This is a genomic window from Pseudomonas sp. LG1D9 (assembly GCF_002949995.1).
Classification (GTDB): domain Bacteria; phylum Pseudomonadota; class Gammaproteobacteria; order Pseudomonadales; family Pseudomonadaceae; genus Aquipseudomonas; species Aquipseudomonas proteolytica.
In genome coordinates this window covers 4,322,308-4,551,653 of sequence record NZ_CP026881.1, presented here as the reverse complement: position 1 = coordinate 4,551,653, position 229,346 = coordinate 4,322,308, and the positions used below count along the sequence as shown (strand labels likewise).

Sequence of the window (229,346 nt, the reverse complement as noted above, 5' to 3'; positions counted from 1 at the left end):
TGAAGATTCATGCTTTTTACCGTCTTCGTTAGGTACTGCGCATTCGGCGCTGCGCTCATTATGAGTGCCGCGCCACCTGTGACTGCTGCTCGCACAACTTGCCGAACTTAAGCCCGGTCAAGCTGCACAAGACTGCGTCCAGCGGATATTCCGCGGTGAGTCTTGCGCGCAAGGCTCACGACGGGCAACTCCGCCGTGGTTTCTTATTATCTCGCTTAGCGCTTCTTGCGGTTGGCGATGTGGATGGCGCCGCCATTCACAGCCAACGCTGCTTCGTGCAACGCTTCGGACAGGGTCGGATGGGAGAAGACCATCATGCCCAGGTCTTCGGCACTGGTGCCGAATTCCATACCGATAGCGCCCTGCTGAACCAGTTCTGCAGCGCTTGGGCCAATCACGTGGACGCCCAATACGCGGTCAGTCTTGGCATCAGCGATGACTTTGACAAAACCGCCAGTGTCGTTTGCTGCCATGGCACGGCCAGAAGCGGCAAACGGGAAGGTGCCGACGTTAACTTCAACGCCTTCAGCTTTCAACTGCTGTTCGTTCTTACCAACCCATGCAATTTCCGGGTGGGTGTAGATAACCGAAGGGATCAGGTCGTAGTTCATCTGGGTCTTGTGACCCTTGATGCGCTCAACCACCATGATGCCTTCTTCGGATGCCTTGTGTGCCAGCATCATGCCGCGAACCACGTCACCAATGGCATAGACGCCAGGAACGGTGGTAGCGCAGTGATCGTCGACATGCACAAAGCCACGCTCGTCGATGGTCACGCCGCTGTCGGAAGCCAGCAGATCAGTGGTCACTGGACGGCGACCAACGGCAACGATCAGCTTGTCGAAAGTGATGGTCTGTTCGCCATCCTTGTCGGTGTAGGTCACGACAACTTCTTCGCCGTTGACTTTCGAACCGGTCACGCGAGCGCCCAGCTTGATGTCCAGACCTTGTTTGGTCAGGGTTTTCAGCGCTTCTTTGGACACTGCGGTGTCGGCAGCCAGCAGGAACGTGTCCAGGGCTTCCAGCACAGTCACTTCGGAACCCAGGCGGGACCAGACCGAACCCAGTTCCAGGCCGATAACGCCAGCGCCGATCACACCCAGGCGTTTTGGTACCGATTGGAATTCCAGGGCGCCGGTCGAATCAACGATCACGTTCTGGTCAACTGGAGCCGGTGGAATGTCGATCGGACGCGAACCTGGAGCCAGGATCACGTTTTCGGCTTCGATGATTTCGGTCGAACCGTCTGGCTTGGTGATTTCAACTTTCTTGCCGGCCAGCAGTTTGCCGTGACCTTGCAGGGAAGTGACGCCATTGGCCTTGAACAGGGTAGCAACGCCAGAGGTCAGGCCTTTGACGATGTTGGCCTTGCGGCCGACCATTGCTGGCACGTCCATGGTCACGCCAGCGTGGTTGATGCCGTGGATGGCAAAACCGTCCTGGGCTTCGTGGAATTTCCAGGAGCTGTCCAGCAGCGCCTTGGAAGGAATGCAACCCACGTTCAGGCAAGTACCGCCCAACGCCAGTTTGCCTTCCTTGTCAGTGTATTTTTCGATGCAAGCAGTCGAGAGGCCCAGTTGAGCGGCCTTGATGGCGGCAACGTAGCCGCCAGGGCCCGCACCAATCACTACAACGTCAAATTTCTGCGACATGAAAAAAAATCCTCTTTAGCAAAAAAGCTTCAAGCCCGAGCCACAAGCTAGGCTGCAATTGCTTGCAGCTTGAAACTTGCGGCTCACGGCCGCTTTATCAGATATCCAGCAGCAGACGAGCTGGATCTTCCAGCAGGTTCTTGATGGTCACCAGGAAAGTCACGGCTTCTTTACCATCGATCAGGCGGTGATCGTAGGACAGTGCCAGGTACATCATCGGACGAATCACGACTTGGCCATTGATGGCCATCGGACGCTGGATGATGTTGTGCATGCCCAGGATCGCGGCTTGCGGCGGGTTGACGATCGGGGTCGACATCATCGAACCGAAAGTACCACCGTTGGTGATCGTGAAGGTACCACCGGTCATCTCGTCGATGGTCAGCTTGCCGTCACGGGCTTTCTTGCCGAAGCCAGCGATGCCGCCTTCGATTTCAGCCAGGCTCATCAGCTCGGCGTTACGCAGGACCGGTACCACCAGGCCACGGTCGCTGGAGACGGCAACGCCGACGTCCGCATAGCCGTGGTAAACGATGTCGCTGCCGTCGATGGAAGCGTTGACTGCCGGGAAGCGCTTGAGTGCTTCGGTGGCCGCTTTCACGAAGAACGACATGAAGCCCAGGCGCACGCCATTGTGGGACTTCTCGAACAGGTCCTTGTACTTCGAACGCAGGGCCATGACTTCAGTCATGTCGACTTCGTTGAAAGTGGTCAGCATCGCCATGTTCGACTGTGCTTCAACCAGGCGCTTGGCCACGGTGGCACGAACGCGGGTCATCGGTACGCGCTTCTCGGTGCGGTCGCCAGCGGCGAACACAGGAGCAGCGGCAGCCGGGGCAGCAGCCTTGGCAGGTGCGGCAGCTGGAGCGTTTTTCTTGGCTTCAACCGCGGCAACCACGTCTTCCTTGGTCACACGGCCGTCTTTGCCGGTGCCTTTGATGGAAGCCAGGTTGATGCCGTTTTCTTCAGCCAGCTGACGCGCAGCCGGTGCAGCGATTGGATCTTCACCACCAGCGGCCGGAGCGGCAGCAGCAGGTGCGGCAGCCGGAGCAGCAGCGGCGGCTGGAGCAGCGGCAGCAGCGCTGCCCGCTTCGATCGAGCCCAGGACCTGGTTGGACAGGACGGTTGCGCCCTCTTCGGCAACGATGGCACCCAGTACGCCGTCGGCTTCGGCCAACACTTCCAGGACGACCTTGTCAGTCTCGATGTCGACGATCAGGTCGTCACGCTTGACGGCCTCGCCTGGTTTCTTGTGCCAGGTGGCAACGGTGCCATCGGCAACCGATTCCGGGAATGACGGGGCTTTGATTTCGATAGCCATTATCTGTGGGTCCTTAAAATTCGGTTTCAGTCAGCGCGAAGGCGTTAAACAGTGAAAGCATCTTGCAGCAGTTTTTCCTGCTGCTCGGCGTGCATCGATGCATAACCACAAGCAGGTGCAGCAGAAGCATCACGACCGGCGTACTCCAGGCCCAGGGCCTTGTTGTGGTTGCCGATGCTGCGACGCAGGTGATGCTGGCTGCTGTACCACGCGCCCTGGTTCATCGGTTCTTCCTGACACCACACCACATTGGTGAGGTTGGTGTAAGGCGCGATGGCCTCCATCAGGTCGTCTTCCGGGAACGGGTAAAGCTGCTCGATACGCACGATGGCGATGTCTTCGCGGCCTTCGGCACGACGTTTTTCCAGCAAGTCGTAGTAAACCTTGCCGCTGCACAGGATCAGGCGAGTGACCTTGGCCGCGTCCAGGGTGTCGATTTCCGGAATAACGGTCTGGAACGAACCATCGGCCAGATCTTCCAGGGTCGAGATGGCCAATTTGTGACGCAACAGCGATTTCGGAGTCAGCACTACCAACGGCTTGCGCAGCGGGCGGATCACCTGACGACGCAGCAAGTGGTAGATCTGGGCCGGGGTAGTCGGCACGCACACCTGGATATTGTGCTCGGCGCACAATTGCAGGTAACGCTCCAGACGGGCCGAGGAGTGCTCCGGACCCTGACCTTCATAACCGTGTGGCAGCAACATGGTCAGACCGCACAGACGGCCCCACTTGTGCTCGCCGCTGGTGATGAACTGGTCGATAACCACCTGGGCACCGTTGGCGAAGTCGCCGAACTGGGCTTCCCAGATCACCAGCGCGTTTGGCGTGGTGGTCGAGTAACCGTATTCGAACGCCAGCACGGCTTCTTCGGACAGGAACGAATCGTACAGGTCGAAACGTGGCTGGCCTTCATACAGGTGCTGCAACGGGATGTAGGTGCCCGCGTCTTTCTGGTTGTGCAATACCGCGTGACGGTGCGAGAACGTACCACGGCCGATGTCCTGGCCGGTCATGCGGATCGGGTGACCTTCGAACGCCAGGGTCGCGTACGCCATGGTTTCGGCATAACCCCAGTTGATCGGCAGGCCGCCGGCTTGCATCTTCTGACGGTCTTCGTAGATCTTCGCAACCTGGCGCTGTACTACGAAGCCTTCCGGGATTTCCAGCAGCTTGGCGGACAGTTCCTGCAGGGTCTTCAGATCGAACGAGGTGTCGTGACGCGCAGTCCAGGCGTGGCCCAGGTACGGGCGCCAGTCCACGAACAGCTCTTTGTTCGGCTCTTTGACCAGGCTTTTTACTACATGCAGACCGTTGTCCAGCGCGTTGCGGTATTCATCGATTTTCGCCTGAACACGCGCTTCATCCAGCACGCCGGCCTTGGTCAGGCTTTCGGCGTACAGCTCACGGGTGGTGCGCTGCTTGGTGATCTGCTGGTACATCAACGGTTGGGTGCCGCTAGGCTCATCCGCTTCGTTGTGACCGCGACGGCGGTAGCAAACCAGGTCGATGACCACGTCACGCTTGAACTGCATGCGGTAGTCAATGGCCAGTTGGGTCACGAACAATACGGCTTCCGGATCATCGCCATTCACATGGAGGATCGGCGCCTGGATCATCTTGGCAACGTCGGTCGCGTACTCGGTAGAGCGCGCGTCCAGCGGGTTGCTGATAGTGAAGCCAACCTGGTTGTTGATAACGATGTGAACCGTACCGCCGGTCTTGAAGCCGCGGGTCTGCGACATCTGGAACGTTTCCAGGACCACGCCTTGACCGGCGAATGCCGCGTCACCGTGGATGGAAATCGGCAGGACCTTCTCACCGGTGGAATCGTTGCGACGATCCTGGCGAGCACGTACCGAACCCTCGACCACTGGAGAAACGATTTCCAGGTGGGATGGGTTGAACGCCATGGCCAGGTGAACTTCACCGCCGGTGGTCATCACGTTGGACGAGAAGCCCTGGTGGTACTTGACGTCACCGGAACCCAGCTCGACCTTCTTCTTGCCTTCGAACTCGTCGAACAGCTCCCGTGGGTTCTTGCCGAAGGTGTTGACCAACACGTTCAGGCGACCACGGTGAGCCATGCCGATCACGATTTCCTTGGTACCGTAGGAACCGGAACGCTGGATCAGTTCGTCGAGCATCGGAATCAGGCTTTCGCCGCCTTCCAGGCCGAAACGCTTGGTGCCCGGGTATTTGGTGCCCAGGTATTTTTCCAGGCCTTCGGCAGCGGTTACGCGCTCAAGCAGGTGGCCACGCACATCGGCGGACAGCACCGGACGGCCACGCACGCCTTCCAGGCGATGCTGGAACCAGTGACGCTGCTCGGAATCGGTGATATGCGTAAATTCAGCGCCGATGGTGCGGCAATATGTCTGCTGCAACGCTTCGTGAATTTCGCGTAGGCTCGCTTCCTCTTTGCCGATGAACAGGTCGCCGGCACGGAAAATCGTATCAAGATCGGCATTGGTCAAGCCGTAGTGATTGATCGACAGGTCTGCAGGTGCAGGACGCTGCCACAGCCCCAGCGGGTCAAGCTGGGCTGCCTGGTGGCCACGCATACGGTAGGCCTGGATCAGTCGCAGTACTTCAACTTGCTTCTTCTCGTGCTCACTGCTCACGCTCCCGGCGGAAACCGGTTGGGCGCGGCGCTGGTTCTTTGCCAGCAGCACAAATTGATCGCGAATTGTTGCATGCGATACATCGGTGGCAGCGTTGCCGTCTGAAGACAACGTCTGAAATTTGGTGCGCCATTCTTCTGGCACAGCGTTAGGGTCGTGCAGGTAGAGCTCATAAAGCTCTTCCACATAGGCAGCGTTACCACCTGAAAGATAGCCGCTGTTCCACATGCGCTGCATCACGCTTTCTTGCATGCTTGGTCACCCTCGATTTGGGGACACCACCGGCGAAAACACCGAGTTTGCTTGCAAAAGGCCAAGTGCAGCGACCAAAACAAGCCACTTAGGATCACGCTGATAGTTCGGGTACCAACCCGAATGCCCCTGCTTGTCTCATTTCTTCAAAATAAGAGCTGCGGCTTTGTAAGTCGCTGCTCAAGTTAAAACTACGGCGCCGGTTGAAGCCTGCGCCGTAGCATTTACGGGCACAACGGTCCTGCTTTTGCTACAACGTCTTACACGCCGCTTTGCAGCAGCATATTACGGATGTGACCAATGGCCTTAGTCGGGTTCAGGCCTTTGGGACATACGTTGACGCAGTTCATGATCCCGCGGCAGCGGAATACGCTGAACGGGTCATCCAGTGAAGCCAGACGCTCGGACGTCTTGGTGTCACGGCTGTCTGCCAGGAAGCGATAGGCTTGCAGCAGTGCAGCTGGACCCAGGAACTTGTCCGGGTTCCACCAGAAGGACGGGCAAGAGGTCGAGCAGCAAGCGCACAGGATGCACTCGTACAGACCGTCGAGCTTCTCGCGCTCTTCCGGGGACTGCAGACGCTCGATGGCCGGAGCCGGCGTGTCGTTCTGCAGGAATGGCTTAACCTTCTCGTATTGCTTGTAGAAGATGCTCATATCGACGACCAGGTCACGGATAACCGGCAAACCTGGCAATGGACGGACAACGAGCTTGCCTTTCTTGACCACGGCAGACAGCGGCGTAACACACGCCAGGCCGTTTTTGCCGTTGATGTTCATGCCGTCGGAACCGCAGACGCCTTCACGGCAAGAGCGACGATAGGAGAAACCTTCGTCCTGCTCTTTGATCAGGGCCAGCACATCCAGCACCATCAGGTCTTTACCACCGGTATCGACCTCAAATTCCTGCATGAACGGCGCAGCGTCCTGATCAGGGTTGTAGCGATAAACACTGACTTTCAACATGGCAGCCACCCTTAGTAAGTCCGAATCTTCGGTTCAAACGTCGGAACCGTCTTCGGCGAGAAGTTCACGGCACGCTTGGTTACGCGCTTGTCACCCGGGAAGTACAGGGTGTGGCACAACCAGTTTTCGTCATCGCGATCTTCAAAGTCTTCACGAGCGTGGGCACCACGGGATTCTTTACGAACCTCGGCGGCGATCGCAGTCGCTTCAGCCACTTCCAGCAGGTTTTGCAGCTCAAGGGCTTCGATACGAGCGGTGTTGAACGCCTGGCTCTTATCGTTGATCTTGACGTTGGCAATCCGCTTGCGCAGGTCAGCCAGCTGGGTAATACCCTTCTGCATGTATTCGCCAGTACGGAATACACCGAAGTAGTTCTGCATGCAGCTTTGCAGCTCGCGACGCAGGGTTGCCACGTCTTCGCCATCAGTGCGCTCGTTCAGAGCGTTCAGACGCGCCAGGGCAGCTTCGATGTTGGCGTCGGTGGCGTCATCGTATTCGATGCCGTCGGTCAGGGCCTTTTCCAGGTGCAGGCCGGCAGCGCGGCCGAATACCACCAGGTCGAGCAGCGAGTTGCCGCCCAGACGGTTGGCACCGTGTACCGATACGCAAGCCACTTCGCCCACAGCGAACAGACCATGAATGATCTCGTCCACGCCTTCGGCGTTCTGGGTGATCGCCTGGCCATGAATGTTGGTCGGCACGCCGCCCATCATGTAGTGGCAAGTTGGAACAACCGGAACCGGAGCAACAACCGGGTCAACGTGCGCAAAAGTCTTGGACAGTTCGCAGATACCTGGCAGGCGGCTGTGCAGCACTTCTTCGCCCAGGTGATCGAGCTTCAACATCACGTGGTCGCCGTTCGGACCGCAACCGTTGCCGGCGATGATTTCTTTAACCATCGAACGGGCAACCACGTCACGACCGGCAAGGTCCTTGGCGTTCGGAGCATAACGCTCCATGAAACGCTCGCCGTGCTTGTTGATCAGGTAACCGCCTTCACCACGGCACCCTTCTGTAACCAGTACACCGGCGCCGGCGATGCCGGTTGGGTGGAACTGCCACATTTCGATGTCTTGTACCGGAACGCCTGCACGCAGGGCCATGCCAACGCCGTCGCCGGTGTTGATCAGGGCATTGGTGGTCGATGCGTAGATACGACCTGCACCGCCAGTCGCCAGAACGGTAGCCTTGGCGCGGATGTAGGTGGTTTCACCGGTTTCGATGCAGATAGCGATCACGCCGACGAATGCGCCGTCCTGGTTTTTCACCAGGTCAACTGCGTAGTACTCGTTCAGGAACGTGGTGCCGGCTTTCAGGTTGCCCTGATAAAGGGTGTGCAACAGCGCGTGACCGGTACGGTCAGAAGCTGCGCAGGTACGGGCAGCCTGGCCGCCTTTACCGTAATCCTTGGACTGGCCACCGAATGGACGCTGGTAGATACGACCTTGCTCTGTACGGGAGAACGGCAGACCCATGTGGTCCAGCTCGAACACCGCGGCCGGGCCTTCCTGACACATGTACTCGATAGCGTCCTGGTCACCGATATAGTCGGAACCCTTGACGGTATCGTACATGTGCCAGCGCCAGTCATCGTTCGGATCGGCAGACGCGATGGCGCAGGTGATGCCACCCTGGGCCGATACGGTATGGGAACGGGTCGGGAACACCTTGGTGATCACGGCCGTCTTGTGACCGCCCTGGGCCAGCTGCAGTGCAGCACGCATGCCGGCGCCGCCGCCACCAATAATGATGGCGTCAAAAGAAATCGTTGGAATGTTAGCCATGAATCAGATACCCCAGAGAATCTGCACACCCCAGACGAAGTAAGCGAACATCGCGACGCCGCATACTGCCTGGAAAAGGAAACGTACTGCAGTCGCGGACTTGCCCAGCGCCATCGGCGTCAGGTAGTCGGTCGCGATGGTCCACATGCCGACCCAGGCGTGAGCGCCCAGGGCCACAAGGGCGAGCAGACTGAAGATACGCATCCCGTTATGGGAGAACAGACCGTGCCATTGGGCGTAGCCAATGCCAGGGTTTGCAACGAGGTACCCGATCAGGAAAATGAAATAAGCCGCGAGAACGACCGCAGACACACGCTGCGCCATCCAGTCATAGAGGCCCGAACGCGAAAGGTTCGTAACGCTGGTTACCATATCCAAACTCCTGCCAGAACGATCAGCACCACGGAAATGGCGACGATGATTTTCGAGCCCAGGCGGCCGCCTTCCAGCGTCTCACCGATGCCCATATCCATGATCAAGTGGCGCACACCGGCTACCAGGTGATACAGCAGAGCGGACAGGAGGCCCCATGCTACGAACTTGGCCAGCGGGCTGGTCAAGCATGCCTTCACCTCGGCGTATCCTTCCTCGGAACCCAGGGATTTGCTCAATGCATAAAGCATGATGCCCAAGCCCAGGAACAGGATGATGCCGGAAACACGGTGCAGGAACGACGTAACGCCGGTGATGGGGAGTTTGATGGTCCTTAGGTCTAGGTTTACAGGTCGTTGGCTATTCACGGCTTTTTTTCACACTGAAGAGCCCCTAACAATCAGGGCAAAGTTGTTGGGGAGTGCACTGGTCAGGTAAGCACCACCCAGGGAGTGCGACCCCCAATGAAAGCAAGCCCAAAAGCCCTTGGCGGTCGGTGGCCGAGTATAGACAGTTAGGCTACTAATGACAACGCGCGCTCCTCACCCTAATAGCTGATTGCGCTGACGGGATAAAAGGCGTAAACGGCAGGCAATTTCGAGGAAAAAGTACGGTTAAAGCCTTCTGGGGCAAGACTTTAGGCAAATTGACATCTGGATTTATATCAATATAGTGGTGCGGGCCCTGCGTGGGGGGTCTGTCTGATGATTTGAAGCATAAATAGGAGGCCACATGGCTGACAAAAAAGCGCAGTTGATCATCGAGGGCGCAGCCCCCGTCGAGCTGCCCATTTTAACCGGCACCGTTGGTCCCGATGTTATCGACGTACGGGGCCTGACGGCCACGGGCCGTTTCACTTTCGACCCAGGCTTCATGTCGACCGCTTCTTGCGAGTCGAAGATTACCTATATCGACGGCGACAATGGCATTCTGCTACATCGTGGCTACCCGATCGAACAACTGGCCGAGAAATCGGACTACCTGGAAACCTGCTACCTGCTGCTAAATGGCGAATTGCCAACAGCCGAGCAAAAAGCCCAGTTTGTCAGCACCGTGAAGAACCACACCATGGTTCACGAGCAGTTGAAGACCTTCTTCAACGGCTTCCGTCGCGACGCCCACCCGATGGCCGTCATGTGCGGCGTAGTCGGCGCCCTGTCGGCCTTCTATCACGACTCCCTGGACATCAATAACCCGCAGCATCGCGAAATCTCCGCGATCCGCCTGGTTGCCAAGATGCCGACCCTGGCCGCAATGGTTTACAAGTACTCCATGGGCCAACCCATGATGTACCCGCGCAACGACCTGACGTACGCGGAAAACTTCCTGCACATGATGTTCAACACCCCGTGCGAGATCAAACCGATCAGCCCGGTGCTGGCCAAGGCAATGGACCGGATCTTCATCCTCCATGCCGACCACGAACAGAACGCCTCGACTTCCACCGTGCGCCTGGCGGGCTCCTCGGGTGCCAATCCGTTCGCCTGTATCGCCGCGGGTATCGCCGCACTGTGGGGCCCTGCCCACGGCGGTGCGAACGAAGCCGTGTTGACCATGCTCGATGAAATCGGCGATGTGTCCAACATCGACAAGTTCATTGCCAAGGCCAAGGACAAGAACGATCCGTTCAAGTTGATGGGCTTCGGTCACCGGGTCTACAAGAACCGCGACCCGCGCGCCACCGTAATGAAGCAGACCTGCGACGAAGTATTGAAGGAACTGGGGATCAACAACGATCCGCAACTCGAACTGGCCATGCGCCTGGAAGAGATCGCCCTGACCGACCCGTACTTCATCGAACGCTCGCTGTACCCGAACGTCGACTTCTACTCGGGGATCATCCTCAAGGCGATCGGCATTCCAACCAGCATGTTCACCGTGATCTTCGCCCTGGCGCGGACCGTGGGCTGGATCTCCCACTGGAAAGAAATGCTCTCCAGCCCGTACAAGATTGGCCGCCCGCGCCAGCTGTACACCGGCTACGAGTCGCGTGACATTACCAAGCTGGAAGACCGCAAGTAAGCATTCAACTGCTTAGCTGCATTGAGAACGGCCTCCCTTAGCGGAGGCCGTTTTTGTTTGTGCCGGACTAAAGATGTGCATTGCATGCTCCCCAGTCATCGCAGGCAAGCCAGCTCCCACAGTTGACCGCATCGCCTCGGCGTACATCGGCCAATGTGGGAGCCGGGCTTGCCCGCGATGAGGCCAGCCAAAACACTACAAACCACCCGCCCATAAAAAAAGCCCCGGCCTTTCGACCGGGGCATTTCTTATTGAGCTACAAGCTTAGTGGTTAACCGCCCCGCTTGCCCCCAGGCCAGTCTGCGAACGCACAAACTGCGGGAAGTACAGCGCTCGTTCTTTCACCGCCGCCGCCGACTTGTCGGTGATGGAGAAGAACCAGATACCCACGAACGCGATGATCATCGAGAACAGCGCCGGGTATTCGTACGGGAAGATCGCCTTTTCATGATGCAGGATCGAGACCCAGATGGTCGGACCCAGGATCATCAGGCCCACCGCGCTGACCAGGCCCAGCCAACCGCCAATCATCGCGCCACGGGTGGTGAGGTTTTTCCAGTACATGGAAAGCAGCAGCACCGGGAAGTTGCAGCTGGCCGCGATGGAGAACGCCAGGCCGACCATGAACGCAATGTTCTGGCTTTCGAACAGGATACCCAAGCCAATCGCCAGCACTGCCAGGGCGATGGTGGTGATCTTCGACACGCGAATCTCATCCTTCTCGTTGGCCTTGCCTTTCTTGATCACGCTGGCATACAGGTCATGGGACACCGCCGAAGCACCGGCCAGGGTCAAGCCGGCAACCACCGCGAGGATGGTGGCAAACGCCACGGCCGAGATGAAGCCCAGGAAGATACTGCCGCCCACCGCGTTGGCCAGGTGCACCGCCGCCATGTTGTTGCCGCCCAACAGAGCGCCTGCTGCATCCTTGAACGCCGGGTTGGTGCTGACCAGCAGAATCGCGCCGAAGCCGATGATGAAGGTCAGGATATAGAAGTAGCCGATAAAGCCAGTGGCATACAGCACGCTCTTACGGGCTTCTTTAGCGTCACTCACGGTGAAGAAGCGCATCAGGATGTGTGGCAGGCCAGCGGTACCGAACATCAGGGCCAGGCCGAGGGAGAACGCCGAAATCGGGTCTTTCACCAGGCCGCCCGGGCTCATGATCGCCTCACCTTTAGGGTGAACCTTGATCGCCTCGGAGAACAGCATGTTGAAGTCGAAGTTGACGTGCTTCATCACCATCAGCGCCATGAACGAGGCACCGGACAGCAGCAGCACTGCCTTGATGATCTGTACCCAGGTGGTCGCCAGCATGCCGCCGAACAACACATAGAGGCACATCAGGATGCCCACCAGGATCACCGCTACATGGTAATCAAGGCCGAACAGCAGCTGGATCAGCTTGCCCGCGCCGACCATCTGCGCGATCAGGTAGAACGCCACCACCACCAGCGAACCACAGGCCGACAGGCTGCGGATCTGGGTCTGCCCGAGGCGATAGGACGCCACGTCAGCGAAGGTGTACTTGCCCAGGTTACGCAGGCGCTCGGCGATCAGGAACAGAATGATCGGCCAGCCCACCAGGAAGCCGATCGAGTAGATCAGGCCATCGTAGCCAGAGGTGAACACCAGCGCGGAAATCCCCAGGAAGGACGCGGCCGACATATAGTCGCCGGCAATCGCCAGGCCGTTCTGGAAACCGGTGATCTTGCCGCCGGCCGCATAGTAGTCGGCCGCCGAGTTGTTACGTTTGGATGCCCAGTAGGTAATGCACAATGTTGCGCCGACGAAGGCGACAAACATCAGGATCGCTGCGATGTTCAGCGGTTGCTTGTGCACTTCACCGGCCAATGCGTCCGCCGCCCAAACGGCAGGAGCAAAAAGCGAAGCGCCGAATACAGCCAATAGACGACGGATCATTGCGCAGCCTCCTTGAGAATCGCATTGTTCAGGTCGTCGAATTCGCCGTTGGCGCGTCGCACGTAGATGCCTGTGAGAACAAAGGCCGAGACAATCAGCCCGACCCCGATAGGGATTCCCCAGGTTATGGACGATTCAGGACTGATCTTGGCCCCCAGGACTTGGGGTCCGTAGGCGATCAACAGGATGAATCCGGAGTAAAGCCCAAGCATGATCGCCGAGAGAATCCAGGCGAACTTTTCCCTTTTTCTTACCAGCTCCTTGAAGCGCGGGCTGTTTTGAATCGAGAGGTAAATGCTGTCGTTCATTGTTTTTATCCTCGCAGCACAGCTTTTTTATTATTGGAACGTATCCACTGTATGCGGCTGCAGGACAGGTTCCAGACGACCTTAGTCTTAGAACCAGTGTAGCGAGGGTTTGGGGGGCGACAGAAACAATTGCAGGAGCGAGCTTGCTCGCGAAAAACGTCAACGATAACGCGCACACCCTGGATGATTGCGGCGTCTTTGCGTTCTTCGCGAGCAAGCCCGCTCCTACAGGTTTATCCGATTATTGGGCGGTCCACTCGGCCACACGCTCAGGGTGCTTGGCGACCCAATCCTTGGCCGCCACGTCAGGCTTGGTGCCTTCCTGGATGGCCAGCATCACTTCGCCGATTTCATCCTTGGAGGCCCACTGGAATTTCTTCAGGAACGCCGCGACTTCCGGGGCTTTCTTTTCCAGGCCCTTGCTGCCGATGCTATTGACCGTCTCGGCGGCGCCATAAATGCCTTTTGGATCGTCAAGGAAACGCAGTTTCCATTTGGCGAACATCCAGTGTGGCACCCAACCCGTTACCACGATGGAGTCCTGCTTGTCTTCGGCGCGGGTCAGTTCGGCGATCATGGCTGCGCCGGAACTGGCTTGCAGCTTATAGTCCAGCCCGTATTGCTTGATGGCTTCATCAGTCTTGAGCATTACCCCTGAACCGGCATCGATGCCGACAATCTTGTTCTTGAAGGTGGTGTCGGTCTTCAAGTCCTCAATGGACTTGGCCTTGACGTACTCCGGCACGATCAAGCCGATCTTCGCATCCTTGAAGTTGGGGCCGTAGTCGACCACCTTGTCCTTGTTCTTGGTCCAGTACTCACCATGGGTCACCGGCAGCCAGGCCGACAGCATGGCGTCGAGCTTGCCGGTGGCCAGCCCCTGCCACATGATCCCGGTGGCGACCGCCTGCAGTTTCACGTCATAACCCAGCTTTTGCTTGATCACTTCAGCGGCCACGTGGGTGGTGGCGACACTGTCCGACCAGCCGTCCACATAGCCGATGCTCAGGGTCTTGCTGTCGGCGCTGGCCAGTGTGGAGCTCATCGCAACTACCAACGTGGCAGCTGCGCCCAAAAGTCGTCGCATCTTCATAGTGCTTCCCCGAAAGTGCTGCGCCCGGCGGATGCCGAGCGACGTCAACCTGTTGTCAGGTGGTGCCGTTCGATCATCAACCTGCTGCCCCTGTGGACCTGCTCTGACTACGACCTCAGCGGAGCAAGAAACGACATCACAACGCCAGTAGGACAATTCGCAGGAAGTAACGTCAAAATTCCGCCCGAACTTTGCATGTCAAAATTATGCGGCGCCCCTGAAAACCGGCAAATGCAGGTAAGATGCGCGCCTTTGCTCCCACACGGCCTGACCATGACCGCGACTGCCCGCTTCCCCTTCCTGCCTTATGTATTTGCCTTGTTGCTCGGCCTGTTTGCCCTCGGCGGCTACTGGTACGGCCTTGGCCAGCCAGTGGTGCTGCCGGACGTGGCCAGCGCCAGTCACAAGCTGCAATGCGCGTCCTACACGCCATTCGACAAGGACCAATCGCCATTCGACCAGCCGTTCAAGCTGCGCCCCGAGCGCATGGACGCCGACCTGGCACTGTTGGCCACGCGCTTTGAGTGCATCCGCACCTATTCCATGACCGGCCTCGAAGCCCTGCCCGACCTCGCGCGCAAGCATGGCCTGAAGTTGATGAGCGGTGCCTGGATCAGCAGCAACCCGGTGGACAATGCCAAGGAAGTCGACAAGCTGATCGCCTCGGCCAATGCCAACCCCGACGTGGTCACATCGGTGATCGTCGGCAACGAAGCCCTGCTGCGCAAGGAAATCACCGCCACGCAGTTGGTGAAGCTGATCGAACAAGTCAAAAGCCAGATCCAGCAGCCAGTTACCTACGCCGACGTCTGGGAGTTCTGGCTGCAGCACCCGGAAATTGCCCCGGCCGTGGATTTCCTCACCATCCACCTGTTGCCGTACTGGGAAGATGACCCGGCAGGTATCGATCAGGCCCTGCGCCATGTCGGCGATATTCGCCAGACATTCGGCAACCGCTTCGCCCCCAAGGACGTGATGATTGGCGAAACCGGCTGGCCCAGCGAAGGCCGCCAGCGCGAAACCGCCGTCCCGAGCCGGGTCAACGAAGCCAAGTTCATTCGCGGTTTTGTCGCCATGGCCGAAGCCAATGGCTGGCACTACAACCTGATCGAAGCCTTTGACCAGCCGTGGAAGCGCGCCAGCGAAGGTGCGGTTGGCGGTTACTGGGGGCTGTTTGATGCCGATCGCCAAGACAAGGGCATTCTGGCCGGCCCGGTCACCAACGTGCCGTACTGGCCGGTGTGGCTGGGCGTTGGCGGGCTGATCCTGCTCGGCACCCTGGTGCTCGGTGGGCGTGTTCGCAGCACACGCGCCGCGTTGTTGCTGCCGTTGCTGGGCGCAGTGGCGGCCGGTTCCATTGGCAGCTGGGCCGAACTGACCCGGGTGACAGCGCGCTTCACTGATGAGTGGATCTGGGCCGGCCTGCTGCTGGCCCTGAACCTGTTGGTGCTGGCCCATGCAGCCCTGGCCTTGAGCGCTCGCCAGGGTTGGCGTGAACGGGCCTTCGCTTGGCTGGAGCAACGCGCTGGCTGGCTGATCGCATTTGCCGGGTTCGCCACGGCAGTGATGATGCTGGCGCTGGTGTTCGACCCCCGTTACCGCAGCTTCCCCAGCGCCGCCCTGCTGCTGCCGGCGCTGGTGTACCTGCTGCGCCCGGTTACCGGACCACGGCGGGAAATTGCCCTGCTGGCCTTCATCATCGGTGCCGGCATTGCGCCGCAGCTGTACCGCGAAGGCTTGATGAACCAGCAGGCGCTGGGTTGGGCATTGGTCAGTGGTTTGGTGGTGGTTGCCCTGTGGCGTTGCCTGCGGGTGCGCAAACCCTGAGATTGCTATCGCGCGCTCCCACATTTTGATCTGTGAATACATTCAAATGTGGGAGCTGGCTTGCCTGCGATTGGCATCGGTATCTACACAACTTTGCCGCAACACCTAAATCCAAGCATATTGCGCAGTTGTGGCGAGCGGGCTTGTCGGAACGCCGCATCGCCCGCGCTGGGCTGCGAAGCAGCCCTAAACCCGGCCATCGCGATTTATCTGAAGAAACGCGGCGGGCTTTTTGGGGCTGCTTCGCAGCCCAGCGCGGGCGATGCGGCGTTCCGACAAGCCCGCTCGCCACGGGGGGCGTCAGTTTCTGAAAGTTGTGTAGATACTTATGCTGCGATTGGCCCTATCAGACAGCCCGAGGCGCCCTGACCAACCGCAACCCGGCAATCACCAACGCAAACACCGCAAAATTGGTGTTGTACAACGCCAATGCCGGGATTCCGAACGCCAGCCCCAACACCGCCAACCCCCAGCCCGCACGGCCTGGCAGCAAGAACGCCAGAATAGACGTGACCAACGCGGCCCAACCCAGCACCCGAAAGTGAATCATCAACCCAAGATTGGCGCGCAACTGGCACTCCCAGCGGCTGGCGTCGTCAGCGCAGATGCCCACCCACTGCCCGTCTTCCATAAACCCGTAACGGGCGCCATAACTGGCGGCCAACCATAACGGCAAGGCCAACAGCAGTAGGATCAGCGGCAAACGAGGGGACATAAGGGCACTCCGATAGGCGAAAACGGCGCCCAGCTTAATCTCCCAGGGGCCATTGGCAAGGGTTGCACGCAGATAACTATTCATCAAAGCGTGCCAAAGTGTATCGTCTGGCTACTATTACCCCGATTCCTACGTTTTTTTCCGATATTTAGTGCCGATGGCTGGCACTTCGGTGACAACGCGGTGGTCATAGCCTGCGAACTTCATTCAGCACGTTTTCCTCTTAGGGATTTAGTCATGCTCCGTTCCTTGCGCTGTGCTGCCCTGTTGGGCGGCCTTTTTTTGAGTGCGTCAGCACTGGCGGTCGATATCGACCCGGCCAGCTATGGCTACCCTTTGACCAACCCGTTCGAAGCGACCATCGCCACAACGCCACCGGATCTGCGGCCGGACTTGCCATCCATCGATGACATCAACCAGTCCGACTACACCCTGACCATGCGCCCGGAGCGTGAATTCAGCCTGCCCGACAACTTCTGGGCGGTGAAGAAACTCACCTACCGCATTGCCAAGCAAGACCGTGCGGCACCGCTGATCTTCTTGATCGCCGGCACCGGTGCGCGCTTTGACAGCAGCCTGAATGAATACCTGAAAAAGCTCTACTACAAGGCCGGCTACCACGTCGTCCAATTGTCGTCGCCTACCAGCTTTGACTTCATCAGCGCCGCCTCGCGCTTTGCCACCCCCGGCATCACCCAGGAAGACGCCGAGGACATGTACCGCGTGATGCAGGCCGTACGTGCGCAAAACGCCACGTTGCCAGTCACCGACTTCTACCTCACCGGCTACAGCCTGGGCGCGCTGGACGCGGCGTTCGTCAGCAAGCTGGACGAAACGCGGCGCAGCTTCAACTTCAAGAAGGTGTTGCTGCTCAACCCGCCAGTCAACCTCTATACCTCCATCACCAACCTCGACAAACTGGTGCAGACCGAGGTCAAGGGCATCAACAACAGCACCACCTTCTATGAACTGGTGCTGAACAAGCTGACCCGTTACTTCCAGCAAAAAGGCTACATCGACCTCAACGACGCCCTGCTCTACGACTTCCAGAACTCCAAGGAGCACCTGACCAACGAGCAGATGGCGATGCTGATCGGCACCTCGTTCCGCTTCTCGGCGGCCGATATCGCCTTCACCTCGGACCTGATCAACCGCCGTGGCCTGATTATCCCGCCCAAGTACCCGATCACCGAAAGCACCAGCCTCACGCCGTTCCTCAAGCGTGCCCTGCAATGTGATTTCGACTGCTACCTCACCGAACAAGTGATCCCGATGTGGCGTGCCCGCTCCGACGGCGGCAGCCTGCTGCAATTGGTCGACCAGGTCAGCCTGTATGCCCTTGAGGACTATCTGCGCGACAGCCCGAAAATTGCCGTGATGCACAACGCCGACGACGTGATCCTCGGCCCTGGCGACCTGGGCTTTTTGCGCAAGACCTTCGGCGATCGCCTGACCGTCTACCCACTGGGCGGCCATTGCGGCAACCTCAATTACCGCGTCAACGCCGACGCTATGCTGGAGTTCTTCCGTGGCTAAACATCTCCTGCTTCTCGCGGCCTTACTCTGTGCAGGCGTTGCCAACGCGGACAACAGCAAGGCTCACGCACCGACCGTGGTCGACCAGGATGGCTTCAAAGAGCCCTTGAGCAAACTCAAGTTCAACCCTGGCCTGGACCAGCGCGAATTCGAGCGTTCGACCCTCAACGCCCTCAACGTCTATGACCCGCTGGAGTCGTGGAACCGCCGGGTGTACCACTTCAATTATCGCTTCGACCAATGGGTATTCTTGCCGGTGGTCGATGGCTATCGCTACGTCACCCCAAGTTTCCTGCGTACCGGCGTCAGCAACTTCTTCAACAACCTGGGCGACGTGCCCAACCTGATGAACAGCCTGCTGCAGCTCAAGGGCCACCGCTCCCTGGAAACCACCGGCCGCCTGCTGGTCAACACCACCCTCGGCATCGCCGGCCTGTGGGACCCGGCCACCGCCATGGGCCTGCCCCGCCAAAGCGAAGACTTCGGCCAGACCCTGGGCTTCTACGGCGTACCCGGCGGCGCCTACCTGATCCTGCCGATCCTCGGCCCGTCGAACCTGCGCGACACCGGCGGCCTGTTGGTGGACTACACCGCCGAATCCCAGATCAACTACCTCAACGTCGCCGAAGTCAGCTCCAACCACCCGGAAATCTGGGCGTTGCGCGCGGTAGACAAGCGCTACCAGACGAGCTTTCGCTACGGCCAGATGAACTCGCCGTTCGAGTATGAAAAGGTGCGGTACGTGTACAGCGAATCGCGAAAACTACAGATAGCAGAGTGATACTCGACACAAACAAAAGGCCATCGATCGCTTCGATGGCCTTTTTAATGGCTGTAAGCGTCACTCTCCGGCACTGCTCGGAACCGTTTCGTACATGTTTACCACGCACGTTCAAGCACCCACGCTGATACGCCTGACATAAAACAGGCTGACTGCGCTGCCCACCTCGAACTCTCCCGTGGAATTTCAACATGACGATCTCTGTTTCCCCACCCACCACCCAGCCTGTAGCCCTCGGCCCTGTGGCAGTCGAACCCCTGACTTCAACAACGCCTGACCTGCAAGCCCCCAGAGGCGCCCATGGCCGACCTGCCGGGGATACGCGCAGTGCACAACAAATCTTCAAGGACAATCCGATCCTCAAAGATGTCCTGAAACAAAACGGTCCTTTTGCAAATAGTTTCTTCAATCAGCTCAAGAATCAAACCGGCGACTGGAGCCCTGCCAACCGCAACCCTGAATCACGCGCTGATGCCGCCTATAACCTGGCCGAAGTAGTCAATCACATCAATGGCCGCACCGATATCACGCGCCAGGATCCGGCCCAACAGAACGATCAACACATACAAGGTTTCGGTCAGTTCGGCAGTGTTTCAGCAGGGTCGGAAGCACAGAAGCTCAAGGCTTTCAGTGAAAAAGGCTACAGCGCACTGCAATAATCCAACCCCATTGGCCCTCTTCAACAGAGGGCCTTCAGTGCGCTCATTCGCTCACCCCTTCAAGGCACGCCACAGCTTGCTCGCTACCGAGACCACCGCCAGTACCACCGCCCCAGCGATGATCCCTACGATGGCATTGAGCAAAGTCGGCATCAACCAAGTGATGCCGCCAACACTCTGGCTGACGCTCTCAATCCAGTGATGCACTACGGGCACGCCGTGAGTCAGGATGCCACCACCGACCATGAACATCGCCGCAGTACCAATCACCGAGAGGCTTTTCATCATGTACGGCGCGGCCCGCAGAAGCCCGTTGCCGATATCACGTACCAGTTGGCCGGGCTTTTGCGCCATCCACAGCCCCAGGTCATCGAGCTTGACGATGCCGGCCACCAGGCCGTACACGCCGATGGTCATGACCAGGGCGATGCCCGACAACACGATCACTTGCTGCATCAACGGCGCGTCGGCCACGGTGCCCAGGGTGATGGCGATGATTTCGGCGGAGAGGATAAAGTCGGTGCGGATCGCGCCCTTGATCTTGTCCTTCTCGAAGGCCACCAGGTCTGTTGCGGGGTCGGCCACCGCTTCGACTAACTGCGCGTGCTCGGCCTGATCATCCGCCTTGCTGTGCAGGAATTTATGGGCGAGCTTTTCAAAGCCTTCGAAACACAGATAGGCACCGCCGAGCATCAGCAGTGGCGTGACCGCCCACGGTGCGAAGGCGCTGATCAATAGCGCGGTAGGCACCAGGATCAGTTTGTTGATAAACGAGCCCTTGGCAACGGCCCACACCACCGGAATTTCCCGCTCGGCGCGCACGCCAGAGACTTGCTGGGCATTGAGCGCCAGATCGTCACCCAGCACACCGGCGGTTTTCTTGGCAGCCATTTTTGTCATCAGGGCCACATCGTCGAGAACCGCGGCGATGTCATCGATCAAAACCAACAAGCTGCTTCCTGCCATGAATCGGACGTCCTTAATGTGGGATATTTCGCAGCATAGCGTGGTACAAAGCGTCGCGGGCAGATTCTTGAGGCGCGCGGATCGCCGGTGCTACCATGCGCAACCGCCTGTCCTGGCAAGGAATGATCTGGTCTATGAGCACCATTCGCGAGCGCAACAAAGAACTGATCCTGCGGGCTGCCAGCGAGGAGTTTGCCGACAAGGGCTTCGCCGCGACCAAAACCAGTGATATCGCCGCCAAGGCCGGGCTGCCCAAGCCCAACGTCTATTACTACTTCAAGTCCAAGGACAACCTCTACCGCGAGGTGCTCGAAAGCATCATCGAGCCGATCCTGGCCGCCTCCACCCCCTTCAACCCGGACGGCGACCCCAAGCAGGTATTGAGCGGCTATATCCGTTCAAAAATCAGCATCTCCCGCGACCTGCCGTTTGCCTCGAAAGTGTTCGCCAGCGAAATCATGCACGGCGCCCCCCACCTGAGCCCCGAGCAGGTGCAGCAGCTCAACGCCCAGGCCAAGCACAATATCGATTGCATCCAGAGCTGGGTCGATCGCGGCCTGATCGCCGCGATTGATCCTCATCACCTGATGTTCAGCATCTGGGCGGCGACCCAGACCTATGCCGACTTCGACTGGCAGATCTCGGCGGTGACCGGCAAGGCCAAGCTCGACGAGGCCGATTATGAAGCGGCGGCGCAGACGATTATTCGGCTGGTGTTGAAGGGGTGCGAGCCGGACTGATGGGCGGTGGTGTGGCTATCGCAGGCAAGCCAGCTCCCACATTTGGATCTGCACCAGACACAGCTTGTATGAACACCGCAAAGCCAATGTGGGAGCGGGCTTGCCCGCGATAGCAATCGCTCAGACACATCCTGCTAAAAGCCTGCTCACCCAACCCAGCTTCCCGAATCTAGCCTCTCAGAACACTTTCTGGAGAGAGGCAATGGAATGCCTGACTTACCTGCATCAAACCGCCTGCGCATCGGGCGCTACAACGAACCCAATCGAATCTATCACCTCACCACCAATACACTGGATCGAACCCCGATATTCGAGGATTTCAGATTAGGTCGATTGGTGGTTCAGCAATTTAGAATCGCTCAAAGCCAAGGACTAGTGACCTCGCTGGCCTGGGTAGTCATGCCTGATCACTTCCATTGGCTGATTTCACTGGATCAAGGCTCTCTGGCCGATTTGATGCGCCAGGTAAAATCCAAAAGCACCCGGGTGGTCAATGCAGTAGCTGGTCGACAGGGACGCCTATGGCAACCCGGCTTTCATGATCATGCTGTGCGTCGGGAAGAAAGCCTCGAGAGTATTGCTCGATACATTGTTGCCAACCCCCTGAGGGCCGGCCTTGTAAAGACGTGCGGCGACTATCCGCTGTGGGATGCAATCTGGTTATGAGCACAGACCGAGTCGCCAGCATCGCAGGCAAGCCAGCTCCCACAATTGATTGCATGGCTCAAACAATGTGCGCAGGGCACCAATCCAGTGTGGGAGCTGGCTTGCCTGCGATGGCTATTGCCCTGTCACTACAACATCAAGCGGACCCCCCCGCATCCGCCAACAACCCCAGCCCCTCAATCGCCGTGATCGCGCACTGCTCATCGATATCCGACGTATCCCCACTGATCCCGATCGCCCCCAGCACCACGCCCGCTGGGTCCCGTATCAACACCCCGCCCGGTGCCGGCACTACACCGCCCTGCCCCAGGCTGTTCAAGGCGGCAATAAACGCCGGCCGCTGTTGGGCATCCAGCGCCAGCAAGCGCGAGCCCTTGCCCAGGGCTATCGCGCCCCAGGCCTTGCCGATGGCGATTTGCGGGCGCAGCAGGCTGGCGCCGTCTTCCCGTTGCAGGGTGATCAGGTGTCCGCCGCTGTCGAGCACCGCGATGGTCAGCGGTGCAGCGGCAATGGTGCGGCCTGCGGTGATGGCCTGGCTGACCAGGTTGACTGCGACTTTCAAGGTTAGAGCGCTCATGGGTGCCGTCCTTATCTTGTTATTGAGAAAGCCTTGGGGCTCTGATTGATCAGAAGCCGGATGCAACAAATAGAACACAATAGATTTATTTTTTGTATACAATATTTCGAAACATACGCACCACACGTCGAAATACTCCCGCTAAAAAGCCTTCCGACGAATGCACAGGCTCTGAGACAAAATGGATTGACCTGCGCCGCTCGCCGTGAATACACTTTGAAGCAACACCACTTGTATACAATTACAAAACGCAAGAGGCACCAAAACCATGAGCAAAATGAGAGCAATCGAAGCCGCTGTCCTGGTGATGCGCCGTGAGGGTGTAGACACCGCCTTCGGTATCCCAGGCGCCGCGATCAACCCGTTGTATTCCGCCCTGCAAAAGGTCGGCGGCATCGATCACGTCCTTGCTCGCCACGTGGAAGGCGCTTCGCACATGGCCGAGGGGTACACCCGCACCAAGGCCGGCAATATCGGCGTGTGCATCGGCACGTCGGGCCCGGCGGGCACCGATATGGTCACCGGCCTGTACAGCGCCTCGGCCGATTCCATCCCGATCCTGTGCATCACCGGGCAAGCACCTCGCGCCCGGATGCACAAGGAAGATTTCCAGGCCGTGGATATCACCAGCATCGTCAAGCCCGTGACCAAGTGGGCAACCACCGTGCTAGAGCCTGGCCAGGTGCCGTATGCGTTCCAGAAAGCTTTCTATGAAATGCGCTCCGGCCGCCCCGGCCCGGTGCTGATCGACTTGCCATTCGACGTACAGATGGCTGAGATCGAGTTTGATATCGACGCCTACCAGCCACTGCCATTGGCCAAGCCACTGGCCACGCGCATCCAGGTCGAAAAAGCCCTGGCCATGCTCGATCAGGCCGAGCGCCCGCTGCTGGTCAGCGGTGGCGGCGTGATCAATGCCGACGCCAGCGAACTGCTGGTGGAATTCGCCGAACTGACGGGTATCCCGGTGATCCCGACCCTGATGGGCTGGGGCACCATCCCCGACGACCACCCGCTGATGGTGGGCATGGTCGGCCTGCAAACCTCGCACCGCTACGGCAACGCGACGATGCTCAAGTCGGACGTGGTGCTGGGCGTCGGCAACCGCTGGGCCAACCGCCACACCGGTTCGGTGGAGGTGTACACCGAGGGGCGCAAGTTCATTCACGTTGACATCGAGCCGACGCAAATCGGCCGCGTATTCACCCCGGACCTGGGCATCGTGTCCGACGCCGGCGCCGCGCTGACCCTGTTTATTGAAGTGGCCCGCGAGTGGAAAGCCGCCGGCAAGCTCAAGGACCGCAGCGCCTGGCTGCATGATTGCCAGCAGCGCAAAGCCACCCTGCACCGCAAGACGCACTTCGACAACGTACCGGTCAAGCCGCAACGGGTGTACGAAGAGATGAACCAGGTGTTCGGTAAAGATACCTGCTACGTCAGCACCATCGGCCTGTCGCAGATTGCCGGCGCGCAGTTCCTGCACGTCTACAAGCCACGCCACTGGATCAACTGCGGCCAGGCCGGCCCGCTGGGCTGGACCATTCCTGCTGCGCTGGGCGTGGTCAAGGCCGACCCGAGTCGCAAGGTGGTGGCACTGTCGGGCGACTATGACTTCCAGTTCATGATCGAAGAGCTGGCCGTGGGCGCGCAGTTCAAGCTGCCGTACATCCACGTGGTGGTGAACAACTCGTACCTGGGGCTGATCCGCCAGGCCCAGCGCGGTTTTGAAATGGACTACTGCGTGCAGTTGTCTTTCGACAACCTCAACGCCCCGGAACTCAACGGTTATGGCGTCGACCACGTCGCCGTCGCCGAAGGCCTGGGGTGCAAGGCCCTGCGTGTATTCGAGCCGGGCCAGATCCAGCCCGCGCTGCGCAAGGCCCAGGCAATGATCGAAGAGTTCAAGGTGCCGGTGATTGTCGAGATCATTCTGGAGCGCGTGACCAATATTTCCATGGGCACCGAGATCAACGCCGTCAACGAATTCGAAGATCTGGCATTGGTGGGCAACGACGCACCGACTGCCATTTCAATGCTCGATTAAGGAGAACACCATGCCGCGTTTTGCCGCCAACCTGTCCATGCTGTTTACCGAGCAGGACTTTCTCGCCCGCTTCAAAGCCGCCGCCGACGCCGGTTTCAGTGGGGTGGAATACCTGTTCCCCTACGAGTTCAGCTCTGCCGAAATCAAGGCGCAACTCGACGCCCACGGCCTGACCCAAGTGCTGTTCAACCTGCCGGCCGGCGACTGGGCCAGCGGCGAGCGCGGCCTGGCCTGCCACCCTGAGCGGGTCGAGGAATTCCGCGCGGGGGTCAACCTGGCCATCGCCTATGCCCAGGTGCTGGGCAATACCCAGATCAACTGCCTGGCGGGGATTCGCCCTGCCGGCGTGGATGACGCCACCCTGGAAAAAACCTTTGTCGCCAACCTCAAATACGCCGCCGACAAGCTGCAAGCGGTGGGCATCAAGCTGGTGATGGAAGCGATCAACACCCGCGACATTCCCGGTTTCTACCTGAACAACACGGCCCAGGCCCTGGCGATCCGCGAACAAGTGGGCAGCGCCAACCTGTTCCTGCAATACGACATCTATCACATGCAAATCATGGAAGGCGACCTGGCCCGCACCATGGCCACTCACCTGGATCAGATCAACCATATCCAGTTGGCCGACAACCCAGGGCGCAACGAGCCGGGCACCGGTGAGATCAACTACCGCTTCCTGTTCGAGCATCTGGAGCGGATTGGGTATCAGGGCTGGGTGGGCTGCGAGTACAAGCCGTTGACCACGACCGAAGCCGGCCTTGGCTGGCTCAAGACCCATAACGCGATCTGACCGACACCATAAAAACCTGTAGGAGCTGGCTTGCCTGCGATGCAGACACCTCGGTGTATCAGGCATACCCAGGTGAAGCCATCGCAGGCAAGCCAGCTCCCACAGGGGGCAGTGCAAAACCTGCATAACGAATAAAAAGAGGATTTGATCATGGCTAAAATCGGCTTTATCGGCACCGGCATCATGGGCCAACCCATGGCCGCGAACCTGCAGAAAGCAGGTCATCAACTGTTCCTGTCCGAGCACCATGGCAAAGCACCCGCCGAGCTGATCGCCGCCGGTGCCGTGGCCCTGGCCAACCCGCAGCAAGTGGCCCAGGAAGCAGAGTTCATCATCGTCATGGTGCCCGACACCCCTCAGGTCGATGACGTGTTGTTCCGCGCCGATGGTGTAGCGGCCGGCCTGTCGCCGAACAAAGTGGTGATCGACATGAGTTCGATCTCGCCCACCGCCACCAAGGCTTTTGCCGCGAAGATCAACGCCACTGGCGCGCAGTACCTCGACGCCCCGGTATCGGGTGGTGAAGTCGGCGCCAAGGCCGGGACCCTGAGCATCATGGTCGGCGGCGAGCCGCAGACCTTCGAGCGCGCCCTGTCGCTGTTCCAGAGCATGGGCAAGAACATCACCCTGGTGGGTGGCAATGGCGATGGCCAGACCGCCAAGGTGGCGAACCAGATCATCGTCGCCCTGAACATCCAGGCCGTGGCTGAAGCGCTGCTATTTGCTTCGAAGAACGGCGCAGATCCGGCCAAGGTGCGCGAAGCGCTGATGGGTGGCTTCGCCTCGTCGAAGATCCTCGAAGTGCATGGCGAGCGCATGATCAAAGGCACCTTCGACCCGGGCTTCCGTATAAACCTGCACCAGAAGGACTTGAACCTGGCCCTGGCCGGCGCCAAGGAGCTGGGAATCAACCTGCCCAACACCGCCGGCACCCAACAAGTGTTCAGCACCTGCACCGCGATTGGCGGCGGCAACTGGGACCATTCAGCGCTGATCAAGGGCCTGGAGCATATGGCGAACTTCTCGATTCGCGATAAGTAACCCCGCCTTTTGAAAGGCAATACCTTGTGGGAGCTGGCTTGCCTGCGATAGCGGTCTTTGAGTGACAGATTAATCGCCCCGCGCACCGCCATCGCAGGCAAGCCAGCTCCCACATTTTGATTGCGCTTCAAGCTTCAAATCCAATAACAAAAATCCGGGAGCCCGCTTATGTCGGTCGATCCGCAACACCTGCTTCGCGAGCTGTTTGCCACAGCCATCGACGCTGCCCACCCCCGGCAAGTCCTCGAACCTTACCTACCCGCTGACCGCAGCGGCCGCGTGATCGTGATCGGCGCGGGCAAAGCTGCGGCCGCCATGGCCCTGGTGGTGGAAAACAGCTGGCAAGGCCAAGTCTCAGGCCTGGTGGTCACCCGCTACGGCCACGGCGCGCCCTGCCAGAAAATCGAAGTGGTCGAAGCCGCGCACCCAGTGCCCGATGCTGCTGGCCAGGCCGTGGCCAAGCGCGTGCTGGAGCTGATCAGCAACCTGAACGAAGACGACCGCGTGATCTTCCTCTTGTCCGGTGGCGGCTCCGCCCTGCTGGCCTTGCCCGCAGCGGGGATTACCCTGGCCGACAAGCAAGCGATCAACAAGGCCCTGCTCAAATCCGGCGCCACCATCGGCGAGATGAATTGCGTGCGCAAGCACCTCTCGGCGATCAAGGGCGGGCGATTGGCCAAGGCGTCCTGGCCCGCCAGCGTCTACACCTACGCGATTTCCGACGTACCGGGCGATCAAGCCACAGTGATTGCCTCCGGCCCGACCGTGGGCGACCCGAGCACCTCGCAACAAGCGCTGGCGATCCTCAAGCGTTACCAGATCGACATCCCGGCCTCGGTGCGCAGTTGGTTGCAAAGCCCTGAGTCGGAGACCGTCAAACCCGGCGATCCGTGTCTTGCGCGCAGCCATTTCCAACTGATTGCACGGCCGCAGCAGTCTTTGGAAGCAGTGGCGGTAAAAGTGCGCCAGGCCGGTTTCAGCCCGCTGATCCTCGGCGACCTGGAAGGCGAAGCCCGGGACGTGGCCAAGGTCCACGCCGGCATCACCCGGCAGATCATCCAGCACGGCCAGCCACTGGCAGCGCCCTGCGTGATCCTGTCCGGCGGCGAGACCACCGTGACCGTGCGCGGCAATGGCCGTGGCGGACGCAACGCCGAGTTCCTGCTAAGCCTGACCGACAGCCTCAAGGGCCTGCCCGGCGTGTACGCCCTGGCCGGCGACACCGACGGCATCGACGGTTCCGAAGACAACGCCGGGGCGATCATGACCCCCACCAGTTACGCCCGCGCCGAGGCCTTGGGCCTGTCGGCCAGCGATGAGCTGGACAACAACAATGGCTACGGCTATTTCGCGGCACTCGACGCGTTGATCGTCACCGAGCCGACCCGTACCAACGTCAACGACTTCCGCGCCATTCTGATACTTGAGAGTCCTGAACATGACGCCTGACAAGAAGGTCAAAATCCTCGCCACCCTGGGGCCGGCCACCGACGGCATCGATGACATCCGCGAGCTGGTGCAAGCCGGGGTGAATATCTTCCGCCTGAACTTCAGCCATGGCGATCACGCCGACCATGCCCAGCGCTACCAGTGGATCCGCCAGGTCGAGCGCCAACTCAACTACCCGCTGGGGATCCTGATGGACCTGCAGGGGCCGAAACTGCGCGTCGGGCGTTTTGCCGAGGGCAAGGTGCAACTGGTGCGTGGCCAGGCCTTGCGCCTGGACCTTGACCCCACGCCGGGCGACCAGCGCCGGGTCAACCTGCCCCATCCGGAAATCATCAAGGCCCTGGAGCCGGGCATGGACCTGCTGCTGGACGACGGCAAGCTGCGCCTGCGGGTGATTACCAAACATGCCGATGCAATCGACACCACGGTATTGAATGGCGGTGAACTGTCCGACCGTAAAGGGGTGAATGTCCCACAAGCCTTGTTGGAACTCAGCCCACTGACCGCCAAGGATCGCCGCGACCTGAGCTTCGGCCTGGAACTGGGCGTGGACTGGGTGGCGCTGTCGTTTGTGCAGCGTCCCGAAGACATCCGCGAAGCCCGCGAGCTGATCGGCGACAAGGCGTTCTTGATGGCGAAGATCGAGAAGCCCTCGGCGGTGCGCTACCTGCATGAAATCGCCGAGCTGAGCGATGCGATCATGGTCGCCAGAGGGGATCTGGGCGTGGAAGTACCGGCCGAAAGCGTGCCGCAAATCCAAAAAGACATCATCAGCACCTGCCGCCAGTTGGGCAAGCCGGTGGTGGTGGCCACGCAGATGCTCGAATCCATGCGTTTCTCGCCGGCCCCCACCCGCGCCGAAGTCACCGACGTGGCCAATGCCGTCGCCGAGGGCACCGATGCGGTGATGTTGTCGGCCGAAACCGCCTCCGGCGAATACCCATTGGAAGCGGTGCAGATGATGAGCAAGATCATTCGCCAGGTGGAGAACGGCCCGGATTACCAGACCCAGTTGGATGTAAGCCGACCCAAGGCCGAGGCCACGGTGTCCGACGCCATCAGCTGCGCAATCCGCCGGATCAGCAGCATCCTGCCGGTGGCGGTGCTGGTGAACTACAGCGAGTCGGGTAGCTCCAGCCTGCGCGCGGCGCGGGAACGGCCGGCGGTGCCGATCCTCAATCTCACGCCGAACCTGTCCACCGCCCGGCGCCTGAGCGTGGCCTGGGGCGTGCATTCGGTGGTCAATGATCGGTTGCGGCAAGTGGACGAGGTGTGTTCCACGGCGCTGGAAATCGCCCAGGCCCAGGGCATGGCGCAGCGTGGGGATACGTTGTTGATCACCGCGGGGGTGCCCTTTGGGCAGCCGGGGTCGACCAACTCGCTGCGTATCGAGACGTTGATCTAGCGTCTGTTCGGGCCTTATCGCGGGCAAGCCCGCTCCCACATTTGATGGGGTTCGCCAATCAAATGTGGGAGCGGGCTTGCCCGCGATAAGGGCAACTCGGTCTCCCTGACTCCCTCACCATGCCCAACCCAACCTGCCCCGACTGGGCCGAAGCCCTGCTCAACGGCTTCAGCCAGATCTTCCTGCAGCGCCACCCGCTGTGTGGCCTGCTGTGCCTGTTGGCGATCCTCTCCTGCGCCCCGGCCCTGCTTGGCGGTGCGCTGCTGGGCGGGGTCGCCGGCTTGCTCACCGCCCAGCGCCGCGACTATCCCAAGGCCGAGCGCCAGGCCGGGCTCTATAGCTATAACGGTGTGTTGCTGGGTTTGCTGATCAGTCAGCACTTCGCCTGGTCGGCGCTGGTACCGCCGCTGATCCTGGCGTGCGGTGGCCTGAGTGCGATCCTGACCCGGCAATGGGTCAAGCGCATGGTCCATGGCGATGACCTGCCGGCCTATACCGTGCCCTTCGTGGCCATCGGCTGGTTGTTGCTCGGCACGGTCTCACCCGCCGCGCTGCCGGCAACCCCAGCGGACTCCCTCGCCTGGCTCGGCGCCCCACTGGTCGGCCTGGGCCAGATCATACTGTTGGATCAACCACTGGCCGGCTTGCTGATCGCCCTTGGCCTGCTGCTGGCCAGCCCTCGCGCGGCACTCTGGGCAATGCTCGGCGCCAGCAGCGGCGTGGCACTCGGCCTGTTGCTCGACGACCCCACCGGCGCCCTGCTCGGCCTGCACAGCTACAACCCCGCGCTTGCCGCCCTGGCTCTGAGCCAGTACCGGCGCCAACCCTGGCTGCCTTTGCTCGGCATCCTCCTGGCAAGCCTGCTTGCCCCCGGTTTTGCAGGCCTGCACCTGGCACCGCTGACAGCACCGTTTATCCTGGCCTGCTGGCTGGTGCGCGCGACGTTGCGCCTGCGGCACAGGGCCAACATGGACAGCCCGTTCGAATCCCCCTAGGCTTCGCAGACCTTTGATTCAGGCGGACTTCATGGACAGCAACAACGACTGGCGCCAGCGGCTCTACGTCATGGTATTCCAGAGCGACACGGCAGCCGGGCGGCGTTTTGACGGCATCCTGTTGCTGATCATCCTCGCAAGCCTGGTGATCGTGATGCTCGACAGCATCGACGAAGTGCACCAGAACTACGCTGATGTGCTGGCCTATATCGAGTGGGGCTTCACGCTGATCTTCGCTATCGAGTACGGCCTGCGCCTGTATTGCTCGCCCAAGCCGTTGCGCTATGCCTTCAGCTTCTACGGGTTGGTGGACTTGCTGGCCATCGTCCCCGGCATCCTTGCCCTGTACTACAGCGACGCCCAGTACCTGCTGATTATCCGCATCATCCGCATGCTGCGGATCTTCCGTGTGCTCAAGCTCAGCCCGTACCTCAAGCAAGCCAACTACCTGATGTCGGCGCTGCGCGGCAGCAAGCAGAAGATCGTGGTGTTCCTGGTCAGTGTCTGCACCCTGGTAACGGTGTTCGGCACCCTGATGTACGTGATTGAAGGCCCGGAGCATGGTTTTACCAGCATCCCCAAGGGTATTTACTGGGCTATCGTGACCCTGACCACCGTGGGCTTTGGCGACATCGTGCCCAAGACCCCGCTGGGCCAGGTGATCTCGTCGCTGGTGATGATCACCGGTTACTCGATCATCGCCGTGCCTACCGGGATTTTTACCGCCGAACTGGCCAACGCCATGCGCGGCGAGCAACTGCAACATGATTGCCCGGTGTGCAAGAAAAACACCCATGAACCCAACGCGGCCTTCTGTTCGCGCTGTGGCAACGGGCTCTATCAGAAAGTGGAATAAGCAAAGTTCTTTTTAATCTTTAAGCGTCTATGCCGCCCCGGCTATAGTCGTGGGCTATAAGCCACTACCTTCTCGAACAACAAGGAATGAGCAGTGAAAAAACTCGTTAGCGCTTCTCTCCTGGCCGCAGGCCTTGCACTGTCTATCGGTGCCCAGGCTGCCTCGACCACCCTGCTCAACGTCTCCTATGACGTGATGCGCGACTTCTACAAGGATTACAACGCCGCGTTCCAGAAGCACTGGCAAGCCGAGCACCCGGACGACAAGTTGACCTTGCAGATGTCCTTCGGCGGTTCCAGCAAACAGGCGCGCTCGGTCATCGACGGCCTGCCGGCTGACGTGATCACCATGAACATGGCCACCGACATCAACGCCCTGGCCGACAACGGCAAACTGGTGCCAGACAACTGGGTCACCCGCCTGCCGAACAACAGTGCGCCGTTCACGTCCGCCACCGTGTTTATCGTGCGCAAGGGCAACCCCAAGGCCCTGAAAGACTGGCCGGATCTGCTCAAGGATAGCGTGCAGGTGATCGTGCCCAACCCCAAGACCTCGGGTAACGGTCGCTATACCTACCTGTCGGCCTGGGGCTATGTGCTGAAGAACGGCGGTGATGAAAACAAGGCCAAGGATTTTGTTGGCAAGCTGTTCAAGCAAGCACCGGTGCTCGATACCGGTGGCCGTGCCGCCACCACGACCTTCATGACCAACCAGATCGGCGACGTGCTGGTGACCTTTGAAAACGAAGCGGAAATGATTGCCCGTGAATTCGGCCGCGATCAATTCGAAGTGGTCTACCCAAGCGTCTCTGCCGAAGCCGAGCCACCGGTGTCGGTGGTCGATAAAGTGGTCGACAAAAAAGGCACCCGAGACGTTGCCAATGACTACCTGAAATACCTGTGGTCGGCAGAAGGCCAGGAAATTGCCGCCAACAACTACCTGCGTCCACGGGACCCGGCAGTACTGGCCAAATACACCGATCGCTTCCCGAAAGTCGACTTCTTGTCGGTGGAGAAGACCTTTGGTGACTGGCGCACCGTGCAAAAGACCCACTTCAATGATGGCGGGGTATTCGACCAGATCTACAGCGGCCAGTAACTGAATGTGAGAGCGGGCTTGTGTGGGAGCGGGCTTGCTCGCGAATGGGGTGTATCAGTCAAAAACTATTTGTCTGACCCACCGCATTCGCGAGCAAGCCCGCTCCCACATTGGCTTGCGCGTAAGGCATCAATGCCAGGCATGACTGAAATCATCAGTAACACTTACTCCCTTCCTTCGCCTACCCTTTACCCTTCACGCCCTCCTTCCCCGCTTTCACGAGAACACCATGATCGCTACCCCGCCCGCGACCGCCCCCCTGACCCGTGGCATGGTGCTGCTGTTTGCGTTCTGCTGCGGCGCCATTGTCGCCAACATCTATTACGCACAACCGATCATTGAACTGATCGCCCCGGATATCGGCCTGACACCCGCCATGGCCAGCCTGATTGTGTCCCTGACCCAGATCGGTTATGCCCTGGGTCTGTTCTTCCTGGTGCCGCTGGGCGACCTGTTGGAAAACCGCCGGCTGATGATCATCACCACCGTGGTTGCCATTGCCAGCCTGCTGGGCGCGGCGTTTACCGAACAACCCAACCTGTTTTTGCTGGTGTCGTTGCTGATCGGCTTCAGCTCGGTGTCGGTGCAGATCCTGATTCCCCTGGCCGCGCACCTGGCGCCGGCCGAATCCCGTGGTCGGGTGGTGGGCAGCATCATGGGCGGCCTGTTGCTGGGCATCCTGCTGGCACGTCCGGTTTCCAGCCTGGTCGCCGACCACTTCGGCTGGCGGGCGATGTTCATGGCGGCGGCAGCGATGATGGCCGCTATCAGCCTGGTGCTATGGCGGACCGTGCCCAAGCGCCAGCCCGACCACAGCGCCAGCTACGGCCAGTTGCTGGGGTCGTTGGGCTCACTGCTGCGTCAGCAACCCTTGCTGCGCCAACGGGCGTTCTACCAGGGCTGTATGTTCGCCGCCTTCAGCCTGTTCTGGACTGCCGTCCCCCTGGAGCTCTCGCGTAATCACGGCCTGAGCCAAAGTGAAATCGCCCTGTTTGCCTTGGTGGGTGCCCTCGGCGCCATTGCCGCGCCGATCAGCGGACGCCTGGCAGATGCCGGCCATACCCATCGCGCTTCGCTGCTGGCTATGTTGCTGGCAACCTTGAGTTTTCTGCCTGCGTTGGTACACCCGGCCTACAGTGTCATCGGCTTGATGGTCACCGGCGTGGTCCTGGATTTCTGCGTGCAAATGAACATGGTCCTCGGCCAGCGCACCATCTACGCCCTCGATGCCCATAGCCGCAGCCGTCTGAATGCGCTGTACATGACCAGTATCTTCATCGGCGGTGCCCTGGGCTCGGCGATTGCCAGCAGTGTGTATGAACACGGCGGCTGGTTTGGGGTGATCCTGGTGGGCAGCGCGTTCCCCCTGGTGGCCCTGTTGCGGTTTATGAGTGTTTCCAGAGGCGCGTCGACAGTCAGCGCCTGACGTTCAAGACCACGCCGCCACGCCCAGGATCCTGTCCCAAGCAACCGCAAGAGCCCCTATAAAAAAACGCAAAAAGGAACAGTATTTTTCAAGGCAAATCGTCAGTTGCTCAAGAAACATCCGATCTACATTCAGCCCAGCACAATCAAGAACGCACCAACTTCTCCAACGCCGCATCCGCCAGGAATGATGAGCGGCTCTTCACCTTGTGCTCGCGTACATACCGGTCAATGCGCTGGATCACATACCCTGGCAAGGTCACATTGACCTTCTCGGTCTTGCCCAGGTAAGGCGAAATATCGAGCTCCAGCATGCCCCAGCCCATCCCGGCGTATTCCTCGTTGCCGTGGTGCGCCGCGACCGAGGTCGGCATGGGAATCGCCCGGCCTTCACTGGCCATCTCTTGCAGCATGATGTGCGCCACTTCCACTGCCGCGTTGTAAGCCTCTTCAAAACTGTCCCCGGCGGTCACCGCACCTGGAATATCGGGGATCTGGATACCGGTGGCGGTAAAGTCATCGCCCCATTCGATACAGATTGGGTATTGCATGAATATTCTCCTTAAAAACCGCTCTAGAACGAAAACAGCCCGGCACGCTGCCTGATACTTCGCACGGTGCCCAAGGGCAGGTCCTTCTTGGGATGGGGCACCGGTATCGTGTACGGGTTATAGCGATGCGTGAAAATATGATGGCTGCCCGTGACCCGATCCAGCACCCAGCCCGCCGCTTGCAGTTCCTTGATCAATAGCCTGCTTTGCACCACAGCCTCCTTGCTCTGGCCCGAATAAAAATAACCCCAGAGTTATCTTTACTCAAGCACAGATTTATCGAGGCAGACTGGCGGTTGTTTTGCCGGATATTGAAAAGCCGCAGGCCTTGGGTTAAAGCACCCGCCCATCCCAGCCCACCGTCACATGCCCCGGCAGCTCAGCGCGATGCTGCAACAGCCAGGCATCCAGCGTGTGCCCGACGTGGGTCAACACCCCAAGCTCGGCGCCGCACGCGTCGATGCAGTGCAGGGCCAATGTCAGGTCATTGTGATTGCGCGGCGCCTGGGGTTGCGGTGGCATGGAGCAGTCGATGACCATCACATCCAGGGGCTCGCGGCGCAACCAGGCAATGGTTGCCGGCGGCAGGCCCGTGGTATCGGTCAGATAGGCCAGGCGCCGCCCCTGCCCTTGCAGCAGGTACCCGAACGTCGGCTTGGAATGCTGGAGGGGCAACGCGGTGACCGCCAGTTCGCCAAACTGCCGGGTTTCGAACTCGGCAAAGGGCTGGCTGAAATCAAGGATACCGGGGTGTTTGTAGAGGTCCGACAGGCCTTCGGGATCGGCCGGGCCATGCACCGCAATGATCAGGCCCTGGCCCCAGCGCAGATGCAGCAGGCCCTGGGCATGATCCGCATGGTAGTGGGTCTGCAGAATGCCGTTGAGGCTGCGTGGCGGGAAGCGCTCGGTCAGATCTGTCAGCCCGCTGTCGATCAACCAGCGCTGGTCGCCGCACTCGATCAGCGCGCTGCACTCGCGGCGGCGCAAGTGTTCATGGCTGCGCGCCAGGGCACAGGCGGCGCATTCGCAGCCATACACCGGGACTTGGCGGGCATCGCCGGTGCCCAGCAGGGTCAGGCGCATGCCGAATGCCCCGGCTCCAGACAATCGAGCAATCGGGCGACGGTGTGCGCCAACGGCCCGGAGTTATCCAGCAGAAATACTCCGGGCGCGGCCTTCAGGCTGTCGCTGAACTGTGCGTTGCGGGCCAGGCGTGCGTCGATTTCTGCCACCGACTCACGGCCCCGCGCCAGCAAGCGTTGGCGCAACACCGCCTGGTCCACCGTCAGCAGCACCACCAACAGCGTCGGATAACGCGCGCGGGTTTGCGCCAGGTGCCCACGGGAGCCATTGACCAGCACATCGTCGCCGGCCGCCAGCCAGTCGTCGATCTGCCGTGGAATGCCATAAGACAAACCATTGGCCTGCCAACTGAGGGCAAAGCCGCCCTCGGCTTGCAATGTCGCGAATTGCGCGGGGCTTACGCCCTGGGCGGCCTCGCCCACCGCTTCCGCCGAACGGGTGATGACCCGCCGCACAATGCGGCAGCCGCGCTCGGCCAATGGCGCACGCGCGGCATCCAACAGGCTGTCCTTGCCCGAACCCGATGGCCCGATGAGATAGATCAACCTGCCCACCATCAAAACACCCTCTTGGCTTGTCGCCAGACTTGTTGGACCACTGGCAGCCCTTCACGGCTGCGAGCTTGCACCAGGTCCGCCCGCAGGCCAATGGCAATTTCACCACGATCATGCAAGCCCGCAGCGCGTGCCGGAGCCTGGCTGATCATCCTGACCGCGCGCGAAAGATCGCCGCCATCCTGCTGATCGGCCAGGACGAACGCCGCCTGTAGCAGGCTGGCGGGGTAATAGTCACTGGAAAGTATATCCAGCAATCCTTCGGCGGCCAGGCCGGCGGCGGCCACATTACCCGAGTGCGACCCGCCACGCACCACGTTCGGTGCGCCCATCAGCACGTTCATCCCAAGTTGCCTGCAACCGCGCGCGGCTTCCAGGGTGGTGGGGAATTCCGCGATGCTCATGCCGTAGCGCGCCGACTCCTCGACATGGGCCAGGGTCGCGTCATCATGGCTGGCCACCGACAGGCCACGCGCCAGGCAATGCTCGACAATCGCGGCACGGTAACGCTCGCTGTAGGCCTTGGAGTTAGCCATTTGCAGCACGATAAACGCGTCCATGGTCTCGTCGTTCAGGTGGTACTTGCCCATGTAGTACTCACGGTACTTGGACTCCAGCACAAACTGGCGCTGGCCCGGTGAGTGGTCCATCACCGACACCAGTTGCACCAACGGGTTTTCTACCAGGTCGCGGAACACGCTCAAGGTATCCGGGTGGCACAGCTCGCAACGCAGGTGCAGGCGGTGTTCGGCGCGGGTCAGACCGGCTTCTTGCGCCGAGGCAATGGCATTGAGCATCGCCGGCAGTTTCTGCATGCGATTGCCCCTGGGATTGACGTCGCCGATGGACACCGCGTCGAACACCGTGGTGATGCCGGCGGCGATGATCTGCGCGTCATGGCTGAGCACCGCCGAAGTCGACGGCCAGTCCACGCCGGGCCGTGGGGTCATGTGCTTTTCCAGGTTGTCGGTGTGCAACTCCACCAGCCCCGGCATCAGGAAATCTCCGCCCAGGTCCTGGGCCTGGGGCAACTGGCTGCGGCCTTCGGCGAGGTCGACGATCATCCCGTCACGCAACACCACGCTGCCGAGAAATACACGATCAGCCGTGACCAACCGGGCATTGCTGAGGATCTGTTCAACGGGCATGGGCGTAGTCCTCTTCGGCTTGATGGGCAGGTGTCATGTCCAAATGACGGTCGGCCACCGCTTCACGGGCGGCGCGGTCATGGAAGATGCCGATCAGTGCGGCACCGCCAGCCTTGGCTTCGTTCATCAGTTCCAGAACAACCTGGCGGTTGCTGTCATCCAGGGAAGCCGTCGGTTCGTCCAGCAACATCACCGGCCAGGCCACCATAAAGCCGCGGGCGATATTGACCCGCTGCTGCTCGCCACCAGAGAACGTACCCGGCGCCAGTTGCCACAGGCGCTGCGGGATATTCAGGCGCGCCAGCAAGTGCTCGGCCCGCGCCTGGGCCTGAGGTTTCGGCCAACCACGGGCCAGTGCCGGCTCCATTACCACATCCAGGCACGCCACCCGTGGGATCACCCGCAAGAACTGGCTGACATAGCCCAGGGTCTGCTGGCGTACCTGGAGAATGTCCCGGGGTTGTGCGCCCACCAGTTCCAGCCATTGCCCGTCGTGGCAGATGCGAATACTGCCGCCCGCAGGCAGGTAGTTGCCGTACAGGGTGCGCAGCAAGGTGCTTTTACCGGCGCCGGACTGGCCGTGGAGTACCAGGCACTCACCGCCCTGCACACTGAAATCCACCCCGCGCAGCACGTTCAGCACCACGCCGTTCTGCTGGTGCAAGGTGAAGGTTTTCGACAGGTCTCGGACCTCAATCAACGTATTCATCATGGCTGCAATACCGAAGACACCAGCAGTTGGGAGTAAGGATGCTGTGGATCGTCGAGGATCTGGTCGGTCAAGCCGGTTTCCACCACCCGTGAACGGCGCATCACCATCAGGCGGTCGGCCAGCAGACGCGCAACGGCCAGGTCGTGAGTGACGATCACCACCGCCAGGTCCAGCTCGCGCACCAGGCCGCGCAACAAGTCGAGCAAGCGCGCCTGCACCGACACGTCGAGGCCGCCAGTGGGTTCATCCATAAACACCAGGCGCGGGCTGGAGACGAGGTTGCGGGCGATTTGCAGGCGCTGCTGCATACCGCCGGAGAAGGTGCGCGGCAAGTCGTCGATACGTTGCGGGTCGATTTCCACCTGGCCCAGCCAATCCAGGCCGGCGCCGCGCAGTTGCTGGTAGTTGCGCACACCCTGGGCCATCAAGCGCTCGCCGATGTTGGCGCCAGCCGAAACGCCCATGCGCAGGCCGTCGCGGGGGTTCTGCTCGACAAAGCCCCATTCGGTGCGCAGCAAAGTGCGGCGTTCGGCTTCGCTGGCGCTGTACAGGTCCAGCCATTCGCCCTCCTTGCTCCGATAACCGATGCTGCCGGCCTGGGGCGGCAAGCGCCCGCTCAACAGCGAGAGCAAGGTGGATTTGCCCGAGCCGGACTCGCCGACAATCCCCAGTACTTCGCCGGGGTACAGATCAAAGCTCACGCCCTGGCAACCCTTCTGCGGGCCGTACAACAGGGACAGGTCACGCACTTGCAATAAAGGCTGGCTCACTGGTTGTTCTCCTTGACCCGTTGGGCGCAATACCAGGTGTCGGAACACACGAAACTCTGGGTGCCGGCGTCATCCAGAATCAGCTCGTCGAGGAATGATTCGTGGCTGCCACAGATCGCACAGCAGTGTTGCCACTTCTGCACTTCGAACGGGTGATCCTCGAAGTCCAGGCTGCTGACCTGGGTGTACGGCGGCACCGCGTACAGGCGCTTTTCGCGACCGGCACCGAACAGCATCAGCGCCGGGCTCATGTCGAGTTTGGGGTTGTCGAATTTGGGGATTGGCGAGGGGTCCATCACATAGCGTTCGTCGACCATCACCGGGTAGGCATAGGCCGTGGCGATATGGCCAAAGGTGGCGATATCTTCGTAGAGCTTTACGTGCATCACCCCGTAGTCATTGAGGGCATGCATGGTGCGGGTCTCGGTTTCCGAGGGCTCGATAAAACGCAGCGGCTCGGGGATCGGCACCTGATAGACCATGATCTGCCCGGCCTGCAACGGCGTTTCGGGGATGCGGTGGCGGGTCTGGATCACCGTCGCCTCGGGGGTGGCCTCGGTAGTGGCGATGCCGGCGGTGCGCGCAAAAAAACGGCGAATGGACACGGCGTTGGTGGTGTCGTCGGCGCCCTGGTCGATGACCTTGAGCACGTCCTCAGCGCCCAGGATTGCCGCGGTCAATTGCATGCCGCCGGTGCCCCAGCCATAGGGCAGCGGCATCTCGCGGCCACCGAATGGCACCTGGTAACCCGGGATTGCCACGGCCTTGAGCAAGGCGCGGCGGATCATGCGTTTGGTCTGTTCGTCGAGGTAGGCGAAGTTGTAGGCCGGATCACGCGCGGGTATCTGGGTAATGTCATTCATGGCGAGAACCCTCAGCCGGTTGGCGCAGTTTGCGGATCAGCTCCAGTTCGGCCTGGAAGTCCACGTAGTGAGGCAATTTGAGGTGCGAGACAAAACCGGCGGCCTCGACGTTGTCGCAGTGGGCCAGCACAAACTCTTCACGTTGGGCCGGCGACACCACCTCTTCGTTGAACTCTTCGGCGCGCAGCGAGCGGTCCACCAGCGCCATGCCCATGGCCTTACGCTCGGCATGCCCGAACGCCAGGCCGTAGCCACGGGTGAACTGCGCCAGCTCAGTGGCCGAGCCGACGAACTGGTTGACCATCTCGCACTCGGTGACTTCGATGCTGCCCAGGCAGATGGGAAAACCCAGTTCCTCGGGATCGATCCACACCTCTACGTCACCGATGCGAATTTCCCCGGCAAAAGGGTGATTGCGCCCATAGCCGCGCTGGGTCGAATAACCCAGCGCCAACAGAAACCCCTCATCGCCACGGGCCAGGGCTTGCAGGCGCTCGGCGCGGCTGGCAGGGAACTCCAGCGGGTCGCGGGTGATATCGGCAACGCGGGCATCGTCGTCGGCTTCGTTCTTGATCAAGCCTTCTTTGGCCAACAACCCCAGTACGCGTGGGCACGCTTCAACCCGTGCTTGGGCGCTGGTTTCCGGGCCTGGATACTCACCTTCGGCCAGCAGCGCAAAATCCAGCAGGCGGTGGGTGTAGTCGAACGTGGGGCCAAGCAATTGGCCGCCGGGCACATCCTTGAAGGTTGCGGACAAACGCCGGCTGAGCTGCATCTGCGCGGTGTCGATCGGCAGGCTGGGGCTGAAGCGCGGCAACGTGGTGCGGTAGGCGCGTAGCAGGAAGATCGCTTCCACCAGGTCCCCCGCCGCTTGCTTGATTGCCAGTGCGGCCAGTTCTTCGTCGTACAGCGAGCCTTCGGTCATCACCCGCGCAACGGCCAGCGGCAGCTGCTGGCGGATCTGCTCCACACTCAGTTCGGGAATCGCGGTATCGCCCCGGCGTTTTTTCGCCAGCAGGCGGTGGGCATTGTCGATGGCCTGTTCGCCACCCTTGACGGCTACGTACATCAGGCACACTCCTCTGCGATGCGGGTGCTGCGGGGTAAACCGAGCAGGTGGTGGCCGGCGCAGAACAGCACGTCCAGGCCTCGGGGGAACGCCTCGCGACGCAGGCGTTCCAGCCAGAACGCCTGGGGCAGCGGCAGGTTGACCTGGCGCCCGGCCTGGATGCCCGGGCCGCTCCAGTTCAGGCCGCGCCCGCTATCGAGGTCACTCAACTGGACCAGCAAGGTGCACGACTGGTCGGGATAACGGTCATTGCCGTGGTCGAAGCCGCTCAGGTCGAGCAAGTCGTGCTCCCCCAACAAGGCGAACACCGCGTCTTCGCGGCGCACGGCCAGCGGGCAGCCACAGTGGAAGGCCAGGTTGGCGCGGATCAGCGGCGTATCGAAGCTCGGCGCCAGCCACAACGGCGTGTCTGCATCCAACAGCCCCAGGCACAAGGCGTAGGTGGCCGGCGCCAGGCCTTCGAGATGCGGGGCCGTGGACAGCGGCTGGATCAAGCCCGGTTCGGCCAAGGCCTTGAGCGCTGCGCGAAAGCTGCGTTGGGCATCCAGGACCGGATCGACAAACGCCGGTTGCAATAATTGAGCATTCATCAGTTTTCTCCTCGCACCAGGGTGAAGAACTCGACCTTGGTGGCGGCGGTATCGGCTTCTTTTTGCGCACGGCGCCGGGCCTGGGCGTTGGCCAGTGCGTCGACCAAATCACTGAGCCACTGGCTCGGCTGCGCGCTTTGCAGATGGGCATCGGCCAGGGCCGCCAGTTCGGCATGCACTTTGTCGCGCCCTGCCAGGTAGCTGTAGCCGGTGCGCCCATCGGCCAGGCGTACCACGCAACGGGTCACGCTCATTTCGCCGACGTTGAACGGTGCGCCATTGCCGCCCATGCGCCCGCGAACCAGGGTCATGCCGATTTCCGGGGCACGGATCAGTTGGTAATCGGCGTCGCGCAGGGCCGCTTCGTGGGGGATCAGTTCACTGCGAAGGGCGCGGGCAAGCACGCCGATCCAGTGTTGACGCGGGGACAGGCTCATCAAACTCTCCATCAGGTCAGCACCTGGTACTGGAAGCGATCCGAACGGCTGGTGGACTGCGCCAGCTCCACCGGGCGGCCATCGCGATCGCGGGAAAGGGTGAATACGGTCAAGGCTGGCAAGTGCCGGGGCATCATCAGCAGCGCAGCTTCATCACGGTTGGGCAGGCGCGCACCGATCAGGCTCTGGGTGCGGGTCAGCGGCAGGTCGCGCTCGCGCAGGTATTGGCGCAGGGAGCCGCCGTTGTAGTCAGCCAGCAGCGGCGCATGGCTGGCGCAGTAGCGATGGCGGATCAGGCTGACCGGCTGCTGGTCAAGTTTGCGCAGGGTTTGCAGCTCGATCATCGGCGCCATCTCGGCGATCCCCAGGTGCTGCGCTTCGTCACGGCTGGCGTAGCAATAACGGCGCTTGAGCAACAGCGCCTGCACCCCGTGGCCCTGGGCCGACAGTGATTGGCTGTAGGCGGTGTCGGCGCCCATCGGGTAGATCAGCGGCCGGTCCAGCACTTGCGTGCCCTTGCCCTGCTGACGCAGCAGGCTGCCTTCGAACACCAACTCATCAATGGCCCGACGCAGCGTGTGGCGGTTGACGCCAAAACGTTCAGCCAATTGCACCTCGCCCGGCAGGAAGTCACCGGCCTGGTAATCGCTGAGTTCGCGACGCAGGATATCGGCGAGCTCGCGATACACCGGCTCATCTTGTCTAGACAACTGCATGCTTTAAAAAAGCGCCCTCAGGCACCCCTCCGAAGTCAGATAAACCGCTTGCGCAGCCGTTGGGACAGCACGTCGATCAGGCTCACGACCACAATGATTACCAGCAGCACCGCACAGGTCTGGACGAACTGGAAGGCGCGGATGTTCTCCCACAGGATCACCCCGATCCCGCCGGCGCCGACCATGCCCACCACCGTTGCCGAGCGCACATTGGCTTCGAAGCGGTAGAGCGCGTAGCTCACCCACAGCGGCATCACTTGCGGGATCACGCCGTAGATCACTTCCTGCAAGGCGCTGGCACCGGTGGCGCGCACCCCTTCCACCGGGCCTGGGTCGATGGCCTCGACCGCTTCGGCAAACAACTTTGCAAGGACCCCGGTGGTGCTGATCCACAAGGCCAGAACGCCGGCAAACGGACCCAGGCCGACCGCCACCACGAACAACATGGCGAACACCATCTCGTTGATCGAGCGGAAGGCGTCCATCACCCGGCGCAACGGCTGGTGAATCCACCATGGGGTGATGTTGTCGGCGCAGAGGATGCCCAGGGGTACCGAGCAGACAATCGCCAGCACCGTGCCCCAGAGGGCGATTTGCACGGTGACGATCATCTCCTTGAGGTAAGAGCGCCATTCGTGGAAGTCCGGCGGGAAGAAGTCGGCAGCGAAGGTCGCCATGTTTCCCGAATCGCGATACAGCGCCAGCGGGTTCATCTCGGCGCCCTTCCAGGCCCAGGCCAACAGCACCAGGAACAGGCCCCAGCCCAGGTATTGCGGCCAGGTGCGCTTGCCAACGGCTTCAGCGTGCAACGTAGTCATGGGTCACTCTCGATAATTGTTGGAACCGGGCTTGTATGGGAGCGGGCTTGCTGGCGAATGCGGTGTGTCATTCAACCCATCCAGCGACTGATGCACCGCTTTCGCGAGCAAGCCCGCTCCCACATAGGCCCGGTTCCCACAGGGGGTTAGCTGTTTGCCGCGGTTTTCTTGTCCAACTCGGTCAGGCGCTGTTGCAGCTTGGCCAGGTCAGCGTCGATGTCGGCCAGCTTCTTGGCCTTGTCGGCGGCGTCGAGCTTGCTGTCGGCACTGATCGTGGTGCGCTGCTTGAACAGCTCCAGTTGGCGGATCGGCAGCAACTGGTCGTCGTTGGAAGCGAGGAACTTGCCCAGCTGCATGTTCTTGAGCACCGCCTTCTCTTCATCGGTGTCGCCGTAATTGGCAAAGAACTCACGGATCTTGGTTTTCTCGCTGTCGGTCAATGCCTTGCTCCACACCATCGGGTCGGCGGGGATCAGTGGCGACTTCCAGATCACCTTGAGTTGCGCGGCCTTGTCCGGTTGGGTCACTTCAAGGCGGTCCCAGCTTTCGGTGTTAAAGGTGGCCACGTCCAACTGCCCCTTGGCCACGCTCAGTGCGTTGACTTCATGGCTGGAGTTGAGGGTGCGCTTGAAGGCGGTGGCGGCATCCACGTTGTTCTTGGCGAACACGTAGTAGCCCGGCACCAGATAGCCCGAGGTGGAGTTCGGGTCGCCATTGCCGAAGGTCAGGTTCTTGGCGTTCTTGAGCATGTCTTCAACGGAGTTGAGGGGGCTGTCCTTGCGCACGATCAACAGGCTCCAGTAACCGGCGGCACCGTTGGCGGCGGCGGTCTGGGCGAAGATCTCACCGTTGGAGCGGTCCACCGCTTCCATCGCCGCCTTGTTGCCGAGCCAGGCCACATCGACCTTGTTGAAACGCATGCCCTGGATCAGGCCGGCATAGTCGGAGGCGAAGGTGGCGTTGATGGTCAGGCCGGTCTTCTTGTGCATGTCATCGAGAAATGGCTGCCAGATGCTCTTGAGGTTCTGCGAAGACTCGGTGGACATGATGCCGAAGTTGATCGCCTTGTCGGCAGCCTGGGCATTGCCCATGGCGACACTGGCCAACAACACCGCAGATAGAAAAACATGACCGATACGGTTCAGCATGGAACAGGCTCCTGTGGCTCGTGAGTAAGGGTTCAAGCGCGTGCCAGGGCCAGCCGCTGGGGCAACTCGGCGTGGCGGGACTGGTCGGAAAACATCAGACTGGTGTCGACATCGGCACCGTACAGATCGTTGAGAAACTGGCTGCTCATTGCGCTGCCCTGCCCGTCGAAATGAATGCGCCCACCCTTGAGCGCCACGGCACGCGGGCAATAACGCATGGCGTAATCGACTTGATGCAGGGTCACCACGACGGTCTTGCCGTCGCGGCGATTGATGTCGGCGAGGATCTCCATGACCTTGCGCGCCGACTCCGGGTCGAGTGAGGCGATGGGTTCATCGGCGAGAATCACCTCGGCGCGCTGGGTCAGCGCCCGGGCAATCGCCACGCGCTGCTGCTGGCCACCGGACAGGGTCGAGGCGCGCTGCTGGGCCAGGTCCGCCAGGCCAACCCGCGCCAAAGAATGCATGGCACATTGCTTTTCCTCGGCATTGAACAACCCGAGGTTGCCGCGCCAGCGCGGCATGCGGCCGAGGCAACCGAGCAGCACGTTGTCAATCACACTCAGGCGATTGACCAGGTTGAACTGCTGGAAGATATAACCGATATCCGCCCGCAACCTGCGCACCCTGCCATTCAACCGCCCACTGGCCTGCACCTCCCGGCCCAGTACCTTGACGCTGCCGCCATTACCTTTGTCGCAACAGGCCAGGCCCGCCAAATGGCGCAACAAGGTGGACTTGCCGGAGCCGGACGCACCAATCAGCGCGACCATCTCACCCGTGGCGATGGTGAGTTCGAGATCGACCAGTGCGGTTTTCTTCGAAAAGGTCTTGTTCAAGTGATCGACATGGATAGCGGGAGTCATGGGCTTCTCTGTCTTGGTTTGAACAGCCTTCCATGGCTGTGTTTGAGTTCAAACGACAGTAGGCGCGGGAGGTGTCAGACCTATGACTTGCACATGACGGGAGGGGGGCGGCTTGATGAAGGTTTTATGAAAGGTTGGCTGACACGCAGGGTTCTCCTGTGGGAGCTGGCTTGCCAGCGATGGACGTCAACGATGACGCGGGCGTTCAGGATGACCGCAGCGTCTGGGAGTTTTTCGCTGGCAAAGGGTGATGGCATGGGTAGCGGTGTGCCAGGCGGGCAAGAAAAAGGCGACCCGAAGGTCGCCTTTTGTCATTTTGCGTACTGCTTGCTCAATCCTGGCGGTACACCCTGCACATTCGTCTCTTCCCATGGCCCGTTCGGGCTGATGGAGCGGCTCCAGCCGTTGCTCCAGCGGTAGTAGGTGCGCTGGCGGTAGAAGGTGTCCGGTTGCTCGTCCAGCACGTAGACCTGCATCTTGCCGTCCCAATGGCTGGCAGCGCCGGGAGGCGGGGCGAAGGTCGGGGATTTGCTCGGCAAGGGTTTGGGCGGGGCGATGACCGGGCCGCTGGGTTTGCTGCTCGGCTGGGTCGACGGGCCCGACGGAGGAATGGTCGGGCCCGTAGGGGCTGGTGGTGGCCGATGAACCGCGCAAGCACTCAAGCCCAATACCAGGCTGAGCAGGGTGATACGAGCGATGGCGGTCATGGGCGTTTCCTCGAAATTATTGATCCGGACTGTCGATGGTCAACTGCTGGGTCGTGGTGATGCTGCTGGCCAGGGGTTGACTGTGGCCGATCCACTCGCCGGCAGTCGGTTGACCGGCCCGTGAGATGCGCGCAACCAGTTGGACTTCGGCGAAGTTGGACAGTTTCAACTGCGGCATCATCGCGTCGGCATCACCCAGTTCGACGGTCACCGGCAGGTCGGCCACGGTCACGCGCTTGGCCGCCAGTGGCGCCGGCGGGCCGGAAACAGCACGGGCGAAGATGAAGACGCTGTCAGTCGGCAGCGCACGGGCTTTGACGTCAGCCGCGAGGTCCACACGCACTTTCATCACGGCGCTCTTGACGGTCGGGGCGACAACACCGCCACCTTCTTTCAACTTCTCGGCGGCGCGGTCGATGCCGCCTTGCAGCGCTGCGCGGGAGTTGTCCTGCTCCGGCAACTGGGCCAGCAGGCGGTTCCAGTAGTCGATGGCATCCTGGTAGCGCTGGCTCTCAAAGGCGGCGATGCCCAGCAGGCCGAGGCTGGTGACTTCCTTCGGATCGAGCTTCAGCGCTTCGTCGGTCAAGGCCTGAAGCTGCGGCGACCATTGCTTGTTGTTGGCAAAGTACTGCGCCTGGGCCCACTGCCCGAGCAGTTCCGGCTGGCGACCGGCCAGGGCCACGGCGCGCTCGAAGACCTTGGCCGCATCCGCCGAGCGGTCCTGGGCCATGTAGGCGCGCCCCAGGAAGTACAGGCCTTCGGCCGAATCCGGTTGCGCCGCCGCTGCCCGTTCCAGGCGCTGGGTCATGTCGGCAAGCGACACCGGCGGCTCGGCGAATTCGCGGGTCAGTTCAACTTTGTCGATGGCGCCGTAATGCAGGTACAGCGCCAGGCCCAATACCGGCACCAGCACCGCGGCCAGCAGTGGCAGCGGTTTGCCCAGGCGCGATTCCCGGGGCTTTTCCACACCTTCGGTATCGGCCAGCAATTCACGGGCGGCTTCGGCACGACCGGTGTCGAGTTGCGCCGCGTTGAGCACGCCTTCGCTTTGTTGGGTTTGCAGTTCGGCAACACGTTCCTGATACAGCGCGACGTTCAGCGCGGTGCGGTCTTCTTCACGCTGGGCGCGACGTACGCGCAACACCGGGATCAACAGGAAACTCAAGGCAACCAGGAGCAGCAGGCCAGCTGCGAGCCAGAAATCAATCATCAGTTTTTTTGTCCAGCAGTTGGTCGAGGCGTTGGCGCTCTTGGGCAGATAGCGCGTCGCTGCCATCGGTGGGAGCCGCACGGCGACGGCGGACGATCATAGCCATGACGACCAGGCCGCCCAGCAACAGGGCAGCGGGGCCAAACCAGAGCAAGGCGGTCTTGCCGGTCAACGCCGGCTTGTAGCGGACGAACTCACCGTAGCGATCAACCATGAAGTCGATGATCTGCTGGTTGTCCTTGCCCTCGCCCAACATGCGGAAAATCTCCTTGCGCAGGTCGGCGGCAATCGGCGCGTTGGAGTCGGCGATGTCCTGGTTCTGGCACTTGGGGCAGCGCAGTTCCTTGGTCAGCTCGCGGAAACGCTCGCGGTCGCCATCCCGGGCGAATTCATAGGTGTCGATGGCGGCATGTGCCACGCCCACCAGCCCCAGCGCCAGTACAGCAGCGGTCAGCCAACGCTTCATGGCTTGGCCTCATCCACCAGGGCCTGGTACTTGGCCGCCAGTTGTTCGCGCCAGACCACTTCGTCGATCACCCCCACGAACTTGTCGCGGATCACGCCCTTGGCGTCGATAAAGAAGGTTTCCGGGGCACCGTAGACGCCGAGGTTCAAGCCCAGGTTGCCGTCTTCATCGCGCACGTCCAACTGGTACGGGTTGTGAAATTCCGCCAGCCACTTCAAGGCCGCCGCATTGTCGTCCTTGTAGTTGATGCCGTAGATCACCACGCCCTTCTCGGCCAGCTTGTTCAGCACCGGGTGTTCCACGCGGCACGAAATGCACCAGGTGGCCCACACGTTGACCAGCGCCGGTTTGCCGATCAGATCGGCCTGGGTCAGGGTTTTGTCGCCCTGCACCGTCGGCAGCGAGAACGCCGGGAACGGCTTGCCGATCATCGCCGACGGCAGCTCGGCCGGGTTCAGGTACAGGCCGCGATATAAAAACACCGCGACCAGCAGAAACAGCGCCAGCGGCAATACCATCAACCAACGCTTCATACAGCGGCTCCTTGCATGCCAAGGGCTTCACGCACCCGGCTCTTGACCTTGACCCGGTAACGCCGGTCCATCGCGGCCAGCAACCCGCCGAAGCCGGTCAGCAGGCCACCGAACCAGATCCAGCGCACAAACGGTTTGACGTGCACGCGCACAGCCCAGGCGCCATCGCCCAACGGCTCGCCCAGTGCCACGTAGAGATCACGGGTGAACCCGGCGTCGATCCCGGCTTCGGTCATCATCGAGCTTTGCACGGTGTACAGGCGTTTCTCCGGGTGCAGCACGGCGATTTGCTTGCCATTGCGCACCACGCGCACGGTGCCTTTGTCGGAAGTGAAGTTCGGCCCTTCGAAGTGCTTGGCGCCTTCAAACACGAACTGGTAGCCCGCCAGGTCCATGGACTCGCCAGGCGCCAGGCGCAGGTCGCGTTCGGCGCTGTTCTGGCTGGACAACACCACGCCCAGGGCACACACGGCAATGCCGATGTGGGCGACCTGCATGCCCCAGTAACTGCGGGTCAGGGTCGGCAGGCCTTTGATCAGGCCCTTGTGGCGGGTCTTGTCGAAGATATCGCGCACGCCGGCCAGCAACACCCAGGCCGCCAGCATGAAGGTCGCGAGCACGGCCCAGTTGAAGTCGCCGTAGGCAATCCCGGCAATCACCGACAAGGCGGCACTGCCCAGCAGCACCGGGGTCAGCATGCCCAGCAGCCATTTGACCGGGGTGTCTTTCCAGCGCACCAGCACGCCAATGGCCATTACCACCATCAGCAGGCCCATCAACGGGATGAACAAGGCGTTGAAGTACGGCGGGCCGACCGACAGCTTGGCGCCGGTCAGGGCATCGAGCACCAGCGGGTACAGGGTGCCCAGCAGGATCATCGAAGCGGCGACCACCAGGACCAGGTTGTTCCCCAGCAGCAGGGTTTCCCGCGACCACAGGTTGAAGCCCACGTGGCTCTTGACCACCGGCGCACGCAGGGCGAACAGGGTCAGCGAGCCGCCCACCACGCAGAGCAGGAAGATCAGGATGAACACGCCGCGCTCAGGGTCGGCAGCGAACGCATGCACCGACGTCAGCACGCCGGAACGCACGAGGAAGGTGCCCAGCAGGCTCAGGGAGAAGGCGGCAATGGCCAACAAAACCGTCCAGCTCTTGAACACGCCGCGTTTTTCGGTGACTGCCAAGGAGTGAATCAGTGCCGTGCCCACCAGCCAGGGCATGAAGGAGGCGTTTTCCACCGGGTCCCAGAACCACCAGCCGCCCCAGCCGAGTTCATAGTAGGCCCACCACGAGCCCAGGGTGATGCCGATACCCAGGAAGGCCCAGGCGACGATGGTCCACGGCCGCGACCAGCGCGCCCAGGCGGCGTCGAGACGCCCGCCGAGCAAGGCGGCGATGGCAAAGGCGAAAGCCACGGAGAAGCCCACATAGCCCATGTACAGCATCGGCGGGTGGACGATCAGGCCGATATCCTGCAGCAGCGGGTTGAGGTCGCGACCGTCCACGGGAATCTGCGGCAGAATCCGCTCGAACGGGTTGGAGGTCATGATCAAGAACAGCAGGAAGCCGATGCTGATCATGCCCATCACCGCCAGCACCCGCGCCAGCATCACTTGCGGCAACTGCCGGGAGAACACCGACACCGCAAAGGTCCAGCCGCCGAGGATGAAGGCCCACAGCAGCAGGGAGCCTTCGTGGGCACCCCAGACGGCGCTGAACTTGTAGTACCAGGGCAAGGCGCTGTTGGAGTTGCTGGCGACATAGGCGACGGAAAAGTCGTCGGTCATAAAGGCGTAGGTCAGGCAACCAAAGGCGAACGCCAGGAACGCGAACTGGCCCCAGGCGGCGGGTTGCGCCAGGCTCATCCACAGCCGATCACCGCGCCAGGCGCCCAGCAGCGGCACGATGGCCTGGACGATGGCAAAGCACAGGGCGAGGATCATCGCCAACTGGCCCAACTCGGGAATAAACAATGTAGAGGTCATTGCTTAACCCTCCTTGGCTGGGGTTGGCGCGGATTGGCCGCTTTCTTTCAGGGCCTTGGTCACTTCCGGTGGCATGTATTTTTCATCGTGCTTGGCCAGCACTTCGTCGGCCACCACCACGCCCTGGGCGTTGATCTTGCCGAGGGCCACGATGCCCTGCCCTTCGCGGAACAGGTCCGGGAGGATGCCACGGTAGGTGATGGTCACGGATTTGTTGAAGTCGGTGACCACGAAGGTCACGTCCAGGGAGTCGCCGGAACGTTTCAGGGAGCCGGCCTCGACCATGCCACCGGCACGGATGCGCGTGTCTTGCGGCGCTTCGCCATTGGCGATCTGGGTCGGGGTATAGAACAGGTTGATGTTCTGCTGCAAGGCGCTCAAGGCCAGGCCCACGGCAACGCCGACGCCCACCAGGATGGCAAGGATGATCAACAGACGCTTTCTACGCAGCGGATTCACTTATCGGTCTCCCGGCGCAGACGACGCGCCTCTTGTTGCAGGTAACGCTTGCGGGCCAGGATCGGCGCAACGACGTTGAGGGCCAGGACTGCCAGGCTGATGCCATAGGCGGTCCAGACGTACAGGCCGTGGTGGCCCATGGCGAGAAAATCACTGAAAGAGGCGAAACTCATCCACGGGCTCCCAGGCTGTTTTGCACTTCGACCTTGACCCAGCTGGCGCGGGCTTCACGCTTGAGCACTTCGAGGCGCATGCGCATCAGCAGCACCGCGCCGAAAAAGCAGTAGAAGCCCAGGACCATCAGCAGCAGCGGCGCCCACATTTCCACGGGCATCGCCGGTTTTTCGGTGAGGGTGAAGGTGGCGCCCTGGTGCAGGGTGTTCCACCACTCCACGGAGTACTTGATGATCGGGATATTGATCACGCCGACAATCGCCAGCACCGCGCAGGCCTTTGCGGCACTCTCACGATTGCTGATCCCGTTGCCCAGGGCAATCAGACCGAAGTACAGAAACAGCAGGATCAACATGGACGTTAGTCGCGCATCCCAGACCCACCACGAACCCCAGGTCGGCTTGCCCCAGATCGCCCCGGTCAGCAGCGCCACCGCGGTCATCCACGCACCGATGGGCGCGGCGCATTGCAGGGCGACGTCGGCCAGCTTCATCTTCCATACCAGGCCGACGATGCCGCACACCGCCAGCATCACGTAGCAGGACTGGGCCAGCAGCGCGGCGGGAACGTGGATATAGATGATGCGAAAGCTATTGCCCTGCTGGTAATCCGGCGGCGCGAAGGCCAGGCCCCAGACCAGGCCGATACCGATCAGCAGGAAGGCGGCGACGGCGAGCCAGGGCAGCATTTTGCCGCTGATGCCATAGAACCACTTGGGCGAGCCGAGCTTGTGAAACCAGGTCCAGTTCATTGCTGTTTCCATCACGGTTGCTTCTTGTCGTTGCAAGAAGCTTAGGGTCTTTACTGACTCAGTGAAAACACTGGGTCAGACCTCATTATTCGCCGACGCTGATTTTCAGGCCGGCCGCTATAGCAAAGGGTGTCAGGGTTACCGCCAGGGCGGTCAGGCTGCCAAGCCACAAGAGGTAACCGGTCGCCGGCATCCCCATGAGCGCGGCCTGCAAGGCGCCGCTGCCCAGGATCAACACCGGGATATACAAAGGCAAAATCAGCAAGGCCAGCAACAGCCCACCGCGCTTCAAGCCGACGGTCAGTGCCGCACCGACGGCCCCCAGCAGGCTCAGCACCGGGGTGCCTAGCAACAACGAGGCCAGCAGCACCGGCAGGCATTCGGAAGGCAGTCCCAACATCATCGCCAGCAGCGGCGCGAGCAGGACCAGCGCCAGGCCGGAGAAGGCCCAGTGTGCCAGTACCTTGGCCAGTACCAGAAGAGGCAGGGGGTGCGACGAAAGGACCCACTGTTCGAGGGATCCATCTTCGAAATCACTGCGAAACAGCCCGTCCAGCGAGAGCAGGACGGACAAAAGTGCCGCTACCCACACCAGTCCCGGAGACAAGGTTTGCAACAGTTTAGTCTCGGGGCCGACCGCCAAAGGGAACAAGGCGATGACAATCGCAAAAAACACCAGCGGGTTGGCCAACTCGGCCGGGCGGCGACACAGCAAGCGAGCTTCGCGGGCGACCAACAGGGCAAAGACACTCATACCGACCACCGCCCCAGGTCCAGGTCACGGTAGCCGGCGGGCATGCGGGTCAAGGTGTGATGGGTGGTGAGGACCACCATGCCACCCTGCTCGCAATGCCGGGCCAGGTGTTCTTCAAGCTGGGCCACGCCCTGTTTGTCGAGGGCGGTGAACGGTTCGTCGAGGATCCACAGCGGCGGGCCATCCAGGTACAGCCGGGCCAGGGCCACGCGGCGTTGCTGGCCGGCCGACAGGGTATGGCAGGGAACATCTTCGAAACCCTTCAGGCCCACGGCGGCCAGGGCCTGCCAGATGGACTCGCGCGTAGCCGGGTGATGCAGGGCGCTGAGCCAACTGAGGTTTTCTTCAGCCGTCAGCACATCCTTGATCCCGGCGGCGTGGCCAATCCACAGCAGGTTGCGCGCCAGCTCCGTGCGTTGTTCGTGCAGCGGTTTGCCGTTAAGGCGCACCTGCCCTGCCGTAGGCTGCATCAAACCGGCCAGCAGGCGCAGCAGGCTGGTCTTGCCGCTGCCGTTGGGCCCACTGATCTGCACCATGTCGCCGCCCGCCAGACGCAGTTCGAGGTGTTCGAACAGCATCCGCAGGTCTCGCTCACAGGCAAGCGCAACGGCTTCAAGTAGTGGACTGGTCACAAGATCGCGGGCCTTTACGGTTCAAGTCGGCGGTGGAACGGCCGTTAAAGAGATGCACAATAACTGCATTGGCGGCCTGTTTTAGAGAGCTGGATCAATCAGTTGTGATGTTTTTGACCCGCTCTTTGAAGACGGGCGGCATTATACATGCGATGCCCTACTCTAAAGAGGGCAATTTCCTTGAGACGGCGGCCACGATGACCGGTGACATCAACCTTCCGACCCTCCCCCCAGCCCCGGCCACCGGGCCCAGGCCTGCGCCTGCAGTGGGCGAACTGCTGAAACTGCTGGAGCCCCAGACAGGCTTGATCGACGCCGGAAAAACCGTGAACGCCGAGGTGCTGGCGCTCAAGCAAGGCGGTGAAGCCTTTCAGCTATTGCTCAAGCTGACCCTCGAAGGTGGCCGCCAAACCCTGGTACAGGCCGCCAGCAGCCAGCCGCTGCCCCTGGGCAGCAACGTCGCGGTGAGCCAGACGGCGTCCGGCGACCTGGCCATCAGCCTGCAACAGGCCCTCAGCGCCAATGTCGCGGCCCTGACCCGAATCGACACCAATCAATTGCCGTTGGGCACCTTGCTGCAAGCCAAGGTCCTGACCTCGCAGATGCTGCCCCAGGGCGCCGGGCAACCGGCGCTGTACCGCTCGCTGGTGTCGGTGCTCAACAGCGCCTTGAGCGGCACCACCCTGACCCTGGAAAGCCCGCAGCCGCTGCGCGTCGGCAGCTTGCTCAGCGCCGTGGTACAGGGCGCGCAGACCCTGGATTTCGTGCCTTTGAGCGGGCTGCGCGATCAACTGGCAGTCAGTCAGCAATTGGCGACTCAGCAAAGCCGCCAGGGCTCACTGGAAGGCTTGCTCAGCGCCCTGCAAAACCTGCCGCGCACTGCCGACCTGCCGGCGGATCTGCGCGCAGCGGTAGAGCGGGTGCTGGCCGGCATGCCCGACCTGGCCCAAGTCAGTAACCCCAAGGTGCTGGCGCAATTGCTGCACAACAGCGGCGCGCTGCTGGAGGCCAAGCTGCTGGCCGGGCAAAATCCGTTGGTCCCGCCTCTGGACATGAAGGGCAGCCTGCTGCGCCTGGTGGCCGAGCTGATGCCCGCCCTCCCCGCCAGCACCAATCTCAATGCCATCCTGGCCGCCAACACCCTGGCGCAGATGCTGCCCAGTTTTGTGCGTAGCCCCTTGGGCACCCTCGGCCAGATGGGCGCCCGCACCGCACCTGGCGGCTTCCCTTTGCCGGAGCGGCTGTTGCAGCGCCTGGAGGGTGAAAACAGCCTGGAAAACCTGCTGCGCCTGGCCGCCGGCGCCATCTCCCGTTTGCAGAGCCACCAATTGTCGAGCCTGGAACAGACCGGCACCACCGCCGACGGCCGCCTGCAAACCACCTGGCAGATGGAAATCCCCATGCGTACCCTGCAGGACATCGTGCCACTGCAGGTCAAATTCCAGCGCGAAGAACCGGCGCCGGACAAGGACGAGCCTGAACGCAAGATCGAACGCGACGCCAAAAAAATGCTCTGGCGCGTGGAGCTGGCGTTCGACATGGAGCCCCTGGGCCCATTGCAGGTCCAGGCGCAACTGAGCGAAGGCAAACTCTCCAGCCAGTTGTGGGCCACCCGCCCGTTTACCGCCAGCCTGATCGAAAGCCACCTGGGTAGCCTGCGCGAACGCCTGGTGTCGTCGGGCCTCAACGTCGGCGACCTCGACTGCCACCTCGGCACCCCGCCCCGCGGGCCAAAGACCGGGCTGGAACAACGCTGGGTGGATGAAACCGCATGAAAAACCCCAACCCACCGCGCCAGGCCATCGCCCTCAAATACGACGGCAAAGCGGCTCCCGCCCTGACCGCCAAAGGCGACGACGCCCTGGCCGAAGCCATTCTGAAGTTGGCGCGGGAGCACGAAGTACCGATTTATGAAAATGCCGAGCTGGTGAAATTGCTGGCGCGCATGGAACTGGGGGACAGCATTCCCGAAGAGCTGTACCGGACCATCGCCGAGATCATTGCGTTTGCCTGGACGTTGAAGGGCAAATTCCCGGTGGGCTATGACCCGAATGCCGAGCCAGAGGAGCGGGATGTGACGGCGCGCGGGGATGATTACTGAAATCCCAAGGCTGTATGCCGACCCAAAATGTGGGAGCTAGCTATTGTGGCGAGCGGGCTTGCCCCGCGTTGGGCTGCGCAGCAGCCCCAAAACCAGCCTCCATGGTGTATCTGACACAGTGCATTCGGCTTACTGGGGCTGCTGCGCAGCCCAACGCGGGGCAAGCCCGCTCGCCACAACAGCCCGCTCGCCACAACGGCCCGCTTCCACATGGGAACTGCGGCCAGTTCAGGTTTTGTGCAATTTGCTCATCAACTGCGCCTCGGCCTGGGTCAGGCCGCAGGATTGGGTCAGTTCGTCCACCGTGGCGCCCATGCCCACCAGCTTCGCCGCTTGGGCGAAGGACAGGTTGGCCGGGTCGCGCTGTTCCAGTGCCGACAGTTTGTCGGGCAACGGGGCGAGGATTGAACGCAGTTCATGCACGTCCTCCCCCACCCGCACGGCGCTTTGCTGGTAGTTGTCCACGCGCTTGGCGATCTCGCGCAGACGTTGATCGCGCACGGCGTCGCGCTCGGCCTGCTGCAGCACCAATTCGCGTTGTTGGCGCATATAACGCAGCAACACCACCAGGGTCCCGACCCACAGCAGGGCCAGGACGATTACCGCTACCTCAAGCATCAATCAGATGTTCTCCAGGTCCGACCACTCTTCTTCGCTCATCATCTTGTCCAGCTCAACCAGAATCAGCAGCTCGCCGTTCTTGTTGCATACGCCCTGGATAAACTTGGCCGACTCTTCGTTGCCGACATTCGGCGCAGTCTCGACTTCCGACTGACGCAGGTAAACCACTTCGGCCACGCTGTCGACCATGATCCCGACCACTTGCTTGTCGGCTTCGATGATGACGATACGGGTGTTGTCGTTGACTTCAGTCGGCATCAGGCCAAAGCGCTGGCGGGTGTCGATCACGGTCACGACGTTGCCGCGCAGGTTGATGATGCCCAGCACGTAGCTCGGCGCACCCGGCACTGGCGCGATTTCGGTGTAGCGCAGCACTTCCTGCACCCGCATCACGTTGATGCCGTAGGACTCGTTGTCCAGCTTGAAGGTCACCCATTGCAGAATCGGATCATCCAAACCCTGTGCGGACGCTGACGACTTGTTCATACCCCTGACCCCTTCAAATACCGTTGATAACGGCGTGTGTTCTTCTTTGGCAGCACCGTGGCGCTGCGCCTCTTATCAAGTACGTTTGTTACCTGGCAGATCCTTTACCGCGCCGCTGGCAATCAGCTCCGCCAATTCGGCGACATCCAGCAGCGCGCACATATGTTCAATCACCGTGCCCGCCAGCCATGGCCGCTGGCCACGGTGGCTGCGCCATTTGATTTCGTTGGGGTCCAGGCGCAGCGAACGGCTGACCTGATGCACCGCCAGCCCCCATTCGTAGCCCTGCACCGAAATCACGTATTGCAGGCCCTGGCGGAAATCATCGCGATAGCGGTCGGGCATCACCCAGCGCGCAGTGTCCAGCACCTTGAGGTTGCCGGCCTGGCTCGGCAGGATCCCGAGAAACCACTCCGGCTGGCCGAACAACGGCGTCAGTTCCTGGCCTTCCAGGGAGTAGATCGACCCCAGGCACACCAGTGGCACCGCCAGTGTCAGCCCGGCGACATCGAACAACAGGCATTCGAACGACTCGGCAGCCCAGGCCGGTCGACCATCGGTTTCCACCGGTGGCGGGGTAATGCTCGGCGGCCGATGCACCTCGGCCACCGGCGGTACCAGCACCAGCGGTACAGGCTCAGGCGCGACCACAACGGCAACCGGCACCACCGCATCACGGGCCTGCTCTTCCAGGACCGCCAGTTGAAACTCATCCAGGCCGGCCTCAGCCTCGACCACAGGCACCGCCAGCGCTTCATCCAGCACCAGGATCGGCTCGGGCAGCACTTCCTCGGTCGCCTCTTGCAGCAGCGCGTCCAGGTAGGACTGCAGCGCCAGTTGCGGCCGGGTCTTGATATCGACAGGACGACTCATCTGTATGCCCACGCGCAAGCCCCGTTAACCGTGTATTCAAAGGTTATCGGCGGGATGCCCCGTGGACTTGAATTCAGGTTCATTTCACGCCACCTGCGCCACAAGTTGCTGGGCCAGCAGGTGCTTGAGCAAGGCGCGGTACGCCAGTACGCCACGGCTCTTGCCATCGAATTGCGACGGCGCCAGGCCCGCGCGGCTGGCGTCACGCAGGCGCGTATCCACCGGGATATAGCCTTGCCAGATGGTGTCCGGGTAAGCGTCGCGCAGTACGCGCAAGGTGCCCAGGGAAGCCTGGGTACGACGGTCGAACAGGGTCGGCACGATGCTGAACGGCAACGCCTGCTTGCGTGAGCGGTTGATCATGGTCAGGGTGCTGACCATCCGCTCCAGGCCCTTGACCGCCAGGTGTTCGGTCTGCACCGGGATCACCAGTTGCTGGCTGGCCGCCAGGGCATTGACCATCAGCACGCCGAGCAATGGCGGGCTGTCGATGATTGCGTAATCGAAGTCCTGCCACAGTTGCGCCAGACTCTTGGCGATCACCAGGCCCAGGCCGCTCTGCCCCGGCGACTGGCGCTCAAGGGTCGCCAGGGCGGTGCTGGAGGGCAGCAGGGAAATCTTCTCGTTGCTGGTGGGCAACAGCAGTTGCCCGGGCAAGCCGGTGGGCACACTGCCCTTGTGCAGGAACAGGTCGAAGCAACTGTGCTCCAGGGCATCGGGGTCGTAGCCGAAATAGCTGGTCATCGAGCCGTGGGGATCCAGGTCGACAATGACCACACGCTTGCCCGCCTCGGCCAGCAGACCGGCTAAGGCGATGGAGGTGGTGGTCTTGCCGACTCCACCTTTTTGATTGGCAACTGCCCAGACTCTCATTCGGATTGTTCCTCCCGGCAGGCACTGGCTCGACCGAGAAATAGCACGAGGTTATAGAGCCGGTGACGGAGAATTGACGGCACTCTCCCGAACCGGCGGCTTTACGGGCGTCGGTGCAGTTTGTGTGCCAGCCCGCTTCATTGCAGCATCAGGTTGTGCATTGGCCGCGCCGGTGGCGGTCAGGCTGCGGCGCACATCCAGGTTGCGCGACACTACCAACACCACCCGGCGGTTGCGCGCGCGGCCTTCGGCCGTCGCATTATTGGCCACGGGCTGGAATTCACCATACCCCACCGACGCCAGGCGCCCAGGGTTCACGCCCTGCATCGCCAGCATGCGCACGATGCTCGCCGAACGCGCCGACGACAGCTCCCAGTTAGTGGGAAATTGCGCAGTGTGGATCGGCTGGTCATCGGTAAAACCTTCGACGTGGATCGGGTTGTCGAAGGGTTTGAGGATGGCCGCCACCTTATCGATGATGCTGAACGCAATATCACTGGGCAGCGCATCGGCGCTGGCGAACAGCAGGCTGGAATTGAGCTCGATCTCCACCCACAGCTCGTTGCCGCGAATGGTCATCTGGTTGGAGCTGATCAGGTCGCCAAAGGCCGCACTGATATCGTCGGCGATGCTCTTGAGCGGATCGCTGCCGCCACTGATACCGGCGTCGGTCTCGTCGCTGTCCTTGACCAGGGGCTTGGCCGGGGTCATGGTCTTGGGCCGCTCGTCGCCAATGGGAATCGGCTTGAGGGCCCGGTCGGAATCGGTAAAGACGCCCACCAGGGCTTCGGAGATGACTTTGTACTTGCCTTCGTTGATCGAGGAAATGGAGTACATCACCACGAAGAAGGCGAACAGCAAGGTGATGAAGTCGGCGTAGGACACCAGCCAGCGCTCATGGTTGACGTGCTCTTCAGGCTCGCGGCGACGACGGCTCACAGGCAATCCCCCTCGCAGGCTTGCTGTGGCAACTGGGCCTGTCGTGGCATGCGGGCTTGCTGTGGCAGCCGGGCTTGCTGTGGCGAGCGGGCTTGCCCCGCGCTGGGCTGCGAAGCGGCCCTAAAATAACCACCGCGCAGTGTCAGACAGTTTGCCGATCCAGGTTTTGGGGCTGCTACGCAGCCCAGCGCGGGGCAAGCCCGCTCGCCACAGCCACAACCACAACCACAACCACAACCACAGCCACAGCCACAGCCACAGCTAAAGCCACAGCCACCACCACAACCAGCCTGCTCGGCGCCGATACTCATAGCCATCAATCCATGAAGCCCTGGAGCTTCAGTTCGATGGAGCGCGGGTTCTCGCCCTCGGCAATCGACAGGATGCCCTCCAGGAGCATTTCCCGGTAGCGGGACTGGCGCATGGCAATGGATTTGAGCTTGCTGGCAATCGGCAGCAGCAACAGGTTGGCACTGGCCACGCCATAGATGGTGGCGACAAATGCCACGGCAATGCCGCTGCCCAGTTGCGAGGGGTCGGCCAGGTTGCCCATCACGTGGATCAGGCCCATGACCGCACCGATGATGCCGATGGTCGGCGCATAGCCGCCCATGCTTTCGAAAACTTTGGCCGCGTTGATATCGCGGCTTTCCTGGGTGTAGAAGTCCACTTCGAGGATGCTGCGGATCGCTTCCGGCTCGGCGCCGTCGACCAGCAGTTGCAGGCCTTTGCGCGCGTAGCTGTCGGGCTCGGCATCGGCTACGCCTTCAAGGCCGAGCAGGCCTTCCTTGCGGGCGGTGAGGCTCCAGTTGACCACGCGGTCGATACCGCCGGCCAGGTCCACGCGCGGCGGGAAAATGATCCACACCAGGATCTGCATGGCCCGCTTGAATGAGCTCAGGGGTGACTGCAACAGCGCCGCGCCGACGGTGCCACCGATCACGATCAGCGCTGCCGGGCCGTTGGCCAGGGCGCCAAGGTGGCCGCCTTCCAGGTAATTGCCGCCAATAATGGCGACAAACGCCAGGAGTATCCCAACCAGGCTCAACACATCCATCAGTGACAGGCCTCCACTAGGTGCTTGCCGATGTCATCCAGGCTGTAGACCGCGTCGGCCAGGTCGGCCTTGACGATGGCCATGGGCATGCCATAGATCACGCAACTGGCTTCGTCCTGGGCCCAGATCGAGCTACCGCCCTGCTTGAGCAGGCGCGCGCCTTCGCGACCGTCCGCGCCCATGCCGGTGAGGACCACCGCCAGAACTTTGTCACCGTAGGACTTGGCGGCCGAACCGAAGGTGATATCCACACACGGCTTGTAGTTCAGACGCTCATCACCCGGCAGGATTTTCACCGCGCCGCGACCGTCGACCATCATTTGCTTGCCACCGGGGGCCAGCAAGGCCAGGCCCGGGCGCAGGATATCGCCGTCTTCGGCTTCCTTGACGCTGATGCGGCACAGCTTGTCCAGGCGCTCGGCAAAGGCCTTGGTAAATGCGGCGGGCATGTGCTGGATCAGCACGATGGGCGCGGGGAAGTTGGCGGGCAACTGGGTCAGGACGCGCTGCAAGGCCACCGGGCCGCCGGTGGACGTACCGATCGCCACCAGTTTGTAGGCCTTGCGCTTGGGCGCAGGCGACGCAGGAGTTGGCGCCGCCGTGCGCGTCGGCGCCACGGCAGGCCGTGCCACTGGCGCGGGAGCCGGACGCCCGAAACTGCTGCTGGTCGGTGCAGGCGCCGCTACCGGAGCGGGAGCCACCGGGGCCCGGAAGCTGCTGCGGTTGCTGCGCGAGATGCTGTGCACCTTCTCGCAGAGCATCTGCTTGACCTTCTCGGGGTTGCGCGAGATGTCTTCGAAATTCTTCGGCAGAAAGTCCACGGCGCCAGCGTCCAGCGCATCGAGGGTCACCCGGGCGCCTTCGTGGGTCAGCGACGAGAACATCAACACCGGGGTCGGGCAACGCTGCATGATGTGGCGCACGGCAGTGATGCCATCCATCATCGGCATCTCGTAGTCCATGGTGATCACGTCCGGCTTCAACGCCAGGGCCTGATCAATCGCCTCTTTGCCGTTGGTGGCCGTACCGACCACCTGGATGTTGGAATCCGCTGAAAGAATTTCCGAGACGCGGCGGCGGAAGAAACCCGAATCATCCACCACCAGAACCTTGACTACCATAACCACTCCGTTAGGCCGGGCGAGGGACAATCGCCCTGCCCGGGCCGAATCAAATACGCCGTGCGGCGTAACGCTTGAGCATGCTCGGAACATCGAGAATCAGCGCGATCCGACCGTCACCGGTAATGGTCGCACCCGACATGCCTGGCGTTCCTTGCAGCATCTTGCCCAATGGCTTGATGACCACTTCTTCCTGGCCAACCAGTTGATCGACGACAAAGCCGATACGCTGGGTGCCCACGGACAGGATCACCACGTGGCCTTCGCGCTGCTCTTCATGAGCGGCGGATGCCACCAGCCAACGCTTGAGGTAGAACAAAGGCAGGGCCTTGTCCCGCACGATCACCACTTCCTGGCCGTCGACCACATTGGTGCGCGACAGGTCGAGGTGGAAGATCTCGTTGACGTTGACCAGCGGGAAGGCGAACGCCTGGTTGCCCAGCATCACCATCAGGGTCGGCATGATCGCCAGGGTCAACGGCACCTTGATGACGATCTTCGAGCCCTGGCCCTTGGTCGAGTAAATATTGATCGAGCCGTTGAGCTGGCTGATCTTGGTCTTCACCACGTCCATGCCCACGCCACGGCCGGACACGTCGGAAATCTCGGTCTTGGTCGAGAAGCCCGGGGCAAAAATCAGGTTGTAGCACTCGGTATCGGTCAGGCGATCGGCCGCGTCCTTGTCCATAACGCCGCGCTTGACCGCGATGCCGCGCAGGATATTGGAGTCCATGCCTTTGCCGTCATCGGTGATCGACAGCAGGATATGGTCGCCTTCCTGTTCGGCCGCCAGAATCACTTTGCCCAGGCGCGGCTTGCCGCTGGCTTCGCGCTCTTCCGGGGTTTCCACACCGTGGTCAACCGCGTTGCGCACCAAGTGGACCAGCGGGTCGGCCAGGGCCTCGACCAGGTTTTTGTCGAGGTCGGTTTCTTCGCCCACCAGTTCCAGGGCGATCTCTTTTTTCAACTGCCGGGCCAAGTCACGGACCAGGCGCGGGAAGCGCCCGAAGACCTTCTTGATCGGCTGCATGCGCGTCTTCATCACCGCGGTCTGCAGGTCGGCAGTGACCACGTCGAGGTTCGACACGGCCTTTTGCATGGCTTCGTCGCCACTGTTCAAGCCCAGGCGCACCAGGCGGTTACGCACCAGCACCAGTTCGCCGACCATGTTCATGATGTCGTCCAGGCGCGCGGTATCTACCCGCACGGTGGTTTCGGCTTCACTGGCCGGGGCTTTTTCGGCAGCGGCCGGCGCGCGGGCTGGCGCCGGGGCGGCGGCACGTGCTGGAGCCGGTGCAGCGGCCTTGGCGGCAGCGGGTGCCGGTTTGGCCACCACTGCTGTAGCGGTCGCGGTGGCTGCGGCGGCAGGCGCCACTTCAGAGAACTTGCCCTTGCCGTGCAATTCGTCCAGCAGGGATTCGAATTCGTGGTCGGTGATCAGGCCATCCGCTGCCGGTGCGGCAGCAGGCGCCGCAGCAGCAGGTGCAGCCGCCGCAGCGACTGCCGGCAACGCATCGGCAGCAAACGAGCCCTTGCCATGCAACTGATCGAGCAGCGCTTCAAATTCGTCGTCGGTGATATCGGTGCTGGCCGCTGGCGCAGCAGCCTCCACAGGCGGCGGTGTGGCCGCCACGGCGTCCGGCGCGAACTGGCCCTTGCCGTGCAACTGGTCGAGCAAGGACTCGAACTCGGCGTCGGTGATGTCTTCGCTGGTCGGCACCATGGCCGGCGCAGCCGCTGCCGGTGCTTCGGCCTCGGCCTTGACGGCATTGAGGGAGTCCAGCAGTTGTTCGAATTCGCTGTCGGTAACGTCGGGTTCGGCAACCGGTTCAGGCGCAGCTTCAACCACCGGGGCGGCGGCCAGGGCGGCAGGTTCTGCCAGGCGCGCCAGGGCGGCCAGCAGTTCCGGGGTGGCGGCAGTAATCGGTGCGCGTTCACGCACTTCATTGAACATGCCGTTGACCGCGTCCAGGGCTTCGAGGATCACGTCCATCAATTCCGAATCAACGTGCCGCTCACCCTTGCGCAGGATGTCGAACACGTTTTCGGCGATGTGGCAGCACTCCACCAGCTCATGGAGCTGGAGGAAGCCGGCGCCCCCTTTTACAGTGTGAAAACCGCGAAAAATTGCATTGAGCAGGTTCGCATCATCCGGTCGGCTTTCCAGCTCGACCAGTTGCTCGGACAACTGCTCTAGAATTTCGCCGGCCTCTACAAGGAAATCCTGAAGGATTTCTTCATCGGCGCCGAAGCTCATATTGCGTGCTCCTTAGAAGCCTAAACTGGACAGCAAATCGTCTACGTCATCTTGACCTGACATAACGTCTTCACGTTTATCGGCATGAATCTGCGGACCTTCACCCTTGGCGAGGTGTTTTTGTGGATCTTTTTCCGAGAGGATCGCTTCGCGGTCATGTTCGATGCCGGCAAAACGGTCGACCTGGCCAGCCATCAGCACCAGCTTGAGCAAGTTGCTTTCCACTTCAGTGACCAGCAGGGTCACACGCTTGATCACCTGACCGGTGAGGTCCTGGTAATCCTGGGCCAGCAGAATGTCATTGAGGTTGCTGGAAACCGTACGGTTTTCCTGCTCGCTGCGTGACAGAAAACCTTCGACCCGACGCGCCAGGTCACGAAATTCTTCTGCGCCTACTTCGCGACGCATGAAGCGCCCCCAGTCAGCGCTCAACGCCTTGGCCTCATTGGCCATGCCGTTCACCAGAGGCGTGGCGTTTTCCACCAGGTCCATGGTGCGATTGGCTGCCGCCTCAGTCAGCCTGACCACGTAGGACAGGCGTTCGGTGGCATCGGTGATCTGCGAGATTTCCTCGGCCTGGGGCATGTGCGGGTCGATCTGGAAATTGACGATCGCACTGTGCAACTCACGGGTGAGCTTGCCCACTTCCTGGTACAGGCCGCGGTCGCGGGTCTGGTTGAGCTCATGGATCAACTGCACTGCGTCGCCGAACTGGCCTTTTTCCAGGCTTTCGACGAGTTGATGAGCATGTTTTTTCAGGGTCGACTCAAAGTCGGCCTGCGATGATTCTTTATGCTCCATAGCTCCCCCGTGGCAGCATCAATGACCGATGCGTTCGAAGATTTTTTCAATCTTCTCTTTCAAGGCCAGTGCAGTGAATGGCTTGACCACGTAGCCGTTGACCCCCGCCTGGGCGGCTTCGATGATCTGTTCACGCTTGGCTTCAGCGGTCACCATCAGCACAGGCAGGCTGCGCAGTTTTTCATCCGCGCGCACGTGGCGCAGTAGATCGATACCGGTCATGCCAGGCATGTTCCAGTCGGTTACCAGAAAGTCGATGCTCCCGCTGTTGAGGATCGGAATCGCCGTAATACCGTCATCCGCCTCGACCGTGTTAGTGAACCCAAGGTCACGCAACAGGTTTTTTATGATCCGCCGCATCGTTGAGAAGTCATCAACGATGAGGATTTTCATGTTCTTGTCCAATTCGACCTCCAAGCAGTCTTAAACGCGTCCAGCACCTGGGCGCGCCATATCATTCAACAGGCATTACACAAAAAGGACTGCCGGGGCGCACCACGAGCCGCTCCCGCCCGGCTTGCGCCCTGGCGGTTATCGCTCACAGTGTCCCCACACTGCCTGTCAGCGCGCTCGCCACTCTCCCAAACGCCCCCGCAAGCGGGCCGCGCATTGGCTATGTAGCTGGCTGACCCGCGATTCGCTGACCCCCAGGACCTCACCGATTTCCTTGAGGTTCAGCTCTTCGTCGTAGTACAGCGCCAACACCAGCCGCTCACGCTCCGGCAGGTTGGCAATCGCCTCTGCCAGGGCGCCCTGGAAGCGTTCATCTTCCAGGTCGCGTGAAGGCTCCTGGTGAGCGCTCGCGCCGTCCTCGTGCAGCCCTTCATGTTCGCCGTCCTGTAGCAGGTCGTCGAAACTGAACAGGCGGCTGCCCAAGGTATCGTTCAAAATCCCGTAGTAATCGTCGAGACTCAATTGGAGTTCGGCCGCAACTTCGTGATCTTTAGCGTCGCGACCGGTTTTTGCTTCAATTGAGCGAATTGCGTCACTCACCATCCGGGTATTGCGGTGGACCGAACGCGGCGCCCAATCACCTTTACGCACTTCATCGAGCATCGCGCCACGGATGCGGATACCCGCATACGTCTCGAAACTCGCACCCTTGCTCGCGTCGTACTTGGTCGACACTTCGAGCAGGCCGATCATCCCCGCCTGGATCAGGTCTTCGACCTGGACACTGGCGGGCAGGCGTGCCAGCAGGTGGTAGGCAATGCGCTTGACCAGAGGCGCATAGCGCTCGATCAATTCGCCCTGGCTGTCACGCGCTGATTTTTTGTAAAGGTTGTAGCCGCTGGCTGTCATAGCACCGGTCCTGCACTCGTCTGATGCACCAATCGCTCGACGAAAAACTCCAGATGCCCCCGGGGATTGGCGGGCAGTGGCCAGGTATCGACCTTCTGAGCAATTGCCTTGAACGCCAACGCGCATTTCGAACGAGGGAACGCTTCATAGACTGCACGCTGCTTTTGCACAGCCTTGCGCACACACTCGTCATAGGGAACTGCGCCGACGTATTGTAAGGCGACATCGAGGAAGCGATCCGTGACCTTGGTCAACTTGGCGAACAGGTTGCGCCCCTCTTGCGGGCTCTGGGCCATGTTGGCCAGCACGCGGAAGCGGTTCATGCCGTAGTCGCGGTTGAGCAGCTTGATCAGGGCGTAGGCGTCGGTGATCGAGGTGGGTTCGTCGCAGACCACCAGCAACACTTCCTGCGCGGCGCGTACGAAGCTGACCACCGACTCGCCGATCCCGGCGGCGGTGTCGATCACCAGCACGTCGAGGTTGTCGCCGATATCACTGAAGGCCTGGATCAGGCCGGCATGCTGCGCCGGGCTCAGATGCACCATGCTCTGGGTGCCGGAGGCGGCCGGGACGATACGAATCCCCCCTGGCCCCTGCAACAGCACGTCGCGCAGCTCACAGCGGCCCTCGATGACATCGGCCAGGGTGTGTTTGGGCGTCAGTCCCAGCAGAACGTCAACGTTCGCCAGGCCCAGGTCGGCATCCAGCAGCATGACGCGGCGGCCAAGCTCTGCCAGGGCCAGGGACAAATTCACTGACACGTTAGTTTTCCCGACGCCACCTTTGCCGCCGGTCACCGCGATCACCTGTACGGGATGCATGCTGCCCATGTTCTTTCTTTACCTTGTCTTGCTTAGCCGCAGGCTACATAGGGTGGCCGCGGTAGCAGACCATCGATGTAGGTACATTGCACTGTGTTTCATGTTGCCTTCAGCCGACCCGCTTGGCTGGGTTGTGATAGAGGTCGGCGAACATATCCGCCATCGCCTCTTCACTGGGTTCGTCCTGCATTTGCACACTGACTGCACGGCTGACCAACTGATGACGGCGCGGCAGATGCAAGTCATCCGGGATCCGCGGCCCGTCGGTCAGGTAGGCGACCGGTAGTTCATGGCTGATGGCAAGGCTCAACACTTCGCCCAGGCTTGCCGTTTCATCCAGCTTAGTCAGGATGCAACCGGCCAGCCCGCAACGCTTGTAGCTGTGGTACGCAGCAGTCAGAACCTGTTTTTGGCTGGTTGTTGCAAGTACCAGGTAATTTTTCGACTTGATCCCACGCCCGGCCAGGCTTTCCAGTTGCATGCGCAACGCCGGATCGCTGGCTTGCAGGCCGGCGGTATCGATCAGCACCACGCGCTTGCGCAGCAGCGGGTCGAGGGCGTTGGCCAGGGATTGGCCCGGGTCGACATGGGTCACCGGCACATTGAGGATGCGGCCCAGCGTCTTGAGCTGTTCCTGGGCACCGATGCGGTAGCTGTCCATGCTCACCAGGGCAATATTGTGGGCGCCGTACTTGAGTACATAACGGGCGGCCAGCTTGGCCAGGGTGGTGGTCTTGCCCATGCCGGCAGGGCCGACCATGGCAATCACGCCACCTTCTTCAAGGGGTTCGATTTCCGGGGTCTGGATCATCCGCGCCAGGTGGGCCAGCAGCATGCGCCAGGCCTGGCGAGGTTCTTCGATACCGGTGGTCAGCTCCAGCAGGTCGCGCGACAACGGGCCAGACAAACCGATGCGTTGCAGGCGACGCCAGAGGTTGGCCTGTTGCGGCTTGCTGCCTTGCAACTGGTTCCAGGCCAGCGAGCCCAACTGCACTTCCAGCAGTTCGCGCAGGCCGTTGAGTTCAAAGCGCATCGAGTCGAACACGCGCTGGTCGACCGCCGCAGCCGGCGCCGGCGCAGCAGGGCGCGGCGGCTCGACGAAGGTCGGCTCCACCAGGGGCTCGGCCGCGGTCAGCGGCAGGCCGGCAAACAGTTGGCGGTTGGTGGTCGCATCGCTGTCGCCACGCATGCTCAGCTCGGCCTGGGCCGAGACAATGCGCGAGGCGGTCTTGCGCAACTCGTCTTCGAGTTCCATGTTTGGCACGCGCGGCGCCAAGGCCTGGGGTTTGTAATCCAGGGCAGCCGTCAGCTCGACACCGCCGGCAATGCGACGGTTACCGATAATCGCTGCGTCGGCGCCCAGTTCATCACGAACCAGCTTCATGGCCTGACGCATATCGGCGGCGAAAAAACGCTTTACTTGCATAACCCACTACCTCAGCCGTTGGGCCCTACTGTCGCGACGATAGTCACTTGCTTGTTGTCAGGAATTTCCTGATAAGCCAATACGTGCAAATTCGGTACTGCCAGGCGTCCAAACCGCGACAACATCGCCCGGACGGGGCCGGCTACCAGCAGAATCACCGGTTGGCCCTGCATTTCCTGACGTTGTGCGGCGTCGATCAACGAACGCTGGAGCTTTTCAGCCATGCTTGGCTCCAGCAAGACGCCCTCTTCCTGGCCTTGTCCGGCCTTCTGGATACTATTGAGCAATATTTGTTCCAACCTTGGTTCCAAGGTGATTACAGGCAGCTCAGAGTCAAGCCCTACAATGCTTTGGACGATGGCACGCGACAAACCGACGCGCACCGCTGCCACCAGCGCGGCAGTATCTTGACTCTTGGCAGCATTGTTGGCGACAGCCTCGGCAATGCTGCGAATATCGCGCACCGGCACCTGTTCGGCCAACAGCGCCTGCAAAACCTTGAGCAGTTGCGACAGTGACAACACCCCCGGCACCAGCTCTTCGGCCAGTTTAGGCGAGGCTTTGGCCAGCAATTGCATGAGTTGCTGGACTTCTTCGTGGCCAATCAGCTCGTGGGAGTGCTTGTACAGAATCTGGTTGAGGTGCGTGGCAACCACGGTACTGGCGTCGACCACGGTGTAACCCAGCGATTGTGCCTGGCTCCGCTGGCTGACTTCGATCCACACCGCGTCCAGACCAAAAGCCGGATCTTTGGCGGTTATGCCGCTCAGGGTGCCAAATACCTGCCCGGGGTTGATTGCCAACTCGCGGTCGGGATAGATCTCGGCTTCGGCCAGGGTCACGCCCATCAGCGTCAGGCGATAGGCACTGGGGGCCAGGTCGAGGTTGTCGCGGATATGCACGGTGGGCATCAAAAAGCCCAGGTCCTGGGACAGCTTCTTGCGCACACCCTTGATCCGCGCCAGCAACTGGCCGCCCTGGTTGCGGTCCACCAGGGGGATCAGGCGGTAGCCGACTTCCAGGCCGATCATGTCGATGGGCGTCACGTCATCCCAGCCCAACTCCTTGGTTTCCTGGGCACGGGCCGGCGACGGCAGCAGGTCCTGCTGGCGTTCCACCTCTTTCAAGGCCTGGACCTTGACCGTGTTCTGCTTCTTCCAGAACAGGTACGCGCCGCCAGCGGCCAGGGCGGCCATACTCAGGAACGAGAAATGCGGCATGCCCGGCACGATGCCCATGATCGCCATGATGCCGGCCGCCACGGCCAGGGCCTTGGGCGAGGCGAACATCTGGCGGTTGATCTGCTTGCCCATGTCTTCGGAGCCGGACGCACGGGTCACCATGATCGCCGCAGCTGTTGATAACAACAGTGATGGCAATTGCGCCACTAATCCGTCACCGATGGTCAGCAGGGCGTACACCTTGCCCGCATCGCCGAAAGTCATGCCGTGCTGGAAGATCCCCACCGCCATGCCGCCGATCAGGTTGATAAACAGGATCAGCAGGCCGGCGATGGCGTCGCCGCGCACGAACTTGCTCGCACCGTCCATGGAGCCGTAGAACTCGGCTTCCTGGGCCACCTCGGAACGGCGGGCCTTGGCCTGGTTCTGGTCGATCAGGCCAGCGTTGAGGTCGGCGTCGATTGCCATTTGCTTGCCGGGCATCGCGTCGAGGGTAAACCGCGCGCTCACCTCGGAGATGCGCCCGGCACCCTTGGTCACTACCACGAAGTTGATGATCATCAGGATCGCAAACACCACGATACCGACCACGTAGTTACCGCCGATCACCACCTCGCCGAAGGCCTGGATCACCTTGCCCGCCGCAGCGTGACCGTCCTGGCCGTGCAGCATCACCACCCGCGTGGAGGCCACGTTAAGGGCCAGGCGCAGCAGCGTGGCAACCAGCAAAATGGTAGGGAAGACCGCGAAATCCAACGGCCGCAGCGCGTAGACGCAGACCAGCAGCACGACGATCGACAGGGCAATGTTGAAGGTGAAGAACACGTCCAGCAGGAACGGCGGCATCGGCAACATCATCATTGCCAGCATCACCAGCAGCAACAGCGGCACACCCAGATTGCCTCGCGAGAGGTCTGTCAGGGTGCCACGGGCTGTGCTGAACATATTAGAGCGATCCACCGGTATTCCTCGTGTCCCTTGAAGCAAAACTTTGACGCCAGGAGGCGACTTGAAGGCGCTGTTGCAAGAAGCCTTCCAACTTTTGCTTGAGGACTACCGGTGGTACGCCAGGATGCTGGCTAGAGCGGCTTGACGTCTACCGCTTGCTTGCCTTTTGGACCCTCGATGACACTGAACTCGACCTTTTGGCCCTCAGTTAGCGTTTTGAATCCCGTACCGACAATGCCGGAAAAGTGAACAAACAGGTCCTCTGCGCCACCGTCCGTCGTAATAAAGCCAAAGCCCTTTGAATCGCTGAACCACTTCACTGTGCCCGTTGCCATTGCCCGTCTCCCGGATCAGCACATTTCTCACGACCTATCAGAACGCGCTGCACGGGTGCTGGCTACTGTCAAAGTTGACAGGTTGCGCGCAACTTCAGACCGATGGTAAGGGCTTGCAGGGGGCTTATGGATCGTCTGTGGGTTGTGGATTTGTCTGTGGCGAGCGGGCTTGCCCCGCGCTGGGCTGCGTAGCAGCCCCAATAGGGCCGCCGCGTAGTGCCAGGCAAACCGAGGTGGCTGGTTTTGGGGCTGCTTCGCAGCCCAGCGCGGGGCAAGCCCGCTCGCCACAAACAAACCCCTAAAACCCAGGCAAGCCCCCAGTTGCTACTCAGGAATCGCGCTGCAAATCCGGCGGAATCGGCAAATCCTTGAGCGGATCCGGACGCTTGCCCTTACCCGCACGGTATTGGCGGATCTGGTAGACATAGGCCAGTACCTGCGCCACCGCCAGGTACAGCCCGGCCGGGATTTCATGGTCAAGGTCGGTTGAGTAGAAGATCGAACGCGCCAGCGCCGGTGACTCCAGCAGCAGGATGTCGTTGGCCTGGGCGATTTCGCGGATTTTCAAGGCGGTGAAGTCACTGCCCTTGGCCAGCAACAGCGGCGCACCGCCCTTCTCGGCGTCGTATTTGAGCGCCACGGCATAGTGGGTCGGGTTGGTGATGACCACGTCGGCATCGGGCACCGAAGCCATCATCTTGCGCTGGGACATCTCCCGCTGCAGCTGGCGGATGCGCTGCTTCACTTCCGGCTTACCTTCCTGGTCCTTGTGCTCGTCGCGCACTTCCTGCTTGGTCATCAGCAGTTTCTTGTGGCTTTCCCACAGCTGGATCGGCGCATCCACCGCTGCAATCAGGATCAGCCCGCAGGCCATCCACAATGAGCTCCACCCCACCAACTGCACGCTATGGATGATTGCCAGGTCCAGCGGCTCATGGGCGATACGCAGCAGGTCGTCGATATCTGACTTCAACACCACCAGTGCCACGAACAGGATGATAAAGAATTTCGCCAAGGCCTTGAGCAGCTCCACCACGGCCTTGGCGGAGAACATGCGCTTGATCCCGGCACCGGGGTTCATCCGGCTGAATTTTGGCGCCAGGCTGCCGGCTGCAAACAGCCAGCCGCCCAAGGAGATCGGCCCGATGATCGCCGCCAGGAGCAAGGTAATCAGCACCGGTTGCGCGGCAAGGATCGCGATCTTCCCCGAATGCAGCAGGTAGATGCCCATGGCACGCGGGTCCAGCAGCACTTCCCGGGGCAGGGAGAAGTTGTGCTTCATGATTTCCATCAGGTCCTGGGCCAGGCCGCCGCCGTAGATCAGCAGGCCACCGGCACCGGCGAGCATCACCGCGAGGGTGTTGAGCTCTTTGGAGCGGGCAATCTCGCCCTTTTCCCTGGAGTCCTTTTTACGTTTCTCCGTGGGGTCTTCTGTTTTGTCCTGACCACTCTCGCTCTCGGCCATGGCTCAGCGCGCCCGTGCCAGATCACGTAAGAACTGCAAGGCGTCACTGGCCAGCGGTTGATACTGATTGAGAATGTCAGCCAGGCCGACCCAGAAAATCCCCAGGCCCAACACCAGGGTCAGCGGGAAACCAATGGCGAAGATGTTCAACTGCGGCGCAGCGCGGGTCATCACGCCGAAGGCAATGTTGACCACCAGCAACGCGGTGATCGCCGGCAGCACCAGCAGCAACGCGGCGCCCAGCACCCAACTGAGGCGGCCGACCACTTCCCAGAAGTGATTGACGATCAAGCCCTCGCCCACCGGCAAAGTGGTGAAGCTCTCGGTGAGGATCTCGAACGCCACCAGATGGCCGTTCATTGCCAGAAACAGCAAGGTCACCAGCATGGTCAGGAACTGCCCGATCACCGCCACCGATACGCCGTTGGTGGGGTCGACCATGGAGGCGAAGCCCATACCCATCTGGATCGAGACGATTTGCCCGGCAATCACGAAAGCCTGGAAGAACAGGGTCAGGGAGAAGCCCATCAAGGCGCCGATCAGGATCTGTTCGGCGATCAGCAACAGCGCACTGAGGTCCAGGGCGTTGACCGGCGGCATCGCTGGCAACGTCGGCACGATGACCACCGTAATCGCTACCGTGAAAAACAGGCGTACGCGCTTGGGAACCAGCGTGGTACCGATCACCGGCATGGTCATCAGCAAGGCGCCCACCCGAAACAGCGGCAGGATGAACGCAGCCACCCAGGTGCTGATCTGGGTGTCGGTCAACGCCAGCAAGGACTGCATCAGGTCAGCCGATCAACTGCGGAATACTGCCGTACAACTGCAGGATGTATTCCATGAAGGTCTGCACCAGCCAGGGGCCGGCAACGATCAGCGTCACCAGCATCACCAGCAAGCGCGGAAGGAAGCTCAAGGTTTGTTCGTTGATCTGCGTGGCGGCCTGGAACATCGCCACCAGCAAACCTACCAACAGGCTGGGCACCACCAGCACGGCGACCATCAGGGTGGTCAGCCACAGTGCTTCACGAAACAGGTCGACGGCGACTTCCGGAGTCATGGCGCTATACCCCTCCGAAACTGCCGGCCAGGGTGCCGATAATCAGCGCCCAACCATCCACCAGTACAAACAGCATGATCTTGAACGGCAACGAAATGATCAGCGGCGACAGCATCATCATACCCATGGCCATCAGCACACTGGCCACCACCAGGTCGATGATCAGGAACGGGATAAAGATCATGAAGCCGATCTGGAACGCGGTCTTGAGCTCGGAAGTGACAAACGCCGGCACCAGGATGGTCAAGGGTGCCTGGTCCGGGCTGGCGATGTCAGTGCGCTTGGACAGGCGCACGAACAGTTCCAGGTCGCTGGAGCGGGTCTGCGACAGCATAAAGTCCTTGATCGGGCCCTGGGCCTTTTCCACCGCGTCCTGGGCCGTCATTTTCTCTGCCAGGTAGGGTTGCAGGGCTTGCTGATTCACCTTGTCGAACACCGGCGCCATGATGAACAGCGTCAGGAACAGCGCCATGCCGGTGAGGATCTGGTTCGAGGGGGTCTGCTGCAGGCCCAGGGCCTGGCGCAGGATCGAGAACACGATAATGATCCGGGTAAAGCTGGTCATCAGCATGACGAACGCCGGGATAAAACTCAGCGCGGTCATGATCAGCAGGATCTGCAGGCTGACCGAATACTCCTGGGCGCCGGCCGCATTGGTGCCCAGGGTGATCGCCGGGATCGACAACGGGTCCGCGCCGAACGCCAGCGGCGCTGCCAGCAACAGCATGAGCGTCAGTAGAACGCGCATTACTTCTTATCCTTCTGGTCCTTGCCCATCAGCTCCATCAGGCGCTGGGCGAACTCCGGTGTGGCGGCCTCGGTCTGGGCCACGCTGACCGGATGCTTGAGCACATGCAACGGGGTAATACGGCCTGGGGTGAGGCCGAGCAGGATCTGCTCTTCGCCCACCTGCACCAGAACCAGGCGGTCACGCGGCCCCAAGGCCCGCGAGCCCACCAGTTCAATGACCTGGGCGTTGCCCGGGCCGATGCGTTGCACCCGGCGCAACAGCCAGGCGAGGACGAAGATCAGCCCCACCACCAGCAACAGGCCCAGCACCAACTGGGTCAGCTGCCCCGTCACGCTGGCGCCGGCGGCGGGCACGGCGACCTGGGCCACCGGTTCAGCCGCCATCACGCCCAGGGGCAATGCCCACACGAGTCCCAGCCAGCGGCGCGCCATCTCAGCGCAGCTTCTTGATACGTTCGCTGGGGCTGATCACGTCAGTCAGGCGGATGCCGAACTTCTCGTTGACCACTACGACTTCGCCATGGGCAATCAATGTGCCGTTGACCAGCACATCCAGCGGCTCGCCGGCCAGGCGGTCGAGCTCGATCACCGACCCCTGGTTGAGCTGCAGCAGGTTGCGGATATTGATCTCGGTACTGCCCACTTCCATGGAGATCGACACCGGGATATCGAGGATCACGTCTAGGTTCGGACCATCCAGCGATACCGGCTCATGGTTCTTCGGCACGCTGCCGAACTCTTCCATAGGCAAGCGGTTGCCCACGGGTGCAGTGGCGGCGTCGGCGGCCAGCAAGGCGTCGATATCGTCCTGGCCTGCATCGCCGGTTTCTTCCAGGGCTGCCGCCCATTCGTCAGCCAGGGCCTGGTCTTCGGCGGAAGTGTTTTCGTGTTCGGTAGCCATTACATGTCCTCGGCGCAGCAAAAATCATGAATTAGGGATGCATCATCGGGTTGAGTCAGCGACGGTTGATCGGCTCGACCACCTGCAACGCCAGGTTGCCCTTGTGGGAACCGAGCTTGACCTTGAACGACGGCACGCCGTTGGCGCGCATGATCAATTCGTCTGGCAGTTCGACAGGAATCACATCCCCCGGCTGCATATGCAAAATGTCCCGCAGGCGCAATTGGCGACGCGCCACGGTGGCGCTCAGCGGCACGTCGACATCCAGCAGGTCTTCGCGCAGAGCCTTGACCCAGCGTTCGTCCTGGTCGTCGAGGTCGGACTGGAAGCCCGCATCGAGCATCTCGCGCACCGGCTCGATCATCGAGTACGGCATGGTCACGTGCAGGTCGCCGCCACCGCCATCGAGTTCGATGTGGAAGGTGGAGACCACAATGGCTTCGCTGGGCCCGACGATGTTGGCCATGGCCGGGTTCACTTCCGAGTTGATGTACTCGAAATTGACTTCCATGATCGCCTGCCAGGCTTCCTTCAAATCGATAAAGGCCTGCTCCAGCACCATGCGCACCACGCGCAGCTCGGTAGGCGTGAATTCACGGCCTTCGATCTTGGCGTGACGGCCGTCGCCGCCAAAGAAGTTGTCCACCAGCTTGAACACCAGTTTGGCGTCGAGGATGAACAGCGCGGTACCACGCAGGGGCTTGATCTTGACCAGGTTGAGGCTGGTGGGCACGTACAGCGAATGCACGTACTCGCCAAACTTCATTACCTGCACGCCGCCCACTGCCACGTCCGCCGAGCGGCGCAGCATGTTGAACATGCTGATACGGGTGTAGCGGGCAAAACGTTCGTTGATCATCTCCAGGGTCGGCATGCGTCCACGGACGATGCGATCCTGGCTGGTCAGGTCATAACTTTTGACGCTGCCGGGCTCGGCAGCCATTTCGGTCTGTACCAGACCATCGTCGACGCCATGCAACAGGGCGTCGATTTCATCCTGGGACAGCAGGTCTTGCACGGCCATGTCGTGATCCTACTGCAATACGAAATTAGTGAAGAGTGCCTGCTCGACCACGACTTTGCCCAGCTCTTTCTGGGCCACTTCCTGCACGCTGGCAGTGACTTTCTGGCGCAGCATTTCCTGGCCCACCGGGGTGGCCAGGCTGTCGAAACTCTGCCCGGAGAACAGCATCACCAGGTTGTTGCGGATCACCGGCATATGCACCTTGAGGGCATCGAGGTCCGCCTGGTTGCGCGCCAGCAGGGAAATACTCACCTGCAGGTAGCGTTGCCGACCGTTCTGGTTGTAGTTGGCGACAAAGGCCGGGAGCATCTGCTCGAAGATTGCCGGTTGCTTGACGTTGCTGGCGGTCTCGGCCGCAGGTACCGGCTTGCTCTGGGCACTGTGCATAAAGTACCAGGTAGCCCCCACCGACACGCCGATGGCCAATAACAAGGCCAGGACAATCAACAGGATCATCTTGAGCTTGCCCTTGCCTGCTGCAGGAGCTGTTGCTGCGTCGTCACTCTTCGCCATGCCAATAATCCGTCACTATTCGGGGTTTCATAGATCCACGGGAAGGCAAGAGCAAGTGTTATGCCAGAGTTGTCTGGAGTGAGAGGGGGAATGCGTCAATGTGGGAGCGGCCATCGGTATCTACACAACCTCCAGGAACCGACAAACTCCCCCGTGGCGAGCGGGCTTGCCCCGCGCTGGGCTGCGAAGCAGCCCCAATAAGCCGAATGCGGTGTATCAGGTAAACCGTAGTGGCTGGTTTTGGGGCTGCTTCGCAGCCCAGCGCGGGGCAAGCCCGCTCGCCACAGGGGGCCTGTCTGCTTGGGACTATGTGTAGATACCGCTATTGCAGGCAAGCCAGGTCAGGTTTTAGGCGTAGTAGTCCACAGCACTGGAGCCGATGACGGACTGGGCTATCGGCGCCGCCACTTCGGTGGCTTCGCCGGCAAGGCCGGTGTCATGCCCATCGTTGTGCCCACCACTGCCACTGACCCCACGGGCCTGGTTCTGCTGTTGGTCCTGACCCTGGCCCTGCCAGCCACGGGACTGGTCGGACACGTTCACATCGACCTGGCCCATGCCCTGCTGGGCGAACATCTCCCGCAGGCGCCCGGACTGGCTTTCCAGGGCCTCGCGCACGGCGGCATGGCCGCTCATGAAATTCACCTGGGCCTGCTGGTCGGCGGTGATGTTCACGCGGATATCCAGGCGCCCCAGTTCGGCCGGCTGCAATTGGATATCGGCAGATTTGAGGTTGGCGCTGGACAGGTACATGACCCGGTTCACCACTTCCTCGGTCCAGCCACCCTGGTGCATGGCCAGCGGCTGGTTGTTCAGCGGCAAGGCGTTGGCAGTCTTGGGCGTGGCGGCCTGGGTCAAGGCGGCCAGGCGATTGGCGAAGTCATCGACGCGGGTGTCGCTGCTCGCACCTTTCAAATCCTTGAGGCCATCTTCGATCAGGCCACTGAAAGCCTTTTCGCCCCCCTGGTCGGTGCTGTCCTTGGCCGCCTGCTGGTCGACCATGGCCGCCAGGCCGTTGGTGAAGTTCTGCGCGGCGGTGGGTTCAGCCTGGGCCGGCAAGTTCTTTTGCGCCGCCTGGCTGCTGGCTGAGACATGGCCGCCCTGCTCCATCGCCAGGCGCACCGCCGGCAACGAGTCCAATGGATCGGCTTCGGGGTCGAAGGCCGGCGCGACCTCTTCCGTGACCGGCGGCGTGGTCACCAGCAGCGGCGTGCTGACGTCATCTGCCGCGCCAGCCTGGGCCGCCACTGGGGCGGGGGCCACCGCCGCGATCACGGCTGGATCAAGCACCGGGTCGACTGCCGGTGGCTGGGCTTGCGCCAGATCCTTGTCGGCACTTTTATCGTCATCGCTGCTGGCTGCCGCGTCTGCCTTGGCGGGCGGCGTGGCAGGCAAAGTCTTGCCGCTATCGGCAACTGCTGGAGTGCCAGCGGCAGGCTTGTCGTTGCCGACATCCTTCTTCGCGCTGGCCTCGGCCGGCTTGTCGCGGCTGGGCTTGGGCGCCATTTCCACAGCCTTGGAAGGTGCCGCCTTGGACTCCTTGGCGAACACCTGTGCAAAGCCTGGCGCTTTGGCCCGCGCGTCCGCGGCCGTTGCCTGCGCATTGGCGGGGGAAGCCTGCGGCTTGACCGCGGGGGCGGCCTGCAGGAGCGAGTTGGGGGCTAGAGGCATAGTTCAGGTCTCCGCTGCGCAGGGTCGAGGGCGCAGGCAGAAGATAGAGAGCAAAAGTCGGGCCAGCTTTGCAAACCGGCCCGGGCAACCCTAGAAGCGCTGGCGCTCCGATTCATACAGCGGCTTGACCAAGGCAAACTCGTGGTCGATCTGGTCGACCAGTTTGCCCAGGTCGGTCACCTGCGCCTTGGCTGATTCTGCCTCCAGGCGCTGGCACAGCCGCGCCAGGCGCACCGCACCGAGGTTGCCGCTGCTGCCCTTGAAGCTGTGGGCAATCCGCCCCAGCGCCTTGGCGTCATCGCGCGCCTTGCGCAGTGCTTCGACGCGCTTTTGCGAGTCATCGAGGAAGGTGTCGAGCAAAAGGGGGTATTCACCCTCCATCACTTCCCGCAAACCCACCAACACTTCAGGGTCCATATGTATCTGCGTCACTTGCTCGCTCCTTGATCAAGAATCGGCGGATTATGCCAGAGCCACCCAGCAAAACTCCACGCACACGCTGCGCCCGCCATCGGTCCAGCGTACATCGCTGCTCAGTTGCCGGACCAGGTTCAGCCCGCGCCCAGACAGACGGTCGATATCCAGCGGCCGCGCCAGCATGGCTTCCACGTCAAAGCCCGGACCACTGTCTTCGATACGCAGGCTCAGGCGCCCACCCACTTCGGTCGGCAGCACATCCACATGTATGCGTACATAACCACTGTTCAACTGGTCGAGCCGCTCGCTGCGCAGGCGATAGTAGCGGGCAAAGCCCTGCACATCGCGCTTGAGCTGGGAGTCCAGGCCCAGCACGCCATGCTCCAGCGCATTGGAATACAACTCGGCCATTACGCTGTACAGCGCGCCACTCTGGCCGCGCAGGCCGTGGATTTCCAGGAGCAGTTGCAGCAAGTACGGCAACGGGTTGTAACGTTTTAGGGTTTCGGCGCGAAATTCAAAACTCACTGACCAGTCCAGCGGGCACGACTGCCCACTGTCGGTGTATTGCATGGTCGAAGAATGCAAAACCTGGCCGGGCAACAGGCTGATTTCCACCAGGCTCACATCGTCGCGTACCTGGCCACGAAACCCGGCAAGGGCTTGTTCGATTTCCTCAAACAGGCGCTCAGGCTCGCGGTTGGCGGCGAACACCTCAAGCAAACGCTCCACCCCAAACAATTGTTCGCTGGCATCCGCCGTATCAATCACCCCATCGGACAGCAGGAACACCCGATCCCCCAGGGCCATCGGCCAGACTTCAGTGCCATCGTCAAAGACCTCGGGCGCCAACACGCCCAGCGGCAAATGCCGGGACACCAACGGCGTGCGCCTGCCGGTGGCCACTTCATGCACATAGCCATCGGGCATCCCGCCGTTCCATACCTCTACTACCCGCCGCTGCACACTGAGGCACAACAGCGTGGCACAGCAGAACATGTCCACCGGCAGGATGCGCTTGAGCTTGGCGTTCATCTCCCGCAGGGTCTGCGCCAGGCCATAGCCTTTGGCGGTCATACCGTAGAACACCTCGGCCAGGGGCATCGCGCCGACGGCCGCCGGCAGCCCATGGCCGGTGAAATCACCCAGCAGCACGTGCATGTCCCCCGATGGCGTGTAGGCCGCCAGCAGCAGGTCGCCGTTGAACAGCGCATAGGGTGATTGCAGGTAGCGAATGTTCGGGGCCGCGTTGATGCAGCCGGAGTGGGCGACCTTGTCGAACACCGCCTTGGCCACCCGTTGCTCGTGCAGCAGGTAGTCATGGTGGCGGGCGATCAGGTCGCGCTGCTCGAGGACCGTGGCCTGCAACCGGCGCAGGCGGTCCATGGCGTTGATCTTCGCCGCCAGGATGACCTGGTTGTAGGGCTTGGCCAGAAAGTCGTCGCCGCCGGCATCCAGGCAGCGCGCCAGGGCTTCACTCTCACGCAGGGAGGTGAGGAAGATGATGGGCACCAGCGCCTCGCCCGCCAGTTGCTTGATCTGCCGGGCCGCCTCGAAGCCGTCCATCACCGGCATCAGGGCATCCATCAACACCAACTGCGGGCGGTCGCGGGCAAACACCTGCACCGCTTCGGCGCCATTGCTGGCGGTCAGCACGTGATGGCCCTGGCGGCGCACGATGGTCGAGAGCAATAGCAGATCAGTGGCGCTGTCTTCGGCGATCAGCACGGTCAGGGTGTCGAGGGCCCGGGTGCTCAACTGATATCAAACAGTCTGTCGAAGTTGGAGATGGCGAGGATCTTGCGCACGTCGGAGTTGCTGTTGATCACACGCACATCCGCGTTATCTCCTCCGGCATGATCACGCAACAGCAGCAACATGCCCAAGGCCGAGCTGTCGAGATAGGTGGCCTCTTTCAAGTCCACCACGTAGACATCGGGAACCTTGTAGAACCGCTCATAGGAATCACGAAAGGGCTGGTGACTACCGAAATCGAATCGGCCCTTGATTGCGATCGTCAACTGCTTCCCATCCAGGGACACTTCTGACTCGACTGACATACGACTGCTTCCTTGTCGTGGGTATGTGCAACAAGGTGTAGCAGGTGATCAGGCAGTGGGCAAGGTGCTGCTGTGGCGAGGGGGCTTGTCCCCCGCTGGGCTGCGCAGCAGCCCCAACAAGACCGCTGAGTTTTTTCAGATAGACCGGGGCGGCAGGTCTTGGGGCTGCTGCGCAGCCCAGCGGGGGACAAGCCCCCTCGCCACAACAAGCGTGCGGCTAGTATTGATCCTGGCGCGGCAGGCGCTGGGACAGTTCGTCGAGCAGCTTCTGCTCGCGTTTGTCTTCCAGGGCGCGGGCTTCGTCGATGTAGCGCTGCACCAGCTTGCGCAGGCCTTCGACCCGGGCGTAGGCCTGTTGCCAGCCTTCGCGGGCCTTGTCGAGGTTGTTCTGGTGCCAGGCCAGGCTCTGGCGCTGCTGGCCGACGGCGCTTTCCAGTTGATTGAGAAAGTGCTGGTAATTCATCAGCCACTGCCCGGAAACGCCCTTGCTGCCGCGATCGATCCACTGCTGCTGGTACTCGCCCCGAAAGCGTTCCAGGTCGCCCAGTTTGCTCTCGGCCAGGCGCACCTGGCCCTGGAAATGCCCCAGGCGCTGGGCGGCGGTGCGTTCGGCGCTTTCAGCCATCTCCACCACCGGCGCAAGACGCGCGGCGCGACTGCTGGCCATGCGGGGTTAGCCGCCAGGCGCAGGTGCGAACACCGACGCCAGGTGCGCTTCGCTTTCGGCCATGCTGATGTTGTCGTTCAGGCCCTGGCGCAGGTAGGTCACCAGTTGCGGTTGCAGGGCAATCGCCAGATCGGTCTCGCGATCGCCACCGGCCACATAGGCGCCGACGCTGATCAAGTCGCGGCTCTGCTGGTAGCGCGACCACAACTGTTTGAACTGCTGGGCGCGGGTCATATGCTCGGCGCTGACCACCGAGGGCATGACCCGGCTGATGGACGCTTCGATATCGATGGCTGGGTAGTGCCCTTCCTCGGCCAGGCGCCGGGACAGCACGATGTGCCCATCGAGCACGCCCCGCGCCGAGTCGGCAATCGGGTCCTGCTGGTCATCGCCTTCGGACAATACGGTGTAGAACGCGGTGATCGAGCCACCACCGGCCTCGGCATTACCGGCACGTTCCACCAGCTTGGGCAGCTTGGCGAAGACCGACGGCGGATAGCCTTTGGTGGCGGGCGGCTCGCCAATGGCCAGGGCGATTTCCCGCTGGGCCTGGGCGAAACGCGTGAGGGAGTCCATCAGCAACAGGACATTCTTGCCCTTGTCGCGAAAATATTCGGCAATCCGCGTGCAGTACATGGCCGCGCGCAGACGCATCAGCGGCGCATCGTCCGCCGGCGACGCCACCACCACGGACCGCTTGAGGCCTTCTTCACCGAGGATGTGCTCGATGAATTCCTTGACCTCACGGCCCCGCTCACCGATCAGGCCAACCACGATGATGTCGGCCTCGGTAAAGCGCGTCATCATGCCCAGAAGCACACTCTTGCCCACGCCGGTACCGGCAAACAGGCCCAGGCGCTGGCCGCGACCGACCGTCAATAAACCGTTGATGCAACGAATACCCACGTCCAGCGGCTGGCTGATGGGGTTGCGCTTGAGCGGGTTGATGGTCGGGCCGTCCATCGGCACCCAGTCTTCGGCCTTCATCCCGCCCTTGCCGTCCAGCGCACGACCGGCGCCGTCGAGTACGCGGCCGAGCATGCTCATGCCCATCGGCAGGCGCCCGGTATCCGCCAACGGCACCACGCGTGCGCCTGGCGCAATACCGGCGAGGCTGCCAACCGGCATCAGGAAAATCTTGCTGCCGGAAAAGCCCATGACTTCCGCCTCCACCTGCACCGGGTGGTAGCTGTCATCGTTGATCACCAGGCAGCGGCTGCCCATGGCCGCGCGCAGGCCTTCGGCTTCGAGGGTCAGGCCGACCATGCGCAGCAGGCGGCCTTCCAGGATCGGCTGGCCGGGCAACTCGGTGGCTTCGATATAACCGCCCAGGCGCTTGGCGAAGCTGGTGCGATCAAGGCGCATCAGGCGCGTCCAGGTCCGTGCTCAGGTCCGGTGCCGCCGGGTGCAGCGCCTGTTCGTGCAACTGGTCGAACAGCTTGGCCATGATCTGCGTGATACGCGTCTCGACCGTGGCGTCGATCCGGCTGTGCTCGGTCTCGACCCGGCAACCACCGGGCTGCAACGCGGCATCCTCGACAATGCGCCAGGTTTCTTCGTGGCGCTCGCGCAGGGCTTTGACCTGCTCGAAATCCTGCGGGTTGATGTACAGCCGCACATTGCCGACGCCCAGGGGCAACAGCTTGAGGGCTTCGCGCATCACGCTTTCAATCTGACTGGAGTCCAGCGCCAGTTCACGCTGGATAACCTGGCGGGTGATGTGCTCCACCAGGCCGACCATGGCTTTTTCCAGCTGCGAGTCCTGCTCGGCAATCGGCGCGAACAGGTTGCCCATCAGCCGTTCGAGGCTGGCCAGTTTCACAGCGAGGGCCGCGTCAGCTTCCTGGCGAACCTTGAGGGTGGTGCTGTGGAACCCCTCTTTTTCACCCGTGGCGAAGCCTTCGTTGTAAGCCTCCTGGCGGATGCTTTCGAGCTCTTCGAGGGTCAGTGGCTGGACTTCGTCCAGGGGCACTTCTTCCATTTCCACCGGGGTCTCTTCGACCGGCTCGGGCTCGGGTTCGGGCTTATGCGGGTCGAAGCTGGGCAGCGACCAGACGTCGAACCCGCCGACGTCCCGGGCGCGAATCAAGTCGCTGGGCGTCTCATCATTGTTCGACATGCGCTGCGCCTTAGATCATTTCTTCGCCGCCCTTCCCGCCGAGAACGATTTCTCCGGCTTCGGCCATACGGCGGGCAATGGTGAGGATTTCTTTCTGCGCGGTTTCCACGTCGCTGACGCGCACCGGGCCCTTGGCTTCGAGGTCGTCGCGCAGCAGTTCGGAAGCACGCTTGGACATGTTCTTGAAGATCTTTTCCTTGACGCCCTCGTCCGAGCCCTTGAGGGCCAGCACCAGTACATCGGAGGACACTTCGCGCAGCAACGCCTGGATGCCACGGTCGTCGACATCGGAGAGGTTGTTGAACACGAACATCAGGTCTTCGATCTGCACCGACAGGGTGTCGTCGATCTCGCGGATCGAGTCCATCAGCTGGCCTTCGACCGAGCTGTCGAGGAAGTTCATGATGTCGGCCGCGCGCTTGATACCGCCCAGGGTGGTGCGTGCGGCGTTGGAGTTGCCGGAGAACTGCTTCTCCAGGATCGTGTTCAGTTCTTTCAAGGCCGCTGGCTGCACGGTGTTCAACGACGAGACGCGCAGGATGATGTCCAGGCGCACCTTGTGGTCGAAATGGCCGAGCACTTCGCCAGCCTGGTCCGGGTCCAGGTAGGCCACGACAATCGCCTGGATCTGCGGGTGCTCGTAACGGATCACGTCCGCCACCGCTCGCGGTTCCATCCACTTGAGGCTGTCGAGGCCGCTGGTGTTGCCGCCCAGCAGGATGCGGTCGATCAGGCCGTTGGCTTTGTCTTCGCCCAGGGCCGAGGTGAGCATCTTGCGGATATAGCTGTCGGAGCCAACGCCCAGGCTGGTCTGGTCGCCGACGATCTCGACGAACTCGCTCATCACCTGCTCGACTTGCTCGCGGTGCACATTGCGCATCTGCGCCATGGCGACGCCGACCCGTTGCACTTCCTTGGGGCCCATATGGCGCAGCACTTGGGCCGCGTCGGTCTCACCCAGGGACAGCAACAGCACGGCGGCTTTGTCGACCCGGGTCAGCTTGGCAACAGAGGCTCGATTATCACTCATCTGCGTTGATCCACTCTTTCACGACCTGGGCCACACGACCCGGGTCTTCTGCCACCAGACTTTTGATTGCATTCAACTGCGCGTCGTACCCTTCGCTCGGGCTTGGCAGCAGAATGCTCTGCGGCCCGCCGAGGCTGACGCGGTCGTTGGCCAGTTCGCCATCCAGGCCGCCCATGCCACCCAACTCGACATCGCCGAACGGCGCCAGCTGCTTCTTGCCGTGGCCGGTGATGTTGTTGAGCACAGGGCGCAGCACGCCAAACACCAGCACCAGGATGAACAACACCCCCAGCACTTGCTTGACGATGTCCCAGAACCAGGGTTGAGAGTAGAACGGAATATCGGCAATCACCTCACCGCGCTCCAGGGAGAACGGCATGTTGATCACGCTGACGCTGTCGCCACGGCTGGCATCGAAGCCCACGGCGTCCTGCACCAGGCGGGTGAAGCGCGCCAATTCATCGGCGGTCCACGGGGCGCGGGTGGTTTCGCCGTTGGCGGCGTTGATCTTGACCTGGTCATCCACCACCACCGACACCGACAGGCGGTTCAAGCGCCCTTGCTGTTGTTTGGTGTGGCTGATGGAGCGGTCCAGTTCGAAGTTTTTCGTCGATTGCGAACGCTTGTCGGCGGGGTACGGCGCGAGCATCGGCTGGCCGGTGGCCGGGTCCATGATCTGCTGACCATTGGCGTCCAACAGCGGCTGGCCGGGCTGGATCGCGCTGGCGGTCGCGGCGGCGCCACCGGTGGTTTGCGGGGCACTGGCCGGCGCTGGCGGCTGATTGCTCAGGGCACCGGGTACGCCTTGCGGAGGACCATTGGCGGCAGTGCGTTGTTCGCTGGTCGATTGCTCGCTGCGCAGGGCCGGCTGGTCCGGGTTGAACTGCTCGGAAGTCGACTCGACGGCGCTGAAGTCCACATCGGCGGACACTTCAGCCTTGTAGCGGTCGTTGCCCAGTACCGGTTGCAGGATGTTGTGCACACGCTGGGTGAGCATGCTTTCCATGCGGCGACTGTAGTCGAACTGCTTGCCGGCCATGGTCAGCGCGGAGTTTTCCGCCTGGTCGGAGAGCAGGTTGCCCTTCTGGTCGACCACGGTGATCTGTGACTTGCTCAGCTCAGGCACGCTGGTCGCCACCAAATTGACGATGGCCAGGACCTGGCCCGGCTCCAGGGAGCGCCCGGCAAACAGTTCGACCAATACCGAAGCGCTGGGCTTGCGCTCGTCGCGCACAAATACCGAGCTTTTCGGGATCGCCAGGTGCACACGGGCACCCTTGACGTTGTTCAGGCTAGCGATGGTGCGCGCCAGTTCGCCTTCCAGGCCGCGACGGTAGCGGGTGGCTTCCATGAACTGGCTGGTGCCCAGGCCCTGGTCTTTATCGAGAATCTCAAAACCGATGTTGCCGTCGGTCGGTGCCACGCCGGCGCCGGCCAGCTTCAAGCGGGCACGGGCGACGTCGTCGGCCTTGACCAGCAAGGCGCCGGAGTTGGGCTCCACGGTATAGGCGATATCGGAGGCGGCCAGGGTTTCCATGACCTGCTTGGCATCCATCCCCGCCAGGCTGCCATAGAGTGGCCGGTAATCGGGTTGCTGGGACCACAACACCACGGCAAAACCAATCGCCACGCTAGCAGCCAGGCCGACCATCAGGCCCACCTGACGCAACATGGTCATTTCGGAGAGGTTTTCCAGGAACGACAGGCCAAACAGCGGCGGCTTGCCGTCTGTCTTGGCGGGTACGTTATCCACGACTGCTTCTGCCATGACTTAAATCTCGTCCTTAAACCGGCATCTGCATGATGTCTTGATAAGCCTGAACCAGCTTGTTGCGCACTTGGGTCAAGGCCTGGAAGGAAACGCTGGCTTTCTGGGATGCGATCATTACGTCGGTGAGGTCGACGCCACTCTTGCCGATTTCGAAAGCGGTCGACAGTTGGCTGGACGCCTGCTGGGTATCGCTGACTTTGTTGATGGCTTGACCGAGCATATCGGCGAAGCTGCTTTGGCCCAATTCCGGCGCTTGCACGACGGATTTCGGCTGGGACATGGCGTCCATTTGCATGGATCGCATATCCAACATCAACCGATTGAACTCAACACCTTGGCTCATGAACTTCTCTCTCCGACGACCCGCAATTTTTTGACACTACGCAGCGGTTAGTAGGGGTGGTAGCAACAAGGGTGCCAGCTCCATGGCAACTCGTAAGAAAAGCCGACAAACCTTGTCAGCTGATGTGTATCTCAGCTGGCGAAAAGGAACGCTTCCACGTCCATCCCCGCATCGCGCATTTGCGCCAGCTTGTAGCGCAATGTGCGCGGGCTGATGCCCAGGCGCTCGGCAGCCTCTTTGCGGCGGCCACGTTCGGCGCGCAGGGTGTCGATAATCATCTGGAATTCGCGGCGGCGCAGGTCGTCGCCCAAGCCACCAGCGGCCTCGGCCGGCGCGCTTTGCAGCGGCGCCGGGGCCAGGCTCGGCATCGGCGCCGTACCGGCTCCGACCGCCAGGCAGAAGTCCTGGGGCTGGATCAGGCCTCCCTGCTGCAAAATCAGCGCACGCTGGATCGCGTTGTCCAGTTCACGCACGTTGCCGGGCCATGGGTAACTGATCAGGCAGGCCTGGGCCTCGGCCGACAGGCGCGCCTGGGCATGCTTCATTTTATTGACGTGTTTGTTCAACAGGCGTTCGGCCAGCGGCACGATATCGGCCGGGCGCTCACGCAACGGGCGCCAGGCCAGCGGGAAGACCGAGAGCCGGTAGAACAAGTCTTCACGAAAGCGCCCCGCCGCCACTTCGCCGGCGAGGTCACGGTTGGTGGTGGCGACCACGCGGATATCCAACTGGATCGGCTTGCGTGCGCCGACCCGCTCCACTTCGCGCTCTTGCAGCACGCGCAGCAGCTTGGCTTGCAGGCCGAGGGGCATTTCGGAGATTTCGTCGAGCAGGATGGTGCCGCCATCGGCCTGCTCAAACTTGCCGGCCTGGGCGGCGATGGCGCCGGTAAAGGAGCCTTTCTCATGGCCGAACAGGGTGGCTTCGAGCATGTTGTCAGGGATCGCCGCACAGTTGATCGCGATAAACGGTTGGCTGGCGCGGTGGGATTGCTGGTGGATGTAGCGCGCCAACACTTCCTTGCCGGTACCGGACTCGCCGGAGATCAGCACCGTGGAATCGCTGCGGGCGACCTTGGCCGCCAGCTCCAGCAGTTGCGCACTGGCCGGTTCGCAGGCAATCGGTCCCTCGCTGTCTGCCGCCCCCACGACGCCGAGAGCATGGCGCGCCACCAGCTCGATCAAGGCCTTGGGCTCGAATGGCTTGACCAGGTAATCTGCCGCGCCCTGGCGCATGGCGTCTACCGCGCGCTCTACCGCACCGTGGGCGGTCATCAACAGCACCGGCAATTGTGGCTGACGTGCCCGCAGCAGGCCGAGCAACTGGTGGCCGTCCATGCCAGGCATATTGACGTCACTGACCACCAGGCTGAAGGACTCTTGCTCCACCGCCTCCAAGGCTTCCTCGGCCGAACCGACCGCCCGATAGTCATGGCCCGCCAACAACAGCGTGTCAGCCAGTGCTTCACGCAGGGCGCGATCGTCTTCAACCAGTAAAACCTTGATAGCCATTTATCCTTACTCCGCGCTTGCCGTGCCCGAAAACAGCGGCAGCGTTATCAATGCACAGGTGCCGCGCCCCACACGGGAACGCAACTGCAATTCTCCCTGATGGGCACGGGCCACTGCCTTGACCACGGTCAGCCCCAGGCCGGTGCCGTTGGTCTTGGTGGTAAAGAAAGGTTCGCCCAGGCGCTGTAACACGGCTGGATCAATCCCGCTGCCGCTGTCGCTGATGCACAGGCGCAGGGTTTGCTCGCGGCTGTACAGGTGCACTTTGAGTCGCGCGCCCGGGCCGCTGGCCTGGCTGGCGTTTTCGATCAGGTTGAGCAGCGCGCCCACCAGGGTGTCGCGATTGCACAGCAGCTCGCCCCAATGGCTGTCGCACTGCCAACGCACCGAGGCTTCCTGTACATGGGTGGCGGCGGCGGCCTGCAGCGACTGCATCAAGGCGGCGGGCGTGACCCGGTCGGTCAGCGGCAATTCGCCACGGGCGAATACCAGCATGTCGCGCACTTGGTGCTCCAGCTCATGCAGGCGCTCCTTGAGCCGCCCGGCAAAACGCTGGTGGGTGGCGGTCGGCAATTGCTCATCAGTCAAATGGCTGGCGTAGATCAACGCAGCGGACAACGGCGTGCGGATCTGATGCGCCAGCGAAGCCACCATCCTCCCCAGGGACGACAAGCGCTCATGGCGCGCCAGCTGGTCTTGCAGGTGACGGGTTTCTGTCAGGTCGTTGAGCAGCACCAATTGACCAGGCTCGGCGTCCAGGGAACGGGTGGCGATGGACAGGCGGCGCCCGTCCTTGAGGGAAATTTCGTGGCCGTCATCTTCACGGGGGGCAAAGCAGCGGGTGATGACATGGCGCCACAGCTCGCCTTCCAGCGGCAGGCCCAGCAGGTCACAGGCCGCAGGGTTGGCTTCGCGCACGCGGCCCTGGTCGTCGATCACGATCACGCCACCGGGCAACAGGTCGAGGAGGTTTTGCAGACGGTTGGCCAGGCGCTCTTTCTCGGCCAGCTCTTGCATGCGCTGGGCACTGACCACCGCCAACTCGCCCTTAAGCTCCGAAACCCGGGCTTCCAGCAGGCTGTAGGAGTCTGTCAACTGGCTGGACATCTGGCTGAACAGCGAAAACGCCTGCTCAAGCCCTTGCCGGCTGATCTGCTCTACGGACGGGACAAGTCCCTGGGTGTCAGGGACTGAAGAAAGGTGGGCGGCGTGGGGCATCGTGCTCTCTCGCTTGGCTGACCGTCAGTTAAACGGAACGTTGCGAGTGCTATAGCAATACCCGTGCCGAAAAAAATATCCTTATTTTTCAGCAGGTTAAAAAACAGGCGTCAATCATCCGCCTGTTCATCACCTTCACGCCGGCTCATGCCGTACTTGCGCATCTTCTCCACCAACGTGGTGCGGCGGATGCGCAGGCGCTCGGCGGCACGGGCGACGATGCCATTGGCGTCGTCCAGGGCTTGTTGGATCAGCCCTTGTTCGAGGCTGCCGAGGTAGTCCTTAAGGTCCAGGCCTTCGGGGGGCAACATGGCGGTGGCACCGAAGTCCGGGGTGTGGCCGTTGATGGCTACGCGTTCTTCGAGGTCGCTGCGCAGGCTGTCCACCAATTGCTCGTCTTCGTCGTCGACGTAGCGGAATTTCTTCGGCAACTCGACCACGCCGATCACCCCGTACGGATGCATGATCGCCATGCGTTCCACCAGGTTGGCCAGCTCGCGCACGTTGCCCGGCCAGCCGTGGCGGCACAGGGACATGATTGCGGCGGAGTTGAAACGGATCGAGCCGCGCTTTTCGTGCTCCATGCGCGAGATCAACTCGTTCATCAGCAACGGGATGTCTTCCACACGCTCGCGCAGCGGAGCCATCTCGATGGGGAATACGTTGAGGCGGTAGTACAGGTCTTCGCGGAAGCTGCCGACCTCGATCATGCTTTCGAGGTTCTTGTGGGTGGCGGCGATGATGCGCACGTCGACGCTCTGGGTCTTGTTGCTGCCCACGCGTTCGAAGGTGCGCTCCTGCAACACGCGCAGCAGCTTGACCTGCATCGGCAACGGCATATCGCCGATTTCGTCGAGGAACAGGGTGCCGCCGTTGGCCAGCTCAAAACGCCCGGCACGGCTGGTGATTGCCCCGGTAAAGGCGCCCTTTTCGTGGCCGAACAGTTCGCTTTCGAGCAGCTCTGCCGGGATCGCCCCGCAGTTGACCGGCACAAAAGGTCCGTCACGACGCTTGGAATGGTAATGCAGGTTGCGCGCGACCACTTCTTTGCCGGTGCCGGACTCGCCGAGGATCAGCACGCTGGCGTCGGTATCGGCCACTTGCTGCATCATCTGGCGCACGTGCTGGATCGCACGGCTGGTGCCGACCAGGCTGCGGAACAGGTTGGGTTCGCGGTGACGACCGCGCTCGCGGGCCTGGTCGTACATCTCGCGATAGACCTGGGCACGGTGCAGGGAGTCGAGCAATTTGCTGTAGCTGGGGGGCATTTCCAGGGTGGAAAGCACACGGCGGCGCTGGTCTTCCGGCAAATCCACGGAAGAAATATCGCCCATCAGCAACACGGGAAGGAACTCATCCCAGGTTGAGAGTGTCTTTAACAGGCCAAGAACTGCGCCAGGAGCGTTTACCGTCCCGATCAGCACACAGATGACTTCACGGCTCGATGACAAAGAGCTGACGGCCTGCTGCCAATCGTGGCTGCCGCAGGGTAAATTTTCTTCACCAAGAAAATTCAAAATCACCGCCAAATCGCGGCGACGGACGCTATCGTCATCAATCAGCAGAATTTTCGTTTCACGCCACATGCAATAGCAACTTCCCTAGTAAAACTCTAATGCCCTCGAATCGGGGCAATCTAGATAGCTGTAGGCGTTTTCTGCGCTACGGTTACCTGACGTCTGAAAATAGCACTAGTTAAGTCAAAATTATGCGAGCAGTCAAATTTATGACGCGCTATGTTCGGATTAACTGAGCCAGATCAGCCGAACAGATGGTAAACCTTTGACGCATTTTTCGCTTGGTTGATCTGCGACATCTCTTCAAATATCGCCTGGCGCTCGCCGGTCGTCACCTCAAGCAGCTGTTGGTAGACCACCAACAGGCTCTCCAGCTTCTCGCGCAGCGCACCCTCGTCCACCGGCGCTTCACTGAGCACTTCGTCGATACAGGCGCGGCAACCCATGTCCAACTCGCCAATAGCATCCCAATTGCGTTCTGCCAGCGCACCGATCAAGGCGTCGCGGGTTTCGTCAATGCGTTGCAGTGCGTGGCTCATGCTGTGTTCCTCAAGGCCGGCGGCCTTAATTGGCTGCCTCGGCAGCAATGGCATCCCAACCGCTTTTAACAGTGATCAGCAGGCCTGCAACCTCATCAATCATCTGAGCGTCGTTGCCACTGTTGGCCTCAACCAAACGAGATGTCATGTAGGCATAAAGCTCATCCAGACGCTTGATCGACGTCGGATCTTCAACCTTTTCCGGATCCAGACCTTCGCGCAACCCCGAAATGATTTCAATCGCCTTACCGAGCATCAACCCTTTCTGTGCCACATCGCCACGGCTCATAGCGCCTTTTGCCTGCGCCAAACGATCCAACCCACCCTCCATCAGCATCTGCACAAGACGGTGCGGACTGGCTTCGGAAATCTGCGCGTGGGAATTGACCTTCTGATACTGACGAAGGGCTCTCATGGGGTTCATATCTCTAACTCCCTACCGGAAATAGCTGAAAAACTGTTCTAACTATTATGTCGACCACGCGACAAAAAACTTTAAAACGCTAGCGCATAGGCCCGGATCAAAAACGCAATTGATCCAAACCCAAAGAGCCAAGCGCTAATCAGGTCGTCTTGGGATTATTCAATGAGTTGAGCGTAGTCATGATACTGCTACTGCTGGCCCGGAGCTTAGCCACCAAGGAGTCCATGGCATTGTACTTTGCGCTTAGGGACAACTGCAGACTCTCGATTCGACGGTCAAGGGCTTTCTGCTCGGTGTCCAGATCCGTCAGTTTAGCGTCCAGGCTACTGGTTCGCGACGCCAGAACTCCAGTAGTACCCACATAGCTGTCAGTAGCTTTAGTCATGCGGGTGATCAACCCCTTATCGCCGGTGAACAAACCCGCGACATCCGCCCCACCAGTAGCTACCGCCTTGTCCCACTTTTTATTGTCAAGGGACAGCAGGCCAGTCTTCTGGTCAGTGTTTAGGCCAATCTGCGATAGGCTGGCCAGGGCGCCCGAACCCGAGCCGTTAAGCAGCTCACCACGCAAGGTAGAAACCAACTGACGCATAGTCGCGTCACCAGTCAGAGCACCCGCCGTAGTAGTCGCAGTTTCTCCAGTGGCAGTTACCTTGGTCTGGCTGTTGATCGAGCCAATTAACGCATTGTAGGCCGTAACAAACGACTGCACCGAGGTCTTGAGGGTATCGGTATTGCTCGCCACCTTGATGGAACTGTCACCCTTTGCGATCAACTCTAGATTCACACCACTGATCGCCGACGTAACCTTGTTGCTGGTGGACTCCATTGCAATACCATCAATGGTGTACTCAGCATTTTGTGCAAGCTCACCCACTCTCGTAAAAGTGCCCAGGCCAAGCGTACCGGAAGCAACGGTAATATCGCTGCCCTTGCCAGTGGTCTGCGAAGTCATCACCAAGCGCGAACCATTGGCGTCAGTCAGAATATTTGCACTAAGGCCTTTAGACTGTAGCTGGGTATTGATCAGATCACGCGTCTGTTGCAGCGTGGCACCCGCCGGGATCGATACCCTATGGTCGGTATCAGATTGGGAAATCGTAAGTATCTGAGACTCCGAACCAGAGTTAACGACCGTCGAAGTACCATCAGCAAACACTGCCGATTGGGTTTTGGATGCAGTAGCGAGTTTCTCTACATGCAGCGCATAGCTGCCACTGGAGGCGGAGTCACCCAAGGTCACCTTGGCGAATTTCTCTTCAGAGGACGTGGCGGCCAGGCCCGTGAATGAGGAGGCCGTATTCAGCTTGGCGATGGCCGCACGATAAGCGTCCATCGCAGACTTAACACTGCCGACAGCGGACAACTGCGTAGTCGTGGTCTTTTGCTGGGCGGTAATCTGCGCTTGCTTTGGTGCCTTTTCTGCCTCCACCAAAGCCTTGACGATTGCCTGTGTATCGACGCCAGATCCCACGCCACTGATCGTTGAACTCGCCATCTTTTTGCTCCTTAACCGGTGGCTGCAGCTTTCTTGACAAAAGCCCCTTCAAGCGCAGACACAAACAATTTTCGTGCCAATTCAGGCTTTCATATCAAACAGCAGGCTGCTGGCATCGGTCAAACTCTGTGCCAGTTTCAATGCGGTTTCCGAGGGAATTTGTCGAATTACCTCTCCACTATCGGTAGCAATAACTTTGACCACCACCTTCCCTGTAGAGTCATCGATGGAAAAATCCAGCTCACGCCGCGCTGCCTGTACGAACTCTCGAATATCTGTCACCGCTTTCTCCAAATCGTCCCGCCTGGGCTCGCGGGCGGCCTGGGCGGTCACCTCGACTTTGGGCTGATTGACGATCTCGGGCGTCTTCACGACTTGGGCCGCTGCAGCCGTCGTGTAGGATAAGTTCAGCTTCACGCTCATATCCATCTGTGCCACCTAATTATTCAAGTGAAAAAATAGAAGGCTACGCCACAGTGTGCCCCAGCCAATTGCCGTACCGCCCTACTCAAGCTTTGACTTCAGGGCAGACCGTTTTTAAAAATTGTACTGTCGACCTAGCAACTGCCTGAGGTGATTTATAAAGCCTCGTAAGGTATATCGACCCAAAAACGTGTAGCTTGAGAATTTTTACGGATTATTTTCCTAAACACGACTGTAGGCCGTGTTTTCAATCAGATCGATCTCGCCCGCAAACGGAGCCAGAAAAGACGGAAGGGCGCACTAGGCGCCCTTCCGTCTTTAACCAGCCTTAAGCGATTACTGAAGCAGTTTCAGTACCGACGATGGCAGTTGGTTAGCCTGCGACAAAATGGCAGTAGAAGCCTGTTGCAGGGTTTGCTGCTTGGTCAGCTCGGCAGTCTCCGAAGCAAAGTCGGCGTCCTGCACACGGCTACGGGCAGCAGTGGAGTTTTCCGAAATGCTTTGCAGGTTGGCAACAGTGCTGGTGAAACGGTTTTGCACTGCACCCAACTGGGAACGCTGGCTGTCGATCTGCTGGATCGCATCGTTCAGCGCCTGAACCGAACGCTGCGACGAAGCGGCATCCTGGATGCTCAGGTTGGAAACGGTGGTTTCCACGGTAACTGCCGTCGACGTGGCAGCTGTCAGACCCAGTTGAGCCAGACCAGTGCCCGCGCTGCCGTTGGCAACGGTGAAAGTCTTGTTGGAGAACAGCGCCAGGGTGCTGTCAGCATTTTTGCTGGCCGTAACGCCGGTACTTGCACTGTTGATCGAGGAAACGATCGCGTCAGCGGTGTCACCCTTCTTGAACTTCACTTCTACGCCGTTCAGGACCACCGAAGTGTCGGCGGTCAGCTTAGCTTGGGACGTACCTGCTTGCAGACCAATTTTGGCCAAAGCACCTGGGCCGTTGGCAGTGCCACCGTTATCCAGCTTGATAGCCTTGCCATCTTCAGAGGTCAACAACAGACGACCGTTTGCAACGCTAGCACCTACACCAGTAGTGGCTTTTTCAGCTTCAATGGCACCAGCGACAGCAGCCAGGTCCATGCCATTCGTGAGATTGACCAGCGTACCATTGACGCTGATGTCGGTATCACCAACCAGCGTGCGCGCAGCTGCGGTCGCAGTTCCAAAGCCCGCTTCTGCACTGTTACTTGTGGCAGTGAAGGCACTATCAGACTGAAGCACCAACTCATTCGCCGCACTCAGCGAGGCGGTGACGCCAGTGGAGGACGTTTTTTCATTGATCAGCGCTACGGCCTGACCGGCAGTGGTGCCCGTCGCCAGATCAATAGTGGTGTCATTGAGTTTCAGAGTGTTGTTGGCTGTTGCCGTGGTATATGCCGCAGCACCTTGCGCCGCAAACGGCAGCGACGAGCTTCCAACTACCGAAGCCTCCAGGTCAGTCGCAGCACCTGCGGCCTTGGCTTCGCCGAAGGAACCTTTCAGGCCTGTAGCACTGATATCAGTCATACCGAACGAGATGGTTTCATTGGCATTGGCGCCGATCTGGAAGCCTACGTTGTCGAACGAACCGTCCAGAAGCTTACGGCCACCGAAGTTGGTGGTTTGGGAAATACGGGTCAACTCACCAGTCAACGCTGTGAATTCCTGCTGCAGGGACGTACGGTCGTCATCGCTGTTCGAACCGTTCGCCGATTGCAGGGCCAGTTCACGCATACGCTGCAGAATGTTGGTCGATTCTTGCATCGCGCCTTCAGCAGTCTGGGCAATCGACACGCCGTTGTTGGCGTTAGCCACAGCGACAGTTAGGCCTTTGACCTGACTGGTCAGGCGGTTAGCGATCTGCATGCCGGCAGCATCGTCTTTGGCGCTGTTGATTTTCAGGCCCGAAGATAGGCGGCTCATCGAGGTGCTCAACGCGTCGGAAGCCTTGTTCAGATTCTTCTGAACGCCCAGAGAAGTGATGTTGGTATTGACAGATAAAGCCATGACAAAGTCCTCGTAAATGGTATTAGCGGCTTCCGACCGGGCAACCGCCTGGCTTGATAGTGAAAACCTTACACAAGAGTTATCGTCGACATCGCTGGCTTCTTTAGATTTTTTTTGCAGCCGGACCCTTTTCCACTTGCAAATAGCACTGAATATTGCTTTAGAAGAGCGGTTTCAGCTTGAATCCAGACAAAAAAAGGGCGCACTAGGCGCCCTTCCGTCTTTAACCAGCCTTAAGCGATTACTGAAGCAGTTTCAGTACCGACGATGGCAGTTGGTTAGCCTGCGACAAAATGGCAGTAGAAGCCTGTTGCAGGGTTTGCTGCTTGGTCAGCTCGGCAGTCTCCGAAGCAAAGTCGGCGTCCTGCACACGGCTACGGGCAGCAGTGGAGTTTTCCGAAATGCTTTGCAGGTTGGCAACGGTACTGGTGAAACGGTTTTGCACTGCACCCAACTGGGAACGCTGGCTGTCGATCTGCTGGATCGCATCGTTCAGCGCCTGAACCGATCGCTGCGACGAAGCGGCATCCTGGATGCTCAGGTTGGAAACGGTGGTTTCCACGGTAACTGCCGTCGATGTGGCAGCTGTCAGACCCAGTTGAGCCAGACCAGTGCCAGCGCTGCCATTGGCAACGGTGAAAGTCTTGTTGGAGAACAGCGCCAGGGTGTTGTCAGCATTTTTGCTCGCCGTTACGCCGGTACTTGCACTGTTGATCGAGGAAACGATCGCGTCAGCGGTGTCACCCTTCTTGAACTTCACTTCTACGCCGTTCAGGACCACCGAAGTGTCGGCGGTCAGCTTGGCTTGGGTAGTACCCGATTGCAGACCCAACTTGGACAGCGCGCCCGGACCGGTAGTAGCGTTAGTACCGTTATCCAGCTTGATAGCTTTACCGTCAGCAGAAGTCAGAACCAAACGGCCGTCCTGCTGGGAAGCAGTCACACCAGTAGCGGCTACGGTAGCAGTGGCATTAATTGTACCGATTGCCTGGGTCAGGGTCTGGCCAGCAGCGATAGTCACTGCAGTGCCATTGATATTGATTTCAGCGCCACTGACCAGGCCAGTGAACGCAGCAGCAGGGGTAGCCACCGCCGGGCCGACTTCGGTAGTGCTGCCTTGGACACTAAAGGCGGTTGCCGAAGTCATTTTCAACTGACCAGTATCAACTACTGCGGTCACGCCGGTTTTGCTCGACTGCTGGTTAACCAGGTCAACCGCCTGAGCCAGGGTAGTGCCCGTGCCCATTGCAATGTCAGTACCGTTGACAGTCAAAACGCGAGCGGCTGTAGTGGTAGTGAACGCGTTGGTGGTACCAAAGCCCGCAAACTGGCCTTCGGCCCCCGTCACTTTGGCAGACAGATCAGTCGCCGCACCAGCAGCCTTGGCTTCGCCGTAGGAACCTTTCAGGCCGGTAGCACTGATATCAGTCATACCAAACGAAATGGTTTCGTTGGCGTTGGCGCCGATCTGGAAGCCTACGTTGTCGAACGAACCATCCAGAAGCTTACGGCCACCGAAGTTGGTGGTTTGGGAAATACGGGTCAATTCACCGGTCAGCGCCGTGAATTCCTGCTGCAAAGACGTACGGTCGTCATCGCTGTTCGAACCGTTCGCCGACTGCAGGGCCAGTTCACGCATACGCTGCAGAATGTTGGTCGATTCTTGCATCGCGCCTTCAGCAGTCTGGGCAATCGACACGCCGTTGTTGGCGTTAGCTACAGCGACAGTCAGGCCTTTGACCTGGCTGGTCAGACGGTTAGCGATCTGCATGCCGGCAGCATCGTCTTTGGCGCTGTTGATTTTCAGGCCGGAAGACAAGCGGCTCATCGAGGTGCTCAGTGCGTCGGAAGCCTTGTTCAGGTTCTTCTGAACGCCCAAGGACGTGATGTTGGTGTTTACGGATAAAGCCATGACGAAATCCTCGTAAATGGGGTGTTGCGGCTTCCGGCCGGGCAACCGCCTGGCATGGTTTGAAAACCTTCATAGTGGTTATCGTCAGCCATGCTGGCTTCTTGAGATCTTTCTGATTTATTTGTAGGAATATTCATATCGCCTGCAGGTGCCACGGGAATCAAGCAAAAAAAAACGGAAGGGCGCACTAGGCGCCCTTCCGTCTTTAACCAGCCTTAAGCGATTACTGAAGCAGTTTCAGTACCGACGATGGCAGTTGGTTAGCCTGCGACAAGATGGCAGTAGAAGCCTGTTGCAGGGTCTGTTGCTTGGTCAGCTCGGCAGTTTCCGAAGCAAAGTCGGCGTCCTGCACACGGCTACGGGCAGCAGTGGAGTTTTCCGAAATGCTTTGCAGGTTGGCAACAGTGCTGGTGAAACGGTTTTGCACTGCACCCAACTGGGAACGCTGGCTGTCGATCTGCTGAATCGCATCGTTCAACGCCTGAACCGATCGCTGCGACGAAGCTGCATCCTGGATGCTCAGGTTGGAAACGGTGGTTTCCACGGTAACTGCCGTCGATGTGGCAGCTGTCAGACCCAGTTGAGCCAGACCAGTGCCCGCGCTGCCGTTGGCAACGGTGAAGGTCTTGTTGGAGAACAGCGCCAGGGTGTTGTCAGCATTTTTGCTGGCCGTAACGCCGGTACTTGCACTGTTGATCGAGGAAACGATCGCGTCAGCGGTGTCACCCTTCTTGAACTTCACCTCTACGCCGTTCAGGACCACCGAAGTGTCGGTAGTCAGCTTGGCCTGGGACGTACCTGCTTGCAGACCCAGCTTGGCCAGAGCCCCTGGACCGTCGGTGGTATTAGAACCGTTATCCAGCTTGATAGCTTTACCGTCAGCCGAAGTCAGGGTCAGACGACCGTCGGCAGCTGTCGCGGTAACACCGGTCAGAGTGGTGTTTGCACCTGCAGTGCCATTAATGTCGGCAGCAACCTGAGCCAGTGTACGACCCGCTGCAATGGTGATTTCGGTGCCATTGATGCTGATTTGCGCGGCGCTGTTGGTGGTCGTGGTTTTGGCAACAACTGCCGCCGCGGGAAGAATGCCCGCAGCAGAACCGGCTGCAGTGAAGCTAGAAGCCGAGGTCAACTGTAGCGTCGCGCCAACAGCTTGGGCCTTGACGCCAGTAACAGCACTTTGGTCGTTGATTTTAGTAATCGACTGCGCAAGGGTATCGGCAGCCAGCAGCGCAATCGAAGTGCCGTTGAGCGTCAAGGTGCCGTCGGTCGGAGTGAAAGCGTTGACGGTAGAGAACTGGCCGATCTCGGCTTCGCCGCCTACCGCAGTCGCAGCGAGGTCAGTCGCCGCACCAGCAGCCTTGGCTTCGCCGTAGGAACCTTTCAGGCCGGTAGCACTGATATCAGTCATACCAAACGAAATGGTTTCGTTGGCGTTGGCGCCGATCTGGAAGCCTACGTTGTCGAACGAACCATCCAGAAGCTTACGGCCACCGAAGTTGGTGGTTTGGGAAATACGGGTCAATTCACCGGTCAGCGCCGTGAATTCCTGCTGCAAAGACGTACGGTCGTCATCGCTGTTCGAACCGTTCGCCGATTGCAGGGCCAGTTCACGCATACGCTGCAGAATGTTGGTCGATTCTTGCATCGCGCCTTCAGCAGTCTGGGCAATCGACACGCCGTTGTTGGCGTTAGCTACAGCGACAGTCAGGCCTTTGACCTGGCTGGTCAGACGGTTAGCGATCTGCATGCCGGCAGCATCGTCTTTGGCACTGTTGATTTTCAGGCCGGAAGACAAACGGCTCATCGAGGTGCTCAGTGCGTCGGAAGCCTTGTTCAGGTTCTTCTGAACGCCCAAGGACGTGATGTTGGTGTTTACGGATAAAGCCATGACGAAATCCTCGTAAATGGGGTGTTGCGGCTTCCGGCCGGGCAACCGCCTGGCATGGTTTGAAAACCTTCATAGTGGTTATCGTCAGCCATGCTGGCTTCTTGAGATCTTTCTGATTTATTTGTAGGAATATTCATATCGCCTGCAGGTGCCACGGGAATCAAGCAAAAAAAAACGGAAGGGCGCACTAGGCGCCCTTCCGTCTTTAACCAGCCTTAAGCGATTACTGAAGCAGTTTCAGTACCGACGATGGCAGTTGGTTAGCCTGCGACAAAATGGCAGTAGAAGCCTGTTGCAGGGTTTGCTGCTTGGTCAGCTCGGCAGTCTCCGAAGCAAAGTCGGCGTCCTGCACACGGCTACGGGCAGCAGTGGAGTTTTCCGAAATGCTTTGCAGGTTGGCAACGGTGCTGGTGAAACGGTTTTGCACTGCACCCAACTGGGAACGCTGGCTGTCGATCTGCTGGATCGCATCGTTCAGCGCCTGAACCGATCGCTGCGACGAAGCTGCATCCTGGATGCTCAGGTTGGAAACGGTGGTTTCCACGGTGATCGCCGTCGAAGTACCCGCCGTCAAGCCCAGTTGAGCCAGGCCGGTACCAGCACTGCCGTTGGCCACGCTAAAGGTTTTGTTGGAGAACAGTGCCAAGGTGTTGTCAGCATTCTTGCTAGCCGTCACACCGGTGCTTGCGCTGTTGATCGAAGAAACGATCGCGTCTGCGGTGTCACCCTTCTTGAACTTAACTTCCACGCCATTGAGGACGACTGAAGTATCGGCGGTCAGTTTGGCCTGAGTGGTGCCCGACTGCAGCCCCAAGCGAGCCAGAGCACCTGGGCCGTTGGCAGCACCAGCACCGTTATCAAGCTTAATAGCCTTGCCATCGGCAGAAGTCAGAACCAGACGACCATCCTGCTGCGAAGCAGTTACGCCAGTAGCCGTTACGGTGGCCGGAGTATTGATAGTGGCAACTGCCTGGGTCAGCGTCTGACCGGCAGCGATGGTCACAGTGGTGCCGTTGATATTGATTTCAGCAGCTTGAGACAGACCAGAGAACGCTGTTGCGTTAGTAGCCGTGGTTGGCGCTACTTCTGCGTTGTCACCCTGAACCGCAAACGCTGCGGTGGAGGTCATTTTGATGTTGCCAGCGCCATCGGCTTCAGCCTTGACACCGGTAGTACCGGTCTGACCATTGATCAGGCCAATAGCAGCAGCACGGTCAACACCACTACCAATGTTGATCGCGGTACCATTGACCGTCAGAACACGAGCAGCAGTAGTGGTGGTGTACGCGGTGGAGGTAGCGAAGCCACTGGCGAAGCTACCTTCACCACCGGTCACTTTGGCCGACAGGTCAGTCGCAACACCGGCAGCTTTGGCTTCGCCGTAGGAACCTTTCAGGCCGGTAGCACTGATATCAGTCATACCAAACGAAATGGTTTCATTGGCATTGGCGCCGATCTGGAAGCCTACGTTGTCGAACGAACCGTCCAGAAGCTTACGGCCACCGAAGTTGGTGGTTTGGGAAATACGGGTCAATTCACCGGTCAGCGCCGTGAATTCCTGCTGCAGGGACGTACGGTCGTCATCGCTGTTCGAACCGTTCGCCGATTGCAGGGCCAGTTCACGCATACGCTGCAGAATGTTGGTCGATTCTTGCATCGCGCCTTCAGCAGTCTGGGCAATCGACACGCCGTTGTTGGCGTTAGCCACAGCGACAGTTAGGCCTTTGACCTGACTGGTCAGGCGGTTAGCGATCTGCATGCCGGCAGCATCGTCTTTGGCGCTGTTGATTTTCAGGCCGGAAGACAAGCGGCTCATCGAGGTGCTCAGTGCGTCGGAAGCCTTGTTCAGGTTCTTCTGAACGCCCAAGGACGTGATGTTGGTGTTTACGGATAAAGCCATGACGAGTCCCTCGTGGATTGAGTGCTACGGCTTCCGGCCGGGGCAAGCGCCTGGGTCGGCCTAGAAAACCTTCGTCATACTTATCGTCGCGCCTGATAGTTTCTTGAGAAATTTCCTACAGAATAATGAAAACGCCCAAGGCGATTGACCTTGGGCGCTTGAGGAACCAAGCAAAACTCTACATTAAAGCCGGTATATAATCGCCGATCCCCAGGACAAGCCAACACCAAAGCCACTGATGGCCACGCGCTTCCACTCGGCGTCCATCACGTGCTTTTCCAGCAGCAGCGGAATGCTCGATGACACAGTGTTACCGGTCTCGACCATATCCTTGATGAATTTCTCCACCGGTGCATCTTCAAAACGACGGGCCACGGCGTCGACAATCGCCGCACTGCCCTGGTGGATGCAGAACGCGTCAATATCATCGGCCTTCAGGTCCGACTCGTTGAGCAACTCGTGCAGGTGCGCTGGCACCTTAAGCAGGGCGAAGTTGAAGACCTGGCGGCCGTTCATGAAGAACACGCCATCGCTGACCTTCAAATGCGGTGCGCCGGAGCCGTCGGTACCGAACTTGGCCTTGCCCAACTGCCAGGTGGCGTCTTCGCCCATCCAGGTAGCGGTGGCGGCGTCGCCGAACAGCATGGTGGTGTTGCGATCTTCCGGGTCGACGATCTTCGAGTACGGGTCGGCGGTCACCAGCAGGCCGTTTTTCAGGCCGGCGGCTTCCATGAAGCCCTTCATCGCGTAGATGCCGTAGACGTAGCCGGAGCAGCCCAGGGAAATATCGAAGGCCGCAACGTGGGTCGGCAGGCCCAGCTTGTCCTGGACGATGGCGGCGGTGTGCGGCAGCCCTTCTTCGTCGCCGTTCTGGGTCACGACGATCAGCGCGTCGATCGACTCACGCTTGAGCTCGGGGTTGTTGGCAAACAAGGCATTGACCGCCTCGACGCACAAATCCGAGGTTTCCTGTGCAGCATCCTTGCGCGGCAGGAATGCCGAGCCGATCTTGCCAATGATGAATTCTTCATCCTTGGCGAATTTGGCACCCTGGGCGTAGTTGTCCAGCCCTTCTGCCGGCACGTAGCTGGCGATGCTTTTTATGCCAATCATTGTGGCTTCCCAATACAAAATAGCTGGAGAACACCCCTGAAAACCCTTCAGGAGCGCTGACAATAAAGGGGATAACCCCGCAAAAACCCGCCGAAACTACCGAAGCCAAAGCCTGGAAAGCGGTCTGGCCTTTTCACACGATACAGTGAAGATGCGCTTTATGACTCATAGGTCACTCATTTTTGTGCGCTTTGTTTAAAAGCCTGCGCCAAAAACGACAACGGCCCACCCTGTTTCCAGGGTGGGCCGCCGGGGATTTCCGGGACAATTACATCTTGCTGAACAGGCTTAATTGGGAGATCTTCACAAAGGCCAACTGCGAAGCCTCCAGCATTGCCTTCTGGAACGCCAGATCAACGGAGGCCGTAGCCATGTCGGTGTCACCAATGGCAGCGGTCGTCGATTTATTGGCCAACACCATGCTGGTATTCTCAGTTTCCTGAATCGCCAGCGAGTTCAATCGAGCACCAATGGAACCCCGCACACTGTCAACTTGAGCCATAGAGGTCTTGATATTGGTGATGGCCGAGTTGACCACGTCAGTCACCATGGCCTGAGCAATCGGGTCGCCATCGGAAGGCGTTTCGAGGGCCTGGCGCAACTGGCTTAGGGTATCCAGCGCATTTTGCGTCTTGTGGGTATTGGAACCCACGGCGAACTGGTCACCAATATCTGGCGCACCAGTGAGGTCGAACTTCACCCCGGCCGCCGTGATGCTGTCTGGCGTCGCGAGCACAGGCGGCGGCCCCGGCTGTGCTGGCGTGCCAGGCACCACAGTACCGTTGGAGACCGGCTTGCTGTCGGCCGTGATCGGCTGGGCATACACCTCGTACGCGGTGCTCGAGGTAAATTTGATCACCGCGCCCTTGTTCGGGAAGGTGCTACCGTAGTCCGCTTGGCTGGTGATAGTACCTCCCGCCAATTGCGCGGAGGACGTATTGCTCGGAGTACGCGAGATACTGAAACTGTCCGGTTTGCTTTGCAGGGTGAATTCCCGGTCTTTGTACACCGCATCAGCCTCGGCACCGGGTTTGGTATCCCCTAGTTTCTGGCTGATATCAAAGGTCACACCATGCACGGTGACCGACGCACTTCCTTCCTTGGTCGCATCGAACTTGCCATTACCCGGGGTTTGCGAGGTGATGTCGTTACCCGCCGCATCCGATACGGTGTACTCCGTACTGCTGATAAAGGTCAGCTTATACGGCTGACCATCAGTGAAGCTGCTGTCGTAGTTAGAAGGCGAGGTCACGATGCCGCTCGAGACCAGCACCTTGCCATCGTTGACGCTACCAGTGGCCTGCGTACGACCGGCGTTGACCGTGCCCTCAAGAATCGACTTGCCGGTGTCGTTGACCACCATCGACAAGGTGTCCGAAACCTTCAGGCTCAGGGGAGTTTCGTCACCCTTGTAGCTGTAGGTCCCATCGCTGTTGCGAGCGTAGGGCGGCGTATCGCTCTTGCCGCCGGCAAACAAGTAATGGCCGGATGAATCCTTGCTGTTGAGCAGGCTCAGAACCTGCTTCTCGATTTCACCAATTTCGGCGGCTACCGCCTTTCGCTCCGCATCGCTAATGCCGCCGCCGCCCTTGCCCCCAACCTGCAGAGCCAATTCGCCGGCACGTTGCAGGGCCGTGTTGATACCGTCAAGCACACTTTCCTCGCTATTAAGCGAGTTCTTCATGCTGCTGATATTGCCCGCATACTGCCCCAACATGTCCTGCTGCTGTTGCAGCAGCAACAAACGCGCCGCGCCCACCGGATCATCCGCCGCAGTTTGGATACGCACGCCGGAGTCGATCTGCTGCTGGGTCTTGGTGACGTTGGAGAAGTTGTTGGTATAACGCGCAGTCGTGGTATTGAAATACTGTTCGGTCGAGATTCGCATCGTCTCAAACTCCCTTAAAGACTGTTGATCAGCGTGCTGAAGGTTTCTTGCGCAGCTTTAATGATCTGCGACGACGCGGTGTAGTACTGCTGGAAACGGATCATGTCGCCGGCCTCCTCATCCAGGTTGACCTGGGACACGGAGCTGCGATTGGACGTGGCGGCCGCGAGCATGGCGCCGGTCGCGCTGTTGTCGACGTTGGCCTGGCTGGCCTTGCCGCCGACGCTCGACACCAACTGGCTGTACGCGGTGCTCATGCTCACGCCCGCATTGCCATCAGTTGCGCCCACGGTCTTGCGGGTTTGCAGGTCGAGCAATTGCAGGGCATTGCGGTTGTCGAGCTTGCCGCTGCTGTTGAACGACACGGTGTAACTGTCGTCCGGCTTCGGCTCGCCACGGATCACGGTGTCCACCCCGAACGTCTGCGCATTACCGCCGGCGTCGACGTAGGGCACCTTGATCGTCAGTTTGTTGTCCTGGCCCGGCACGATGGTGCCGGTGCCAATAGGCTGGCCCTGTGCGTTATTGATCACATAGCTCTGGGTGCCATCGGCGGCACGCTCGCCAAAGGTCATCTTGACCGGCATCGACGACTTGATCGCCGCTTCCAGCTGCGCAGTATCGGCGCCGCCATGGATGTCCAGGGGCAGCGTCAAGGTCGGCGGCTCAAACACGCCAGTACCACTGTTGTTTTTGTTGCCCTCGGCCAGCAGCGGCGCAGAAAACGCTAGCTTGTTGGGGTCGGTCATCACCACCTTCAGGTCCATCGCGCCGCCAGCGGTCGGGCTGACCTTGAACGTATCGCCCGCAGCTACCGGGCCCTTGCCATCGAGGGCCAGGGTGAAGCCGTCGATTTCCGGAGGGGTCTGGGTGACGTCGAAGGGGCCCATGGACTTACCGTCCGAACGCAGGACGCTGTACATCTTGTCGTCACTGAAGGTCACCTTGTAGTCAAAGGTGCTCAGTTTGCTGGTGTCTTTGATCGTGACGTTCAGGTTGCCGGAGTTCGCGCTGTTGTTCGAGCCGCCCACACTGCGCTGGCCAATGGCAAACACGCTGTTGATGTCATTGAACAGCGCGGCGCCGAACTGCCCATTGGCGTCCAGGCCCTGCCCCAACTGGGTATTGACCGCTTCACCGACAACCATGGCGGTACGCCCCAGGTCATTGATGGCCGGCATCAACACGTCCTGGCGATAACGCAGCAAGCCGCCGATGGAGCCACCGCTGATCACTGAGCTGACGTCCATCGCTTGCCCGCCGGTGGTCAGCACCACCGAGTACTGGCTCTTGTCATCCTTGCTCGGCACCGCCGACAGCTTGTTCGACACACCGTCCGCAACCAGGGTCTGCCCAGTGCCCAGGGAGACATTGAAATGGCCGTCCGATTCAGTGACCTTGACCCCAACCAGCTCGTTGAGCGAGCGCACGGCTTCGTTGCGCGCATCCAGCAGGTTCGCCGGCTCGCCATTGCCCTGGCCCTTGGCCTGGAAAATCTGCTGATTGAGGGAGGCGATCGAAGAGGTCAATTGGTTGACCTGGCCGGTGATCGTCTCCAGTTGGCTGTTGATGCCTTCTTTCTGCTTGTTCAGTTCGGTGGCAATCGAGTTGAAGCGATTGCCCAGGGTCTGGGCAATGGTCAATACCAGTTGGCGCGCGGAGTTGTCGCTGGGGTTGGCCGAAGACGTCTGCAATGCGGCGAAGAAGCTGTTCAAGGCCGCACCGACACCGGTGGACTTATCGGACAGCAGCTTGTCCACCGAACCGATCTGGTCCAGATAAGCCTTGGCGTCGAAGTTCAGCGACGTGGTGGTCTGCAACTGGGTGTCAAGAAACTGGTTATACACCCGGCGCACATCCGACAGCGTGGTGCCGGTGCCGACAAAGACCCCGCCGACCCCGGACATGCCGTTGGCCGTCTGCATGGTCTGCTGACGCGAGTATCCAGGGGTCTTGGCGTTGGCAATGTTGTTACTCAAGGTCGCAAGCGATCCCTGAGCCGCATTGAGTCCTGACATCCCGATATTGAGCAAACCCATGGTTCAAACCTTATAAATGAGTGGATGCGCCAGCGGCAGCGTAGTTTTGATAGCTGTTCATGGTTTTGGCGATCTGCGAAATCTTGCTGGCGTACGCCGGATCCGTTGCATAACCGGCTTTTTGCAACTCGCGTACAAACTGTTCCGGGTTATCGGCCGACTTCAGGACTTCTTGATATCTTTCATTGCTTTGCAGCAAGGTCACGAGGTCGTGGAAGCTGTCCTGGTAAGAGTCGTAGGAACGGAACTGCGCCGTTTCCTTGACCATCTCGCCATTGCGAAACTCACTGGTGATCGCCCGCGCCTGGGCGCCCTGCCAACTTTGGCCTGCCTTGATGCCAAACAGGTTGTGGCTGCTGCTGCCGTCTTGCTGGCGCATCACCGATTTGCCCCAACCGGTTTCCAGGGCAGCCTGGGCCACCAGGTAACGTGGGTCGATGCCAATGCGTTCGGCCGCCTGCTTGGCCATGGGCAGCATGGTGGCGACAAATTCGTCTTGCGAGCTGAAGGCTTTTTTCGCCGGCGCCAGCGGTGGCTGGGCCACGGCACGGCCGTAGATCTGCATGCGCGAATCGCGGGCGGCAAAAGTGCGCGCGGCTCCGTTGATCACGCCATCTTCGGCGGCACTGTTGCGCAGTGGTGCGGCCTTGGCCGCACCCGGCGCCTCGACACCCGGCACGATACCGGCCAGCAGGCGATCGGTGAGTTTGCTTGGCAAGGCAATGCGCCGCTGATTCATCAACGCCATGTCATTGCGCAGGGTGCCGTCATCGGCCCGTGGCGCCACCTCGACCCGCGCCGCCCACAGCGCGCGCTGGCCATTGGAACGACCCAGCGGGCCATCCGCCTGGGTGCCGGCGGCAATCGGCGTCGGTACATCGACTTTCTTCTCGACCGCGTCCGGCCCCTGCAAGGTCGAGGCCTGCCCTTCCACTGGCTTGTTCTTTTGCATCTGGCGCAACAGCACGTCCGCCAGGCCAATACCGCCGCCCTCGCGGGACAGCGAGACGGCCAGTTGCTGGTCGTACATTTCCTGGTACTGCTTGGCCGCTGGGGTGTTCAGCGGGTTGTCCTTGCCCAGGGCATCGGTGGCCGAGCGCATGGACTTGAGCATTTCGTTGAGAAACAGCGACTCGAACTCCTGCGCCACCTTGCGCATGTTGCCTTCGCTGTTCTTGTCGCCGAACTTGAGCTGGTTAAGCCGGTTCAGGTCCGAGTAAGACCCCGAGTCGGCCGTGCTGGCGATACCGCTCTTGCGCATGTCCATGGCTACGGCCTCAAATCACGATCAGGTCGGCTTGCAAGGCGCCGGCCTGTTTCAGGGCTTCAAGGATCGCCATCAAGTCGCCGGGCGCCGCGCCCACCTGGTTCACCGCTCGTACGATTTCATCCAGGGTGGTACCGGGGCCGAACTTGAACATCGGCTTGGCTTCTTGCTGGGCATTGACCCGCGAGCGTGGGACCACGGCGGTTTCGCCGTTGGAGAACGCCCCAGGCTGGCTGACAATCGGGTCTTCGGTAATGGTCACGGTCAAGCTGCCGTGGGTCACGGCCGCTGGCGACACCTTGACGTTCTGCCCGATCACGATGGTGCCGGTACGCGAGTTGATGATGACCTTGGCCACCGCCTGACCCGGATCAACCTCAAGGTTTTCCAGGATCGACAGGTAGTCCACACGCTGGCTTGGGTCCAGCGGCGCAGTCACACGGATCGAACCGCCATCGATGGCCTGGGCCACACCAGGGCCGAGCATGTCGTTGATCTTGTCCACCACACGCTTGGCGGTGGTGAAGTCAGAACGGTTGAGGTTCAGGGTCAGGCTGTTGCCCTGGTTGAACCCGCTGGGCACGGTGCGTTCCACCGTGGCGCCGCCAGGAATCCGCCCGGCCGATGGCACGTTGACGGTGATCTTCGAACCGTCGCGACCTTCAGCATCAAACCCGCCCACCACCAGGTTGCCCTGGGCGATGGCGTAGACGTTGCCGTCGATACCTTTGAGCGGGGTCATCAGCAAGGTGCCGCCGCGCAGGCTTTTCGAGTTACCAATCGACGACACGGTGATGTCCACCACCTGCCCTGGCTTGGAGAACGCCGGCAGATCGGCACTGATCGACACCGCCGCGACGTTTTTCAACTGCACGTTGCCCGAGCCGGGCGGCACTTTGATCCCGAACTGCGAGAGCATGTTGTTGAAGGTCTGCAGGGTGAACGGGGTCTGGGTGGTCTGGTCACCCGTACCGTTGAGGCCCACCACCAGGCCGTAACCGATCAACTGGTTGGTGCGCACCCCGGAAATACTGGCGATGTCCTTCAGGCGTTCGGCCTGGGCAGCGACGCTCAGGGAGAGCAACAACACCGCTGCCATCAGCTGTTTGAGATTCAAAGTGATCACCTAGAAAGGGAACAGCGGGCTAAGGAAGAAACGGTCAAACCAACCCGGCTGACTGGCGTCGGCAAACGAACCCGTACCCGAATAGGTAATGCGTGCATCGGCGATCCGCGTGGACGGCACGGTGTTGTCGGTGGCGATATCGTCCGCCCGCACCATGCCGGCAATGCGCACCAGTTCGTCACCGGTGTTGAGGGTCATCCATTTTTCGCCGCGCACGGCAATGATGCCGTTGGGCAGTACATCGGCCACCGTCACCGTGATCGAGCCCACCAGGCTGTTGCCCTGCCCGGCCTTGCTGCTGCCGTTGGTGGCGCGGTCGCCGCTGTAGCCCACGTCCAGGCTCAAGTCACCACTGCCCAACGGGTTGTTGGTGTTCAAGCCACCGCCAAACAGCGAGGTCAGGCCGATGCCGGTCTTGCTGTTCTTGGCCACCTGGGAGTTGGCGTTCTTGCTCGCCGTGGTGCGCTCGTTCAGGGTGATGGTGATGATGTCCCCGACCCGGAATGCCTTGCGGTCGCTGTACAAGTTCTGTTCGAAACCGGCCTGGTAGATCGAACCGTTGTTGGCGGCGGCAGGCAGCGGCGTGCGCGGCAACACCGGCGCGTAGTACGGGTCATTGGGTTTTGGCGCCGGGGCAACACAGCCCGCGAGCACGGCAATCCCACTCAATGCCAGAACAGAAACAAAGCGACTCATGACCCTTACCTCACGGTGTTGCAGGCGCCTTATGAGCGCCCCATAGACTGGATTACAGATTCTGCGTAACGAACGAAAGCATCTGGTCGGCGGTGGAGATCACCTTGGAGTTCATCTCGTAGGCACGCTGGGTGGTGATCATGTTGACCATCTCTTCCACGGTGCTGACGTTGGAGGTTTCCAGGGTTCTTTGCAGGGTGGTGCCAAACCCGTTGAGGCCCGGGGTGCCGACTTGCGGCGCGCCGCTGGCGGCGGTTTCCAGGAACAAGTTGTTACCGGTGGCTTGCAGGCCGGCCGGGTTGATGAAGTCGGCGGTCTGCAGGTTGCCGATCACTTGCGACGCCGGGTTGCCGGCGATAGTGACGGACACGGTGCCGTCGGCGCCGACCGTGAAGGTCTGGGCATCGTTGGGCACGACAATCGCCGGCTCCAGGGCAAAGCCGTTGGCGGTCACGACCTGGCCGTTAGAATCCAGGTGGAAGGTGCCGTCACGGGTGTAGGAAGTAGTGCCATCCGGTTGCAGGATCTGGAAGAACCCACGGCCATTGATCGCCATGTCCAGCGGCTGCCCGGTCTGTTGCAGGTTACCGGCGGTGAAGTTCTTCTGGGTGCCGACGATGGACACACCCGTACCCACTTGCAGGCCCGACGGCAATTCGCTGTCCTGGGTCGACTGCGCACCCGGCTGGCGCTTGATCTGATAGAGCAAGTCCTGGAACTCGGCGCGATCACGTTTGAAGCCCGTGGTCGAAACGTTCGCCAGGTTGTTGGAAATAACGGTCAGGTTAGTGTCCTGGGCGGACAGACCGGTTTTGGCAACCCATAGAGCCGGAAGCATGCTGTTCTCCTTCGTGCGCCTGTTTGTTGGCGCCGCGTTACGAAATTGGTGGTCAGTGGCGCTGCAATCAGCTCATCTGCATGACGCGGGTCATGGCCTGGTCGTCTTCTTTGGCGCTGTTCATCATTTTCACGTGCAATTCGAATTGCTTGGACAAAGCCAGCACCGCGGTCATTTCTTCGACGGCATTGACGTTGCTCGACTGCAAAAAGCCCGAGTTCACCTTGACGCTGGCATCGGCCACCGCGGGCTGGCCGTCCTTGGTGTGGATCGCGCCGTCCAGGCCCTTGGTCATGTTGGCCAGGTCTGGCTTGACCAGCTTGATGCGGTCCACTTCAGCCATCACCCGCGGGCCTTCGCCCATGGCGCGGATGCTGATGGTGCCGTCTTCGCCGATTTCGACCTTCTGCTCGGGCGGCACGGAAATCGGCCCGCCATTGCCCATGATCGGCATGCCGTTGCCGGCCCGCAGGACGCCGAGCGCATCGATATTCATGCTGGCGGTACGCACGTAGGCTTCGCCACCATCGGGGGTCTGCACCGCGATCCAGCCATCGCCGCCGACGGCAACGTCCAGGTCACGACCGGTCTCGACCATCGAGCCAGGGGAAAAATCAGTGCCCGGCCGCTCGGTCAGGGCAAACGCCCGCGCCGGAAAGCTGTCACCAAACACCGGCATCGAGCGGGCCTGCTCCAGGTCACGCTGAAAACCGTTGGTGGAAATGTTCGCCAGGTTGTTGGCATGGGCCTTTTGCGCCAGTGCATTCTGGCTGGCGCCGGTCATTGCCACATAAAGGTACTTGTCCACGCTCATTCCTCTTACTGACGGACGTTTGCCGCCCACCGATGTACTGAGGAGTCTTTAGCAATTTGCGCACCAACTTTTTAAAAGCCGGGGAAAGCCAGGCGGGGCAAGGGGTTGGGGCGTATCGAGGATTATCGCAGGGGCAGGACGAGTCGGAAAAACGGCGGAGTTCTGCCGGTTGCGGCAAACAGCGGTCTTGGCAGCTATACAAATTCAATGGGGAGTGGGCTTGTGTGGGAGCGAGCAAGTCGAATCGTCGCACCGCCGCTCCCACATTTTTAATCCCGTTGTGTCAGAGGGTTATTTGTCGGCCTTGAGCACTGCGTAATCGCGCAGTTTATTGGCGATGGTGGTGTGGGATACGCCCAGGCGCTTACCCAACAACCGACTGCTGGGATGCTCGGCATACAGGCTCTCCAGCACCGCCTTTTCAAACCGCCCGACAATCTCCTCCAGCCCGCCCTCCAGGGAGAAGTCGCCAAGGGGCTGGCGCACGCCGTAGTCCGGCAGGCGAATATGCTCAGCCTTGACCGTCCCGCCCTCACACAACGACACCGCCTGGAACAGCACGTTTTCCAACTGGCGCACGTTACCCGGCCAATGGTAGTGACTGAGCCGCTCCATGGCCGCCGGCGCCAACTTGGGCAGCGGGCAGCCAATCAGGCGGCTGGCCTGGTCGATAAAGTGCTCGACCAGCGGCGGTAAACCGTCGAGGCATTCGCGCAGCGGCGGGATATGCAGCGATAACACGTTGAGCCGGTGATACAGGTCCTGGCGAAACTCCCCGCGGGCACACAGCTCCGACAAGTCCACCTGGGTCGCGCAGATCACCCGCACATCCAGGTAGACCTCTTCATCGCTGCCTACACGGCGGAAGCAGCCATCCTGCAGAAAGCGCAGCAATTTCACCTGCAACCGCGCGCTCATTTCGCCCACGCCATCCAAAAACAACGTACCGCCTGCCGTCAGCTCCAGCAGCCCGAGCTTGCCCTCTGCACGCGCCCCTTCAAATGCGCCGGGACCGTAGCCAAACAGCTCGGTCTCGGCCATCGACTCCGGCAACCCAGCGCAATTGAGCGCCATCAACGGAGACTGCCCGCGCGGGCTGGCCAGGTGACAAGCGCGTGCCAGCAGCTCCTTGCCGGTGCCGGTTTCACCTTCTATTAATAGAGGGGCGTCGAGGGGCGCCATGCGCCGGGCTTCACGCACCACCGCGGCCATCACTTTGGAGCTTTGGAAAATGCTGTCGAAGCCGCGCAGCTCCTGCTTGCGCACATTGTAGATACGCTCACCGACGCGGTCGGCACGGTGCAAGGTCAGCACGGCGCCAGCCATGGCTTCGCTGTCGTCATGCTCGGAGGATTGCAAGGGGGCGATATCGGCCAGGAACACATCGCCCTTGACCTTGACCCGCAGGCCATTGATCCGCGACTTGCTGGCGCGCACCAGTTCCGGCAGGTCGAAGTCCTCGGCGTAGCGTGACAAGGGAATGCCCGGCACTTCGTCCACCCGCACCCCGAGCAACTGCGCCGCAGCGCGGTTGGCCGCGACAATCGAGCCGCCCATGTCGATGGACAGCACCGGGAATTCCAACGCTCCGAGCAAGGCGTTGAGTTCCATGTGCCGACGCTCGCTGGGCATCAGCCCTACCCGCTTGACGCCAAATACCCCGGCGATCGCCTCGAACTGCGGGCGCAGGGCCTGGAACTGCATGTTCACCAGGTTCGGGCAGTACAGGTAAATGGCATTGCCATGCTCGCCACCGACCTCGCCCTTGGCCACGTTGACGCCGTATTCCACCAGCAGGTTGAGAATGTCCCGCAGGATGCCGATGCGGTTCTGGCAATGCACTTTGATACGCATGTAAAGGCCCGGTTTGTTGTAGGAGAGCTGATCGAGCTGCGTCTTTTTGTCGCCGCACGCAGATAGTCGTCAAGATTATGTGACAGCCAGCGACCTTTTCCCATCCGAAAATCACAATGCAGCGTGCGCCATGCCTAATCCGTAACGAATACTTTACGATAATCGGTGAATTTTCCTACAGCCCTGCCCTAGTGACAGGTGGAATCCACCGCCAGGCGGAGTATCAATAAGGCCATAGCAGGACATAACAAGAACGAATGCCTAGCAGGAGAGCCGTATGAAGCAGACGCACTACGTGGCCCGCGAGCCCGATGCGCAAGGTTTTATCCACTACCCGCCCGAAGAACATGCGGTGTGGAACACCCTGATCACTCGCCAACTGAAAGTGATCGAGGGTCGCGCCTGCCAGGAATACCTGGACGGTATCGAGAAGCTCGGCCTGCCCCACGATCGTATTCCGCAACTGGCCGAAATCAACAAAGTGCTAGCCCAAACCACCGGCTGGCAAGTGGCGCGGGTGCCGGCGCTGATCCCCTTCCAGACGTTCTTTGAATTGCTCGCCAACAAGCAGTTTCCGGTAGCGACCTTTATTCGTACCCGTGAAGAGCTGGATTACCTGCAAGAGCCGGATATTTTCCACGAGATTTTCGGCCACTGCCCACTGCTGACCAACCCCTGGTTCGCCGAATTCACCCACACCTACGGCAAGCTCGGCCTCGCCGCCACCAAGGAGCAGCGCGTGTACCTGGCGCGCCTGTACTGGATGACTATCGAGTTCGGCCTGGTGGACACCCCTGAAGGTCGACGCATCTATGGTGGCGGCATTCTGTCGTCACCCAAAGAGACGGTGTACTGCCTCTCGGATGAGCCCAAGCACCAAGCCTTCGATCCGCTGGAAGCCATGCGCACCCCTTATCGCATCGACATCCTGCAGCCGCTGTATTTCGCCCTGCCCAACCTCAAGCGCCTGTTTGAAGTGGCGCAGGAAGACATCATGGGCATGGTCGAGCGCGGTATGCAGTTGGGTCTGCACGCGCCGCTGTTCCCACCCAAGCCCAAGGCGGCTTGAACTGATGCTTTTAAGGCCAGGTGAGTCTGTTCCCTGGCCGCGCGTTGCTTTAGGGTGACGCCACTGGCAACCGAATTCCACATACTCGATTTCAGGAACACCTTTATGACCACCTTGAACCAAGCCCATTGCGAAGCCTGCCGTGCCGACGCCCCACAAGTCAGCGACGAAGAACTGCCGGTGCTGATCAAGCAGATCCCCGACTGGAACATCGAAGTGCGCGACGGTGTGATGCAGTTGGAAAAAGTATTCCTGTTCAAGAACTTCAAATTCGCCCTGGCCTTTACCAACGCCATGGGCGAAATCTCCGAGGCTGAAGGCCACCACCCAGGCCTGCTGACCGAATGGGGCAAAGTCACCGTGACCTGGTGGAGCCACTCGATCAAAGGCCTGCACCGCAACGACTTCATCATGGCCGCGCGCACCGACGAAGTGGCCAAGGATGCCGAGGGCCGCAAGTGATGCATTTCGCCGATATTGGCCGGGTGCCTGGTGATCCGATCCTGGGGCTGATGGAGTCCTATGCCAAGGACGCCAACCCGCAAAAATTCGACCTCGGCGTGGGCGTCTACAAGGATGCCCAGGGCCTGACCCCGATCCTGCAGGCAGTCAAGCGCGCCGAGCAGCGCCTGGTCGAGCAGCAAACCACCAAGACCTATATCGGTGGGCATGGCGACCCGGCTTTCGGCCGGCTGGTCAGTGAGTTGGTGCTGGGCGCAGGCAGCGCACTGCTCAAGGCACAACGCGCTGGCGCCACGCAAACCCCGGGTGGCACCGGTGCCCTGCGCCTGAGCGCCGACTTCATCGCCCACAGCCTGCCAGGCCGTGGCGTGTGGCTGAGCAACCCGACGTGGCCGATCCACGAAACCATCTTCGCCAAGGCCGGGCTCAAGGTCAGCCACTACCCATACGTGGGCAGTGACAACCGCCTGGACGTGCCGGCCATGCTCGCCACCCTGGCCACCGTGCCCGAAGGCGACGTGGTGCTGCTGCACGCTTGCTGCCACAACCCCACCGGTTTCGACCTGTCCCAGGACGACTGGCGCCAGGTGCTGCAGATCGTGCGCGAACGCCACCTCCTGCCGCTGATCGACTTCGCCTACCAGGGTTTTGGCGATGGCCTGGAGCAGGACGCATGGGCAGTTCGCCTGTTTGCCGATGAACTGCCTGAGGTGTTGATCACCAGTTCCTGCTCGAAGAATTTTGGCCTGTACAGCGACCGCGTCGGCGCGCTGATCGTGTGCGCCAACGATGCCGAGAAGCTGCTGGATGTGCGCAGCCAACTGGCGTTTATCGCGCGCAACCTGTGGTCGACACCGCCGGATCATGGGGCTGCTGTAGTCGCCACCATTTTGGGTGATGCCGAACTCAAACAGCTGTGGAGCGCCGAAGTCGAAGGCATGCGCTCGCGCATCGCGCAGTTGCGTTCGGGCTTGGTAGAAGCACTGGTGCCCCACGGATTGGCCAAGCGTTTCGCCCATGTCGGCGTGCAGCGCGGCATGTTTTCCTATACCGGCCTGAGCGCCGAACAGGTGAAGCAACTGCGGGAAAAACACAGCGTGTACATGGTCAGCTCCGGGCGCGCCAACGTCGCCGGGATTGATGAGACGCGGCTGGGGTTGCTGGCCGAGGCCATTGCAGACGTGAGCAAGCCCTGAAATGTAGGAGCGGGCTTGCCCGCGATGAGCATAGGTATCTACACAACTTTGCCGCAACGCCTAAATCCAGGCAGATAGCGCAGTTGTGGCGAGCGGGCTTGCCCCGCGCTGGGCTGCGAAGCAGCCCCAGTAAGCCGTATGCGGTGTATCAGATACTCCGTAGTGGCTGGTTTTAGGGCTGCTTCGCAGCCCAGCGCGGGGCAAGCCCGCTCGCCACAGGAGAGTTCGTCAGCTTCTGAAAGTTGTGTAGATGCCTATGCCGCGATGAGGGCGTGTCAGTCGATACATATAGTGACTGACACACCGCCTTCGCGGGCAAGCCCGCTCCCACATTTGTCCGCGTTGACCCAGGAATATCTGCCTCAGCCCGCAACCATCTCGGCCTTGACCTGCGCCTCCTTGGCCTGGGCATCCGCCAGTCGATACAGCTCGATATGCCCATCCCAGTGCTCGATCAACGCGGTGCACGACTCCACCCAATCCCCGCAATTGAGGTAGTCCACCTCGCCCACCTTGCGAATCTCCGCGTGGTGGATATGCCCGCACACCACGCCGTGCAACTCGCGCTTGGTCACTTCGTGGGCGATGGCTTCCTCGAAGTCGCTGATAAAGCTCACGGCGGTCTTCACCTTGTGCTTGAGGTACGCCGACAGCGACCAATAACCGTAGCCGTAGCGTGCCCGCCAGTGGTTCAGCCAGCGGTTGAGGGTCAGGGTGAATTCGTAGGCCGAGTCGCCAAGAAACGCCAGCCAGCGATGGTAGCGGGTGATGACGTCGAACTGGTCGCCGTGGATCACCAGCAGATGCCGGCCATCGGCGGTCACATGCACCGCCTCGTCCACCAACTGGATATTGCCCAGGATCAGCTTGGAATAGCGGCGCAGGAACTCGTCATGGTTACCGGTGACGTAGATCACCTCGGTGCCGCGCTTGCTCATGGTCAGCAGGCGGCGGATCACGTTGGTATGGGCCTGGGGCCAATACATGCCGCCGCGCATTTTCCAGCCATCGATGATATCGCCCACCAGGTACACCTTGTCGGCGTGGTAGCCCTTGAGAAACCGCGACAAATGTTCGGCCTGGCAATCCCGGGTGCCCAGGTGCACGTCGGAGATCCACAGGGTGCGAACCCGTTGCTTGCGACTGGGTTTGGCGAGCTCGGCGCTGGTCATGGGCATACCTCGAGGGTGTTTTCGCCAGCTTGCTCCCGGGCAATTAATAGCCCATGACAGTCTTGCGTCAGTCAGATGACAACGCCCGCCGCACGTCGGGCGGTGTAAACTGCCGGCCTGCCCGGGAGATTGCGATGAGACCGACCCTCACGCTGCGCCATTACACCCACGACCTGATCGCCCATAGCCATGACCACGCGCAACTGGTGTTTGGCCTGGCCGGCCGCCTGGACTTCGAGGTGGAAGGCATCGGCGGCGAAATCTGCCCGCAAGGGGTGATGGTCCTGCCCTTCTCCACCCATCACAGCTGTGGCAGCCCCCGTGGCAGCCAATGCCTGGTGCTGGATGTGCCCGACGAACAATGGGTGATGCAATCTTTGGGCGAGCACGCGGATGCCAGTCGCCGCCTGCTGGACCAACCGGCTCGGGTGAAGCTGGATGCCCGCCAGGGCCAATTGGTCAACTGGCTGGCGAGCGGCGCGCTGGATGACCCACTGATCGCCCAGCAAGGCGCGGTGTTGTTATTGGCTACGCTCAATGGCCAGCCGCCTGCTCAAGCCAGCGCGCGACGCCTGCCCTATGGCGCATTCAATGCACATATCGACCAGCACGCGGCCTACCCGCTGCAGGTCGCGGATCTGGCGCGCCTGGCAGATATTTCCGTCGCCCGCCTGCACGCCCGCTTTATCGCCGAATGCGGGTTGACCCCCATGGACTACATCCGCACCCGCCGCCTGCAAATGGCCCGCGGCTTGTTGCGCGACAGCCACCTGCCCATTGGCGAGATTGCCGCGCGGGTCGGCTATGGCTCGCAAAGCGCGTTTGCCGCGGCCGTGTTGCGCGAGTTCGGCTGCTCGCCCGGAGCCCTGCGCCGGCTCGACAACGGGCGCTAGTCCTGCGATAAAACCGGCGATTCCCACGACAGACACCCAGGCGCCAGGCGCTCTAGACTGGATGCCTGCCTGCTTACTGTTTTAAGGACTGTCATGACTCCCCGCACTGCCTTAGGCGCCCTGCATATCGGCGCACTGATGTTTGGCCTCACCGGCGTCTTCGGCAAGCTTGCCGCCGCCTCGCCCGGCATCATCGTATTTGGCCGTGCCGCTTTCGCGGTAATCGCCCTGGCGCTGTTCGCGCGCTTTGCCAGCAGCACGCCGTGGCAAAAACTCTATAGCACCGACCTGCGGCGCCTGCTGCTCAGCGGCCTGCTGCTGGCCGGGCACTGGGTGAGCTTCTTTATAGCGGTGAAAGTGGCCGGCGTGGCGATTGCGACCTTGGGGTTTGCCACATTCCCGGCTTTTACGGTGATCCTCGAAGGCCTGATCTTCCGCGAGCGGATTCGCGCCAATGAAATGGTGTTGGTGCTGCTGGTCAGCATCGGCCTGGTGCTGGTCACCCCGGACTTCGATCTCGCCAGCCAAACCACCAGCGGCCTGGTCTGGGCCGTGGTCTCGGGCCTGCTGTTCTCGCTGCTGTCGTTGAACAATCGAGCCAGCGCCAGCATCCCGCCAGTGCAGGCGGCCCTCTGTCAAAATGTGGTGGTGGCCCTGTGCTTGTTGCCCTTCGCCGCTCCTGGCCTGGGCGACGTGCGCGCTCTGGACTGGCTATGGATCGGCCTGCTGGGGGTGTTCTGTACTGGCCTGGCCCACAGTTTGTTTGTCGCCAGCCTCAAAGTGCTCAAGGCGCGCACCGCTGCCGTGGTGTTCGCCATGGAGCCGGTGTATGGCATCACCGTGGCCTGGCTGCTGTTCAGCGAAACCCCGACCCTGCGCATGCTGCTGGGCGGCGCACTGATCATTGCGGCCATCGTGGTCTCGGGCTTGATGAGCCGCCCCGTCAAGGTCAAACAGCCATCAACCATGGTCTGATCTATACTTTTCCTATCCGCAACAGTCAGCTGTCGTTCAACGGATACAGACTCCTCGACGACAGCCGTGAACCTTGAAGTTGCTGCATGCGAGTGGTCGCTCCCCTAACGCTACGCAGGAGTTTCACCATGGACATGTTCATCACCCTGATCATTCAGATCATCAGCGGCGCAGTCGGCGGCAACCTGGCCGGCCTGAGCAAACAAGGCCTGGGCTCCGGGCTCAATACAGTGGTCGGTGGCGTCGGCGGCCTGGTGCTGGGGCAGATCGTCTCGGCCATCAGCGGCCTGCCTCCTGGCGGCGCGCTGGATGTCGCGGCGGTGGGCAGCAATATCGTCGGCGGCGGTGTCGGCGGCCTGGTGCTGACGTTTGTCGTCGGCTGGATCAAAAATAAAATGGCCGCCAAATAAACCCACTGTCACTGCCGGCTGCATGCCGGCAGTGTCGTTTACGAGGTACGGTCGTTGTGCCCCAGGTCTCGCTCTGGATCGATCTGGTCACGTACTCGCTGCTTGAGTACCTTGGCCTCCGGAAAGCCACCATCGGCCTTGCGCTCCCAGATCTGCACGCCGTCGCATGTAATGCGAAACACCCCGCCGGTCGCCGGTTCCAGGGCCACTTTGCCGAGGTCATCGGCAAAGGTGCTCAGCAGCTCCTGGGCCAGCCACGCGGCGCGCAGCAGCCACTGGCATTGGGTGCAATAGGTGATGACAATCTCGGGCCTGGATGCGGACATGAAATGAAGAACTCCTGAGATGACGAGACAGGTGGATCGGATGGCTATAATACCGGCCTTTGCCGTCCAGCCCCGAGATTGATGATGCGCCGCCTGTTGTCCTGCCTGTTGCTGTGCCTGCTCCCTGTCCTTGCCCAAGCCGTGGAAGCCCCCCGCCCGAAAATCGGCCTGGTGTTGTCCGGCGGTGCCGCCCGTGGCCTGGCGCACATCGGCGTGCTCAAGGCCCTGGAAGAGCAAGGCATCCATATCGATGCGATTGCCGGCACCAGCATGGGGGCGGTGATTGGCGGGCTGTACGCGTCGGGCTACAAGATCGACGAACTGGAAAAGCTGGCGCTGAGCATCGACTGGCAGTTGGCGCTGTCCGATGCCCCGCCCAGGGAAGACGTGCCGTTCCGGCGCAAGCAGGATGACCGGGACTTCCTGATCAAGCAGAAACTGAGCTTTCGCGACGACGGCAGCCTCGGCCTGCCTCTTGGCGTTATCCAGGGTCAGAACCTGGCGCTGCTGCTGGAGAGCATGTTCGCCCACAGCAGCAACACCCGCGACTTCGACAAGCTGCCGATTCCATTTCGCGCCGTGGCCACCGATATCACCAGCGGCGAGAAAGTGGTGTTCCGCAAGGGTCACCTGCCCCAGGTGATTCGCGCCAGCATGTCGATCCCCGCGGTGTTCGCCCCGGTGGAACTGGACGGGCGACTGCTGGTGGATGGCGGCATGACCGATAACATCCCCCTGGATGTGGCACGTGAGATGGGGGTCGATATCGCCATTGTGGTGGATATCGGTACGCCGCTGCGCAGCCGCAAGCAACTGGCGACGGTGGTGGATGTGCTCAACCAGTCCATCACCCTGATGACCCGCCGAAATTCCGAGGAGCAACTCAAGGCCCTGCATCCCGGCGACGTGCTGATCCAGCCACCGTTGGCCGCCTATGGTGTGACCGACTTTGGCCGCGCCAAGGACATGATCGACGCCGGCTACCGTGCCACCCGCGCCCTGGATACCCGCATGGCACGCCTGCGCCCCACCGGCTCGGTAGACGCCGAACTGACCGCCGCCCGCACACCGGGCCAGCGCAACCCGACGATCACCGCAATCAAGGTAGAGAACGACTCGAAAGTCGGTGACGACGTGATCCGCTACTACATCCGCCAACCCATCGGCGAACCCCTGAACCTGGCCCGCCTGCAATCGGACATGGGCACCCTGTATGGCCTGGATTACTTCGAGCAGGTGCAATACCGCGTGGTGAAAAAAGGCCCGGACAACACCCTGGTGATCAGCGCCCGTGGCAAACGCAGCGGCACCGATTACCTGCGCCTGGGGCTCAACCTGTCCGACGACATGCGCGGCGACAGCGCCTTCAACCTCGGCGCCAGCTACCGCGTCAACGGCATCAACCGCCTCGGCGCCGAATGGCTGACAAGGGTACAGATCGGTGATCGCCAGGAGTTGTACAGCGAGTTCTATCAGCCGATGGATACCGGCTCACGTTATTTCGTCGCCCCCTACATCAGCGCCCAGGCGCAGAACGTCGAACTGATCCTGGATAACGACCCGATCTCCGAATACCGCCTTGAGCGCTACGGGTTTGGCCTGAACGTCGGTCGGCAGATCGGCAACAGCGGCGAAATCCGCTTCGGCGTGGGAGAGGCGTGGGGCAAGGCCGATGTGCGCATCGGCGACCGCGACTTGCCAAGCGTGAGCTTCAGCGAGGGTTTCTATGAACTCAAGTACTCGTTCGACTCCCTGGACAACGTGTACTTCCCCCACACAGGTGAGGACATCGGCCTGGCCTACCGCGAGTTCGAACCGGGCCTAGGCTCCGACCAGCGCTACCGGCAATGGGAGTTCAAACTGGACAAAGCCATGAGCCACGGCCCGGACACCCTGGTACTGGGCGGTCGCTACGGGCGCACCCTGGACGATTCCGACGTAGTGATTTCCAGCTTCCTGCTGGGCGGCGCGCGGCAGTTGTCAGGGTTCCGCCAGGATGCGATTTCCGGGCAGAACATCAGCCTGATGCGCGCCGTCTACTACCGTCGCCTGACCCCACGCTCGTACTTGCCACTGGACTTCCCGCTGTACCTGGGCGCCTCCCTGGAACGCGGGCGGGCGTGGAACAACGACAATGAGTTCGACAGTGGCTACATCAACGCCGCGAGCATCTTCCTGGGGTTCGATACGCCGCTGGGGCCGTTGAATTTCAGCTATGGGTTTAATGATGACAATCAGAAGGCGGTGTACCTGAACCTCGGCCAGACCTTCTAACGACACTTAGCCAAGACGGAGCAGGCTTGTGTAGGAGCGGGCTTGCCCGCGAAAGCGGTGGTTCAGTCACCGAATATATTGACTGACACACCGCTTTCGCGAGCAACCTCGCCCCCACATTTTGATCAGCGACGTAATCGGCTCAGGTCTTTTCCAGATTGGCCAGGATGTGCCCATGGACCCGCATGCACACCCGCATATCCTCTTCATCGACACCCACAAACAGCTCCTGGCGCAGGGCCGTGGCGATGGTCTCGATCTGATCGATCAACGGGCGGGCGGGATCACACAACACAATGCGCTTGGCACGCCGGTCTTCCACCACAGCCTGGCGTTGCACCAGGCCCTGGTTCTCCAGACTGTCGAGTAGGCGAGCCAATGTAGGCCCTTCAACGCCGACACTCTGCGCCAATTCGCGCTGGGTCGGTGCTTCTTCAAAACGGGCCAGATGCAGCAGCACCAACCAGCGGGCCTGGGACAATCCCAGCCCCGCCAGGCGGCGATCCAGTTCTGCGCGCCAGCCACGGGACATTTGCGCCAACTGCATGCCAAAACGGTGTTGATCGGTTAACGGCATAAAAAACTCATGGGTTAGACTGAAAATAAAGTATGGCTAATTATTAGTCAGCTAAGCATGACCCATGACAGTAGGCAAGGTTTGCAATGTACTGATTCGTTACATTGTCGTAATTGACACATTAAATCTCGAATTCCGACTGCAAAGCGGCCCGCACACAGTACAAAACGCCCTCGGGCACCCGTCCGGTAAATAGCGGCGCTATATCGCTAACCGGTGGCAATTCACCTTCGCCGTCGAGAAAGGCGTCCTGGATTTCCCCGAGCAAGTCCTCCGGCAGGTCTAGAGCCTGCTCCAGAGACAACTGCTGCTTGCCAATGGACTCGGCCAGCAAGGTGTAGACGTTCTTTTCCGAGCATTGCAACTGCCCGGCGATCTGGATCGGCGTCATGCCTGCACGGGCCAGGCTGATCAGTTCATGGCGAATATCGGCGATTTCCTTCGGTGCCTCGGCCTGGCCGCCAAGGACTTCCAGGAAGGCCTGGCCATAACGCTCCAGCTTGCGCGCTCCCACGCCGCTGACCCGGGCCATTTCAGCCATGGTGGTGGGCTGCTCGCGTAGCATTTCCAGCAGGGTGGAGTCGGGGAAAATAACGTAGGGCGGCACGCTGTGCTCTTGCGCCAGCTTGCGCCGCAACGCCCGCAGGGCTTCCCACTGTTCCCGCTCCTCGCCGCGCACCAGTTGGCTGGCCTGGCTGGTGCTGCTGGACTTGGCAGTGGTCTGCGGCTTGAGGTCGCGGCGCAGCTCCAGGCTGACCTCGCCCTTGAGCAGCGGCCGGCAGCTGTCATTCAGGCGCAGGCCGCCATAGCCTTCCAGATCGATATCCACCAGGCCACGGGCCACCATCTGGCGGAACAACGACCGCCATTCGCCTTCAGCCCGCGCCTTGCCCACGCCATACACCGACAGGTGCTGGTGACCGAAACTGCGGATTTTTTCGTTGTCCTTGCCCAGCAGCACATCGACCAGATGACCGACACCATAACGCTGGCCAGTACGGAAGATCGCCGACAGGCCCTGGCGCGCCGGCTCGGTGGCATCCCAGGTCTGCACGCCGTCCACACAGTTATCGCAATGCCCGCACGGCTGGGGCATGTCTTCGTCAAAATAGGCGAGCAGGGTCTGGCGGCGGCAGCGGGTCTCTTCACACAGCGACAGCATGGCATCGAGCTTGTGTTGCTCCAGGCGCTTGTGGCGCTCATCGCCTTCGGAGTTTTGCAGCATCTGCTTGAGCATCACCACATCCTGCAGGCCGTAGACCATCCAGGCATCCGCCGGCAGGCCATCGCGGCCGGCCCGTCCGGTTTCCTGGTAGTACGCCTCGAGGGACTTGGGCAGGTCCATGTGCGCAACGAAGCGCACGTTGGACTTGTCGATGCCCATGCCGAACGCAATGGTCGCCACCATGATCAGGCCTTCCTCGTTGAGGAAGCGCTTCTGATGATAGGCCCGCAACTCGTTGGGCAGGCCAGCGTGGTAAGGCAACGCGGGGTAGCCCTGCTCGCAGAGGAACGCGGCCACTTCATCGACCTTCTTGCGCGACAGGCAATACACAATCCCGGCATCGCTGCGCCGCTCCGAGAGGAACGCCAGCAATTGCTTGCGCGGCTGTTCCTTGGGCACGATGCGATAAAAGATATTCGGCCGGTCGAAGCTGGAGAGAAAGCGCTCGGCGTTCTGCAGGTGCAGGCGCTCGACGATTTCTTCGCGGGTACGCTTGTCGGCCGTGGCCGTCAGGGCGATACGCGGCACATTGGGGAACAGCTCGGCCAGTTGCCCCAGTTGCAGGTATTCACGCCGGAAATCGTGACCCCATTGGGAAACGCAGTGGGCTTCGTCGATGGCGAACAGGGAGATTTCCAGGCTCTGCAAAAACGCCAGCATGCGCGGCTGCACCAGACGCTCGGGCGCAAGATAGAGCATCTTCACTTCGCCCCGGCGGATCCGCGCCGCCAGGTCGCGCTGCTGCTCGGCACTCAGGGTCGAGTTCAACGCAGCGGCGGCGACACCCAGTTCTTCCAGGGTGGCCACTTGGTCGTCCATCAGTGCGATCAACGGCGAAACCACCACCGCCAGCCCTTCACGCAACAATGCCGGCACCTGGAAGCACAACGACTTGCCACCACCGGTAGGCATCAGGACCAGCGCATCACCACCGCTGGCCACGCGCTCAATGATCGCACCCTGGCGGCCACGAAAGCTGTCGTAGCCGAAGATGTCCTTGAGGACGCGTTGAGCCTGTTCAAGCATGAAAAACTCCAAATTCCACCGAAATCCCTCTGTACAGGCTGGCTGAAAAAGCGCGCTTGGCCGGGAAATAATCCGTAAGCGAACTTTTCCCGCGACCGCCTCCGGCCTGCAGGGGCATCACAAAACGCGGCAGTATACCCGAGCGCTCCCCGGCAAAGGGCGCCACTGACGAATAGCGGCCCATCTGAAAACCTTGCAAATATGCAGTGCGGCTGGCCTGCACGCTCAAGAAGGCCTAGAATTCAGCATCGTTTATTCCCAAGGTAGTCTTTCAATGTCCTTCGCTGAGCAACTAAACCGCCTGCAAGCCTTCCTCGATGCCGATGAGCTGCATGACGAGGCGCTGGACTACGTAGCCGCCCATGGCTACCTGACTGCGCTATCGATCTGCTCGGAGCAGGTCCCTGACCGTGAATGGATCGACGCGCTGTTCGCCGAAGAGCCTCACTACAAGGACGAGGCCCAGCGCACCGAGATCGAAGAAACCCTGGTCCAGCTCAAGGCCCACATCTCCCGCCAACTGGCATCCGATGAAGAGTTCGAGCTGCCATGCGACCTCGACCTGGGCGAAGAGCCGGACGACTCCGACCTGCGCGGCTGGTGCATTGGCTTCATGGAAGGCGTGTTCCTGCGTGAAGCGGCCTGGTTCGAAACCGCCGAGGACGAAGTCAGCGAAATGCTGCTGCCGATCATGGTCGGTTCCGGCCTGTTCGACGACCAGCCTGAGTTCGCCGATATCGCCAGCGACGCCAACCTGATGGACGACATGATCGTACAGATCCCGGAAGCACTGACCGCCCTGTACCTGCTGTGCAACGCCCCCGACGAAAAACCGGCGATCCTCAAGCCTCGCCACCACTGAGTCCCCCGCCCGTGGCGCCCATGGGCAACCGCTCGCCGATTGTGCGCTACGCGCTGCTGGCCATTGGCTGGTTGAGCGTGGTGCTCGGCGTGATCGGAATCTTCTTGCCAGTCTTGCCGACCACCCCCTTCCTGCTCCTGGCTGCCGGCTGTTTTGCCCGTAGTTCACCGCGCTTTTATGCGTGGCTGGTCAACCATCCGCGCCTGGGTCCCTGGATTCGGGATTACCTGGATGGCAACGGTATCCCTCTCAAAGGCAAGGTGTACGCCATCGGCCTGATGTGGCTGAGCATCGGCCTGTCCTGCTACCTGGTGCCATTGCCCTGGGCACGCGGGTTCATGTTGACCAGTGCGGTGCTGGTGACGATCTATATCCTGCGCCAGAAAACCCTGCCACCACGATCCAACTGACCCGTGGCGAGGGGGCTCGTCCCCCGTTGGGCTGCGCAGCAGCCCCAAAACCGGTCACCTCGGTGTGTCTGAAAGGCCGAGGTGAGGCTGACTGGGGCTGCTGCGCAGCCCAACGGGGGACAAGCCCCCTCGCCACGACAGCACCGCCCATCCACCCCTGCATGACAGCACCTACCCGACCTTCGTCGACACTGACTAACCCCGAGCATCATGCGAGACTGTCGCCCCGGGCCTGGAATGCCTGGGTGTTCTTATGTCCGGAGTCCTCATGACGCTGTCCAGCGGGCTGATCGCCGCCGTTGCCCTGGCCTATATGGCCATTATGTTTGCCATCGCCTTCTACGGTGACCGCCGCCACGCGCCGCTGCCGCCACGGGTGCGTGCGTGGGTGTATAGCCTGTCGCTGGCGGTGTACTGCACCAGTTGGACCTTCTTCGGCGCCGTAGGCCAGGCCGCCGAACAATTGTGGGCTTTTTTACCGATCTACCTGGGACCCGTACTGCTGCTGGTACTCGCGCCCTGGGTCCTGCAGAAAATGGTGCTGATCAGCAAGCAGGAAAACATCACCTCCATCGCCGACTTCATCGCCGCGCGCTATGGCAAGTCCCAGTCCCTGGCCGTGGTGGTGGCGCTGATCTGCCTGGTAGGTGTGTTGCCTTATATTGCCCTGCAACTTAAAGGCATCGTGCTGGGGGTCAACCTGCTGATTGGCGCCGGCGCCGATGCCACCGGCACACGGGCCCAGGACACCGCCCTGATTGTGTCCCTGGTGCTGGCGCTGTTCACCATTGTGTTCGGCACGCGCAACCTCGACGCCACGGAGCACCACCGTGGCATGGTCCTGGCGATTGCCTTTGAATCCCTGGTAAAGCTGTTCGCGTTTCTTGCCGTCGGCGCGTTTGTCACCTACGGCCTGTACGACGGTTTCAACGACCTGTTCAGCCAGGCGATGCTCGCACCAAGGCTGGAGGAGTACTGGAAGGAGACGGTCAACTGGCCATCCATGGTGGTGCAGACCGGCGTGGCGATGATGGCAATTATCTGCCTGCCCCGGCAGTTCCACGTCACCGTGGTGGAGAATATCGAGCCCCAGGATCTGCGCCTGGCCAAGTGGGTGTTCCCGGCCTACCTGGTGCTGGCCGCGCTGTTTGTGGTGCCGATTGCCCTCGGCGGCAAGATGCTGCTGCCAAGCTCGGTGCTACCTGACTCCTACGTGATCAGCCTGCCCCTGGCCGAAGCCCATCCGGCCTTGGCGCTGCTGGCATTTATCGGCGGTGCTTCGGCGGCGACCGGCATGGTCATCGTCGCGAGCGTGGCGCTGTCGACCATGGTCTCCAACGATATGCTGTTGCCCTGGCTGCTGCGTCGCACCAACGCCGAGCGCCCGTTCGAAGTCTTCCGCCACTGGATGCTCTCGGTACGCCGGGTCAGCATCGTGATTATTCTGCTGCTGGCCTATGTGAGTTATCGCCTGCTCGGCTCCACCGCGAGCCTGGCGACCATCGGCCAGATTGCCTTTGCCGCCGTGACCCAACTGGCGCCTGCAATGCTCGGCGCGCTGTACTGGAAGCAGGCCAACCGTCGCGGCGTGTTTGCCGGCCTGGCGGCGGGCACGTTCCTGTGGTTCTACACCCTGGTGCTGCCAATTGCCGCCCATAGCCTGGGTTGGTCGCTGAATATCTTCCCTGGCCTCTCCTGGCTGCATGGCAACCCGCTGGGGCTGCCAATCACGCCGCTGACCCAAGGGGTTGTGCTGTCCCTGGCCGGTAACTTCACTCTGTTTGCCTGGGTCTCGGTCCTCTCGCGCACTCGGGTATCAGAGCATTGGCAGGCCGGGCGGTTTATCGGCCAGGAAACCAGCCAGCGCGCCAGCGCCCGCTCCATGTTGTCGGTGCAGATCAATGATCTGTTGAGCCTGGCGGCGCGCTTTGTCGGCGAGGAACGGGCGCAACAGAGCTTCATCCGCTTCGCCTACCGCCAAGGCAAGGGCTTTAACCCCAACCAGAATGCCGACAACGACTGGATCGCCCACACCGAGCGGCTGCTGGCAGGCGTACTGGGAGCCTCATCCACGCGCGCGGTGGTGAAAGCAGCGATTGAAGGCCGCGAAATGCAGCTGGAGGACGTAGTCCGTATCGCTGACGAAGCCTCCGAAGTGCTGCAGTTCAACCGGGCACTGTTGCAAGGTGCAATCGAGAACATCACCCAGGGCATCAGCGTGGTGGATCAGTCCCTCAAGCTGGTGGCCTGGAACCGCCGCTACCTGGAACTGTTCAACTACCCTGACGGATTGATCAGTGTCGGGCGGCCGATTGCCGACATTATTCGCTACAACGCCGAGCGCGGCCTGTGCGGCCCCGGTGAGGCCGAAGTCCACGTGGCGCGGCGCCTGCACTGGATGCGCCAGGGCCGCGCGCATACCTCGGAACGACTGTTTCCCAACGGCCGCGTGATCGAGCTGATCGGCAACCCGATGCCGGGCGGCGGGTTTGTCATGAGTTTCACCGACATCACCGCCTTCCGCGAGGCCGAACAGGCCCTGACCGAGGCCAATGAGGGCCTGGAACAGCGCGTCACCGAGCGCACCCATGAGCTGTCGCAGCTCAACGTCGCGCTGACCGACGCCAAAGGCGTGGCCGAATCGGCCAACCAATCGAAAACCCGCTTCCTCGCTGCGGTCAGCCATGACCTAATGCAGCCGCTCAACGCTGCGCGGCTGTTCTCGGCCGCCCTCTCCCACCAGAGCGAAGGATTGTCCGGCGAGGCTCGGCAGTTGGTGCACCACTTGGACAGTTCGCTGCGCTCGGCCGAAGACCTGATCAGCGATTTGCTGGATATCTCGCGCCTGGAAAACGGCAAGATCAATCCCCAGCGCCAGCCGTTTGCCTTGAGCGAACTGTTCGATGCCCTGGGCGCAGAGTTCAAGGTGCTGGCCCAGGAACAAGGCTTGCGCTTCCGCCTGCGTGGCAGCCGCTTGCGCATCGACAGTGATATCAAGCTGCTGCGGCGCATCCTGCAGAATTTCCTGACCAACGCCTTCCGTTATGCCCACGGCCCAGTGCTGCTGGGTGTACGACGCCGTCGCGGTGAGTTGCGTCTGGAGGTGTGGGACCGTGGACCGGGGATTCCACTGGATAAGCAGCAAGTGATCTTCGAAGAGTTCAAGCGCCTGGACAGCCACCAGACCCGTGCCGAGAAGGGCCTGGGGCTGGGCCTGGCGATTGCCGACGGGTTGTGCCGGGTACTCGGCCACCGCTTGCGCGTGCGCTCATGGCCGGGCAAAGGCAGTGTGTTCAGCGTCAGCGTGCCACTGGCCAAGGCGCAAACCAGCTTGCAGGTACCGGTCACACCGGACAAGGGCCTGCCACTGAGCGGCGCCCAGGTGCTGTGCGTGGACAACGAAGACAGCATCCTGATTGGCATGCGCAGCCTGTTGAGTCGTTGGGGCTGCCAGGTCTGGACCGCACGCGACCAGGCGCAATGCGCGGCGTTGCTGGCCGAGGGCATGCGCCCGCAATTGGCACTGGTGGATTACCACCTGGACCACGGCGAGACGGGTACCGAGTTGATGGGGTGGCTGCGCGCGCAACTGGCAGAGCCGATTCCAGGGGTGGTAATCAGCGCCGATGGCCGGCCAGAGATGGTGGCCGAGGTGCATGCAGCGGGTTTGGATTACCTGGCCAAGCCGGTCAAGCCTGCTGCGTTGCGGGCGCTGCTGAACCGGCATTTGCCGCTGTAGCTTGTGGGTGCTTTAAACCCAAGCCGATAGGGCTGCTGTGGCGAGCGGGCTTGTCGGAACGCCGTATCGCCCGCGTTGGGTGGCGCAGCCGCCCCAAAACCTGCCGGCTCGGTATGTCTTAAACAACCGCGATGCCTGGGGTGGGGCTGCTGCGCAGCCCAGCGCGGGGCAAGCCCGCTCGCCACAGGGAGAGTCATCAGTTTCTGAACGTTGTGTAGATACCCGATGCCACATTTGGGCTCTGCGTTTAGTCAGGTAACTGTGCGACGCCATCTTCATCGGTCATCGCTTTCTCCAACAGGTCGGACGGCAAGCCTTTGCTCGCGCGCGCGCCCAGCAGCTTCAACTGCTCGACCCGGCTGACCAGATTGCCGCGACCATCTGTGAGCTTATTGCGCGCTGCACTGTAAGCCTTATCCAGTTGCTGTAATCGATTGCCCACTTCGTCCAGGTCCTGGATAAACAGCACGAACTTGTCGTACAGCCAGCCGGCGCGCTCGGCGATTTCCCGGGCGTTCTGGCTTTGCCGCTCCTGCTTCCACAGGCTGTCGATCACGCGCAGGGTCGCCAGCAAGGTGGTTGGGCTGACAATCACGATATGCCGGTCGAAGGCTTCCTGGAACAGGTTGGGCTCGGCCTGCAACGCGGCGGAAAACGCTGCTTCGATGGGCACGAACAACAACACGAAATCCAGGCTATGCAGGCCTTCCAGACGCTTGTAGTCCTTGCCGGCCAAGCCTTTGACATGGTTGCGCAACGACAGCACGTGCTGCTTGAGAGCGACCTGACCGATTACCTCGTCATCGGCCGCCACGTACTGCTGGTAGGCCGTCAGGCTGACCTTGGAGTCCACCACCACCTGCTTATCGCCGGGCAACATGATCAACACGTCCGGCTGGAAGCGCTCGCCATCCGGGCCCTTGAGGCTGACTTGGGTCTGGTACTCGCGGCCCTTCTCCAGGCCGGCATGTTCCAGCACCCGCTCCAGAATCAACTCACCCCAGTTACCCTGGGTTTTCTGCCCCTTGAGGGCGCGGGTGAGGTTGGTGGCTTCGTCCGACAGGCGCAGGTTCAATTGCTGCAGGCGCTCCAGCTCCTTGGCCAGGGAAAAACGCTCGCGCGCCTCGTTCTGATAGCTTTCTTCCACACGTTTTTCGAACGACTGGATGCGTTCTTTCAACGGATCGAGCAATTGCCCCAGGCGCTGCTGGCTGGTCTCGGCAAACCGCTGTTCGCGCTCATCGAAGATTTTCCCGGCCAGTTCGGCGAACTGCGCACGCAACTCGTCCCGCGAGCCTTGCAGGTCGTTGAGGCGCTGTTGATGGCTGTCTTGCTGCTCCCGCAGTTCGGCACGCAGGGAGGCCGACAAGGCGTCCAGGCGGCGCAGTTCGCCTTCCTTGGCGCTGCGCTCGATGTTCCAGGCATGAGCGGCATCACGCGCATTGTCGCGGTCGATCTGCAGCAACTCGACTTCCCGGCGGACAGCGGCCAGATCTGCCTGCTTGGCGGCATTGGCCTGGCTCAGGTCGCTGATCTCGTCACGGCTGGCGTCCAGTTGCGCGGCCAGGCCTTCCTGGGCCATCTGCGCCGTCGCCAGGCGCTCCTCCAGCAGTTCCCAACCGGCGCTGCGTGCATTCAGGCGGCGCTGGATCTGCCAGCACAGGACCGACAGAGGCAACGCCGCAGCGGCGAGACCCAGTGCAACACTGGTCCAGTCAAAAGCCATAGCCATTCCTGCCATTACGGTAAAAGAGGAAGGTTAACCAAGCGGGCGCTTTGTGGACAGCTCAGTCTTTGATCTGGCCCAGTTCACGCTGGGCGCCCACGTCGCCGGCACGGGCGGCCTGGCGCAGAAGGTCGTGGCCGATGCGGCGGTCTCGGGCATTGCCGCACTCACGACACATCAACAGGCCCAGGCGGCTCTGTGCCACAACCACCCCCTCACGGGCCGGCTGCTTGAGCAAGCGCCCGGCAAAATGCTTGATATTGGGGTGATCGCCAATGCGTGGGCTATCCAGCAGCCACAAGGCGACTTTCAAGGAGAAGCGCTTGGGTGCGGTAACACTTGGAGGGTTGTCGGTAACAGAAGATGATACTGAGCGAAACTTCATAAAGCACTGTAGGGCAGAACGGAAGGCGCGCCACTCTACTCCTTTTTTCGTACGGGTAAAGCTGAAAAAAACCTGCACGCCCGTTCTAGAGCAAGCGCTTGGGACAATCCACAGAAGCTGTGGATAACTCAGTGGACAACCGTGCTTTAACTCGCGCAAAGGCCCATGGAACGGGGGCCGCGCTTAAACTGACGATTTTTTCACCAATAAAAAAAAGCCAGATTTTTCATTGACTTAAATTTTCGATGCAGGCATTCACGGGCCAATCCGGCGCAGTACCTTCCCGGTGACACACTGCGCAACCAATGTGCACAACTACCTGCCTGACGGTTATATCCCGCACTTTTGTGGCCCGAGGGCACAACAAAACGTTACGGGCGACACACAAGGGCCACTTTTCAAACGTGCCTGCGCTCGCCACACTGTTCGCCCTACAGCAAGGAGGTGCGCCACTTCATGAAAGGAATCCTGGTGTTCGCGTTATTGCTGTTCGCCGTTTGTGTGATTTCCCTGGGCACCAATGCCGTGCTGCCATCTCCCGACGGCGCGCTGTTTGCCATCGCCATCCTGTTATCGGCCGCTTTCACGGCGGTCAGCTTGTGTATCGAGCTGGGTGACGGACGGGTCAACGACCTGCGCGATGTGGTGAAAGTCATCGAAACCGGCCAATCCCTGCGCTTGACCCTCGCCGCCTATGCACTGGGCTGTTCATTGGCCGCAGCGTCCACGGTGCTGATTTATCGCGGGCTGATGGGCGGCTGATTGAAGTATTTTTGCTAACACACTTGCTTTAGCTGTTTCAAGCCATTAGTATCCGCAGCGTTAGTACCAAGCTGAAAGTCAATTCTGGTCGAACTAATCCCCGCGACGTAGCTTCCCTAAAGAGAAGTTCTGTCAATCTTGATGGGATCGACCACCTCGATGGTTTCCAGGTATCACTTGCGACGACACTGCCTTTGAACAATGCAAAGGGTGTCGCGAAGTATCCATACTCTGACCGAACCAACCTGCAAATTGATCAGGATCTTCACCCTGGGCCCAGAACCTTTGCCCCTGTTGTGCTGCCTGCCCTCCTAAGTACCTACCTGCCAGCCCAAGCGCGCCAAACTATTTAGCGCTTCAAACTGGCTGCTTTGTTCCAGTCGGGTTCTTCGCATGATCAATGGTGATCAGCGTCACTGGAACGTTTTAACGTTGCACGGTTCTTATCCGTGTCATTTGTAGGAACACCAATAATATGTCCACTCAAATCCATACTCAGGATGCCATTCGCACCCTAACCAATGCTTTTGCTCCAATGAACTGCCTGATCATGGCCGCTCGCAAAGGCTGCTTCAGCTTCACCCTGGTCAACGAACACGGCATCGCTCGTCATAGCGAACGCCTGTACCCCGATCAATACTCCAGCGCAGAACCGCTGCAGGCCGTGATCGAGCGTACCCGTCAGGCACTGGTTGCCTGATTGACCCGACGCTGAACATCGAAAACCCTGCCCGCAAGGCAGGGTTTTTTATTGCCCGCGATTCGGCTTTTTTAGCGGTTCCCCTTAGGCCAAACAGATATAACGCTTATAACCCGTAGCCGGAAATATTTTAAAAACAGTCCTTTACGTCGTGAATCTGACACTACACTTCAACTCAGGCGGCATGTCCCGCCTCCGGCGAGCCTGAGATCCGATTCACCGCTGCCAAGCCCCCCCCTTCTCAGGCCTCGTCGACCACTTTCACGGTTTCGAGGGTTTTATGGGCATTGCCGCCGGCGAGTTGTGTCGTTATGTGATCCGACCCACGTTGATTTACCTGGGCCGCCACAGCCAGACCGCAGAAACCCTGCTGCTGGGGGTCGCCGCCAGCCAATCGGAACTGGGCTCTGCCTTGCACGACAGGCGCGGCCACGGCCTGTATCGCATTACCGAACCGCGCCACAGGGCCCTGTGGGACGACTACCTGGCCCTCGACCCAGAGCGCGCCAGCCTGGTGCGTGGCCTCGCCAGCCAACATGCTTTCCTCAGCGGGCCGCAACTGGAGCTGACGGTCAACCTGCGCTACGCCACCGCCATCGCCTGGCTGCTGGTGGAGCAACATCGCCCCGAACTCCCCCAGCCCGACGACTTGCTCGCCATGGCCCGTATCTGGAAAGAAATTTTTCACCCCCAGGGCCGGCTGCGCGATTACACCCAGGCCTGGCAAACCTGTGTAAACCCAATGAATCAGGTCGCCTGTTGATCGGGCACTTTGCAAGATTCGGCAAAAATCGGCAATTTTGGTCGGATTGTCCTACAAAACCGCTCTATCTCCTACATTACAGCCTATAGCGCTGCGTTAATTTTATTGGTACTTTCCGCAGCGGTGATCACCTCGGAGTTCTAATAATGAAAAAAGTAATGCTCAAGACCACACTTAGCCTCGCCGTTGCCATGGCCTCTTCCCAACTGTTCGCCAGCGGCTTTGCCCTCAACGAACAAAGCGTCAGCGGTATGGGTACCGGTTTCGCAGGCCGTTCTTCTTCTGCCGATGATGCAAGCACTGTTTTTGGTAACCCTGCCGGTATGGCTCGCCTTGAAGGCCAGCAAGTCACCGGCGGTGTTGCAGCGATTGATGCGTCCACTGATATCAAAGATGTCAGCGGTCGCTCCCGCGGCACCAACAAGGGCGACATGGTCCCCTTCACGGCGGTACCGTTCGGCTTCTACACCAACAAACTCAATGACCAGTGGGCAGTCGGCTTTGGTGTGTACGCACCGTTCGGCCTGATTACCGACTACGAAAGCGGCTATCAGGGCCGTGGCTTTGGCAGCAAAAGTGAAGTGCAAGTCATCACTTTCCAGCCGACCGTCAGCTATGCCTTCAACGACCGGGTTTCCGTCGGTTTTGGCCCAACCTTCAACCGCATTGCCGGCACCCTGGAATCCGAGCTGACCCTCAACCCGGCCGTGCCAGATACCAAGATCAAGATCAAGGGTGACGATACTGCCATTGGCTTCAACGCCGGCGTATTGGTCCAGGCGACCGATACCACCCGCGTCGGCCTGACCTACCACTCGAAGGTCAAGTACAAGCTTGAAGGCCACACCGAAGTCAACGCGCCTACTGCGACCTCCAGCGCCCTGGCAACCGGCCGTTATGACGCGTCGCTGAAAATCGACACGCCTGAATCCTGGGATCTGTCGGTGACCCAAGACATGAACGACGCCTGGAAGCTGTATGCCGGTGCTACCTGGACTCGCTGGAGCCGTCTGAAGGACATCACCGTCAACAACAAAGGCGTGACAGCAGCCGGTGGCGGCCTCGCCCCAGGTCTTGTGGGCACCATCAAGGAAGACCAGAACTGGCACGACACCTGGGCTTATGCCGTGGGCACCTCGTACCAGCTGACCAAGCAGGTTGTATTGCGCACCGGCCTGACCTTCGACCAGTCGCCAACCAACAACGCTGATCGTTCGCCACGTATCCCTACCGGCGACCGGACCATCTTCAGTGTTGGCCTGGGCTATGCCGTCATGGATAACATGACCATCGACCTGGCCTACTCCTACCTCAAGGAAGAAGAAGTCAGCGTCAACCGCTCCAACGCTCTGGCAAGCTACAACGCCAAGTACAAAAACAGCGCCAACGGTTTTGGCCTGGGCATGACGTACAAGTTCTGATCCAACGCTGCATAAAAAGCCCCGCACTCCTGCAAAGGAGGCGGGGCTTTTTAGTGGCCGATAATCAGGGCTTGGAAGCCAGCGCCTGCTCCACGGCCTCGATCAGTTCCGGACTGTCGGGTTTGGTCAGGCTGGAGAAGCTGGCGATCACCTTGCCCTGGCGGTCCACCACGTACTTGTAGAAATTCCACTTCGGCGCGTTGCTCTGCTCGGCCAGGACCTTGAACAGGTGTGCCGCATCCGGGCCCCTGACCTTCTGTGGCTCGGTCATGGTGAAGGTCACGCCGTAGTTCACATAGCAGACCTTGGCCGTCTCTTCGCCCGTCTTGGCTTCCTGCTTGAAGTCATCGGAAGGCACGCCAATCACTTCCAGGCCGTCGCCCTTGTAGCGCTGATACAACGCCTCCAGGCCTTTGAACTGCGGGGCAAACCCACAAAAGCTGGCGGTATTGACGATCACCAGGGGCTTGCCTGCAAAGCGCTGGCACAGGTCGATGGACTCCTTGGCGCGTAACTTGGGCAATTGACCTTCGAGCAACGACGGACAATCGGCGGCCATGGCGACACCGCCAAAAGCCACCATCAGGGCAGGTACTGCAAGCCAGCGCTTCAACATGTCGAGGGTCCTTGGACAAAGTCAGGCAAGCAACTTAACAGATCGCCATGCCCAGTTGCATCAACGCCAGCCCGCTACGCTGCCAGCCCCACCAGGCCAGCAGCAACAGCGTCAGTAACCCGGCTGCGCCAAACCAGTATCCGATCGAATTCATGCTACCCCCATCTGCGCCTGCAGCCTTGCCACCGGCCGCTCACGCACCGGCCAGTTCAGGGCGGCCGCGACCAGGCTCAAGACAATCGCCACCTGCCAGATCAAATCGTAGTTGCCCGTTCGATCATAGACCACGCCCCCCAGCCAACCGCCCAGGAACGAACCTAGCTGGTGAAACAGGAACACAATCCCACCCAGCATCGACAGGTTTCTGACCCCGAACAAGGTCGCCACCGTACCGTTGGTCAGCGGCACAGTCGACAACCACAAAAAGCCCATGGCCATGCCGAACAGGTAGGCGCTCATCTGTGTCACCGGCGCCCACAGGAACAACACGATCACCACCGCCCGCAGCAGGTACAACGCCGTGAGCAAGCGTGGCTTGGACATCCGCCCACCGAGCCAGCCCGCCGTGTAGGTGCCGAAGATATTGAACAGGCCGATCAGCGCCAGCACCGTAGTGCCGACGGTCGCTGGCAGATGCTGATCCACCAGGTAGGCCGGCAAGTGCACGCCGATAAACACCACCTGGAATCCGCAGACAAAAAAACCAAAGGCCAGCAACCAGAACCCGGAATGGGAGCAGGCTTCCTGCAGGGCCTCGCGCAGGGTTTGCTGACCGGCCATGACCGGTAGCGGGCGGTCCTTGATCATCGTCACCAAGGGCACAATCAGCGCCACCAGCAGGCCCAGCACCAGCAAGGCCGCGGACCAGCCCAGCCAGCCGATCAGGCCCAAGGTGCCCGGCAACATGGCGAACTGGCCGAAAGAGCCGGCAGCACTGGCGATGCCCATGGCCATGCTGCGCTTTTCCGGGGCCACGGCACGCCCTACCACGCCGAGGATCACCGAGAACGAGGTACCGGACAGGCCGATACCAATCAGCAAGCCGGCACTCAGGGACAGCGACCACGCCGAATCAGACAAGCCCATGAACACCAGGCCCAAGGCATAGAGCACGCCACCGATCATCACCACTTTGGCCGCACCAAAGCGGTCGGCCAGGGCCCCGGTAAACGGCTGCGCCAGGCCCCAGATCAGGTTTTGCAAAGCGATGGCGAAGGCAAAGGTCTCACGGCCCCAGCCGAACTCGGCGCTCATGGGCGCCAGGAACAGGCCAAAGCCATGCCGTACGCCCAGGGAAAGAGCCAGGATCAGCGCACTCCCGACAAGAATCCAGCCACTGGTACGCCACATCGAGGTCATTATTATTCTCCGCCTGCGGGTATATACCCGCTTGTATTCGAACAAGCCCGCGTTTAAGCGAGTTCGTCCAGCAAGGCCAACAGGGTTTCGCGTTTTTGCACGCCCAATTTATCGATCAATTTCTGCTGCGCCGCTTCCCAGGCCGGCAAAGCGGCCGTCAGGCGCTGCTTGCCTTCCTCCGTGAGCACTACCAGGCGATTGCGCAGGTCATCGCCCTCGACCAACCGTACCAGGCCTTCACCTTCCAGCACCCGCAGGTTACGCCCCAGGGTGCTGCGGTCCAGGCCCATGGCATCGGCCAGGCTGGAAATGCTCGGTTGGTCCAGGCGCTGCAGATTACACAGCAAGGAATACTGGGCGACGTTGATCCCGAAGCCATCGAGGGCGCCGTCGTAGTGCCTGCTGACGCCACGGGCGGCACGACGCAGGTTGGTGCATAAGCATTGGGAGGCAAGCATGGAACGTGTATATACCCGCGATTAAGGAAATGCAAGAAAGTGTTACAGAGCCAGGCCGATCAACACTGCCACTTCGAGCAGCTCCAGCAAGGCGCCGGCCGTGTCACCGGTGGTGCCGCCCAGTCGATTGATCATCACTTGGCGCAGCCCCATAAAGCAGATGGCAGCGAGCAGGACGGCGATCCCACCGCTGAAACCACCGATCAACACACAGGCCAGACCGGTAAGGATCAGTACTTGTTGCCCGACAATCCGCGGCAAATGGTCGGCCAGCGCCTGGCCCAGTCCCCCGGCACGCACATAGCGAGTCGTGAGGAACAACGCCAGCAGCGAACCGCGACCGATCAATGGGGCGAGGATCAACGCAGCGCCGTTGTGTTGCTCGATCAGCGCTACCAGGGCGGTGAATTTGAGCAGCAGCACCAAGCCCAGGGTGACCACGGCAATCGGGCCGCTGCGCGGGTCCTTCATGATGGTCAGGGTGCGCTCGCGGTCGCCAAAGCCCCCCAGCCACGCATCGGCACTGTCCGCCAGGCCATCCAGGTGCAGGCCGCCACTGAGCAGCACCCACACCGTCAACAGCAGCGCCGCGTGCAACAGCAACGGCGCGCCCATCAACAGCGTGTTCAAGCCCCACAGCAGCAGCCCGAACAGCAGGCCCACCAACGGATAAAACAGCAGCGAACGCCCCAGTTCCTGCGGTTGCGGCATGCCTGGCAGGCGGATCGGCAGGCTGCTGAGAAACTGCAAGGCAATCCAGAATGGCAACATCAGGCGCCCTCGCTCAACACGCCATCGGCCTCGACCCGCAGGCTGAACAAGCCGCCGTGCCCCACCTCGACATTCAACAACTGCTCACGGGGCAAGCCACGGGCCTGGGCCAGCAATAAACGCATGACACCGCCATGGCTGATCAGCAGCACCCGTTGCCCGGCGTACAGCTGGTGCAGGCGCAGGACCGCACCGTGTACGCGCCGGGAAAACCCTTCGACAGGCTCGCCATCCGGCGGCGTAAAGCTATACGGGTCAGCCCAGAACAGCCCCAGTGCCTCGGCGTCGGTTTCCATCAACTTCGCCGCGCTCTGCCCTTCCCAGGCGCCGAAATGCAGCTCCTGCAGATCCGGCTCCAAGCTCACCGGCAAATCCAGCCGTGCGCCCAACTCTTCAGCAAAACGCGCGCAACGCTGCAGCGGCGAACTGACCAGGCGATCCCACGGCCCGCGCGCCAGCACCGCCTCGCGCATCTGCGTCCAGCCCTTGGCAGTCAGCGCATCATCCAGGCTGCCGCGCAAGCCGCCGCCCAGTTCGGTTTCGCCATGGCGCAGCAGGTCCAGGTGCAAGGTCATGCCGGGCGATCCGCCACTGCCGCCTCAGCAAACGTCGCCATCTGCCCGTGCAACGCACAAGCCAGGCGCAACAGTGGCACCGCCAACGCCGCGCCGCTGCCCTCGCCCAGGCGCAGGCCCAGCTCCAGCAGCGGCTCGGCTTGCAGGCTTTGCAGCACGTGGCGATGGCCCGGCTCGGCGCCCCGGTGGCCGAACAACAGCCATGGCCGGCAGGACGGGTTCAGACGCGTGGCGACCAGCGCCGCGACGCTGCAGATAAACCCGTCGACCAATACCACCACGCCCGCTTGGGCGCAGGCCAGATAAGCCCCCACCAACCCGGCAATCTCCAGGCCACCGAGGTTGAACAGGGTCTGCAACGGGTCACCGCGCTGCCCCGCATGCAATGCCAGCGCGCGCTCGATCACCGCCACTTTGTGGCTCACGCCCTGGGCATTCAGGCCGGTGCCGGGGCCGGTCAGGTCGCGGACCTGGCAATCGAGCAGCGCACAGGCCAGCGCGCTGGCGGCAGTGGTGTTGCCGATGCCCATTTCGCCGCCAATAAACAGCTGCGTACCGGCGTTGATCGCGCGCTGCACACTGTCACGCCCCGCCGCCAAAGCCAGCCGTCCCTGGGCCTCGGTCATGGCCGCGCCCAGCACGAAGTTGGCCGTGCCGGGGGCGATATTCAGGTGGCGCACGCCCGGCAGGTCCAGCGATGGCGTGACCGTGCCCAGGTCCAACACTTCCAGCCGCGCATCCAGTTGGCGCGCCAACACGCTGATCGCCGCGCCACCACTGACGAAGTTATGCAGCATCTGCGCGGTGACTTCCTGGGGATAGGCCGAGACACCTTCCGCGACCACGCCGTGATCGCCGGCAAAGATGCTGATCCACACGTGATCGACCATCGGCTTGACCCGGCCCTGCAAACCGGCCAATTGCACCGCCAGCGCTTCCAGTTGGCCCAGGGACCCGGCGGGTTTGGTCAGTTGTTGCTGGCGGACCAGCGCTTGTTCATAGGCCGCAGCGTCCAGCATCTTGCAGGGGTCCAGCCACCAGGATTGGCTCATAACGCAGTACCTTTCAAAGTCAGGGGCAGGCCCGCAACGGTCAGCACGACACGCTGACAACGCTCGGCCAGGGCTTGATGCAGCCAACCGGCTTCATCCACGTAGCGGCGAGTCAATTCGCCCAGCGGCACGACACCCAGGCCGGTCTCGTTGCTGACAAAAATGATTTCCCCCGGCAGCGACGCCAGGCAGTCCAGCAGTTGTTCGCGCTCCACGCCCAGGCGCTGCGGGTCGTCGAGCATCAAAAGGTTGGTGAGCCACAAGGTCAGGCAATCCACCAGCAGGCACTGGCCGGGGGCGGCGTGTTCGCGCAGGACCCGGGCCAGCTCAAGCGGTTCTTCGATCAGGCCCCAATGGCTTGGGCGACGTTGGCGATGCAGGGTCACGCGGGCATTCATTTCACCGTCCAGGGGTTGGCTGGTGGCGATATACGTGACAGGCATGGCGCTGTCGCTGGCGAGTTTTTCCGCCAGGCGGCTCTTGCCGGAGCGGGCGCCGCCGAGGATCAGTTGCAACATGGTCAAACCCTCAAATGCCACATAACTGGCGCAGCAACCGGGTGTCCAGATGCTGCTCCACCAGGTCCGCCAGGCGCTCGATATCGCGCTCGCGCAGCCCGTGGTAATCCACCTCCTGCACATCCTGCAAACCGGCCCAGCGCAACAAGGCGCTGCACGCAGCAGGCGTTTCGAATAGGCCGTGCAGATAAGTGCCGAGGATCTGCCCGTCATCGCTACAGGCGCCGTCACTGCGCCCGTCATCCAGGCGTACCGCCGGCTGCTCCAGGGCCGTGCCACGGGTCACGCCCGCATGAATCTCATAACCACTGACCGGCGCGTCTTCCAGCACCAGCCGGCCGCGCACATTGCGCAATTGTTTTTCGGCTTCCAGGGTGGTGCTGAACGCCAGCAGGCCCAGCCCCTCACTGGAGCCCGCAGTGCCTTCCAGACCGAGAGGATCGTGGACCTGCTCACCCAACATCTGCAGGCCGCCGCAGATACCCAGGATCTTGCCGCCATAGCGCAAGTGCCGGGCGATCGCACGGTCCCAGCCATTGGCGCGCAGGTAGGCCAAATCGCTGCGCACGCTTTTCGAGCCGGGCAGGATGATCAGGTCAGCGGCAGGGATCGCCTGCCCCGGCCCGACAAACTGCAAATCCACTTGGGGATGCAGGCGCAAAGGGTCAAAGTCGGTGTGATTGCTGATGCGCGGCAATACCGGCACCACCACTTTGAGCACCTGCGCCGCCTTGTCGATCTGGCGCTGGTCGATGCCATCCTCGGCTTCCAGGTGCAGGTCCATCACATAGGGCAGCACGCCGACCACCGGTTTGCCGGTGCGCGCCTCAAGCCAGTCGAGGCCCGGTTGCAGCAGCGCGATATCGCCGCGAAAGCGGTTGATGATAAAACCCTTGACCCGGGCCTGTTCCGATGGCGATAGCAACTCCAACGTGCCGACCAGGTGGGCGAATACCCCGCCGCGATTGATATCGGCAATCAGCAGCACCGGGCAGTCCACCGCTTCGGCGAACCCCATGTTGGCGATGTCGTTGGCCCGCAGATTGATCTCGGCCGGGGAGCCCGCGCCTTCGACCATCACCACTGGGTAGGCCGCACTCAAACGCGCATGAGAAGCCAGTACCGCCTGCATGGCGATGGCCTTGTAGTCGTGATAGGCCACGGCATTCATGCTGGTCACGGCATGGCCATGGATGATGACCTGGGAGCCGGTGTCGCTGTTGGGCTTGAGCAGCACCGGGTTCATATCGGTGTGCGGCGCCAGGTTGGCGGCCTGGGCCTGCACGGCCTGGGCACGGCCGATCTCGCCACCTTCTGCCGTGACCGCACTGTTGAGCGCCATGTTCTGCGGCTTGAAGGGCACCACCGCCACGCCCTGGCGCACGACCCAGCGGCACAGTGCGGTCACCAGGGTACTTTTGCCTGCATCGGAGGTGGTGCCTTGCACCATCAGGGTGGTCATGAGGCGTGTTTCCAGGCAATCAGGGCTTGTTCAAGGCGCAGCCAATCGGCGTCGGTCCCGGGCAGGCCAAAACGCAGGCTGCTGTCGTGGACAAACAGGCGCAGCAAGATGCCGCGCTGGGCCATGAACTCATGCAACTGCTCGGCACGATCGGCGATCAGCCACTGGAACAGCGCACACCCGCCTTGCGGGCGCAGGCCATACTGGTCCAGCAGATTGAAAAGACGCTGGCTGGCTTCCTCGCAGCGCTGGCGCTGCTGGGTGTGGCCGGCGCTGTCACGCAGGCAGACCTGGCCCAACTCTCGGGTCGGCCCGCTCACCGCCCATGGCCCGACCTGTTCGGCCAGCAGCTTGAGCAGCTTGCGCTCGGTCAGGACAAAGCCCAGGCGCACCCCGGCCAGGCCGAAAAACTTGCCAAAGGAGCGCAACACAATCAACCCCACTTGGTTAGCCTGGCTTGCCAGGCTCAAGTGCGGGGTGTTGTCCATAAAGGCTTCATCCACCACCAGCCAGCCACCGCGCTGGGCCAGCCGCGCATGCCAATCCAGCAGGCGCTGGGGGGTAAGGCTCAGGCCAGTTGGGTTATTGGGATTGACCACCACCAACACGTCGAGGCTGTCGAGGAAGAAGTCGACTTCCTGCTCCAGCACCTCACGCACGATGTAACCGGCGCGGCGCCAGGCTTCGGCATGCTCGGCATAGCACGGCGACAATATGCCGACCTTGCCCGCTCGGCGCAGGCGCGGCAGCAGTTGGATCGCTGCCTGGGAGCCCGCCACCGGCAACACCTGGGCGGCGCCGTAGTAGTCGCAGGCGGCCTGTTCCAGGCCGTCATCGGTCTCTGGCAAGCGCGCCCAGGCCCGTAACGGGATGGGTGGGATTGGCCAGGGCCAGGGCGCGAGGCCACTGGACAGGTCCAACCAGTCTTCCTGGGCGATGCCGTACTGCATCGCGGCTTTGCGCAGCCGGCCACCATGTTCAAGCATAGAATTGTGCCCCCGCGCACAGGATCAACACCCACAACCACACGCCGCGCTGCACCAGTTGCCAGCCACGCTCGATGGAATCGGCATCGGCTGGAGGCCCTTCACCCAGGACTGGACGCTGGTGCAACTCACCGTGATAAATCGCTGCACCGCCCAACTCGACGCCCAGGGCGCCAGCACCGGCGGCCATCACCGGGCCAGCATTCGGGCTATCCCAGGTCGGGCCCTGGCGGCGCCAGCATGTGAGCGCCAGGCGCGTCTTGCCGAGCACGGCGTAGGTCAACGCGACCAGGCGCGCGGGAATGTAATTGAGCAGATCGTCAATTTTTGCCGCCGCCCAGCCGAAGCGTTCAAAGCGTTCGTTGCGATAGCCCCACATGGCATCCAGGGTATTACTCAGGCGGTACAACACCACGCCCGGCACGCCGGCCACGACAAACCAGAACAGCGCGGCGAACACCGCGTCGCTGCCGTTTTCCAGCACCGACTCGGTGGCGGCACGCGCCACTTCAGTGCTGTCCAGTTCGCTGGTCTGGCGACTGACCAGGTAACTGACGCGCGTACGCGCCTCGTCCAGGTCCCCACTGCGCAGGGCCTGGGCCACCGGCAACACGTGCTCCCCCAGGCTGCGCATGCCCAGGGCCAGGTACAACGCGAGGATCTCGATCACCCAGCCGAAGTAAGGCGCCCAGGACAATGCCGTGGCCAGCAAGGTCAGCGGTATCACGGTGATAAACCACGCGGTCACGCCATGGCTGCGCCAGCCGCGACCTGCGGAGTTGAAACGCTGCTCGATGCGCCCGGCAAAATTGCCGAACGCCACCAGCGGATGCCAGCGCCTGGGCTCGCCCAGCAGCGCATCCAGCGCCACTGCCGCGACACTCAGCAAGGCCACACTCATTGACTCACTCCCCAATAATTCTCATACAGCATGTCACTCAACGGACGCGGTTCGGTCCAGCCTTCGAGTTGCAACATCGGTGCCGGGTAGAACTCCGTCACCGGGCCCAGACACAGCACGGCCAGCGGCTTGGCGCCAGGCGGCAGGCCGAGCAGGTCGGCCAGGTCCCGGGGTTCGAACAACGACACCCAGCCCATGCCCAGGCCTTCGGCGCGGGAGGCTAGCCATAGATTCTGGATCGCGCAGGACAGCGAGGCCAGGTCCATTTCCGGCAACGTGCGCCGGCCGAAGATATGCCGCTCGCGATCATCCATCAACGCTGCCACCAACACTTCGGCGCAGTCGTTGATGCCTTCGACCTTGAGCTTCATAAAGTCGTCCGAACGCTCGCCCAAGGCGGCCGCGGTGCGGATGCGCTCGGCTTCCACCAACTGCTGGATCTGCCCACGCAGGTTGCGGTCGCTGATGCGGATAAAGCGCCAGGGCTGCATCAGGCCGACACTGGGGGCCTGGTGCGCGGCGTGCAGCAGGCGCTGGAGCAGTTCGGGGGCCACGGTGCCGCCGCTGAAGTGGCGCATGTCGCGGCGTTCGGCGATGGCGCGGTAGATGGCTTGGCGCTCGGCTGCGGGGAAGGCGTTGTCGGTCATGGCCCTATCGCGGGCAAGCCCGCTCCCACATTGGTTAGGTGGTGGTCATTGGATGGCTGTTGGACTCGGCCCCCTGTAGGAGCTGGCTTGCCGGCGATAGCGGCGTCCCGCTCGGGCGCAAACAGCGCAGCCACCGCAGCCGGGTTCGACGGGAAATAAAAGTGCACATAGGAGGCCGTCATCCGCCCCTGGCGATACACCGCCTCGGCACCGCGCCCGCCATTGGGGCTCAGGCCACGGGCAATCGGCTGCCATTGCGTGCTGGTCAGGGAGTGATGATAGGTATGGCCGCGCAGCACGCCTTCCGGCAATTCCACCGTTTGCAGGGCCAGGGCCGCCAGGCGCTTCTGCATGACCGCATCGCCTTGCAACAGCCCCAGCAGTTCGGCGCGAGTGCCCTCGACATCGGTCAATGAGTCGAGCAAATAGAGCATGCCGCCACATTCGGCCAACAACGGCTTACCGGCAGCGTGATGGCCACGGATCGCCTGCAGCATCGCGGTGTTTTGCGACAACGCCTGATGATGCAGCTCGGGGTAACCACCGGGCAGATAGAGGCTATCGGCATCGGGCAACAGTTGGTCATGGATCGGCGAGAAGAAGCGCAACTCGGCGCCCATCGCCCGCAGCAAGTCGAGGCTCGCGCCATAGGTGAACGCGAAGGCTTCATCACGGGCCACGGCAATCCGCACCCCGGCCAGCAGTGGCTCGGCCTCGATCAGCTCGGGTGCGGCGAACTCCACCGGCGGTGGCAGCGCTACCTCGCAACTGCCAGCCAGGGCTTCGGCGGCCGCATCCAGACGCAGGTCCAGGTCGTTCAACTCGCTGGCCTGCACCAGGCCCAGGTGGCGGCTGGGCAACTCGATCCCGGTTTCCCGGGACAGTGCACCGTACCAACGCAGGCCTTCGGTCAGGCTGCCTTCAAGCAATTGCGCATGGCGCACGGTCCCGACGCGGTTGGCCAAGACCCCGGCGAACGGCAGGTCCGCCTGGTAACGCGCCAGCCCCAGCGCCAGGGCGCCAAAGGTCTGGGCCATGGCGGTGCCATCGATCACCGCCAGCACTGGCACACCAAAGTGGCGCGCCAGGTCGGCGCTGGAGGGGGTGCCGTCAAACAGCCCCATCACGCCCTCGATCAGGATCAGGTCCGCCTCCCCCGCGGCTTCCCACAACAAACGGCGACTTTCCTGCTCGCCCACCATCCACATGTCCAATTGATAGACCGGCGCGCCACTGGCGCGCTCATGGATCATCGGGTCGAGAAAGTCCGGGCCGCATTTGAATACCCGGACCTTGCGCCCCAGGTTGCGGTGCAACCGGGCCAGGGCGGCGGTGACAGTGGTTTTGCCCTGGCCTGACGCCGGTGCGGCGATCAGTACGGCTGGGCAATGGCGCGGCTGATTCAAAGTTCGATGCCTTTCTGTGCCTTGATACCGGCCTGGAACGCGTGTTTGAGCATGCCCATTTCGGTCACGGTGTCGGCCATTTCAATCAGTTCTGGCTTGGCGCCACGACCGGTGACCAGCACATGCTGCATCGGTGGCCGGGCTTGCAGGTCGCTCAACACTTGGTCCAGGTCGAGGTAGCCGTGCTTGAGCGCGATGTTCAGCTCATCCAGCACCACCAGGCCGATGGACGGGTCCTGCAACATTTCCCGGGAGACTTGCCAGGCCGCTTCGGCGGCGGCGATATCGCGCTGGCGGTCCTGGGTTTCCCAGGTGAAGCCCTCGCCCATCACATGAAACCGTACCTGCTCGGGGAAACGGCGGAAGAACAGTTCTTCACCGGTGCTGTTACGGCCCTTGATGAACTGCACTACGCCGCATTGCATGCCGTGCCCCATGGCGCGGGCCAGCATGCCAAACGCCGAACTGCTCTTGCCTTTGCCATTGCCGGTCAATACCAGCAGCAAACCGCATTCATTCGGTGAATTGGCAATGCGCTCATCAATCACCGCTTTTTTGCGCAGCATGCGCGCCAGGTGGCGTTCGTCACGATCAGGGGAATCAGTCATGGCAGCTCTCCGTTGGGGCTGGACAAAAACGGCGGGCAGGAAAAGACAATTTCTATGAAGCCAAGCATCGCCCACCGTGATGCTGTTGGATGAATCAGGCCGGTCTCCGGACTCATGAGTGGCGCCCTGTTGACCAGGGCGGGCCGACGATGCGCCTTCCCATATCGCACGCGATACAGTGGCAAAAGCAGCGTCTTGACTCATTTACCGTTGCGGGGGCAGCGCCGGGATCGTGGCCGCACTGTAGAAAAGTGCGCGCCCTCACCGGCTTCCCTGTTTCACTCGATCAACGCGTACGCCACAGAGCACCTGAAACAAGCGGCGAAGGTTAGTGGGTTGGGGGTACAGCGTCAATTAAAGCCGGCCACGCACTTGAACCATCGCCACGGGCCGTACCTCTATGACTACAGGCATTGAGGAGAAAAACATGCACAAGACCCGACTCGCCGTACTGATCATGGCCGCAGGCGCACTCGCCGCCTGCGGGGAAAGCTCAACGTTGCAGGTGTCCGACGGCACCGGGCCTTCGCCCAAGCTGCCGGAACCGAACAAAACCCTGATCCCCACCGTCAACATCGCCCCGGCCGTTGGCTGGCCCGACGGCGCCAAGCCCCAGGCCGCCGCCGGTACCCAGGTCGGCGCCTTCGCCGAAGGCCTGGACCACCCGCGCTGGCTGTATGTATTGCCCAATGGCGATGTGCTGGTGGCCGAGACCAACGCGCCGCCCAAGCCGGATGACTCCAAGGGCATTCGCGGCTGGGTCATGGAAAAGGTCATGGGCCGCGCCGGCGCGGGTGTGCCCAGCCCGAACCGCATCACCCTGCTGCGCGATGCCGACCATGATGGCGTGGCAGAAACCCGCACGGTCTTCCTGGAAAACCTCAACTCGCCCTTTGGCATGACCCTGGTGGGCAACGATCTGTATGTGGCCGATTCGGACAAGCTGCTGCGCTTCCCTTATCAACCGGGGGAAACCGCGATCAAGGCGCCAGGCACCAAGATCATCGACCTGCCGGGCGGCCCGCTGAACCACCACTGGACGAAAAACGTGGTGGCCAGCAAGGATGGCAGCAAGTTGTATGTGAGCGTGGGCTCTAACAGCAACGTCGGCGAAAACGGCCTGGAAGCCGAACAGGGCCGCGCTGCGATCTGGGAAGTCGATCGGGCCAGCGGCAAACAGCGGATTTTTGCCTCCGGCCTGCGCAACCCCAACGGCATGGCCTGGGAGCCGCAAAGCGGCAAGCTGTGGACGGCGGTCAACGAGCGCGATGAAATCGGCAGCGACCTGGTACCGGACTACATCACCTCGGTCAAGGATGGCGGCTTCTATGGCTGGCCGTTCAGTTACTACGGCCAACATGTGGATGTACGGGTCACGCCGCAGGACCCGGACCTGGTGGCCAAGGCCATCGCGCCGGACTACGCCGTCGGGCCACACACCGCGTCCCTGGGCCTGACCTTCGCAGAAGGCAACACGCTACCGGCACAATTTAGCCATGGCGCGTTTATCGGCCAGCATGGCTCGTGGAATCGCAAGCCGCACAGTGGCTACAAGGTGATATTTGTGCCGTTCGAAGGTGGCAAGCCGAAGGGGCAACCGGTGGATGTGCTGACCGGGTTTCTCAACAGTGATGAGAAAGCCATGGGGCGGCCGGTGGGTGTGGTGATCGACCAGCAAGGCGGGCTGTTGGTGGCGGATGATGTGGGGAATAAGGTGTGGCGGGTGTCGGCTGCTAAATAGCAGGACTCGACAACACCACAAAACAAATGTGGGAGCGGGCTTGTGTGTGGGCTTGCTCGCGAAAGCGGTAGATCAGCCCGTGCATCTCTAACTGACTCACCGCTATCGCGAGCAAGCCCGCTCCCACATTTTTGATCGGTGCAGGTCTTAAGGGTTACGCGCCAGGTGCTCGGCCGGCAACACGCGCTTGGCGCTCAGGTAGGCATTCTGCCAATAGGCCTTGGACAAGGTATCAAGCTTCACTGTACCGCCAGTTTGTGGCGCATGGACGAAGCGCCCTTCCCCCACATAGATGCCGGCATGGCTGACCTGCGAACCACCGCCCGTGGCAAAAAACAGCAGGTCGCCGGTTTGCAGCGCATCTTCACGCACGTCCTGGGCACGCATCACGATCAACTCGCGAGTGGTGCGCGGCAGCGAGATGCCAGCAGCATCGCGGTAGACAAAACCAATCAGGCCGCTGCAATCAAACCCCGAGTCCGGCGTGTTGCCGCCCCAGCGATAAGGTGTGCCGACCAGGCCCAAGGCGCGAAACAGCACATCTTCGGCAACCGGCGAAAAGTTCTGGGTGGTGTAGTTGAATACCGGCTTGGGCTTGACGGCCACAGGCGCAGGTGGAGGACGGCTGGCGCAGGCACTGAGCAGCGCGGCGCAGACAAGAAGAATTAGGCGGGCCGAGGTCGACATGGGCAGAACAATCCTGATCTGGATGCGGCTTTCGCTGCCGAACGCTGAAAACTAGACCGCGCAAGCAAGCTTGCGCGGTCAGGTTCGCAACAATATCTCAGGATTCTAGCGGTTACGCGTCAAACTTCAAGTATCACTTTAAGTTTACTTGCGAGCGGTAACGGTAGTCGGGGCCATCGCCAGTGCGCGCTTGGCTTCGATGAAGGTTTTGCTCCAGTAGCTGTCGCCCAGCTTATCGACCCGCACCCCACCGCTGCGGCGGCTGCTGGAGTGGATGAACTGGTCATCACCCAGGTAGATACCGGCGTGGCTGACACGACCACGGCCATTGGTACTGAAGAAAAGCAGATCGCCAGGCTTGAGGTTGTTCCGTGCGACCAACGGTGCATCCACGTTGATCATTTCGCGGGTGGAGCGCGGCAGGTTCATGCCGGCCTCTTCACGAAACAGATAACCGATAAAACCGCTGCAGTCGAAACCGGCTTCGGAAGTACCGCCGAAACGGTAGCGGGTACCGATCAGGGACATGCCGCGTTCGAGGATGCTGTCGGCCAGCAGTGGCAACTGATAAGGCTTGCTGTCGGCGAACTGGGCCAGTTCTTTTTCGGTCGCCACCTCTTCTTCATAAACAGAAGAAGACTGTGTTGCGACGAATTTGGCTTGATGTTGTTGCTGTGGCTTTTGCTGCTCGACCACCTGCTGGGGGTGGGTGGCGCAACCAAACAACAGGGTAACGAGTGCGAGAGGCACGAGGGGTGCGAAGCGATTTAGCATGGGCACGACCGTGGCTGATATGTAAAGAAGTCGAGACTATGCCTTCTATGACATCGATTTGCAAATTCAATCGTGATCTATGTGACTTCTTGTTTGACCTATGTCATCTAAGCCCTTAAACCCCATTTAGAGCCTTTTGCGTGGCCAGAGCGGCCCAAACGCAGGTTTTTTGGCGCCTGGATTTTGCCAAAAGCCCCGGTTTCAAAGGGCTGGCTACCAGCCGAGGGTTTCTTTGAGAAAGGGAATGGTGAGCTTGCGCTGGGCCTGCAGGGAGGCCTGGTCGAGCTGTTCGAGCAGGTCGAACAACGCGCTCATGCTGCGGGTGCCACGGGTAAGGATGAAATGCCCGACTTCATCGGTCAGGTGCAGGCCACGGCGCGATGCGCGCAGTTGCAAGGCACGCAGCTTGTCTTCATCGGACAACGGACGCATCTGGAAGATCAGCGCCAGGGTCAGCCGCGACTTCAGGTCCGCCAGCTTGACCGGCAGTTCCCGAGGCGAGGTTGACGCGGCAATCAACAGGCGCCGACCGCTGTCGCGCAGGCGGTTGAACAGATGGAACAGCGCTTCTTCCCAGTCCGCCCTGCCGGCAACCGCTTGCAGGTCATCCAGACACACCAGTTCGTATTGCTCGAGGTTGTCGAGGATGCCGATGCCACGGTCCAGCAGTTCTGCCAACGGCAGGTAAACCGCCGGTTCACCCAACTGCTCAAAGCGCAGGCAGGCAGCCTGCAACAGGTGGGTACGCCCCACGCCGTCCTTGCCCCAGAGGTAGATCAGGCTTTCCGTCCACCCGGCGTCGGCTTCGCAGAGCCGCTCGACATAGCCGAGTGCAGCGGCATTGGCGCCTGGGTAGTAATTGATGAAGGTAGCGTCGTCACGCAGACGCACACCTAGGGGCAGCTGAATCGGTTTCATGCTGACTGAACGGCTCCAATCGAACCGTTAGTGGCCTCTGTGAAAAGTTTGCAAAGTTTATACCCGTGACGCCGGGCGCACAATGCAACAGACCACAAGCAAAATCAAAGGTTTGCGTTAACTCATTGGATTTTTTGGAGATTGTTTGACGCGATGGCTAAATGCCAAGCTCTGAAGACAACAAACCCGGCCTTGCGCCGGGTTTGTGATCAGCCTTACAACTGAGGGTCATCCGCGCCCGTGTACACGTCCGAATCCTTGTACACATCATGCACATGGCGCACCAGCACCATGATCACCGCCGCCACCGGCAGCGCCAGCAGGATGCCGGTAAAGCCGAACAGCTCGCCGCCCGCCAGGATCGCAAAGATCACGGCCACCGGGTGCAGGCCGATACGGTCGCCCACCAGCAGCGGCGTCAACACCATGCCTTCCAGCGCCTGACCGACCATGAACACCGCGACGATCCCCAGCATCGGGTACAAGTCGCCGCCAAACTGGAACAGGCCGGCCACCAGCGCCGCGCCAATCCCGATGACAAAGCCCATGTACGGCACAATCGCCGCCAGGCCGGCAATCATGCCGATCAACAGGCCGAGTTCCAGGCCAATCGCCATTAGCCCGCCTGCATAGATAATCCCCAACGCCACCATCACCAACAACTGCCCACGAACGAAGGCACCCAGCACCTCGTGGCACTCCCCGGCCAGGGACACGATGCGCTCCTCACGATCACGGGGCAGCAGGCTGCGGATCTTGGCGATCATGATGTCCCAGTCGCGCAGCAGGTAGAACGCCACCACCGGGATCAACACCAGGTTGGTCAGCCAGCCGATCAAAGCCAGGCTGGAGGCCGTAGCCTGGCTGAGGATGACTCCGACGATATCGGTGGTCTGGCCCATGTGCTCGCTGATCGCGGCCTTGACCTTGTCGAACTTCCAGAAGCCATCGGCCAGGCCAAGCTTGGACTGCGCCCAGGGCATGGCTGTGTGTTGCAGCCAGTCGAGCATCTGCGGCGCCAGTTCATACAGGCGGACCAACTGCTTGGCCAGCATCGGCACCAGCACCAGCAACAGCGCCATGACGATCAGGGTGAACAGCGCAAATACCGCCACCACCCCCCAGGTTCGCGACAAGCCGGCCTTTTCCAGGCGATCCACCACCGGATCGAACAGATAGGCCAACAGCAACGCGACCAGGAACGGCGTCAGGATCGAATGCAGCAAGAACACAAAGACGCACAGCAGGACAATCCCGCCAAGCCACACCCAACGACGCGTATCCGCCATAAACCACTCCATCTGTCATTTGCTTCTATATAAGGAAGAACATTTACCAACGAAAACGCAGTTGCGGCTCAGGCTCGAGCGGTGGCACTGGCGCAGGTGAAGCCCCTTCGGCCACCGGCGGCTGCACAGGCTGCGGCGCAAGCGCCTCACCGGCGGGCACTTCCTGCAACTTGGCCAGGCTCAACTGGCTGCGCAGTTGCTCGCTGCTGCCATTGACCCGATAGACGATCCGATCGCCATCCACCCGCTGCAACTGCGCGCCAAAAGGTTCCAGCAGATGACCGAGGGCGGCGTAGCGTTCCAGGGTCATGCCTTGCACTTGCAGCAACTGCTCGCTGGACACCCCGGCTTTTACCGCAAAACGGGGAGCAAGACGCTCACTGACCGCCAGCAACACGGCATCAGCCAAGGCAGCCGTGTCGGCGCCCTGTACGCTGCCCTGCTCGGCTTTGTCACCCAGCCACAGGCGCCATTTGGCTTGCCATTGGCCCGCCTCTTCACGGGCGTGCACCGCCAGCAGGGCATCGGCGCCATAACGTTCGGAGGCCGAACGCAGGGGCGCGGGATCTGCACTTTCAAGATTAGGCGCGGTGGCAACGATCTGCTCATCGAGGTCGCCCAGTGGCAGGCGCAACGGCAAGCCGCGATGCTGGGCTGCACGGCGCAGTGGCTCGGCCGCCGACTGGCCATCACCCACCAGGCTGCTGCCTTCAGTGGAATCGTTCAGCCACCAGCCAAGGATCGACGGCCGATTGTTGCCCCACAACGCCAGGCCGGCATCGCGCAGGGCGCGGTCGGTGCTGACCGGGTCGAAATCCACTTGCAGGCTTTCCGGGGGGCCCGCGTCGTAGCCGTACTGGCTGATGATCTGTTGCGGATTCTTGCGGATCGCTGCCAGGCCAGGACCCTCGGCGGCCTTGGCGTCGCCGGTCAGGCGGATCACCAGGGTCTGCAGGGCACGCTGGGTGGCTTGTTCACGCTCTTGCGGCGCCTGGCTGCTGACAGGCTCCAGCACTTGATAGAGGCCATTGAGGGTTTCGGCATGACTCGCCAGGCTGACCAACGACAAACAGCCGACAAAAAAGTATCTACTCAGACCCATGAAAAAAGATTCCCGAACGACAAAAAAGCGGCTGGAACAGACCGCGTGAAGAAGGTTAAGCAAGGCTGTGACCACAGCGACCGGCAAAACATTCACAAGGCCCCGGTAAGTTTTCGTACTGTCATAACGATAGCGGGTTAAAGGCTATACCTTAATACAGGCGATCGCGGCGCCGATTAAGGTTTTTTTAGCACCATATGCCTCTGCCCGTCGGCCCGAGGATGGCCGCTGCCCCTCAAGCCTGATAAAATCGCGCGCCTTCGCAGACCGTCAACGGCTGGGCGTCCTGAAGTGTTCAACTTCCGTACCCCCACCGCATCGGTCGTTACCCCTGAATCCCCCCTAAAGGCCTGGATCATGAGCAAGCAACCCTCCCTGAGCTACAAGGACGCCGGTGTAGACATCGACGCCGGTGAAGCATTGGTCGAACGCATCAAGAGCGTCGCCAAGCGCACTGCGCGCCCCGAAGTCATGGGCGGCCTGGGCGGTTTCGGCGCCCTCTGCGAGATCCCGGCCGGCTACAAGCAGCCTGTGCTGGTCTCCGGCACCGACGGCGTGGGCACCAAGCTGCGCCTGGCGCTGAACCTGAACAAGCACGACACCATCGGCATCGACCTGGTAGCCATGTGCGTCAACGACCTGGTGGTATGTGGCGCCGAGCCGTTGTTCTTCCTCGACTACTACGCCACCGGCAAGCTGAACGTGGAGACCGCTGCACAAGTGGTCACCGGTATCGGCGCTGGCTGCGAATTGTCGGGTTGCTCCCTGGTCGGCGGCGAAACCGCTGAAATGCCGGGCATGTACGAAGGCGAAGACTACGACCTGGCCGGCTTCTGCGTCGGCGTTGTAGAAAAAGCCGAGATCATCGACGGTTCCAAGGTGGCCGCTGGCGACGCCCTGCTGGCCCTGCCATCGTCCGGCCCGCACTCCAACGGCTACTCGCTGATCCGCAAGATCATCGAAGTGTCCGGCGCCGACATCGAGAACACCCAGCTCGACGGCAAGCCCTTGACCGACCTGCTGATGGCCCCGACCCGCATCTACGTCAAGCCATTGCTCAAGCTGATCAAGGACACTGGCGCAGTCAAGGCCATGGCCCACATCACCGGTGGCGGCCTGCTGGACAACATCCCGCGCGTGCTGCCAAAAGGCGCCCAGGCCATCGTCGACGTGGCCAGCTGGCAGCGCCCGGCGGTCTTCGACTGGCTGCAAGAGCAAGGCAACGTCAATGAAACCGAGATGCACCGCGTGCTGAACTGCGGCGTGGGCATGGTCATCTGCGTCGCTCAAGAGCACGTGGAAACTGCGCTGAACGTACTGCGTGAAGCCGGCGAGCAGCCATGGGTGATCGGCCAGATCGCCACCGCTGCCGAAGGTGCTGCCCAGGTTGAACTGAAGAACCTCAAGGCTCACTGATGCCAGCAACCTGTGATGTCGTGGTGCTGCTTTCCGGCACCGGCAGTAACTTGCAGGCCCTGATCGATAGCACGCGCGCCGGCGACAGCCCGGTGCGCATCGCTGCGGTGATTTCCAACCGCAGCGACGCCTACGGCCTGCAACGCGCCCAGGACGCGGGTATCGATACCCGCTCCCTGGATCACAAGGCGTTCGACGGTCGCGAGGCCTTCGATGCAGCCTTGATCGAACTGATCGACGCCTTCAATCCCAAGCTCGTGGTCCTCGCCGGTTTCATGCGCATTCTCAGCGCTGACTTCGTGCGCCACTACCAGGGGCGCCTGCTGAATATCCACCCTTCCCTGCTGCCCAAATACAAAGGGTTACATACCCACCAACGGGCCCTTGAGGCCGGAGATACAGAGCACGGCTGCAGCGTGCACTTTGTCACCGAGGAACTCGATGGCGGGCCTCTGGTCGTACAGGCAGTAGTTCCGGTAGAGTCTGCGGACTCGGCGCAGAGCCTTGCGCAACGGGTTCACACCCAGGAACACAGGATTTACCCGCTGGCGGTTCGCTGGTTTGCCGAAGGACGCTTGGTGCTCGGTGAACAAGGTGCATTGTTGGACGGCCAGTTACTTGCGGCCAGCGGCCACTTGATTCGTACCTAGGAGATTTTATGCGTCGTGCCCTGCTCTTCGCTTTTGCTCTGCTTGCCCTGCCTACCGTGCACGCGGCAGATCTACAGCCTTTCTCCGCCAGCTACACCGCCGACTGGAAGCAGTTGCCCATGAGCGGCCAAGCCTCCCGCAGCCTGGAAAGCACCGGTAACGGCGTCTGGAAGCTCAGCTTCAAGGCCTCGATGATGATCGCCAGCCTGACGGAAGAAAGCACCCTGACCCTGGACAAGGACACCCTGCTGCCCCAGTCCTACCACTTTGAACGTGGTGGCCTGGGCAAAGCCAAGAAGGCCGACCTAGACTTCGACTGGACCGCCAAGATGGTCACCGGTACCGATCGCGGCGACGCGGTCAAGATCCCACTGAACCGCGGTATGGTCGATAAATCCACCTACCAGTTGGCACTTCAGCATGACGTAGCGGCCGGCAAGAAAACCATGAGTTACCAGGTAGTGGATGACGGCGAAGTCGAGACCTATGACTTCCGCGTACTGGGCACCGAGAAAGTCGACACCAAGGCCGGCAAGATCGACGCCATCAAGGTTGAGCGCGTGCGCGATCCGACGCAAAGCAAGCGCACCACGGTGATGTGGTTTGCCAAGGATTGGGACTACCTGCTGGTTCGCCTGCAACAAGTCGAAACCGACGGTAAGGAATACAACATCATGCTGTTGGACGGTACGGTCAATGGCAAGGCTGTGAAAGGCAGCTGATCGTTGATTGATTGAAAGAGCCCCGCTAACTGCGGGGCTTTTTTTCGCCTGGATTTTTTCATGGGTGGCTGATACCGCTATCGCCGGCAAGCCGGCGCCTACAGGTCTAAACAGCCTAACAAACATGAAACTTTTGTCATAAACCGCCCCCTCCTGCGACGCAATGTCGCGGTTTACGGGGCCTGGAGCATTGTTGCGGCTACTGCAATGAATTGTTGCACGCAAAGTCAGTTTACTTAGCAAGCTAACAAAATATATAACAAAGGCCTGCGACGCCTTGCCGCAGATCAACCAGAGACTGGAGCAAGCAGATGACAGTAAAAGTAACTGAACGCGACGATGCCCATATGTCCCACGAGGCCCTGGCCCACGGCATTCATATCTGGGATGTGCATCAACAAGACCTGCTGGTAGGCATGTTTCACAACGAGTGCGACGCCCACAATTATAAAAACGAGCTCGAAACCCTCGAGATGAAACGCCAGGCATCCAGCTCCTGACTCACTGGAGTGCTATGGGCCGCTCCGTGGCTGTGACCACGGAGGTGGAAGTGTTTGTGGCGAGCGGGCTTGTTGTGGCGAGCGGGCTTGCCCCGCGCTGGACTGCGAAGCAGGCCCAATAAGGCCGGCCGCGATCTTTAAGTTACAACGGTGAGCTTACGTTTTGGGGCCGCTTCGCAGCCCAGCGCGGGGCAAGCCCGCTCGCCACAACAAGCACGCCTGCCACAACAGCCCCGCTTACAACCGCAAGGTTGTTACCACATCAGATCATCAGGGATCTGGTACGCGGCGTATGGATCGTCCTCATCCGGCACCTGGGTCTCGGTGAGGATGTTGAGCTGGACGATGCGTTCAGGCGCGCGCTCCTGGATTTTCAGGGCGGCCTCCCGTGGAATCACTTCGTAACTACCGCCATGGTGGACAATCGCCAACGAGCCGTTGCTCAGCTTGTTGCGCATCAAGGTGTTGACCGACAGGCGCTTGACCTTCTTGTCGTCAACAAAGTTGTAGTAGTCCTCGGTGGTCAGCTTGGGCAGGCGCGAGGTCTCGATCAATTGCTTGACCTGCGCGGCACGGGCCTTGGCCTCGACCTTTTCCTGCTGCTGACGGTTGAGCTCCTGGTCGCGCTTGACCTTCTCGGCCTGCGCTTCCAGGGCCTGGCGCTGCTGGGTGTCATCGGCCTGGGCCTGGCCTTTGTGAACCAGGCGCTGCTGCTTCTGCTTGTCTTTGCCGACCTGCTTGGCCTGCTTCTGATTGACCAGGCCTGCTTTGAGCAACTGGTCGCGAAGGGAAATGCTCATGGTGCTTACTCACTTAGGCAACTGCTCAACCGCAGTTGGACACATTCTTTTCCTGGCGTTTGGCTTCACCCCACAGGGCGTCCAACTCTTCGAGGGTGCAATCTTCCATGGGACGGTGGGTGTCGCGCAATGCCTGTTCGATAAATCGGAATCGCCTTTCGAATTTGGCATTGGCACCGCGCAGGGCGGTTTCCGGGTCCACCTTGAGGTGCCGAGCCAGGTTGACCGCCGCAAACAGCAGGTCACCGACTTCATCGGCAATCGCTGCCGGGTCGTTGTCGGCCATGGCTTCGAGCACCTCATCGAGCTCTTCACGCACGTTATCCACCACCGGTAACGCCGCTGGCCAGTCAAAGCCTACCTGGCTCGCGCGTTTTTGCAATTTGGCCGCACGGGACAGTGACGGCAAGGCGCTGGGCACGTCATCGAGCAGGGACAGTTGCTCGGGGGCGTCAGACTTTTCTGCGCGCTCCTGCGCCTTGATGGCTTCCCAGCGCTCCTTGACCTGTTCTTCACTTAACTGAGGGATATCCAGCGGCGCATAAAGGTCGCCGGTGGGGAACACATGGGGATGCCGGCGAATCAGCTTGCGGGTGATGCTGTCCACCACCCCGGCGAACTCGAAGCGCCCTTCTTCCCGGGCCAATTGGCTGTAATACACCACCTGGAACAACAGGTCGCCCAACTCGCCTTGCAGATGATCAAAATCCCCGCGCTCGATGGCGTCGGCGACCTCGTAGGCTTCTTCCAGGGTATGGGGCACGATGCTGGCGTAGGTTTGCTTGATGTCCCACGGGCAACCATATTGCGGGTCGCGCAGGCGGTTCATCAGGTGCAGCAGGTCTTCAAGTGAATACATCGGTCAATCTCTGTTCGGGGAGCGCTGAGGATCAAATGTGGGAGCGGGCTTGCTCGCGATGGCGTTGTGTCAGTCGCCGAATATATTGACTGATCCACCGCTTTCGCGAGCAAGCCCGCTCCCACATTTTAGACCGCGCTCATCCAGCGATTTATGGCGTGCGGTTACGCCGCGTCTCGATGATGTTCGGCAACTGGGAGATACGCCCCAGCAACCGCCCCAACGCGTCCAGCCCCGGAATCTCGATGGTCAGGGACATCAGTGCAGTGTTGTCCTCTTTGTTCGAGCGGGTATTGACTGCCAGTACGTTGATCCGCTCATTGAGCAGCACTTGCGAAACGTCCCGCAGCAGACCCGAGCGGTCGTAGGCACGGATGATGATGTCCACCGGGTAGGTGAGCACCGGCACCGGCCCCCAACTGACCTGGATGATCCGCTCCGGCTCACGCCCGCCCAACTGCAGCACCGAGGCGCAGTCCTGGCGGTGAATGCTCACCCCACGGCCCTGGGTGATGTAGCCGACGATGGCATCGCCCGGCAACGGCTGGCAGCAGCCAGCCATCTGGGTCATCAGGTTGCCTACGCCCTGGATCTGGATATCGCCGCGCTTGCCCGGCTTGTAGCCGGTGGCCTTGCGTGGGATCAGTTCCAGTTGCTCGCTGCCACGCTCCGGTTCCACCAGTTGCTGGGCCAGGTTGACCAACTGCGCCAGGCGCAGGTCGCCGGCACCGAGGGCAGCGAACATGTCTTCGGCAATCTTCATGTTGGCCTTTTCGGCCAACTTGTCGAAATCCACCTGGGGCAGGCCCAGGCGACCCAGCTCGCGCTCGAGCAAGGTCTTGCCGGCGGCGACGTTCTGGTCCCGCGCCTGCAGCTTGAACCAGTGGACAATCTTCGCCCGCGCACGCGACGTGGTGATGTAGCCCAGGTTCGGGTTCAGCCAGTCGCGGCTCGGCGTACCGTGCTTGCTGGTGATGATCTCGACCTGCTCACCAGTCTGCAGGCTGTAGTTGAGCGGCACGATGCGCCCGTTGATCTTGGCGCCACGGCAGTTGTGGCCGATCTCGGTGTGCACGCGGTAGGCAAAGTCCAGCGGCGTCGCCCCCTTGGGCAAGTCGATGGCGTGGCCGTCGGGGGTGAAGATGTAGACCCGGTCGGGCTCGATATCCACCCGCAGTTGCTCGGCCAGGCCGCCGATATCCCCCAGTTCTTCGTGCCATTCCAGTACTTGGCGCAGCCAGGAGATTTTCTCTTCGTACTGGTTGGAGCCCGACTTGACGTCGGTACCCTTGTAGCGCCAGTGCGCACACACGCCCAACTCTGCCTCTTCGTGCATGGCGTGGGTACGGATCTGCACTTCCAGCACCTTGCCCTCGGGGCCGATCACCGCCGTGTGCAGCGAGCGGTAGCCGTTCTCCTTGGGGTTGGCGATGTAGTCGTCGAACTCTTTGGGAATGTGCCGCCACAGCGTATGGACGATACCCAGCGCGGTGTAGCAGTCGCGCATTTCCGGCACCAGCACACGCACGGCGCGCACGTCGTAGATCTGGCTGAAGGCCAGGCCCTTGCGCTGCATTTTGCGCCAGATCGAATAGATGTGCTTTGCCCGGCCGCTGATATCGGCTTCGACACCGGTAGCCTGCAATTCCGAGCGCAACTGGCCCATCACATCGCTGATGAAACGCTCACGATCCAACCGCCGCTCATGCAGCAGGGTCGCGATCTGTTTGTATTGATCGGGCTCCAGGTAGCGGAAGGACAAGTCCTCCAGCTCCCACTTGATATGGCCGATGCCCAGGCGGTGAGCCAGGGGCGCGTAGATATCGAAGACCTCACGGGCAACCCGGTTACGCTTTTCGTCATCGGCGGTTTTCACCGCACGGATCGCGCAGGTGCGCTCGGCCAGCTTGATCAGCGCGACGCGTACGTCGTCGACCATCGCCACCAGCATCTTGCGCAGGTTTTCCACCTGGCCCTGGGTGCCGAGCACCATCGACTGGCGCGGGCTGAGGCTGGCGCTGATCGCAGCCATACGCAACACGCCATCAATCAGCTTGGCCACCACCGCGCCGAAACGCTGGCTGACCAGCGGCAACGCAATATGCCCTTCGCGCACACCGCGATAGAGCACCGCGGCGATCAGCGAATCCTGGTCCAGCTTGAGGTCGGCGAGGATCTCGGCGATTTCAAGCCCGGTACGAAAACTGGATGTTCCTTCGGCCCAGAGGTTCTTGGCCGCATTGTCTTGCTGTTCTGCCTCGCGAGCGAACTCGCAGGCGGCTTTCAAGGCTTCACGGTCCAGTGCCGGATCGACACTGATGGCATGATCCAGCCATGCCTCGAGATTGATACTGCCGTCGGTGTTGATCGGCTGGTGTGCTCTCACCTGTACCATCTTGCTTACCTTCCCTACGACGCGCCTGTAGCGCGTCAAAATCGCTGACCTTTGTAACGCGAACTCCCTGGCAGGTCACAGGCCCTGGAGAACGCAGGCCAGTCGGACTAAGCGAGCATCCTAGCTCGCTTCAAATAACGCCATCGCCTCGACATGCGCAGTTTGCGGAAACATATCGAGGATCCCGGCACGTTTTAGCCGGTAGCCTTGCTTGACCAACTCGACAGTGTCCCGCGCCAGCGTGGCTGGATTGCAGGACACATACACCAGGCGATCAGCCCCCAGAGTGGCGAGCTTGCGCACAACCTCCAGGGCACCATCGCGGGGTGGGTCCAAGAGTACCGCAGAAAAGCCTGCTTTGGCCCACTGCGCATCACTCAAAGGCTGGGACAAATCGGCCTGAAAAAACTGCACATTATGCAAATTGTTGCTTGCGGCATTCAGCGCCGCGCGGTCCACCATGGCCTGCACGCCCTCTACCGCCACCACTTCACGCACTTGGCGCGCCAGAGGCAGGGCAAAGTTGCCAAGGCCGCAGAACAGGTCCAGCACCCGTTCGTCGGAACGTGGTGCCAGCCAATCCAGCGCCTGGGCAACCATCGCTTCGTTGACCCCGGCGTTGACCTGCACAAAATCCCCAGGCCGGTAAGCCAGGTCCAAGTCCCACTGCTGCAGACGATAGCCCAGGCCCGCCCCGGCCGCGAACGGCTGGGGCTCGCCCTCTCCATGCAGCCACAACTGGGCATCATGGAAGGCACAGAATTCTTGCAGCACCACCAGGTCGGCATCCGACAGCGGCGCCATATGCCGTAGCAACACGGCAATCGACGAGCCACTGAACAACTCCACATGCCCCAGGGCCTGAGGTTTGCTCAGGCGCCGCAACATGTTGGGCAGGCGTTGCATGATCGGTTGCAAGGCCTGTACCAGCACCGGGCAATCATCGATGGCCACGATGTCCTGGCTGGCCACGGCGCGAAAGCCAACGTCCAGGCGCTTGGCCTTGACGTCATAGCGCACGGCCACGCGGGCCCGGCGGCGATAGCCGAACTCGGGCCCGCTCAACGGCGCGGCCCACTCCTGGGGCTCGACCCCGGCAACACGGGACAATTGCTCGGCGAGCATGCGCTGTTTCAGGGCAAGCTGTTCGTCGTGGGGCAAGTGTTGCAGGCTGCAACCGCCACAACGGCCGGCATGGGCGCACGGCGCCGGGCGACGCAGTTCGCTGGCCTTGAACACCCGTTCGGTGCGGGCCTCGACCACTTTGCCATGGGCACCCAGCACCCGCGCCTCGACCTCTTCGCCGGCCAGTGCACCCACTACAAACCAGGTGCGGCCCTCGAAAAACACGATACCCCGGCCATCGTTGGCCAGGCGTTCGATGGTCAGGCGCTGTTTTTTACCGACCGGGATTTGTGGCGCCCGATTACCGCCCGTTGGCTGGAAACGCAGGCCTCGCTCTTGCTTGGCCATCAGTTGGGCGCGTCGAAAATGCCGGTCGACAGGTAACGGTCGCCTCGGTCACAGATGATCGCGACGATCACCGCGTTTTCCAGTTCTGCAGACAAGCGCAACATGCCGGCCACAGCGCCACCCGAGGACACACCGCAGAAGATGCCTTCTTCACGGGCCAGGCGACGGGTGGTGTCTTCGGCTTCACGCTGGGCCATGTCGATGATGCGATCGACGCGGGCGGCGTTGTAGATCTTTGGCAGATACTCCTCGGGCCAGCGGCGGATACCGGGGATCGCCGCGCCTTCCATCGGTTGCAGGCCAACGATCTGGATCGCCGGGTTCTGCTCCTTGAGGTAGCGCGAGTTACCCATGATGGTACCGGTGGTGCCCATGGAGCTGACGAAATGGGTGATGGTGCCCTGGGTCTGGCGCCAGATTTCCGGGCCGGTGCTGGCGTAGTGCGCTTCCGGGTTGTCACCGTTGGCGAACTGGTCCAGGACCTGGCCACGGCCTTCGGCGGCCATGCGCTCGGCGAGATCGCGCGCGCCTTCCATGCCTTCTTCCGGGGTGACCAGCAACAGCTCGGCACCATAGGCGGTCATCGCCGCCTTGCGCTCGGCGCTGCCGTTGTCGGGCATGATCAGGATCATCTTGTAGCCCTTGATCGCCGCGGCCATGGCCAGGGCAATCCCGGTATTGCCGGAGGTGGCTTCGATCAGGGTGTCGCCGGGCTTGATCTGACCGCGCAACTCGGCGCGGGTGATCATCGACAACGCCGGGCGGTCCTTGACCGAGCCTGCCGGGTTATTACCCTCGAGCTTGAGCAGCAAGGTATTGCTGGTGTTACCCGCCATGCGCTGCAAGCGGACCAGGGGGGTGTTGCCGACGCAATCGGCGATGGTTGGGTACTGCAAGGTCATGGCGTATTCGCAATCCAGACTGCGGGGGCGCCTATCATACCGGCAAACGCTGGCGGGCCATATCACGCAAAGTGTGGTGCTTATAACTCAATGAACTAAAGCCCAGGGCTGTCGGTGGAGAGGGGCTGTTATGGCTAGGGACTGTTGTGGCGAGGGGGCTTGTCCCCCGCTGGGCTGCGCAGCAGCCCCAAAACATGCCACTTCGGTGTATCTGATAAAGCGCAGTGGATCTTAGGAATTGGGGCTGCTGCGCAGCCCAGCGGGGGACAAGCCCCCTCGCCACGACAGCCCCCTCTCCACAACAGCCCCTCTGCCAGAACAGCTCCCTGGCCACAGGAGTTACACGGTATCCACCTTCAATGAATGATCGTTGAGCATCCCGTTAATGATGGTCGCCGTGTCTGCCCCACCCGCAATCAGGCCACCCGCCCCCGGTGTCACGCCGTATTGGGTCGCCAGGTTGACGCCGGCCAGGTCAATGGTCTGGGTAGCCGTGGCCCCTGCAACAGAGCTGATGTCGATGGTGGTCGTGCCGCTCACCACCTTGAAGTGCAGGTAATCATCCAGGGACGCCGTCGTCGCATTCTCCCCTTGCAGCAATTGCGACAGGTCCAGCTTATCGGTGCCCACGGTAAAGTCGGTGATGACGTCGTGCCCGCTACCGCCGGTGAGGTATTGGAAGGTGTCGGCACCCGCGCCGCCGGTCAGGGTGTTGTTGCCCGGACCACCGATCAGGATGTCATCGCCGCCCTCGCCCTTGAGGGTGTCATTGCCCAGCCCGCCCGAGATCAGGTTGTTGCTGCCGTTGCCGGTGAGGAAGTCGTTGAAGTTGGAACCGATCAGGTTCTCCAGGGCCTGCAATGTATCGGTCCCGGCGCCCCCCGTGATTTGCCCTCCCACCGTGCCAAGGTTGACGGTCACGCCCGACGTGGCATTGGCGTAACTCACTGTATCGATGCCCGCTCCACCATCGAGCAGGTCATTGCCGATGCCACTGAACAGCAGGTCATTGCCATTGCCGCCGTGCATCTCGTTGTTGCCATTGCCAGCACTCAGTACATCATTGCCATCGCCGCCATTGAGGATGTTGTTACCGGGCCCGGCCATGAGGATGTCATCACCGTTGGTACCGGTGAGGGTGGTGCCGGCCTGGTAGGTGATGTCTACGGCGGCGCTGTCGCTGCCGCCGTGGTTATCGCTGACCGAGTAGTTACCGTGGTAGTCCGGCGTGTAGTCCTGGGCGCCGGCATAGTTGATCTTCATATCTAACCGGTAGCTTTCTGCGCCATTGGCGTTGCCACCTGTTGGATTGGTGGTGTTGGCAATGTGAATCTGATAGCTACCGTCCGTTAACGCAGTCAGCGTCGCGCCATTCGTGAGAGGGAGCTCGCCGCCACCGTTGAGCGAATAGGTCATGACGATGTTACCGACCGGCCGGTTGTGATCCAGGTTGAGGGTCTCCCCCGCCTTGAGAGTGACCGTCACGCGATCGTCGGGCGTAGTGCCGCCGACACTGCTGAGATTGCCGGTGATCGCAAGGGCTGCGGTCAGGGCCCCGATATCGGCAAACGAGGTACGTACATCCCCCAGGCTTGTACCGGTGACCGTTCTGTCCCCAGTCCCGGTAAACGCCGCACCCTTGGCCACCCAGCCGGTTGGAAAACTGGTGGGGATAGGCGTCAGGTTGTCATGGTTGGCATCGCTGTCATTGGCCAGCAGCAACTGCGCAGGCACCACAATGTTGCCCGACAGGATATTGGTGATCACATGGTCATCACCGGCCACCGGTGCCACGTTGGGGTTGACCTTGACCACCAGGCTGGAGGTCGCCAGGTCGCCGTCGTTATCGCTGACGGTCACGCCAAAGGTTTCGGTGACCAGCGAGCCCGTCAATTTCGGCGGGTTGTAGCGGAACTCGCCGTTGTCCATGTCGACGATCAGCGTGCCGCCCTGGTTGGTGGTGATGGTAATACTGTTGCTGACGGTGTCGAACGTGCCGTGCCCGCCCGGCAGGTTGGCACTCATCGAGCCCCCCGCCGCCGGGTTGTAGGTGTAGGTGATGCCATCCACAGTCAGGGATTTGACGAAGCCACCGTCGGCACCAAATGTGCCATCCGTCAGCAGGCTCCCCGTGACTGGCGCGCCCTGCACCGTGCCGGCCAGCACCGCATCCAGGCCCGCCAGGTTGGCAACCACTACCGCATTGGTATTGGTGTGGGTGCTGCCGTCGTAGGCCACCGGGTCCAGGTAAATGCTGTTGACGCCCGCGCCAAGGCCTATGGCATAGGCCTTGATGCCGTTGGCATCGAGGAAGGCCCGCCATACGCCTTCTTCTGTGGCATCGATACCGTCGCCGTACTCCGGGTTGACCACGTTGCCAGGGTTGTTCGGGTTATTGGTGTTGGATGTGGTGGGGTTACCGTCCGAGAAGAAGTACGCCACGTTCTGCGCACCCTCCAGCTTGCCGGCGGTGCCGTACGCAGTCTGCGCAGTGCCCAGGGCCGAGTCGTAGTTGGTGCCATTGAACGCGGTGAGGCCGTTGACCAGGGTCTTGGCCGTGGCGACGCTGACCCATTGGCTGCTCAACTGTTGCGAGCTGTCGTTGAAGGTCACGATCTGCACCTTCACGTCGCCCATATCGTCATAGCGGTTAAGCAACTGGGTGATGGACGCCTTGGCCAGGTCGAGCCGCGTACCGCCGGCCCCAGACGCGTCATTCATGCTGCCGGAAATGTCGATGATCAGCAGCAGGTTGGAATCCACCTCCGTCGCCGTGACCTCACGCGCGCTGGACACCACTATTGGCATGTCGTCGACAATACTCACCACGATGCTGCTGGTGGTGGAGTTGCCCAATTGGTCGGTGACCTTGTAGGTGAAGGTCTCGGTCAGCACATTCGGCCCGTCATTGCTGTTGGGCAAGGTCTTCGGTGCCGACGTCAGGGTGTAGGTGTAGGTGCCATTGGCATTGAGCAGGATCTGCCCATAGCTGCCCGTCGCACTGCCGACCAGGCTGAAACTCAACGGGCCAGTGCCGCCGGTGGTCGAGCCCACCAGGGTGCCAGTGGCCGTTTCGCTGGTGGCGGTCGGGTCGCTGCCGATCACAGTGCCGGGCGCCAGGTCGAGGCCATCGAGTTTCAGGTCCAGGGCTTTTTCGTAGACCGTGACATCGCTGTCGACGCTAGCCACCAGGCCGCTGTCGGCCACATTGATGGTCAGGGTCGTGGTGCTCAAGTCACCGTCTGCATCACGCACGGTGTAGACAAAGGTATCCACCGCTCCCGGTGGGTTCACCGAGTTAGGGTTGCTGTGATACACGGCGTTGCCGTTCGCATCCAGGGTCAGGTAGCCGAAGCTGCCGGTGATATTCCCGCCCAGGCCACCACTGGCCGGCGTACCGACATTACTCCCTGCCCGCACCCCGACCACCGCACCCGCCAGGGTGGGGCTGTCGGCACCGCCGACATCATTGCCCAACACATTGACGCTGACCACACCGCCCTCTGCTACCGAGCGCACATCGGGATTGGCGATGGGCAGGTCATCGATGATGTTGATATCGATCGTGCCCGTCGCCGTATTGGTGTCGTAATCGCTGGCCGTGACCGGAATTTGCTCGGACAGGCTGTTGGCACCGCTGGCATTGGGGTGCGTTTCGTTGTCGAGCAGGGTGTAGCGGTAGCTGACCACCCCGGTGTTGGGGTCGTAGCCAGTGACAACAAAGCTGTTGCCCAGCAGGGTACCTTCCGACAGCGGGAAGGTGGCAACCACCCCGTTGGTCACCACATTCAGGCCACCGACCGTGAGGTTTTTCAAACCATCCAGGGCGGTCACGGTGAAGGTACCGGTCTGAGTCAACAAGGGCGTGTTCGGGTTGGAACCATCGACCAGGTTTTTTTCAAAGACGGTCAACTCCCCGCCAGTCAGATCCAGGCCGGTGAGCACTACCGGGTCGTTGTTGTTATGCACCTGGAGCACCAACTTGGCGGTGCTGGTATCGCCGTCACTGTCGTTCAACTGGTAGGTGAAAGTCTCGGTACCGTTCCCCCCGCCGTGCAGGGCGATAAATTGGGGGTCGGTCTTGTCGAGGGTGTAGGTGTAGCTGCCGTCGGCAAACAGTTGCAGCGTGCCGTAAGTACCGACAATAGTGTTAGGTGTGACCGGCCCGGTGGCGATCCGATCCGCGCCTTGTACGTCATTGCCCAGCACGCTGCCGGTCAGTGTGAGCTGGCTTTCAGAGGCCACGCCGCCGGGATTGTCGTCGAAGGCTTTTGGCACATCGTCGACCACATTGACGTCCAACGTGCCCGTAGCGCCGCTGTTGTTGCTGTCGGTGGCGGTCACCGTGAACGACTCGCTGATGCTGTTAGTACCTGCGCCGGTTGGGTGGCTGTCAGTGCCGTTGAGGGTGTAGCTGTAGCTGATTACACCGGTGCTGGCGTTGTAGCCGGTGATGGTCAGGGTGTTGCCGAAGCCAGTAGGTTCCGATTGCGGAAAAGTCGCGGTGACGCCATTGGTGACGACGCTGATACCGCCCACAGTCAGATTTTTCAGGCCATCCAGTGCGGTCACGGTGAAGGTGCCGGATTGGGTCAATGCAGACCCATCGTTGGCGCTGCCCAACGGCAGGTTTTTCTCGTAGACCGTGACTTCGCCGCCGTTTACTTCCAGGCCGGTCAGTACTACTGGGTCGTCGTTGTTATGCACCTGTAGCACCAGCTTGGCGGTGCTGGTATCGCCGTCACTGTCGTTCAATTGATAGGTGAAGGTTTCAGTGCCGCTGCCACCGCCGTTCAGGGCGACAAACTGTGGGTCGGTTTTGTCCAGGGTGTAGGTGTAGCTGCCGTCGGCGAAGAGCTGCAAGGTGCCATAAGTACCGTTGAAGGTACCCGCAGTTACCGGGCCGGTTGCGATTCGATCCGCGCCTTGTACGTCATTGCCCAGCACGCTGCCGGTCAGTGTGAGCTGGCTTTCAGAGGCCACGCCGCCGGGATTGTCGTCGAAGGCTTTTGGCACATCGTCGACCACATTGACGTCCAACGTGCCCGTAGCGCCGCTGTTGTTGCTGTCGGTGGCAGTTACCGTGAACGACTCGCTGATGCTGTTAGTGCCTGCGCCGGTTGGGTGGCTGTCAGTGCCGTTGAGGGTGTAGCTGTAGCTGATTACACCGGTGCTAGTGTTGTAGCCGGTGATGGTCAGGGTGTTGCCGAAGCCAGTAGGTTCCGATTGCGGAAAAGTCGCGGCGACGCCATTGGTGACGACGCTGATGCCGCCCACAGTCAGATTTTTCAGGCCATCCAGTGCGGTCACGGTGAAGGTGCCGGATTGGGTCAATGCAGCCCCATCGTTGGCGCTGCCCAACGGCAGGTTTTTCTCGTAGACGGTGACTTCGCCGCCGTTTACTTCCAGGCCCGTCAGTACTACTGGGTCGTCGTTGTTATGCACCTGCAAGACGAGGTTGGCGGTGCTGGTATCGCCATCGCTGTCGTTCAGTTGGTAAGTGAAAGTCTCAGTCCCGCTGCCACCACCATTCAGAGCCATGAACTGCGGATCGGTCTTGTCCAGGGTGTAGACATAGCTGCCATCGGCAAACAATTGCAGTGTGCCGTAGGTACCAACAATCGTATTTGGCGTGACGGGGCCGGTGGCGACCCGATCAGCACCTTGCACATCGTTGCCCAGCACGCTGCCGGTCAGTGTGAGCTGGTTTTCAGAGGCCACGCCGCCGGGATTGTCGTCGAAGGCTTTTGGCACATCGTCGACCACATTGACGTCCAACGTGCTCGTAGCGCCGCTGTTGTTGCTGTCGGTGGCAGTTACCGCAAACGACTCACTGATGCTGTTAGTGCCTGCGCCGGTTGGGTGGCTGTCAGTGCCGTTGAGGGTGTAGCTGTAACTGATCACGCCAGTGCTGGCGTTGTAGCCGGTGATGGTCAGGGTGTTACCAAAACCGGTGGGCTCCGATTGCGGGAAGGTCGCCGCAACGCCATTGCTGACGACGCTGATACCGCCCACAGTCAGATTTTTCAGTCCATCCAATGCGGTCACAGTAAAGGTGCCGGATTGGGTCAAAGCAGACCCATCGATAGCGCTGCCCAATGGCAAGTTTTTCTCGTAAACGGTGACTTCCCCGCCATTCACTTCAAGGCCAGTCAACACCACTGGATCGTCGTTGTTATGCACCTGCAAGACGAGGTTGGCGGTACTGGTATCACCGTCGCTGTCATTCAATTGATAAGTGAAAGTCTCAGTGCCGCTGCCACCGCCATTCAGGGCGACAAACTGTGGATCGGTCTTATCGAGGGTGTAGGTGTAGCTGCCATCGGCAAACAGTTGCAGTGTGCCGTAAGTACCGACGATGGTGTTTGGCGTGACCGGGCCGGTGGCGACCCGATCAGCACCTTGCACATCGTTACCCAGCACGCTGCCGGTCAGGGTCAGCTGGCTTTCAGAGGCCACGCCGCCGGGGTTGTCGTCGAAGGCTTTTGGCACATCGTCGACCACATTGACGTCCAACGTGCCCGTAGCGCCGCTGTTGTTGCTGTCGGTGGCAGTTACCGCGAACGACTCACTGATGCTATTGGTGCCTGCGCCGGTTGGGTGGCTGTCAGTGCCGTTGAGGGTGTAGCTGTAGCTGATTACACCGGTGCTAGCGTTGTAGCCGGTGATGGTCAGGGTGTTGCCGAAACCGGTGGGTTCCGATTGCGGGAAAGTCGCGGCGACGCCATTGGTGACGACGCTGATACCGCCCACCGTGAGGTTTTTCAGGCCATCCAAGGCGGTCACGGTGAAGGTGCCGGATTGGGTCAAAGCAGGCCCATCGTTGGCGCTGCCCAATGGCAGGTTTTTCTCGTAGACGGTGACTTCGCCGCCGTTTACTTCAAGGCCCGTCAGTACTACTGGGTCGTCGTTGTTATGCACCTGTAGCACCAGCTTGGCGGTGCTGGTGTCTCCGTCGCTGTCGTTCAGTTGGTAGGTGAAAGTTTCAGTGCCGCTGCCACCGCCGTTCAGGGCGACAAACTGTGGATCGGTTTTGTCCAAGGTGTAGGTGTAGCTGCCGTCGGCGAAGAGCTGCAGGGTGCCATAAGTACCAGTGAACGTACCCGCAGTTACTGGGCCGGTGGCGACCCGATCAGCGCCTTGCACATCGTTGCCCAGCACGCTGCCGCTGAGGATGAGCTGGCTTTCAGAGGCCACGCCGCCGGGGTTGTCGTCGAAGGCTTTTGGCACATCGTCGACCACATTGACGTCCAACGTGCCCGTAGCGCCGCTGTTGTTGCTGTCCGTGGCGACCACCGCAAACGACTCGCTGATGCTGTTGGCATCCGCGCCCGTTGGGTGGCTGTCAGTGCCGTTGAGGGTGTAGCTGTAGCTGATTACACCGGTGCTGGCGTTGTAGCCGGTGATGGTCAGGGTGTTGCCGAAACCGGTGGGTTCCGATTGCGGGAACGTCGCGGCGACGCCGTTGGTGACGACGCTGATACCGCCCACCGTGAGGTTTTTCAGGCCGTCCAATGCGGTCACGGTGAAGGTGCCGGATTGGGTCAGAGCAGGCCCATCGATAGCGCTGCCCAATGGCAGGTTTTTCTCGTAGACAGTGACTTCCCCGCCGTTCACCTCAAGGCCCGTCAGTACCACTGGATCGTCGTTGTTATGGACCTGCAAGACGAGGTTGGCGGTACTGGTATCACCGTCGCTGTCGTTCAATTGATAGGTGAAGGTTTCAGTGCCGCTGCCACCGCCATTCAAGGCCATGAACTGCGGATCGGTCTTGTCGAGGGTGTAGACATAGCTGCCATCGGCAAACAATTGCAGGGTGCCGTAGGTGCCAACAATGGTGTTTGGCGTGACCGGGCCGGTGGCGATGCGGTCGGCGCCTTGTACGTCATTGCCCAGCACGCTGCCGGTCAGGGTCAGCAGGCTTTCAGAGGCCACGCCGCCGGGATTGTCGTCGAAGGCTTTTGGCACATCGTCGACCACATTGACGTCCAACGTGCCCGTAGCACCGCTGTTGTTGCTGTCGGTGGCAGTCACCGTGAACGACTCGCTGATGCTGTTAGTGCCTGCGCCGGTTGGGTGGCTGTCGGTGCCGTTGAGGGTGTAGCTGTAGCTGATCACACCAGTGCTGGTGTTGTAGCCGGTGATGGTCAGGGTGTTGCCGAAACCAGTAGGTTCCGATTGCGGGAAAGTCGCGGCGACGCCATTGGTGACGACGCTGATACCGCCCACAGTGAGGTTTTTCAGGCCATCCAGTGCGGTCACGGTGAAGGTGCCGGATTGGGTCAATGCAGACCCATCGTTGGCGCTGCCCAACGGCAGGTTTTTCTCGTAGACCGTCACCTCCCCGCCATTCACTTCAAGGCCAGTCAACACCACTGGGTCGTCGTTGTTATGAACCTGCAAGACGAGCTTGGCGGTGCTGGTGTCGCCGTCGCTGTCGTTCAGTTGGTAGGTGAAGGTTTCAGTGCCGCTGCCACCGCCGTTCAGGGCGACAAACTGTGGATCGGTTTTGTCCAGGGTGTAGGTGTAGCTGCCGTCGGCGAAGAGCTGCAAGGTGCCATAAGTACCGGTGAAGGTACCCGCAGTTACCGGGCCGGTGGCGATTCGATCCGCGCCTTGCACATCGTTGCCCAGCACGCTGCCATTGAGGATGAGCTGGCTTTCAGAGGCCACGCCGCCGGGGTTGTCGTCGAAAGCTTTTGGCACATCATCGACCACAGTGACATCCAGCGAACCATTGGCGCCGCTGTTGTTGCTGTCCGTGGCGACCACCGCAAACGACTCGCTGATGCTATTGGCATCCGCGCCGGTTGGGTGGCTATCAGTACCGTTGAGCGTGTAGCTGTAGCTGATCACGCCGGTGCTGGCGTTGTAGCCGGTAATGGTCAGGGTGTTGCCGAAGCCAGTAGGTTCCGATTGCGGGAAGGTCGCCGCAACGCCATTGCTGACGACGCTGATACCGCCCACAGTCAGGTTTTTCAGCCCATCCAATGCGGTCACGGTGAAGGTGCCGGATTGGGTCAAAGCAGCCCCATCGATAGCGCTGCCCAGCGGCAGGTTTTTCTCGTAGGCAGTGACTTCCCCGCCGTTCACTTCAAGACCAGTCAATACCACTGGATCGTCGTTGTTATGCACCTGCAAGACGAGGTTGGCGGTGCTGGTGTCGCCGTCGCTGTCGTTCAATTGATAAGTGAAGGTTTCAGTGCCGCTGCCGCCACCATTCAGAGCCATGAACTGTGGGTCGGTCTTATCGAGGGTGTACACATAGCTGCCATCGGCGAAAAGCTGCAAGGTGCCATAAGTACCAGTGAACGTACCCGCAGTTACCGGCCCGGTGGCGACCCGATCCGCGCCTTGCACATCATTGCCCAGCACGCTGCCAGTCAGGGTCAACAGGCTTTCAGACGCCACTTGCGCATTGCTGTCATCGGCAGCGGCCGGTACGTCGTCCACCACACTGATATGCAGCGTGCTGGTGGCCGTGCTGTTGTTGGTATCACTGGCGATCACGCTGAAGCTTTCGGTCAGTTCGTTCACCCCCGCCGCCGTTGGATGCGCCTCGGTGCCGGTCAAGGTGTAGCTGTAGGTGATTACTCCGGTGGCCGGGTCAAAACCGGTGATGGTCAGGGTATTGCCCAGGCCGGTGGCGATCGATTGCGGGAAGCCGGCGGCAACACCACCGGACACTACGCTGATACCGCCCACGGACAGGTTCTGCAAGCCGTCCGCTGCCGACACGGTCAGGCTGCCGGTGCGGGTCAGCGCGCCAGCGTCGGGGCTGCTGCCGTCCACCAGGTTCTTTTCATAAAGCGTCAGGTCGGCACCATTGATGCTGATGCCACCGATCACCACCGGATCGTCGTTGTTATGCACTTGCAGCACCAGGTTGGCGGTGCTGCTGTCGCCATCGGCGTCGGTCAGGGTGTAGGTGAAGGTTTCCGTACCGTTGCCACCGCCCTGCAGCGTGACAAAGTCGGGGTCGGCGGTGTTCAGCGTGTAGGTGTAGCTGCCATCGGCAGCCAGGACCAGGGTGCCATATTGGCCGGTGAAGGTACCGCCGACGATGGGGCCGGTGGCGATACGGTCCGCACCCTGGGTGTCGTTGTCCAATACGTTACCGCTGAGGGTCAACAGGCTTTCCGAAGCACTGCCCTCGTGGCTGTCGTCCAGCGCCTTGGGCACGTCATCGATCACGGTGATATCCAGGGAACCGGTGGCGGTGTCGTTGTCGCTATCGGTGGCAACCACCGCAAATTGTTCGCCCAGGCTGTTGGTGCCGCCACCTGACGGATGGGCCTCATTGCCGGTCAAGGTATAGCTGTAGCTGATCACCCCGGTGGCCGCGTTGTAGCCGGTGATGCTCAGGGTGTTGCCCAGCCCGGTGGTGATGGTTTGCGGGAAGCTGCTGGCCACCCCGCCGCTGACCACGCTGATGCCGCCCACGGTCAGGCTTTGCAGGCCATCGGGCGCCGAGACGTTGAAGGTGCCGCTTTGCACCAGCGCCGCCGGATTACTGGCCGAGCCTTGGGCAAGATTGGCCTCGTCGAGCGTCAACTCACCGCCCTCGACCTCCAGCCCGCCCAGGCTCACCGGGTTGTCGGGAGGCACCACCACCGGCTGGTCGTTGCCGGTATCCGGCTGGCCGGCGACCTGGAACAACGGAAACTCGGGAATACCGCCAAAGCCCGCCGTCGGAAAGCCGATGACCGGCTCCACGCGCCCGGCGACTTCGGTCAGCAGCACAAAGGAGTGCCCACCGCCCAACTCACCCGCCGCTGTGCTGCCGGTCTGGCCAGCAGCCGTGGCTTCACCGGTCTGGGTCGGGTCGGCACCGGCAGCAATGGCTTTTTGCAGTTGCTGCACATCGGTCAACTGCGCCTGGCTCGGCGCAAGGTCTTCAGACCCATGAACCTGCGGCGCCTGGCCGGCCAGCAGTTGCGGGGAAAGGCCCAGGCTGCTGTCGCGCCCCAGGGTCAGCTCATGGCCGTTGGTCAGTTGCACCGCCACCGCACCGGCCGCGCCGGTCTGCAGTTGCTCGCCGGCAAACAGTCGGTCGCCTTCGATCAGGCTCCGGCGGCTGCCATCTCCCGCCACGGCAAAGACTTCCCCAACCACCTTGCTGACAACACCGATTAACTTGGCCATGTGCTTATCTCCCTGTCCGACCCCAGTAGTCGGCACCTCGGTTACGTGCACAAATGCAGTGGATCCAGTGGCCCGGACCTTCGCCCGGAAGTGGCACAAAACTGATTCAAATCAGCCGCCAAACCGCGCTTCGACCCGCTTGCAGAGAGCCTTCCCAGGGACCAAGTGACAAAAAACCGTCACCCTTAAATTCCCTTTTTTCCGCTACCCCACGATCCGCTTGCACTTGCGATTGAACTTTCCAAGGCCCTGAAAATGCGCCGAAGCGCACATAACTCAAGGCTTGTGCTTTGAACAATGTCTTGCTTCACGCAGAACGCATAAGTTTTTTTGGACATAAACGTTATGAGAAATTCTTCTTAGGTCCTCCTGCAAATGTTCTTAGCTCTGTTGTTACAAGCCTGAGACGGTTTGCCCACTAAATTCGTCAAATAAATGGCGACAGACCAGCAGCACTGATACACAGGAGATGTTCCCATGCGCGTCTTTACCCCCCTCTGCAGCGCCATTCTGATCGCCATGGCATGCACCAACACCCAAGCGATGTCGCTGACCCAAGCGATCCAAAGCACGCTGGACACTCACCCGGAACTCAATGCCAGCCGTAACAGCCGGCTGTCGGCCGACGAAGATGTGAAAGTCGCCAAGGGTGGCTTCTATCCCAGCCTCGACCTGAATGCCGCCTATGGCCGCGGCTACAGCGACAACAGCACCACCCGCGCCCGCGGCGGCAACCACCACACCGAGACCGACAACTACACCCAGTCGGAACTGCGCCTGCGCCAGATGCTGTTCGACGGCTTCAACACCTCCAACGAAGTGCAACGCACCGGCGCCGTGGTCAACTCACGTGCCTATTACACCCGTGGCACTGCCGAAAGCCTGGCCCTGCGCACCGTCGAGGTGTACCTGGAAGTGCTCAAGCGCCGCGACCTGCTGACCTTGGCCAAGAACAACCTGCAGGCGCACCTGCGGGTCACCGATCAGATCGGCCTACGCACCGAGCGTGGCATCGGCAGTACCGCCGACCGCGACCAGTCCACCGCCCGTCGGGCCCTGGCGGACAACAACTACCAGACCGCCATGGTCGACCTGCAAGACGCCGAATCGAATTTTTATAGTGTGGTCGGGCGCATGCCGGACGAACTGGAAAGCCCAGCCTCGATCAAGGGTCAGTTGCCCGCCGATCAACTCGGTGCGCGGCGCAGCATGCTGGAGAACAACCCCTATCTGAAATCCGCCCAGTCCGATGTGATGGCCGCCGAGAGTCAGTACGAAGTAGCCAAGTCGCCGTTCTACCCACGCTTCGACGCCGAGGCTGCGGTAGGCGCCAATAACAATGTGCAGGGCGACCTGGGCCACGACAATGAATGGCGGGTGGGCGTGGTGATGAACTACAACCTGTTCCGTGGCGGCAGCGACAAGGCCCGCCTGGCGTCGGACTCGCACAAGATCAACCAGGCCATGGACATCCGCAACAACGCCCTGCGCATGCTCAACGAGAACCTCAACCTGGCCTGGCACGCCATGGACAACGCACGCATCCAGACCCCCACCGCCCGCGAATATGCCGAAACCACCCAACGGGTGCGCGCGGCCTATCAGGATCAGTTCGGCCTGGGCCAGCGCACCCTGCTGGACCTGCTGGACAGTGAAAACGAGCTGTACAACGCCAACCGGCGCTACACCGAAGTGCGCTACACCGAAGAGTTCTCCATGTACCGCGTGCTGGCCAACATGGGCGAGCTGCTGAACAAGGAGCGCGTGGTGGTGCCGGCCGAAGCCATTGCCCAGTCGGAAGTCAGAAGCGAAGCCCACTTGCCTGACCTGAAGTAGCCAACGACGTGGAGCAGACCGCCGTGAGCCAGATGGAACCGCTGAACCCGGGTGTCGACCCGCGCCAGAGCTTTGATGACCCGTTGCTCGACGGCCTGCTGATCCTGTGCAAGCTGCATGGCTGTACCGTCAGCCGCGCCAGCCTGAGCGCCGGCCTGCCCTTGGCGCAACAACGCCTGAGCCTGGACTTGCTGCCACGGGCAGCGGCCCGGGCCAGCTTGCAGGCGCGGGTATTGCGCCGGGACTTGAAAGCAATCTCGGCGCTCAACCTGCCGGTGCTGCTGCTGCTCAACGAAGGCCGCTGCGCGGTGCTGCGGCGTTGGGGCGAGGATGGCCAGGCGCTGATCCTGCCCAGCGAAGCCGAAGGCGGCGAACAGTGGGTCAGCCGCGAGGAGCTCGACGCGGCCTACAGCGGCCAGGCCCTGTTCGCCCGGCCACGGCACGAGATCGAAGACCTGCGCGCGCCATTGGTGCCGCGGGTCGAGGCGTGGTTTCGCGACACCTTGAAGCTGTCGCGCTGGCTGTACAGCGATGCGATTCTCGCCAGCTTGCTGATCAACCTGCTGGGCCTGATGGTGCCGCTGTTTGTCATGCAGACCTACGATCGCGTGGTGCCGAACCAGGCCACGTCGACCTTGTGGGTCCTGGTGATCGGCCTGCTGATCGGCACGGGTTTCGAGCTGGTGCTGCGGGTGGTGCGCGCCCACTTGCTGGACACCGCCGGCAAGAAGACCGACGTGATTCTTTCGGCAACCCTGTTCGAGCGCATCACCGGCATGTCGATGAAGGCGCGCCCGGCCACCATCGGCGGTTTCGCCCAGAGCATCCATGACTTCCAGGGCCTGCGCGAGTTTCTCACCGCCGTGACCCTCACCAGCCTGATCGACCTGCCCTTCGCCGTGCTGATGCTGGTGGTGATCGGCCTGCTCGGCGGTTGGCTGGTGATCATTCCTTTGTGTGCGTTCCCGCTGACCATCGGCTTTGCGATGCTGATCCAGGCTCGCCTGCGCGACACCGTGCAAAAAAGCCTGAGCCTGGGCGCCGAACGCCAGGCGCTGTTGATCGAGACCCTCGGCGGCCTGGAAACCCTCAAGGCCTGCAGCGCCGAAAGCGAGCGCCAGCACCAGTGGGAAAGCACCCATGGCGCCCTCACCCGCCTCGATAGCCACGCGCGCAACCTCTCGGCGCTGGCCACCAATGGCACGTTGTTCATCCAGCAGTTTTCCGGGATGGCAACGATTGTCGCCGGGGTCTACAGCATCATCGCCGGCAGCCTCAGTGTCGGTGCGCTGGTGGCCACCTACATGCTCGGCAGCCGGGTACTGGCACCGCTGGGGCAGATTGCCGGGTTGATCACCCGCTATCAGCAGGCGCAATTGACCATGCGCAGCACCGACGCGTTGATGGCCCTGCCCCAGGAGCGCGACCCGCAACAGCGCCCCCTGGAACGCACGCAACTGACGGGCGCCCTGGAAGTCAGCCAGGTGACCTTCCACTACGCCGGGCAAAACGCCCCGGCCCTGAGCCAGGTCAGTTTCCAGCTCAAGGCGGGCGAGCGCGTGGGGATTATCGGGCGCAGCGGCTCGGGCAAAAGCACCCTGGGCCGGCTGGTGATGGGTTTTTACACCCCAGAGGAGGGCCAATTGCTGCTCGACGGTCTCGACCTGCGGCAACTGGACGTGGCCGACCTGCGCCAGCAAGTGGGCTATGTGGCCCATGATCTGCCGCTGCTGGCCGGTAGCCTGCGCGACAACCTGACCCTGGGCGCGCGCTATATCAGCGATGCGCGGATGCTCGAAGTGGCCGAACTGACCGGCGTCAGCGAGCTGGCCCGTCAACACCCCCAAGGCTTCGACCGGCCGGTGGGCGAGCGCGGTCAACTGCTGTCCGGCGGCCAACGCCAGGCGGTGTTGCTGGCCCGCGCGCTGCTGCTCGACCCGCCGATCCTGTTGCTGGATGAACCCACCAGCGCCATGGACAACAGCAGCGAAGAAACCCTGCGCCAGCGCCTGGAGCTATGGGTCAAAGGCAAGACGTTGCTCCTGGTCACGCACCGCACCTCGATGCTCAGCCTGGTCGACCGTTTGATCGTGCTGGACAACGGCCGCATCGTGGCCGACGGCCCCAAAGAAAGTGTGATCGATGCATTGCGCAAGGGCCGTGTCGGCTCGGCCGCCGTCTAGGAGCCCCACCATGTCAGCCACTCCCTCATCACCGGGCTACTTCAAGAGTTTTGGCAAAACCGCCGACAGCGAATTCATGCCCGAACTGGCGGGCGCTGCACTGCAGGACTCGCCGCGCCGTTCACGGATTATCGTGTGGCTCACCGCCGGCCTGCTGATCTGCGCCCTGCTGTGGGCCAACTTTGCGGTACTCGATGAAGTGACCATGGGCGAAGGCAAGGCCATCCCGTCGAGCAAAGTGCAGGTGATCCAGAACCTGGAGGGTGGCATCGTCACCCAGATTTACGTGCGCGAAGGACAGATGGTGGACAAGGGCGACAAGTTGCTGCAACTGGACGACACGCGGTTTCGCTCGAACAAGGGCGAAAGCGAAGTCGACCGTTATGCCCTCACCGCCCAGGTAGAACGCTTGTCCGCCGAGGCCGAGGGGCGGCCGTTCAAATTGTCCGATGAAGTGATCGCCAAGGCCCCGCAAGTGGCCGAGGACGAACGCTCGTTGTTCGAACAACGCCAGCGGCGCTTGAGCAGCGAACAGCGGACCTTGAGCGAACAACTGCGGCAGAAAACCCAGGAGCTGGCGGAATTCCGCTCCAAGCAGGGCCAATTCAGCTCCAGCCTGGCGCTGCTGCAGCAAGAGATGAACATGTCGGCGCCGCTGGTGGGCACCGGCGCGGTCTCGCCAGTGGAAATCCTGCGCCTCAAACGCAGCGCCGTGGAGATCCGTGGCTCATTGAACGCCACCACCCTGGCGATCCCCCGGGCGGAGTCGGCGATCAATGAGATCAAGAGCAAGATCGACGAATCGGTGCAGACCTTCCGCTCGGAAGCGGCCAAGGAGCTCAACGAAAAGCGCACTGATCTATCGAAAATCACCGCCACCAGCATCGCCATTGATGACCGTGTCAGCCGCACCACCGTGGTCTCGCCGGTCCATGGGGTGATCAAGCAACTGAAGGTCAACACCATCGGCGGCGTGGTCCAACCGGGCAGCGACATGGTGGAAATCGTACCGCTGGAAGACAACCTGCTGATCGAGGCCAAAGTGCGGCCCCAGGACGTAGCCTTCTTGCATCCGGGGCAGAAGGCGATGGTCAAGTTCAGTGCCTACGACTACACCATCTACGGCGGGCTCGCGGCAAAACTGGAGCTGATCGGCGCCGATACGATTACCGACGACAAGGGCAACAGCTTCTACCTGATCCAGGTGCGCACCGATAAGAACCATTTGGGCGGGGAGAAAAAACCGCTGCTGATCATCCCGGGGATGGTGGCAACGGTGGACATTATTACCGGGGAGAAAAGCGTGCTGGATTACTTGCTCAAGCCGGTGTTGAAGGCGAGGACGGAGGCGATGCGCGAGCGTTAGCGGTGTTTGGGCGGGCGCTTAAACCCAACCAGATAGGGCTGCAGTGGCGAGCGGGCTTGCCCCGCGCTGGGCTGCAAAGCAGCCCCAAAACCAACCGCTACGGAGTATTTGATATACCGCATTCGACTGACTGGGGCTGCTTTGCAGCCCAGCGCGGGGCAAGCCCGCTCGCCACAGGGAAATCGTCAGTTTCTAAAAGCTGTGTAGGTACCTGTGCCCTTCGCCGCGTCGCTGTGATGGCCCCGCCTCGGTGAACCTGCTAGTCACTCCCGTGATTGCGCTGGAAAACCTCTTCCCCCATCGCCGCAATCTGCCCCTCGATCAACGCCTCGAACGGTCGCAATAACGGCTCGAATGACTGCGGCGCCTCCAGCACCGTCAACGCCTGCTCGATCGCCTCCACCGTCGACAACGCCCCCGGCCCCGGTGCCTTGCGCAACCGATAACGGGACACGGCGCCCGCCGTCAGCGTCACCCGTGGCAACGCCGCCAGCAGCGGGTTGAGGTGCAGCAATTTACGCGCCTTGCGCCAGGTGCCGTCGGGCACCACCAGCAGCAGCGGTTCGTCGGATGGGCTGTAGGCCTGCAGCGGCTGCGCGTCCTCGCCGGGAAACAGCAGCCGCGCCTGATACCCAGGGGGGTTGAGCAAGGTCTGCAAGCCTTCGAATACTTCACCCACCACCAGTTGCGCATTCACCAGGCCCAACGCGGCCAGACGTGCGGTGTTGAGGGCATGGTTGACCTCGCTGGGATGTTGCAACAGCAACACTCGGGTGCGGCTGTCCAGGCTCGGGATCAGCGCACACAGGCAGTGGGTGTTCGGCCGCAGGCAGCGGGGGCATTGGGGTCTGGACATGTTCAGGCCTGATTGAGCTGTGCTTTGAGTAAGTCGCGGAAGGTCTGGATCAACGGTTCGCGGCTGCGCCCACGGCGCATGATCAGCGAAAACGGCGCCTGGTAGCCAAAAGTCGCGGGCAGCAGCACCCGCAAGTCGCCCTTGTCAGCCCAGGCCTGGGCGTAGTGTTCGGGCAAGTAGCCGATGTAGGCACCGGACAGCACCAGGATCAACTGCGCTTCCATACTTTCTACCGTCGCGGCGCTGTGTTTGAAGCCGTGGCGCGCCAGTTCCGCCTGGCTCCAATACCCGCGCCCGACCATGCGTTGCTGGGTGATCACCTGTTCGGGGATGCGCCGCTCGCTGAACAGTGGATGGCGCGAACTGCAGTAAAGCCAGTGTTGCTCGCGGTACAACGGCATGTAGATCAAGCCGCTCATGCGGTTGGAGAAGGCGCCGATGGCCAGGTCCAGGCGATTGTCCTGGACCCCGAGTTGCAGCTCGTAGGGGCTCATGACCGACAAATGCAAATGCACGGCCGGGTGCTCAAGGCTGTAGGCGCCGATGACTTCGGCGAATGGCAGGGCCTTGTCGCTGACGGTGGAGTCGAGCACGCCCAGTTTGAGCGTGCCACGCAGCTCGCCTTTGAGCGCCGCCGCGTACTGCTCGAAGCCCTCCAACTCGGCCAGCAGGCGCAAGGTTTCCTGATGAAACAGCTCACCCTTGCTGGTCAAGCTGAAACCGCCCCGCCCACGATGGCACAACACCAGGCCCAGGGCGCCTTCCAACTGGCTCATATAGGTACTGATGGCGGACGTCGACAGGTTGAGTTCGTGCTGGGCACTGGCAAACCCTTGGTGGCGCACCACGCTGACGAAGATGCGCAACAGTTTCAGGTCGGGCAAGGCGCTGGCCATGGAACCTCCAGGCAAAAAATCGGCTGACAGGCCCATTCCCTGTAGGAGCGAGCTTGCTCGCGAAAAACCTGAGAGCGCCGCGTACATTCTGAATGCCCGCGTGATCGTTAACGTTTTTCGCGAGCAAGCTCGCTCCTACAGGGAACAGGTTTTGCACACCGGTGGAGTCTACCCCAGGCATTAGTTCAGAAAAATCTGAACTAAGTATTTTCCCGCAGCGATTCTTCCCGTGTCCGACATTTCGCAGAATCGGCCTCTGATAACCACAACAACGATGAGGCACTCCCGTGGACAAGATCTTTCACCAACCACTGGGCGGCAACGAAATGCCGCGCTTTGCCGGCATCGCCACCATGATGCGCCTGCCCCACCTGCAAACCGCAGCCGGCCTGGATGCGGCCTTCGTCGGTGTGCCCCTGGATATTGGCACCTCGCTGCGCGCCGGGACCCGCTTCGGGCCCCGCGAAATCCGCGCCGAGTCGGTGATGATCCGCCCCTACAACATGGCCACCGGCGCCGCACCGTTCGACTCGCTGTCAGTGGCCGACATCGGCGATGTGGCGATCAACACCTTCAACCTGCTGGACGCCGTGCGCATCATCGAAGAATCCTACGATGAGATCCTCAAGCACGACGTGATCCCGCTGACCCTGGGCGGCGACCACACCATCACCCTGCCGATCCTGCGGGCGATCCACAAGAAGCACGGCAAGGTCGGGCTGGTGCATATCGATGCCCACGCCGACGTCAATGACCATATGTTCGGCGAGAAAATCGCCCACGGCACCACCTTCCGCCGTGCCGTCGAAGAGGGCCTGCTCGATTGCGACCGCGTGGTGCAAATCGGCCTGCGCGCCCAGGGCTATACCGCCGAAGACTTCAACTGGAGCCGTAAGCAGGGGTTCCGCGTGGTCCAGGCCGAAGAGTGCTGGCACCAGTCCCTCGCGCCGTTGATGGCCGAAGTCCGGGAAAAGGTCGGCGGCGGCCCGGTGTACCTGAGTTTCGATATCGACGGCATCGACCCGGCCTGGGCCCCCGGTACCGGCACCCCGGAAATCGGCGGGCTGACCACCATCCAGGCGATCGAGATTATCCGTGGCTGCCAGGGCCTGGAGCTGATTGGTTGTGACCTGGTGGAAGTTTCGCCGCCCTACGACACCACCGGCAACACCTCGTTGCTGGGCGCCAACCTGCTGTACGAAATGCTCTGTGTGCTGCCTGGCGTCACGCACCGCTGATGTAGCGCGGGGCCATGTGCCCCGCGCCTGAATACCGATAAAAATAATAATTGGAGATTCGCCAACATGGCTGTGGATCTATTCGTCGTACTTATCTACGCCGCCGGCATGCTCGTGCTCGGCTATTTGGGCATGCGCCGGGCCAAGACCCATGAAGACTACCTGGTCGCCGGGCGCAACCTGGGGCCGACCCTGTACATGGGCACCATGGCAGCAACGGTACTCGGTGGCGCGTCCACCGTGGGCAGCGTGCGCCTGGGGTATGTCCACGGTATTTCCGGCTTCTGGCTCTGCGCAGCGCTGGGCGCGGGGATCATCGCGCTGAACCTGTTCCTCGCCAAGCCCTTGCTCAAGCTGAAAATCTTCACCGTGACCCAGGTCCTGGAGCAGCGCTACAACCCCACGGCCCGCCAGGCCAGCGGGTTGATCATGCTGGCCTACGCGCTGATGCTGGCAGTGACCTCGATCCTGGGGATCGGCACCGTATTGCAGGTGATGTTTGACCTGCCCTTCTGGGCCGCCATCCTGCTGGGCGGTGGCGTGGTGCTGGTGTATTCGACCATCGGCGGCATGTGGTCATTGACCTTGACCGATATCGTGCAGTTCGTGATCAAGACCGTCGGCCTGATGTTTATCCTGCTGCCGATCTGCCTGTACCGCGTGGGCGGCTGGGATGAACTGGTGGCCAAGCTGCCAGCGGCCAGTTTCAGCTTCACCAGTATCGGCTGGGACACCATCATCACCTACTTCATGATCTACTTTTTCGGCATCCTGATCGGCCAGGACATCTGGCAACGGGTCTTTACCGCACGGGACGAAAAGGTCGCCAAGTATGCAGGCACTTTCGCCGGTTTTTACTGCATCCTCTACGGCCTGGCCTGTGCGCTGATCGGCATGGCCGCCCATGTGCTGATCCCGGACCTGGACAACGTCAACAACGCCTTCGCCGCCATCGTCAAACTGTCGCTGCCCGATGGCCTGCGTGGCCTGGTGATCGCCGCGGCCCTGGCGGCCATGATGTCCACGGCCAGCGCCGGGCTGCTCGCCGCATCCACCGTGCTCACCGAAGACCTGCTGCCACGCCTGCGCGGCGGCAAACAGTCGAGCCTGAACATCAACCGCCTGTTCACCCTGCTGACCGGCATCGCCGTGCTGGCTATCGCTTTGGTGGTAACCGATGTGATCAGTGCCTTGACCCTGGCCTATAACCTGCTGGTCGGCGGCATGTTGATCCCGTTGATCGGGGCGATCTACTGGAAACGCGCGACCACTTCGGGTGCAATCAGCGCCATGGCACTGGGGTTTGCCACGTCGCTGGTGTTCATGATCAAGGATGGTCTGGAGGCAAACACACCGATCTACTACAGCCTGGGCGTGAGTGTGGTGAGTTTTGTGCTGGTGAGCATGCTGTCGCGCCGGCCACAGGTCACGGTGGCCGACGCCGCTTGAATATAGCTTTCTTCAGCGGGTGCGACGTCGGTGTCGCATCCGTTTTTTTATTTAAAACACCAAACAAAAAGTGGGAGCGGGCTTGCTCGCGATTACGGTAGGTCAGTCAACCGTTCAGTCACTGATTTACCGTAATCGCGAGCAAGCCCGCTCCCACATTGAATCTGCGGTGTTGCGTGGTCCTACAACCGCGCTCAAACCCTGTGTCTGAGCGCTTTTCCGGGCTTACCTGCGACGCGGGCGGCGCTGTTCGTCATCGGTGCGGATAGGCACCGGTTGCAGCGGTGGCTCGATCAAGCCGAGTGCGACGCCGAGGTCGTGCAGCCAGTTTTGCAGTTTTTCTTTCATGGTGCCCCCTTTGAGGGTAGTGCCGAGCAGCTGGAATTCTGTGGCTGCTTCCTACAGATAGTAGTACTAAGTCCCACGCAATGCTTGCCTGAAACCGCAACGAACCATTACTGAATTGATACAAATCCTGACGATGCGGTCAGGCAATCGCTCGCGCATCTTGTTCAGGCCGCGTCTTGCCCTCTTGCTGCAGGTCAATCCACGCGTTGAGATTAGCCCCGAGCATGCCCTTGCGCCACATCAGCCAGGTGGTGGCGTGGGCAAACGGCTCGGCCAGGGGGTGGATCGAGACGCTGTGCTTGCCGGGCAGGCTGTCGAGCATCGATTCGGACATCAACGCCACCCCGGAACCGGCGATCACACACGCCAGCATGCCTTGATACGACTCAATCTCGATGGCCCGCCCCATGGCTACGCGGTCGTGGGAAAACCACGCTTCCAGGCGCGCCCGATACGAACAACTGCGTCGGAAGGTGAACACCGAGCGCCCGGCCACATCCTGCGGGCCGCGTACCGGCGGGTGGTCCGCCTCGCAGATCAGCAGCAAGCGCTCCTCGCACAACGGCACACCGTCCAGGGTCGCCAAGGTCAATGGGCCATCCACCAGCGCCGCATCCAGACGCCCGGTGATCAGGCCTTCAAGCAGCTCACCGCTGGGCGCCGACTGCACTTGCAGGTTCACCATCGGGTAAGCCTTGTGATACTGCGCCAGCAGTTTCGGCAAATGGATCGCGGCGGTGCTGTACATGCTGCCCAGCACAAAGTCCCCGGCTGGTTGCCCGCCCTGTACGGCGCCGTGCGCTTCGTCGTGCAGCGCCAGAAGCCGCGTGCTGTAGTCGAGCAGCACCTTGCCAGCAGGCGACAGTTGCAGGCGCTGGCGCTCGCGCACGAACAGCTCGACACCCAATTGCTCTTCCATTTGCTTGAGCCGGGTCGAGAGGTTCGACGGCACCCGGTGCAGGCGCTCTGCTGCACGGGTAATAGAGCCCTCTTCGGCCACAGCCTGGAAAATACGCAGTTGGCTGAACTCCACAACCATTCTCCTTAACTGAACAAGTTGCTCAGCATTATTCATTTTTACTGAATAACAATCCACCTTAACCTGGGGTCATCGCTTCTTGCAGGAATTTGCCCCATGTCTCCCTTGATTCGCTTACTCGCCAGCTTTATCGCCCTGATGATGGCCATGGGCATTGGCCGCTTTGCCCTCACCCCGCAAATGCCACACTTGCTCAGCGAAGGGCAAATCGACCTGACCGAGGCCGGGCTGATCGCCGCAGCCAACTACCTGGGCTATTTCGTGGGGGCCGTGGACTCGATGTTCGCGCGCAGTCATCGCCACATACGCGGGCGGCTGCTCGGCGGGTTGTGGTTGTGTGTGCTGCTGACCCTGGCGTCGTTCTGGGCCAACGGCTTCTGGTCGCACCTGATATTGCGCTTTGGCACGGGCGTGGCCAGCGCCTGGGTGCTGGTGATGATTACCGGCCTGAGCCAACCCCTGGCGATTGCCGCCGGGCGCCCGCGATTAGGAGCATTGGTATTTGCCGGGCCTGGGCTGGGGATACTGCTCACGGGACTGTTGGCATTGGGCTCGAACCTGCTGGGCGAGGATTCGGCGACGTTGTGGCTGGTGTATGGCGTGGTCGCCCTGGGCATGTTGCTGGTGATCCTGCCGTTGCTGCCCCAGCCTGACAGAGGACAGCCGCAGAGCAGCAGCGCCACAACCGGGAGCAATGGCAGCATCGCGCATCTGGGCTGGGTTTACCTGTTGTTTGGCTTGGGCTACATCATCCCCGCCACGTTCCTGTCACAAATGGCCAGCGCGCAGTTCAAGGGCGCCTGGCAGGCGGACCTGTTCTGGCCGTGCTTTGGCCTCGCGGCAGCCCTGGGTGTGTTGCTGGTCAGCCTGCGCAAGCCCAACCCCGACACTACACGCTATTGGTTGATGGCCACCCTATGGCTGCAAGCGGCCGGCGTCTTCGCTTGTTTGCTGGGCAATGGTGTGGGTTTGGCATTGGGCGTGGTGCTGTGCGGTCTGCCGTTCCTGGCGTGCATGCAACTGGTGATGCAGCGCCTGCGGGAAATCGCACCCCACGGTGCGCAACGCAGCACGGGGCTGCTGACGGCATGTTTTGCCCTGGGCCAGTTAAGTGGCCCACTGCTGGCCTCGTTGAGTAGCCACCTTAGCGGCGGCTTGCAGCCGGCGCTGATAGTGGCGGGCAGCGGCCTGATACTGGCCGGTGCATTGCTGCTACGACCGGCCCCGGCACCGATTGATTGCCGGGCGCGGCTCAGCCCCTGACGCGGTGCGCCGCCCCGTACCCCAGCAAGCAGCACGCAGCCGTGAGGAAGGTGCCCCACGCCATGTCCATCAATGCCAGGCCCGCCGACCAGCCTTGCAAGGTCGCCCAGTTGCTCAGGTCATAGGTGCCATAGGCCACCAACCCGAGCAAGGCGCCCAGGCGGGCGGCCCGTTGCCAGCCACCACTGGCCAGCGCCGGCAGCACCACAAAAGCCACACAGCCGAACACATAAAGGAAGTAGAACAGTGCCGCCGGCAGCAATCGCGGTTGTTCAAGCATCAGCGGCCCCAGCAGGGCCTTGTAGGTCGACCCCATCAACACGCCAAGCCAGAGGCCATCGAGCACTAAAAAAGCCAATAACGTACCGAGGTAAGCAAACACGACTTTTTTGCCCATGACGACACCCTACTGTAGGAGCCGGCATGCCGGCGATAGCGACTCCTACACAAGAGCAGGTTGCAGTCAGCTTAGTTCAATACGATCAGCGTGAATCACGATCTGGCCCTGCTTGTACAGCGCACCAATGGCCTTCTTGAAGTTGCCCTTGCTCACGCCAAACAAGTTGCTGATCACGGTCGGGTCGCTCTTGTCGCTGACCGGCAGGCTGCCGTTGTTTTCACGCAACTTGGCGAGGATCTTCGAGTTCAGGCTGGACGCCGCTTGTTCGCCGACCGGTTGCAGGCTCAGGCTGATATTGCCATCGGCGCGAATTTCCTTGATGAAACCCTTCTCTTCCTTGCCCGGACGCAGGAACTTGAACACTTCGTTCTTGTGGATCAGGCCCCAGTGCTTGTTGTTGATGATCGCCTTGAACCCCATATCAGTGGCTTCAGCAACCAGCAAGTCAACTTCCTGGCCCACGGTGTAGTTGGCCGGGGTCTTGTCCAGGTAACGGTCCAGGCGCGCAGTGGCGGTGATGCGCTTGGTGTGCTTGTCGAGGTAGACATGCACCACGCAGTATTCACCGGCAGTCAGTTGGCGCTTTTCCTCGGAGTAAGGCAGCAGCAGGTCCTTGGGCAGGCCCCAGTCGAGGAATACCCCGATGCTGTTGACTTCTACCACTTTCAGGCTGGCAAACTCACCCACCTGCACTTTTGGTTTTTCAGTGGTGGCGATAAGTTTGTCATCGCTGTCCAGATAAATAAAAACGTTAAGCCAGTCTTCATCTTCACTGGGAATATCTTTGGGAATATAACGATTAGGCAAGAGGATTTCGCCCTCTTGCTCACCATCCAGATACAAACCAAAGTTAGTGTGTTTAACCACTTGCAAACTGTTGTAGCGCCCGACTAAAGCCATTTCCAATACCCTCATTGCGTGGGCGGCATTCTACCCGAGTTGAAGGCAGCGGTCCCGTGTCCAGGCGCGCAACCCTGAAAAATCACGGGTTTGCCAGGGGATTTCAGGCAATCGCTCCGCTCGTCAGGTCGGGCTACGTGCTGGCATCGATGGGCGGCTGGTTTTTTTCCATCGGGTTTCTATTTAAAACATCGAGTTAGGGCCCTCAACCATAGATCAACTTAGGTTTTTATAATAACGCAGCTTATTCCTGGGAGATATTTACCAAGCAATTGTCAAGCATTTCATGTACGATGCCTGGCCAAGTTAATTTTCTACAGGTTAGTGGCCGCCATGCGCGTAAAAGCATCCAACAGCAAAGCAAAGCCAGCTCCCGCCGTTGAAACCAGCGAATCGATCAACAACCAAATCGCCGCGTTCCTCAAGTCCGGTGGCGAAATCCAGCAGATCGCCAAGGGCGTGAGCGGCCAGACTTTCGGCCCGTCCAAGCAGATCACCCTGGGTAAGAAGTAAGCGCGAAGCCGCCTACGCCTCCCACCTGGTCCCTAAGCGTCTTGCCTATCAAGGCGCTAGGACTAGAGCCCGCACCCTCCCCCCCGACACACTTTCAACCCCGCCAATCGACGAACGGGCCTCAGCCCCTGACTTTCGCCGGTATGCTTGCACACGTCTAGATCGGGCGTTTGCCCGATTCCTTCTGTTACTGCTCCTCGCTTTTCATGGAGTGACGCATGCTCAAGCCGTGCATTTTCCTGGTCAGCGCCCTGCTCGCCAGCCCCCTCGCCGACGCGCAGGTTTTCCAGCGTGAACTGGGCGACTTCGACTTGAAACTGGGGACTACGCCCAGTCGCAGCATGGCCCAGGGCCTGGTCAAACCCACCTCTCCGGGCAGCAACTCGTTCCACGGCGGCCTCGACCTGAGCCACGCCAGCGGTCTGTATTTCGGCCAGTTTTCGCCGAGCATGGGCCTGTCACCCGCCAGTAACCTGGAAGTCGATTCCTATTTGGGCTTCAAGCGCCCGTTCGACCAGACCCTGGGCTATGAACTGGGGATGATCCATTACAGCTACCCCAAGTTGAGCCCGCTCGACAGCCAGGAGTTCTACGGCGGCCTGAACCTGCTGGGCAATCGCTTTGGCGTGTCATTGGGCAACGACCCCGATCGTCGCGACAGCACCCTGTTTGCCGACCTGGGCGGCACCCAGCCGTTTGGCATTGGCGTGAGCATGAAGTACACCACTCATCAGTTAGGCGCTCCGGCATCGGTGGAGGGCGGCTCGATCCGTAGTTTCAGCGACTGGTCGGTGAAGTTCTCCCGACCGTGGATGGGCGTCGACCTGGACCTGATCTACAGCGACTCCAGCCTCAGCGGCAGCGACTGTTCGGCCTACTCCGGACACAATTCGCAATGTGATGGCCTGTTGACCCTCAAGGCCGAGCGATCGTTTTATTGATGGGCTGAACTGTCACGCCCCCGGCGAGTTCAGATGAACATCCCTGGACTGCGCAAGGACTCGCCCATGCTGTATCGGTTAAGAATCCTGGTGGCCTTGCTGGCCCTGAGCGTGCTGCTTGCCGGCTGCAACCGCGTGGGCCTGGCCTATCGCAACCTCGACGTGATCATCCCCTGGACCCTCAGCGACTACCTAGACATGAACGCCGGGCAGAAAAGCTGGTTCAACGACACCCTCAAGGACCACCTGGCCTGGCACTGCACCACCCAATTGCCCGGCTACCTCGACTGGCTCGACCGCCTGCAACAGATGGTCGACAACCATCAGGTCAGTGATGCAGCCCTGCAAACCCGCACCCTCGAAGCCAAGCAGGCCATCGCCGATGTCGCCCGGCAGGTCACTCCATCCGCCATCCAATTGCTACGCGGGCTGGACGAGCAACAGGTACGGGAGATGGATCAAGCGCTGGCCAAGGACCTGCGTAAACGCCAGGACGAATACCTCAAGCCTCCCCTGGCGCAACAGATCAAGGACCGTAGCGAGCGCATGAACAAACGCCTGGACGCCTGGCTCGGCCCGTTGAGCGCCAGCCAGCAAGAGCGTGTGCTGGCCTGGTCCACCGCCCTGGGTGCGCAGAACCAGCAATGGATCGGCAACCGCGCCCATTGGCAGGCGCAGTTCATCGCGGCCGTCAACCAACGGGCTAGCAGCGACTTCCCGCGCAAGATGGAGCAACTGCTGGTGGACCGTGAAAGCCTGTGGACCGCAGATTATCGCCAGGCCTATGCCCAGACCGAAGCGGCGGCCCGCAGTCTGCTGGTGGATTTGATGGCCGAAAGCACGGTGCAACAACGACAGAAGCTGGTGCAGAAGATCGATAAAGTGCGCAGCGACTTCCAGTCCCTCAAGTGCCTCAAGGGCAGCCAAGCCTAGCCCGACGCCATTGGGCCCAGCGTCCCCAGCCAAGCGACCAGCCCCAGGATCAGCAGCACCGCACCGAATTCCAGGCTCAGGCTACGCCGCAGGGCGCGACAGGCCTGCGTGTATTGGCCAGCCTCCACCGCCCAGGTCGCCAGCCACACACTGGCGCTGGGCCACATTGCACCGTTCAAGGCAACCAGAGCGGCCACCAGCAATACGCCGATACGCAGTATCCAGGTCAAGCCAAACTCGGTCTGCCCCAGCATCATCTGCAGATGCGGCCCAAGTGCCTGCCACTCTTGCTCACCGCTCATGGCTCGGGTCATGACCAGCAGCGAAGCCATCGAGAGCAACATGCCAAGAAGCGCGGTCCCTGCCAGCCAGCCTTTGAAATTCAACACCGCGCCGGATAGCCGCTCCGATGCCTTCAGCCCATACAGACCAAACAAGCCCAAGCCGAACAGCAGCATCAGGTCCAGGTACAGCGCAAACCGCAAGGCAATGCCCACAGACTCACTCATGGCCGGACGCTGAACACCACATCGCCGGTAATGGGGTGGGTGTCTGACGACACCGCGCGCCAGTCCACCCGGTAGGTCCCGGCCGGCAGCGGCGCCGCAGGCTTGATCAGCATCACCTTGGGGTCGCTGCTGCCCGACACACTGGCCTTGATGGGCATGGGCGAATGGGCCATGCCGGGCATCGCCGTCATGATCAGCTTGGCGCCCGAAAACTGGGTCAGCAGGTTTTCCGAAAAGTGCAGCTCAATGGTCTCGGGGGCCGGCCCGCTTGCCCCGGCCGCAGGCAGTGAAGACAGCAACTTCGGATGGGCCCAGGAAGGCCCGCTGAGCAATAATCCGGAACACAGCGCAACCGCCACCCACGTGGTTTTAAACACAGACATGCAAGGCTCCTGGCCGCTCATGGCGACAGGTTATAGGTAGAGTTTTTTAATCAGCATCCATCAAAACCACAGGCGTACACCCAGTACCCAGCGCACCTCGCTGCGGTCCTCGCCCTCGTCCCTGGCGTACTCGGCCGTCTGGCCGTAGGCACGATTCCAGGTCACCCCGACGTAAGGCGCAAACTCGCGACGGATTTCGTAACGCAGCCGCACCCCAACCTCGGTTTGCGCAAGGCCTGAGCCAATCCCGCGCCCGGGATCGTTTTTCCCGTAAAAGTTGGCCTCGGCGGTAGGCTGCAGCACCAGCCGATTGGTCAGCAAAATATCGTAGTCCCCTTCGAGGCGCGCCGCGGTCTGCCCACCTTCACCGACAAACAGCGTGGCCTCGGCCTCGAAGTTGTACAGGGCCATGCCTTGCAGGCCGAACGCCGCCCAACTCTGGCTGTCGCCCGGCTTGAAGTCCTGGCGCATACCGGCCACCACATCCCACCACGGGCTGATGGCGTGGCCCCATAACGCCTGGACCTCGGCCTTTTCAGTCTTGCCCTTGGCGCGCTCACCTTCGGTGCGCAGCCACAAGCGGTCGATATCACCGCCCATCCAGCCCTTGGCATCCCAGCCCACGGCGCGGCCATCGTCAGAGCCTTGCCATTCCAGTTGGTCGATCACAAACAACGAGTTGATGCCACTGTCATGCACCACATGCCCGCCCGGGGCGTTGTAGACCGCGGCGCGATCGGCGTCGGTCAGCGGTGGAATCGGCGTACGACTATGACTGCTGGCCGCAGGTGTTGCTGGCGTCATGCCTTGCATCTGGCTGTGGTCCATGGTTTCGGCGCTAACCAGCGCTACGGGGGCAAATGTCGCGATCAGTAGCGCAGCGGGGCGAAATAGATGGCTCATGCTCGGTTCCTCATTCTTGCACCCGGACTTCACGGAACATGCCCATTTCCATGTGGTACAGCAGATGGCAGTGATAGGCCCAGCGCCCCAGGGCATCGGCGGTCACCCGGTAACTGCGACGCGATCCTGGCGGCATGTCGATGGTGTGTTTGCGCACCATGAACTGGCCGTTTTCGTCCTCCAGGTCACTCCACATGCCATGCAGGTGAATCGGGTGCGTCATCATGGTGTCGTTGACCAGCACCACCCGCACCCGCTCGCCATAGGTCAACCTGATCGGCTCGGCATCGGAGAACTTCACCCCGTCGAAGGACCAGGCGAACTTCTCCATATGCCCGGTCAGGTGCAACTCGATGGTACGACTGGGCTCGCGGCCGTCGGGGTCTTCAAAGGTGCTGCGCAAATCGGCATAGGTCAGGACCTTGCGCCCGTTGTTGCGCAAGCCGATGCCAGGGTCGTCGAGCTTGGGTGAGGTGCTCATCGCCTGCATGTCTACCAACGGGTTGTTGGTTTCGCTGGCCGGATGGCTTTGCATTGGCATCGCCATCCCCGCCATGGCGCTGTGGTCCATGCCCTCCATCGCCCCACCGTCCATACCAGCCATCTGACTGTGATCCATGGTCGGCATATCTGCCATGGCCCCGTGATCCATTGCACCGTGGTCCATACCGCCCATGCCCATGTCGTCCATGGTCAACCAGGGGCGAGCGTCCAGCGCAGGGACCGGCGCCAGCAAGCCCGGCTCACGGCTGAGGGTGCCGCGTGCGTAGCCGGTGCGGTCCATGGATTGGGCGAACAGGGTGTAGGCCGCCTCGCTCGGTTCGACGAGCACGTCGTAGGTCTCGGCCACGGCGATGCGCAACTCGTCCACGCTGACCGGTTTCACCGGCTGGCCGTCGGCTGCCACAACCGTCATCTTCAGGCCCGGAATACGCAGATCGAAGTAGGTCATGGCCGAGCCGTTGATCAAGCGCAGGCGGATCTTCTCTCCGGCACGGAACAGCCCGGTCCAGTTTTGCGCAGGTGGTTGGCCGTTCATCAAGAAGGTGTAGGTCGCGCCGCTGACGTCCGCCAAGTCCGTGGGATTCATCTTCATTTGCGCCCACATCAGACGGTCAGCAGCAGTGGCCGACCAGCCCTTGTCGGCCACATCCTTGATGAAGTCGCCCACAGTGGGTTTATTGAAGTTGTAGTAGTCGGACTGTTTCTTCAGGGTCTTCATCAAACTGACGGGATCTTCGTCGGTCCAGTCCGTCAGCATCACCACATAGTCGCGCTGGTAAGTGAAGGGTTCCGGCTCCCGCGGATCGATCACCAGCGGGCCATAGACCCCCTGTTGCTCCTGGAGCCCGGAGTGGCTGTGGTACCAGTAGGTGCCGTGCTGGTTGACCTTGAACTGATAGACATACACCCCACCCGGCTCGATCCCCTTGAAACTCAGGCCCGGCACGCCGTCCATATTGGCCGGCAGGATAATCCCGTGCCAGTGGATCGACGTCGGCTCTGCCAGGCGGTTGCGCACGCGCAAGGTCACGGTATCGCCTTCGCGCCAGCGCAGCAGCGGCCCCGGCAAACTGCCGTTGATGGTCAAGGCAGTGCACACGTTGCCGGTGAGGTTGACCGGGGTCTGGCCAATGGACAGTTCAAAATCGCTGCCTGCCAGCACGCCCGGTTGTCCGGGACTGGCCAGGGCCCAGACCGGTGGCCGCCACAGGCCTGCGCCGCCCAGCAGGCCGGCCGCAGCCAAGCCTTTGACGAAGGTTCGTCGAGAAGTGTTGGAGTGCATGCCGATTCCATTCCCGTCAATTGAATGACCCAAGAATAGGAATCGGCGCCTGTCAGTTGGCTTAGCGCCACATTACCGATTTGACAGTTTCAGCCGGCTCAGGCGATTTGCGCCTTGGAGGCCACGACCTCGAACGTCGCCGGATCCAGCGCATCGGCCTGCTCGTCCAAAACCTGGCGCGGGTGATCGTTGCCCGGGATGGAACTGTCGATCAGCGCCAGCAGGCGGGCCCCCAGCGGCGTCAAAATGAAGTTCTCGCCATTGCCGCCCTGATCCTCTGGACGGGACTCGATAAAGCCGCGCTTGAACAACAGCGCCTCATAGTCGGCTGCGGTCTTTTTCAGCGCATCGAGGTCGCCGTTGAAGTCGCCGGCCGTGGCCTTCTCGGCGGCTTCCTGCTCGGCATACTTGCGCGGGGCAAAGCTGCCCTCGCCATTTTGCACTTCATGTAACAGACGCTCGATCAGATCCCAATTGTAAGTACTCATCCTGAATCCCTCCTGCAGGCACACCGACTGGCGGCCTTCAAAGGTTGTGACCGGCGTGTGCGGGCGCCGTTCAGCCGGATGGACGAGCGTGATTGCACTGAACTTTTCGCGGGCCGTAGCCCTCAACCGAGTATCACCGCCAAGGAGGTCCACCCATGAAAACCCTGATGCAACTGGCCGTCGCCGCCACCCTGTTGAGCGCCCTGCCCGCCTGGGCCTGTACCCCGGAAGAGGCCACGGAAAAACGTGAGCAACTGGCCAAGGAAGTCAGCACCCTCACCCAGCAGAACCCGACCAAGGCCAAGGAAATCAACGATGAACTGCAGCAAATGGACCTGGATACCGAAAGCGCGAAGTTCCCCGACAAGTGCCAGTTGATCGAGGCGCGGCTCAAGGAATTGAAGGAAGCGGCGGCCAAGGCAAAAAACTGAAGGCATAAAAAAACCGGACATTGTCCGGTTTTTTTGTGCGCCGCCGTATTATTCGGCAGCCGGTGCTTCTGGCTTGCGGCGCTTGAGCGGTGCCATTCCGTCCTTGCTGACCAACGACAGGTTGTCGGTCTTCGGCCGGTTGGCGATCTTGCGCTTGGTCGGCGACTTGGCGCCGGCTTTCTTCTTGTCGCCCTTGGCGTCGACCTTTTTCTTCTTCACGCCCACGGCCTTGCCCGAGGCCTTGACCTTCTTCGGCCCGGTGTAGGTGCCTTTGACTTCCTTGATGGTGCGCCGCTCAAACGACTGCTTGAGGTAGCGCTCGATGCTCGACATCAGGTTCCAGTCGCCATGGCAGATCAGCGAAATGGCCAGGCCATCGTTGCCGGCACGCCCGGTACGGCCGATACGGTGCACGTACTCGTCGCCGCTGCGCGGCATATCGAAGTTGATCACCATATCCAGGCCTTCGACGTCCAGGCCGCGCGCGGCGACGTCGGTGGCTACCAGGATCTTCACGCCGCCCTGCTTGAGGCGGTCGATGGCCAGCTTGCGGTCCTTCTGGTCCTTCTCACCGTGCAAGACAAACGCCTTGTACTCCTGAGCCACCAGGCGCCCGTAGATGCGGTCGGCCATGGCCCGGGTGTTGGTGAACACAATGGCCTTCTGATACGTCTCGTTGGCCAACAGCCAGTTGAGGATCTGCTCTTTGTGCACATTGTGGTCAGCGGTGATGATCTGCTGACGGGTGGTCGAGTTCAGGTCGCTGACGTTGTTGACCTGCAGGTGCTCAGGGTTGTTCAGGACCTTGGCGACCATCTCGCGCAGGGTCGAACCGCCAGTGGTGGCGGAGAACAGCATGGTCTGCTGGCGGTTGACGCATTCTTCGACCAGGCGCTGCACGTCGTCGGCAAACCCCATGTCGAGCATGCGGTCGGCTTCGTCGAGCACCAGTACTTCGACTTCCTTGAGGTCCAGGTTGCCGGCGTTCAGTTGCTCGATCATCCGCCCAGGGGTGCCGATCAGGATATCCGGGACCTTGCGCAGCATGGCGGCCTGCACCTTGAAGTCTTCACCGCCGGTGATCAGGCCGGATTTGATGAAGGTGAACTGCGAAAAGCGCTCCACTTCCTTCAAGGTCTGCTGGGCCAGTTCACGGGTAGGCAACAGGATCAGGGTCTTGATGCTGACGCGGATCTTGGCCGGGCCGATCAGACGATTGAGGATCGGCAGGACGAAAGCGGCGGTCTTGCCACTCCCGGTTTGAGCCGTCACCCGCAGGTCACGCCCTTGGAGCGCGAGCGGGATGGCCGCTGCTTGCACAGGCGTAGGCTCGACAAATTTAAGCTCGGCCACGGCTTTGAGCAGGCGTTCGTGCAGGGCGAATTGGGAAAACACGGGTGCTACCTCGAAGAAATACAAAAAATCAGCTGCATAGGGTAACGGTTTCGGGCGCTCAGGCCGAGTTTCTTTACGCGAAGTGGGCCAATCAGATGGTTTTTTGTCAGGTGATTTGTCTGCCTGCACAACTTTGCAGCACTTAAATGCTCTAATCGCCCCGTCATGTCTTACAGAAGAATCGCTTTAAACCATGGATATCAAACAGCTCTGGCTCAACGTCCAAGACCTCTGGGGTGCCCTGGACCAACATCCGCTGCTGCATTCAAGCATCGCCTTGCTGGTGCTGCTGGTCGTGGCCCTGATTGTCGGACGGGTGGCTCGCTACCTCATCCTGCACACCGTCAAACTGCTCGGGCGCCAGCCGGCGCTGCACTGGCTCAATGACCTGCGGCACAACAAAGTCTTCCATCGCCTGGCACAGATGACGCCGTCCCTGGTGATCCAGTTCGGCCTGCACCTGGTGCCGGAACTGAGCAAAAACGCCGCGTTGTTCATCGGCAACGTGGCGCTGGCGTTCACCATTCTGTTCCAGGTCCTGGCCATGAGCGCCCTGCTCAACGCCCTGCTGGATATCTACGCCCGCACCGAACACGCCCGTACGCGCTCGATCAAGGGCTATGTGCAATTGGCAAAAATGGTGTTGTTCGTATTTGGCGCAATCATCATCGTCGCCACGCTGATCGACCGCTCGCCGCTGTTGCTGTTGTCCGGCCTGGGTGCGATGTCGGCGGTGATCCTGTTGGTGTACAAGGACACGCTGCTGTCGTTTGTCGCCAGCGTGCAATTGACCAGCAACGACATGCTGCGGGTCGGCGACTGGATCGAAATGCCCCAGGTCGGCGCCGATGGCGATGTGGTGGATATCACCTTGCATACGGTCAAGGTGCAGAACTTCGACAAGACCATCGTCTCGATCCCCACCTGGCGCCTGATGTCCGAATCGTTCAAGAACTGGCGCGGCATGCAGGCCTCGGGCGGGCGGCGGATCAAACGCAGCCTGTTTATCGACGCGGCCGGCGTGCGCTTCCTGCGTGACGATGAAGAAGCGCGCATGACCCAGGTCCACCTGCTGACCGACTACATCAGCCGCAAGCAGGCGGAACTCAAAGCCTGGAACGAAGCCCAGGGCCACAGCGCGCAACTCTCGGCCAACCGCCGGCGGATGACCAACCTGGGGACGTTCCGTGCCTACGCCCTGGCGTACCTCAAGAGCCATCCCGATATCCAGCCGAACATGACCTGCATGGTGCGCCAGATGCAGACCACCTCCCAGGGCGTGCCCCTGGAAATCTACTGCTTTACCCGCACCACCGCGTGGGCGGATTACGAGCGGATCCAGGGAGATATTTTTGACTACCTGTTGGCAGTGCTGCCGGAGTTTGGCTTGAGCCTGTACCAGCAGCCAAGTGGCAATGACCTGCGGGCCGGGGTGTTGCCGGCGGTGCTAGGTGCCAGCCATTTGCCAGCCCCAGAAAAAGCTGCGCTTTAATCCACTGCGCAGACCTATTGTGGAGAGGGGGCTTGTCCCCCAAAACCAACCAACTCGGGTTACCTGAGAGAACTCGTTGGCTTTATTGGGGCTGCTGCGCAGCCCAGCGGGGGACAAGCCCCCTCGCCACCACAGCCCCATATCAGCCAGCTTTTACTGGGTTGCAGGTCCAACAGCCGGGCGCACACCCAACCGGCTGATCCACACCGCCGCCACGATCACCGCCCCGCCCAGGAACAACCGCCCCAACGGCTCATGCTGATTCCAGATCAGCAGGTTCAACAGCAACCCCACCGGCACATGCAGGTTGTTCATCACGGCCAGGGTGCCGCCGTTGACCAGGCAGGCGCCCTTGTTCCACCAGTACAAGCCCAACGCGGTACTGACCAGCCCCAGAAACACCAATACCCCCCACTGCAATGGCGCTTCGGGCAGGAAGTTGGCTTTGCCGAACAACAGGAACGCCGGCAACACCACGGCCAATGCTCCCAGGTAGAAATAGCCAAAGCGCCGGTAGTGCGGCAAGTCGCTTGGATGGCGCGCCACCAGGCGCCGGTACAGCACCTGCCCGGCGGCGTAGGTGAAGTTGGCCAGTTGCAGCAACAGGAAGCCCATGAAGAAGTCCGGGCTGATCTGGTCAAAGCGGATCACCGCCGCGCCCGCCACCGCCACCAGCGCAGCAATCAACGCCCACGGGTTGAAGCGCCGGTTCAGTGCGTCTTCGATCAACGTCACATGCAACGGCGTGAGGATGGTGAACAACAACACCTCGGGCACCGTCAGCACGCGAAAGCTCAAGTACAAGCACACATATGTCACACCAAACTGCAACGCGCCGATCAGCAGCATGCCGCGCATGAACGCAGGCTCCACCGAACGCCAGCGGGTCAGCGGGATAAACACCAGCCCGGCCAGCAGCACGCGTACCAGCACGGCGAAATAGCTGTCGACATGACCGGCCAGGTATTCGCCGATCAAGCTGAAGGAAAACGCCTGGATCAGCGTGACAATCAGTAAATAGCCCATGTGCGCCTCGTATTTGAATGGGCGCGACATTAGCGTTTTTCACGGCGGGGCGAAACTCGGGGCAAAAAAAACCCGACCTCGCTAAAGCGGCAGTCGGGCAGGAGCACTCAGGAGCAACAAGTGCAAAGGGAGGTTCGATACGCGAACTTGAAGGGTTGCGTGGGGTTATAAAAACACCACGCGATTATCTGGCGATTAACGCTTCAGGCAACCTGTGCCAGCAAGGCCTTGGCGTGGTTGACGCCCTTTTCCTGGAAGTCGCCACCCAGGTTCACCCCTTCGGCATGAATGAAGGTGACGTCATGGATACCGATAAAGCCCATGACCTGGCGCAGGTACGGTTCCTGGTGATCGCTGCTCGCGCCGGTATGGATGCCGCCACGGGCGGTCAACACGACGGCGCGCTTGCCGGTCAACAGGCCCTGTGGCCCGGTGGCGGTGTACTTGAACGTCACACCAGCGCGCAACACATGGTCAAGCCAGGCTTTGAGGGTGCTGGGGATGGCAAAGTTGTACATCGGCGCGGCCATTACCAGCACATCGGCGGCCAGCAGTTCGTCGGTCAGTTGGTTGGAACGGTCCAGGGAAGCCTGCTCATCTGCGTTGCGCTGCTCGACCGGCTTCATCCAGCCGCCCAACAGGTTGGCGTCCAGGTGCGGCACCGGGTTGATGGCCAGGTCACGCACGGTGATCTGATCGGCCGGGTGGGCCGCCTGCCATTGGCTGATGAACTGTTGGGTCAACTGGCGGGAGATGGAATCCTGCTGGCGGGCGCTGCTTTCGATGATCAGAACATTGGACATGGCTTTGTAGGCTCCATCGGTAATTGCTGTAAGTCGATGGAGTGAAGGTTAAACAGAGCCCGTTCGATAAAAAAGCGTAAAAAACTGCTATAACCCATCTATAAAGTTGTTTATAAGCGGAGCATAGCGCTGGCCGCGCCCCGCTTGTGCGTTATTTAGGCTCGCAGGTCAGTTTGATGCGCATCTTGATAATCGCGCGGCTGAACTTGACCGTGGTGTTGGTGCTTTTGCCGGCAGGAACCGTGACATTGCGTACCCGCGCAGGCTCCGGACCATTGGTAAATGCGACCCTGCACGCAGCGTCGTTGCTGCCGAAGTTACTGAGTTGGATGGAGCTGATCTCACTGTCCACATCGGACGCCATGTAATCGATGCTCACCCCCTTGATCGATTTTGACACGTCGATCGGATAGGCAAACGCGCTCAGCGGCAACAGTGCCAGCACTACACAACAGAATTTTCTCATTCGGCAGTCTCCAATAAGGACCGCCAGCTTAGGACAAGAGGAGCTCATCTTGAAAGCGCCCCGCGTGACCCTTGATCAATGGCGCACGTTGCAAGCCGTGGTCGACCATGGTGGCTTCGCCCAGGCGGCCGAAGTACTGCACCGCTCGCAATCCTCGGTGAGCTACACCGTCGCCCGCATGCAAGACCAGTTGGGCGTGCCCCTGCTGCGCATCGACGGGCGCAAGGCCGTGCTCACCGAGGCCGGCGAAGTGCTGCTGCGCCGCTCCCGGCAACTGGTGAAAAACGCCAGCCAGCTCGAAGACCTGGCCCATCATATGGAGCAAGGTTGGGAAGCCGAAGTACGCCTGGTGGTCGATGCCGCCTACCCCAACGCCCGCCTGGTGCGCGCCCTCACCGCCTTCATGCCGCAAAGCCGTGGCTGCCGCGTGCGCCTGCGTGAAGAAGTGCTGTCGGGTGTCGAGGAACTGCTGATTGAAGGCGTCGCCGACCTGGCGATCAGCAGCTTCAGCATCCCAGGCTACCTGGGCACGGAAATGAGCGATGTGGAATTTGTCGCCGTGGCCCACCCCGAACACCCCCTGCACCGGCTTAACCGCGAGTTGAGCTTCCAGGACCTGGAAAGCCAGATGCAAGTGGTGATCCGCGACTCCGGCCGCCAGCAACCACGGGACGTCGGCTGGCTCGGCGCCGAACAGCGCTGGACCGTGGGCAGCCTGGCCACCGCCGCCACCTTCGTCGGCAGCGGCCTGGGGTTTGCCTGGCTGCCCCGGCACCTGATCGAGCGCGAGCTTAAAGAAGGCGTGCTCAAGCAACTGCCCCTGGAGCAAGGCGGCAGCCGCCACCCGACGTTCTACCTGTACTCCAACAAGGACAAGCCCCTGGGCCCGGCGACGCAGATTCTCGTCGAACTGCTACGCACCTTCGACACCGCACCGCTGGACGCCCCCTTTGCCGCCCCCCGGCAAGCCTGAAACGGAGTTCACCCATGGCCTATTTCGAACATGAAGGTTGCACCCTGCATTACGAGGAATATGGCCACGGCGAGCCGCTGATCCTGATCCACGGCCTGGGCTCCAGTTGCCAGGATTGGGAACTGCAAATACCGGTATTGTCCCGGCATTACCGCCTGGTGGTGCTGGACGTGCGCGGTCACGGCCGCTCCGACAAGCCTCGGGAGCGCTACAGCATCGCTGGTTTTACCGCCGACCTGGTGGCCTTGATCGAACACCTGCAACTGCCCGCCGCCCATGTGGTGGGCCTGTCGATGGGCGCGATGATCGCCTTTCAACTGGCGGTCGACCAACCGCAGCTGCTCAAGAGCCTGTGTATCGTCAACAGCGCCCCCGAGGTCAAGGTGCGCAGCGCCGATGACTATTGGCAATGGGCCAAGCGCTGGACCCTGGCACGTGTGCTGAGCTTGAAGACCATCGGCAAGGCCCTCGGTGACAGGCTGTTTCCCAAACCCGAACAGGCCGACCTGCGGCGCAAGATGGTCGAGCGCTGGGCAAGAAACGACAAACGTGCTTACCTCGAGAGCTTCGACGCGATTGTGGGCTGGGGCGTGCAGGAACGACTTTCGAAAATCACCTGTCCAACCCTGGTCATCAGCGCCGACCATGACTACACCCCGGTGGCGCAGAAACAAATCTATGTAAAACTGCTGCCCGATGCGCGGTTGGTGGTGATCGAGGATTCGCGCCACGCCACACCGCTGGACCAACCCGAAACCTTCAATACAACCCTGCTCGATTTTCTGAAGACAGTCGAAAGCACTTCCCAGGATCACTGACCCATGCTGAAAAAAATCGCCGTTTTTGCCGGTTCTGTTCTGTTTGCTGCCAACCTGATGGCGGCCACGCCGGCCAAGGCACCACACGTATTGATCACCACCACCAATGGCGAGATCGAAATCGAGTTGGATCCGGTCAAGGCGCCCATCAGTACCGAGAACTTCCTGTCCTATGTCGACAAAGGCTTCTACACCAACACCATTTTTCATCGGGTGATCCCGGGTTTTATGGTGCAAGGCGGCGGGTTCACCCAGCAAATGTCGCAAAAGCCAACTGAAGCGCCGATCAAGAACGAAGCCAGCAACGGCCTGCATAACGTGCGTGGCACCTTGTCCATGGCGCGTACCAGTAACCCGAATTCGGCCACCAGCCAATTCTTCATCAACGTAGCCGACAACGCCTTCCTCGACCCGGGCCGTGATGCTGGCTACGCGGTATTTGCCAAAGTGGTCAAGGGTATGGACGTAGTCGATATCATCGTCAACTCGCAGACCACCACCAAGCAAGGCATGCAAAACGTGCCTATCGATCCTGTCCTGATCAAGTCGGCCAAGCGTATCGACTAAGGTCCACAGGGCGTTTCGCGCGCCGCCCACAAGGCGGCGCGTGTATTTGAAAAGGAGAGCCCGCCCGGCGGGCGTCAGACCTAATGCTCTATCGTCGCTTTGAACAACTGATCGATATCTTCCGCGACGCTCCCAGCGCGGCACCTCCCGATAAAGTCCTGCCCTTCTACCTCTATTACCTGCGCCAGGTGTGGCCGTGCTTTGCCGCGCTATTGGTGGTCGGCCTGATTGGCGCGCTGATCGAAGTAGCGCTGTTCAGCTACCTGAGCCGCATCATCGACCTGGCCCAGGGCACACCGCCGGCCAATTTCTTCCAGGTCCACGCCACCGAGTTGATCTGGATGGCCGTGGTCGCCCTGCTGCTACGCCCGATCTTCGGCGCCCTGCACGACCTGCTGGTACACCAGACCATCAGCCCCGGCATGACCAGCCTGATCCGCTGGCAGAACCACAGCTATGTGCTCAAGCAGAGCCTGAACTTTTTCCAGAACGATTTTGCCGGGCGCATTGCCCAGCGCATCATGCAGACCGGCAACTCGCTGCGCGACTCAGCCGTCGCCGCTGTCGATGCCATCTGGCACGTGGCGATCTACGCCATCAGTTCCCTGGTGCTGTTTGCCGAGGCCGACTGGCGCCTGATGATCCCGCTGGTCACCTGGATCATCGCCTACAGCCTGGCGCTGCGCTACTTCGTGCCACGGGTCAAGGAACGCTCGGTGATCTCCTCCGAGGCGCGCTCCAAATTGATGGGGCGCATCGTCGATGGCTACACCAACATCACCACCTTGAAACTGTTCGCCCACACGCAGTCCGAGCAGGAGTACGCCAAGGAAGCAATCATCGAGCAGACCGAAAAAACCCAGCTGGCCAGCCGCGTGGTGACCAGCATGGACGTGGTGATCACCACCATGAACGGCCTGCTGATCGTCACCACCACCGGCCTGGCCCTGTGGCTGTGGACCCAGTCGCTGATCTCGGTGGGCGCCATTGCCCTGGCCACCGGCCTGGTGATCCGCATCGTCAATATGTCGGGTTGGATCATGTGGGTGGTCAACGGCATTTTCGAGAACATCGGCATGGTCCAGGACGGCCTGAAGACCATCGCCCAGCCACTGGCGGTGATCGACCGCGAGAACGCCCCGCGCCTGCGCGTGCCCCACGGCGAAGTGCGCTTCGAGCAAGTGGATTTCCACTACGGCAAGAGCAGCGGCATCATCGGGGGCCTGAACCTGGTGATCAAGCCAGGGGAAAAGATCGGTCTGATCGGCCCTTCCGGTGCCGGCAAGTCGACCCTGGTCAACCTGCTGCTGCGCCTCTACGATCTGCAGGGCGGGCGCACCCTGATCGACGACCAGAACATCGCCGAAGTGGCCCAGGAAAGCCTGCGCGAACGCATCGGCATGATTACCCAGGACACCTCGCTGCTGCACCGTTCGATCCGCGACAACCTGCTGTATGGCAAGCCCGACGCCACCGACCAGGAACTTTGGGAGGCCATCCGCAAGGCGCGTGCCGATGAATTTATCCCGCTGCTCTCAGACGCCGAGGGCCGTGTCGGCCTGGACGCCCATGTGGGTGAGCGCGGGGTGAAACTCTCCGGCGGGCAACGCCAACGCATCGCCATCGCCCGGGTCCTGCTCAAGGACGCGCCGATCCTGATCATGGACGAAGCCACGTCGGCCCTGGACTCGGAAGTGGAAGCGGCCATCCAGGAAAGCCTGGAAACCCTGATGCAAGGCAAGACGGTGATTGCCATCGCTCACCGTCTGTCCACGATTGCTCGAATGGACAGGTTGGTCGTCCTGGAAAAAGGCCAGATCGCCGAGAGCGGCAGCCACGCCCAACTACTGGCACAGGGCGGCCTGTACTCGCGATTGTGGCAACACCAGACCGGCGGATTCGTCGGTATCGACTGATTCTGGACTACTAACGGCGCTATCAATTCCGAACAATTCTGACAGTTTTTTCTAACTCGCTGGCCGTGTATCACAATCCTGCTGTACTGCAATCAGGGCCCAGGGAGGGCCCTGACATCAGACTGCAGGGAAGCCTCACCGACCAGTTGATTTAGAAGGACGCGTTCATGTCTCTGTTCAAACGTTCCGTTACAGAAGGGTTAGGTACGTTTTGGCTGGTGTTGGGTGGTTGCGGGAGTGCGGTTCTGGCCGCAGCGTTCCCCGATGTCGGAATTGGTCTACTGGGGGTATCCCTGGCATTTGGACTGACGGTGCTGACCATGGCGTTCGCCATTGGCCATATCAGCGGCTGTCACCTCAACCCGGCAGTCACCGTGGGCCTGGTGGTCGGCGGCCGGTTTCCGGTCAAGGAGTTGCCAGCGTATATCGTCGCGCAGGTCATAGGTGGCGTCGTCGCGGCGGCCCTGTTGTATTTCATTGCCAGCGGCAAGCCGGGCTTTGAACTGGCTTCTGGGCTGGCCTCCAATGGTTACGGCGAACATTCGCCGGGCGGGTACTCGATGGCGGCGGGGTTTGTCACCGAACTGGTGATGACGGCGATGTTCCTGCTGATCATCCTCGGCGCCACTGACCGTCGTGCACCGGCGGGCCTGGCACCCATCGCCATCGGCCTGGGGCTGACGCTGATCCACCTGATCTCCATCCCGGTCACCAACACCTCGGTCAACCCGGCCCGCAGCACCGGCCCCGCGCTGATTGTCGGCGGCTGGGCGATCCAGCAGTTGTGGCTGTTCTGGCTGGCGCCGATCCTTGGCGCGGTAATCGGTGGCATCACCTACCGTTGGCTGGGCAAGGAAGAAAACGCCTGATCCACCCTGTAGGAGTGAGCTTGCTCGCGAAAAACCTGAGGGCGCCGCGTTTATCCAGAATGAACGCGCTGTACTTGAGTTCTTCGCGAGCAAGCTCCTACAGGGGAACCGGTCGAGTTCCCTGAGCGTTATGCCTGCCGATACGGCAACGCCGACCGCGCCTCTTCGGCATACGCCAGAATCCCTACCCGCTCGCGCTCCAGGAAGTCTGCCACGGCGGTTTTCAGGCCCGGATGGCGCAAGTAATGCCAGGAGCGGGTAATCACCGGCTCAAACCCCCGGATCAACTTGTGCTCGCCCTGGGCACCGGCATCGAAACGTTGCAGTCCATTGGCGATCGCGTAATCCATGCCTTGATAGAAACAGGTTTCGAAATGTAGCCGGTCGAACTCACCCAGGCAGCCCCAATAGCGACCGTACAGGCTATCGCCACCCACCAGGCTGAACGCCATGGCCACCGGCCGCGCCCCTTGCTTGGCCAGCACCACCCGGATGGCCTGCGGCATGCGCTCGGCCAACAGGCTGAAAAACGCCCGCGTCAGGTACGGCGACTGGCGGCGCACGGCATAGGTGTTGGCGTAACAGGCGTAGACAAAATCCCACTGGGCCTCGCTCAACTCATGGCCTTGCAACCATTGGAACTCAATCCCCTGCCCCGCCACTTGCTCGCGCTCCTTGCGCATCTGCTTGCGCTTGCGCGAACTCAGGGCGTCGAGGAAGTCCTGGAAATCGCGATAACCACGGTTCTGCCAGTGGAACTGGCAACCCAGACGCGCAAGCCAACCGGGTTGCTGGCCCAGTGCCGCATCGGCCATGGCATCGGTGAAGTTGATATGGGCGCTGGAAAGCCCTTCGATCTCCAGGTAGCCAGGCAAGCTCTGCAGCAGCTCCAGGCCATCCGCACCATTGGCCGCCAGCAGGCGCGGCCCGCTGACCGGGCTGAAGGGCACGGCTGTCAGCAACTTGGGGTAGTAATCGATGCCGGCGCGCGCGCAGGCGTCCGCCCAACCATGGTCAAACACGTATTCGCCATAGGAGTGCCATTTGCGGTAGCTGGGCAGCGCCGCGACCAGCCGCTCACCCTCGTAGTGCAGCAAGTGCTCGGGCTGCCAGCCAGAATGCCGACCAAGGCTGGCACTGTCCTCCAGCGCACTGAGGAACGCATGGCGCAGAAACGGCTGATCCTCGGGGACCAACACGTTCCACTCATCAGGCGATATTTCGGACAGGCTATTCAAACGTTTCAACGGCATGCCATTCCCCGACGGTAAACGCTCACTCACGATATTCAGGCCATTCTGACAGAACCCACTGCCTGCGCGGGCAGCAAAAAAAAACCCCGCCAAATGGCGGGGTGAAAAAGAGGATCGCGCTTTAACGGATGAAGAAAGAGCGCGTTGGAGCGGTATTACAGTTGCTTAGAACACGTACTGCACACGACCGACGATGGAATCACCGCTGTCATCGCCATTGGCGTTGGTGATCTTGTCGGTGCTGACCTTGCTGTAGTTCAGCGACAGCTTGACCGCTTCGTTGGCGTACCAGTTCACACCCAGGGTGTTCACGTTGGCCTTGGCGTCGCCGGTTTCGCGGGTAGCGCTGCTGACGACGATGTTCTTGTCGTCAACCTTGATGCTGTCGTAGCGGTAGAACACTTCCCAGGCGCCGAATTGCTTGTTCTCGGGCTTGATCGCGTCGAACTTGCCGCCGTCGAGCTTGTAGGCACGGGACTCGCCGGTCAGGGTGTAGGCCAGTTGGCCGTAGAAACCGCTGGTTTTCACGTCCTGGTAGGCATTGCTGTCAGCTTTCATCTTGCGGCTCAGGGCTTCAGCCTGCACCGAGAATGGGCCGGTTGCGAAGGCAAACTCACCACCGAACACGGTGTCGGTGTCATAGGCGCCCACTGCGGTCAGGTTGCTGGCGTTCAGGCCCAGACCACCGCCGAAAGTAGCGCGGTTGCCGTTGGAGCCGGCATCGTTGCCACCGGTGGTCGCTACGCCACGAGCGCCGAGACGAGGACGAATCCGCGAGTCGAAGGCTGCATCGTTCAGATCACGTGCCGCCACGTTCAAGCCGAAGTGCAGGACGTCGCCGCCTTTGTTCATCGGTGCCAACACGATACGGCCGTTGAATTGCTTCACGCCCTTGCCGTCTTCGTCGTTGATGTCCTTGGAGGCCAGGCTGGCGGAGCCGTAGAACATGTCCGCCGCAGTGCCGCTGACCTGGATGCCCATGCCGTTTTCGTGGGTGTTGACCCAGTCCGCAACCTCGTAGGCGGAGTTACGCTCCATGGCGGTGATCCACTTGGAGCTGGTGGCTTTTTCCAGGCCGAAATCCGGGTCAAAACGACCGACGCGGATGGTTACTGGCTTGAAGCCCACATAGGACATGGACGCTTCGTCGAAGTAGCCGTCGTCGGAGTTACCCGAGTTGTGGGAGAAGTCGTAGTTGAGCTGGTATTTGAAATCCTTGTAGACGGTGCCACCCAGCTCCAGGAAGGCGCGACGGAAGTAAGCGGCGTCGCCCGAGTCACCGTTCTTGGTGTAGAAGCCGTCAAATGAGCCGTAATCGGCTTGCAGGCGACCACCCAGCTTGAAGCTGAAGTTCTGGTCGGTAGTAGCAACCTCAAGGCCGCCCTTGGTTTTGACAACGATATCGGCGCCGTCAGTAGTGACAGTACCAGCGAAAGCCTGGGCGGTAACGGCCAGGGCCAGGGCGCTGGCCGCGAAACCGGCGAAGTGCTTACGGATCATCGAAGAATTCCCCTAATTGGTGGTCTTTTGCGTTGGAAAACACACGGGTTCTGCCCCGCTGGTGTTGGGAGGGGATCTTGGCGAGGGGATATTTCAGGCAAGTTGCTGCAAGATAAATATTTTATTACAGGGGAACTTTCTTACAACCACTGGGAATAAGCGCAAAGCTAGAGCCGGCGCGGGCTTGAGCAAAAAAAGTACGAGAAATGCCAGGTGAAAAAAAGGTGAAAAAAACTTACGAACCTGCAATGTTTTTCAGCGCAGGGCTTTTCGCCGACACAAAAAAGCCCGCGATGGCGACGTCGCGGGCGTTGGGTCCAGCGGAAGGCGGTCAGGAGTTGCGCTTGAGCTCCGAGGCCAGGCGTTCGGCCAACCCTTGTGCATCCGGCACCTCGGGTTCGGGCAGGATGCGCAAGGTGGCTTGCATCAGCCGCATCTGGCGAATGAAGCGCCGGCAGTTGGCACAGAACATCAGGTGATGGCGCATCAGCAGGCGCTCGCGAAAGGTCAGTTGCCCATCGAGATAATCACTGGAGCGTGCCACTTGTTCTTTGCAGGTCAACATTCGCCGGTTTCCTCGAAATGCTCCACCGTGGCGAAGACTTTAAGCCGCGCCCGATGCAGCAGTACACGCACATTGGAGAGCGAGATTTCCAGAAGATTACAAATTTCTTCCAACTCCAGGCCCTGGCGTTCGCGCAGCAGCAGCACGCTGCTTTGCAGCTCGGACAGACTGAGCAGCGTGTGCTCCAGGCATTCACGCAGCTCGTTTTCGGTGAGCAGCGCCTCGGGGGTGTCCTGATGCCAGGCAAAGGGCGCGATCAGCCAATGCTCGTCGCCGGCGGCAAAGCGCTCATCACCAATGGTCCCGTGGGGCGACGGCAAGTCGTCGAGCAACACTTCCCGGCGGTTCTGTTTGTAACGCCCCTTGGCCGAGTTGGCGGTGATGGTCAGCAGCCAGGTCTTGAGGCTGGAGCGCCCTTCGAACTTGGCGAGGCTGCGTACCACCGAAAGCCAGGCGTCCTGGACCACTTCGTCAGCGTGGCGCTGGCCAACGATGGCGTAGGCCACCGCACGCATGGCGCTCTGGTACTGGGTGACTAACTCCTTATAGGCCTGCTGCTCGCCCTTGAGCAGGCGCTCAAGCAAGTGCGCGTCGTCGGCTGCTGCCATTCAGAATCTCACTGTGTTGAGGGGAGCCGTTGTGGCGAGGGGGCTTGTCCCCCGCTGGGCTGCGCAGCAGCCCCCATAAAACCCACTGAGTAGTGTCAGGCAGACCGAGGGGGTGGTTTTGGGGCTGCTGCGCAGCCCAGCGGGGGACAAGCCCCCTCGCCACAACAAGCCTCCACCGATAGGCCTCTTGGCCACTCAGCGCTTGCGCAGGATCACGCTGCCAATCGAATACCCGGCGCCAAACGAGCTGAGTACCGCCAGCGCGCCCTTGGGCAGGTCGTCCTGGTAGGTGTGGAACGCAATCACCGAACCCGCCGAACTGGTGTTGGCGTAGGTATCGAGGATCACCGGTGCCTCTTCGATCTCGGCTTCACGGCCCAGCAGTTTCTTGACGATCAGGTGGTTCATGCTCAGGTTGGCCTGGTGCAGCCAGAAGCGCTTCACGTCGGTCACGCTCAACTGGTTTTCAACCAGGTGCTGGCCGATCAACTCTGCAACCATCGGGCAGACATCACGGAAGACTTTGCGGCCTTCCTGTACGAAAAGTTTATCCGGTGCACCAATGCCCTCTTCCGCAGCGCGGTTGAGAAAGCCGAAGTTGTTGCGGATGGTATTGGAGAACTTGGTCAGCAACTTGGTGCTGACAACGTCGAACTGGTGCTCGGAAGTGGCCAGGTCGGCACGCTCCAGAATCACCGCGGTGGCCGCATCGCCAAAGATGAAGTGGCTGTCGCGGTCACGGAAGTTCAGGTGGCCGGTGCAGATCTCCGGGTTGACCATCAGGATCGCCCGGGCCTGGCCCAGTTGGATGCTGTTGCAGGCGTTCTGGATGCCGAAGGTCGCCGAAGAACAGGCCACGTTCATGTCAAAACCGAACCCCTGGATACCCAGGGCTTCCTGGACTTCGATGGCGATGGCCGGATAGGCGCGTTGCAGGTTGGAGCAGGCAACGATCACCCCGTCGATATCGGCCGCAGTCTTGCCGGCGCGCTGCAGGGCTTGCTCGGCGGCGCCCACGGCCATCTGGCAGAGGATCGACCACTCGTCGTTGGAGCGCTCGGGCAGGCGCGGGGTCATGCGCGTGGGGTCCAGAATGCCTTCCTTGTCCATGACAAACCGGCTCTTGATACCCGAAGCCTTTTCGATAAAGGCGGCGCTGGATTCGGTCAACGCCTGAACGTCACCCTGCTCGATAGCCACGGCGTTGTCGGCATTGAACTGTTGAACGTAAGCATTGAAAGACTGCACCAGCTCTTCGTTGGAGATGCTGTTGGCCGGGGTGTACAGGCCTGTGCCGCTGATGACGACGTTATGCACGGTCGTTCCTCTAAATCTGTTCAGGCAGAAGGGATTGGTACCTTCGTACCAAACCGTAAGTCGCTCTAGTCCGCCGCGCGGACATCAAACGGGGAAACGCTTTGTCCCGGCGCGTCGAGGCTGATACAGCCAATCTAGACGATCCTGGCATTTATAACGGCGAAGTTTGCCATAAACCGGGGGTTTGGCGCCTGTCACACGCGCACCTGCCCCCGGGATTGCAGGTCAAGGCTCGACCTGGCTCCACTGTTTGCTCAAACGCTTGTCGGAAATCGGTACCTTGGTGCCCAACTGCTGGGCAAACAGCGACACCCGGTATTCCTCCAGCCACCAGCGGTAAAGCTCCAACTGCGGATCGCGCTTGCCTTCCTGAGTGTGCTTGTTCAGCCGCGTCTGGTACTGGCTCCACAGGCCGCTCAACTCGCCGCTCCAGACCCGATCCTTCTGCACCTGGCTGGGCAGTTTTTCCAGGCGCAGTTCGATGGCCTTGAGATAACGCGGCAGTTCCTTGAACCACTGCGCCGGGGTTTCGCGCACAAAGCCTGGGTACACCAAGTTGCTCAGTTGTTGCTTGATATCGTTGAGTGCCACGGCCTGGGCCAGGTCGATCTTGCCCTTGAAGCGCTTTTGCAGGCCGTGCCACAGCTTCAATACTTCCAGGGTCAGGCGCGCCAGGCGTTCGGCATGTTCGGTCCAACTGCCGCGTTTGCGCTCGGCCAGGGCCGCCAAACCAGCGCCATCCCTCGGCAGGCTGGCCTCGCCTTCCAGTACGCAACTGTCGAGGCTGGCCAGCAGAATGTCTTCCACCAGGGCGTCGATACGTCCCAGCTCGCGGTACATCAGCCCCAGCTCGGTAAGACCGGGCAACTTGCCGCGCAGGAATTTTGCCGGCTCGGCCAGTTGCTGCATCAACAGACGCTGCAAGGCACGGCGATGCTGGAACTCGGCTTCGGCAGCGGTGGAGAAGCGCCCTTCCTTGACCGTCCCGTTTTCCTCCACCAACGCCGGATACACCGTCATCGACAGCCCGGCGATCTTTTGCTGGGTGGTCTCGGCCACGGCGGCAAAGACCTTGGCCTCCACCGGCAACTGGCTTTTGGCAGTCTGCGGCACCGCCAGGGCGGCCTGGCTGGCTTCGACAAAACGTGCTGTCAGCGCGGCCAGGTCGCGGCCCTCGCCGAGGAACTTGCCCTGGGCGTCCACCACTTCCAGGTTCATTTTCAGATGGTTTTCCACCTGCTGCGCGGCTTCGCTCCAGGCTTCATCGCTGACCCGCGCACCGGTCATGCGCAGCAGCTCGCGCCCCAGCGCCTGGGGCAGCGAGCCCTGGGCAAATTCGATACGTTGCAGCGCAGCCTTGACGAAATCCGGCACCGGCACGAAGTTCTTGCGCAGGGCCTTGGGCAGGTTGCGCACCAGGGCAATGCACTTGGCCTCGATCAGCCCGGGCACCAGCCACTCCAGGCGCTCGGCAGGCAAGGCCGGCAACAATGGCGCGGGCACCCGCACGGTCACGCCGTCGCGCGGGTGATTGGGTTCAAAGTGATAACTCAAGGCCAGGGCCAGGTCACCCAAGTGCAGCGTGTCCGGATAATGGGCAGCGGTGACTTCACTGGCCTCGCGCGCCAGCACGTCTTCTTCGCGCATGATCAGCAGTTGCGGGTCTTTCTGGCTGGTGATCTTGTACCAACTGTCGAAGGTCGCCGTCTGGTGGATCTCCGCCGGCAGGCGCGCATCGTAGAAGGCGTACAGGGTTTCTTCGTCGGCCAGGATATCGCGGCGCCGGGCCTTGGCTTCCAGTTCGTCCAATTGCTCCAGCAACTGCTGGTTGGCGGCCAGGCACTTGGCCCGGGACTGGATCTCGCCACGTACCAGGCCTTCACGGATAAACAGCTCGCGCGACACCACCGGGTCCACAGGCCCGTAATGCACCGGCCGGCGCCCCACCACAATCAGGCCGAACAGGGTGATCTGCTCGAAGGCCACGACCTGGCCGCGCTTCTTCTCCCAATGGGGCTCGAAGTGGTTTTTCTTGATCAAGTGCCCGGCCAGGGGCTCGATCCAATCGGCATCGATCTTGGCCACCATGCGCGCATACAGCTTGGTGGTTTCCACCAGCTCGGCGGTCATCAACCATTGCGGGCGCTTCTTGCCGATCCCCGACGACGGGTGAATCCAGAAGCGCCGCTGACGGGCACCCAGATAGTCGCCCTCTTCGGTCTTCTGGCCGATCTGGCTCAGCAGGCCGGACAACACCGCCTTGTGCAGTTTCGGGAAATCCGCCGGCTCCTTGTTGACCGTCAACTGCATGTCACGGCAGATCAGGCTCAACTGGCGGTGGGAATCACGCCACTCGCGCAGGCGCAGGTAGTTGAGGAAATTCTTGCGACACCAGTTGCGCAACGGGCTGGCGGTCAATTCCTGGCGCTGCTCTTCAAAGCCGCGCCACAGGTTGACCAGACCGGCGAAGTCCGAATCGGGATCCTTCCATTGCGCGTGGGCCTGGTCGGCCGCTTGCTGGCGCTCCGGCGGGCGCTCGCGCGGGTCCTGGATCGACATGGCACTGGCGACGATCAGCACTTCCTGCAAACTGCCGAGCTTGGCCGCTTCCAGCAACATGCGGCCCATGCGCGGGTCCACCGGCAGGCGCGCCAGTTGCCGGCCCAGAGGCGTCAGTTGGCTGTTGCGGTCCACCGCCGAGAGTTCCTGCAGCAGGTTGAAGCCATCGCTGATGGCCTTGCCATCCGGTGGTTCGATAAACGGGAAGTCGGTGATTTCGCCCAGGCGCAGGTGCAGCATCTGCAGGATCACTGCCGCCAGGTTGGTGCGCAGGATTTCCGGATCGGTAAATTCCGGGCGCCCGATAAAATCTTCTTCGCTGTACAGGCGCACGCAAATGCCCGGTTCAACCCGGCCGCAACGCCCCTTACGCTGGTTGGCGCTGGCCTGGGAAACCGCCTCGATTGGCAGGCGCTGGACCTTGGCGCGGTAGCTGTAGCGGCTGATGCGGGCGGTACCGCTGTCGATCACGTAGCGGATGCCCGGCACGGTCAGCGAGGTTTCCGCGACGTTGGTCGCCAGCACCACGCGCCGCCCCGGATGGGACTGGAAAATGCGCTGCTGTTCGGCCGGCGACAGGCGCGCGTACAACGGCAGGATTTCCGTGTGCTTGAGCTGGGCCTTGCGCAGCATGTCGGCGGCATCGCGGATCTCGCGCTCACCGGGCAGGAACACCAGCACATCGCCCGGGCTCTTGCGCTCGCTGCGTTCAAAGGCGGCAATTTCATCGAGGGTGGCGAGGATCGCCTGGTCCACGGTCAAGTCGTCTTCGACGCGGTTGCCCTCTTCGTCCTGTTCCAGGGTCAGCGGGCGGTACCAGGTTTCCACCGGGAACGTACGCCCCGAGACCTCGACAATCGGCGCATCGTCGAAGTGCTTGGAGAAGCGCTCCAGGTCGATGGTGGCCGACGTGATGATGACTTTGAGGTCCGGGCGACGTGGCAGCAGGGTCTTCAGATAGCCGAGCAGGAAGTCGATGTTCAGGCTGCGCTCGTGGGCTTCGTCGACGATGATCGTGTCGTAGCGCTCGAGGTAGCGGTCGTTCTGGGTCTCGGCCAGCAGGATGCCGTCGGTCATCAGCTTGATCAGGGTGTTGGAGTCGCTCTGGTCCTCGAACCGCACCTGATAGCCGACCAGCGCGCCCAAAGGCGTCGCCAGTTCTTCGGCAACCCGACTTGCCACACTGCGTGCCGCAATACGCCGAGGCTGGGTATGGCCGATCAAGCCGTACTGGCCGCGACCGATTTCCAGGCAGATTTTCGGCAACTGCGTGGTTTTACCCGAGCCGGTCTCCCCCGCGATGATCAACACCTGGTGCTTTTGCAGCGCCGCCTTGATTTCATCGCGCTTGGCGGCGATGGGCAGGCTGTCGTCGTAACGAACCTGCGGCACGCTGGCCGCGCGCGCCGTGACCTGGGCACAGGACGCCTGCATGCGCGCCACCCACTGCGCCAGCTTCTCCTCATCGGGCTTCTTGCGCAGCTCAAGCAACTGCCGGCGCAAGCGGTGGCGGTCGGCGAGCATGGCGTGATCGAGGTTCTTCAGGAGTTGGTCGATAGCGGGCGCTTGATCAGTCATCAGGTACTTTGCAGGTCGTCTATTTATGCACGGCCGGCAATTGTGGCAGAAAAGCGCCCGCAACGTTAAAGGCCGCGTAAATCACGTTTGGGAGCTGTCGAGCCCCAGCGAGGCTGCGATGACGGCGGCACTGCCTGCATCAATGTTGCCTGCCCCACCGCTATCGCGGGCAAGCCCGCTCCTACAGGGATTAGTGCCCTTATTCGTTATCCAGGCCCTTGCGCCGGTACGGGAACACATCAATCACTTTCCCCGCCCGAATCGCCTCTTGCAGGCCTTTCCAGTAGTCGGCGTTGTACAGCTCACCGTGCAACTCATCGAACAAGCGCCGTTGCCCGGCATCAGCAAACAGGAACGGCGGGAACTCCTCGGGGAATACGTCCAGCGGGCCGATGGAATACCACGGCTCGGAGGCCATTTCATCTTCCGGGGTTCGGGGTGCCGGGATATGGCGGAAGTTGGCTTCGGTGAGGAAGCAGATCTCGTCATAGTCGTAGAACACCACGCGACCGTGGCGGGTAACGCCAAAGTTTTTCAGCAGCATGTCGCCGGGAAAGATATTCGCCGCCGCCAGCTGTTTGATTGCCAGGCCGTAATCTTCGAGGGCTTCGCGCACCTGGGCCTCATTGGCGTTTTCCAGGTAGAGGTTGAGCGGGGTCATGCGCCGTTCGGTCCAGCAGTGACGAATCAGTACCGTGTCACCTTCCACCTCGACCGTGCCCGCAGCCACTTCCAGCAGTTCGGCCAGGCATTGCGGCTCGAATTTGCTCAACGGGAAACGGAAGTCGGCGAACTCCTGGGTGTCAGCCATGCGCCCGACCCGGTCGACACTTTTGACCAGGCGGTACTTCTCGATGACCGTCGCACGGTTGACGTTCTTCGACGGCGAGAAACGGTCCTTGATGATTTTGAACACCGTGTTGAACCCCGGCAGGGTGAACACGCTCATGACCATCCCCCGCACGCCCGGGGCCATGATGAACTGGTCGTCGGTACTGGCCAGGTGGTTGATCAGCGCCCGGTAGAACTCTGACTTGCCGTGTTTGTAGAAGCCGATGGAGGTGTACAGCTCGGCGATGTGCTTGCCCGGCAGGATGCGTTTGAGAAAGCCGATGAATTCCGCCGGTACCGGCACATCCACCATGAAATAGGAGCGGGTGAACGAGAAGATGATCGACACATCGGCTTCGTCAGTGATCAGCGCGTCGATGCGGATGCCCTGCCCTTCGCGATGCAGCAGCGGGATCACCAGCGGCCACTGTTCGTCGCGGGTATAGAGACGGCCCACCAGGTATGCGCCTTTGTTGCGATAGAGCACCGAAGAAAACAGCTCGACGTTGAGGTCCGGGTCCTTGCAGACCCAATCCGGCAGGCTCTCGCGCAGTTGCGCTTCGAGGCGCTGCAGGTCGGCGGCCAGGTCGGCGTAGGGCTCGCTGAAGCGATAGTCGCTGAAAATCTGCTCGAGCATGCCCGCCAGTTGGCCCTGGGGCTTGTAGGTGCGGGTTTGCGCAGCGCGGGCGCGACGCAGGCTCGGGCGAGTGGTGTGGATGAACATGCAGCCGTCGCTGATCAGGTCGTGGCTGAACAGCCCGCAAAAGATCGAGTTGTACCAAGTCTCGGACAGCTCATCGTCAAACCGCAGGTCGATCAGGCTGATATAGGCGCTCTTGACCAGTGGCCAGGACTTGATATCCAGCAACGCGCCTGCGTCAAAGGTTGCCCGCAGGCGCGTGGTGACTTCACCGACCTTTTCTTCATACAGGTTGATCCGCGCCGCCGATGCGGTTTGCGCCTCCTGCCACTGGGCCTTCTCAAAGCGCTCGCGGGCGCCGTCGGTGATCTGGCGAAAGTGCTCGCGGTAATCGTCGAAGCCATCAAGGATCATCTGTGCGATGGACTGCGCGGTGTCGATGGCAGGCGTTTGCTGCGGCATGTCGGAGACCTCTGCGGGCGTTCGGAAGCCCTGAGATTAGCCAGAGTCCGCAAGCAGGAGAAGTACAATTTTTGCCGGCCGATGCCACGCGGATCGGTGCGCTACAAACAAATGTTTACGATTTTTTAATTCGACCATCCGGTCAATAAAGCACCCCAAAGTCACGTCGCGTCGATGAATCGATTCACCTGAAGGCCGCAAAAGCCGGGCGCTGGCACCAAAAGCAGGGAACAACTCAGGCCGGCGTGGGCTCTGCGGCCTTATACAAACGTGGATCCAATGTAAGGGAAACCCTGATTACCTCAATGATGGCACTTTGCTATATAGCCACCCCCTTCCCTGATAACAAGGTCAAAAGACCGGCTTGGGAACGGATTTAAATCGCCCAAGGAGCATTGCAATGTCATTGAGGAATATGGGGATCGGCCTGCGCGCCAGTCTGAGTTTTGCGGTATTGGCCGGCCTGCTGGTGCTGGTCGGGTTGTTTGGCCTGGGGCAGATGGCCAAGCTGCGCGAAAGTGCCGCCATCATTGAAACGGCTTGGATGCCGAGCATCGAGAACATCCACGACAGCGCCGCCAACGTCGCGGCGATCCGCCTGGAGGCGCTGCGCTTGTTGACCACCGATGAGTCGGCGGTGCGCGAGCGCAGCAAAGGTTTGATCGGCAAGGAGCGCGCGCAGTTGCAGGAGCGCCTGGACAATCACCAGGCCCTGTTGAGCAATGATCAGGAGCGTCAGCTACTGGACCAGCTCAAAACCACCGCGGCGGGTTATATGACCATCGTCGACCAGTTGATCCAACGGGTAGACCAGGATGAGCAGATGCAGGCCCTGACCTTGCTCACCGACAAGTTGACGCCCCAGGGCGTGATCCTCGGCCGGAGCCTGGACGCGTTGATCGATTTCAACCAGCAAGGCGCGCAGGATGCGGCGCAATCGGCGGCGCAGGTGTATCAGAGTGCACAGTGGATCGTCGGCGTCATCATCGCAGTCGCCCTGATCGCGACGTTGCTACTGGCCTGGCTGTTGACCCGCAGTATCACCACGCCCCTGGCGCAGGCGTTGCGCGCGGCACGTACGATTGCCGCCGGCGACCTGAGCCAGTCGATCCACGTGCAGGGCAAGGACGAACCGGCACAGTTGCTGGGCGCCCTGGCCACCATGCAGGAGCAATTGCAGGCGACCATTCGCGGTATCAGCGAATCCGCCCAGCAATTGGCCTCGGCCGCCGAAGAGATGAGCTCGGTGATGGAGCAAAGCACTCGCGGCCTGCAAGCCCAGAACGATGAAATCGAGCAGGCCGCCACCGCTGTCACGCAAATGAGCGCGGCAGTGGATGAGGTAGCGGGCAATGCCGTCTCCAGCGCCGAAGCCTCCCAGGCGTCCGATGAAGACAGCAAGCACGGGCACTATCAGATCAGCGAAACCATCAGCTCGATCCAGAACCTGGTCAACGAGGTGCTCGACGCCTCGGGCAAGGCCGAGGGCCTGGCGGTGCAGGCGCAAGACATCAGCAAGGTACTGGAAGTGATACGCGGGATTGCCGGGCAGACCAACCTGCTTGCGCTCAACGCCGCCATTGAAGCCGCCCGCGCTGGCGAGGCCGGGCGGGGCTTTGCGGTGGTGGCTGACGAGGTACGTTCCCTGGCACAACGGACCCAGGACTCCACCGAAGAAATCGAGCAGATGATCACCGGTATCCAACAAGGCACCCAGGACACGGTCGGCGCCCTCACCAGCAGCGCCGAGCACGCCAGCCAGACGTTGCAACGGGCCAACAGCGCAGGCAGCGCCCTGGAAAAAATCACCGCCGCCATTTCGCAGATCAACCAGCGCAACCTGGTGATCGCCAGTGCTGCCGAGCAACAGGCGTCGGTGGCCCGGGAGGTGGATCGGAGCCTGGTGAACATCCGCGACCTGTCGACCCAGACCGCCACCGGGGCGACCCAGACCTCGGCCGCCAGCCAGGAGCTGTCGCGCCTGGCGGTGGACCTCAATGGTTTGGTGACGCGCTTTATTGTGTAGTGGATACGTAAAAGATTTTGTCAGGCAGGTCCCTGGGCAACACTCTCGCCCTGATTAAAAAGGAGCTGTCCGTGAGACCTGTCGACACCCTGTACCTGCTGGTACTGGCCGCCATCTGGGGCGCGAGCTTTCTGTTCATGCGGATTATCGCCCCCGAGATCGGCACGATTCCTACAGCATTCTTCCGGGTGTCAATTGCCGCCGCCGGGTTGCTGGTGATCCTGGCAATCCTGCGGGTGAGCTGGGATTTTCGCGGTAAATTCAAGACCGTGCTGTTGCTTGGGGTGATCAACTCCGGGATCCCTGCGACCATGTATTCGGTGGCGGCGCAGGTCTTGCCCGCAGGTTATTCAGCGATTTTCAACGCGACGACGCCGTTGATGGGCGTATTGATTGGCGGGCTGTTTTTCCATGAACGGCTGACGCTGTCGAAGATTACCGGAGTAGGCCTGGGTTTGTTCGGCGTGGGTATTCTCACGCGGGCCGGGCCGGTGGCCTTTGACCTGGAACTGCTGATGGGCGCCCTCGCCTGCCTGCTGGCGACCACCTGCTACGGCTTCGCCGGCTTCCTGGCGCGCCGCTGGCTGGATCAACAGGGAGGCCTGGACAGCCGTCTTTCGGCCTTGGGCAGCATGCTCGGTGCCACACTGTTTCTATTGCCTTGGTTTGGCTGGAGCGCCATCAGCCATCCGCCCGCGAGTTGGGGTGGCTGGAATGTTTGGTTGTCGTTACTGGGCCTGGGACTGCTCTGCACGGCGTTTGCCTACATCCTGTACTTCCGCTTGCTGACATCCATCGGGCCGGTGAAGTCGATGACCGTCACCTTCATGATTCCGCCGTTCGGCGTGTTGTGGGGCGCATTGCTGCTGGATGAGCCGTTGTCCATGGCCCATCTGTATGGCGGGATGTTGATCGCGGGGGCGCTGTGGCTGGTGCTACGCCCAGGGAAACTGATCAAGACCGTGTAGGCGCCGGCTTGCCGGCGCCTACACGGGTATCAGGCTTTACGGAAAACGAACACCAAGCCGACGATGATCAAGCCCATCCCCAGCACACTCAGCAGCGCCAGCCGATTGCCAAAGATCAGGTAGTCCATCACCGCAGTCACCGCTGGCACCAGGTAGAACAGGCTGGTGACATTCACCAGGTTGCCCCGGGCGATCAGGCGGTACAGCAGCAGCGTCGCCAACAGTGACACCACCAGCCCCATCCACAACACCGGCAGGTAAAAGCGGCTGTCGTGCTCGAAATGAAAAGGCTGGAACGGCACGAACACTGCGCACAACAACAAGCCCGCCAGGTACTGCACTGGCAAGGTGCCCAATGGGTTCTCGGTAATGCGCTTCTGCATGATCGAGCCCAAGGTCATGCTCGCCAGCGCCAGCAAGCCAAACAGCATGCCGGCCAGGGACATGCCGGCCAGACCGATGCCCTGGTACACCACCATGATCAGCCCCACCAACCCCAGCGCCAGGCCGAATATCCGACGCCATGAACGCTGACGCTCCATCAACACCACGGTGAGGATCGGTTGCACGCCCATGATGGTTGCCATCACACCAGGGGTGATCTTCAGGTCCAGGGCCAGCAGATAGAAAATCTGATAGGCCCCCAGCAGCACCAGCCCGGTGGCCACCGCATACCACAGCGGTTTGCCCGGGCGCGGCAACCTGAGCTTGAGGATCGGTACCAGCACCACCAGGCCCGCCAGGGCAATGGCAAAGCGGATCAACAGGAAGGCAAAGGGTGATGCATGGGCCAGGCCCAGCTTGGAGAAAATCGCCCCGCTGCTCCACAGCAGGACAAACAGGCTCGTCGAGGCCGCCGCGGCCACGGATTTTTTCGAAAGAACAGACATGATGAACACCTGTAGTCAGGCAAAAAGCCAACTCAGCCAAGGCTGAAATTCAGTAGGTTCGGTACAGGCAGGCAACGGGCAACAGTGATCTGCTGATCAGCCCGAAATGCCAACGCCCGGCGGTGATACGACTGCGTACACCGGCGTGCTACTGACAGGTGGAGGGTAATGACTGATCTGCGCAGGCTGCTGGCTCCCACACGGCACGACCGCAGCGTTGACCGCTGAATCGACTACCGCTATGCGTGGGGAAGCAGGCATGGGCTGATCTTTTTTGAAGGGATTAAAGGTGCTGTGAAACACCTGGCGCCGACTATAACCAGCCGGTGACACGCTTTGCAATGGCTTTGCCAAAAGGCCAGTAAGGACAAGTTGAAAAACCACCTCTAGCCTTGGGAAAAACCAACTCACTCCTCTTCAGGAGGCTTTCGACTCATGACCGCCAATGCCAAAAACACGCGACTCCTTGCGATACCAGCTCTACCGATCCAAAGCTTTACGCCTTGCGAATGCATCGACTCAACAGTGGTACAAAAACCTGAAACACACCGACGCCCAAGGCGCAGAGATCGACTTGACCCATGTCCGTTTTGAATTGATCGACAGCCATGCATTGGCTGCCTATCAGGACTGGGCAGAAGACTCTCACTTCTCATGGGACGAGGTTGCGACATGGAAAGGCCGTGAACCGATGGCGTTCGATTTGTCCCTCTGGTACGACGAGGTGCTCTGTGGGCTGTGCTTTGCCAATCCCAATCAAAGCCGATTGCGGATCAAGGTCATCCGCCTGGAGGGAAGACCTGGAAAATCCCACCCTTTGAAAAGCCGCATAGCATCACTGACGATGATTGCCATCGACCATTACGCGAGAATCATTGGCAGCCAATGGATAGAAATTCAGGAGCCCGCACCCGGGGCTATTCCCCTCTATCAAAACCTGGGCTTTGACTTCGATTCACGGGGCAGGCTTGTGATAGCGGTAGAGAACGAATAGCATCGCAAACATGTTCAATTAATGATCAATCGTGGAGGCTGCATGGGAGAACTTATTAAAAAACCCGTCGCCCGAAAAGCGTCGTCCAAGGCCGGCCAGGAACCTAAAAGCACTGTGCTGACCGCCAATCAGCGCCGTTTTCTCAGCGCGGCTATGGCCGGCAACGTTGAAGAACCAAGCCTTTTGGCGGGTCACCCGGAAAAATAAAAGTCATAAAAAAACCGCTCATACGAGCGGTTTTTTTGAACCCATCAGCCAAACAACCAATACACCAACGCCCCCACCACCACCGCCGCCAATACCGGCCGCATGACGCGATAGGCTTTGGGGTGCTTGCGCTTCCACTGCTTGACCACACCACTGAAGCGATCGCTGAAGCTCTTGCTCCACGCATAGGCCTGGTTGATCCCGCCCACGCGCTCGTCGTCCAGGTTCTGTGGCGCAGTCGCGCGGCCCAACTGGGCACTGACCCAGCGGTTGATGCGGGTCATCAGCCGGTTGCTCAGGGGGCGTTCGATATCGCAGAACAGGATCACCCGGGTCTTCTCGGTTTCGTTCTTCACCCAGTGCACGTAGGTTTCGTCGAACATCACATCTTCACCATCGCGCCAGGCGTAGACCTGGCCATCGACGAAAATGCGGCAGTCGTCGGAGTTGGGCGTCGACAACCCCAAGTGATAGCGCAGGGACCCGGCAAACGGGTCGCGATGGGGATTGAGGTGGCTGCCGCCCGGCAACAGGGCAAACATGGCGCCCTTGACGTTAGGGATGCTGCTGACCAGGGCCACGGTTTTAGGGCACAGCAACTCGGCCGATGGCAGCGGTTTGTCGTACCACTTGAGGTAGAAGCGCTTCCAACCCTTCTTGAAGAACGAGCCAAAACCGGCATCGTTGTTCTTCTCGGCGGCGCGGATATAGCCTTCGTCAAACAGGTGCATGGCCTCGTCGCGGATCACTTCCCAGTTGTCCTTGAGCACATCCAGTTCCGGGAACTTGCTGCGGTCCAGGTACGGCTTGGACGGCACAGCCGAAAAGATGTACATCAAGGCGTTGTACGGGGCGAACAGTGCCGAATGGTTGACGAACTGGCGCAGCACCGGCAAACGCGCCTTGCCGCGCAAATGCACGTAAAGCGTACTGCCGATAAACAACAGCAGCACCGACAGCTTGGCGGCCAAAGAAAAGGTCATGCAGCAACTCCTGGAAATAGCCTCCCGGCAGCGGGAAACCCGACATAGCAGCCGGCCATGATAAACACTCCAGGCCGGAGGAAAAACCCGCATTATCCAACAATACGTTTTAAGGGGTGCGCGGCGAGTAAACAATTATGCATAAAGGGCATCAAACCGGGCTGATTTGGATCAACCCGATTTCTGTAGGAGCGAGCGTGTCTGCAAGGGGCATTCAGGCGAAGAATGAAAACGCTACGCGTGCCTACTGGTTAGACGCGGCGCCCTCAGGGTCTTCGCGGGCAAGCTCGCTCCTACAGGGTCAGGCCTGGTTTTCCTGGTCGGTGAACAGATTGCTGAACAGCATGCTCGACAGGTAACGCTCGCCGGAGTCCGGCAGGATTACCACAATGGTCTTGCCCTGCATTTCCGGTTTCTCCGCCAGGCGTACCGCGACGGCCATCGCCGCACCACAGGAAATCCCGCACAGGATGCCTTCTTCCTGCATCAACCGCAGCGCCATGGCCTTGGACTCCTCGTCACTGACCAACTCCACCCGGTCGACCATCGACAGGTCGAGGTTCTTCGGCACAAACCCTGCGCCGATCCCCTGGATCTTGTGGGGGCTGGGCTTGATTTCCTCACCGGCCAACGCCTGGGTAATCACCGGCGAGCTGATGGGCTCCACGGCCACCGAGAGGATCGGTTTGCCCGCTGTATTCTTGATGTAACGCGACACACCAGTGATGGTCCCACCCGTACCCACACCCGCTACCAGCACATCCACGGCGCCATCGGTGTCGTTCCAGATTTCCGGGCCGGTGGTTTTTTCATGGATGGCCGGGTTGGCCGGGTTGTCGAACTGGGCCGGCATGAAGTAGGTCGCCGGGTCGCTGGCAAGGATTTCGCCGGCTTTCTCGATCGCGCCCTTCATGCCCTTGGCCGGCTCGGTCAGCACCAGTTCAGCGCCCAGGGCCTTGAGCACCTTGCGCCGCTCGATGCTCATGGAGGCAGGCATGGTCAGCAACAACTTGTAGCCACGGGCGGCGGCGACAAAGGCCAGGCCAATCCCGGTGTTACCCGAAGTCGGCTCGACAATGGTCATGCCAGGCTTGAGTTTGCCGCTGCTTTCCGCGTCCCAGATCATGTTCGCGCCGATCCGGCACTTCACCGAATACCCAGGGTTACGCCCTTCGATCTTGGCCAGGATGGTCACGCCACGGGGCGCGATGCGGTTGATCTGAACCAGGGGCGTGTTACCGATGGAGTGCGCGTTGTCTGCAAAAATGCGGCTCATGGCGGGGTCCTTTAGGCGGTTTCAAGAAGGCAATAAGGGTATGCCTCGTACTCCAAGGCGTCCAGTCGAGGAACGTTGGCGCTGCCTGCGTAGTCAACCGCCTATACACAGGGAGGAAAAACCTATGAAGCGTCGCTACAGTTGGCCTATATGGACGGTCGCCGGGCTGGTGGTCGTGCTGGTGGCGCTGGATATCGCCCTGCCCTACCTGGTGCGCAACTACCTCAACGAAAAACTCGCCGATATGGGCGACTACCGTGGCCAAGTGACTGATGTCGACCTGGCGCTATGGCGCGGCGCGTACCGGATCAACGGCCTGCAGATCGTCAAGGTCGATGGCAAGGTGCCCGTACCGTTCGTCAAGGCCCCGGTGATCGATCTGTCGGTCAGCTGGCATTCCTTATGGTACGACCATGCGGTTGTAGCCGAAGTGCAATTCGTCGAGCCAGAACTCAACTTCGTCGACGGCGGCCCCAACAAACAGGCGTCCCAGACCGGTCGCGGCACCGACTGGCGGGCACAACTGGGCAAGTTGCTGCCCATCACCCTCAACGAAGTGCGGATCGACGACGGCAAGATCGCCTTTCACAACTTCAATTCAAAGCCGCCGGTCAACATCGACGCCACCCAGGTCAACGCCAGCCTCTATAACCTGACCAATGTGGTGGACGTCGAAGGCAAGCGCGATGCGCGCTTTGACGGCAAGGCCATGTTGCTGGGGCATGCACCACTGGAAGCCAGCGCGACTTTCGACCCACTGAGCAACTTTGAAGACTTCGAGTTCCGCTTCCGCGCCCGTGATATCCAGCTCAAGCGCATGAACGACTTCGCCTCGGCCTATGGCAAGTTCGACTTCAAAGCCGGCACCGGCGACGTGGTCATCGAGGCCCAGGCCGAAAAAGCCCAACTGACCGGTTATATCAAGCCACTGTTGCGGGACGTGGAAGTCTTCGACTGGCAGCAGGATGTGGAGAACAAGGACAAGGGGATTTTCCGCTCGATCTGGGAAGCCGTGGTCGGCGCCAGCGAAACCGTCCTGAAGAACCAGAGCAAAAACCAGTTCGCCACCCGAGTCGAGCTCAGTGGCAGCGTGCACCAGCAAGATATCAGCGCATTCCAGGCGTTTTTGCAGATTTTGCGCAATGGTTTCGTCCAGGCGTTCAATGCCCGCTACGAACAACCCAAGCCCAGCGCGGATTGACCGTGGCGTGACTGGTCATTCAGAGACTGAATAACCCGTCTGCGTTCACAGTCACCGGGGCTGCGCGCTATAGTCGCAGGCATGCTGACTACCGGCGTCATGTTCGAGGATTGAGAAATGAAGTTCGAAGGCACCCAGGCCTACGTTGCCACCGATGACCTGAAACTGGCGGTCAACGCTGCCATCACATTGGAGCGCCCGCTGCTGGTCAAGGGCGAGCCGGGCACCGGTAAGACCATGCTCGCCGAACAACTGGCCGAATCGTTCGGGGCCCGGTTGATTACCTGGCACATCAAGTCCACCACCAAGGCGCACCAGGGCCTGTATGAATACGATGCGGTCAGCCGCCTGCGCGACTCGCAGCTAGGCGTGGACAAGGTCCATGACGTGCGCAACTACCTCAAGAAAGGCAAGCTGTGGGAGGCTTTCGAGTCCGAAGAGCGGGTGATCCTGCTGATCGACGAGATCGACAAGGCCGACATCGAGTTCCCCAACGACCTGCTGCAAGAACTCGACAAGATGGAGTTCTACGTCTACGAAATCGACGAGACCATCAAGGCCAAGAAGCGCCCGATCATCATCATTACCTCCAACAACGAGAAAGAGCTGCCGGATGCGTTCCTGCGTCGCTGCTTCTTCCACTACATCGCCTTCCCCGACCGCACCACCTTGCAGAAAATCGTCGACGTGCACTATCCGGACATCAAGAAAGACCTGGTCAGCGAAGCGCTGGACGTGTTCTTCGACGTGCGCAAGGTGCCGGGCCTGAAGAAAAAACCTTCCACCTCCGAACTGGTGGACTGGCTCAAGCTGCTGATGGCCGACAACATCGGCGAAGCGGTGTTGCGCGAGCGTGATCCGACCAAGGCCATCCCGCCACTGGCCGGCGCCCTGGTGAAAAACGAGCAGGATGTGCAACTGCTTGAGCGCCTGGCGTTCATGAGCCGTCGCGGCACTCGATAAGGGCTTTTGCCATGCTGCTCAACCTGTTCAATGAAATGCGTGCAGCCAAGGTGCCGGTCTCGGTGCGTGAGCTGTTGGACTTGATCAACGCCCTGAAACAACGGGTGACCTTCGCCGACATGGACGAGTTCTACTACTTGTCCCGGGCGATCCTGGTGAAAGACGAGCGCCATTTCGACAAGTTCGACCGTGCCTTCGGCGCCTACTTCAACGGCCTGGAAAAACTCGACGATCACTTGCAGGCGCTGATTCCCGAAGATTGGCTGCGCAAGGAGTTCGAGCGTTCGCTGAGCGATGAAGAGCGCGCGCAGATCCAATCTTTGGGTGGCCTGGACAAGCTGATCGAAGAGTTCAAGAAACGCCTGGAAGAACAAAAGGAACGCCACGCCGGCGGCAACAAATGGATCGGCACCGGCGGCACCAGCCCGTTCGGTTCCGGCGGTTTCAACCCCGAGGGCATTCGCGTGGGCGATGCCGGCAAGCGCCAGGGCAAGGCGGTCAAGGTCTGGGATCAACGCGAGTACAAGAACCTCGATGATTCGGTGGAGCTGGGCACGCGCAATATCAAGGTGGCGCTGCGCCGCCTGCGCAAATTTGCACGCCAGGGTGCGGCCGAAGAGTTGGATATCGACGGCACCATCGACCACACCGCCCGCGACGCTGGCCTGCTGAATATCCAGATGCGCCCGGAACGGCGCAACACGGTCAAATTGCTGTTGCTGTTCGACATCGGCGGCTCGATGGATGCCCACGTGAAGATCTGCGAGGAGCTGTTTTCGGCCTGCAAGACCGAGTTCAAGCACCTGGAGTACTTCTACTTCCACAACTTCATTTATGAATCCGTGTGGAAGAACAACATGCGCCGCACCTCCGAGCGCACCTCGACCCAGGACCTGCTGCACAAGTACGGCGCTGACTACAAGGTGATCTTTATCGGCGATGCGGCCATGGCGCCTTACGAAATCACCCAGGCCGGTGGCAGCGTGGAGCACTGGAACGAGGAGCCGGGGTATGTGTGGATGCAGCGGTTCATGGAGAAGTACAAGAAGCTGATCTGGATTAACCCGTACCCGAAAGATACCTGGGGCTATACCTCGTCGACCAATATCGTGCGGGATTTGATTGAGGACCAGATGTATCCGCTGACCTTGCGGGGATTGGAAGAAGGGATGCGCTTTCTCTCTAAATAGGTGGTGAATTCACTGACGCTATCGCAGGCAAGCCAGCTCCCACATGGAATGCATTCACATACTTTACTGTGTGAACGCAGTTTAAATGTGGGAGCTGGCTTGCCTGCGATGCCTTTAGCGGTTCATAAATCGCTGCAAATAGCTCAGATGCTCACGGTGCGCCGTCTCCTGCATCACCGGCGCCAACCGCACCTTCTCCCCCGGCAGGCACTGGGCCAGGCGCGCCAAGGACAACGGCGTCAACGCACCCAATCGCGGGTAGCCGCCAATGGTCTGCCGGTCATTGAGCAACACAATCGGCTGCCCATCCGGCGGTACCTGGATCGCGCCCAGTGGGATGCCTTCGGAGATCAGCGACGCTCCCTGATACGCCAGCGGCGTGCCCAGCAGGCGCATGCCCATGCGGTCGGCGCGGCTGTCCAGGGCCCATTCGGTGTTAAACGCATCGAACAGGCTCTGGCCGCTGAACTGGCCGATCTGCGCACCGAGAATCACGTCCAGGGGAGCCGCTGGGTGTAATTGCTCCACAGGCAACTCACGCAAATTGCTGCTCGTGCCGCAATAGGCAAGCGTAGCGCCTTCAGCCAGGGCCCGGCCAAACCCGTCCAAACCGCCCAAGGCCTCGCGCCCGACGCTGGCACAACTGCCCAGCACCTTGGGCGCATCAAAACCTCCCGGCGCCGCCAGGTAAGCCCGTGCGCCACGGTGTGGTTGGGTGAAGCGCAAACGCTGGCCTTTTTGCAGAATGAAACTACGCCCTGGGCTGACGGCACGCTCGTCGATGTACGCCCCCAGGTCAGCACCGGCCAGTGCCAGCACGCAATAGCCTTGGGCCTGGACGGTAAAACCGCCCAAGGTGATCTCCACCACCGGCGCATCCAGTGGATTACCCAGCAGCCAATTGGCCCAGGACATCGACACCCAATCCAGCGCGCCACCCTGGGTCACGCCCAGATGCCGCACACCAAAACGCCCGGCGTCCTGCAACAGGCACAGCGCGGTGCTGGCCTCGATCAACAAGCGGCTCATGCCTGGGCCTCCAAGGGCGTGTCATCGCCACCCAGGTTGATAAATTCAGCGCGGCCGATGGCTTCGAAACGCACACTGTCGCCTGGCTGCATGAGGCTGTAGCCATCGCGCTCGCGGTCGAACAGTTTGGCCGGGGTGCGGCCGATCAGGTTCCAGCCCCCTGGGGACTCCACTGGGTAGGCTGCGGTCTGCCGCTCGGCGATGCCGACGCTGCCCGGCGCCACGCGTTTGCGCGGGGTGTTCAGGCGTGGCGCGGCGAGCTGTTCTTCGACCAGGCCCATAAAGGCAAAACCTGGGGCAAAACCCAGGGCGAAAACCTGATAGTGATGCTGGCTGTGGCGCCGAATCACCTCGTCGACCGCAAGCCCGCTGCGCTGGGCGAGCAAGGTCAGTTCAGGGCCGACGCTCAGGTCATACCACACCGGCAACACGTGACAATGCCCGCTGCCCTGGGCCTGCGGCTGCAAGTCGGTAAGCGCCTGATCGATCAGCTCCCGTGCCTGTGCCGGACTCAGCGCCAGCAGGTCGTAATGCACCATCAACGTCGTGTAGGAAGGCACCAGGTCCACCAACGCCGGGCCAAAGCCCTCGCGCAGGCGGCGCGTGGCGGCGAGCATCCAGGGCATGTTGCCTTCGGCTATTGCATCAAACAGGCGCACCATCAGGCAGTCGATGGCCACTACTTCAATCCGTGGCTTCATGGTGGCGTCAACGCCTGGCGAATGCGCTGCACCGCTGCCACCGAGCTGGCGTTATCGCCATGCACGCAAAGGGTGTCGGCCTGCAACAGCAAGGGGCTGCCATCGCTGGCGACCAGGTTTTCGCCACGGGCAATGGTCAGGGCCTGCTGGAGGATGACCTGCGCATCATGATGCACGGCCCCGGGCAACTGGCGCGAGACCAGGTGCCCGGCGTTGTCATAGGCGCGGTCGGCAAAGGCTTCGAACCACAGGGTCACGCCATACTCATCACCCAGGGCCTGGGCGGCGCTGTTGTCGCGGGTAGCCATGAGCATCAACGGCAGGCTGGCGTCGTACGCCGCCACGGCCTGGATGACCGCGCGCAGTTGCGCAGGCTTGGCCATCATGTCGTTGTACATCGCGCCATGGGGCTTGACGTAGCTGACCCGGCCACCCTGGGCCCGGCAGATCCCGTCGAGGGCACCGATCTGGTAATGCAGCAGGTCCTGGAGTTCCTCGGCCCCATACGCCATGGAGCGGCGGCCAAAGCCTGCCAGGTCCTGATAGGCCGGGTGCGCACCGATCTGCACGCCATGCTGCAATGCCAGGGCGACGGTCTTGCGCATGATGCTCGGGTCGCCGGCGTGGAAGCCGCAGGCAATATTGGCGCAATCAATGAATGGCATGACCTCGACATCCAGACCCATGGTCCAGGCGCCAAAGCTTTCGCCGATGTCGCAATTCAGTAGCAGGCGGCTCACGGTGAAGACTCCTGTAGGCTTTATTTTTTTGTAGTGTGGGATCTTTTACCAAGATCCCGCAACGATGTTGTCCTGAGCCCCGACGACGCTTATCGTGAGACAGCCCGATTTTTGGCGCGCAGCCCCCGCTGCGTCCAACTAATAAAAACCGATCCATGCATAAGAAAAAGTTGATCCCATGAATTTGAAGTTCCTCGAAACCTTCGTCTGGGTAGCCCGGCTCAAAAGCTTCCGGCTGACGGCAGAGAAGCTGTTCACCACCCAGGCCTCGATCTCCAGCCGCATTGCGGTACTGGAAAGCGAGCTGGGGGTGAAACTGTTCCTGCGTGACTCGCGAGGGGTGAGCCTGACCCCGGATGGGATTAAGGTGCTCGATTATGCCGAGCAGATGATGGTCACCATGCAGGGGCTCAAGCAGTCGCTGGAAACCACCAGCAGCAAGGTCGGACGCATCCGCATCGGCGCGATGGACACGGTGATCCATACCTGG

Annotated in this window: 210 protein-coding genes, 2 pseudogenes and 1 riboswitch (2 of these 213 only partly in view); of the genes and pseudogenes, 62 read left to right on the top strand and 150 right to left on the bottom strand. The window is 61.0% G+C overall.

The genetic code is table 11. From position 1 onward, the window contains the following. The 8 genes from sucC to sdhC all read right to left on the bottom strand — a co-directional run. A protein-coding gene (sucC, locus tag C5F71_RS21265) for an ADP-forming succinate--CoA ligase subunit beta (RefSeq protein WP_003233235.1) crosses the window boundary here: on the bottom strand, positions 1–11 show its start. The gene continues 1,156 nt to the left of window position 1, outside the view; the window shows 11 of its 1,167 coding nt (coding positions 1–11); the start codon lies at positions 9–11; its stop codon lies off the left edge, out of view. 204 nt (positions 12–215) lie between these two features. Continuing rightward, positions 216–1,652 carry a dihydrolipoyl dehydrogenase gene (gene lpdA, locus C5F71_RS21260; protein WP_029292680.1) on the bottom strand — a complete coding sequence of 479 codons (1,437 nt, stop codon included), beginning with the start codon at positions 1,650–1,652 and terminating at the stop codon, positions 216–218. Between the two features lie 97 nt (positions 1,653–1,749). Further along, complete coding sequence (gene odhB, locus C5F71_RS21255) at positions 1,750–2,973, bottom strand: 2-oxoglutarate dehydrogenase complex dihydrolipoyllysine-residue succinyltransferase (protein WP_092234648.1); 1,224 nt, start codon at positions 2,971–2,973, stop codon at positions 1,750–1,752. Positions 2,974–3,017: 44 nt separating this feature from the next. Next, a complete protein-coding gene (locus C5F71_RS21250) occupies positions 3,018–5,849 on the bottom strand; it encodes a 2-oxoglutarate dehydrogenase E1 component (protein ID WP_070995405.1) in 2,832 nt (943 codons plus the stop codon). A gap of 260 nt (positions 5,850–6,109) precedes the next feature. Continuing rightward, complete coding sequence (locus C5F71_RS21245) at positions 6,110–6,814, bottom strand: succinate dehydrogenase iron-sulfur subunit (RefSeq protein ID WP_029292674.1); 705 nt, start codon at positions 6,812–6,814, stop codon at positions 6,110–6,112. A gap of 11 nt (positions 6,815–6,825) precedes the next feature. Then, on the bottom strand, positions 6,826–8,598 hold the full coding sequence (sdhA, locus tag C5F71_RS21240) for a succinate dehydrogenase flavoprotein subunit (protein WP_029292672.1): 1,773 nt from the start codon (positions 8,596–8,598) through the stop codon (positions 6,826–6,828). A gap of 3 nt (positions 8,599–8,601) precedes the next feature. After that, a complete protein-coding gene (gene sdhD / locus C5F71_RS21235) occupies positions 8,602–8,970 on the bottom strand; it encodes a succinate dehydrogenase, hydrophobic membrane anchor protein (protein ID WP_029292670.1) in 369 nt (122 codons plus the stop codon). Continuing rightward, positions 8,964–9,338, bottom strand: a complete 375-nt coding sequence (gene sdhC / locus C5F71_RS21230) for a succinate dehydrogenase, cytochrome b556 subunit (RefSeq protein WP_070995406.1) — start codon at positions 9,336–9,338, stop codon at positions 8,964–8,966. Before sdhC ends, sdhD begins: the two co-directional genes overlap by 7 nt. Before the next feature lie 364 nt (positions 9,339–9,702). Here sdhC and gltA point away from each other — a divergent pair, with 364 nt between their 5' ends. Continuing rightward, positions 9,703–10,992, top strand: a complete 1,290-nt coding sequence (gene gltA, locus C5F71_RS21225; protein WP_003222994.1) for a citrate synthase — start codon at positions 9,703–9,705, stop codon at positions 10,990–10,992. A gap of 264 nt (positions 10,993–11,256) precedes the next feature. Here gltA and C5F71_RS21220 read toward each other — a convergent pair whose 3' ends face one another. From C5F71_RS21220 to C5F71_RS21210, 3 genes are all read right to left on the bottom strand, one after another. Beyond that, complete coding sequence (locus C5F71_RS21220; RefSeq protein WP_029292658.1) at positions 11,257–12,915, bottom strand: cation acetate symporter; 1,659 nt, start codon at positions 12,913–12,915, stop codon at positions 11,257–11,259. Then, the gene (locus tag C5F71_RS21215; RefSeq protein WP_029292656.1) at positions 12,912–13,223 is read right to left on the bottom strand and encodes a DUF485 domain-containing protein; all 312 of its coding nucleotides are present in this window, start codon (positions 13,221–13,223) and stop codon (positions 12,912–12,914) included. The genes C5F71_RS21220 and C5F71_RS21215 overlap by 4 nt, the downstream gene beginning before the upstream one ends. A gap of 241 nt (positions 13,224–13,464) precedes the next feature. Continuing rightward, complete coding sequence (locus C5F71_RS21210) at positions 13,465–14,316, bottom strand: glycine betaine ABC transporter substrate-binding protein (protein ID WP_029292653.1); 852 nt, start codon at positions 14,314–14,316, stop codon at positions 13,465–13,467. A 273-nt stretch (positions 14,317–14,589) separates the two neighbouring features. Here C5F71_RS21210 and C5F71_RS21205 point away from each other — a divergent pair, with 273 nt between their 5' ends. Then, positions 14,590–16,143, top strand: coding sequence for a glycosyl hydrolase family 17 protein (locus C5F71_RS21205; RefSeq protein WP_070995440.1), 1,554 nt, complete (start codon positions 14,590–14,592; stop codon positions 16,141–16,143). A gap of 346 nt (positions 16,144–16,489) precedes the next feature. On the opposite strand, the gene C5F71_RS21200 is transcribed toward C5F71_RS21205, so the two are convergent. Then, a complete protein-coding gene (locus C5F71_RS21200; protein ID WP_029292649.1) occupies positions 16,490–16,858 on the bottom strand; it encodes a hypothetical protein in 369 nt (122 codons plus the stop codon). A gap of 237 nt (positions 16,859–17,095) precedes the next feature. On the opposite strand from C5F71_RS21200, the gene C5F71_RS21195 reads away from it, so the two are divergent. From C5F71_RS21195 to C5F71_RS21185, 3 genes are all read left to right on the top strand, one after another. Beyond that, positions 17,096–18,394, top strand: a complete 1,299-nt coding sequence (locus C5F71_RS21195; protein WP_029292647.1) for a serine/threonine protein kinase — start codon at positions 17,096–17,098, stop codon at positions 18,392–18,394. Further along, positions 18,387–19,175 (top strand): VacJ family lipoprotein, encoded by a 789-nt coding sequence (locus C5F71_RS21190; RefSeq protein ID WP_070995408.1) that lies wholly within the window; start codon positions 18,387–18,389, stop codon positions 19,173–19,175. Before C5F71_RS21195 ends, C5F71_RS21190 begins: the two co-directional genes overlap by 8 nt. A gap of 191 nt (positions 19,176–19,366) precedes the next feature. Next, positions 19,367–19,834 carry a hypothetical protein gene (locus C5F71_RS21185; RefSeq protein ID WP_104911874.1) on the top strand — a complete coding sequence of 156 codons (468 nt, stop codon included), beginning with the start codon at positions 19,367–19,369 and terminating at the stop codon, positions 19,832–19,834. 51 nt (positions 19,835–19,885) lie between these two features. On the opposite strand, the gene C5F71_RS21180 is transcribed toward C5F71_RS21185, so the two are convergent. After that, on the bottom strand, positions 19,886–20,800 hold the full coding sequence (locus tag C5F71_RS21180; protein WP_104911873.1) for a DUF808 domain-containing protein: 915 nt from the start codon (positions 20,798–20,800) through the stop codon (positions 19,886–19,888). Between the two features lie 134 nt (positions 20,801–20,934). Between C5F71_RS21180 and C5F71_RS21175 the strand changes: the two genes are divergently transcribed. Together C5F71_RS21175 and C5F71_RS21170 are read left to right on the top strand one after the other, a co-directional pair. Next, positions 20,935–21,540: a TetR/AcrR family transcriptional regulator gene (locus C5F71_RS21175; RefSeq protein ID WP_029292641.1), complete on the top strand. Its 606-nt coding sequence runs from the start codon at positions 20,935–20,937 to the stop codon at positions 21,538–21,540. Positions 21,541–21,747: 207 nt separating this feature from the next. Next, the gene (locus tag C5F71_RS21170; protein WP_071610039.1) at positions 21,748–22,206 is read left to right on the top strand and encodes a transposase; all 459 of its coding nucleotides are present in this window, start codon (positions 21,748–21,750) and stop codon (positions 22,204–22,206) included. Positions 22,207–22,342: 136 nt separating this feature from the next. Here C5F71_RS21170 and C5F71_RS21165 read toward each other — a convergent pair whose 3' ends face one another. Then, entirely contained in the window at positions 22,343–22,783 is a 441-nt protein-coding gene (locus tag C5F71_RS21165; protein ID WP_104911872.1) for a heme-binding protein, read from the bottom strand. A gap of 268 nt (positions 22,784–23,051) precedes the next feature. On the opposite strand from C5F71_RS21165, the gene gcl reads away from it, so the two are divergent. The 9 genes from gcl to C5F71_RS21120 all read left to right on the top strand — a co-directional run bounded on the left by gcl (position 23,052) and on the right by C5F71_RS21120 (position 33,890). Further along, positions 23,052–24,827, top strand: a complete 1,776-nt coding sequence (gcl, locus tag C5F71_RS21160) for a glyoxylate carboligase (RefSeq protein ID WP_104911871.1) — start codon at positions 23,052–23,054, stop codon at positions 24,825–24,827. A 10-nt stretch (positions 24,828–24,837) separates the two neighbouring features. Continuing rightward, complete coding sequence (gene hyi / locus C5F71_RS21155; RefSeq protein ID WP_070995409.1) at positions 24,838–25,620, top strand: hydroxypyruvate isomerase; 783 nt, start codon at positions 24,838–24,840, stop codon at positions 25,618–25,620. Between the two features lie 150 nt (positions 25,621–25,770). Next, positions 25,771–26,661, top strand: coding sequence for a 2-hydroxy-3-oxopropionate reductase (locus C5F71_RS21150; RefSeq protein WP_029292631.1), 891 nt, complete (start codon positions 25,771–25,773; stop codon positions 26,659–26,661). A gap of 168 nt (positions 26,662–26,829) precedes the next feature. Further along, positions 26,830–28,110, top strand: a complete 1,281-nt coding sequence (locus C5F71_RS21145) for a glycerate kinase (protein WP_104911870.1) — start codon at positions 26,830–26,832, stop codon at positions 28,108–28,110. Further along, positions 28,100–29,515 carry a pyruvate kinase gene (gene pyk, locus C5F71_RS21140; RefSeq protein WP_104911869.1) on the top strand — a complete coding sequence of 472 codons (1,416 nt, stop codon included), beginning with the start codon at positions 28,100–28,102 and terminating at the stop codon, positions 29,513–29,515. Before C5F71_RS21145 ends, pyk begins: the two co-directional genes overlap by 11 nt. 119 nt (positions 29,516–29,634) lie before the next feature. Then, entirely contained in the window at positions 29,635–30,510 is an 876-nt protein-coding gene (locus C5F71_RS21135) for an urea transporter (RefSeq protein ID WP_104911868.1), read from the top strand. 31 nt (positions 30,511–30,541) lie between these two features. After that, a complete protein-coding gene (locus tag C5F71_RS21130; protein WP_029292622.1) occupies positions 30,542–31,366 on the top strand; it encodes an ion transporter in 825 nt (274 codons plus the stop codon). Positions 31,367–31,459: 93 nt separating this feature from the next. Further along, positions 31,460–32,464, top strand: a complete 1,005-nt coding sequence (locus C5F71_RS21125; protein ID WP_104911867.1) for a sulfate ABC transporter substrate-binding protein — start codon at positions 31,460–31,462, stop codon at positions 32,462–32,464. Between the two features lie 229 nt (positions 32,465–32,693). Continuing rightward, complete coding sequence (locus tag C5F71_RS21120; RefSeq protein ID WP_169874588.1) at positions 32,694–33,890, top strand: MFS transporter; 1,197 nt, start codon at positions 32,694–32,696, stop codon at positions 33,888–33,890. Positions 33,891–34,035: 145 nt separating this feature from the next. Here C5F71_RS21120 and C5F71_RS21115 read toward each other — a convergent pair whose 3' ends face one another. The 25 genes from C5F71_RS21115 to ccmA all read right to left on the bottom strand — a co-directional run bounded on the left by C5F71_RS21115 (position 34,036) and on the right by ccmA (position 52,831). Further along, positions 34,036–34,440: a type II toxin-antitoxin system HicB family antitoxin gene (locus C5F71_RS21115; RefSeq protein ID WP_029292614.1), complete on the bottom strand. Its 405-nt coding sequence runs from the start codon at positions 34,438–34,440 to the stop codon at positions 34,036–34,038. Between the two features lie 23 nt (positions 34,441–34,463). Then, the gene (locus tag C5F71_RS21110; RefSeq protein WP_029292612.1) at positions 34,464–34,652 is read right to left on the bottom strand and encodes a type II toxin-antitoxin system HicA family toxin; all 189 of its coding nucleotides are present in this window, start codon (positions 34,650–34,652) and stop codon (positions 34,464–34,466) included. 121 nt (positions 34,653–34,773) lie between these two features. Continuing rightward, positions 34,774–35,523 carry a phosphonate metabolism protein PhnP gene (gene phnP / locus C5F71_RS21105; protein WP_092234623.1) on the bottom strand — a complete coding sequence of 250 codons (750 nt, stop codon included), beginning with the start codon at positions 35,521–35,523 and terminating at the stop codon, positions 34,774–34,776. Next, a complete protein-coding gene (phnN, locus tag C5F71_RS21100; RefSeq protein ID WP_104911866.1) occupies positions 35,514–36,080 on the bottom strand; it encodes a phosphonate metabolism protein/1,5-bisphosphokinase (PRPP-forming) PhnN in 567 nt (188 codons plus the stop codon). Before phnN ends, phnP begins: the two co-directional genes overlap by 10 nt. Further along, a complete protein-coding gene (locus tag C5F71_RS21095) occupies positions 36,080–37,225 on the bottom strand; it encodes an alpha-D-ribose 1-methylphosphonate 5-triphosphate diphosphatase (protein WP_104911865.1) in 1,146 nt (381 codons plus the stop codon). The genes phnN and C5F71_RS21095 overlap by 1 nt, the downstream gene beginning before the upstream one ends. Next, complete coding sequence (gene phnL / locus C5F71_RS21090; protein WP_104911864.1) at positions 37,215–37,934, bottom strand: phosphonate C-P lyase system protein PhnL; 720 nt, start codon at positions 37,932–37,934, stop codon at positions 37,215–37,217. The genes C5F71_RS21095 and phnL overlap by 11 nt, the downstream gene beginning before the upstream one ends. Continuing rightward, positions 37,934–38,743, bottom strand: a complete 810-nt coding sequence (gene phnK / locus C5F71_RS21085) for a phosphonate C-P lyase system protein PhnK (protein ID WP_166647843.1) — start codon at positions 38,741–38,743, stop codon at positions 37,934–37,936. The genes phnL and phnK overlap by 1 nt, the downstream gene beginning before the upstream one ends. After that, complete coding sequence (locus C5F71_RS21080) at positions 38,704–39,570, bottom strand: alpha-D-ribose 1-methylphosphonate 5-phosphate C-P-lyase PhnJ (RefSeq protein WP_104911862.1); 867 nt, start codon at positions 39,568–39,570, stop codon at positions 38,704–38,706. The genes phnK and C5F71_RS21080 overlap by 40 nt, the downstream gene beginning before the upstream one ends. Continuing rightward, entirely contained in the window at positions 39,563–40,639 is a 1,077-nt protein-coding gene (locus tag C5F71_RS21075) for a carbon-phosphorus lyase complex subunit PhnI (RefSeq protein WP_104911861.1), read from the bottom strand. Before C5F71_RS21075 ends, C5F71_RS21080 begins: the two co-directional genes overlap by 8 nt. After that, positions 40,639–41,229, bottom strand: a complete 591-nt coding sequence (phnH, locus tag C5F71_RS21070) for a phosphonate C-P lyase system protein PhnH (protein ID WP_104911860.1) — start codon at positions 41,227–41,229, stop codon at positions 40,639–40,641. Before phnH ends, C5F71_RS21075 begins: the two co-directional genes overlap by 1 nt. After that, positions 41,229–41,666 carry a phosphonate C-P lyase system protein PhnG gene (gene phnG / locus C5F71_RS21065; RefSeq protein ID WP_104911859.1) on the bottom strand — a complete coding sequence of 146 codons (438 nt, stop codon included), beginning with the start codon at positions 41,664–41,666 and terminating at the stop codon, positions 41,229–41,231. Before phnG ends, phnH begins: the two co-directional genes overlap by 1 nt. 11 nt (positions 41,667–41,677) lie before the next feature. Beyond that, positions 41,678–42,382, bottom strand: a complete 705-nt coding sequence (phnF, locus tag C5F71_RS21060; RefSeq protein ID WP_166647836.1) for a phosphonate metabolism transcriptional regulator PhnF — start codon at positions 42,380–42,382, stop codon at positions 41,678–41,680. A gap of 35 nt (positions 42,383–42,417) precedes the next feature. Further along, entirely contained in the window at positions 42,418–43,200 is a 783-nt protein-coding gene (gene phnE / locus C5F71_RS21055) for a phosphonate ABC transporter, permease protein PhnE (RefSeq protein WP_032859104.1), read from the bottom strand. Positions 43,201–43,346: 146 nt separating this feature from the next. Next, positions 43,347–44,348 (bottom strand): phosphonate ABC transporter substrate-binding protein, encoded by a 1,002-nt coding sequence (phnD, locus tag C5F71_RS21050; protein WP_092234596.1) that lies wholly within the window; start codon positions 44,346–44,348, stop codon positions 43,347–43,349. Between the two features lie 32 nt (positions 44,349–44,380). Then, positions 44,381–45,214 (bottom strand): phosphonate ABC transporter ATP-binding protein, encoded by an 834-nt coding sequence (gene phnC, locus C5F71_RS21045; protein WP_092234593.1) that lies wholly within the window; start codon positions 45,212–45,214, stop codon positions 44,381–44,383. Between the two features lie 311 nt (positions 45,215–45,525). Then, positions 45,526–45,921, bottom strand: a complete 396-nt coding sequence (locus C5F71_RS21040; RefSeq protein WP_029292605.1) for a hypothetical protein — start codon at positions 45,919–45,921, stop codon at positions 45,526–45,528. A 16-nt stretch (positions 45,922–45,937) separates the two neighbouring features. Continuing rightward, complete coding sequence (ccmI, locus tag C5F71_RS21035; RefSeq protein ID WP_104911858.1) at positions 45,938–47,131, bottom strand: c-type cytochrome biogenesis protein CcmI; 1,194 nt, start codon at positions 47,129–47,131, stop codon at positions 45,938–45,940. Continuing rightward, positions 47,124–47,597, bottom strand: coding sequence for a cytochrome c-type biogenesis protein (locus C5F71_RS21030; protein WP_104911857.1), 474 nt, complete (start codon positions 47,595–47,597; stop codon positions 47,124–47,126). The genes ccmI and C5F71_RS21030 overlap by 8 nt, the downstream gene beginning before the upstream one ends. Next, the gene (locus tag C5F71_RS21025; protein WP_104911856.1) at positions 47,594–48,130 is read right to left on the bottom strand and encodes a DsbE family thiol:disulfide interchange protein; all 537 of its coding nucleotides are present in this window, start codon (positions 48,128–48,130) and stop codon (positions 47,594–47,596) included. Before C5F71_RS21025 ends, C5F71_RS21030 begins: the two co-directional genes overlap by 4 nt. Next, entirely contained in the window at positions 48,127–50,115 is a 1,989-nt protein-coding gene (locus tag C5F71_RS21020; RefSeq protein WP_104911855.1) for a heme lyase CcmF/NrfE family subunit, read from the bottom strand. Before C5F71_RS21020 ends, C5F71_RS21025 begins: the two co-directional genes overlap by 4 nt. Before the next feature lie 3 nt (positions 50,116–50,118). Further along, entirely contained in the window at positions 50,119–50,574 is a 456-nt protein-coding gene (ccmE, locus tag C5F71_RS21015; protein WP_104911854.1) for a cytochrome c maturation protein CcmE, read from the bottom strand. After that, positions 50,571–50,747: a heme exporter protein CcmD gene (gene ccmD, locus C5F71_RS21010; RefSeq protein WP_029292593.1), complete on the bottom strand. Its 177-nt coding sequence runs from the start codon at positions 50,745–50,747 to the stop codon at positions 50,571–50,573. Before ccmD ends, ccmE begins: the two co-directional genes overlap by 4 nt. Further along, positions 50,744–51,499 (bottom strand): heme ABC transporter permease, encoded by a 756-nt coding sequence (locus C5F71_RS21005; RefSeq protein WP_104911853.1) that lies wholly within the window; start codon positions 51,497–51,499, stop codon positions 50,744–50,746. The genes ccmD and C5F71_RS21005 overlap by 4 nt, the downstream gene beginning before the upstream one ends. A gap of 85 nt (positions 51,500–51,584) precedes the next feature. Beyond that, complete coding sequence (gene ccmB, locus C5F71_RS21000) at positions 51,585–52,253, bottom strand: heme exporter protein CcmB (RefSeq protein WP_029292588.1); 669 nt, start codon at positions 52,251–52,253, stop codon at positions 51,585–51,587. Beyond that, positions 52,250–52,831 carry a cytochrome c biogenesis heme-transporting ATPase CcmA gene (gene ccmA, locus C5F71_RS20995; RefSeq protein WP_235860999.1) on the bottom strand — a complete coding sequence of 194 codons (582 nt, stop codon included), beginning with the start codon at positions 52,829–52,831 and terminating at the stop codon, positions 52,250–52,252. The genes ccmB and ccmA overlap by 4 nt, the downstream gene beginning before the upstream one ends. Positions 52,832–53,082: 251 nt before the next feature. Here ccmA and C5F71_RS20990 point away from each other — a divergent pair, with 251 nt between their 5' ends. After that, positions 53,083–54,660 (top strand): flagellar hook-length control protein FliK, encoded by a 1,578-nt coding sequence (locus C5F71_RS20990; protein ID WP_104911852.1) that lies wholly within the window; start codon positions 53,083–53,085, stop codon positions 54,658–54,660. After that, complete coding sequence (locus tag C5F71_RS20985; protein WP_029292582.1) at positions 54,657–54,986, top strand: EscU/YscU/HrcU family type III secretion system export apparatus switch protein; 330 nt, start codon at positions 54,657–54,659, stop codon at positions 54,984–54,986. The genes C5F71_RS20990 and C5F71_RS20985 overlap by 4 nt, the downstream gene beginning before the upstream one ends. A gap of 228 nt (positions 54,987–55,214) precedes the next feature. Here C5F71_RS20985 and C5F71_RS20980 read toward each other — a convergent pair whose 3' ends face one another. The 53 genes from C5F71_RS20980 to C5F71_RS20710 form a co-directional block, all read right to left on the bottom strand. Next, the gene (locus tag C5F71_RS20980; RefSeq protein WP_104911851.1) at positions 55,215–55,607 is read right to left on the bottom strand and encodes a DUF2802 domain-containing protein; all 393 of its coding nucleotides are present in this window, start codon (positions 55,605–55,607) and stop codon (positions 55,215–55,217) included. After that, positions 55,608–56,093, bottom strand: coding sequence for a chemotaxis protein CheW (locus C5F71_RS20975; RefSeq protein WP_029292578.1), 486 nt, complete (start codon positions 56,091–56,093; stop codon positions 55,608–55,610). A 75-nt stretch (positions 56,094–56,168) separates the two neighbouring features. Next, positions 56,169–56,966: a CheW domain-containing protein gene (locus C5F71_RS20970; RefSeq protein WP_104911850.1), complete on the bottom strand. Its 798-nt coding sequence runs from the start codon at positions 56,964–56,966 to the stop codon at positions 56,169–56,171. An 84-nt stretch (positions 56,967–57,050) separates the two neighbouring features. Beyond that, positions 57,051–57,839 carry a ParA family protein gene (locus C5F71_RS20965; protein WP_029292574.1) on the bottom strand — a complete coding sequence of 263 codons (789 nt, stop codon included), beginning with the start codon at positions 57,837–57,839 and terminating at the stop codon, positions 57,051–57,053. A 51-nt stretch (positions 57,840–57,890) separates the two neighbouring features. Next, complete coding sequence (motD, locus tag C5F71_RS20960; protein WP_029292572.1) at positions 57,891–58,778, bottom strand: flagellar motor protein MotD; 888 nt, start codon at positions 58,776–58,778, stop codon at positions 57,891–57,893. Between the two features lie 316 nt (positions 58,779–59,094). Continuing rightward, positions 59,095–59,835 carry a flagellar motor protein gene (locus tag C5F71_RS20950; RefSeq protein ID WP_029292570.1) on the bottom strand — a complete coding sequence of 247 codons (741 nt, stop codon included), beginning with the start codon at positions 59,833–59,835 and terminating at the stop codon, positions 59,095–59,097. Beyond that, a complete protein-coding gene (locus C5F71_RS20945; RefSeq protein WP_029292568.1) occupies positions 59,835–60,956 on the bottom strand; it encodes a chemotaxis response regulator protein-glutamate methylesterase in 1,122 nt (373 codons plus the stop codon). Before C5F71_RS20945 ends, C5F71_RS20950 begins: the two co-directional genes overlap by 1 nt. 49 nt (positions 60,957–61,005) lie before the next feature. Then, entirely contained in the window at positions 61,006–63,213 is a 2,208-nt protein-coding gene (locus C5F71_RS20940; RefSeq protein ID WP_092234575.1) for a chemotaxis protein CheA, read from the bottom strand. A 12-nt stretch (positions 63,214–63,225) separates the two neighbouring features. Continuing rightward, entirely contained in the window at positions 63,226–64,014 is a 789-nt protein-coding gene (locus C5F71_RS20935) for a protein phosphatase CheZ (RefSeq protein ID WP_104911848.1), read from the bottom strand. A gap of 18 nt (positions 64,015–64,032) precedes the next feature. Next, the gene (locus tag C5F71_RS20930) at positions 64,033–64,407 is read right to left on the bottom strand and encodes a chemotaxis response regulator CheY (RefSeq protein ID WP_005790040.1); all 375 of its coding nucleotides are present in this window, start codon (positions 64,405–64,407) and stop codon (positions 64,033–64,035) included. 168 nt (positions 64,408–64,575) lie between these two features. Beyond that, the gene (fliA, locus tag C5F71_RS20925; protein WP_029292560.1) at positions 64,576–65,316 is read right to left on the bottom strand and encodes an RNA polymerase sigma factor FliA; all 741 of its coding nucleotides are present in this window, start codon (positions 65,314–65,316) and stop codon (positions 64,576–64,578) included. Then, positions 65,313–66,146 carry a flagellar synthesis regulator FleN gene (gene fleN / locus C5F71_RS20920; protein WP_003192912.1) on the bottom strand — a complete coding sequence of 278 codons (834 nt, stop codon included), beginning with the start codon at positions 66,144–66,146 and terminating at the stop codon, positions 65,313–65,315. Before fleN ends, fliA begins: the two co-directional genes overlap by 4 nt. Before the next feature lie 100 nt (positions 66,147–66,246). Continuing rightward, positions 66,247–67,563, bottom strand: a complete 1,317-nt coding sequence (gene flhF / locus C5F71_RS20915; protein WP_029292553.1) for a flagellar biosynthesis protein FlhF — start codon at positions 67,561–67,563, stop codon at positions 66,247–66,249. Between the two features lie 11 nt (positions 67,564–67,574). After that, complete coding sequence (gene flhA / locus C5F71_RS20910) at positions 67,575–69,689, bottom strand: flagellar biosynthesis protein FlhA (RefSeq protein WP_169852090.1); 2,115 nt, start codon at positions 69,687–69,689, stop codon at positions 67,575–67,577. Positions 69,690–69,823: 134 nt separating this feature from the next. Further along, a complete protein-coding gene (locus tag C5F71_RS20905) occupies positions 69,824–70,027 on the bottom strand; it encodes a cold-shock protein (RefSeq protein ID WP_104911847.1) in 204 nt (67 codons plus the stop codon). 328 nt (positions 70,028–70,355) lie between these two features. Further along, positions 70,356–71,492: a flagellar biosynthesis protein FlhB gene (gene flhB / locus C5F71_RS20895; protein WP_029292547.1), complete on the bottom strand. Its 1,137-nt coding sequence runs from the start codon at positions 71,490–71,492 to the stop codon at positions 70,356–70,358. 3 nt (positions 71,493–71,495) lie between these two features. Next, positions 71,496–72,281, bottom strand: a complete 786-nt coding sequence (fliR, locus tag C5F71_RS20890; RefSeq protein WP_029292545.1) for a flagellar biosynthetic protein FliR — start codon at positions 72,279–72,281, stop codon at positions 71,496–71,498. Positions 72,282–72,285: 4 nt separating this feature from the next. Further along, positions 72,286–72,555 (bottom strand): flagellar biosynthesis protein FliQ, encoded by a 270-nt coding sequence (gene fliQ, locus C5F71_RS20885; RefSeq protein WP_003192936.1) that lies wholly within the window; start codon positions 72,553–72,555, stop codon positions 72,286–72,288. Positions 72,556–72,559: 4 nt separating this feature from the next. Further along, positions 72,560–73,303, bottom strand: coding sequence for a flagellar type III secretion system pore protein FliP (fliP, locus tag C5F71_RS20880; protein ID WP_029292538.1), 744 nt, complete (start codon positions 73,301–73,303; stop codon positions 72,560–72,562). Then, positions 73,303–73,737, bottom strand: coding sequence for a flagellar biosynthetic protein FliO (fliO, locus tag C5F71_RS20875; protein ID WP_029292536.1), 435 nt, complete (start codon positions 73,735–73,737; stop codon positions 73,303–73,305). The genes fliP and fliO overlap by 1 nt, the downstream gene beginning before the upstream one ends. 1 nt (position 73,738) lies before the next feature. Continuing rightward, positions 73,739–74,206: a flagellar motor switch protein FliN gene (fliN, locus tag C5F71_RS20870; protein WP_029292534.1), complete on the bottom strand. Its 468-nt coding sequence runs from the start codon at positions 74,204–74,206 to the stop codon at positions 73,739–73,741. A gap of 55 nt (positions 74,207–74,261) precedes the next feature. Then, on the bottom strand, positions 74,262–75,230 hold the full coding sequence (gene fliM, locus C5F71_RS20865; RefSeq protein ID WP_029292532.1) for a flagellar motor switch protein FliM: 969 nt from the start codon (positions 75,228–75,230) through the stop codon (positions 74,262–74,264). Positions 75,231–75,239: 9 nt separating this feature from the next. Next, positions 75,240–75,743: a flagellar basal body-associated protein FliL gene (fliL, locus tag C5F71_RS20860; RefSeq protein WP_029292530.1), complete on the bottom strand. Its 504-nt coding sequence runs from the start codon at positions 75,741–75,743 to the stop codon at positions 75,240–75,242. Positions 75,744–76,091: 348 nt separating this feature from the next. After that, complete coding sequence (locus C5F71_RS20855) at positions 76,092–77,414, bottom strand: flagellar hook-length control protein FliK (RefSeq protein ID WP_104911846.1); 1,323 nt, start codon at positions 77,412–77,414, stop codon at positions 76,092–76,094. A gap of 90 nt (positions 77,415–77,504) precedes the next feature. Continuing rightward, positions 77,505–77,846 carry an Hpt domain-containing protein gene (locus C5F71_RS20850; protein WP_029292526.1) on the bottom strand — a complete coding sequence of 114 codons (342 nt, stop codon included), beginning with the start codon at positions 77,844–77,846 and terminating at the stop codon, positions 77,505–77,507. Positions 77,847–77,876: 30 nt separating this feature from the next. Next, positions 77,877–79,589: a fused response regulator/phosphatase gene (locus C5F71_RS20845; protein WP_104911845.1), complete on the bottom strand. Its 1,713-nt coding sequence runs from the start codon at positions 79,587–79,589 to the stop codon at positions 77,877–77,879. Beyond that, positions 79,586–79,891 carry an STAS domain-containing protein gene (locus tag C5F71_RS20840; RefSeq protein ID WP_104911844.1) on the bottom strand — a complete coding sequence of 102 codons (306 nt, stop codon included), beginning with the start codon at positions 79,889–79,891 and terminating at the stop codon, positions 79,586–79,588. The genes C5F71_RS20845 and C5F71_RS20840 overlap by 4 nt, the downstream gene beginning before the upstream one ends. Before the next feature lie 217 nt (positions 79,892–80,108). Beyond that, complete coding sequence (gene fliJ, locus C5F71_RS20835) at positions 80,109–80,558, bottom strand: flagellar export protein FliJ (RefSeq protein ID WP_029292520.1); 450 nt, start codon at positions 80,556–80,558, stop codon at positions 80,109–80,111. Between the two features lie 6 nt (positions 80,559–80,564). Beyond that, positions 80,565–81,923 carry a flagellar protein export ATPase FliI gene (gene fliI / locus C5F71_RS20830; RefSeq protein ID WP_029292518.1) on the bottom strand — a complete coding sequence of 453 codons (1,359 nt, stop codon included), beginning with the start codon at positions 81,921–81,923 and terminating at the stop codon, positions 80,565–80,567. After that, a complete protein-coding gene (fliH, locus tag C5F71_RS20825) occupies positions 81,913–82,677 on the bottom strand; it encodes a flagellar assembly protein FliH (protein WP_029292516.1) in 765 nt (254 codons plus the stop codon). Before fliH ends, fliI begins: the two co-directional genes overlap by 11 nt. A gap of 10 nt (positions 82,678–82,687) precedes the next feature. Continuing rightward, a complete protein-coding gene (fliG, locus tag C5F71_RS20820) occupies positions 82,688–83,707 on the bottom strand; it encodes a flagellar motor switch protein FliG (protein ID WP_029292514.1) in 1,020 nt (339 codons plus the stop codon). Next, positions 83,700–85,475 carry a flagellar basal-body MS-ring/collar protein FliF gene (fliF, locus tag C5F71_RS20815; protein ID WP_092234546.1) on the bottom strand — a complete coding sequence of 592 codons (1,776 nt, stop codon included), beginning with the start codon at positions 85,473–85,475 and terminating at the stop codon, positions 83,700–83,702. The genes fliG and fliF overlap by 8 nt, the downstream gene beginning before the upstream one ends. Positions 85,476–85,491: 16 nt before the next feature. Further along, positions 85,492–85,821, bottom strand: coding sequence for a flagellar hook-basal body complex protein FliE (fliE, locus tag C5F71_RS20810; protein WP_029292509.1), 330 nt, complete (start codon positions 85,819–85,821; stop codon positions 85,492–85,494). Between the two features lie 131 nt (positions 85,822–85,952). Further along, positions 85,953–87,332, bottom strand: a complete 1,380-nt coding sequence (locus tag C5F71_RS20805) for a sigma-54 dependent transcriptional regulator (RefSeq protein WP_029292507.1) — start codon at positions 87,330–87,332, stop codon at positions 85,953–85,955. A gap of 6 nt (positions 87,333–87,338) precedes the next feature. Further along, entirely contained in the window at positions 87,339–88,550 is a 1,212-nt protein-coding gene (locus C5F71_RS20800) for a PAS domain-containing sensor histidine kinase (RefSeq protein WP_029292505.1), read from the bottom strand. 110 nt (positions 88,551–88,660) lie between these two features. Further along, complete coding sequence (locus C5F71_RS20795; RefSeq protein WP_029292502.1) at positions 88,661–90,136, bottom strand: sigma-54 dependent transcriptional regulator; 1,476 nt, start codon at positions 90,134–90,136, stop codon at positions 88,661–88,663. A 173-nt stretch (positions 90,137–90,309) separates the two neighbouring features. Next, complete coding sequence (gene fliT / locus C5F71_RS20790; RefSeq protein WP_029292500.1) at positions 90,310–90,606, bottom strand: flagellar protein FliT; 297 nt, start codon at positions 90,604–90,606, stop codon at positions 90,310–90,312. 25 nt (positions 90,607–90,631) lie between these two features. After that, positions 90,632–91,030 carry a flagellar export chaperone FliS gene (fliS, locus tag C5F71_RS20785; RefSeq protein WP_092234537.1) on the bottom strand — a complete coding sequence of 133 codons (399 nt, stop codon included), beginning with the start codon at positions 91,028–91,030 and terminating at the stop codon, positions 90,632–90,634. A gap of 139 nt (positions 91,031–91,169) precedes the next feature. Continuing rightward, positions 91,170–92,528: a flagellar filament capping protein FliD gene (gene fliD, locus C5F71_RS20780; protein WP_104911843.1), complete on the bottom strand. Its 1,359-nt coding sequence runs from the start codon at positions 92,526–92,528 to the stop codon at positions 91,170–91,172. Between the two features lie 81 nt (positions 92,529–92,609). Continuing rightward, the gene (locus C5F71_RS20775; protein ID WP_057960249.1) at positions 92,610–92,957 is read right to left on the bottom strand and encodes a flagellar protein FlaG; all 348 of its coding nucleotides are present in this window, start codon (positions 92,955–92,957) and stop codon (positions 92,610–92,612) included. A gap of 330 nt (positions 92,958–93,287) precedes the next feature. Beyond that, positions 93,288–94,946 (bottom strand): flagellin, encoded by a 1,659-nt coding sequence (locus C5F71_RS20770; protein ID WP_104911842.1) that lies wholly within the window; start codon positions 94,944–94,946, stop codon positions 93,288–93,290. A 241-nt stretch (positions 94,947–95,187) separates the two neighbouring features. After that, on the bottom strand, positions 95,188–96,858 hold the full coding sequence (locus tag C5F71_RS20765; protein WP_092234526.1) for a flagellin: 1,671 nt from the start codon (positions 96,856–96,858) through the stop codon (positions 95,188–95,190). 223 nt (positions 96,859–97,081) lie between these two features. Beyond that, complete coding sequence (locus C5F71_RS20760) at positions 97,082–98,749, bottom strand: flagellin (RefSeq protein WP_092234523.1); 1,668 nt, start codon at positions 98,747–98,749, stop codon at positions 97,082–97,084. 223 nt (positions 98,750–98,972) lie between these two features. Continuing rightward, positions 98,973–100,649: a flagellin gene (locus C5F71_RS20755; RefSeq protein WP_104911841.1), complete on the bottom strand. Its 1,677-nt coding sequence runs from the start codon at positions 100,647–100,649 to the stop codon at positions 98,973–98,975. A gap of 183 nt (positions 100,650–100,832) precedes the next feature. Continuing rightward, positions 100,833–101,762: a ketoacyl-ACP synthase III gene (locus C5F71_RS20750; RefSeq protein WP_092234516.1), complete on the bottom strand. Its 930-nt coding sequence runs from the start codon at positions 101,760–101,762 to the stop codon at positions 100,833–100,835. A gap of 268 nt (positions 101,763–102,030) precedes the next feature. Further along, the gene (locus C5F71_RS20745; RefSeq protein WP_104911840.1) at positions 102,031–103,650 is read right to left on the bottom strand and encodes a flagellar hook-associated protein 3; all 1,620 of its coding nucleotides are present in this window, start codon (positions 103,648–103,650) and stop codon (positions 102,031–102,033) included. A 14-nt stretch (positions 103,651–103,664) separates the two neighbouring features. Further along, positions 103,665–105,689, bottom strand: coding sequence for a flagellar hook-associated protein FlgK (flgK, locus tag C5F71_RS20740; protein WP_029292484.1), 2,025 nt, complete (start codon positions 105,687–105,689; stop codon positions 103,665–103,667). 10 nt (positions 105,690–105,699) lie between these two features. Next, complete coding sequence (flgJ, locus tag C5F71_RS20735; protein WP_092234510.1) at positions 105,700–106,956, bottom strand: flagellar assembly peptidoglycan hydrolase FlgJ; 1,257 nt, start codon at positions 106,954–106,956, stop codon at positions 105,700–105,702. Positions 106,957–106,966: 10 nt separating this feature from the next. Then, positions 106,967–108,055 (bottom strand): flagellar basal body P-ring protein FlgI, encoded by a 1,089-nt coding sequence (locus C5F71_RS20730; protein WP_029292480.1) that lies wholly within the window; start codon positions 108,053–108,055, stop codon positions 106,967–106,969. Between the two features lie 27 nt (positions 108,056–108,082). Further along, positions 108,083–108,778: a flagellar basal body L-ring protein FlgH gene (flgH, locus tag C5F71_RS20725; RefSeq protein ID WP_070995432.1), complete on the bottom strand. Its 696-nt coding sequence runs from the start codon at positions 108,776–108,778 to the stop codon at positions 108,083–108,085. 52 nt (positions 108,779–108,830) lie between these two features. After that, positions 108,831–109,616, bottom strand: coding sequence for a flagellar basal-body rod protein FlgG (gene flgG / locus C5F71_RS20720; RefSeq protein ID WP_029292476.1), 786 nt, complete (start codon positions 109,614–109,616; stop codon positions 108,831–108,833). Positions 109,617–109,683: 67 nt separating this feature from the next. Beyond that, the gene (locus tag C5F71_RS20715; RefSeq protein WP_029292474.1) at positions 109,684–110,424 is read right to left on the bottom strand and encodes a flagellar basal body rod protein FlgF; all 741 of its coding nucleotides are present in this window, start codon (positions 110,422–110,424) and stop codon (positions 109,684–109,686) included. Between the two features lie 297 nt (positions 110,425–110,721). Continuing rightward, on the bottom strand, positions 110,722–112,284 hold the full coding sequence (locus C5F71_RS20710; RefSeq protein ID WP_070995433.1) for a sigma-54-dependent transcriptional regulator: 1,563 nt from the start codon (positions 112,282–112,284) through the stop codon (positions 110,722–110,724). Positions 112,285–112,561: 277 nt separating this feature from the next. Here C5F71_RS20710 and phhA point away from each other — a divergent pair, with 277 nt between their 5' ends. The 3 genes from phhA to C5F71_RS20695 all read left to right on the top strand — a co-directional run bounded on the left by phhA (position 112,562) and on the right by C5F71_RS20695 (position 115,011). Continuing rightward, on the top strand, positions 112,562–113,353 hold the full coding sequence (phhA, locus tag C5F71_RS20705) for a phenylalanine 4-monooxygenase (protein WP_104911839.1): 792 nt from the start codon (positions 112,562–112,564) through the stop codon (positions 113,351–113,353). A gap of 105 nt (positions 113,354–113,458) precedes the next feature. After that, entirely contained in the window at positions 113,459–113,815 is a 357-nt protein-coding gene (locus C5F71_RS20700; protein WP_017134918.1) for a 4a-hydroxytetrahydrobiopterin dehydratase, read from the top strand. Next, the gene (locus C5F71_RS20695; RefSeq protein ID WP_177410412.1) at positions 113,812–115,011 is read left to right on the top strand and encodes an amino acid aminotransferase; all 1,200 of its coding nucleotides are present in this window, start codon (positions 113,812–113,814) and stop codon (positions 115,009–115,011) included. Before C5F71_RS20700 ends, C5F71_RS20695 begins: the two co-directional genes overlap by 4 nt. Positions 115,012–115,373: 362 nt before the next feature. Here C5F71_RS20695 and C5F71_RS20690 read toward each other — a convergent pair whose 3' ends face one another. Further along, positions 115,374–116,183: a UDP-2,3-diacylglucosamine diphosphatase gene (locus tag C5F71_RS20690; protein WP_029292463.1), complete on the bottom strand. Its 810-nt coding sequence runs from the start codon at positions 116,181–116,183 to the stop codon at positions 115,374–115,376. Positions 116,184–116,317: 134 nt separating this feature from the next. Between C5F71_RS20690 and C5F71_RS20685 the strand changes: the two genes are divergently transcribed. The 3 genes from C5F71_RS20685 to C5F71_RS20675 all read left to right on the top strand — a co-directional run bounded on the left by C5F71_RS20685 (position 116,318) and on the right by C5F71_RS20675 (position 118,461). Further along, positions 116,318–117,076, top strand: a complete 759-nt coding sequence (locus C5F71_RS20685) for an AraC family transcriptional regulator (protein WP_104911837.1) — start codon at positions 116,318–116,320, stop codon at positions 117,074–117,076. A gap of 93 nt (positions 117,077–117,169) precedes the next feature. Further along, positions 117,170–118,051, top strand: a complete 882-nt coding sequence (locus tag C5F71_RS20680) for a DMT family transporter (protein WP_104911836.1) — start codon at positions 117,170–117,172, stop codon at positions 118,049–118,051. Between the two features lie 128 nt (positions 118,052–118,179). Continuing rightward, positions 118,180–118,461: a hypothetical protein gene (locus C5F71_RS20675; RefSeq protein WP_029292456.1), complete on the top strand. Its 282-nt coding sequence runs from the start codon at positions 118,180–118,182 to the stop codon at positions 118,459–118,461. 38 nt (positions 118,462–118,499) lie between these two features. Here the strand turns inward: C5F71_RS20675 and C5F71_RS20670 are convergent, their stop codons facing one another. Then, complete coding sequence (locus C5F71_RS20670; protein ID WP_029292454.1) at positions 118,500–118,787, bottom strand: SelT/SelW/SelH family protein; 288 nt, start codon at positions 118,785–118,787, stop codon at positions 118,500–118,502. A gap of 84 nt (positions 118,788–118,871) precedes the next feature. On the opposite strand from C5F71_RS20670, the gene C5F71_RS20665 reads away from it, so the two are divergent. After that, the gene (locus C5F71_RS20665) at positions 118,872–121,061 is read left to right on the top strand and encodes a patatin-like phospholipase family protein (protein ID WP_029292452.1); all 2,190 of its coding nucleotides are present in this window, start codon (positions 118,872–118,874) and stop codon (positions 121,059–121,061) included. A 142-nt stretch (positions 121,062–121,203) separates the two neighbouring features. On the opposite strand, the gene C5F71_RS20660 is transcribed toward C5F71_RS20665, so the two are convergent. After that, positions 121,204–121,638: a MarR family transcriptional regulator gene (locus tag C5F71_RS20660; RefSeq protein ID WP_029292449.1), complete on the bottom strand. Its 435-nt coding sequence runs from the start codon at positions 121,636–121,638 to the stop codon at positions 121,204–121,206. 121 nt (positions 121,639–121,759) lie between these two features. Continuing rightward, positions 121,760–123,889, bottom strand: a complete 2,130-nt coding sequence (gene recQ / locus C5F71_RS20655) for a DNA helicase RecQ (RefSeq protein WP_029292447.1) — start codon at positions 123,887–123,889, stop codon at positions 121,760–121,762. 274 nt (positions 123,890–124,163) lie between these two features. Here recQ and C5F71_RS20650 point away from each other — a divergent pair, with 274 nt between their 5' ends. The 3 genes from C5F71_RS20650 (at position 124,164) to C5F71_RS20640 (ending at position 128,900) form a co-directional block, all read left to right on the top strand. Continuing rightward, the gene (locus C5F71_RS20650) at positions 124,164–124,751 is read left to right on the top strand and encodes a YecA family protein (RefSeq protein WP_092234491.1); all 588 of its coding nucleotides are present in this window, start codon (positions 124,164–124,166) and stop codon (positions 124,749–124,751) included. 20 nt (positions 124,752–124,771) lie between these two features. Then, entirely contained in the window at positions 124,772–125,161 is a 390-nt protein-coding gene (locus tag C5F71_RS20645; RefSeq protein ID WP_070995438.1) for a YbaN family protein, read from the top strand. Between the two features lie 268 nt (positions 125,162–125,429). Further along, positions 125,430–128,900, top strand: coding sequence for a PAS domain-containing hybrid sensor histidine kinase/response regulator (locus tag C5F71_RS20640; RefSeq protein WP_104911835.1), 3,471 nt, complete (start codon positions 125,430–125,432; stop codon positions 128,898–128,900). 247 nt (positions 128,901–129,147) lie between these two features. On the opposite strand, the gene rmuC is transcribed toward C5F71_RS20640, so the two are convergent. Both rmuC and C5F71_RS20630 read right to left on the bottom strand, forming a co-directional pair. Then, a complete protein-coding gene (rmuC, locus tag C5F71_RS20635) occupies positions 129,148–130,512 on the bottom strand; it encodes a DNA recombination protein RmuC (RefSeq protein ID WP_167362643.1) in 1,365 nt (454 codons plus the stop codon). A gap of 175 nt (positions 130,513–130,687) precedes the next feature. Next, entirely contained in the window at positions 130,688–131,011 is a 324-nt protein-coding gene (locus tag C5F71_RS20630) for a sel1 repeat family protein (protein ID WP_029292437.1), read from the bottom strand. 456 nt (positions 131,012–131,467) lie between these two features. Between C5F71_RS20630 and C5F71_RS20625 the strand changes: the two genes are divergently transcribed. The 4 genes from C5F71_RS20625 (at position 131,468) to C5F71_RS20605 (ending at position 134,657) form a co-directional block, all read left to right on the top strand. After that, positions 131,468–131,773, top strand: a complete 306-nt coding sequence (locus tag C5F71_RS20625) for a hypothetical protein (RefSeq protein ID WP_029292434.1) — start codon at positions 131,468–131,470, stop codon at positions 131,771–131,773. Positions 131,774–132,248: 475 nt separating this feature from the next. Continuing rightward, on the top strand, positions 132,249–132,473 hold the full coding sequence (locus tag C5F71_RS20615; protein ID WP_007898912.1) for a hypothetical protein: 225 nt from the start codon (positions 132,249–132,251) through the stop codon (positions 132,471–132,473). A 280-nt stretch (positions 132,474–132,753) separates the two neighbouring features. Beyond that, the gene (locus tag C5F71_RS20610; RefSeq protein ID WP_070995878.1) at positions 132,754–133,236 is read left to right on the top strand and encodes a hypothetical protein; all 483 of its coding nucleotides are present in this window, start codon (positions 132,754–132,756) and stop codon (positions 133,234–133,236) included. Positions 133,237–133,382: 146 nt separating this feature from the next. Beyond that, positions 133,383–134,657 carry an OmpP1/FadL family transporter gene (locus tag C5F71_RS20605; RefSeq protein WP_104911834.1) on the top strand — a complete coding sequence of 425 codons (1,275 nt, stop codon included), beginning with the start codon at positions 133,383–133,385 and terminating at the stop codon, positions 134,655–134,657. A gap of 64 nt (positions 134,658–134,721) precedes the next feature. On the opposite strand, the gene C5F71_RS20600 is transcribed toward C5F71_RS20605, so the two are convergent. The 13 genes from C5F71_RS20600 to cobO form a co-directional block, all read right to left on the bottom strand. Then, complete coding sequence (locus C5F71_RS20600; RefSeq protein WP_029292425.1) at positions 134,722–135,273, bottom strand: glutathione peroxidase; 552 nt, start codon at positions 135,271–135,273, stop codon at positions 134,722–134,724. 150 nt (positions 135,274–135,423) lie between these two features. Continuing rightward, positions 135,424–136,623, bottom strand: a complete 1,200-nt coding sequence (locus C5F71_RS20595; protein ID WP_169872029.1) for an MFS transporter — start codon at positions 136,621–136,623, stop codon at positions 135,424–135,426. Positions 136,624–136,685: 62 nt separating this feature from the next. Next, on the bottom strand, positions 136,686–137,090 hold the full coding sequence (locus C5F71_RS20590) for a MarR family winged helix-turn-helix transcriptional regulator (RefSeq protein WP_029292421.1): 405 nt from the start codon (positions 137,088–137,090) through the stop codon (positions 136,686–136,688). Positions 137,091–137,132: 42 nt separating this feature from the next. Beyond that, the gene (locus tag C5F71_RS20585; RefSeq protein ID WP_029292419.1) at positions 137,133–137,861 is read right to left on the bottom strand and encodes an adenosylcobinamide-GDP ribazoletransferase; all 729 of its coding nucleotides are present in this window, start codon (positions 137,859–137,861) and stop codon (positions 137,133–137,135) included. Beyond that, positions 137,861–138,436 carry an alpha-ribazole phosphatase family protein gene (gene cobC / locus C5F71_RS20580; RefSeq protein ID WP_070995882.1) on the bottom strand — a complete coding sequence of 192 codons (576 nt, stop codon included), beginning with the start codon at positions 138,434–138,436 and terminating at the stop codon, positions 137,861–137,863. The genes C5F71_RS20585 and cobC overlap by 1 nt, the downstream gene beginning before the upstream one ends. Then, positions 138,433–139,488: a nicotinate-nucleotide--dimethylbenzimidazole phosphoribosyltransferase gene (gene cobT / locus C5F71_RS20575; protein ID WP_104911833.1), complete on the bottom strand. Its 1,056-nt coding sequence runs from the start codon at positions 139,486–139,488 to the stop codon at positions 138,433–138,435. The genes cobC and cobT overlap by 4 nt, the downstream gene beginning before the upstream one ends. Beyond that, entirely contained in the window at positions 139,485–140,006 is a 522-nt protein-coding gene (gene cobU / locus C5F71_RS20570) for a bifunctional adenosylcobinamide kinase/adenosylcobinamide-phosphate guanylyltransferase (RefSeq protein ID WP_070995884.1), read from the bottom strand. Before cobU ends, cobT begins: the two co-directional genes overlap by 4 nt. 10 nt (positions 140,007–140,016) lie before the next feature. After that, complete coding sequence (locus tag C5F71_RS20565) at positions 140,017–141,468, bottom strand: cobyric acid synthase (protein ID WP_104911832.1); 1,452 nt, start codon at positions 141,466–141,468, stop codon at positions 140,017–140,019. Then, positions 141,465–142,454: a threonine-phosphate decarboxylase CobD gene (gene cobD, locus C5F71_RS20560; protein WP_104911831.1), complete on the bottom strand. Its 990-nt coding sequence runs from the start codon at positions 142,452–142,454 to the stop codon at positions 141,465–141,467. The genes C5F71_RS20565 and cobD overlap by 4 nt, the downstream gene beginning before the upstream one ends. Continuing rightward, on the bottom strand, positions 142,447–143,355 hold the full coding sequence (gene cbiB / locus C5F71_RS20555; RefSeq protein ID WP_070995886.1) for an adenosylcobinamide-phosphate synthase CbiB: 909 nt from the start codon (positions 143,353–143,355) through the stop codon (positions 142,447–142,449). Before cbiB ends, cobD begins: the two co-directional genes overlap by 8 nt. Continuing rightward, positions 143,352–144,002 (bottom strand): 5,6-dimethylbenzimidazole synthase, encoded by a 651-nt coding sequence (gene bluB / locus C5F71_RS20550; RefSeq protein WP_104911830.1) that lies wholly within the window; start codon positions 144,000–144,002, stop codon positions 143,352–143,354. The genes cbiB and bluB overlap by 4 nt, the downstream gene beginning before the upstream one ends. Then, positions 143,999–145,408, bottom strand: a complete 1,410-nt coding sequence (locus C5F71_RS20545) for a cobyrinate a,c-diamide synthase (RefSeq protein WP_092234467.1) — start codon at positions 145,406–145,408, stop codon at positions 143,999–144,001. Before C5F71_RS20545 ends, bluB begins: the two co-directional genes overlap by 4 nt. Further along, positions 145,405–146,016, bottom strand: a complete 612-nt coding sequence (gene cobO / locus C5F71_RS20540) for a cob(I)yrinic acid a,c-diamide adenosyltransferase (RefSeq protein WP_029292407.1) — start codon at positions 146,014–146,016, stop codon at positions 145,405–145,407. The genes C5F71_RS20545 and cobO overlap by 4 nt, the downstream gene beginning before the upstream one ends. Positions 146,017–146,095: 79 nt before the next feature. After that, a riboswitch (cobalamin riboswitch) is annotated at positions 146,096–146,344 on the bottom strand. Between the two features lie 99 nt (positions 146,345–146,443). Here cobO and C5F71_RS20535 point away from each other — a divergent pair. Beyond that, a complete protein-coding gene (locus tag C5F71_RS20535) occupies positions 146,444–147,757 on the top strand; it encodes a sorbosone dehydrogenase family protein (protein WP_104911829.1) in 1,314 nt (437 codons plus the stop codon). A gap of 147 nt (positions 147,758–147,904) precedes the next feature. Here C5F71_RS20535 and C5F71_RS20530 read toward each other — a convergent pair whose 3' ends face one another. The 5 genes from C5F71_RS20530 to C5F71_RS20510 form a co-directional block, all read right to left on the bottom strand. After that, positions 147,905–148,444, bottom strand: a complete 540-nt coding sequence (locus tag C5F71_RS20530; RefSeq protein WP_029292405.1) for a C40 family peptidase — start codon at positions 148,442–148,444, stop codon at positions 147,905–147,907. Positions 148,445–148,588: 144 nt separating this feature from the next. After that, a complete protein-coding gene (locus C5F71_RS20525; protein WP_029292404.1) occupies positions 148,589–149,218 on the bottom strand; it encodes a C40 family peptidase in 630 nt (209 codons plus the stop codon). A 213-nt stretch (positions 149,219–149,431) separates the two neighbouring features. Continuing rightward, a complete protein-coding gene (gene hda / locus C5F71_RS20520; protein ID WP_029292403.1) occupies positions 149,432–150,136 on the bottom strand; it encodes a DnaA regulatory inactivator Hda in 705 nt (234 codons plus the stop codon). 215 nt (positions 150,137–150,351) lie between these two features. Beyond that, entirely contained in the window at positions 150,352–151,425 is a 1,074-nt protein-coding gene (locus tag C5F71_RS20515; RefSeq protein ID WP_029292402.1) for an AI-2E family transporter, read from the bottom strand. Positions 151,426–151,468: 43 nt separating this feature from the next. Then, entirely contained in the window at positions 151,469–152,527 is a 1,059-nt protein-coding gene (locus C5F71_RS20510) for a DUF2066 domain-containing protein (protein WP_104911828.1), read from the bottom strand. A 357-nt stretch (positions 152,528–152,884) separates the two neighbouring features. Here C5F71_RS20510 and purM point away from each other — a divergent pair, with 357 nt between their 5' ends. The 4 genes from purM to C5F71_RS20490 all read left to right on the top strand — a co-directional run bounded on the left by purM (position 152,885) and on the right by C5F71_RS20490 (position 155,815). Beyond that, the gene (gene purM / locus C5F71_RS20505; RefSeq protein ID WP_029292400.1) at positions 152,885–153,943 is read left to right on the top strand and encodes a phosphoribosylformylglycinamidine cyclo-ligase; all 1,059 of its coding nucleotides are present in this window, start codon (positions 152,885–152,887) and stop codon (positions 153,941–153,943) included. After that, positions 153,943–154,593 carry a phosphoribosylglycinamide formyltransferase gene (purN, locus tag C5F71_RS20500; RefSeq protein ID WP_070995892.1) on the top strand — a complete coding sequence of 217 codons (651 nt, stop codon included), beginning with the start codon at positions 153,943–153,945 and terminating at the stop codon, positions 154,591–154,593. Before purM ends, purN begins: the two co-directional genes overlap by 1 nt. Before the next feature lie 8 nt (positions 154,594–154,601). Then, a complete protein-coding gene (locus C5F71_RS20495) occupies positions 154,602–155,315 on the top strand; it encodes a DUF3108 domain-containing protein (protein WP_029292398.1) in 714 nt (237 codons plus the stop codon). Positions 155,316–155,626: 311 nt separating this feature from the next. Next, positions 155,627–155,815 carry a hypothetical protein gene (locus C5F71_RS20490; RefSeq protein WP_029292397.1) on the top strand — a complete coding sequence of 63 codons (189 nt, stop codon included), beginning with the start codon at positions 155,627–155,629 and terminating at the stop codon, positions 155,813–155,815. Between the two features lie 254 nt (positions 155,816–156,069). Here the strand turns inward: C5F71_RS20490 and C5F71_RS20485 are convergent, their stop codons facing one another. The 6 genes from C5F71_RS20485 to C5F71_RS20460 form a co-directional block, all read right to left on the bottom strand. Further along, positions 156,070–156,615, bottom strand: a complete 546-nt coding sequence (locus C5F71_RS20485; RefSeq protein WP_104911827.1) for a DUF2058 domain-containing protein — start codon at positions 156,613–156,615, stop codon at positions 156,070–156,072. Between the two features lie 25 nt (positions 156,616–156,640). Beyond that, positions 156,641–157,474: a nucleoside triphosphate pyrophosphohydrolase gene (gene mazG, locus C5F71_RS20480; protein WP_029292395.1), complete on the bottom strand. Its 834-nt coding sequence runs from the start codon at positions 157,472–157,474 to the stop codon at positions 156,641–156,643. A gap of 151 nt (positions 157,475–157,625) precedes the next feature. Beyond that, the gene (gene relA, locus C5F71_RS20475; protein WP_029292394.1) at positions 157,626–159,869 is read right to left on the bottom strand and encodes a GTP diphosphokinase; all 2,244 of its coding nucleotides are present in this window, start codon (positions 159,867–159,869) and stop codon (positions 157,626–157,628) included. Between the two features lie 120 nt (positions 159,870–159,989). After that, positions 159,990–161,342 (bottom strand): 23S rRNA (uracil(1939)-C(5))-methyltransferase RlmD, encoded by a 1,353-nt coding sequence (rlmD, locus tag C5F71_RS20470; protein ID WP_029292393.1) that lies wholly within the window; start codon positions 161,340–161,342, stop codon positions 159,990–159,992. Further along, on the bottom strand, positions 161,342–162,244 hold the full coding sequence (cysM, locus tag C5F71_RS20465) for a cysteine synthase CysM (protein ID WP_029292392.1): 903 nt from the start codon (positions 162,242–162,244) through the stop codon (positions 161,342–161,344). The genes rlmD and cysM overlap by 1 nt, the downstream gene beginning before the upstream one ends. Positions 162,245–162,583: 339 nt before the next feature. Beyond that, complete coding sequence (locus tag C5F71_RS20460; protein ID WP_104911826.1) at positions 162,584–173,389, bottom strand: retention module-containing protein; 10,806 nt, start codon at positions 173,387–173,389, stop codon at positions 162,584–162,586. 477 nt (positions 173,390–173,866) lie between these two features. Here C5F71_RS20460 and C5F71_RS20455 point away from each other — a divergent pair, with 477 nt between their 5' ends. The 3 genes from C5F71_RS20455 to C5F71_RS20445 are packed head-to-tail and all read left to right on the top strand — an operon-like array spanning position 173,867 to position 178,774. Beyond that, positions 173,867–175,225 (top strand): TolC family outer membrane protein, encoded by a 1,359-nt coding sequence (locus C5F71_RS20455; protein WP_029292390.1) that lies wholly within the window; start codon positions 173,867–173,869, stop codon positions 175,223–175,225. 23 nt (positions 175,226–175,248) lie between these two features. Then, positions 175,249–177,408 (top strand): type I secretion system permease/ATPase, encoded by a 2,160-nt coding sequence (locus C5F71_RS20450; RefSeq protein WP_104911825.1) that lies wholly within the window; start codon positions 175,249–175,251, stop codon positions 177,406–177,408. A gap of 10 nt (positions 177,409–177,418) precedes the next feature. Further along, on the top strand, positions 177,419–178,774 hold the full coding sequence (locus tag C5F71_RS20445) for an HlyD family type I secretion periplasmic adaptor subunit (protein ID WP_029292388.1): 1,356 nt from the start codon (positions 177,419–177,421) through the stop codon (positions 178,772–178,774). Positions 178,775–179,033: 259 nt separating this feature from the next. Here C5F71_RS20445 and C5F71_RS20440 read toward each other — a convergent pair whose 3' ends face one another. After that, a complete protein-coding gene (locus C5F71_RS20440) occupies positions 179,034–179,630 on the bottom strand; it encodes a tRNA-uridine aminocarboxypropyltransferase (protein WP_104911824.1) in 597 nt (198 codons plus the stop codon). A gap of 2 nt (positions 179,631–179,632) precedes the next feature. Continuing rightward, entirely contained in the window at positions 179,633–180,526 is an 894-nt protein-coding gene (locus C5F71_RS20435) for a LysR family transcriptional regulator (protein WP_029292386.1), read from the bottom strand. A 287-nt stretch (positions 180,527–180,813) separates the two neighbouring features. Here C5F71_RS20435 and speB point away from each other — a divergent pair, with 287 nt between their 5' ends. Together speB and C5F71_RS20425 are read left to right on the top strand one after the other, a co-directional pair. Continuing rightward, positions 180,814–181,764, top strand: a complete 951-nt coding sequence (speB, locus tag C5F71_RS20430) for an agmatinase (protein ID WP_029292385.1) — start codon at positions 180,814–180,816, stop codon at positions 181,762–181,764. Between the two features lie 66 nt (positions 181,765–181,830). Beyond that, positions 181,831–183,213, top strand: coding sequence for a sodium:solute symporter (locus C5F71_RS20425; RefSeq protein WP_092234441.1), 1,383 nt, complete (start codon positions 181,831–181,833; stop codon positions 183,211–183,213). A 225-nt stretch (positions 183,214–183,438) separates the two neighbouring features. On the opposite strand, the gene C5F71_RS29415 is transcribed toward C5F71_RS20425, so the two are convergent. Together C5F71_RS29415 and C5F71_RS20420 are read right to left on the bottom strand one after the other, a co-directional pair. Further along, entirely contained in the window at positions 183,439–183,561 is a 123-nt protein-coding gene (locus C5F71_RS29415) for a PA1414 family protein (RefSeq protein WP_003210728.1), read from the bottom strand. Positions 183,562–183,700: 139 nt separating this feature from the next. Continuing rightward, entirely contained in the window at positions 183,701–184,594 is an 894-nt protein-coding gene (locus C5F71_RS20420; RefSeq protein WP_104911823.1) for a LysR family transcriptional regulator, read from the bottom strand. 102 nt (positions 184,595–184,696) lie between these two features. Between C5F71_RS20420 and C5F71_RS20415 the strand changes: the two genes are divergently transcribed. Then, on the top strand, positions 184,697–185,863 hold the full coding sequence (locus C5F71_RS20415; protein ID WP_104911822.1) for a YbfB/YjiJ family MFS transporter: 1,167 nt from the start codon (positions 184,697–184,699) through the stop codon (positions 185,861–185,863). Here C5F71_RS20415 and C5F71_RS20410 read toward each other — a convergent pair. Together C5F71_RS20410 and C5F71_RS20405 are read right to left on the bottom strand one after the other, a co-directional pair. Beyond that, positions 185,853–186,260 (bottom strand): DUF2177 family protein, encoded by a 408-nt coding sequence (locus C5F71_RS20410; RefSeq protein ID WP_070995124.1) that lies wholly within the window; start codon positions 186,258–186,260, stop codon positions 185,853–185,855. The genes C5F71_RS20415 and C5F71_RS20410 overlap by 11 nt on opposite strands. A gap of 66 nt (positions 186,261–186,326) precedes the next feature. Continuing rightward, entirely contained in the window at positions 186,327–187,163 is an 837-nt protein-coding gene (locus C5F71_RS20405; protein ID WP_029292380.1) for a S1 RNA-binding domain-containing protein, read from the bottom strand. Between the two features lie 333 nt (positions 187,164–187,496). Here C5F71_RS20405 and C5F71_RS20400 point away from each other — a divergent pair, with 333 nt between their 5' ends. The 3 genes from C5F71_RS20400 (at position 187,497) to C5F71_RS20390 (ending at position 189,550) form a co-directional block, all read left to right on the top strand. After that, positions 187,497–187,676, top strand: coding sequence for a hypothetical protein (locus C5F71_RS20400; RefSeq protein ID WP_007946007.1), 180 nt, complete (start codon positions 187,497–187,499; stop codon positions 187,674–187,676). A 218-nt stretch (positions 187,677–187,894) separates the two neighbouring features. Continuing rightward, the gene (locus C5F71_RS20395; RefSeq protein WP_029292379.1) at positions 187,895–188,617 is read left to right on the top strand and encodes a TorF family putative porin; all 723 of its coding nucleotides are present in this window, start codon (positions 187,895–187,897) and stop codon (positions 188,615–188,617) included. Positions 188,618–188,683: 66 nt separating this feature from the next. Continuing rightward, positions 188,684–189,550 (top strand): DUF6279 family lipoprotein, encoded by an 867-nt coding sequence (locus tag C5F71_RS20390; RefSeq protein WP_104911821.1) that lies wholly within the window; start codon positions 188,684–188,686, stop codon positions 189,548–189,550. Here C5F71_RS20390 and C5F71_RS20385 read toward each other — a convergent pair. The 5 genes from C5F71_RS20385 to C5F71_RS20365 form a co-directional block, all read right to left on the bottom strand. Continuing rightward, positions 189,547–190,059, bottom strand: a complete 513-nt coding sequence (locus C5F71_RS20385; protein ID WP_104911820.1) for a hypothetical protein — start codon at positions 190,057–190,059, stop codon at positions 189,547–189,549. The genes C5F71_RS20390 and C5F71_RS20385 overlap by 4 nt on opposite strands. Further along, positions 190,056–190,442, bottom strand: coding sequence for a copper homeostasis periplasmic binding protein CopC (copC, locus tag C5F71_RS20380; RefSeq protein WP_029292376.1), 387 nt, complete (start codon positions 190,440–190,442; stop codon positions 190,056–190,058). Before copC ends, C5F71_RS20385 begins: the two co-directional genes overlap by 4 nt. Before the next feature lie 60 nt (positions 190,443–190,502). Continuing rightward, on the bottom strand, positions 190,503–191,345 hold the full coding sequence (locus C5F71_RS20375; protein WP_104911819.1) for a copper resistance protein B: 843 nt from the start codon (positions 191,343–191,345) through the stop codon (positions 190,503–190,505). A 10-nt stretch (positions 191,346–191,355) separates the two neighbouring features. Continuing rightward, on the bottom strand, positions 191,356–193,131 hold the full coding sequence (locus tag C5F71_RS20370; protein WP_104911818.1) for a copper resistance system multicopper oxidase: 1,776 nt from the start codon (positions 193,129–193,131) through the stop codon (positions 191,356–191,358). Between the two features lie 98 nt (positions 193,132–193,229). Further along, positions 193,230–193,619, bottom strand: a complete 390-nt coding sequence (locus tag C5F71_RS20365) for a hypothetical protein (RefSeq protein ID WP_029292373.1) — start codon at positions 193,617–193,619, stop codon at positions 193,230–193,232. A gap of 155 nt (positions 193,620–193,774) precedes the next feature. Between C5F71_RS20365 and C5F71_RS20360 the strand changes: the two genes are divergently transcribed. Then, complete coding sequence (locus C5F71_RS20360) at positions 193,775–194,050, top strand: hypothetical protein (protein ID WP_029292372.1); 276 nt, start codon at positions 193,775–193,777, stop codon at positions 194,048–194,050. Positions 194,051–194,098: 48 nt separating this feature from the next. Here the strand turns inward: C5F71_RS20360 and C5F71_RS20355 are convergent, their stop codons facing one another. Then, complete coding sequence (locus C5F71_RS20355) at positions 194,099–195,445, bottom strand: DEAD/DEAH box helicase (RefSeq protein ID WP_029292371.1); 1,347 nt, start codon at positions 195,443–195,445, stop codon at positions 194,099–194,101. A 193-nt stretch (positions 195,446–195,638) separates the two neighbouring features. Here C5F71_RS20355 and C5F71_RS20350 point away from each other — a divergent pair, with 193 nt between their 5' ends. Beyond that, entirely contained in the window at positions 195,639–196,937 is a 1,299-nt protein-coding gene (locus C5F71_RS20350; protein ID WP_104911817.1) for a mechanosensitive ion channel family protein, read from the top strand. Between the two features lie 153 nt (positions 196,938–197,090). On the opposite strand, the gene C5F71_RS20345 is transcribed toward C5F71_RS20350, so the two are convergent. From C5F71_RS20345 to C5F71_RS20335, 3 genes are all read right to left on the bottom strand, one after another. Then, positions 197,091–197,963 (bottom strand): carboxylate/amino acid/amine transporter, encoded by an 873-nt coding sequence (locus tag C5F71_RS20345; protein WP_092237330.1) that lies wholly within the window; start codon positions 197,961–197,963, stop codon positions 197,091–197,093. Between the two features lie 203 nt (positions 197,964–198,166). Then, positions 198,167–198,766 carry an FMN-dependent NADH-azoreductase gene (locus C5F71_RS20340; RefSeq protein ID WP_092234408.1) on the bottom strand — a complete coding sequence of 200 codons (600 nt, stop codon included), beginning with the start codon at positions 198,764–198,766 and terminating at the stop codon, positions 198,167–198,169. A 151-nt stretch (positions 198,767–198,917) separates the two neighbouring features. Continuing rightward, a complete protein-coding gene (locus C5F71_RS20335; RefSeq protein WP_070995119.1) occupies positions 198,918–199,232 on the bottom strand; it encodes a 3-phosphoglycerate kinase in 315 nt (104 codons plus the stop codon). 49 nt (positions 199,233–199,281) lie between these two features. Here C5F71_RS20335 and C5F71_RS20330 point away from each other — a divergent pair, with 49 nt between their 5' ends. The 5 genes from C5F71_RS20330 (at position 199,282) to aqpZ (ending at position 204,375) form a co-directional block, all read left to right on the top strand. Next, entirely contained in the window at positions 199,282–200,205 is a 924-nt protein-coding gene (locus C5F71_RS20330; RefSeq protein WP_092234405.1) for a LysR family transcriptional regulator, read from the top strand. 14 nt (positions 200,206–200,219) lie between these two features. Next, positions 200,220–201,023, top strand: a complete 804-nt coding sequence (locus tag C5F71_RS20325; RefSeq protein WP_104911816.1) for an alpha/beta fold hydrolase — start codon at positions 200,220–200,222, stop codon at positions 201,021–201,023. A 3-nt stretch (positions 201,024–201,026) separates the two neighbouring features. Further along, entirely contained in the window at positions 201,027–201,590 is a 564-nt protein-coding gene (locus C5F71_RS20320) for a peptidylprolyl isomerase (protein WP_104911815.1), read from the top strand. A gap of 83 nt (positions 201,591–201,673) precedes the next feature. Further along, the gene (locus C5F71_RS20315; RefSeq protein WP_104911814.1) at positions 201,674–203,506 is read left to right on the top strand and encodes an ABC transporter ATP-binding protein; all 1,833 of its coding nucleotides are present in this window, start codon (positions 201,674–201,676) and stop codon (positions 203,504–203,506) included. A gap of 167 nt (positions 203,507–203,673) precedes the next feature. After that, positions 203,674–204,375 carry an aquaporin Z gene (gene aqpZ / locus C5F71_RS20310; protein WP_092234393.1) on the top strand — a complete coding sequence of 234 codons (702 nt, stop codon included), beginning with the start codon at positions 203,674–203,676 and terminating at the stop codon, positions 204,373–204,375. A gap of 128 nt (positions 204,376–204,503) precedes the next feature. On the opposite strand, the gene C5F71_RS20305 is transcribed toward aqpZ, so the two are convergent. The 7 genes from C5F71_RS20305 to aceK all read right to left on the bottom strand — a co-directional run bounded on the left by C5F71_RS20305 (position 204,504) and on the right by aceK (position 215,688). Beyond that, a complete protein-coding gene (locus C5F71_RS20305; RefSeq protein ID WP_104911813.1) occupies positions 204,504–205,628 on the bottom strand; it encodes a GNAT family N-acetyltransferase in 1,125 nt (374 codons plus the stop codon). Between the two features lie 165 nt (positions 205,629–205,793). Next, on the bottom strand, positions 205,794–207,128 hold the full coding sequence (locus C5F71_RS20300) for an OprO/OprP family phosphate-selective porin (RefSeq protein ID WP_029292360.1): 1,335 nt from the start codon (positions 207,126–207,128) through the stop codon (positions 205,794–205,796). Positions 207,129–207,459: 331 nt separating this feature from the next. Beyond that, on the bottom strand, positions 207,460–207,693 hold the full coding sequence (locus tag C5F71_RS20295) for an anti-sigma factor (protein WP_029292359.1): 234 nt from the start codon (positions 207,691–207,693) through the stop codon (positions 207,460–207,462). After that, on the bottom strand, positions 207,687–208,301 hold the full coding sequence (locus C5F71_RS20290; protein ID WP_029292358.1) for an RNA polymerase sigma factor: 615 nt from the start codon (positions 208,299–208,301) through the stop codon (positions 207,687–207,689). Before C5F71_RS20290 ends, C5F71_RS20295 begins: the two co-directional genes overlap by 7 nt. A 195-nt stretch (positions 208,302–208,496) precedes the next feature. Further along, a complete protein-coding gene (locus C5F71_RS20285; protein ID WP_029292357.1) occupies positions 208,497–209,618 on the bottom strand; it encodes a beta-ketoacyl-ACP synthase III in 1,122 nt (373 codons plus the stop codon). A 225-nt stretch (positions 209,619–209,843) separates the two neighbouring features. Beyond that, positions 209,844–213,755 (bottom strand): ATP-dependent RNA helicase HrpA, encoded by a 3,912-nt coding sequence (gene hrpA / locus C5F71_RS20280; protein ID WP_070995113.1) that lies wholly within the window; start codon positions 213,753–213,755, stop codon positions 209,844–209,846. A 199-nt stretch (positions 213,756–213,954) separates the two neighbouring features. Beyond that, positions 213,955–215,688: a bifunctional isocitrate dehydrogenase kinase/phosphatase gene (gene aceK / locus C5F71_RS20275; RefSeq protein WP_029292355.1), complete on the bottom strand. Its 1,734-nt coding sequence runs from the start codon at positions 215,686–215,688 to the stop codon at positions 213,955–213,957. A 400-nt stretch (positions 215,689–216,088) separates the two neighbouring features. Between aceK and C5F71_RS29740 the strand changes: the two are divergent. From C5F71_RS29740 to C5F71_RS20265, 3 genes and pseudogenes are all read left to right on the top strand, one after another. Further along, a pseudogene (locus C5F71_RS29740) lies at positions 216,089–216,583 on the top strand (MCP four helix bundle domain-containing protein); the annotation flags it as partial. Next, positions 216,584–217,714 (top strand): annotated as a pseudogene (locus C5F71_RS20270) (methyl-accepting chemotaxis protein); the annotation flags it as partial. It abuts the pseudogene before it with no gap. A gap of 71 nt (positions 217,715–217,785) precedes the next feature. Beyond that, positions 217,786–218,682 carry a DMT family transporter gene (locus C5F71_RS20265; protein WP_029292353.1) on the top strand — a complete coding sequence of 299 codons (897 nt, stop codon included), beginning with the start codon at positions 217,786–217,788 and terminating at the stop codon, positions 218,680–218,682. Between the two features lie 29 nt (positions 218,683–218,711). On the opposite strand, the gene C5F71_RS20260 is transcribed toward C5F71_RS20265, so the two are convergent. Next, positions 218,712–219,572: a DMT family transporter gene (locus C5F71_RS20260; protein WP_104911811.1), complete on the bottom strand. Its 861-nt coding sequence runs from the start codon at positions 219,570–219,572 to the stop codon at positions 218,712–218,714. A gap of 445 nt (positions 219,573–220,017) precedes the next feature. Here C5F71_RS20260 and C5F71_RS20255 point away from each other — a divergent pair, with 445 nt between their 5' ends. Next, positions 220,018–220,566, top strand: coding sequence for a hypothetical protein (locus C5F71_RS20255; RefSeq protein ID WP_070995111.1), 549 nt, complete (start codon positions 220,018–220,020; stop codon positions 220,564–220,566). A gap of 42 nt (positions 220,567–220,608) precedes the next feature. Further along, a complete protein-coding gene (locus C5F71_RS28970) occupies positions 220,609–220,773 on the top strand; it encodes a hypothetical protein (protein ID WP_158682880.1) in 165 nt (54 codons plus the stop codon). 44 nt (positions 220,774–220,817) lie between these two features. Here the strand turns inward: C5F71_RS28970 and C5F71_RS20250 are convergent, their stop codons facing one another. Next, complete coding sequence (locus tag C5F71_RS20250; protein ID WP_104911810.1) at positions 220,818–221,756, bottom strand: aspartyl/asparaginyl beta-hydroxylase domain-containing protein; 939 nt, start codon at positions 221,754–221,756, stop codon at positions 220,818–220,820. A gap of 301 nt (positions 221,757–222,057) precedes the next feature. After that, positions 222,058–223,032, bottom strand: coding sequence for a cysteine synthase A (cysK, locus tag C5F71_RS20245; RefSeq protein WP_104911809.1), 975 nt, complete (start codon positions 223,030–223,032; stop codon positions 222,058–222,060). Between the two features lie 124 nt (positions 223,033–223,156). On the opposite strand from cysK, the gene C5F71_RS20240 reads away from it, so the two are divergent. The 3 genes from C5F71_RS20240 (at position 223,157) to C5F71_RS20230 (ending at position 226,386) form a co-directional block, all read left to right on the top strand. Further along, positions 223,157–224,233: a DUF748 domain-containing protein gene (locus tag C5F71_RS20240; protein WP_104911808.1), complete on the top strand. Its 1,077-nt coding sequence runs from the start codon at positions 223,157–223,159 to the stop codon at positions 224,231–224,233. A 117-nt stretch (positions 224,234–224,350) separates the two neighbouring features. Then, positions 224,351–225,196, top strand: a complete 846-nt coding sequence (locus tag C5F71_RS20235; protein WP_029292347.1) for a MoxR family ATPase — start codon at positions 224,351–224,353, stop codon at positions 225,194–225,196. A gap of 11 nt (positions 225,197–225,207) precedes the next feature. Beyond that, entirely contained in the window at positions 225,208–226,386 is a 1,179-nt protein-coding gene (locus C5F71_RS20230; protein ID WP_029292346.1) for a VWA domain-containing protein, read from the top strand. A gap of 114 nt (positions 226,387–226,500) precedes the next feature. Here C5F71_RS20230 and C5F71_RS20225 read toward each other — a convergent pair whose 3' ends face one another. From C5F71_RS20225 to C5F71_RS20215, 3 genes are read right to left on the bottom strand one after another with little or no spacing between them, the layout of a single operon-like run. Then, positions 226,501–227,415, bottom strand: a complete 915-nt coding sequence (locus C5F71_RS20225; protein ID WP_070995108.1) for a biotin-dependent carboxyltransferase family protein — start codon at positions 227,413–227,415, stop codon at positions 226,501–226,503. Then, positions 227,412–228,116: a 5-oxoprolinase subunit PxpB gene (gene pxpB, locus C5F71_RS20220; RefSeq protein WP_104911807.1), complete on the bottom strand. Its 705-nt coding sequence runs from the start codon at positions 228,114–228,116 to the stop codon at positions 227,412–227,414. The genes C5F71_RS20225 and pxpB overlap by 4 nt, the downstream gene beginning before the upstream one ends. Next, the gene (locus C5F71_RS20215) at positions 228,113–228,856 is read right to left on the bottom strand and encodes a 5-oxoprolinase subunit PxpA (protein WP_104911806.1); all 744 of its coding nucleotides are present in this window, start codon (positions 228,854–228,856) and stop codon (positions 228,113–228,115) included. Before C5F71_RS20215 ends, pxpB begins: the two co-directional genes overlap by 4 nt. A 178-nt stretch (positions 228,857–229,034) precedes the next feature. Here C5F71_RS20215 and C5F71_RS20210 point away from each other — a divergent pair, with 178 nt between their 5' ends. Then, positions 229,035–229,346, top strand: partial view of a LysR family transcriptional regulator gene (locus C5F71_RS20210; protein ID WP_070995105.1) — the start only. Its footprint extends 627 nt past the window's final position; 312 of the gene's 939 nt are visible here — the first part of the coding sequence; its start codon is at positions 229,035–229,037; its stop codon lies off the right edge, out of view.

Excerpts from the sequence above, each read along its gene's own strand:
- lpdA (WP_029292680.1), bottom strand. The coding sequence starts at position 1,652 with ATGTCGCAGAAATTTGACGTTGTAGTGATTGGTGCGGGCCCTGGCGGC.
- odhB (WP_092234648.1), bottom strand. The coding sequence starts at position 2,973 with ATGGCTATCGAAATCAAAGCCCCGTCATTCCCGGAATCGGTTGCCGAT.
- C5F71_RS21250 (WP_070995405.1), bottom strand. The coding sequence starts at position 5,849 with ATGCAAGAAAGCGTGATGCAGCGCATGTGGAACAGCGGCTATCTTTCA.
- C5F71_RS21245 (WP_029292674.1), bottom strand. The coding sequence starts at position 6,814 with ATGTTGAAAGTCAGTGTTTATCGCTACAACCCTGATCAGGACGCTGCG.
- sdhA (WP_029292672.1), bottom strand. The coding sequence starts at position 8,598 with ATGGCTAACATTCCAACGATTTCTTTTGACGCCATCATTATTGGTGGC.
- sdhD (WP_029292670.1), bottom strand. The coding sequence starts at position 8,970 with ATGGTAACCAGCGTTACGAACCTTTCGCGTTCGGGCCTCTATGACTGG.
- gltA (WP_003222994.1), top strand. The coding sequence starts at position 9,703 with ATGGCTGACAAAAAAGCGCAGTTGATCATCGAGGGCGCAGCCCCCGTC.
- C5F71_RS21220 (WP_029292658.1), bottom strand. The coding sequence starts at position 12,915 with ATGATCCGTCGTCTATTGGCTGTATTCGGCGCTTCGCTTTTTGCTCCT.
- C5F71_RS21215 (WP_029292656.1), bottom strand. The coding sequence starts at position 13,223 with ATGAACGACAGCATTTACCTCTCGATTCAAAACAGCCCGCGCTTCAAG.
- C5F71_RS21210 (WP_029292653.1), bottom strand. The coding sequence starts at position 14,316 with ATGAAGATGCGACGACTTTTGGGCGCAGCTGCCACGTTGGTAGTTGCG.
- C5F71_RS21205 (WP_070995440.1), top strand. The coding sequence starts at position 14,590 with ATGACCGCGACTGCCCGCTTCCCCTTCCTGCCTTATGTATTTGCCTTG.
- C5F71_RS21200 (WP_029292649.1), bottom strand. The coding sequence starts at position 16,858 with ATGTCCCCTCGTTTGCCGCTGATCCTACTGCTGTTGGCCTTGCCGTTA.
- C5F71_RS21195 (WP_029292647.1), top strand. The coding sequence starts at position 17,096 with ATGCTCCGTTCCTTGCGCTGTGCTGCCCTGTTGGGCGGCCTTTTTTTG.
- C5F71_RS21185 (WP_104911874.1), top strand. The coding sequence starts at position 19,367 with ATGACGATCTCTGTTTCCCCACCCACCACCCAGCCTGTAGCCCTCGGC.
- C5F71_RS21180 (WP_104911873.1), bottom strand. The coding sequence starts at position 20,800 with ATGGCAGGAAGCAGCTTGTTGGTTTTGATCGATGACATCGCCGCGGTT.
- C5F71_RS21175 (WP_029292641.1), top strand. The coding sequence starts at position 20,935 with ATGAGCACCATTCGCGAGCGCAACAAAGAACTGATCCTGCGGGCTGCC.
- C5F71_RS21170 (WP_071610039.1), top strand. The coding sequence starts at position 21,748 with ATGCCTGACTTACCTGCATCAAACCGCCTGCGCATCGGGCGCTACAAC.
- C5F71_RS21165 (WP_104911872.1), bottom strand. The coding sequence starts at position 22,783 with ATGAGCGCTCTAACCTTGAAAGTCGCAGTCAACCTGGTCAGCCAGGCC.
- gcl (WP_104911871.1), top strand. The coding sequence starts at position 23,052 with ATGAGCAAAATGAGAGCAATCGAAGCCGCTGTCCTGGTGATGCGCCGT.
- hyi (WP_070995409.1), top strand. The coding sequence starts at position 24,838 with ATGCCGCGTTTTGCCGCCAACCTGTCCATGCTGTTTACCGAGCAGGAC.
- C5F71_RS21150 (WP_029292631.1), top strand. The coding sequence starts at position 25,771 with ATGGCTAAAATCGGCTTTATCGGCACCGGCATCATGGGCCAACCCATG.
- C5F71_RS21145 (WP_104911870.1), top strand. The coding sequence starts at position 26,830 with ATGTCGGTCGATCCGCAACACCTGCTTCGCGAGCTGTTTGCCACAGCC.
- pyk (WP_104911869.1), top strand. The coding sequence starts at position 28,100 with ATGACGCCTGACAAGAAGGTCAAAATCCTCGCCACCCTGGGGCCGGCC.
- C5F71_RS21135 (WP_104911868.1), top strand. The coding sequence starts at position 29,635 with ATGCCCAACCCAACCTGCCCCGACTGGGCCGAAGCCCTGCTCAACGGC.
- C5F71_RS21130 (WP_029292622.1), top strand. The coding sequence starts at position 30,542 with ATGGACAGCAACAACGACTGGCGCCAGCGGCTCTACGTCATGGTATTC.
- C5F71_RS21120 (WP_169874588.1), top strand. The coding sequence starts at position 32,694 with ATGATCGCTACCCCGCCCGCGACCGCCCCCCTGACCCGTGGCATGGTG.
- C5F71_RS21115 (WP_029292614.1), bottom strand. The coding sequence starts at position 34,440 with ATGCAATACCCAATCTGTATCGAATGGGGCGATGACTTTACCGCCACC.
- phnP (WP_092234623.1), bottom strand. The coding sequence starts at position 35,523 with ATGCGCCTGACCCTGCTGGGCACCGGCGATGCCCGCCAAGTCCCGGTG.
- phnN (WP_104911866.1), bottom strand. The coding sequence starts at position 36,080 with ATGGTGGGCAGGTTGATCTATCTCATCGGGCCATCGGGTTCGGGCAAG.
- C5F71_RS21095 (WP_104911865.1), bottom strand. The coding sequence starts at position 37,225 with ATGCCCGTTGAACAGATCCTCAGCAATGCCCGGTTGGTCACGGCTGAT.
- phnL (WP_104911864.1), bottom strand. The coding sequence starts at position 37,934 with ATGAATACGTTGATTGAGGTCCGAGACCTGTCGAAAACCTTCACCTTG.
- C5F71_RS21080 (WP_104911862.1), bottom strand. The coding sequence starts at position 39,570 with ATGAATGACATTACCCAGATACCCGCGCGTGATCCGGCCTACAACTTC.
- C5F71_RS21075 (WP_104911861.1), bottom strand. The coding sequence starts at position 40,639 with ATGTACGTAGCCGTCAAGGGTGGCGAACAGGCCATCGACAATGCCCAC.
- phnH (WP_104911860.1), bottom strand. The coding sequence starts at position 41,229 with ATGAATGCTCAATTATTGCAACCGGCGTTTGTCGATCCGGTCCTGGAT.
- phnG (WP_104911859.1), bottom strand. The coding sequence starts at position 41,666 with ATGAGCCTGTCCCCGCGTCAACACTGGATCGGCGTGCTTGCCCGCGCC.
- phnF (WP_166647836.1), bottom strand. The coding sequence starts at position 42,382 with ATGCAGTTGTCTAGACAAGATGAGCCGGTGTATCGCGAGCTCGCCGAT.
- phnE (WP_032859104.1), bottom strand. The coding sequence starts at position 43,200 with ATGACTACGTTGCACGCTGAAGCCGTTGGCAAGCGCACCTGGCCGCAA.
- phnD (WP_092234596.1), bottom strand. The coding sequence starts at position 44,348 with ATGCTGAACCGTATCGGTCATGTTTTTCTATCTGCGGTGTTGTTGGCC.
- phnC (WP_092234593.1), bottom strand. The coding sequence starts at position 45,214 with ATGACTCCCGCTATCCATGTCGATCACTTGAACAAGACCTTTTCGAAG.
- C5F71_RS21040 (WP_029292605.1), bottom strand. The coding sequence starts at position 45,921 with ATGACCGCCATCGCTCGTATCACCCTGCTCAGCCTGGTATTGGGCTTG.
- ccmI (WP_104911858.1), bottom strand. The coding sequence starts at position 47,131 with ATGATTGATTTCTGGCTCGCAGCTGGCCTGCTGCTCCTGGTTGCCTTG.
- C5F71_RS21030 (WP_104911857.1), bottom strand. The coding sequence starts at position 47,597 with ATGAAGCGTTGGCTGACCGCTGCTGTACTGGCGCTGGGGCTGGTGGGC.
- C5F71_RS21025 (WP_104911856.1), bottom strand. The coding sequence starts at position 48,130 with ATGAAGCGTTGGTTGATGGTATTGCCGCTGGCGCTGTTTCTGCTGGTC.
- C5F71_RS21020 (WP_104911855.1), bottom strand. The coding sequence starts at position 50,115 with ATGACCTCTACATTGTTTATTCCCGAGTTGGGCCAGTTGGCGATGATC.
- ccmD (WP_029292593.1), bottom strand. The coding sequence starts at position 50,747 with ATGAGTTTCGCCTCTTTCAGTGATTTTCTCGCCATGGGCCACCACGGC.
- C5F71_RS21005 (WP_104911853.1), bottom strand. The coding sequence starts at position 51,499 with ATGAACTGGACCTGGTTTCACAAGCTCGGCTCGCCCAAGTGGTTCTAT.
- ccmB (WP_029292588.1), bottom strand. The coding sequence starts at position 52,253 with ATGAGTGTCTTTGCCCTGTTGGTCGCCCGCGAAGCTCGCTTGCTGTGT.
- ccmA (WP_235860999.1), bottom strand. The coding sequence starts at position 52,831 with ATGCTGTTCGAACACCTCGAACTGCGTCTGGCGGGCGGCGACATGGTG.
- C5F71_RS20990 (WP_104911852.1), top strand. The coding sequence starts at position 53,083 with ATGACCGGTGACATCAACCTTCCGACCCTCCCCCCAGCCCCGGCCACC.
- C5F71_RS20985 (WP_029292582.1), top strand. The coding sequence starts at position 54,657 with ATGAAAAACCCCAACCCACCGCGCCAGGCCATCGCCCTCAAATACGAC.
- C5F71_RS20975 (WP_029292578.1), bottom strand. The coding sequence starts at position 56,093 with ATGAACAAGTCGTCAGCGTCCGCACAGGGTTTGGATGATCCGATTCTG.
- C5F71_RS20970 (WP_104911850.1), bottom strand. The coding sequence starts at position 56,966 with ATGAGTCGTCCTGTCGATATCAAGACCCGGCCGCAACTGGCGCTGCAG.
- C5F71_RS20965 (WP_029292574.1), bottom strand. The coding sequence starts at position 57,839 with ATGAGAGTCTGGGCAGTTGCCAATCAAAAAGGTGGAGTCGGCAAGACC.
- C5F71_RS20950 (WP_029292570.1), bottom strand. The coding sequence starts at position 59,835 with ATGGATGTGTTGAGCCTGGTTGGGATACTCCTGGCGTTTGTCGCCATT.
- C5F71_RS20945 (WP_029292568.1), bottom strand. The coding sequence starts at position 60,956 with ATGGTAGTCAAGGTTCTGGTGGTGGATGATTCGGGTTTCTTCCGCCGC.
- C5F71_RS20940 (WP_092234575.1), bottom strand. The coding sequence starts at position 63,213 with ATGAGCTTCGGCGCCGATGAAGAAATCCTTCAGGATTTCCTTGTAGAG.
- C5F71_RS20935 (WP_104911848.1), bottom strand. The coding sequence starts at position 64,014 with ATGGAGCATAAAGAATCATCGCAGGCCGACTTTGAGTCGACCCTGAAA.
- C5F71_RS20930 (WP_005790040.1), bottom strand. The coding sequence starts at position 64,407 with ATGAAAATCCTCATCGTTGATGACTTCTCAACGATGCGGCGGATCATA.
- fliA (WP_029292560.1), bottom strand. The coding sequence starts at position 65,316 with ATGACAGCCAGCGGCTACAACCTTTACAAAAAATCAGCGCGTGACAGC.
- fleN (WP_003192912.1), bottom strand. The coding sequence starts at position 66,146 with ATGGGCAGCATGCATCCCGTACAGGTGATCGCGGTGACCGGCGGCAAA.
- flhF (WP_029292553.1), bottom strand. The coding sequence starts at position 67,563 with ATGCAAGTAAAGCGTTTTTTCGCCGCCGATATGCGTCAGGCCATGAAG.
- flhA (WP_169852090.1), bottom strand. The coding sequence starts at position 69,689 with ATGTTCAGCACAGCCCGTGGCACCCTGACAGACCTCTCGCGAGGCAAT.
- C5F71_RS20905 (WP_104911847.1), bottom strand. The coding sequence starts at position 70,027 with ATGGCAACGGGCACAGTGAAGTGGTTCAGCGATTCAAAGGGCTTTGGC.
- flhB (WP_029292547.1), bottom strand. The coding sequence starts at position 71,492 with ATGGCCGAGAGCGAGAGTGGTCAGGACAAAACAGAAGACCCCACGGAG.
- fliR (WP_029292545.1), bottom strand. The coding sequence starts at position 72,281 with ATGCAGTCCTTGCTGGCGTTGACCGACACCCAGATCAGCACCTGGGTG.
- fliQ (WP_003192936.1), bottom strand. The coding sequence starts at position 72,555 with ATGACTCCGGAAGTCGCCGTCGACCTGTTTCGTGAAGCACTGTGGCTG.
- fliP (WP_029292538.1), bottom strand. The coding sequence starts at position 73,303 with ATGCGCGTTCTACTGACGCTCATGCTGTTGCTGGCAGCGCCGCTGGCG.
- fliO (WP_029292536.1), bottom strand. The coding sequence starts at position 73,737 with ATGGCGCGCCGCTGGCTGGGACTCGTGTGGGCATTGCCCCTGGGCGTG.
- fliN (WP_029292534.1), bottom strand. The coding sequence starts at position 74,206 with ATGGCTACCGAACACGAAAACACTTCCGCCGAAGACCAGGCCCTGGCT.
- fliM (WP_029292532.1), bottom strand. The coding sequence starts at position 75,230 with ATGGCCGTGCAAGACCTGCTGTCCCAGGATGAAATCGACGCCCTGTTG.
- fliL (WP_029292530.1), bottom strand. The coding sequence starts at position 75,743 with ATGGCGAAGAGTGACGACGCAGCAACAGCTCCTGCAGCAGGCAAGGGC.
- C5F71_RS20855 (WP_104911846.1), bottom strand. The coding sequence starts at position 77,414 with ATGCCTCTAGCCCCCAACTCGCTCCTGCAGGCCGCCCCCGCGGTCAAG.
- C5F71_RS20840 (WP_104911844.1), bottom strand. The coding sequence starts at position 79,891 with ATGTCAGTCGAGTCAGAAGTGTCCCTGGATGGGAAGCAGTTGACGATC.
- fliJ (WP_029292520.1), bottom strand. The coding sequence starts at position 80,558 with ATGGCCAGCAGTCGCGCCGCGCGTCTTGCGCCGGTGGTGGAGATGGCT.
- fliI (WP_029292518.1), bottom strand. The coding sequence starts at position 81,923 with ATGCGCCTTGATCGCACCAGCTTCGCCAAGCGCCTGGGCGGTTATATC.
- fliH (WP_029292516.1), bottom strand. The coding sequence starts at position 82,677 with ATGTCGAACAATGATGAGACGCCCAGCGACTTGATTCGCGCCCGGGAC.
- fliG (WP_029292514.1), bottom strand. The coding sequence starts at position 83,707 with ATGAGTGATAATCGAGCCTCTGTTGCCAAGCTGACCCGGGTCGACAAA.
- fliF (WP_092234546.1), bottom strand. The coding sequence starts at position 85,475 with ATGGCAGAAGCAGTCGTGGATAACGTACCCGCCAAGACAGACGGCAAG.
- fliE (WP_029292509.1), bottom strand. The coding sequence starts at position 85,821 with ATGAGCCAAGGTGTTGAGTTCAATCGGTTGATGTTGGATATGCGATCC.
- C5F71_RS20805 (WP_029292507.1), bottom strand. The coding sequence starts at position 87,332 with ATGGCTATCAAGGTTTTACTGGTTGAAGACGATCGCGCCCTGCGTGAA.
- C5F71_RS20800 (WP_029292505.1), bottom strand. The coding sequence starts at position 88,550 with ATGCCCCACGCCGCCCACCTTTCTTCAGTCCCTGACACCCAGGGACTT.
- C5F71_RS20795 (WP_029292502.1), bottom strand. The coding sequence starts at position 90,136 with ATGTGGCGTGAAACGAAAATTCTGCTGATTGATGACGATAGCGTCCGT.
- fliT (WP_029292500.1), bottom strand. The coding sequence starts at position 90,606 with ATGAGCCACGCACTGCAACGCATTGACGAAACCCGCGACGCCTTGATC.
- fliS (WP_092234537.1), bottom strand. The coding sequence starts at position 91,030 with ATGAACCCCATGAGAGCCCTTCGTCAGTATCAGAAGGTCAATTCCCAC.
- fliD (WP_104911843.1), bottom strand. The coding sequence starts at position 92,528 with ATGGCGAGTTCAACGATCAGTGGCGTGGGATCTGGCGTCGATACACAG.
- C5F71_RS20775 (WP_057960249.1), bottom strand. The coding sequence starts at position 92,957 with ATGGATATGAGCGTGAAGCTGAACTTATCCTACACGACGGCTGCAGCG.
- C5F71_RS20770 (WP_104911842.1), bottom strand. The coding sequence starts at position 94,946 with ATGGCTTTATCTGTCAATACCAACATCACTTCTCTGGGCGTTCAGAAG.
- C5F71_RS20765 (WP_092234526.1), bottom strand. The coding sequence starts at position 96,858 with ATGGCTTTATCCGTAAACACCAACATCACGTCCTTGGGCGTTCAGAAG.
- C5F71_RS20760 (WP_092234523.1), bottom strand. The coding sequence starts at position 98,749 with ATGGCTTTATCCGTAAACACCAACATCACGTCCTTGGGCGTTCAGAAG.
- C5F71_RS20755 (WP_104911841.1), bottom strand. The coding sequence starts at position 100,649 with ATGGCTTTATCCGTAAACACCAACATCACGTCCTTGGGCGTTCAGAAG.
- C5F71_RS20750 (WP_092234516.1), bottom strand. The coding sequence starts at position 101,762 with ATGATTGGCATAAAAAGCATCGCCAGCTACGTGCCGGCAGAAGGGCTG.
- C5F71_RS20745 (WP_104911840.1), bottom strand. The coding sequence starts at position 103,650 with ATGCGAATCTCGACCGAACAGTATTTCAATACCACGACTGCGCGTTAT.
- flgK (WP_029292484.1), bottom strand. The coding sequence starts at position 105,689 with ATGGGTTTGCTCAATATCGGGATGTCAGGACTCAATGCGGCTCAGGGA.
- flgJ (WP_092234510.1), bottom strand. The coding sequence starts at position 106,956 with ATGGACATGCGCAAGAGCGGTATCGCCAGCACGGCCGACTCGGGGTCT.
- C5F71_RS20730 (WP_029292480.1), bottom strand. The coding sequence starts at position 108,055 with ATGGCAGCGGTGTTGTTGCTCTCCCTGAGCGTCGCTGCCCAGGCCGAA.
- flgH (WP_070995432.1), bottom strand. The coding sequence starts at position 108,778 with ATGAGTCGCTTTGTTTCTGTTCTGGCATTGAGTGGGATTGCCGTGCTC.
- flgG (WP_029292476.1), bottom strand. The coding sequence starts at position 109,616 with ATGCTTCCGGCTCTATGGGTTGCCAAAACCGGTCTGTCCGCCCAGGAC.
- C5F71_RS20710 (WP_070995433.1), bottom strand. The coding sequence starts at position 112,284 with ATGCGTATCAAAGTGCATTGCCAGAACCGCATCGGCATCCTGCGGGAC.
- phhA (WP_104911839.1), top strand. The coding sequence starts at position 112,562 with ATGAAGCAGACGCACTACGTGGCCCGCGAGCCCGATGCGCAAGGTTTT.
- C5F71_RS20700 (WP_017134918.1), top strand. The coding sequence starts at position 113,459 with ATGACCACCTTGAACCAAGCCCATTGCGAAGCCTGCCGTGCCGACGCC.
- C5F71_RS20690 (WP_029292463.1), bottom strand. The coding sequence starts at position 116,183 with ATGACCAGCGCCGAGCTCGCCAAACCCAGTCGCAAGCAACGGGTTCGC.
- C5F71_RS20685 (WP_104911837.1), top strand. The coding sequence starts at position 116,318 with ATGAGACCGACCCTCACGCTGCGCCATTACACCCACGACCTGATCGCC.
- C5F71_RS20680 (WP_104911836.1), top strand. The coding sequence starts at position 117,170 with ATGACTCCCCGCACTGCCTTAGGCGCCCTGCATATCGGCGCACTGATG.
- C5F71_RS20675 (WP_029292456.1), top strand. The coding sequence starts at position 118,180 with ATGGACATGTTCATCACCCTGATCATTCAGATCATCAGCGGCGCAGTC.
- C5F71_RS20670 (WP_029292454.1), bottom strand. The coding sequence starts at position 118,787 with ATGTCCGCATCCAGGCCCGAGATTGTCATCACCTATTGCACCCAATGC.
- C5F71_RS20665 (WP_029292452.1), top strand. The coding sequence starts at position 118,872 with ATGCGCCGCCTGTTGTCCTGCCTGTTGCTGTGCCTGCTCCCTGTCCTT.
- C5F71_RS20660 (WP_029292449.1), bottom strand. The coding sequence starts at position 121,638 with ATGCCGTTAACCGATCAACACCGTTTTGGCATGCAGTTGGCGCAAATG.
- recQ (WP_029292447.1), bottom strand. The coding sequence starts at position 123,889 with ATGCTTGAACAGGCTCAACGCGTCCTCAAGGACATCTTCGGCTACGAC.
- C5F71_RS20650 (WP_092234491.1), top strand. The coding sequence starts at position 124,164 with ATGTCCTTCGCTGAGCAACTAAACCGCCTGCAAGCCTTCCTCGATGCC.
- C5F71_RS20645 (WP_070995438.1), top strand. The coding sequence starts at position 124,772 with ATGGGCAACCGCTCGCCGATTGTGCGCTACGCGCTGCTGGCCATTGGC.
- C5F71_RS20640 (WP_104911835.1), top strand. The coding sequence starts at position 125,430 with ATGACGCTGTCCAGCGGGCTGATCGCCGCCGTTGCCCTGGCCTATATG.
- C5F71_RS20630 (WP_029292437.1), bottom strand. The coding sequence starts at position 131,011 with ATGAAGTTTCGCTCAGTATCATCTTCTGTTACCGACAACCCTCCAAGT.
- C5F71_RS20625 (WP_029292434.1), top strand. The coding sequence starts at position 131,468 with ATGAAAGGAATCCTGGTGTTCGCGTTATTGCTGTTCGCCGTTTGTGTG.
- C5F71_RS20615 (WP_007898912.1), top strand. The coding sequence starts at position 132,249 with ATGTCCACTCAAATCCATACTCAGGATGCCATTCGCACCCTAACCAAT.
- C5F71_RS20610 (WP_070995878.1), top strand. The coding sequence starts at position 132,754 with ATGGGCATTGCCGCCGGCGAGTTGTGTCGTTATGTGATCCGACCCACG.
- C5F71_RS20605 (WP_104911834.1), top strand. The coding sequence starts at position 133,383 with ATGAAAAAAGTAATGCTCAAGACCACACTTAGCCTCGCCGTTGCCATG.
- C5F71_RS20600 (WP_029292425.1), bottom strand. The coding sequence starts at position 135,273 with ATGTTGAAGCGCTGGCTTGCAGTACCTGCCCTGATGGTGGCTTTTGGC.
- C5F71_RS20595 (WP_169872029.1), bottom strand. The coding sequence starts at position 136,623 with ATGTGGCGTACCAGTGGCTGGATTCTTGTCGGGAGTGCGCTGATCCTG.
- C5F71_RS20590 (WP_029292421.1), bottom strand. The coding sequence starts at position 137,090 with ATGCTTGCCTCCCAATGCTTATGCACCAACCTGCGTCGTGCCGCCCGT.
- C5F71_RS20585 (WP_029292419.1), bottom strand. The coding sequence starts at position 137,861 with ATGTTGCCATTCTGGATTGCCTTGCAGTTTCTCAGCAGCCTGCCGATC.
- cobC (WP_070995882.1), bottom strand. The coding sequence starts at position 138,436 with ATGACCTTGCACCTGGACCTGCTGCGCCATGGCGAAACCGAACTGGGC.
- cobT (WP_104911833.1), bottom strand. The coding sequence starts at position 139,488 with ATGAGCCAATCCTGGTGGCTGGACCCCTGCAAGATGCTGGACGCTGCG.
- cobU (WP_070995884.1), bottom strand. The coding sequence starts at position 140,006 with ATGTTGCAACTGATCCTCGGCGGCGCCCGCTCCGGCAAGAGCCGCCTG.
- C5F71_RS20565 (WP_104911832.1), bottom strand. The coding sequence starts at position 141,468 with ATGACCACCCTGATGGTGCAAGGCACCACCTCCGATGCAGGCAAAAGT.
- cobD (WP_104911831.1), bottom strand. The coding sequence starts at position 142,454 with ATGCTTGAACATGGTGGCCGGCTGCGCAAAGCCGCGATGCAGTACGGC.
- cbiB (WP_070995886.1), bottom strand. The coding sequence starts at position 143,355 with ATGAGTGTGGCCTTGCTGAGTGTCGCGGCAGTGGCGCTGGATGCGCTG.
- bluB (WP_104911830.1), bottom strand. The coding sequence starts at position 144,002 with ATGACCGACAACGCCTTCCCCGCAGCCGAGCGCCAAGCCATCTACCGC.
- cobO (WP_029292407.1), bottom strand. The coding sequence starts at position 146,016 with ATGACTGATTCCCCTGATCGTGACGAACGCCACCTGGCGCGCATGCTG.
- C5F71_RS20535 (WP_104911829.1), top strand. The coding sequence starts at position 146,444 with ATGCACAAGACCCGACTCGCCGTACTGATCATGGCCGCAGGCGCACTC.
- C5F71_RS20530 (WP_029292405.1), bottom strand. The coding sequence starts at position 148,444 with ATGTCGACCTCGGCCCGCCTAATTCTTCTTGTCTGCGCCGCGCTGCTC.
- C5F71_RS20525 (WP_029292404.1), bottom strand. The coding sequence starts at position 149,218 with ATGCTAAATCGCTTCGCACCCCTCGTGCCTCTCGCACTCGTTACCCTG.
- hda (WP_029292403.1), bottom strand. The coding sequence starts at position 150,136 with ATGAAACCGATTCAGCTGCCCCTAGGTGTGCGTCTGCGTGACGACGCT.
- C5F71_RS20515 (WP_029292402.1), bottom strand. The coding sequence starts at position 151,425 with ATGGCGGATACGCGTCGTTGGGTGTGGCTTGGCGGGATTGTCCTGCTG.
- C5F71_RS20510 (WP_104911828.1), bottom strand. The coding sequence starts at position 152,527 with ATGGGTCTGAGTAGATACTTTTTTGTCGGCTGTTTGTCGTTGGTCAGC.
- purM (WP_029292400.1), top strand. The coding sequence starts at position 152,885 with ATGAGCAAGCAACCCTCCCTGAGCTACAAGGACGCCGGTGTAGACATC.
- purN (WP_070995892.1), top strand. The coding sequence starts at position 153,943 with ATGCCAGCAACCTGTGATGTCGTGGTGCTGCTTTCCGGCACCGGCAGT.
- C5F71_RS20495 (WP_029292398.1), top strand. The coding sequence starts at position 154,602 with ATGCGTCGTGCCCTGCTCTTCGCTTTTGCTCTGCTTGCCCTGCCTACC.
- C5F71_RS20490 (WP_029292397.1), top strand. The coding sequence starts at position 155,627 with ATGACAGTAAAAGTAACTGAACGCGACGATGCCCATATGTCCCACGAG.
- C5F71_RS20485 (WP_104911827.1), bottom strand. The coding sequence starts at position 156,615 with ATGAGCATTTCCCTTCGCGACCAGTTGCTCAAAGCAGGCCTGGTCAAT.
- mazG (WP_029292395.1), bottom strand. The coding sequence starts at position 157,474 with ATGTATTCACTTGAAGACCTGCTGCACCTGATGAACCGCCTGCGCGAC.
- relA (WP_029292394.1), bottom strand. The coding sequence starts at position 159,869 with ATGGTACAGGTGAGAGCACACCAGCCGATCAACACCGACGGCAGTATC.
- rlmD (WP_029292393.1), bottom strand. The coding sequence starts at position 161,342 with ATGGCCAAGCAAGAGCGAGGCCTGCGTTTCCAGCCAACGGGCGGTAAT.
- cysM (WP_029292392.1), bottom strand. The coding sequence starts at position 162,244 with ATGACCTTGCAGTACCCAACCATCGCCGATTGCGTCGGCAACACCCCC.
- C5F71_RS20460 (WP_104911826.1), bottom strand. The coding sequence starts at position 173,389 with ATGGCCAAGTTAATCGGTGTTGTCAGCAAGGTGGTTGGGGAAGTCTTT.
- C5F71_RS20455 (WP_029292390.1), top strand. The coding sequence starts at position 173,867 with ATGCGCGTCTTTACCCCCCTCTGCAGCGCCATTCTGATCGCCATGGCA.
- C5F71_RS20445 (WP_029292388.1), top strand. The coding sequence starts at position 177,419 with ATGTCAGCCACTCCCTCATCACCGGGCTACTTCAAGAGTTTTGGCAAA.
- C5F71_RS20440 (WP_104911824.1), bottom strand. The coding sequence starts at position 179,630 with ATGTCCAGACCCCAATGCCCCCGCTGCCTGCGGCCGAACACCCACTGC.
- C5F71_RS20435 (WP_029292386.1), bottom strand. The coding sequence starts at position 180,526 with ATGGCCAGCGCCTTGCCCGACCTGAAACTGTTGCGCATCTTCGTCAGC.
- C5F71_RS20425 (WP_092234441.1), top strand. The coding sequence starts at position 181,831 with ATGGCTGTGGATCTATTCGTCGTACTTATCTACGCCGCCGGCATGCTC.
- C5F71_RS29415 (WP_003210728.1), bottom strand. The coding sequence starts at position 183,561 with ATGAAAGAAAAACTGCAAAACTGGCTGCACGACCTCGGCGTCGCACTC.
- C5F71_RS20415 (WP_104911822.1), top strand. The coding sequence starts at position 184,697 with ATGTCTCCCTTGATTCGCTTACTCGCCAGCTTTATCGCCCTGATGATG.
- C5F71_RS20410 (WP_070995124.1), bottom strand. The coding sequence starts at position 186,260 with ATGGGCAAAAAAGTCGTGTTTGCTTACCTCGGTACGTTATTGGCTTTT.
- C5F71_RS20405 (WP_029292380.1), bottom strand. The coding sequence starts at position 187,163 with ATGGCTTTAGTCGGGCGCTACAACAGTTTGCAAGTGGTTAAACACACT.
- C5F71_RS20400 (WP_007946007.1), top strand. The coding sequence starts at position 187,497 with ATGCGCGTAAAAGCATCCAACAGCAAAGCAAAGCCAGCTCCCGCCGTT.
- C5F71_RS20395 (WP_029292379.1), top strand. The coding sequence starts at position 187,895 with ATGCTCAAGCCGTGCATTTTCCTGGTCAGCGCCCTGCTCGCCAGCCCC.
- C5F71_RS20390 (WP_104911821.1), top strand. The coding sequence starts at position 188,684 with ATGCTGTATCGGTTAAGAATCCTGGTGGCCTTGCTGGCCCTGAGCGTG.
- C5F71_RS20385 (WP_104911820.1), bottom strand. The coding sequence starts at position 190,059 with ATGAGTGAGTCTGTGGGCATTGCCTTGCGGTTTGCGCTGTACCTGGAC.
- copC (WP_029292376.1), bottom strand. The coding sequence starts at position 190,442 with ATGTCTGTGTTTAAAACCACGTGGGTGGCGGTTGCGCTGTGTTCCGGA.
- C5F71_RS20375 (WP_104911819.1), bottom strand. The coding sequence starts at position 191,345 with ATGAGCCATCTATTTCGCCCCGCTGCGCTACTGATCGCGACATTTGCC.
- C5F71_RS20370 (WP_104911818.1), bottom strand. The coding sequence starts at position 193,131 with ATGCACTCCAACACTTCTCGACGAACCTTCGTCAAAGGCTTGGCTGCG.
- C5F71_RS20365 (WP_029292373.1), bottom strand. The coding sequence starts at position 193,619 with ATGAGTACTTACAATTGGGATCTGATCGAGCGTCTGTTACATGAAGTG.
- C5F71_RS20360 (WP_029292372.1), top strand. The coding sequence starts at position 193,775 with ATGAAAACCCTGATGCAACTGGCCGTCGCCGCCACCCTGTTGAGCGCC.
- C5F71_RS20350 (WP_104911817.1), top strand. The coding sequence starts at position 195,639 with ATGGATATCAAACAGCTCTGGCTCAACGTCCAAGACCTCTGGGGTGCC.
- C5F71_RS20345 (WP_092237330.1), bottom strand. The coding sequence starts at position 197,963 with ATGGGCTATTTACTGATTGTCACGCTGATCCAGGCGTTTTCCTTCAGC.
- C5F71_RS20340 (WP_092234408.1), bottom strand. The coding sequence starts at position 198,766 with ATGTCCAATGTTCTGATCATCGAAAGCAGCGCCCGCCAGCAGGATTCC.
- C5F71_RS20335 (WP_070995119.1), bottom strand. The coding sequence starts at position 199,232 with ATGAGAAAATTCTGTTGTGTAGTGCTGGCACTGTTGCCGCTGAGCGCG.
- C5F71_RS20325 (WP_104911816.1), top strand. The coding sequence starts at position 200,220 with ATGGCCTATTTCGAACATGAAGGTTGCACCCTGCATTACGAGGAATAT.
- C5F71_RS20320 (WP_104911815.1), top strand. The coding sequence starts at position 201,027 with ATGCTGAAAAAAATCGCCGTTTTTGCCGGTTCTGTTCTGTTTGCTGCC.
- C5F71_RS20315 (WP_104911814.1), top strand. The coding sequence starts at position 201,674 with ATGCTCTATCGTCGCTTTGAACAACTGATCGATATCTTCCGCGACGCT.
- aqpZ (WP_092234393.1), top strand. The coding sequence starts at position 203,674 with ATGTCTCTGTTCAAACGTTCCGTTACAGAAGGGTTAGGTACGTTTTGG.
- C5F71_RS20305 (WP_104911813.1), bottom strand. The coding sequence starts at position 205,628 with ATGCCGTTGAAACGTTTGAATAGCCTGTCCGAAATATCGCCTGATGAG.
- C5F71_RS20300 (WP_029292360.1), bottom strand. The coding sequence starts at position 207,128 with ATGATCCGTAAGCACTTCGCCGGTTTCGCGGCCAGCGCCCTGGCCCTG.
- C5F71_RS20295 (WP_029292359.1), bottom strand. The coding sequence starts at position 207,693 with ATGTTGACCTGCAAAGAACAAGTGGCACGCTCCAGTGATTATCTCGAT.
- C5F71_RS20290 (WP_029292358.1), bottom strand. The coding sequence starts at position 208,301 with ATGGCAGCAGCCGACGACGCGCACTTGCTTGAGCGCCTGCTCAAGGGC.
- hrpA (WP_070995113.1), bottom strand. The coding sequence starts at position 213,755 with ATGACTGATCAAGCGCCCGCTATCGACCAACTCCTGAAGAACCTCGAT.
- aceK (WP_029292355.1), bottom strand. The coding sequence starts at position 215,688 with ATGCCGCAGCAAACGCCTGCCATCGACACCGCGCAGTCCATCGCACAG.
- C5F71_RS20260 (WP_104911811.1), bottom strand. The coding sequence starts at position 219,572 with ATGTCTGTTCTTTCGAAAAAATCCGTGGCCGCGGCGGCCTCGACGAGC.
- C5F71_RS20255 (WP_070995111.1), top strand. The coding sequence starts at position 220,018 with ATGCCAAAAACACGCGACTCCTTGCGATACCAGCTCTACCGATCCAAA.
- C5F71_RS28970 (WP_158682880.1), top strand. The coding sequence starts at position 220,609 with ATGGGAGAACTTATTAAAAAACCCGTCGCCCGAAAAGCGTCGTCCAAG.
- C5F71_RS20250 (WP_104911810.1), bottom strand. The coding sequence starts at position 221,756 with ATGACCTTTTCTTTGGCCGCCAAGCTGTCGGTGCTGCTGTTGTTTATC.
- cysK (WP_104911809.1), bottom strand. The coding sequence starts at position 223,032 with ATGAGCCGCATTTTTGCAGACAACGCGCACTCCATCGGTAACACGCCC.
- C5F71_RS20240 (WP_104911808.1), top strand. The coding sequence starts at position 223,157 with ATGAAGCGTCGCTACAGTTGGCCTATATGGACGGTCGCCGGGCTGGTG.
- C5F71_RS20235 (WP_029292347.1), top strand. The coding sequence starts at position 224,351 with ATGAAGTTCGAAGGCACCCAGGCCTACGTTGCCACCGATGACCTGAAA.
- C5F71_RS20230 (WP_029292346.1), top strand. The coding sequence starts at position 225,208 with ATGCTGCTCAACCTGTTCAATGAAATGCGTGCAGCCAAGGTGCCGGTC.
- C5F71_RS20225 (WP_070995108.1), bottom strand. The coding sequence starts at position 227,415 with ATGAGCCGCTTGTTGATCGAGGCCAGCACCGCGCTGTGCCTGTTGCAG.
- pxpB (WP_104911807.1), bottom strand. The coding sequence starts at position 228,116 with ATGAAGCCACGGATTGAAGTAGTGGCCATCGACTGCCTGATGGTGCGC.